195 protein-coding genes, 1 tRNA gene and 2 pseudogenes (2 of these 198 cut by a window edge) are annotated in these 230,686 nt (G+C 70.8%); 117 read left to right on the top strand and 81 right to left on the bottom strand.

Features of this window, described 5'->3' with window-relative positions; translation table 11 throughout:
• The 3 genes from OG285_RS16310 to OG285_RS16300 form a co-directional block, all read left to right on the top strand.
• A protein-coding gene (locus OG285_RS16310; RefSeq protein WP_371791372.1) for an ATP-grasp domain-containing protein crosses the window boundary here: on the top strand, window positions 1-38 show its 3' portion. 1,225 nt of this gene lie to the left of the window's left edge; only the last 38 of its 1,263 coding nucleotides appear in the window; its start codon lies beyond the left edge, outside the window; its stop codon occupies window positions 36-38.
• The gene (locus tag OG285_RS16305) at window positions 35-1,285 is read left to right on the top strand and encodes a hypothetical protein (protein ID WP_371791371.1); all 1,251 of its coding nucleotides are present in this window, start codon (window positions 35-37) and stop codon (window positions 1,283-1,285) included. Before OG285_RS16310 ends, OG285_RS16305 begins: the two co-directional genes overlap by 4 nt.
• Window positions 1,286-1,425: 140 nt before the next feature.
• Window positions 1,426-1,746, top strand: a complete 321-nt coding sequence (locus tag OG285_RS16300) for a hypothetical protein (protein WP_356826589.1) — start codon at window positions 1,426-1,428, stop codon at window positions 1,744-1,746.
• A 64-nt stretch (window positions 1,747-1,810) separates the two neighbouring features.
• On the opposite strand, the gene OG285_RS16295 is transcribed toward OG285_RS16300, so the two are convergent.
• The gene (locus OG285_RS16295; RefSeq protein ID WP_371791370.1) at window positions 1,811-4,897 is read right to left on the bottom strand and encodes a BTAD domain-containing putative transcriptional regulator; all 3,087 of its coding nucleotides are present in this window, start codon (window positions 4,895-4,897) and stop codon (window positions 1,811-1,813) included.
• 382 nt (window positions 4,898-5,279) lie between these two features.
• Here OG285_RS16295 and OG285_RS16290 point away from each other — a divergent pair, with 382 nt between their 5' ends.
• Window positions 5,280-9,152 carry an amino acid adenylation domain-containing protein gene (locus tag OG285_RS16290; RefSeq protein ID WP_371791369.1) on the top strand — a complete coding sequence of 1,291 codons (3,873 nt, stop codon included), beginning with the start codon at window positions 5,280-5,282 and terminating at the stop codon, window positions 9,150-9,152.
• Here the strand turns inward: OG285_RS16290 and OG285_RS16285 are convergent.
• The 6 genes from OG285_RS16285 to OG285_RS16260 all read right to left on the bottom strand — a co-directional run bounded on the left by OG285_RS16285 (window position 9,136) and on the right by OG285_RS16260 (window position 14,852).
• Complete coding sequence (locus tag OG285_RS16285) at window positions 9,136-9,810, bottom strand: methylated-DNA--[protein]-cysteine S-methyltransferase (protein ID WP_371791368.1); 675 nt, start codon at window positions 9,808-9,810, stop codon at window positions 9,136-9,138. The genes OG285_RS16290 and OG285_RS16285 overlap by 17 nt on opposite strands.
• Entirely contained in the window at window positions 9,807-10,406 is a 600-nt protein-coding gene (locus OG285_RS16280; protein ID WP_371791367.1) for an RNA polymerase sigma factor, read from the bottom strand. Before OG285_RS16280 ends, OG285_RS16285 begins: the two co-directional genes overlap by 4 nt.
• Window positions 10,407-10,477: 71 nt before the next feature.
• Window positions 10,478-10,975 (bottom strand): methylated-DNA--[protein]-cysteine S-methyltransferase, encoded by a 498-nt coding sequence (locus OG285_RS16275; RefSeq protein ID WP_371791366.1) that lies wholly within the window; start codon window positions 10,973-10,975, stop codon window positions 10,478-10,480.
• Window positions 10,976-11,108: 133 nt separating this feature from the next.
• Window positions 11,109-12,230: a lipid II:glycine glycyltransferase FemX gene (locus OG285_RS16270; RefSeq protein WP_371791365.1), complete on the bottom strand. Its 1,122-nt coding sequence runs from the start codon at window positions 12,228-12,230 to the stop codon at window positions 11,109-11,111.
• A 91-nt stretch (window positions 12,231-12,321) separates the two neighbouring features.
• Entirely contained in the window at window positions 12,322-13,728 is a 1,407-nt protein-coding gene (locus OG285_RS16265) for a uracil-xanthine permease family protein (protein ID WP_371791364.1), read from the bottom strand.
• Complete coding sequence (locus OG285_RS16260; protein WP_371791363.1) at window positions 13,725-14,852, bottom strand: aryl-sulfate sulfotransferase; 1,128 nt, start codon at window positions 14,850-14,852, stop codon at window positions 13,725-13,727. The genes OG285_RS16265 and OG285_RS16260 overlap by 4 nt, the downstream gene beginning before the upstream one ends.
• 154 nt (window positions 14,853-15,006) lie before the next feature.
• Here OG285_RS16260 and OG285_RS16255 point away from each other — a divergent pair, with 154 nt between their 5' ends.
• On the top strand, window positions 15,007-15,582 hold the full coding sequence (locus OG285_RS16255) for an XRE family transcriptional regulator (protein ID WP_356826571.1): 576 nt from the start codon (window positions 15,007-15,009) through the stop codon (window positions 15,580-15,582).
• A gap of 154 nt (window positions 15,583-15,736) precedes the next feature.
• Here the strand turns inward: OG285_RS16255 and OG285_RS16250 are convergent, their stop codons facing one another.
• Entirely contained in the window at window positions 15,737-17,101 is a 1,365-nt protein-coding gene (locus OG285_RS16250) for an FAD-dependent oxidoreductase (RefSeq protein ID WP_356826569.1), read from the bottom strand.
• 278 nt (window positions 17,102-17,379) lie between these two features.
• Between OG285_RS16250 and OG285_RS16245 the strand changes: the two genes are divergently transcribed.
• The 3 genes from OG285_RS16245 to OG285_RS16235 all read left to right on the top strand — a co-directional run bounded on the left by OG285_RS16245 (window position 17,380) and on the right by OG285_RS16235 (window position 20,353).
• Window positions 17,380-18,063: a TetR family transcriptional regulator gene (locus OG285_RS16245; protein WP_356826567.1), complete on the top strand. Its 684-nt coding sequence runs from the start codon at window positions 17,380-17,382 to the stop codon at window positions 18,061-18,063.
• A gap of 150 nt (window positions 18,064-18,213) precedes the next feature.
• On the top strand, window positions 18,214-18,663 hold the full coding sequence (locus OG285_RS16240; RefSeq protein WP_356826565.1) for a hypothetical protein: 450 nt from the start codon (window positions 18,214-18,216) through the stop codon (window positions 18,661-18,663).
• A gap of 115 nt (window positions 18,664-18,778) precedes the next feature.
• Window positions 18,779-20,353 carry a cryptochrome/photolyase family protein gene (locus OG285_RS16235; protein ID WP_371791362.1) on the top strand — a complete coding sequence of 525 codons (1,575 nt, stop codon included), beginning with the start codon at window positions 18,779-18,781 and terminating at the stop codon, window positions 20,351-20,353.
• A 57-nt stretch (window positions 20,354-20,410) separates the two neighbouring features.
• Here OG285_RS16235 and OG285_RS16230 read toward each other — a convergent pair whose 3' ends face one another.
• Together OG285_RS16230 and OG285_RS16225 are read right to left on the bottom strand one after the other, a co-directional pair.
• A complete protein-coding gene (locus tag OG285_RS16230) occupies window positions 20,411-23,227 on the bottom strand; it encodes an AAA family ATPase (RefSeq protein ID WP_371791361.1) in 2,817 nt (938 codons plus the stop codon).
• Between the two features lie 44 nt (window positions 23,228-23,271).
• Window positions 23,272-23,931 carry a TetR/AcrR family transcriptional regulator gene (locus OG285_RS16225; protein WP_356826559.1) on the bottom strand — a complete coding sequence of 220 codons (660 nt, stop codon included), beginning with the start codon at window positions 23,929-23,931 and terminating at the stop codon, window positions 23,272-23,274.
• A 70-nt stretch (window positions 23,932-24,001) separates the two neighbouring features.
• On the opposite strand from OG285_RS16225, the gene OG285_RS16220 reads away from it, so the two are divergent.
• Window positions 24,002-25,459, top strand: coding sequence for an MFS transporter (locus OG285_RS16220; protein ID WP_371791360.1), 1,458 nt, complete (start codon window positions 24,002-24,004; stop codon window positions 25,457-25,459).
• A gap of 38 nt (window positions 25,460-25,497) precedes the next feature.
• Window positions 25,498-26,100 carry an NAD(P)H-dependent oxidoreductase gene (locus OG285_RS16215; protein ID WP_356826555.1) on the top strand — a complete coding sequence of 201 codons (603 nt, stop codon included), beginning with the start codon at window positions 25,498-25,500 and terminating at the stop codon, window positions 26,098-26,100.
• 93 nt (window positions 26,101-26,193) lie between these two features.
• On the opposite strand, the gene OG285_RS16210 is transcribed toward OG285_RS16215, so the two are convergent.
• The 9 genes from OG285_RS16210 to OG285_RS16170 all read right to left on the bottom strand — a co-directional run bounded on the left by OG285_RS16210 (window position 26,194) and on the right by OG285_RS16170 (window position 35,689).
• Window positions 26,194-26,931, bottom strand: a complete 738-nt coding sequence (locus OG285_RS16210; protein WP_371791359.1) for a class I SAM-dependent methyltransferase — start codon at window positions 26,929-26,931, stop codon at window positions 26,194-26,196.
• Window positions 26,912-28,150 (bottom strand): flavodoxin family protein, encoded by a 1,239-nt coding sequence (locus OG285_RS16205; protein ID WP_371791358.1) that lies wholly within the window; start codon window positions 28,148-28,150, stop codon window positions 26,912-26,914. Before OG285_RS16205 ends, OG285_RS16210 begins: the two co-directional genes overlap by 20 nt.
• Window positions 28,144-29,277 (bottom strand): bifunctional diaminohydroxyphosphoribosylaminopyrimidine deaminase/5-amino-6-(5-phosphoribosylamino)uracil reductase RibD, encoded by a 1,134-nt coding sequence (gene ribD, locus OG285_RS16200; RefSeq protein ID WP_371791357.1) that lies wholly within the window; start codon window positions 29,275-29,277, stop codon window positions 28,144-28,146. Before ribD ends, OG285_RS16205 begins: the two co-directional genes overlap by 7 nt.
• On the bottom strand, window positions 29,274-30,266 hold the full coding sequence (locus OG285_RS16195) for a formylglycine-generating enzyme family protein (protein WP_371791356.1): 993 nt from the start codon (window positions 30,264-30,266) through the stop codon (window positions 29,274-29,276). Before OG285_RS16195 ends, ribD begins: the two co-directional genes overlap by 4 nt.
• Window positions 30,263-31,591 (bottom strand): SGNH/GDSL hydrolase family protein, encoded by a 1,329-nt coding sequence (locus OG285_RS16190; protein WP_371791355.1) that lies wholly within the window; start codon window positions 31,589-31,591, stop codon window positions 30,263-30,265. Before OG285_RS16190 ends, OG285_RS16195 begins: the two co-directional genes overlap by 4 nt.
• Window positions 31,588-32,283: a cyclopropane-fatty-acyl-phospholipid synthase family protein gene (locus OG285_RS16185; protein ID WP_371791354.1), complete on the bottom strand. Its 696-nt coding sequence runs from the start codon at window positions 32,281-32,283 to the stop codon at window positions 31,588-31,590. Before OG285_RS16185 ends, OG285_RS16190 begins: the two co-directional genes overlap by 4 nt.
• A gap of 186 nt (window positions 32,284-32,469) precedes the next feature.
• Window positions 32,470-34,155, bottom strand: a complete 1,686-nt coding sequence (locus tag OG285_RS16180) for a WD40 repeat domain-containing protein (RefSeq protein WP_371791353.1) — start codon at window positions 34,153-34,155, stop codon at window positions 32,470-32,472.
• A complete protein-coding gene (gene ribA, locus OG285_RS16175) occupies window positions 34,152-34,820 on the bottom strand; it encodes a GTP cyclohydrolase II RibA (protein WP_371791352.1) in 669 nt (222 codons plus the stop codon). The genes OG285_RS16180 and ribA overlap by 4 nt, the downstream gene beginning before the upstream one ends.
• 536 nt (window positions 34,821-35,356) lie before the next feature.
• The gene (locus OG285_RS16170; RefSeq protein ID WP_356826537.1) at window positions 35,357-35,689 is read right to left on the bottom strand and encodes a MerR family transcriptional regulator; all 333 of its coding nucleotides are present in this window, start codon (window positions 35,687-35,689) and stop codon (window positions 35,357-35,359) included.
• Window positions 35,690-36,340: 651 nt separating this feature from the next.
• Between OG285_RS16170 and OG285_RS16165 the strand changes: the two genes are divergently transcribed.
• From OG285_RS16165 to OG285_RS16155, 3 genes are all read left to right on the top strand, one after another.
• Window positions 36,341-36,757 (top strand): ATP-binding protein, encoded by a 417-nt coding sequence (locus OG285_RS16165; RefSeq protein ID WP_371791351.1) that lies wholly within the window; start codon window positions 36,341-36,343, stop codon window positions 36,755-36,757.
• Window positions 36,758-37,009: 252 nt separating this feature from the next.
• A complete protein-coding gene (locus OG285_RS16160; RefSeq protein WP_371791350.1) occupies window positions 37,010-37,726 on the top strand; it encodes an SDR family oxidoreductase in 717 nt (238 codons plus the stop codon).
• Between the two features lie 190 nt (window positions 37,727-37,916).
• On the top strand, window positions 37,917-40,235 hold the full coding sequence (locus OG285_RS16155) for an ATP-binding protein (protein WP_371791349.1): 2,319 nt from the start codon (window positions 37,917-37,919) through the stop codon (window positions 40,233-40,235).
• Here OG285_RS16155 and OG285_RS16150 read toward each other — a convergent pair.
• From OG285_RS16150 to OG285_RS16125, 6 genes and pseudogenes are all read right to left on the bottom strand, one after another.
• Complete coding sequence (locus OG285_RS16150) at window positions 40,220-40,684, bottom strand: response regulator (protein WP_356826529.1); 465 nt, start codon at window positions 40,682-40,684, stop codon at window positions 40,220-40,222. The two genes, OG285_RS16155 and OG285_RS16150, sit on opposite strands and share 16 nt — an antisense overlap.
• A complete protein-coding gene (locus OG285_RS16145; RefSeq protein ID WP_371791348.1) occupies window positions 40,681-42,450 on the bottom strand; it encodes a PP2C family protein-serine/threonine phosphatase in 1,770 nt (589 codons plus the stop codon). The genes OG285_RS16150 and OG285_RS16145 overlap by 4 nt, the downstream gene beginning before the upstream one ends.
• Window positions 42,451-42,615: 165 nt before the next feature.
• Window positions 42,616-42,935, bottom strand: a pseudogene (locus OG285_RS16140) (nucleotidyl transferase AbiEii/AbiGii toxin family protein); the annotation flags it as partial.
• A gap of 723 nt (window positions 42,936-43,658) precedes the next feature.
• Entirely contained in the window at window positions 43,659-44,909 is a 1,251-nt protein-coding gene (locus OG285_RS16135) for a PE-PGRS family protein (RefSeq protein WP_371791347.1), read from the bottom strand.
• 31 nt (window positions 44,910-44,940) lie between these two features.
• The gene (locus OG285_RS16130; RefSeq protein WP_371791346.1) at window positions 44,941-46,641 is read right to left on the bottom strand and encodes an McrB family protein; all 1,701 of its coding nucleotides are present in this window, start codon (window positions 46,639-46,641) and stop codon (window positions 44,941-44,943) included.
• Window positions 46,557-47,258 (bottom strand): hypothetical protein, encoded by a 702-nt coding sequence (locus OG285_RS16125; protein WP_371791345.1) that lies wholly within the window; start codon window positions 47,256-47,258, stop codon window positions 46,557-46,559. The genes OG285_RS16130 and OG285_RS16125 overlap by 85 nt, the downstream gene beginning before the upstream one ends.
• Before the next feature lie 1,112 nt (window positions 47,259-48,370).
• Between OG285_RS16125 and OG285_RS16120 the strand changes: the two genes are divergently transcribed.
• Together OG285_RS16120 and OG285_RS16115 are read left to right on the top strand one after the other, a co-directional pair.
• The gene (locus tag OG285_RS16120) at window positions 48,371-48,748 is read left to right on the top strand and encodes a hypothetical protein (RefSeq protein WP_371791344.1); all 378 of its coding nucleotides are present in this window, start codon (window positions 48,371-48,373) and stop codon (window positions 48,746-48,748) included.
• A gap of 68 nt (window positions 48,749-48,816) precedes the next feature.
• On the top strand, window positions 48,817-49,674 hold the full coding sequence (locus OG285_RS16115; RefSeq protein WP_371791343.1) for a hypothetical protein: 858 nt from the start codon (window positions 48,817-48,819) through the stop codon (window positions 49,672-49,674).
• Window positions 49,675-49,680: 6 nt separating this feature from the next.
• Here OG285_RS16115 and OG285_RS16110 read toward each other — a convergent pair whose 3' ends face one another.
• Window positions 49,681-50,991 (bottom strand): glycosyltransferase family 39 protein, encoded by a 1,311-nt coding sequence (locus OG285_RS16110; protein ID WP_371791342.1) that lies wholly within the window; start codon window positions 50,989-50,991, stop codon window positions 49,681-49,683.
• 419 nt (window positions 50,992-51,410) lie between these two features.
• On the opposite strand from OG285_RS16110, the gene OG285_RS16105 reads away from it, so the two are divergent.
• Window positions 51,411-52,814 carry a hypothetical protein gene (locus OG285_RS16105; protein ID WP_371791341.1) on the top strand — a complete coding sequence of 468 codons (1,404 nt, stop codon included), beginning with the start codon at window positions 51,411-51,413 and terminating at the stop codon, window positions 52,812-52,814.
• 416 nt (window positions 52,815-53,230) lie between these two features.
• Window positions 53,231-53,890, top strand: a complete 660-nt coding sequence (locus OG285_RS16100; protein ID WP_371793551.1) for an HAD family hydrolase — start codon at window positions 53,231-53,233, stop codon at window positions 53,888-53,890.
• On the opposite strand, the gene OG285_RS16095 is transcribed toward OG285_RS16100, so the two are convergent.
• Window positions 53,871-55,145, bottom strand: a complete 1,275-nt coding sequence (locus OG285_RS16095) for a transcriptional regulator (protein WP_371791340.1) — start codon at window positions 55,143-55,145, stop codon at window positions 53,871-53,873. The two genes, OG285_RS16100 and OG285_RS16095, sit on opposite strands and share 20 nt — an antisense overlap.
• 606 nt (window positions 55,146-55,751) lie before the next feature.
• Between OG285_RS16095 and OG285_RS16090 the strand changes: the two genes are divergently transcribed.
• The 3 genes from OG285_RS16090 (at window position 55,752) to OG285_RS16080 (ending at window position 57,737) form a co-directional block, all read left to right on the top strand.
• The gene (locus OG285_RS16090; RefSeq protein WP_371791339.1) at window positions 55,752-55,976 is read left to right on the top strand and encodes a hypothetical protein; all 225 of its coding nucleotides are present in this window, start codon (window positions 55,752-55,754) and stop codon (window positions 55,974-55,976) included.
• A gap of 92 nt (window positions 55,977-56,068) precedes the next feature.
• The gene (locus OG285_RS16085) at window positions 56,069-57,163 is read left to right on the top strand and encodes a radical SAM protein (RefSeq protein WP_371791338.1); all 1,095 of its coding nucleotides are present in this window, start codon (window positions 56,069-56,071) and stop codon (window positions 57,161-57,163) included.
• Between the two features lie 28 nt (window positions 57,164-57,191).
• A complete protein-coding gene (locus OG285_RS16080; protein WP_371791337.1) occupies window positions 57,192-57,737 on the top strand; it encodes a class IV adenylate cyclase in 546 nt (181 codons plus the stop codon).
• Window positions 57,738-57,894: 157 nt separating this feature from the next.
• On the opposite strand, the gene OG285_RS16075 is transcribed toward OG285_RS16080, so the two are convergent.
• The 4 genes from OG285_RS16075 to OG285_RS16060 form a co-directional block, all read right to left on the bottom strand.
• Complete coding sequence (locus OG285_RS16075) at window positions 57,895-59,610, bottom strand: relaxase/mobilization nuclease domain-containing protein (RefSeq protein WP_371791336.1); 1,716 nt, start codon at window positions 59,608-59,610, stop codon at window positions 57,895-57,897.
• A complete protein-coding gene (locus tag OG285_RS16070; RefSeq protein WP_371793550.1) occupies window positions 59,607-59,948 on the bottom strand; it encodes a plasmid mobilization relaxosome protein MobC in 342 nt (113 codons plus the stop codon). The genes OG285_RS16075 and OG285_RS16070 overlap by 4 nt, the downstream gene beginning before the upstream one ends.
• A 346-nt stretch (window positions 59,949-60,294) precedes the next feature.
• Window positions 60,295-61,659, bottom strand: coding sequence for a hypothetical protein (locus OG285_RS16065; RefSeq protein ID WP_371791335.1), 1,365 nt, complete (start codon window positions 61,657-61,659; stop codon window positions 60,295-60,297).
• Between the two features lie 250 nt (window positions 61,660-61,909).
• Window positions 61,910-63,436, bottom strand: a complete 1,527-nt coding sequence (locus tag OG285_RS16060) for a DnaB-like helicase N-terminal domain-containing protein (protein ID WP_371791334.1) — start codon at window positions 63,434-63,436, stop codon at window positions 61,910-61,912.
• A 330-nt stretch (window positions 63,437-63,766) separates the two neighbouring features.
• Between OG285_RS16060 and OG285_RS16055 the strand changes: the two genes are divergently transcribed.
• The 3 genes from OG285_RS16055 to OG285_RS16045 all read left to right on the top strand — a co-directional run bounded on the left by OG285_RS16055 (window position 63,767) and on the right by OG285_RS16045 (window position 65,843).
• Window positions 63,767-64,291, top strand: a complete 525-nt coding sequence (locus OG285_RS16055) for a helix-turn-helix domain-containing protein (RefSeq protein ID WP_371791333.1) — start codon at window positions 63,767-63,769, stop codon at window positions 64,289-64,291.
• A gap of 188 nt (window positions 64,292-64,479) precedes the next feature.
• A complete protein-coding gene (locus tag OG285_RS16050; protein ID WP_371791332.1) occupies window positions 64,480-64,698 on the top strand; it encodes a helix-turn-helix domain-containing protein in 219 nt (72 codons plus the stop codon).
• The gene (locus tag OG285_RS16045; protein WP_371791331.1) at window positions 64,698-65,843 is read left to right on the top strand and encodes a tyrosine-type recombinase/integrase; all 1,146 of its coding nucleotides are present in this window, start codon (window positions 64,698-64,700) and stop codon (window positions 65,841-65,843) included. Before OG285_RS16050 ends, OG285_RS16045 begins: the two co-directional genes overlap by 1 nt.
• A 205-nt stretch (window positions 65,844-66,048) precedes the next feature.
• Here OG285_RS16045 and OG285_RS16040 read toward each other — a convergent pair whose 3' ends face one another.
• The 5 genes from OG285_RS16040 to OG285_RS16020 all read right to left on the bottom strand — a co-directional run bounded on the left by OG285_RS16040 (window position 66,049) and on the right by OG285_RS16020 (window position 69,603).
• Window positions 66,049-67,077: a S66 peptidase family protein gene (locus tag OG285_RS16040; protein ID WP_371791330.1), complete on the bottom strand. Its 1,029-nt coding sequence runs from the start codon at window positions 67,075-67,077 to the stop codon at window positions 66,049-66,051.
• A gap of 82 nt (window positions 67,078-67,159) precedes the next feature.
• A protein-coding gene (locus OG285_RS16035; protein WP_371791329.1) for an IS5 family transposase occupies window positions 67,160-68,097 on the bottom strand; the annotation gives its coding sequence in 2 pieces (ribosomal slippage) (window positions 67,160-67,702 and window positions 67,705-68,097; 936 coding nt in all).
• Window positions 68,098-68,169: 72 nt separating this feature from the next.
• The gene (locus OG285_RS16030; protein WP_371791328.1) at window positions 68,170-68,733 is read right to left on the bottom strand and encodes a GNAT family N-acetyltransferase; all 564 of its coding nucleotides are present in this window, start codon (window positions 68,731-68,733) and stop codon (window positions 68,170-68,172) included.
• Between the two features lie 31 nt (window positions 68,734-68,764).
• The gene (locus OG285_RS16025) at window positions 68,765-69,037 is read right to left on the bottom strand and encodes a LysR family transcriptional regulator (protein WP_371793549.1); all 273 of its coding nucleotides are present in this window, start codon (window positions 69,035-69,037) and stop codon (window positions 68,765-68,767) included.
• A 492-nt stretch (window positions 69,038-69,529) separates the two neighbouring features.
• A tRNA-Gly gene (locus OG285_RS16020) sits at window positions 69,530-69,603 on the bottom strand.
• Between the two features lie 722 nt (window positions 69,604-70,325).
• On the opposite strand from OG285_RS16020, the gene dcd reads away from it, so the two are divergent.
• The 5 genes from dcd to OG285_RS15995 all read left to right on the top strand — a co-directional run bounded on the left by dcd (window position 70,326) and on the right by OG285_RS15995 (window position 75,732).
• Window positions 70,326-70,901: a dCTP deaminase gene (gene dcd / locus OG285_RS16015; RefSeq protein WP_164262529.1), complete on the top strand. Its 576-nt coding sequence runs from the start codon at window positions 70,326-70,328 to the stop codon at window positions 70,899-70,901.
• 9 nt (window positions 70,902-70,910) lie between these two features.
• Complete coding sequence (locus OG285_RS16010; protein WP_266855039.1) at window positions 70,911-71,408, top strand: phosphoribosyltransferase; 498 nt, start codon at window positions 70,911-70,913, stop codon at window positions 71,406-71,408.
• A 486-nt stretch (window positions 71,409-71,894) separates the two neighbouring features.
• Window positions 71,895-72,548, top strand: a complete 654-nt coding sequence (locus OG285_RS16005) for a response regulator transcription factor (protein WP_356826464.1) — start codon at window positions 71,895-71,897, stop codon at window positions 72,546-72,548.
• A gap of 233 nt (window positions 72,549-72,781) precedes the next feature.
• A complete protein-coding gene (locus tag OG285_RS16000; RefSeq protein WP_371793548.1) occupies window positions 72,782-73,474 on the top strand; it encodes a DUF4255 domain-containing protein in 693 nt (230 codons plus the stop codon).
• On the top strand, window positions 73,471-75,732 hold the full coding sequence (locus OG285_RS15995) for an ATP-binding protein (RefSeq protein ID WP_371791327.1): 2,262 nt from the start codon (window positions 73,471-73,473) through the stop codon (window positions 75,730-75,732). The genes OG285_RS16000 and OG285_RS15995 overlap by 4 nt, the downstream gene beginning before the upstream one ends.
• Window positions 75,733-75,834: 102 nt before the next feature.
• Here OG285_RS15995 and OG285_RS15990 read toward each other — a convergent pair whose 3' ends face one another.
• The gene (locus tag OG285_RS15990) at window positions 75,835-77,274 is read right to left on the bottom strand and encodes an RICIN domain-containing protein (protein ID WP_371791326.1); all 1,440 of its coding nucleotides are present in this window, start codon (window positions 77,272-77,274) and stop codon (window positions 75,835-75,837) included.
• 374 nt (window positions 77,275-77,648) lie between these two features.
• On the opposite strand from OG285_RS15990, the gene OG285_RS15985 reads away from it, so the two are divergent.
• The 12 genes from OG285_RS15985 to OG285_RS15930 all read left to right on the top strand — a co-directional run bounded on the left by OG285_RS15985 (window position 77,649) and on the right by OG285_RS15930 (window position 91,842).
• Complete coding sequence (locus OG285_RS15985) at window positions 77,649-79,241, top strand: phage tail sheath family protein (protein WP_356826460.1); 1,593 nt, start codon at window positions 77,649-77,651, stop codon at window positions 79,239-79,241.
• A gap of 163 nt (window positions 79,242-79,404) precedes the next feature.
• Window positions 79,405-79,848, top strand: a complete 444-nt coding sequence (locus tag OG285_RS15980) for a phage tail protein (RefSeq protein WP_356826458.1) — start codon at window positions 79,405-79,407, stop codon at window positions 79,846-79,848.
• On the top strand, window positions 79,848-80,324 hold the full coding sequence (locus tag OG285_RS15975) for a hypothetical protein (RefSeq protein WP_371791325.1): 477 nt from the start codon (window positions 79,848-79,850) through the stop codon (window positions 80,322-80,324). Before OG285_RS15980 ends, OG285_RS15975 begins: the two co-directional genes overlap by 1 nt.
• Entirely contained in the window at window positions 80,321-80,479 is a 159-nt protein-coding gene (locus tag OG285_RS15970; protein ID WP_327296309.1) for a DUF6760 family protein, read from the top strand. Before OG285_RS15975 ends, OG285_RS15970 begins: the two co-directional genes overlap by 4 nt.
• A 2,550-nt stretch (window positions 80,480-83,029) precedes the next feature.
• Entirely contained in the window at window positions 83,030-84,196 is a 1,167-nt protein-coding gene (locus tag OG285_RS15965) for a hypothetical protein (protein ID WP_371791324.1), read from the top strand.
• A gap of 131 nt (window positions 84,197-84,327) precedes the next feature.
• Entirely contained in the window at window positions 84,328-84,753 is a 426-nt protein-coding gene (locus OG285_RS15960; RefSeq protein WP_266855031.1) for a phage tail protein, read from the top strand.
• A gap of 12 nt (window positions 84,754-84,765) precedes the next feature.
• A complete protein-coding gene (locus OG285_RS15955; RefSeq protein ID WP_371791323.1) occupies window positions 84,766-85,503 on the top strand; it encodes a LysM peptidoglycan-binding domain-containing protein in 738 nt (245 codons plus the stop codon).
• The gene (locus tag OG285_RS15950; protein WP_356826450.1) at window positions 85,503-87,386 is read left to right on the top strand and encodes a VgrG-related protein; all 1,884 of its coding nucleotides are present in this window, start codon (window positions 85,503-85,505) and stop codon (window positions 87,384-87,386) included. Before OG285_RS15955 ends, OG285_RS15950 begins: the two co-directional genes overlap by 1 nt.
• 1 nt (window position 87,387) lies before the next feature.
• Window positions 87,388-87,825, top strand: a complete 438-nt coding sequence (locus OG285_RS15945) for a GPW/gp25 family protein (protein ID WP_356826448.1) — start codon at window positions 87,388-87,390, stop codon at window positions 87,823-87,825.
• Window positions 87,825-89,783: a putative baseplate assembly protein gene (locus OG285_RS15940; protein ID WP_371791322.1), complete on the top strand. Its 1,959-nt coding sequence runs from the start codon at window positions 87,825-87,827 to the stop codon at window positions 89,781-89,783. The genes OG285_RS15945 and OG285_RS15940 overlap by 1 nt, the downstream gene beginning before the upstream one ends.
• Complete coding sequence (locus tag OG285_RS15935; RefSeq protein ID WP_356826444.1) at window positions 89,780-90,355, top strand: phage tail protein; 576 nt, start codon at window positions 89,780-89,782, stop codon at window positions 90,353-90,355. The genes OG285_RS15940 and OG285_RS15935 overlap by 4 nt, the downstream gene beginning before the upstream one ends.
• Window positions 90,352-91,842 (top strand): zinc ribbon domain-containing protein, encoded by a 1,491-nt coding sequence (locus OG285_RS15930; protein ID WP_371791321.1) that lies wholly within the window; start codon window positions 90,352-90,354, stop codon window positions 91,840-91,842. Before OG285_RS15935 ends, OG285_RS15930 begins: the two co-directional genes overlap by 4 nt.
• Before the next feature lie 130 nt (window positions 91,843-91,972).
• On the opposite strand, the gene OG285_RS15925 is transcribed toward OG285_RS15930, so the two are convergent.
• From OG285_RS15925 to OG285_RS15915, 3 genes are all read right to left on the bottom strand, one after another.
• Window positions 91,973-92,941, bottom strand: coding sequence for a Yip1 family protein (locus tag OG285_RS15925; RefSeq protein ID WP_371791320.1), 969 nt, complete (start codon window positions 92,939-92,941; stop codon window positions 91,973-91,975).
• 187 nt (window positions 92,942-93,128) lie between these two features.
• Window positions 93,129-93,596 carry an integrin alpha gene (locus OG285_RS15920; protein WP_371791319.1) on the bottom strand — a complete coding sequence of 156 codons (468 nt, stop codon included), beginning with the start codon at window positions 93,594-93,596 and terminating at the stop codon, window positions 93,129-93,131.
• 280 nt (window positions 93,597-93,876) lie between these two features.
• Window positions 93,877-96,144, bottom strand: a complete 2,268-nt coding sequence (locus OG285_RS15915; RefSeq protein ID WP_371791318.1) for a (Fe-S)-binding protein — start codon at window positions 96,142-96,144, stop codon at window positions 93,877-93,879.
• Between the two features lie 295 nt (window positions 96,145-96,439).
• On the opposite strand from OG285_RS15915, the gene OG285_RS15910 reads away from it, so the two are divergent.
• On the top strand, window positions 96,440-97,693 hold the full coding sequence (locus tag OG285_RS15910) for a WecB/TagA/CpsF family glycosyltransferase (protein ID WP_371791317.1): 1,254 nt from the start codon (window positions 96,440-96,442) through the stop codon (window positions 97,691-97,693).
• A 134-nt stretch (window positions 97,694-97,827) separates the two neighbouring features.
• Here the strand turns inward: OG285_RS15910 and OG285_RS15905 are convergent, their stop codons facing one another.
• The gene (locus OG285_RS15905; protein WP_356826432.1) at window positions 97,828-98,241 is read right to left on the bottom strand and encodes a rodlin; all 414 of its coding nucleotides are present in this window, start codon (window positions 98,239-98,241) and stop codon (window positions 97,828-97,830) included.
• Window positions 98,242-98,511: 270 nt separating this feature from the next.
• On the opposite strand from OG285_RS15905, the gene OG285_RS15900 reads away from it, so the two are divergent.
• The gene (locus OG285_RS15900; protein WP_356826430.1) at window positions 98,512-98,751 is read left to right on the top strand and encodes a chaplin; all 240 of its coding nucleotides are present in this window, start codon (window positions 98,512-98,514) and stop codon (window positions 98,749-98,751) included.
• 121 nt (window positions 98,752-98,872) lie between these two features.
• Here the strand turns inward: OG285_RS15900 and OG285_RS15895 are convergent, their stop codons facing one another.
• The 3 genes from OG285_RS15895 to OG285_RS15885 all read right to left on the bottom strand — a co-directional run bounded on the left by OG285_RS15895 (window position 98,873) and on the right by OG285_RS15885 (window position 100,340).
• On the bottom strand, window positions 98,873-99,172 hold the full coding sequence (locus OG285_RS15895; protein WP_356826428.1) for a hypothetical protein: 300 nt from the start codon (window positions 99,170-99,172) through the stop codon (window positions 98,873-98,875).
• Window positions 99,173-99,406: 234 nt separating this feature from the next.
• Window positions 99,407-99,640 (bottom strand): chaplin, encoded by a 234-nt coding sequence (locus tag OG285_RS15890; protein WP_371791316.1) that lies wholly within the window; start codon window positions 99,638-99,640, stop codon window positions 99,407-99,409.
• 286 nt (window positions 99,641-99,926) lie between these two features.
• Window positions 99,927-100,340, bottom strand: coding sequence for a rodlin (locus OG285_RS15885; RefSeq protein WP_356826426.1), 414 nt, complete (start codon window positions 100,338-100,340; stop codon window positions 99,927-99,929).
• Window positions 100,341-101,109: 769 nt separating this feature from the next.
• Here OG285_RS15885 and OG285_RS15880 point away from each other — a divergent pair.
• Genes OG285_RS15880 through OG285_RS15845 form a run of 8 tightly spaced genes read left to right on the top strand, consistent with a single transcriptional unit; the run spans window position 101,110 to window position 110,795 of the window.
• On the top strand, window positions 101,110-102,243 hold the full coding sequence (locus OG285_RS15880; protein ID WP_371791315.1) for a glycosyltransferase: 1,134 nt from the start codon (window positions 101,110-101,112) through the stop codon (window positions 102,241-102,243).
• Window positions 102,240-103,733 carry an exopolysaccharide biosynthesis polyprenyl glycosylphosphotransferase gene (locus OG285_RS15875; RefSeq protein WP_356826422.1) on the top strand — a complete coding sequence of 498 codons (1,494 nt, stop codon included), beginning with the start codon at window positions 102,240-102,242 and terminating at the stop codon, window positions 103,731-103,733. Before OG285_RS15880 ends, OG285_RS15875 begins: the two co-directional genes overlap by 4 nt.
• The gene (locus OG285_RS15870) at window positions 103,730-105,283 is read left to right on the top strand and encodes an O-antigen ligase family protein (RefSeq protein WP_371793547.1); all 1,554 of its coding nucleotides are present in this window, start codon (window positions 103,730-103,732) and stop codon (window positions 105,281-105,283) included. The genes OG285_RS15875 and OG285_RS15870 overlap by 4 nt, the downstream gene beginning before the upstream one ends.
• Window positions 105,280-106,950 (top strand): lipid II flippase MurJ, encoded by a 1,671-nt coding sequence (locus tag OG285_RS15865; protein WP_371791314.1) that lies wholly within the window; start codon window positions 105,280-105,282, stop codon window positions 106,948-106,950. Before OG285_RS15870 ends, OG285_RS15865 begins: the two co-directional genes overlap by 4 nt.
• Window positions 106,940-107,704 carry a polysaccharide deacetylase family protein gene (locus OG285_RS15860; RefSeq protein WP_371791313.1) on the top strand — a complete coding sequence of 255 codons (765 nt, stop codon included), beginning with the start codon at window positions 106,940-106,942 and terminating at the stop codon, window positions 107,702-107,704. Before OG285_RS15865 ends, OG285_RS15860 begins: the two co-directional genes overlap by 11 nt.
• Window positions 107,701-108,861 (top strand): glycosyltransferase, encoded by a 1,161-nt coding sequence (locus OG285_RS15855; RefSeq protein WP_371791312.1) that lies wholly within the window; start codon window positions 107,701-107,703, stop codon window positions 108,859-108,861. Before OG285_RS15860 ends, OG285_RS15855 begins: the two co-directional genes overlap by 4 nt.
• Before the next feature lie 51 nt (window positions 108,862-108,912).
• Window positions 108,913-109,608, top strand: coding sequence for a lipopolysaccharide biosynthesis protein (locus OG285_RS15850; RefSeq protein ID WP_356826414.1), 696 nt, complete (start codon window positions 108,913-108,915; stop codon window positions 109,606-109,608).
• Window positions 109,608-110,795: a GNAT family N-acetyltransferase gene (locus OG285_RS15845; protein ID WP_371791311.1), complete on the top strand. Its 1,188-nt coding sequence runs from the start codon at window positions 109,608-109,610 to the stop codon at window positions 110,793-110,795. Before OG285_RS15850 ends, OG285_RS15845 begins: the two co-directional genes overlap by 1 nt.
• Before the next feature lie 53 nt (window positions 110,796-110,848).
• Here the strand turns inward: OG285_RS15845 and OG285_RS15840 are convergent, their stop codons facing one another.
• A complete protein-coding gene (locus OG285_RS15840) occupies window positions 110,849-112,159 on the bottom strand; it encodes a glycosyl hydrolase (protein ID WP_371791310.1) in 1,311 nt (436 codons plus the stop codon).
• Window positions 112,160-112,337: 178 nt separating this feature from the next.
• On the opposite strand from OG285_RS15840, the gene OG285_RS15835 reads away from it, so the two are divergent.
• Entirely contained in the window at window positions 112,338-113,693 is a 1,356-nt protein-coding gene (locus tag OG285_RS15835) for an ATP-grasp domain-containing protein (protein ID WP_371793546.1), read from the top strand.
• A 198-nt stretch (window positions 113,694-113,891) separates the two neighbouring features.
• Window positions 113,892-114,386 carry a DUF5949 family protein gene (locus tag OG285_RS15830; RefSeq protein ID WP_356826408.1) on the top strand — a complete coding sequence of 165 codons (495 nt, stop codon included), beginning with the start codon at window positions 113,892-113,894 and terminating at the stop codon, window positions 114,384-114,386.
• Between the two features lie 65 nt (window positions 114,387-114,451).
• On the opposite strand, the gene OG285_RS15825 is transcribed toward OG285_RS15830, so the two are convergent.
• The gene (locus tag OG285_RS15825; RefSeq protein WP_356826406.1) at window positions 114,452-115,741 is read right to left on the bottom strand and encodes a cytochrome P450; all 1,290 of its coding nucleotides are present in this window, start codon (window positions 115,739-115,741) and stop codon (window positions 114,452-114,454) included.
• Window positions 115,742-116,058: 317 nt separating this feature from the next.
• Here OG285_RS15825 and OG285_RS15820 point away from each other — a divergent pair, with 317 nt between their 5' ends.
• Entirely contained in the window at window positions 116,059-116,571 is a 513-nt protein-coding gene (locus OG285_RS15820) for a tyrosinase family oxidase copper chaperone (RefSeq protein WP_371791309.1), read from the top strand.
• Between the two features lie 19 nt (window positions 116,572-116,590).
• Complete coding sequence (locus OG285_RS15815; RefSeq protein WP_356826402.1) at window positions 116,591-117,451, top strand: tyrosinase family protein; 861 nt, start codon at window positions 116,591-116,593, stop codon at window positions 117,449-117,451.
• A 127-nt stretch (window positions 117,452-117,578) separates the two neighbouring features.
• On the opposite strand, the gene OG285_RS15810 is transcribed toward OG285_RS15815, so the two are convergent.
• Window positions 117,579-117,866 carry a chaplin gene (locus tag OG285_RS15810; protein ID WP_356826400.1) on the bottom strand — a complete coding sequence of 96 codons (288 nt, stop codon included), beginning with the start codon at window positions 117,864-117,866 and terminating at the stop codon, window positions 117,579-117,581.
• Window positions 117,867-118,272: 406 nt separating this feature from the next.
• Between OG285_RS15810 and dnaK the strand changes: the two genes are divergently transcribed.
• From dnaK to OG285_RS15790, 4 genes are read left to right on the top strand one after another with little or no spacing between them, the layout of a single operon-like run.
• Complete coding sequence (gene dnaK, locus OG285_RS15805; protein ID WP_356826398.1) at window positions 118,273-120,150, top strand: molecular chaperone DnaK; 1,878 nt, start codon at window positions 118,273-118,275, stop codon at window positions 120,148-120,150.
• Window positions 120,147-120,809 (top strand): nucleotide exchange factor GrpE, encoded by a 663-nt coding sequence (grpE, locus tag OG285_RS15800; RefSeq protein WP_356826396.1) that lies wholly within the window; start codon window positions 120,147-120,149, stop codon window positions 120,807-120,809. The genes dnaK and grpE overlap by 4 nt, the downstream gene beginning before the upstream one ends.
• A gap of 39 nt (window positions 120,810-120,848) precedes the next feature.
• Window positions 120,849-122,042 (top strand): molecular chaperone DnaJ, encoded by a 1,194-nt coding sequence (gene dnaJ, locus OG285_RS15795; protein WP_356826394.1) that lies wholly within the window; start codon window positions 120,849-120,851, stop codon window positions 122,040-122,042.
• 1 nt (window position 122,043) lies between these two features.
• Window positions 122,044-122,511 carry a heat shock protein transcriptional repressor HspR gene (locus OG285_RS15790; protein ID WP_356826392.1) on the top strand — a complete coding sequence of 156 codons (468 nt, stop codon included), beginning with the start codon at window positions 122,044-122,046 and terminating at the stop codon, window positions 122,509-122,511.
• A 220-nt stretch (window positions 122,512-122,731) separates the two neighbouring features.
• Here OG285_RS15790 and OG285_RS15785 read toward each other — a convergent pair whose 3' ends face one another.
• Window positions 122,732-123,715, bottom strand: a complete 984-nt coding sequence (locus OG285_RS15785) for a helix-turn-helix transcriptional regulator (protein WP_356826390.1) — start codon at window positions 123,713-123,715, stop codon at window positions 122,732-122,734.
• Between the two features lie 327 nt (window positions 123,716-124,042).
• Between OG285_RS15785 and OG285_RS15780 the strand changes: the two genes are divergently transcribed.
• Entirely contained in the window at window positions 124,043-124,372 is a 330-nt protein-coding gene (locus OG285_RS15780; RefSeq protein WP_356826388.1) for a (2Fe-2S)-binding protein, read from the top strand.
• Between the two features lie 127 nt (window positions 124,373-124,499).
• Here the strand turns inward: OG285_RS15780 and OG285_RS15775 are convergent, their stop codons facing one another.
• Window positions 124,500-124,904 (bottom strand): TIGR03618 family F420-dependent PPOX class oxidoreductase, encoded by a 405-nt coding sequence (locus tag OG285_RS15775; protein ID WP_356826386.1) that lies wholly within the window; start codon window positions 124,902-124,904, stop codon window positions 124,500-124,502.
• 250 nt (window positions 124,905-125,154) lie between these two features.
• Here OG285_RS15775 and clpB point away from each other — a divergent pair, with 250 nt between their 5' ends.
• Together clpB and OG285_RS15765 are read left to right on the top strand one after the other, a co-directional pair.
• On the top strand, window positions 125,155-127,776 hold the full coding sequence (clpB, locus tag OG285_RS15770) for an ATP-dependent chaperone ClpB (RefSeq protein ID WP_371791308.1): 2,622 nt from the start codon (window positions 125,155-125,157) through the stop codon (window positions 127,774-127,776).
• Between the two features lie 98 nt (window positions 127,777-127,874).
• Entirely contained in the window at window positions 127,875-128,411 is a 537-nt protein-coding gene (locus tag OG285_RS15765) for a YbjN domain-containing protein (RefSeq protein ID WP_356826378.1), read from the top strand.
• Window positions 128,412-128,644: 233 nt separating this feature from the next.
• Here OG285_RS15765 and OG285_RS15760 read toward each other — a convergent pair whose 3' ends face one another.
• On the bottom strand, window positions 128,645-128,941 hold the full coding sequence (locus tag OG285_RS15760) for a DUF3303 family protein (protein ID WP_356826376.1): 297 nt from the start codon (window positions 128,939-128,941) through the stop codon (window positions 128,645-128,647).
• A gap of 130 nt (window positions 128,942-129,071) precedes the next feature.
• Window positions 129,072-130,271 (bottom strand): pyridoxal phosphate-dependent aminotransferase, encoded by a 1,200-nt coding sequence (locus OG285_RS15755; protein ID WP_371791307.1) that lies wholly within the window; start codon window positions 130,269-130,271, stop codon window positions 129,072-129,074.
• Between the two features lie 149 nt (window positions 130,272-130,420).
• Between OG285_RS15755 and OG285_RS15750 the strand changes: the two genes are divergently transcribed.
• The 14 genes from OG285_RS15750 (at window position 130,421) to OG285_RS15685 (ending at window position 144,251) form a co-directional block, all read left to right on the top strand.
• Window positions 130,421-130,726, top strand: a complete 306-nt coding sequence (locus OG285_RS15750) for a hypothetical protein (protein WP_356826372.1) — start codon at window positions 130,421-130,423, stop codon at window positions 130,724-130,726.
• A 547-nt stretch (window positions 130,727-131,273) separates the two neighbouring features.
• Entirely contained in the window at window positions 131,274-131,792 is a 519-nt protein-coding gene (locus OG285_RS15745) for a DUF2617 family protein (RefSeq protein WP_356826370.1), read from the top strand.
• A 54-nt stretch (window positions 131,793-131,846) separates the two neighbouring features.
• Entirely contained in the window at window positions 131,847-133,400 is a 1,554-nt protein-coding gene (locus tag OG285_RS15740) for a polyamine aminopropyltransferase (RefSeq protein WP_356826368.1), read from the top strand.
• Window positions 133,401-133,536: 136 nt separating this feature from the next.
• Window positions 133,537-134,481 (top strand): SRPBCC family protein, encoded by a 945-nt coding sequence (locus tag OG285_RS15735; protein ID WP_371791306.1) that lies wholly within the window; start codon window positions 133,537-133,539, stop codon window positions 134,479-134,481.
• Between the two features lie 41 nt (window positions 134,482-134,522).
• The gene (locus OG285_RS15730) at window positions 134,523-135,326 is read left to right on the top strand and encodes an aldose 1-epimerase (RefSeq protein WP_371791305.1); all 804 of its coding nucleotides are present in this window, start codon (window positions 134,523-134,525) and stop codon (window positions 135,324-135,326) included.
• A gap of 67 nt (window positions 135,327-135,393) precedes the next feature.
• Entirely contained in the window at window positions 135,394-135,936 is a 543-nt protein-coding gene (gene pyrE, locus OG285_RS15725; RefSeq protein ID WP_371791304.1) for an orotate phosphoribosyltransferase, read from the top strand.
• A 171-nt stretch (window positions 135,937-136,107) separates the two neighbouring features.
• Entirely contained in the window at window positions 136,108-137,139 is a 1,032-nt protein-coding gene (fbaA, locus tag OG285_RS15720; RefSeq protein WP_356826360.1) for a class II fructose-bisphosphate aldolase, read from the top strand.
• Between the two features lie 121 nt (window positions 137,140-137,260).
• Complete coding sequence (locus OG285_RS15715; protein WP_371791303.1) at window positions 137,261-138,409, top strand: MalY/PatB family protein; 1,149 nt, start codon at window positions 137,261-137,263, stop codon at window positions 138,407-138,409.
• A 123-nt stretch (window positions 138,410-138,532) separates the two neighbouring features.
• Window positions 138,533-138,946: a DUF3151 domain-containing protein gene (locus OG285_RS15710; RefSeq protein ID WP_356826356.1), complete on the top strand. Its 414-nt coding sequence runs from the start codon at window positions 138,533-138,535 to the stop codon at window positions 138,944-138,946.
• Window positions 138,947-139,135: 189 nt separating this feature from the next.
• A complete protein-coding gene (locus OG285_RS15705; RefSeq protein ID WP_371791302.1) occupies window positions 139,136-139,981 on the top strand; it encodes a tryptophan 2,3-dioxygenase family protein in 846 nt (281 codons plus the stop codon).
• A gap of 76 nt (window positions 139,982-140,057) precedes the next feature.
• The gene (locus tag OG285_RS15700; RefSeq protein WP_371793545.1) at window positions 140,058-141,215 is read left to right on the top strand and encodes a kynureninase; all 1,158 of its coding nucleotides are present in this window, start codon (window positions 140,058-140,060) and stop codon (window positions 141,213-141,215) included.
• 55 nt (window positions 141,216-141,270) lie between these two features.
• Window positions 141,271-142,137 (top strand): alpha/beta hydrolase, encoded by an 867-nt coding sequence (locus OG285_RS15695; RefSeq protein ID WP_356826352.1) that lies wholly within the window; start codon window positions 141,271-141,273, stop codon window positions 142,135-142,137.
• Between the two features lie 96 nt (window positions 142,138-142,233).
• Window positions 142,234-143,583: a sensor histidine kinase gene (locus OG285_RS15690; RefSeq protein ID WP_371791301.1), complete on the top strand. Its 1,350-nt coding sequence runs from the start codon at window positions 142,234-142,236 to the stop codon at window positions 143,581-143,583.
• The gene (locus tag OG285_RS15685) at window positions 143,580-144,251 is read left to right on the top strand and encodes a response regulator transcription factor (protein ID WP_356826348.1); all 672 of its coding nucleotides are present in this window, start codon (window positions 143,580-143,582) and stop codon (window positions 144,249-144,251) included. The genes OG285_RS15690 and OG285_RS15685 overlap by 4 nt, the downstream gene beginning before the upstream one ends.
• 78 nt (window positions 144,252-144,329) lie before the next feature.
• Here the strand turns inward: OG285_RS15685 and OG285_RS15680 are convergent, their stop codons facing one another.
• Window positions 144,330-145,070, bottom strand: coding sequence for a TetR/AcrR family transcriptional regulator (locus OG285_RS15680; protein ID WP_356826346.1), 741 nt, complete (start codon window positions 145,068-145,070; stop codon window positions 144,330-144,332).
• A gap of 209 nt (window positions 145,071-145,279) precedes the next feature.
• On the opposite strand from OG285_RS15680, the gene OG285_RS15675 reads away from it, so the two are divergent.
• Window positions 145,280-145,843 carry an NAD(P)H-dependent oxidoreductase gene (locus OG285_RS15675; protein ID WP_356826895.1) on the top strand — a complete coding sequence of 188 codons (564 nt, stop codon included), beginning with the start codon at window positions 145,280-145,282 and terminating at the stop codon, window positions 145,841-145,843.
• Complete coding sequence (locus OG285_RS15670; protein ID WP_371791300.1) at window positions 145,840-147,285, top strand: MDR family MFS transporter; 1,446 nt, start codon at window positions 145,840-145,842, stop codon at window positions 147,283-147,285. The genes OG285_RS15675 and OG285_RS15670 overlap by 4 nt, the downstream gene beginning before the upstream one ends.
• Before the next feature lie 36 nt (window positions 147,286-147,321).
• Here OG285_RS15670 and OG285_RS15665 read toward each other — a convergent pair whose 3' ends face one another.
• On the bottom strand, window positions 147,322-148,173 hold the full coding sequence (locus OG285_RS15665) for a diacylglycerol kinase (RefSeq protein WP_371791299.1): 852 nt from the start codon (window positions 148,171-148,173) through the stop codon (window positions 147,322-147,324).
• Between the two features lie 165 nt (window positions 148,174-148,338).
• On the opposite strand from OG285_RS15665, the gene OG285_RS15660 reads away from it, so the two are divergent.
• The 6 genes from OG285_RS15660 (at window position 148,339) to OG285_RS15635 (ending at window position 153,498) form a co-directional block, all read left to right on the top strand.
• Window positions 148,339-149,622 carry an adenylosuccinate synthase gene (locus OG285_RS15660; protein ID WP_356826340.1) on the top strand — a complete coding sequence of 428 codons (1,284 nt, stop codon included), beginning with the start codon at window positions 148,339-148,341 and terminating at the stop codon, window positions 149,620-149,622.
• Between the two features lie 184 nt (window positions 149,623-149,806).
• A complete protein-coding gene (locus tag OG285_RS15655; protein WP_371791298.1) occupies window positions 149,807-150,661 on the top strand; it encodes a helix-turn-helix domain-containing protein in 855 nt (284 codons plus the stop codon).
• 13 nt (window positions 150,662-150,674) lie between these two features.
• Window positions 150,675-150,863: a DUF397 domain-containing protein gene (locus OG285_RS15650; RefSeq protein ID WP_371791297.1), complete on the top strand. Its 189-nt coding sequence runs from the start codon at window positions 150,675-150,677 to the stop codon at window positions 150,861-150,863.
• Between the two features lie 350 nt (window positions 150,864-151,213).
• Window positions 151,214-151,375 (top strand): hypothetical protein, encoded by a 162-nt coding sequence (locus tag OG285_RS15645; RefSeq protein WP_371791296.1) that lies wholly within the window; start codon window positions 151,214-151,216, stop codon window positions 151,373-151,375.
• Window positions 151,375-151,641: a hypothetical protein gene (locus OG285_RS15640; RefSeq protein WP_371791295.1), complete on the top strand. Its 267-nt coding sequence runs from the start codon at window positions 151,375-151,377 to the stop codon at window positions 151,639-151,641. Before OG285_RS15645 ends, OG285_RS15640 begins: the two co-directional genes overlap by 1 nt.
• Window positions 151,642-151,908: 267 nt before the next feature.
• The gene (locus OG285_RS15635; protein ID WP_371791294.1) at window positions 151,909-153,498 is read left to right on the top strand and encodes a hypothetical protein; all 1,590 of its coding nucleotides are present in this window, start codon (window positions 151,909-151,911) and stop codon (window positions 153,496-153,498) included.
• Between the two features lie 85 nt (window positions 153,499-153,583).
• Here the strand turns inward: OG285_RS15635 and OG285_RS15630 are convergent, their stop codons facing one another.
• The 3 genes from OG285_RS15630 to OG285_RS15620 form a co-directional block, all read right to left on the bottom strand.
• Window positions 153,584-154,762, bottom strand: a complete 1,179-nt coding sequence (locus OG285_RS15630) for a methyltransferase (RefSeq protein WP_356826338.1) — start codon at window positions 154,760-154,762, stop codon at window positions 153,584-153,586.
• Between the two features lie 20 nt (window positions 154,763-154,782).
• A complete protein-coding gene (locus OG285_RS15625) occupies window positions 154,783-155,208 on the bottom strand; it encodes an SRPBCC family protein (RefSeq protein ID WP_356826337.1) in 426 nt (141 codons plus the stop codon).
• 398 nt (window positions 155,209-155,606) lie between these two features.
• On the bottom strand, window positions 155,607-156,935 hold the full coding sequence (locus tag OG285_RS15620; protein ID WP_371791293.1) for a serine/threonine-protein kinase: 1,329 nt from the start codon (window positions 156,933-156,935) through the stop codon (window positions 155,607-155,609).
• 304 nt (window positions 156,936-157,239) lie between these two features.
• On the opposite strand from OG285_RS15620, the gene OG285_RS15615 reads away from it, so the two are divergent.
• The 5 genes from OG285_RS15615 (at window position 157,240) to OG285_RS15595 (ending at window position 164,478) form a co-directional block, all read left to right on the top strand.
• The gene (locus OG285_RS15615) at window positions 157,240-158,607 is read left to right on the top strand and encodes an aspartate aminotransferase family protein (RefSeq protein WP_356826335.1); all 1,368 of its coding nucleotides are present in this window, start codon (window positions 157,240-157,242) and stop codon (window positions 158,605-158,607) included.
• A gap of 396 nt (window positions 158,608-159,003) precedes the next feature.
• Entirely contained in the window at window positions 159,004-159,765 is a 762-nt protein-coding gene (locus OG285_RS15610; RefSeq protein ID WP_371791292.1) for a GntR family transcriptional regulator, read from the top strand.
• A complete protein-coding gene (locus OG285_RS15605) occupies window positions 159,762-162,227 on the top strand; it encodes a dolichyl-phosphate beta-glucosyltransferase (protein ID WP_371791291.1) in 2,466 nt (821 codons plus the stop codon). Before OG285_RS15610 ends, OG285_RS15605 begins: the two co-directional genes overlap by 4 nt.
• A 246-nt stretch (window positions 162,228-162,473) precedes the next feature.
• Window positions 162,474-163,124, top strand: coding sequence for a hypothetical protein (locus OG285_RS15600; protein ID WP_371791290.1), 651 nt, complete (start codon window positions 162,474-162,476; stop codon window positions 163,122-163,124).
• Window positions 163,125-163,281: 157 nt separating this feature from the next.
• Window positions 163,282-164,478, top strand: a complete 1,197-nt coding sequence (locus tag OG285_RS15595) for an NAD-dependent epimerase/dehydratase family protein (protein ID WP_371791289.1) — start codon at window positions 163,282-163,284, stop codon at window positions 164,476-164,478.
• A gap of 72 nt (window positions 164,479-164,550) precedes the next feature.
• On the opposite strand, the gene OG285_RS15590 is transcribed toward OG285_RS15595, so the two are convergent.
• From OG285_RS15590 to sbnA, 5 genes are all read right to left on the bottom strand, one after another.
• On the bottom strand, window positions 164,551-165,738 hold the full coding sequence (locus tag OG285_RS15590) for a benzoate/H(+) symporter BenE family transporter (RefSeq protein WP_371793544.1): 1,188 nt from the start codon (window positions 165,736-165,738) through the stop codon (window positions 164,551-164,553).
• Between the two features lie 161 nt (window positions 165,739-165,899).
• Window positions 165,900-167,102, bottom strand: coding sequence for a PLP-dependent aspartate aminotransferase family protein (locus OG285_RS15585; RefSeq protein WP_371791288.1), 1,203 nt, complete (start codon window positions 167,100-167,102; stop codon window positions 165,900-165,902).
• Window positions 167,099-169,108, bottom strand: coding sequence for an FAD/NAD(P)-binding protein (locus tag OG285_RS15580; protein WP_371791287.1), 2,010 nt, complete (start codon window positions 169,106-169,108; stop codon window positions 167,099-167,101). Before OG285_RS15580 ends, OG285_RS15585 begins: the two co-directional genes overlap by 4 nt.
• Window positions 169,102-170,103, bottom strand: a complete 1,002-nt coding sequence (sbnB, locus tag OG285_RS15575; protein ID WP_371791286.1) for a 2,3-diaminopropionate biosynthesis protein SbnB — start codon at window positions 170,101-170,103, stop codon at window positions 169,102-169,104. The genes OG285_RS15580 and sbnB overlap by 7 nt, the downstream gene beginning before the upstream one ends.
• A gap of 12 nt (window positions 170,104-170,115) precedes the next feature.
• Window positions 170,116-171,090 carry a 2,3-diaminopropionate biosynthesis protein SbnA gene (sbnA, locus tag OG285_RS15570; RefSeq protein ID WP_371791285.1) on the bottom strand — a complete coding sequence of 325 codons (975 nt, stop codon included), beginning with the start codon at window positions 171,088-171,090 and terminating at the stop codon, window positions 170,116-170,118.
• Between the two features lie 629 nt (window positions 171,091-171,719).
• Between sbnA and hemC the strand changes: the two genes are divergently transcribed.
• A complete protein-coding gene (gene hemC, locus OG285_RS15565) occupies window positions 171,720-172,664 on the top strand; it encodes a hydroxymethylbilane synthase (protein WP_371791284.1) in 945 nt (314 codons plus the stop codon).
• Window positions 172,665-172,747: 83 nt separating this feature from the next.
• Here hemC and OG285_RS15560 read toward each other — a convergent pair whose 3' ends face one another.
• The gene (locus OG285_RS15560; RefSeq protein ID WP_371791283.1) at window positions 172,748-173,629 is read right to left on the bottom strand and encodes an SLATT domain-containing protein; all 882 of its coding nucleotides are present in this window, start codon (window positions 173,627-173,629) and stop codon (window positions 172,748-172,750) included.
• 536 nt (window positions 173,630-174,165) lie between these two features.
• On the opposite strand from OG285_RS15560, the gene OG285_RS15555 reads away from it, so the two are divergent.
• The 7 genes from OG285_RS15555 to OG285_RS15525 all read left to right on the top strand — a co-directional run bounded on the left by OG285_RS15555 (window position 174,166) and on the right by OG285_RS15525 (window position 181,848).
• Window positions 174,166-174,501 carry a YbaB/EbfC family nucleoid-associated protein gene (locus OG285_RS15555; RefSeq protein ID WP_164262774.1) on the top strand — a complete coding sequence of 112 codons (336 nt, stop codon included), beginning with the start codon at window positions 174,166-174,168 and terminating at the stop codon, window positions 174,499-174,501.
• A 114-nt stretch (window positions 174,502-174,615) separates the two neighbouring features.
• Window positions 174,616-175,215, top strand: a complete 600-nt coding sequence (gene recR / locus OG285_RS15550) for a recombination mediator RecR (RefSeq protein WP_327296233.1) — start codon at window positions 174,616-174,618, stop codon at window positions 175,213-175,215.
• Window positions 175,208-175,864 carry a DUF5063 domain-containing protein gene (locus tag OG285_RS15545; RefSeq protein ID WP_356826310.1) on the top strand — a complete coding sequence of 219 codons (657 nt, stop codon included), beginning with the start codon at window positions 175,208-175,210 and terminating at the stop codon, window positions 175,862-175,864. The genes recR and OG285_RS15545 overlap by 8 nt, the downstream gene beginning before the upstream one ends.
• Before the next feature lie 442 nt (window positions 175,865-176,306).
• A complete protein-coding gene (locus tag OG285_RS15540) occupies window positions 176,307-177,437 on the top strand; it encodes a DUF1996 domain-containing protein (RefSeq protein ID WP_371791282.1) in 1,131 nt (376 codons plus the stop codon).
• Window positions 177,438-177,654: 217 nt separating this feature from the next.
• Window positions 177,655-179,502, top strand: a complete 1,848-nt coding sequence (locus tag OG285_RS15535) for an adenylyl cyclase (protein ID WP_371791281.1) — start codon at window positions 177,655-177,657, stop codon at window positions 179,500-179,502.
• Window positions 179,503-179,564: 62 nt separating this feature from the next.
• Window positions 179,565-181,322 (top strand): discoidin domain-containing protein, encoded by a 1,758-nt coding sequence (locus OG285_RS15530; protein WP_356826304.1) that lies wholly within the window; start codon window positions 179,565-179,567, stop codon window positions 181,320-181,322.
• Window positions 181,323-181,395: 73 nt separating this feature from the next.
• Window positions 181,396-181,848: a DoxX family protein gene (locus OG285_RS15525; RefSeq protein WP_356826894.1), complete on the top strand. Its 453-nt coding sequence runs from the start codon at window positions 181,396-181,398 to the stop codon at window positions 181,846-181,848.
• Between the two features lie 84 nt (window positions 181,849-181,932).
• On the opposite strand, the gene OG285_RS15520 is transcribed toward OG285_RS15525, so the two are convergent.
• Window positions 181,933-182,991: a LacI family DNA-binding transcriptional regulator gene (locus OG285_RS15520; protein WP_356826302.1), complete on the bottom strand. Its 1,059-nt coding sequence runs from the start codon at window positions 182,989-182,991 to the stop codon at window positions 181,933-181,935.
• Window positions 182,992-183,263: 272 nt separating this feature from the next.
• Here OG285_RS15520 and OG285_RS15515 point away from each other — a divergent pair, with 272 nt between their 5' ends.
• Window positions 183,264-184,139: a hypothetical protein gene (locus tag OG285_RS15515; protein WP_371791280.1), complete on the top strand. Its 876-nt coding sequence runs from the start codon at window positions 183,264-183,266 to the stop codon at window positions 184,137-184,139.
• 168 nt (window positions 184,140-184,307) lie between these two features.
• On the top strand, window positions 184,308-185,009 hold the full coding sequence (locus OG285_RS15510; RefSeq protein WP_356826298.1) for a class F sortase: 702 nt from the start codon (window positions 184,308-184,310) through the stop codon (window positions 185,007-185,009).
• Here the strand turns inward: OG285_RS15510 and OG285_RS15505 are convergent.
• Window positions 184,955-185,425 carry a hypothetical protein gene (locus tag OG285_RS15505; protein WP_371791279.1) on the bottom strand — a complete coding sequence of 157 codons (471 nt, stop codon included), beginning with the start codon at window positions 185,423-185,425 and terminating at the stop codon, window positions 184,955-184,957. The two genes, OG285_RS15510 and OG285_RS15505, sit on opposite strands and share 55 nt — an antisense overlap.
• Before the next feature lie 84 nt (window positions 185,426-185,509).
• Here OG285_RS15505 and OG285_RS15500 point away from each other — a divergent pair, with 84 nt between their 5' ends.
• The 4 genes from OG285_RS15500 to OG285_RS15485 all read left to right on the top strand — a co-directional run bounded on the left by OG285_RS15500 (window position 185,510) and on the right by OG285_RS15485 (window position 189,988).
• Window positions 185,510-186,793: an aspartate kinase gene (locus OG285_RS15500; protein WP_356826296.1), complete on the top strand. Its 1,284-nt coding sequence runs from the start codon at window positions 185,510-185,512 to the stop codon at window positions 186,791-186,793.
• Window positions 186,790-187,878, top strand: a complete 1,089-nt coding sequence (locus OG285_RS15495; RefSeq protein WP_371791278.1) for an aspartate-semialdehyde dehydrogenase — start codon at window positions 186,790-186,792, stop codon at window positions 187,876-187,878. The genes OG285_RS15500 and OG285_RS15495 overlap by 4 nt, the downstream gene beginning before the upstream one ends.
• A 299-nt stretch (window positions 187,879-188,177) precedes the next feature.
• The gene (locus OG285_RS15490) at window positions 188,178-188,837 is read left to right on the top strand and encodes a SigE family RNA polymerase sigma factor (RefSeq protein ID WP_356826292.1); all 660 of its coding nucleotides are present in this window, start codon (window positions 188,178-188,180) and stop codon (window positions 188,835-188,837) included.
• Entirely contained in the window at window positions 188,834-189,988 is a 1,155-nt protein-coding gene (locus OG285_RS15485) for a hypothetical protein (protein WP_356826290.1), read from the top strand. Before OG285_RS15490 ends, OG285_RS15485 begins: the two co-directional genes overlap by 4 nt.
• Window positions 189,989-190,136: 148 nt before the next feature.
• Here OG285_RS15485 and OG285_RS15480 read toward each other — a convergent pair whose 3' ends face one another.
• Window positions 190,137-191,012, bottom strand: a complete 876-nt coding sequence (locus tag OG285_RS15480) for an SURF1 family protein (RefSeq protein ID WP_371791277.1) — start codon at window positions 191,010-191,012, stop codon at window positions 190,137-190,139.
• A 76-nt stretch (window positions 191,013-191,088) separates the two neighbouring features.
• Complete coding sequence (locus tag OG285_RS15475; protein ID WP_371791276.1) at window positions 191,089-192,888, bottom strand: prolyl oligopeptidase family serine peptidase; 1,800 nt, start codon at window positions 192,886-192,888, stop codon at window positions 191,089-191,091.
• Window positions 192,889-193,107: 219 nt separating this feature from the next.
• Here OG285_RS15475 and OG285_RS15470 point away from each other — a divergent pair, with 219 nt between their 5' ends.
• From OG285_RS15470 to OG285_RS15450, 5 genes are all read left to right on the top strand, one after another.
• Window positions 193,108-193,410 (top strand): hypothetical protein, encoded by a 303-nt coding sequence (locus OG285_RS15470; protein ID WP_371791275.1) that lies wholly within the window; start codon window positions 193,108-193,110, stop codon window positions 193,408-193,410.
• Window positions 193,411-193,412: 2 nt separating this feature from the next.
• On the top strand, window positions 193,413-194,729 hold the full coding sequence (locus tag OG285_RS15465) for a putative T7SS-secreted protein (RefSeq protein ID WP_371791274.1): 1,317 nt from the start codon (window positions 193,413-193,415) through the stop codon (window positions 194,727-194,729).
• Between the two features lie 113 nt (window positions 194,730-194,842).
• The gene (locus tag OG285_RS15460; RefSeq protein ID WP_371791273.1) at window positions 194,843-195,475 is read left to right on the top strand and encodes a hypothetical protein; all 633 of its coding nucleotides are present in this window, start codon (window positions 194,843-194,845) and stop codon (window positions 195,473-195,475) included.
• Window positions 195,472-196,383, top strand: a complete 912-nt coding sequence (locus OG285_RS15455; protein ID WP_371791272.1) for a hypothetical protein — start codon at window positions 195,472-195,474, stop codon at window positions 196,381-196,383. The genes OG285_RS15460 and OG285_RS15455 overlap by 4 nt, the downstream gene beginning before the upstream one ends.
• Before the next feature lie 452 nt (window positions 196,384-196,835).
• Complete coding sequence (locus OG285_RS15450; RefSeq protein ID WP_356826278.1) at window positions 196,836-197,165, top strand: chaplin; 330 nt, start codon at window positions 196,836-196,838, stop codon at window positions 197,163-197,165.
• 153 nt (window positions 197,166-197,318) lie between these two features.
• Here OG285_RS15450 and OG285_RS15445 read toward each other — a convergent pair whose 3' ends face one another.
• A complete protein-coding gene (locus tag OG285_RS15445) occupies window positions 197,319-198,359 on the bottom strand; it encodes a glycoside hydrolase family 16 protein (protein WP_356826276.1) in 1,041 nt (346 codons plus the stop codon).
• A 414-nt stretch (window positions 198,360-198,773) separates the two neighbouring features.
• On the opposite strand from OG285_RS15445, the gene OG285_RS15440 reads away from it, so the two are divergent.
• On the top strand, window positions 198,774-200,906 hold the full coding sequence (locus OG285_RS15440) for a glycoside hydrolase family 3 C-terminal domain-containing protein (RefSeq protein ID WP_371791271.1): 2,133 nt from the start codon (window positions 198,774-198,776) through the stop codon (window positions 200,904-200,906).
• A gap of 58 nt (window positions 200,907-200,964) precedes the next feature.
• Here the strand turns inward: OG285_RS15440 and OG285_RS15435 are convergent, their stop codons facing one another.
• Window positions 200,965-201,783, bottom strand: coding sequence for a GntR family transcriptional regulator (locus OG285_RS15435; protein WP_356826272.1), 819 nt, complete (start codon window positions 201,781-201,783; stop codon window positions 200,965-200,967).
• Between the two features lie 214 nt (window positions 201,784-201,997).
• Here OG285_RS15435 and OG285_RS15430 point away from each other — a divergent pair, with 214 nt between their 5' ends.
• Window positions 201,998-203,371, top strand: a complete 1,374-nt coding sequence (locus OG285_RS15430) for an MFS transporter (protein WP_356826270.1) — start codon at window positions 201,998-202,000, stop codon at window positions 203,369-203,371.
• Window positions 203,372-203,529: 158 nt separating this feature from the next.
• Window positions 203,530-204,483: a nucleoside hydrolase gene (locus OG285_RS15425; RefSeq protein WP_371791270.1), complete on the top strand. Its 954-nt coding sequence runs from the start codon at window positions 203,530-203,532 to the stop codon at window positions 204,481-204,483.
• A 123-nt stretch (window positions 204,484-204,606) separates the two neighbouring features.
• Here OG285_RS15425 and OG285_RS15420 read toward each other — a convergent pair whose 3' ends face one another.
• The 5 genes from OG285_RS15420 to OG285_RS15400 form a co-directional block, all read right to left on the bottom strand.
• The gene (locus OG285_RS15420) at window positions 204,607-205,212 is read right to left on the bottom strand and encodes a hypothetical protein (RefSeq protein ID WP_371791269.1); all 606 of its coding nucleotides are present in this window, start codon (window positions 205,210-205,212) and stop codon (window positions 204,607-204,609) included.
• On the bottom strand, window positions 205,209-205,580 hold the full coding sequence (locus tag OG285_RS15415; protein WP_371791268.1) for a hypothetical protein: 372 nt from the start codon (window positions 205,578-205,580) through the stop codon (window positions 205,209-205,211). The genes OG285_RS15420 and OG285_RS15415 overlap by 4 nt, the downstream gene beginning before the upstream one ends.
• The gene (locus OG285_RS15410; protein WP_371791267.1) at window positions 205,577-210,706 is read right to left on the bottom strand and encodes a caspase family protein; all 5,130 of its coding nucleotides are present in this window, start codon (window positions 210,704-210,706) and stop codon (window positions 205,577-205,579) included. Before OG285_RS15410 ends, OG285_RS15415 begins: the two co-directional genes overlap by 4 nt.
• Window positions 210,707-210,864: 158 nt before the next feature.
• Complete coding sequence (locus tag OG285_RS15405; RefSeq protein ID WP_371791266.1) at window positions 210,865-211,248, bottom strand: hypothetical protein; 384 nt, start codon at window positions 211,246-211,248, stop codon at window positions 210,865-210,867.
• Between the two features lie 109 nt (window positions 211,249-211,357).
• Window positions 211,358-211,771, bottom strand: a complete 414-nt coding sequence (locus OG285_RS15400) for a 4-oxalocrotonate tautomerase family protein (RefSeq protein ID WP_371791265.1) — start codon at window positions 211,769-211,771, stop codon at window positions 211,358-211,360.
• A 161-nt stretch (window positions 211,772-211,932) separates the two neighbouring features.
• Here OG285_RS15400 and OG285_RS15395 point away from each other — a divergent pair, with 161 nt between their 5' ends.
• A complete protein-coding gene (locus OG285_RS15395) occupies window positions 211,933-212,886 on the top strand; it encodes a LysR family transcriptional regulator (protein ID WP_371791264.1) in 954 nt (317 codons plus the stop codon).
• On the opposite strand, the gene OG285_RS15390 is transcribed toward OG285_RS15395, so the two are convergent.
• Window positions 212,883-213,335 carry a DoxX family membrane protein gene (locus OG285_RS15390; RefSeq protein ID WP_371791263.1) on the bottom strand — a complete coding sequence of 151 codons (453 nt, stop codon included), beginning with the start codon at window positions 213,333-213,335 and terminating at the stop codon, window positions 212,883-212,885. The genes OG285_RS15395 and OG285_RS15390 overlap by 4 nt on opposite strands.
• Window positions 213,336-213,519: 184 nt before the next feature.
• Here OG285_RS15390 and OG285_RS15385 point away from each other — a divergent pair, with 184 nt between their 5' ends.
• Window positions 213,520-214,755 (top strand): amidohydrolase family protein, encoded by a 1,236-nt coding sequence (locus tag OG285_RS15385; protein WP_356826262.1) that lies wholly within the window; start codon window positions 213,520-213,522, stop codon window positions 214,753-214,755.
• Window positions 214,756-214,842: 87 nt separating this feature from the next.
• A complete protein-coding gene (locus tag OG285_RS15380) occupies window positions 214,843-215,763 on the top strand; it encodes an FkbM family methyltransferase (protein WP_371791262.1) in 921 nt (306 codons plus the stop codon).
• A 170-nt stretch (window positions 215,764-215,933) separates the two neighbouring features.
• On the opposite strand, the gene OG285_RS15375 is transcribed toward OG285_RS15380, so the two are convergent.
• The 3 genes from OG285_RS15375 to OG285_RS15365 form a co-directional block, all read right to left on the bottom strand.
• On the bottom strand, window positions 215,934-216,695 hold the full coding sequence (locus OG285_RS15375) for a glycosyltransferase family 2 protein (protein WP_371791261.1): 762 nt from the start codon (window positions 216,693-216,695) through the stop codon (window positions 215,934-215,936).
• A gap of 5 nt (window positions 216,696-216,700) precedes the next feature.
• Window positions 216,701-217,489, bottom strand: a complete 789-nt coding sequence (locus OG285_RS15370; RefSeq protein WP_356826256.1) for a GntR family transcriptional regulator — start codon at window positions 217,487-217,489, stop codon at window positions 216,701-216,703.
• 475 nt (window positions 217,490-217,964) lie between these two features.
• Window positions 217,965-222,026, bottom strand: a complete 4,062-nt coding sequence (locus OG285_RS15365; protein ID WP_371791260.1) for an AAA family ATPase — start codon at window positions 222,024-222,026, stop codon at window positions 217,965-217,967.
• A 1,095-nt stretch (window positions 222,027-223,121) separates the two neighbouring features.
• Between OG285_RS15365 and OG285_RS15360 the strand changes: the two are divergent.
• Window positions 223,122-223,792: pseudogene (locus tag OG285_RS15360) on the top strand (class I tRNA ligase family protein); the annotation flags it as partial.
• A 66-nt stretch (window positions 223,793-223,858) separates the two neighbouring features.
• Here the strand turns inward: OG285_RS15360 and OG285_RS15355 are convergent.
• Entirely contained in the window at window positions 223,859-224,605 is a 747-nt protein-coding gene (locus tag OG285_RS15355; RefSeq protein WP_356826252.1) for a dienelactone hydrolase family protein, read from the bottom strand.
• Between the two features lie 325 nt (window positions 224,606-224,930).
• Window positions 224,931-225,377: a winged helix-turn-helix transcriptional regulator gene (locus OG285_RS15350; protein ID WP_371791259.1), complete on the bottom strand. Its 447-nt coding sequence runs from the start codon at window positions 225,375-225,377 to the stop codon at window positions 224,931-224,933.
• A gap of 116 nt (window positions 225,378-225,493) precedes the next feature.
• Here OG285_RS15350 and OG285_RS15345 point away from each other — a divergent pair, with 116 nt between their 5' ends.
• Window positions 225,494-226,726 (top strand): MFS transporter, encoded by a 1,233-nt coding sequence (locus OG285_RS15345; RefSeq protein WP_371791258.1) that lies wholly within the window; start codon window positions 225,494-225,496, stop codon window positions 226,724-226,726.
• A 48-nt stretch (window positions 226,727-226,774) separates the two neighbouring features.
• On the opposite strand, the gene OG285_RS15340 is transcribed toward OG285_RS15345, so the two are convergent.
• Entirely contained in the window at window positions 226,775-227,437 is a 663-nt protein-coding gene (locus OG285_RS15340) for an HAD family hydrolase (RefSeq protein WP_371791257.1), read from the bottom strand.
• 366 nt (window positions 227,438-227,803) lie between these two features.
• On the opposite strand from OG285_RS15340, the gene OG285_RS15335 reads away from it, so the two are divergent.
• Window positions 227,804-229,240, top strand: coding sequence for a molybdopterin-dependent oxidoreductase (locus OG285_RS15335; protein WP_371793543.1), 1,437 nt, complete (start codon window positions 227,804-227,806; stop codon window positions 229,238-229,240).
• Between the two features lie 2 nt (window positions 229,241-229,242).
• The gene (locus tag OG285_RS15330; RefSeq protein WP_356826892.1) at window positions 229,243-229,764 is read left to right on the top strand and encodes a hypothetical protein; all 522 of its coding nucleotides are present in this window, start codon (window positions 229,243-229,245) and stop codon (window positions 229,762-229,764) included.
• A gap of 50 nt (window positions 229,765-229,814) precedes the next feature.
• Here OG285_RS15330 and OG285_RS15325 read toward each other — a convergent pair whose 3' ends face one another.
• On the bottom strand, window positions 229,815-230,686 hold the 3' portion of the coding sequence (locus OG285_RS15325) for a tetratricopeptide repeat protein (RefSeq protein WP_371791256.1). Its footprint extends 445 nt past the window's final position; 872 of the gene's 1,317 nt are visible here — the last part of the coding sequence; the start codon falls outside the window, past its right edge; the stop codon is at window positions 229,815-229,817.

Genomic DNA, 230,686 nt, shown 5'->3' with positions numbered 1-230,686 from the left:
TCGCGGGCGACCGCGCCCTGACGGGGGTGACGGCATGAGCGTCCTGGTGCTGCACCGCAACCCGCTGGGCCCGTTCCCCTTCGACGCGTGGCTGGCCGACGTGCCGGGCGGCGTCGTGCTGCTCGCCGCGGGCGACCGTATCCGGGCGGCGGGCGAGCGTCCGCCGGACGGGCCGGGCGGCTACCGGCACCTGGAGGTCCTGCCGGACTTCGAGGACGGTGCGCGGGTCGTGCGGCGGGCCCTGGAGCTGGCCGCCGAGCACGGCGTTCGCCATGTGGTCGCGTTCCACGAGGGCGACCTCGAACTGGCCGCCGCCGTACGGGAGAAGCTCGGCCTGCCGGGGGCGCGGCCGGAGCAGGTGCTGCCGTTCCGCGACAAGGTGCTGATGAAGGAACGGGCCGCGGCGGCGGGGGTGCGGGTCGCCCCGCACACGGTGCCGGGCGGTGCCGACGACGTCGCACGGTTCGTGGCCGGCCACGGACTCCCGGTGGTGCTCAAGGACCGCGACGGGTTCGGATCGCGGGGCCTGCGGGTGCTGCGGACCGAGGACGATCTCGCGCGGGCGGTGGCCGAGGTGTTCCCCGGCGGCGGCGAGCCCCGCGACGACATGCTCCTGGAGGCGTGGGTGCCGGGCCGGATGTGCCATGTCGACGGGCTCGTCGTGGACGGTGTCACGGTGCTCGCCTGGCCGTCCCAGTACCAGTACGAACTGGCCTCGTTCCAGGCCGATCCGGGTGCGCGGGTCGACCTCACCCTGGAGCCGGACGACCCGCTGACCGGGCGCCTGCTGCGGATGGCCGACGACACGCTGGCGGCGCTGGACGGTCCGCGCACCCACGCGTTCCACCTGGAGGCGTTCCACACCCCCGACGACCGGCTGGTGCTCTGCGAGGTCGCGGCGCGACCCGGTGGGGCGCGCATCCGCGAGGTGCTCACCGCGCTCTTCGGCGTCAACCCCGCCCGCTGCGCGGCGCGCGCCGAAGTGGGGCTCGGTGACCTCGGGATCGAGGCGGCGGCCGGGGAACGGCCCGCGCCGCGGTGCATGGCGGGGCAGGTGCTGCTGATGAAGCGGCCCGGCCGGGTCACGGGGGTGCCCTCGCACCCCGGTGATCCGTGGGTGGAGTTCTTCGGGGTGTTCGCCGAGGCGGGCCAGGTGCTGGACGGCGCAGCGGGTTCGGCCGACTTCCTGGCGGCGGCCGTGCTGTCGGGGCCCACCCGGGAGGAGTGCGAGCGGAGGCTGCGGGCCCTGGGGGCGCGCTTCGAGGCGGAGGCCGTCATCGTCTGACGGGGCGGGAACGCCGGGCACACGGGCGGGCACGGACCGTTACCCGGGGCCGGTCGTCGAACGGGAACCATCGGGGAACGGACCCTGTCACGATCTGTTCGTCATCCTTCCACTCCGCGTGAACAGGAAATGAAGAGCCGATGCCCAGTCACAGAGCCACCGTTCTCTTCGGAGCACTCACCACCGTCCTCGTCGTCGCGCTCGGCGCCGGGGCGGACGCCGCAAGCGCGCAGCACACGGTGGTCAGCGCCACGAACGCCGGTCCGGGCACCATGAAGGCGGGCCCGGGGGCGACCGCGTACACGAACGCCGGTCCTGGTACGACGACGGACACGAACGCGGGGCCGGGCCAGAGCACGGACACGAACGCCGGGCCCGGCGCGACCACGGACACGAACGCCGGGCCGGGTGCGACGACCGCCGGTCCGGGCACGGCGACGCACGGGGCCCCCGTCCTCTGACCGGCACGTCGCCCCACGCGCGGAACCGCACCGAGGCCTCCCCCGCCGTAAGGCCGGGGAGGCCTCAGGCCGTCGCCGGCGGCCGACCGGCGGCGGGCACCCGCATCCGGTCGAAGAGTTCATCGGCGCGCTGCCCGAACTCCACTGCCTCCGCACCGAAACCCAGCGCGACGGACGCCGCCGCCATACCGGTGAGCGCCCGCGCCTGCTCGAAGCGGTAGCCGATCGACTCCGACGACCGGTGGGCGTGACGGTGAAGGGCCAGCGCGGCTTCCGGCTCACCGCGCCGCAGCTGGACGAAGCCCGCGATGTTCTCGATCGTCGCGCGCCGGATCGGCGTGCCGCGCGACCTCGCCAGGGTCAGGGCCCGGTCCAGCCTGCTGCTCGCCCCTTCGGCGTCCCCGAGGCGGTGGTGGACGTCCGCCGCCAGGACGAGGGTCAGGGCAAGGTTCTCCGGCATCCGGCTCTCGTTGACCATGTCCTCCGTCTCCACCTCCACCACACAGCGGCGCGCGGCGTGCGGATCGTCCCTCTGCAGGTGGGCGATGGCGAGGTCGTTGAGGGCGGCCACCTCGTTGTCCCGGTCGCCGAGGCGGCGGTAGATGGAGCGGGCCCGCTCCGCGGCCCGGGTCGCCTCTTCGAGGTCGCCGAGCCAGGTGTTGACGGTGCTCAGGTTGCACAGCGCCGTCGCCTCCTGCCCGGCGTTGCCGGTCGCCACGTGCAGCGCGACGCTCTGCCGCAGGTGGTGCCGCCCGGTCGAGAGGTCGCCCAGCGACATGTGGAGCAGCCCCAGCAGGTCGAGGCTGAAGGCCTCGCCGCGCCGGTCGCCGATGCGCCGGGCGATCTCCACGGCCTCGTCGGCCGACCCGGCGCCCTCCTTCAGGCGGCCGAGCTTCCACTCGGCGGCGGCCAGGTTGGAGAGGCTCATCCGCAGGGCCAGCGCGTCGTCCAGGGCGCGGGCGGCGGCCACCGAGACCGTCGAGACCTCGTGGAACTCCTCCGTACGGCCGCGCAGGTTGAGATGGAAGACCACGTTGCGCGCGAGCCGTACGGCGTGCCGGTGGAGTCCCCACGTGTGGGCGAGGCGCACGGCGGCCTTCAGCGAGTCCAGCTCCCGGTCGAACCAGGCGCGGGCGAGGTCCGGGGTGTCCAGCCGCGGCAACTCGCTCTGCACGGAGGGTTCCTGTGCGGGTGCGGGGTAGTCCGCGCGGCCGGGGAAAAGGACGGCGCAGGCCGCCTCCGTCGCCAGGAACCAGAAGTCCAGGAGCCGTTCGAAGGCGGTGATGTCGGCCGCCTCCGTCCCCTCGTTGCGCAGGCTCCTCGCGAACGCCCCCACCAGGTCGTGGAAGGCGTACGAGCCCACCTCGTGCTGCTGGAGCAGATGCATGTCGAGCAGGTTCTCCAGGACCTCGTCGGCCTCCTGGGTGCCGACCTGGAGGAGGGCCGCGGCCGAGTGGACGTCGGCACGGGTGCCGGGGTGCAGGCCGAGGAGGCGGAACGCGGTCCGGTGCCACTGGTCGAGCGCCTGGTACGACAGCCGCAGGTTGACCGCCACGCCGCGGTCCCCGGAGTTGAGTTCGTCCAGGCGGCGGGACTCGTCGCTGAGCCGGTCCACGAGGTTGCGCACGGTCCAGCGGGGCCGGTTGCGCAGCCGGGCGGTGGAGATCCGCAGGGCGAGGGGGAGGTGGCCGCAGAGCCCGGCGAGCGCGGCGGTCGCCTCCGGGTCGCTGGCGGCGATGTCCTGGCCGAGGGTCCGGGCGATGAGGGCGGTGCTGTCCTCGCGCGTCATCTCACCGAGGGATATCCAGTCGGCCCCGTCCAGGTCGACCAGCCGGACCCGGCTGGTGACCAGGACCAGCGCGCCGGGGGACGCCGGGAGGACCGGCTTGATCTGGGAGAGGTCCGCGGCGTTGTCGAGCAGGAGCAGGATGCGGCGGCCGGTGAGCGTCGACTGCCACAGCGCGTCCCGCCCGGCGTCGTCCTCGGGCACCCGCTCGGGGGGAACGCCCAGCGCGCCCAGCAGGGTCGAGATGACCGCCGCGGGCCGGAGCGGCTGCTCGCCGGGGGTGAACCCCCGCAGGTCGATGTGGAGCTGGCCGTCGGGGTAGCGCCCGGCCAGCTGGTGCGCGGCGTGGACGGCGAGCGTCGTCTTGCCCGAACCGCCCATGCCGTCGACGGCCACGACCCGGAGCCCGTTCGCGGGCTCGGGGGCGGTGGCGTACGCCAGGAGCCTGCCCAGTTCGGCCTGCCGCCCCGTGAAGTCGCCCAGGTCGCTGGGGAGGGTGCGGGGCCCGCGTACCTCGTCGCCGTGGCCGCCGTGGCCGCCGTGGCCGCCGTGGCCGCCGTGGCCGCCGTGGCCGCCGGGGGCCGGGTCGGGCCGGGCCGATCGCCGGGCGCGTTCCGGGGCGGCGGCTTCCGGGGCCTCCTGGAGGATCGCCCGGTGCAGGGACTTGAGGTGCGGTCCCGGATCGACACCCAGCTCGTCCCGGAGCATCGCGCGGACCGCTTCGTACTCCTTGAGGGCCTCGGCCTGCCGCTGGGAGCGGTAGAGCGCGAGCATCAGCTGTCCCCTGAGCGTTTCGCGCAGCGGGTGGGCGGCTACGGCGGCCCGCAGGTCGCCCACGAGTTCGGCGGCCTCCCCGTCGTCGAGGCGTATCCGGAAGAGCTGTTCGGCGGCGGTCAGCCAGCGCTCCTCCAGAGGTGTGGAGGCGACGGCGATGACCTCCCCGCCGTCCCCGGCGAGCACCGGTCCGCGCCACAGCGCCAGGGCGGCCCGCAACAGGCCGCGGGCCGTGGCCGGGTCGCCTTCGGCGAGGGCCTGGGCGCCCTGCCGGGCGGAGCGGGAGAAGACCCGCACGTCGAGCTGCTCGTCCTGGACGGCGGCACGGTAACCGGGCCCGTCGGTGAGGAACAGGTCCCGGCCGCCCGGTATTCGGCTCCTGAGCGCGGCCACCGCCTTGCGGATCTGGTGGGAGGCGGTGGTGGGCGGCTCCTCGTCCCAGGCAGCCTGCACCAGGCGGGCCACCGGCACCACGTGCCCGTTCTCCAGCAGCAGCATCGCGAGTACGCGCTCGTGCACGGGTCCGCCGGCGTGCACACGGATCCCGTCGGCCCAGCATTCCAACGACCCCAGGACGTTGAAATGCGCCAACGGGCCTTCCTTCCCTGCCATACGCCGTCCCCCCTCGCGCACGCCAAACTCCCTGGCCGGAGCGGCATCCGTCGAGAGTCTAGGCGGTTACCCCCGATCGGGATCCGGACAGGAGGTGATCGGGAATAACCGCGCGCACACTCCTAGCGACCACCAGGTCCTGTCCGGTCGGTCTTCTTGGATCAGCGGGCCCACTCCTTTGACCGACGGGCCCGGGAAGAGCGCCCGGACACGGCCCAGGCCGCCCGGCTCCGACGGGGGAATGACGGAGCGGGCGTCACGGTGCCGCCGTCCCAGCCGGGTGAGTCCCCCACCTCGTCCGCCCGTAGTCCCGTTGCCGTGCCCGGACCACGCCACGGCCCCTCGTGCCACGAAGGATCCCATGGAGACTCAGACCCACCCGACAGCCCGGGCAGCCGCCCCCCGCCACGAGCCGGCCCTCTTCGGCCTGCTCGTACGGGCAGCCGCCGCAGACCCCGGCGCCACCGCGCTGGAGCACGCGGACGGCCGGCTCACCCGGCGTGAACTGGTCGGCGCCGCACGGTCCCTCGGGCACCGCCTGGCCCGCCTGGGCGCCGGGGCCGACGTCACCGTCGGCCTGTACGCCGAGCCCTCCGCCGACCTGGTCGTCGGGGTGTGGGGCATCCTCGCGTCCGGCGGTGCCTACCTCCCCCTCTCGCCCGAATACCCGGAGGAGCGCCTGCGGTTCATGGTGCGCGACTCCGGGACGCGGCTGCTGGTCACCCAGTCCCACCTGGCGGCGAAGGCACGGGCGCTCGCCGGGCCGCAGGCTTCGGTGATCGTCCTGGACGAACCCGGCCCGGCCGACGGCCTGCCGGCCGCCCCGCTGCCGCCGGCCCGGCCGGGGGACCTCGCCTATGTCATCTACACCTCGGGTTCGACGGGGCGCCCCAAGGGCGTGATGGTCGAACACCGCTCCGTCGTATCGCAGTTGACGTGGCTGCGGTCGACCGGACAGCTGGGCCCCGGCGTGCGGATCCTGCAGAAGACACCCATGAGTTTCGACGCGGCCCAGTGGGAGATCCTCGCACCGGCCGCGGGCGGTGCGGTGGTGGCGGGCCGGCCGAGCGTCCACCGGGACCCCGAAGCGGTGGTCGAGCTGATGCGCGCCCACGGGGTGACGACGCTCCAGTGCGTCCCGACGCTGCTCCAGGCGCTGCTGGAGACCGAGGGATTCACCGAGTGCCGTTCCCTGCGGCGGGTCTTCTGCGGCGGCGAGGCGCTGACGACCGCGCTGGCCGGGGAGTTCGCCGCCGTGCTGCCCGACGTGTCGCTGGTGAACCTCTACGGCCCGACGGAGTGCACCATCAACGCCACCGCGCACGTGGTCACGTCCTCGCCGCCGGAGGGCGGCGCGCAGGCCACGACCGTGCCGATCGGTACGCCCGTGGACGGGGTCACCGCCTTCGTACTGGACGAGCTGGGCCGGCCCGTCGACATCGGGGAGAAGGGCGAACTCCACCTCGGCGGCGTACAGGTGGCCCGGGGATACCTCAACCTGCCGGAGCAGACGGCGCAGCGCTTCGTGGCGAGCCCGCTGTCGCCCGGTGAACCGCTGTACCGCACCGGCGACCTGGTCTCCTGGAACCCGGACGGCACCCTGCAGTTCTCCGGCCGCATCGACAGCCAGGTCAAACTGCGCGGTTACCGGGTCGAGCTGGAGGAGGTCGCGTCGGCGGTGGAGGAGCACACCTGGGTGCGCAGGGCCGCCGCCGTCGTCACCCGCGCACCCGGCACGGGGTGGCAGACGCTGGTGGCCTGCGTCGAGCTGAACCCGCGCGAGGCCGCCCTGATGGACCAGGGCAACCACGGTGCGCACCACCAGTCCAAGGCGAGCCGGCTCCAGGTGCGGGCCCAGCTCTCCCATCCCGGGGTCAGGACCGACGAGGAACTGGCCGGACTGCCCGCGGTGGCGCTGCCGGGCGCCGAGGGCGGCGCGGCGCAGCGCGCGGAGGTCTTCGCACGCAAGACGTACCGCTTCCACGACGGCGCCGACGCGGTGACGCGGGACGACCTGGTGCGGCTGCTGTCTCCCGCCGCCCCCGCCCCCGTCCCCGCCCCGGCCGCCGACGGCCCGGACCTGGCCTCGCTCGGTGAACTGCTGCGCTGGTTCGGCCCGTTCCACAGCGAGGAGCGGCTCCTCCCGAAGTACGCCTACGCCTCGCCCGGCGCCCTGTACGCCACCCAGATGTACCTGGAGACCGACGGCGGGTGCGGCCTCGAAGCGGGCGTCCACTACTTCCACCCGTCGCGCCACGAGCTGGTGAGGTTCGGTGACGCGCCGGGAGGGAGCCCCGACGGGAGCCGCGGCGCGATCCGCGTGCACCTCCTCGGCCGGCGGGCCGCCATCGCGTCGGTGTACAGCAACAACATCGACGAGGTGCTGGAGTTCGAGGCCGGCCACCTGCTCGGTGTGCTCGACCGGGTGCTGCCCGCGTACGGCCTGGCCGTACGCCCGGCCGGCCGGGACGCCGCGTTCCCCGCACACGTGGGCGCGGCCTCCGACGACCACTACATGGGGGCCTTCGACCTGGTGCCCGCCGCGGACGCCGGTCCGGCAGGTCCCGCCGCCGACGTCTTCGTCCAGGCGCACGGTGACCGGATCGCCGGGCTCGCGGAGGGAACGTACCGGTACGCCGACGGCGAGCTCCTGCACATATCGGACCAGGTGGTGCGCCGCCGGGACGTGATCGCCATCAACCAGGGTGTGTACGGAACGTCGTCGTTCGGCATATCCGCCGTCAGCCGGGAGGAACGCCCCTGGCTGCGCTACGTGGTGCTGGGCCGCCTCCTGCACCACCTCCAGTGCAACGGTCTGCGGCTCGGACTGATGTCGTCCGGCTACTCCTCCCGCAGCGGCAACCCGCTGCCCGCCGCACTGCGCCTCGACGACCTCCTGGCCGGGGCGGGCATCGCCCCGGGCCCCTCGTACTTCTTCGTCGGCGGCCGGGTGAGCGACGAACAGCTGTCGTCCCAGGGGATGCGCGAGGACTCGGTCCACATGCGCGGTCCGACGGAGATGATCCGGGACGACCTGGTGCGGCTGCTGCCGGACTACATGATCCCGGACCGGGTGCAGGTGGTGGACGCGCTGCCGCTCACCGCGAACGGCAAGGTGGACACGGTCGCGCTGGCGGCGTCGGACGCGGTCCGCGACGCGGGGGCGGCCGGGGAGCCGCACGTGGCGCCCGCGACGGACGTCGAGCGGAGGCTGGCCGCCCTGTGGGGCGCCGCGCTGAGGTACCCGGACGTGTCGATGGCGGACACCTTCTTCGCCCGTGGCGGCAACTCCCTGGTGGCGGTGACGCTCACCCACCGTGTCAACCGCGAGTTCGGCACGTCGCTGCCGCTCCAGGTCCTCTTCGAGTGCCCCCGCCTCGCCGACCTCGCGGCCCGGGTGGCCCAGGACGCGCCCGCGCCCTCGTCCCGGCTGCTGCCGCTGCACGACAACGGCGCGGGCCGGCCGGTGTTCTGCTGGCCTGGGCTCGGCGGGTACCCGATGAACCTGCGGACCCTGGCGGCCGAGTCGGCGGCGGGCGGGCCGTTCTACGGCATCCAGGCGGCCGGGATCAACGACGGCGAGACGCCGTACGCCACCATCGCCGGGATGGCGGCGGCGGATGTCGCGGAGATACGTGCGGTGCAGCCCGACGGCCCGTACACGCTGTGGGGCTACTCCTTCGGCGCGCGGGTCGCCTTCGAGGCGGCGTGGCAGCTGGAGCAGGCCGGCCACAAGGTGGACGAGCTCCTGCTGATCTGCCCCGGCAACCCGACGGTGGGGCTCGCGGAGCTGCCGGCGGGCGCGGAGCGGCACAGCCGTGCGGCCGCCCTCGCCAACCCGGCCTACACCGCCGTGCTGCTGTCGGTGTTCCTCGGGCGCATCGGCGGTCCGGAACTCGCCGCGTGCCTGCGGACGGTGCGGGACGAGGAGGGTTTCGTGGCGTTCGTCCACGGGACGGTCCCCGCGCTGGACCCCGGGGTGATCCGCCGCATCACCCGTATCGTCGCGGCGACGTACGAGTTCGACTACACCTTCGCCGAACTGGTGGAGCGCCGTCTGACGGCCCCCGTCACCCTGTTCAAGGCGGCGGGGGACGACTATTCGTTCATCGAGGGCCGCTCGGGCTTCTCGGCGACGCCGCCCACGGTGGTGGAACTGGCCGGGGACCACTACCAGGTGCTGCGGGAGCACGGCGTGGCGGAACTGGTGAGGGCGATCAGGTCGCGCCGCTGAGGGCCGGGGGCCGTCCGCTCTCCAGGTCGAGCAGCAGGTGCTTGGCCGCGGCGCCCCCGGCGTACTGCCCGGCCGACCCGTCCGAGCGCACCACGCGGTGGCAGGGCACCACCAGCGGCAGCGGGTTCGTCGCGCAGGCCGTGCCCACGGCGCGTACGGCCCGGGGGCTCCCCGCGGCGGCGGCCACCTGTGCGTAGCTCTCGGTGCGGCCGTAGCCGATGTCGGGGAGGTGCGCCAGGACGTCGCGGCGGAAACCCCTGGACAGCCGCCGGTCCAGCGGCAGTTCGAACCGGTGGCGCCGTCCGGTGAAGTACTCGTCGATCTGCCGGCTCACCGCGTCCAGCCGGGCCGGGGCGCGCAGGATCCGGGGGCTGACCGTGTCGGAGAGCTGACGGAGCACGTCGGCGTGGTCCTGGACGGCGAAGGCCACCCTGATCAGGCCCGTCTCGGTGGCGGCCAGCAGCAGGGGGCCGACCGGGGAGTCCAGGGTGCGGTAGGCGATGTCGAGCAGGCCGGCGTCCTGCGACGCGGCGGCCAGCCGGGTGTGCAGCCGGGCCATCGCGGCCTCGTCGTGTTCGGGAAGCGCCCCGAACAGGTCTGCCCCGCCTGCCGGTTCGGCGTCGGTGTGGTCGTTGTGGGGTGCCGGTGGGCGCGTCATCGTGGGTCCACTCCTCTCGTACGGCCGGTACGGGCCTTGGTGGTGGGGGCCTTGGTGGTGGGGGCGGTGCGTGCGGGACGGCCGTCCTCCGGGCCGTCCGCCGGGTGCACCGGATATGTGCGGCGCAGGGTTCTGATGCCGTCGGCGGCGGACCGGCGGGCCGCGTCCGCGCTGCCTCCGGTCAGTGCGGCGATCTCCTTGTAGGGCAGCCCGGCCAGGTAGTGGTAGGCGACCGTCCGGCGCTGCCGGTCGGGGAGGGCCTTGAGCGCCGTCCACAGGTCCGGGTCCCCGTCCGGGCCCCGGCCCCAGCCGTCCACCCGGCCACCTTCGGGGCCGGGCCGCTCGGGCAGTTCCCCGACCGGCGTGGGGCGGCGGGCGTCGGCCCGGGTGACGTCGATGGCCTTGCGGTGGGCGATGGTCACCAGCCACGCCTCGACGTTGGCGTCGTCCGGCAGTGCCGGATACGCCTTCAGCGCGGCGAGGAAGGTCTCCGACCAGGCGTCGTCCGCGTCGTGCGGCCCCACGACGGCCCGCACGACGCGGAGCACCATGGGCCCGTGGTCGGTCACGATCTGTTCGAACAGTGGCTTGCTCACGTCGGGTAAACGATCCAACCGCGCGGAGGGACAACGGACATGGGGGCGGGCCCGGAGGAGCGCACCGGCTTTCAGAACAGCCGGTCGGCACGCTCGGCGGCCGGTTCCTCCAGGCCCAGCAGGAACCGTTTCCGGTCGAGTCCGCCGGCGTACCCGCGCAGGCTGCCGTCCGTGGCGACGACACGGTGGCACGGGATGACCACCGACACCGGGTTGAGCGCGTTGGCCGCGCCGACGGCCTGCGCGAGCGCGGGCTCACCGAGGCGCCGGGCGAGGTCCCCGTACGAGCAGGTCTCGCCGTACGGGATCGTCGTGAGCAGATCCCAGACGCGGCGCTGGAAGTCGTTGCCCTGCGGGGCGAGCGGCAGATCGAAGTCCTGCCGTTCGCCGTCGAAGTACTCCCGGAGCTGTCGGCGGACCGCGTCGAACCCTTCGTCGGTGCGCTCCCCGAAGGTGTCGTCCGCCGGGCGGCGGCGGTGCCCGTCGAAGTACAGGCCCGTCAGTGCGCCGTCCTCGGCGACGACCGTCAGACCTCCGACGGGAGAGTCGATGACCGTGTGCGTCCTCATGGCCGGGCTCCTTTCCACAGCGGGCGGCTCTGCGGCGTCCGCCCCTGTTACCCGGTAGACGCGTGAGCCACGGGAAACGTGAGCCCGTCGGGTGCCCCGGTCTCCTTCGTTCCCGGCCACGCCGTCGAGGACCTCAGCGACGGGACATGTACAGGTCGAGGGCCTTGTGCAGGAAGCGGTTGAGGGGGAAGTCCCACTCGCCGAGGTACTCGACGGCGTGGCCGCCGGTGCCGACCTTGAAACGGAGCAGGCCGAGGAGGTGGTTGCTCTCCTCCAGGGTGTCGGTGATGCCCCGCAGGTCGTAGACGCCCGCTCCGAGCGCGTGCGCGTCGGACATCATGCGCCACTGGATGGCGTTGTTCGGCTGGACCTCGCGCTTGCGGCTGGTGGAGGCGCCGTACGAGTACCAGACGTGCTCGCCGACCGTCAGCATCGTGGCCCCCGCGAGGACCTCGCCCTCGTGGTGGGCGAGATAGAGGCGCATGCGGTCGGGATCCTCGGCCGTCAGCACGGTCCACATCCGCTGGAAGTAGGCGAGCGGGCGGGGGATGAACCGGTCCCGCTCGGCCGTCTCGGCGTAGAGCTCGTAGAAGGCGGACAGGTCTCCGTAGTCACCCCGGACGACCGTGACGCCCGCCTTCTCGGCCTTCTTGATGTTGCGCCGCCACTGCTGGTTGAGGCCCTTGTGGACCTCGTCCAGCGAGCGCCCGCCGAAGGGGACCTGGAACACGTAGCGCGGCTGGCCCGCCGCGAAGCCGTCCTCGCCGCCGGGTTCGGTCTGCTGCCACCCCATCCGGCGCAGCCGGCCGGCGATGTCGGCCGCCCGGGGATCGTGCCAGGTCGCCTCGGCGTCCCGCAGCCGCCCGGCCGCCGGATCGGCGATGGCGGCCTTGACCGCCTCCGTGTCCCAGCGCCGCGCGACCACGGGCGGCCCCATCTTCACCGAGAACGCCCCCTGCCGCTTCAGATGGGCCAGCATCGGCCGCAGCCACCGCTCCAGATCGGCCGCGTGCCAGTCGATGACCGGCCCTTCGGGCAGATAGGCGAGGTAGCGCCTGAGCCTGGGCAGGGGCCTGAACAGGACCAGCCCCGCTCCGACGAGCCGGTCGTCCGTGTCGAACCACCCCAGGCTCTCCGCCCGCCAGTCCGGCTTCACGTCCCCCCACGACGGAACCTGCATGTGGCTCGCCGAAGGCCGGGCCCCGATGAAGGCCAGGTGTTCCTCGCGGGTGATGCCCTTCAGCCGAAGGCTCATGCGCAACGCTCCTCTGCCCGGGACGCCCTTCCCGGGGCGTACGGTACGTCAGTCTCTCCGTACGCACCATGTCAAGCCCACGCACCTCATGTCATGGGGCGCCACGCCGTACGACCGGATCCGCGACCTGATCCCGGGGCGCGCTCTCCCTGGCCCGGGTGGCGCCCGGCCCGGTACCGGCCGCCCGCTCCGCGAAGCGCCGGAAGAGCGGGTGGAGCAGGACGGCGATGAGGGTGCCCGCCACCACGCCGCTGCCCAGGACCGTCCGGGCCCAGCCGGGGAAGCCCTGGTAGATGTCGGGTGCGACCACCGGCAGCAGGCCCGCGGTGAGGGCCAGGGCGATCACCGCGGAGTTGGCCGTCGCGCCGGGGGCCGTGCGCGCCAGCATGTCGATGCCCATCACCGCGATGATCCCGTAGATCACCAGCGAGGACCCCCCGACGACCGGCGCCGGTATCCCGGCCAGCAGCCGGGAGAGGGGAGCGAGCAGGCCCACCAGGACGAGCAGGGCGCCCGCCCCCGCCGTCACGAAGCGGCTGCGGACTCCGGTCAGCCGGACGATCCCGATGTTCTCCGAGCTGGTCACGAGGAGCGACGTGCCGAACAGCCCGCCGAAGAGCGAGACCAGCGCATCCGTCCCGGCGACGCGCGGCACATCGCGTCCGGGGTCGGACGCGCGGCCCACCGTCTCGCTGTTCAGGACGGTCTGGCCGGTGATCTCCGCGAGCGTGGTGAGGCTGAAGACGAGCAGCGGCAGTGCGGCCGGCACGTCGAAGTGCGGTGCCCCGTACGGAAGGAGACGCGGGAGGGCCAGGCCGCCGCCTCCGCCGGGAGGCGTGAAGTGGCCCAGGCCCGTCGTGACGGCGATGACGGTCCCCGCCGCCATCCCGAACAGCACCGCGGTCTGCCGCCACACCCCGCGGAGCAGCAGCAGGAGCAGCAGGGTGCAGCCGATGGTCGCGGCGGCCAGCACCACCCCCGACGGCGCGGCGTACCCGGCGGTTCCGGCCCGGCCGGTGACCAGTTGGGCCCCGACCTTGATCATGCCGATGCCGATCAGCAGCACGGTGACGCCCATGACCAGCGGCGGGAAGAGCCGCACGATCCTGGCGTAGAACGGCAGTACGGCGCCCAGCAGCGCCGCCGCGAGGACGACCGACCCGGTCGCGGTGGCCGGGCCGTGGTCCTTGGCGACCTGGAGGAACAGCGCCGTCGCCGCCCCGCCGGGCAGCATGACGAACGGCAGCCGGACCCCGACCTTCCACACCCCGAGGGACTGAAGAAGGGTGCCCGCGCCGCACAGGACGAGAGTGGCACTGAGCAGGGACGCGGTACGCCCGGGGCCGAGCCCGAGGGCCTGGCCGGTCAGGAACACCGTGGAGACGGGCGCGGCCACCATGGCCAGGACGTGCTGTGCGGACAGCGGGGCCAGCCGGCGCAGCGGCAGCCGCTCGTCGACGGGGTGCACCTGCCCGGCGCCCGGTCCTGCGGTGGTCACGGGGTGGCCTCCGTGTCCAGCCAGGGAAGCTCGTCGGCGGAGTAACGGTAGGCGCGGAACACGGCGTTGGGCTCGGACGGGAACAGGCCGCGCACCTCGGACTCCCGGTATCCGCCGAAGTACGGGACGACGTACTCCCAGCAGAGGTACCCGTCGGGCGTCACCTCGAAGAGCCGGCCCGAAGGAGAGTCCGTGACCAGGGTGTTGCCGCCCGCGAGGCGCTGGGCGCTGCCCATGAACGGGGCGAAGAACGACTCCCGGGCCGGGTCGTGGTACTCCCACACGATCTTGCCCGACGAGCGCTCGATCTCGATGACACGGGAGTACGGGACGTCCGATCCGGGCCGGAAGACCCCGTTGTCGAACACCAGCACATCGCCGTTGTCCAGCTCGGTGGGCGCGTGCTGCTGCGACACCGTGCCGGGGGCGGTCCGCCACAGGATCTCGCCGGTCTCGCGGCTGATGACGACGACGGCCGAGACGCTGCGCAGGCTGGCGAGGATGTTGCCGTCGGCGAGCGGGACGACGCTGTTGATCAGCGGCCAGTGCTCGCGGGCGTAGTCGGGGTGCAGCGCGTACTCCTCGCGGCCGAGGTGTTCGGCGGCCCGCCAGGACCAGAGCACGGAGCCGTCCGCGCCGACCTCCCGGATCGTGTCCGCCCACACCGTGCCGTCGGCCTCCGAACCGGGCACTCCGCCCCGTACGGCGTCCGCGTCCGCGCCCCGCAGGGGTTCGAGCGCGGTGTAGAGGACGCGGCCGTCGCCGAGGTGGTGGGCGTCGTGGTGCTGGAGCGGGTCGCGGTACTCGCGCAGCACGGTGCCGTCCGGGGCGGCTTCGAGCATCACGCCGCCCCGGTACTTGTGCCACATGGGGAAGAGGGCCGGCTCACCGGGGAGTACGCCGCTGTAGGCGAGGTTCCCGTTGGCCAGGACGCGCGCGTGCCGGCCGGGCCGGTAGGGCAGCTTCCACTCGTGGACGACCGTGCCGTGCAGGTCGATCAGGTACACCTCGCCCGTGCCGGTCAGCGGGGCGAAGAGGGTGTAGCCGCCCTCGGAGGCGTCGGGGTCGAGAGCGATCAGGCCGGTACCGCGGCGGCGGCGCGTGTTCTGGTCGACTGGGGACATACGGCCCTCCTGTGAAACTTTGTTTGATGTGGTCAATCTCCTTAGAAGCTAGCGACCGAGTGTTGCGGCACTGTGAAGGACGTACGAAGCCCGATGCGGCCTGCGAGATGATGAGGCGACGCCGACACCCCGACCGGAGACGAGGGACCACGACGTGACAGCCGAATCGCCCGCTCTCCGGATCGGGCCGGGCATCCGCAGGCGGCGCAGGGCGCTGGATCTCACCCTCGCCGAAGTCGCCGCCGCCAGCGGCCTGTCGTCGCCGTTCCTCAGCCAGATCGAGAACGGCCGGGCCCGCCCCAGCATGCGTTCGCTGCAACTCATCGCGGACGCGCTGGAGACCACGGCCGTGCAGCTCCTGGCCGCCGCCGACTCCCCGCACCGGGTGGACGTCGTACGCGCCGACGCGGACCCCGGCCTCGACGCGACGGCCCGGGTCCGCCCACTGGTGCGCGGACACCAGCAGATGCACGCGCTGGAGTTCACCGGCGACCACGACGAGAGCCGCGCGTTCGAGCACCGCAACGACGAGCTGATGTACGTCGCCGACGGCAGCGCCGAGGTCGAGGCGGAAGGCCGCACCTACCAACTGGGCCGGGGCGACACGCTGTTCCTCACCGGCGGGGTGCGCCACCGCTGGCGGGCGCGGGAGGAAGGGACGCGGGTGCTGCTCGTGGCCGTGGCCGACCACGTCGAGACAGCGGCGACGGACCGGCCGGACCCCGTGTGAGGGCGGCAGCCGCCCCGTGAACGGCCACCGGGCCGGACGGCGCGGTTCCGTGAACGGCCGCCGGCCGCCGGGGCGGTCGGCCCAACGGGCAGCCGGATGCCACCGCGCCGGTCGTCCTTCACGACGCGGTGGCCGGTCCGCTGCGGGTGCGCCGTCAGGCGCCGCTGTGGCGGAGCATGTCCTCGCGCTCGACGACCTTCACGCGCTCACGGCCCTCGGCCTCGCCGAGGCTCCGCTCGTGGCGGTCGAGCTCGTACCAGCCGTCCCACGTGGTGTACCGCACGCCGCGCTCCTGGAGGAAGGCGGTGACGGCGTCCGGGTCCGGCAGCGCGGCGCCGGGGAGGCGGCCTGCGGTGTGGTCGTCGAGGAGGCAGGCGACGGTCTCGTTGGCGTCGCCCTTGGTGTGGCCGATGAGCCCGATCGGGCCGCGCTTGATCCAGCCGGTGACGTAGACGGCGGTCTGGTGGCTGCTGTCGGCGGCCAGTACCCGCCCGGCCTCGTGGGGGACGGTGCCGGAGGCGACGTCGAAGGGCAGCTTGGGCAGCTCGTCCGAGCGGTAGCCGACCGCGCGGTACACGGCCTGGACGTCCCAGTCGGTGAAGCGGCCGGTGCCGCGCACGTTGCCGGTGCCGTCGAGCTCGGTGCGCTCGGTGCGCAGCCCGGTCACGCGCCCGTCCTCGCCGACGATCTCCTCCGGGGACTCGAAGAAGTGCAGGAAGAGCTTGTGCGGCCGGTCGCCGGGGTCGCGGATGGCCCAGTTCTCCAGGGTGGAGGCGACCATGTTGGCCTGCTTGTCACCGCGGCGGGTGGCGATCGAGCCCTCGTCGTAGTCGATGTCCTCGGGGTTGACCACGACCTCGATGTTCGGCGAGTGGTCGAGTTCGCGCAGTTCCATCGGGCTGAACTTGGCCTGCGCGGGGCCGCGGCGGCCGAAGACGTGGACCTCGACGGCCTTGTTCTGCCGCAGCCCGCTGTGCACGTTCGGCGGGATCTCGGTGGGCAGCAGCTCCTCGGCGGTCTTGGCCAGGATCCGGGCGACGTCCAGGGCGACGTTGCCCACCCCGAGGACGGCGACCTTCTCGGCCTCCAGCGGCCAGGTGCGCGGGACGTCCGGGTGGCCGTCGTACCAGGAGACGAAGTCCGCGGCGCCGAACGAGCCCTCCAGGGCTATCCCGGGAATGTCCAGCGCGCGGTCCGCCATCGCTCCGGTCGAGAACACGACGGCGTCGTAGAAGCGGTGCAGGTCGTCCAGCGTGAGGTCGCCGGGGTAGTCCACATTGCCGAAGAGCCGTATCTGCGGCTTGTCCAGCACCTTGTGCAGAGCGGTGATGATGCCCTTGATCCGCGGGTGGTCCGGGGCGACCCCGTAACGGATCAGCCCGAACGGCGCGGGCATCCGCTCGAACAGGTCGATGGAGACGCCCGGGGCCTGGGCGGCGTCGGACTTCAGCAGGGCGTCGGCGGCGTAGATGCCGGCCGGACCGGCACCGACGATCGCGACACGGATGGGACGAGACATACGGGACGTTCCTCCAGGCAACGCGGACAGACGGGACGCGACAGGCCCGCCGGCCGGCGGCGGGCAGCGGGCGGCGGCGGTCGAAGGGCCTGCGGCCCCCACAGTCATGACCCCCACGTCCGGTCCACCTGGGGATCCCCTGACGGGATCGATGCCACCCCTGCCGCCGGAAGCCGGACAGGCGTGTCATTCAAAAGCATATGGCACCAGGTGACAGAATCCCCTGGCTGCCCACGGCACGGGCCGCCGGTACGCCGCCCCGCCAGGAGGAACCCCGTATGCAACCCAGCCCGGCCGAACGCACCGCGTCCGCCGGCCTGCGCGCCCGCAAGAAACTCCGGACCCGCGACGCGCTCTGCCACGCGGCCCTCGACCTGTTCGGCTCCCGCGGCTTCGACGGCACCACGCTGGACGACATCGCGGCCGCCGCCGATGTGTCCAAGCGCACGCTGCTGCGCTACTTCACGGGCAAGGAGGACGTGCTGCTCGCGGTGTTCCGGGAGATGGCCGTGCTCACCCTGCGCGAACTGGGCCGCAGGCCCCCCGACGAGCCCCCGCTGACCGCGCTGCGCGGAGCCACCCGCCATGCGCTGACCGAGGTGGCGCGGGCCCTTCCCGAGTACCGCTCCACACCGGCCTGCCTCGCCGTGCTGCACCTCGTGGCGGTCACGCCGGGCCTGCTCGCCTCCCTCCACCACGTCCTGCTGACCGAGCAGGACGCACTCGCCGGGACCCTCGCCGCGCGGGAGCACCTCGCGGACCCGGCCGACCCGCGGCCGCAGCTCCTGGTGTCGGCGCACGCCGGTGCCCTGACGGTGGCGGTCCGCACCTGGCAGGCGAGCGGCAGCCGTGACCTCGACACCCTGCTGCACAGCGTCGACCTGTGCCTCGACAACCTCGGCTCGGCCGTCGGGGGGCCGTGGGCGGGCTCACCGCTGGACCGGGGGCTGGCGGGGGTGTGAGGGACGGGGCGCGGCGGGAGCGTGGTCGTTCCGTCCTGACGCGACGGTCCGATTCACCCGAATGGCCCTGCCCGGCTGGTGGCGGGAGCCGCGTGAGCGGAGGGTCGGGGCGACGCCGGACAGCCCGATGACCCGGCGAAGGAGGCTCTCATGGCTCAGCCCGCAGCCCCTTCCGGGGCGCCCACACCCCGCCACACGCAGCCCGGCAGGGGCAGCGACAGCACGTGGGCCAGTGGCGGAACCCTGTTCGCCGGTGTGCTGCTGTTCGTGGACGGAGTGCTGGCGGTGCTCAACGGCATCGTCGGCATCGCGAAGGACAATGTCTACGCCCACGTCGGCCACTACACCTACCAGTTCAACCTGACCGCCTGGGGCTGGATCCACCTGGCCATCGGGGTGCTCCTCATCCTCACCGGCCTCGGCATCCTCAAGGGCGCGCCCTGGGCCCGCTGGCTCGGAGTCGCCATGGCCACGATCAGCGTGGTCGCGAACTTCATGTGGCTGCCGTACCAGCCGATCTGGGCCTTCATCGCCATCGGGATCGGTGTCTTCGTGATCTGGTCCCTCCTGACGGACCACACCAGGTCGCCCCTCCGGTGAATCCGGGGAACCCAGCGGGAAAGCCCCGGGCCGGTGAGGCCCGGGGCTTTCCCGTGGGCCCCGGCCCCGGCCCCGTCCCTGACCCCCGTCCCGATGCCCGGAGAGGCAGACCCCCATGGCGCCACGCCCTCACTGGATCTTCGGTGACCAGCTCGGCCCGCACTTCCTCGATCCCCGGCACGGCGGACCCGACGCCCAAGCGCCGGTGGTCATGATCGAGGCGCGCTCGGTGCTGCGCCGGCGGCGCTTCCACCGTGCCAAGGCCCATCTGGTGCTGTCGGCGATGCGGCACCGTGCCGCCGAACTCGGCGACCGGGTCACCTACGTCCGCGCGGAGACGTACGCCGAGGGCCTTGAGCAGGCCCTGGGACACCGGGTGCCCCGCCGGTCCGGCGCCCACGGCGGGGGTACGGACCGTTCGCGGCAGCGCCCCGCCGGAGACCGGCTGACGGTCTGCCATCCCACCTCGCGCCGGGCCCGGGACTTCGCCGCCGCGCTGGAGGGCGTGGAGATCCTGCCGGCGAAGGGCTTCATGGTGGGCCACGACGACTTCGCCGAGTGGGCCGGCCGGCACAGCGGCCGGGGCCTGCGGCTGGAGGCCTTCTACCGCTGGGTGCGCGGGCGGCACGACCTGCTGATGGACGGCGAAGAGCCCGTGGGCGGGCGGTGGAACCTCGACCACGACAACCGCGAACCCCCGCCGCGCGGCCGGGACACCCTCGGTGTCCGGGGCCCCTGGCAGCCGCGCGAGGACGCCATCGACGAGGAGGTCCGCCGCGATCTCGACCGCTGGGAGCGGGACGGCGACGTCTCCTTCGTCGGCCGTGACGGCCCGCGGCGCTTCCCCGCCACCCGGCGCGAGGCGCTGTCCGCACTGCGGCACTTCGTCACCCACCGGCTGCCGGACTTCGGCCGTTACGAGGACGCGATGCTCGCCGCGGACCCATCGATGAGCCACAGCCGGCTGTCCGTACCGCTGAACCTCGGGCTTCTCGATCCGGCCGAGTGCGTGGAGCGCGCCGAGCGGGCCCACCGGGCCGGTGACGCGCCCCTCAACAGTGTCGAGGGCTTCGTCCGGCAGATCGCCGGCTGGCGCGAGTACGTCTGGCACCTGTACTGGCACTTCGGCGAGGACTACCGCCACCGCAACGCGCTGCACCACACCGCCCCTCTGCCGGACTGGTTCCTCGGCCTGGACGCCGACGCGGTCACCGCGAACTGTCTGTCCACCGTGCTCGCGCAGGTGCGGGACACCGGCTGGACCCACCACATCCCCCGGCTGATGGTGCTCGGCAGCCGTGCCCTGCAGGACGGCTGGGACCCGGCGGCCGTCACCGACTGGTTCCACCGCTGCTTCGTCGACGGGTACGACTGGGTGATGCTCCCCAACGTCGTCGGGATGTCCCAGTACGCCGACGGCGGCCTCATGACCACCAAGCCGTACACCTCCGGCGGTGCCTACATCCACCGGATGAGCGACCTGTGCGGACCGTGCGCCCACCGCCCCTCCGACCGCACCGGGGACCGGGCCTGCCCGTACACGGCGGGCTACTGGGCCTTCCTCCACCGCCACCGCGCCCGGCTCGCCGCCAACCCCCGCACCGCCCGCGCCGTGCGGGGCCTCGACCGGCTCAAGGACCTTCCGGAACTCCTCGACACGACCGCACGGCGCGGCGGCACACCGCCCTGACGGGGAGGCCGGGGCGGTGGACAGCGGCGGGCCGGCCGGGGCGCGGCCACGGACCGGTCAGGCGCACGATTCGACGACCAGGGGCGGATCCTGGCCGCCCGTCATCGCGTGCAGGCCCCTGCGGTCGGTTATCGACAGCTTCCGGTAGACCCGGCTCAGGTGCATCTCGACCGTGCGGCGCGTGACGAAGAGCCGGTTGGCGATCGCCTTGTTGGTCAGCCCTTCCGCGGCGAGCAGGGCGGTCCTGCGTTCGGCCGGTGTGAGGGATCCCGGGCCGGTCTCCGCGCCGCGGCGCGGCCTGGCCCCGGCCTCGACCAGATCCTGCCGCAGTTCCCGCAGCAGGGTGTGCGCCCCGCACCGCTCGGCCAGCGCGATCCCGGCACGCAGCTGTTCCCTGGCCTGGCGGACCTTGCGGCAGCGCAGGTATTCGCGCCCCAGATCGCGCTGGGCCCGGGCCTCGTCGAGCTCGGCGCCCGCCGTGTGGAGCCATTGGACGGACTCGGTGAGCAGGGACACCCGCTCATCCCCGCGGGCCAGCAGCCCGGCGGCCCGCAGCGCGGTGCCCAGGGCCCGGGACGTGCCCCAGGCCCGGGCCAGGGTCAGTTCCTCCTGGACGAGCCGTTGGGCACCGGCTTCGTTCCCGAGCCGTGCGTGGGCGAGTGCGGCCTCCGAGCGCCAGGGGTACAGGGCCGGGTTCACCCAGCCGCGCATCTTCATGAGCCGGCCGCATTCTTCGATGTCCGCCAGGCCCAGAGCGGTCCGGCCCGCCCCGATGTGGATCCGGCCGCGGTGGAAGAGCAGCCCGGGCACCACCGCTGCGGGCGTACCGTCCGCGGTCCCCTCCTCGATCAGCACCCGGTGCGCGCCCTCCGGGTCGCCGGACTCGTACAACGCCTCGCCCAGCAGACCACGGGCCAGCGCCGAGCCCAGCCACTCCGTCAGCGCGGACTGCGGGCCCTGCTCCATCGACGCCCGAGCGGCCTCGACGCACTCACTGAGCCGCCCCGCGCGGAAGGCGCAGTCCGCCATGATCGCCTGGGCCAGTGCCACCACGGTGCGCGATCCTTCGGTCGTCCCCGCCTCCAGCAGGGAACGGCAGGTCCGCACCGCCTCGTCGTGCTCGCCCGCACGGTCGAGCAGCAGCACCAGTACCAGTCGGACCAGGGCGTGCTCGTTGGCCGTGGCGACCGGCTCGTGCAGGGCCAGGCGGGCGTGCCGCAACGCCTCCGCGCGGTGTACGCCGTCCCAGTGGGCGTGCAGAGCGGACCGGGCGGCCATGGCGTGGCGGACCCACGATCTCGCGGGGGCCGCACTGAGCACGGCGGGCTTCCCGCCCGCGGCCGGCCTCGGGGCGCGTCCGTCCAGGGACAACAGGAGTCCGAGCATGGCGCGGGCCCCGGCCTTCGTCTCCTCGTCCGTTCCCGACCGCTCGAATCCGGCCACTTCGGCCTCCATGATCCGGACCGCTCCCGTCACGTCTCCGGTCAGCACGACGGCCTGGACGAGATCGAGGAGCGCGCCGGCCCGTTGCTCGCTGCCCTCGGGCGTACGGCCCACGGTGCGCCGCAAGGTGACGACGGCCCGGTCGGGGCCGTCCGCCAGGTCGATCTGGCCGAGCCTTCGCAACAGGCGCGGCTCGTCCGCCGGGTCGCCTTCGAGCAGGCCCCGCTCCAGGCAGATCCTGGCCTCGCGGAGGGCTCCCCGGGCCAGCGCCTCGTCCGCCGCGTCCAGCAGCAGACGGCCGGCCCACGGTTCGCCGATCATCGCGCTGTGCATCAGATGCCGGGCGATCTGTTCCCTGGGCGCGGCATCGGCGTTGAGGATCTTGGCCGTCTCGGCATGCAGCCGGGCCCGTTCGCTGGGCGCCATGCCCGCCTGGAACGACGCGCGGACCAGCGGGTGGCAGAAGCCGAAACCGTCCGGTCCCGCCGTCAGGACCCCGCAGCGCACCATCTCGTGCAGCACATCGGCGGCGCTCACGGTATCGATGTCCACGAGTTCCGCGACGATCTCGATACGTGCCGCGGCTTCCATGATCGACACCGCTTCGAGAACCGGTCCGGCAAGCGGGGATGCTTCCTCGAACCGGGCTCCCAGCTCCTCGGCCACTTCCAGGGGGCCGAGTTCCGCGACCCGTCCGGCGGAAAGGTCCGCCGGGGAGACTCCCGTACGCCACAGTTCGCGCAACAGTGCCTGGACGAGCAGGGGGTTGCCGCCGGTGGCCTCGTGGCAGGCGCCGACGGCCCCGGGGTCCACCGGGGTCCCGGAGGCCGAAGCGAGCAGGTACCCGACGCTGTCCACGTTCAGCCCCTGCAGCACCGTCCGGCGGTGGAAACCGGAGGTGACAGCGGCCGGGGAGTCCATTCCCGAGCGCCGCGTGACCAGGTCGGACGGGGCCGCGAAGTCACACCCCAGGGTCGCCAGGAGCGCGAGAGGCAGGCCCTCCAGACGGGCCATCAGGTGGCCGAGCCAGCGCAGCGAAGGGGCGTCCGCCCACTGCAGATCGTCCAGTGCGATGAGCACCGGAGCGGCAGCCGCGCAGGTGGCGACCATGTGGTGCAGATCCGCCGAGGGATCCTGCTGGTTTGCCGGGCCCGGCGGCTCCTTGCCGCCAAGGGCCCCCAGTAACTGGTCCCGTACCTGGTACATCAGGCTGTGCGGCACAGCCCGTTCGGACTGTCTGGCCCGGGCGGATATCGCCTCGAAGCCCCTGCTGCGCGCGGACCTCAGGGCAGCGCGCAGCAAGTACGACTTCCCCGTGCCGATTCCTCCTTCCAGCAGCAGGCTGGCGCCCATCCCGGCTTCGGCAGCGGCCAAAGCCTCCTCCAGGAAAGACACTTCGCAGTGTCGGCTCAGCAAAGCAACCCCCTCCACATCCCTTGTCCGAGCGGCTTCGGCGCCCGGTCATCGGTTTGTGCTCAGATTTCGCCGAGACCTCCGTGCCGGCCGCTCCACTGTTCGGTGGCTACCCCTGCCAGTACGACCTCGACCACCTGCTCCGCGAGCGATGGCGTCACCGGTAGATGCCCGAAGAGCACCCGGTAATAGGTGGTGGAGGCCAGCATGTCCAGAAGCAGATCGATATCGACGTCGGCCTTGATGTCACCACGGCGGACCCCGCGGCGCAGGGCTTCGGCTGTCGAGGCCCGGCGCGGATGGAAGAACCTGTCGAGGAACAGCCGTTCCAGGTCCGGGTCGTCCGCGAGGTCGGCCACGAGGGCCGGCAGCGCCCGCCGTCCCACGGTGGTGGTGAACGCCTGCCCCAGCGTGCCGATGCCCGCGATGAGATCGCAGTGCGTGCAGCCGGTGTCGGGGGTGGGTGTCGTTCCCACCGTGACGACCAGCGCGTCGACGACGAGGTGCTGCCGGGAGCGCCACCGCCGTCGCAGGGCCGGCTTGCTCGTACCGGCGCGGCTGGCCACCCCCTCCAGCGTCAGCTTTCCGTACCCCGACTCGTTGAGGACCTCCATGGCCGCGGCACGGACCGACGCGTCGATGCGCTCGTCCCGCGGCCTTCCGGAACGTTGCTGACGTGATGCGCGGCTGTCGGTCACAGCGCCACTCGGGGTGTTCTCCATGCCCTCAGTATAGGTATGGTGAATTAAGTTCCGTTCCGGAACGGTACGTAAATATCTGCCGGAGGTTTCCGTGTCCCAGGGCATCGATGACACAGCACGCAAGGGCGGCGAGCCGGCCACGCCACCGGTCGCGGAGGGGGCCGAGGCGGCGGAGAGTGTCTTCTCCGGCCCCTATCGGGCCCTGACGCTCGGCGTCATCCTCTCCGTGAGCATGGTCGCGTTCGAGTCGCTGGGCGTGGCCACCGTGCTGCCCGGCATCGCCCGGAAACTGGACGGTCTGGGCGCCTACGGCTGGGGCCTGTCCGCGCTGATGCTGGCCAACATCATCGGCACCGTGATCGCGGGCCGGGCCGCCGACCGCAGCGGCCCGTGGCGGCCGATGGCGCTGGGCATGCTCGTGTTCGCGGCGGGCTGTGCGGTGGCCGGGGCGGCCGTGAACTGGCCGCTGTTCCTGCTCGGGCGGTTCTGCCAGGGCCTCGGGATCGGTGCTGTCATGAGCATGGCGTACACGGTGATCGGGCTCGCCTATCCCGAGCGGCTCCGGGCCCGGATGTTCGCCCTGCTCTCCTCCGCGTGGACCATCCCGTCCCTGATCGGCCCGGTCATCGCGAGCACCCTCGCGGACCTCACGAGCTGGCGCGGGGTCTTCCTGCTCATGCTGCCGCTCATCGCGATCGCCGCCACCCTGACCCTGCCGGGCCTGCGCAAGCTCGACCGCACCCACCAGGCGGCAGAGGCCGGTCCGGCCCAGCCCTGGTGGAAGGGCCCCCTGGCCATGAGCGTGCTGCTCACCGCGGGCACCGCCCTGCTGCTCCAGGCGCTGCTTCTGAAGAACCTGGCCCTGCTCATCCCGCTCGCCGTGGTGGGCGCGGTCGTCGGCGTGCTGGCCCTGCGGCACGTGGTCCCGGAGGGGACGCTGAGCCTGCGGCCCGGCGTCGGCGCCGGCATCGGCATCCGCTTCCTGCTGTGCGCCGTCTACTTCGGCAGCGAGGCGTTCCTGCCCCTCGGCCTCCAGGAACTGCGCGATGTGAGCGCCACCGAAGCCGGTCTCGGGCTCTCCGCGGGTGCGATCACCTGGGTGGTCGGTTCCATGCTGCAGGCGAAGCGGGACGGCAAGGGGGCGGGCGGGCGCAGCTCCGGTGTGGCGCTCGGCTTCGCCGTTCTGCTGGTCGGCGTCCTGGTCATGGCCCTGGGGGTGCTCTCCGACGCGGTGCCGGCTCTGATCGCCGTAGCGGGCTGGGCCATCGGCGGGGTCGGCATGGGCATCGCGTTCAACGCCTCCACCACCGACACCATGGAACAGGCGCCCGCGGAACGGCAGGGCGAGGTCAGCGGGGCGCTCCAGCTCTCCCAGACTCTCGCCACCGCTGTGCTCGCCGGCCTGGGCGGCGCCGCCATCGCCCTCGCGCACGACTACGACGGGTCCACCCGCACCGCCCTGTCCTGCACGTTCCTGCTCACTGCGGTGCTCGCGCTGGCCGGCACGCTGGTCTCCCGCCGCCTGCGGCCCGCCGCTTCCGCCCGATAACCCAGACCGCGGGGGAAAGCCAAGGGAGGGAACCGACCATGGCCGAGGTACGGCTGCTCGGTCTCTGCGCCACCGCGGAGGCCGACCCATTCGGGGAGATGCTGCTCAGAGCACTGTCGGCGCCGGGGCCCACGGGCGTACGACTGGACGTGTACGCCGTCCCGTCCGTAACCCCACCGGACAGCGACGCCGGCGGGCCGTCGGGGCAGGCCGCCGGCCGTGCGCTGGGCCGGCTGGTGGCCCGCTCCGACGGACTGCTGATCACCGCCCCGGAGTCGGACTCCCCGCCACCGGAGCCGTTGCTCTCGGCCCTGAACGGGCTGACGTGGACGAAGGGGACTTCACCGCTGGCGGGCAAGCCGGTGGGCGTACTGACCACCACACACATCGGTACCTCGCCCGCAGCCGCCTACTGCGAGACGGAGCGGATGCTGCTCTCCGCGGGGGCCGACCTCGTCGGGCCGCGCGCGACTGTCCTGTGCGCCGGGCACACCCTGCACGAGGAGCCCGACGGCCAGGTCCGCCTCGTGGATCCGGCCGTCACGATGCGGTTGCTGCTCCACGTCCACCGCATCGCCGCGGCCGCGCGTACGGTCTACCGGTTGCCACCGGCGGAAGGCCCCGGCACCTGGCTGCTGTGAAGCGGTGCGGGAGCACTGCGGCGACCTGCCCCCGGAACCCGGAGGTTCAGCGGCAGGTCGCCGGCAGACGGACAGGTCACCGCCAGAAGGCGGTCACGCGCGGCAACGCAGCATGGCCAGGGGCGGATTGGCCAGGAAATCCTCCCAGAAGGGGGCTCCGAAAGCGCGGACACCGTCCTCCGGCACCCGCAGGGGGACCCATGTCACCTCGGTGAAGCCGGTGGCCGCGAGGCAGTCCTCGTACACCTCGCGCCGCGGGGAGTTGGTGACGAAGGTGATGGGCGGGTCGAGCAGGGCGGTGATGCGGACCCGGGGGCCGGTCGCACCCTCCCCCACCGGTTCGTAGGTGAATCCGTACGGGGCCGTGGGCGGCCCGTCGAAGCGGAATTCCGGGGCCTGGGTGAGGACGAAGAACTCCCCGCCCGGTACGAGACTCCGGTGGATGCTCCGGCACATCCTTTCCATGCCCGGCGCGTCCTCGGCGTAGTTGAGCAGATAGACCGCCGTCGCGATGTCGAAAGGCCGGTCGAACGCGTGGAGTTCGGCCGCGTCGGCCACCGCGTACCGCACGCCGAGCTCCGTGCGCTCCTCGATGGCGCGGGCCGCCGCCACCATCTCACCCGAGATGTCGACCCCGAAGGCCTCGGCCGCACCGAGCCGCTTGAGCTGCCGGGTGTAGAAACCGGTGCCGCACGCCAGGTCCAGGGCCGAGCGGCCGCGCAGGTCGCCCACCATCCGCAGGAAGCTGTCCCGTTCGGGGAACCGGGCCATCGGCAGGGTCTTGAACCCTTCGTAGGCCTCGCCGATCTCGTCATACTGTTGCGTGGTCAACGTGCGGTCCTTCCTGAGATCCGTTGTCTTCGAGCGCCTCCCGGGGGCGCATACGGTCGGCGGCCATGGCCATCCGCCGCCCCTGGTGCCGGACCGCCGCCAGTACCTCGGCGGTCGGCGCGGCTCCCGCGGAACGCGGGTGCGAGGTGCCGTACGGATTCCCGCCCGCCGCGAACACCGCTGGATCCGTGTAGCCGGGAGGGACCACCAACGCACCGCAGTGCTGCAGGAGTCGGTGGAAGGAAAGCAGCGCCGACTCGCTGCCGGCGTGCCGGTGCTCGGTGGTGACGAAGGCGCCGGCCGGTTTGGTGACCAGAGGCCCGGACCCCGCCGCGGGCGCCAGCGACTGGACGAAGCCCAGCAGGGACGCGTCCATGGTGCCCAGCAGCGACGGGGCGCCGAACATCACCGCATCCGCCCAGGCCACGTCGGACGCGGTGACGGCGGCCGAGGCGGGCGCCCCGTCCGGACCGGGCCTCGCGGAGGCCCCGGCGGCATTCGGGCCGGCCACCCGGCGCAGCCGTACCCGCGCCCCGAGATCGCGCGCCCCGGCCGCCGCCTCCTGCGCCAGGCAGCGCGTGCCCCAGTCCTCGGCGCAGTGCACCACGGTCACTCTGGCCCGGCGGCGCCGGCCGGGGGAGGCCGTGGGACCGGGGCGGGACCGCGCGGCGGTGTCGGCCAGGTACCCGCCCAGCGACCAGGCGGCAGCGCGCTCCCGCGCCCCCACGGTGCCGTCCCGGTGACGGTCCGCCGAGAGTCCGTACGGATTCGCGCCCAGCGCCACGAAGTCGGGGCCGGCCGGGTCGGGCCCCAGCACCCAGGAGCCCCAGTGGTACACCGTCTGGTACAGCGCGAGCAGCGTGGCCTCGCGCCCCCCGTGGGTGCAGCTGGAGGCGGTCATCCCCGTCACCACCCGGTCGGTCAGGCGCCCTTGTGTCCACAGGGAGCTGGTGGACTCCAGGAACCGCTTGAACGGTGAGGAGACATTGCCGAAGTAGGTAGGGGTGGCCAGGACGAGGCCGTCCGCCCACAGCACGTCATCGGGCCCGGCCGACCGCTCCGGCCACGCCTGTGCCCGCGCCGGCGCCTCACTGTCCTCGACCCCGGCCAGTCTCACCCGCGCTCCCCGGGCTGCCGCTCCTTCGGCAGCGGCGCGGGCCAGCTCCCGCAGTGTCCCGTGCCGGCTGTGGTAGACGACCGCCACCCGGGGGCTCAGCACGGAACCCCCGCCTCGTCCAGCGGACGTGTGCGCAGCACCAGCTTTACGTCCGAGCCGAGTTGGCGTACGTCGCTCAGCTGGAGGCGCAGCCCTTCGCTCAGGGTTCCGGCCCCGAAGTCGTCCAGCACGGCGCGCCCCGCGGAGCCGAGCAGGACCGGCGCGACGTAGCCGACGACCCGGTCCAGCAGGCCCCGGGAGGCGAAGGCGGCGGCCAGCCGTGCGCCGCCCTCCACCAGCACCGAGCGCAGCCCGCGTCCGTACAACACGTCGGTCAGCGCCTTCAGGTCGAGTCGTCCGCCGGGCGCGGGCAGTTCCACGACCTCGTGCCGGCCGGGCAGCCGTGGTGCGGCCACGCCCCGGCCCACGACGACGAGGGTGGGCGCCGCGTCGTCGAGCACCCGCGCACGGGAGCTGATGCTCCCGGTACGGTCGAGCACCACGCGCAGGGGCGGGCGTCCCGCCACCCCGTGGCGCAGCCCCAGGTGCGGGTCGTCCGCGCGCAGGGTTCCCGACCCGACGAGTACGGCGTCGTGCTGGGCGCGCAGGGTGTGGGCGTCCGCACGCGACTCACTTCCGGTGATCCAGCGGGAGGTGCCGTCCGGCGCCGCCGAGCGGCCGTCGAGCGACCCGCCGAACTTCCAGGTGACGCACGGCCGGCCCTGCCGGACCGCGGTGAGCCACAGTTCGTTTCCCCGCTCCGCCTCCGCGCGCAGCACTCCGCCGGCCACCGACACCCCTGCGGCGAGCAGCTTCTGCGCGCCGCCCGTGGCGACGGGATCCGGGTCGGGCACCGCGTAGACGACGCGGGCGACGCCGGCCGACAACAGCGCGTCGGCGCAGGGCCCGGTACGCCCCTGGTGCGCGCACGGTTCCAGGGTGACCACCGCGGTCCCGCCGCGTGCCCTGCTGCCCGCCGTCGCCAGCGCTTCGGTCTCCGCGTGCATGTGTCCCGCGCCGCGGTGGAAGCCCTCGCCCACCGGGCGGCCGGTGGGGCCCAGCAGCACACAGCCGACCACGGGGTTGGGGCTGGTGCGGCCCAGGGCCGTGGCGGCGAGCTCGATGGCCCGCCGCATCGCGTCCTCCTCCGCCGTCGAGGCGCCCGCCTCGACGGCCGTTCCGGCGGTCACGGCGTCTCCGCGAGCCTGAAGCCCATGGCGTAGATGTCACGGTCGAACCAGCCGTGGCGCCGCCTGCACCGTGCGAGGTCACCGAAGCGGCTGAAGCTGCCGCCGCGGGCGATGCGGTAGGCGCCCCGGGTGACCGCGAGATCGTCGGAGACCTCCGCGCCTCCCGGGTACGGGCGGTAGTCGTCGGCCGTGTACTCCTCGACGTTGCCGGCCAGGTCGTGCACACCGAACGGGGAGAGCCCCGCGGGGTGCACTCCGATCGGGGTGGTGGAGAGCGGGCCGGACTCGACCGTGTTGGCCCGGTCCTGCACCTGGTCGTCGCCCCACGGGAAGTCCCGGCCGTCGCCGCCGGACGCCGCGTACTCCCACTCCGCCTCGGTGGGCAGCCGGAAGGCACGCCCGGTCCGTGCCGCCAGCCAGCGGGCATAGGCGTCGGCCGCCTCGGCGGGCACGGTCCACACCGGATGGTTGGCCCAGTGCCCGGGGTAGCAGCCGAACCGCCAGGACGTGGGCAGCCAGGCACTGCCGGTGTCCTCCAGGAAGCGCCGGTACTCGGCATTCGTCACCGGGTGCAGGGCCAGCCGGTACCGCGTGATGTCCACTTCGTGGACCGGGCACTCCTTGGCTATCCAGTCCTCCTGGACGCCCGCGTGCCGCCAGCGGCGCGTGACCGGGCCGACCTCGGCCGGGTCCAGGCCGATACGGACACGGGCAGCCGGGATCTCCGCCATGGGCGGGTCTTCGGGACGGACACGGGGATCTCCGACCAGCCCGAGGACGGTGCCGGCCGCGTACCGGCGGGCGGTCGGCTCCCCGGGGTCCTCCGCCACGGCGACGAGCAGGTCCTTGCCCGCGCCGAGCAGTTCGGGATGGTCACCCAGCGCCCACCGGGGCCCGCGGGCCACGAAGCTGTCCGGCAACGCCATGGCCGCACGGTCGGAGAGCGTGTTCGGGTTGGCCAGGACGGCCGGTTGCGTACTGCTGGTCATGACTGCCTCCCGTGGACGGTGCCGGTTCCGCCGGTGCTCGGCTCTCCGGCGAGGCCGGTGAGGGGCACGGAGTCCGCCAGGGCCCGGTATCCGGCGTCATTGAGGTGGATGTGGTCACCGCTGTCGAAGCCGTCCCGCACGCGCTGCGGATCGGCCGCGTCGCGCACCGCCGCGTCGAAGTCCACGACGCCGTCGAAGTCCGACGAGGCGAGCAGCGCGGCATTGAGCCGGGTCCGCGCGAGTTCGGCCGCATCGGTGTAGAGAGCCGATCCCTTGAACGGGGTGAGGGTCCCCACGACGACCCTGATGTGCCGTTCGTGCAGCCGCCCGGCGATCGTGCGCAGCCCGTCCAGGACCTCCTGCGCACTGGCGTAGGGCTCCAGTTGCAGGTCGTTGATGCCTTCGTAGAGCACCACGGTGCGCACCCCGGTCTGCTCGATCACATCCCGGTCCAGCCGCCCCAGGGCACTGGTGCCACGCTGCGGGCGGTCGGTCTCGGTGCCGTCCCGCAGCACCCTGTTGCCGCCGATCCCCTCGTTGAGCACGCCGAGCCCACGCGTCGGGGGATCGGCCGCCAGACGCCGGGCGAGGGCATCCGTCCAGCGCCCGTTGCCGTCCTGGGTGGAGCCCCCGCCGTCGGTCTGTGAGTCGCCGAGCGCGACGACGGTGCCGCGCTCGGCGGGGCCCCGTACGTCGACACCCGTGAGGAAGAACCACGAGGTCTCGGTGCGGGTGTACGCCGCACCGCCGGTGTCCGCGGCGTGGTCGCCCGGCTCCGACACGTAGTTGCTCTGCTGGGCGAGCCAGTGCCAGGTGGCGGGCCCGGTCGGCTCGGGCAGGTGGACGCTCACGAGCAGGTCGTGGTCGGCGGGGACGTCGAAGGCGACGGGGTCGCTGACCGCTCCGCCCCCGGCCGGCACGGTGGTGCCCGCCGCGCCGCCGTCGAACGTGACCTGACGCAGCGTGCCGGGGGCGGCCGAGGACGGGGATGCCGCCGGATCGGGGAGTGCCACCGTGGTGCGGCCGATGGCCAGCGGCACGGTCCCGTGCGCGTTGGACAGCCGCAGCCGCAGGCCACTGCCGCCGATCGAGGTGTGCACGACCATCCGTACGGTGCGGTTGTCCAGCCCGTCCTGGGAGATACCGGTGGGTGCGGCCGGCGCGGGGGCCGTGGCCCAGCTGCCGGCCCAGGTCTCCCCGCTCCCGGCCGCCCGGCCGGCGGCCGCCCCGGACGGTGCCATGAGCGGTGTGCCGACGAGGACACCGGCCAGTGCCGTGGCGACCAGGGAACGGCGTACGCCCGTGAGGAACGTCGTGGCGCTCATGCGGCACCGTCCGTGACCCGCCGGAAGGTGCCCACCAGATACGTGAGGTCCTTGATGCCGCGCGGCACCTGGTTCAGCTCGACGGGCTCGAAACCCTCCGCGCCGAGCAGCGCGGTGAGCTCCCCGGCGGTGAACTCCCGGTACAGGCGCTTGCCCGCGTTGGTGTAGAGCCCGCCGGTTTCGCCCGGTGCCTGGAAGACGGACACCACGAACAACGCGTGCGGGCGCAGCAGTTCGCGCACCCTGCGCAGATACGGGCCGTAGGCGTCGGGGTGCTGGTGGTGCAGGCAGCCGTTGTCGAGCGCCGCGTCGTACTCGGCGGTGCCCGGCAGATCGGTGACGGCCGTGGCCAGGAAGCGGGCACGGCCGTCACCGCGCTCGGTGATGTCGGCCCACTCGGGGGAGGCCACGAGGTCGACCCCGGTGACCCGCTGACCGCCGTCGAGGAGGATCTCGGCGTCGCGGCCGCGTCCGCTGCCGAGGTCGAGCACATGCAGGCCGGCCGCCCGGCCCAGTGCGTCCAGCAGTTGGCGGGGGGCCTCCCGCATCGCCGCTTCGCCGGTCCACACGTCGCGGCCGTCGGCGTAGTGGTTGCGGAAGTCGCTGTGCAGCGCGTCGGCGTAGCCGGAGGCGTCGAGCGGGGCTTCGGCGGGGACGACCGAGTACCGGTCGGCTATCGGATATGAGTCCATGCGTCGTGCGTTCCTGTTCTGACGGAGGGCTGACGATGCGTCCGGACATGGGTTCCGGGGGAGACGGCAGGTGCCTCGTCTCCCCCGGAACCGCCTGGGGCGTGACTCAGTTGCTGCGTGACCCGGATGCGGCGCGATTCAGTTGCGGCGTGACCCGGATACCGCGTGGCTCAGATACCGCGTGGCTCAGATACCGACCGGGTACACCTGGCCGTCGTAGGAGGCGGCGGCGAAGACCTTGCGTCCGGTGTCGTACGCGAGGGAGGCGATCCCGGCCGTGGTGGGCCGGACCACCCGGCTCCAGGTGCCGACCGTGCGGTCGTAGAGCGCGATGCGCCCGTTGTAGCTGGCCGTGGCGATCACCCGGCCGTCGTCGGAGGCCGCCACACACTTGATGGAGTGCGTGTGCGGGGTGTCCAGCACCTCGGAGTTCCGCTGCGGGTCCCAGACGCGCAGCTTGAGGTCCCGGCCGACACTGGCGAACCAGCCCTCGCCCAGGCCCGCGCAGCCGTTGGCGATCTTGTCGTGCGCGTCCTCGATCGTGGTGATCTTCTCAAGGGTGGAGATCCGGTACCAGGTCGCGGACGCGTCGGCGGCCACCGAGAAGATCAGATCGCCGGAGACCGCGACCCCCTTGACCGCGTTGCTGTGCAGCGGCAGATCCTTGATGTGCTCCGCCCGGCCGGGCCCGGCGAACCGCAGCAGCAGTCCCTCGCCGGTGTAGGCCCCGAGCACGGCGTACCGCTCACCGCCGCGTTCGAAGGCCGCCCCGCAGTTGAGCGGCGACCGGTGCTGGTGCAGCTCGCGTCCGCTCAGGGCGTCGAAGACCTTGCCCAACTGGCCGCCGGAGAGCACCAGGTCACCCAGTGGTGTGAGGAAGTTGCAGAGACTGCCGGTCTCGGCCGACACCGCGCCGTCCCGTCGCACGATGCCCGCGTCGCCGACGGTGAGGGTGCCGTCCACCCCCGGGAGTACGGCGTTGACGCCCCCGGTGGCGGGCACCTCGGCGGTGTCCCAGACCTTGTCCTCGTAGTCGTAGCCCCGGTAACTGGCTCCGAAGGTCGCGAAGACCAGCTGGGAGCCGCCCGCGAACGCGCACGCCCTGGGCCACACGTCGTCGGGCAGAGCGGTGGTGTCCCGCAGTTCCGGCAGCCCGGAGGACACGTTCCACAGCCGCATGGTCCGGTCGTAGCTCAGGCTGACCAGCAGATCACGGGTGTCGTCGAGGACCAGGCGCTTGATCCCCGCCTCGTGGGCGGGCAGGACCGTACGGCCGTTGGAGTCGACGACGATGATCTGGCCCTCGTCGTTGCCCGCGTAGATGGTGCCGCTCGACGAGATGGCGATCGTGTCGGTCTCCACACCGTCCATGTCCAGGTCGGCGACCAGCCCGCCCGTCTCCAGCGACCAGCGCTTGATGGTGCCGTCGTCGCTGGACGAGATCAACTCGTCCGCCGTACGGGACCATTCGACCGATATGACATCGGCCGTGTGACCGGTGAAGGTGGCGACCAGCTTCCCGGTGAACTCGTACACCCGCACCCGGTGGTCACGGGAGGCAGTGGCGATCAGCTCCCTGGACGGGTGGAAGACCGACATCTCCACATCGTCCGCCTGGTCGGCGAAGACCGCGACGAGCCGGAGGTCGGGCACGGTCCACAGGCGCGCCGTGTAGTCGCTTGAGGAAGTGAGCAGGTGGCGGCCGTCGGGCGAGAAGACACACTGGTTGGCCAGATGGTCGTGGACGGACCGGGACAGGGCCTGGCCGGTCCGCTGGTCCCAGCAGATGACCTGGTTGTCGTAGCCCGCGGTCGCGACGTAGGTGTCCTGCCAGGCCGCGATACCGCTGATCGGGCCTCGGTGCTGGATCATGACGACTCCCCGGCGAGTTCGATGGTGTGGCCGCTGTAACGTGCTTTGGCGAGCAGGTAGCGGTGGTTCCGGTCGGTCCGGAAGATCCCGGTCGGCACCTGTTCCTCGACATCGATGCCGTGTGCGGCCAACTGCGCTGTCTTGTCAGGGTTGTTGGTGTGCAGCCTGATACGTGACGCACCCAGCGCCTTGAGCATCTGCGCCGCTGACCGGTAGTCCCGCTGGTCGTCCGAGAAGCTCAGCTCCCGGTTGGCCGCGAAGGTGTCGAGGCCCATCTCGTCCTGTATGCGGTAGGCGTCGAGCTTGTTGTACAGGCCGATGCCCCTTCCCTCCTGGCGCAGGTAGAGCAGCAGACCACCGGCATCCGCGAGCAGCTGCATCGACTCGGTCAGCTGCTCCCCGCAGTCGCACCGGCCGGAGCTGAAGACATCGCCGGTGAGGCACTCCGAGTGGAGCCTGACCGGTGTGAGTTCCCGGGCGGGGCCGAACTGCACGGCCACGTGTTCCAGGCCGTCGGCCAGCCCGGTGAAGGTGATCATCTGGGCGGTCCGCCACAGCCCGTCGGCGAGTCGTACCGGGACGTCGACACTGGCTCTGATCCGTACGGATTCCTCCCCCGGTACCGCCGTCGCGGCTTGCCTCGGGGCATTCTCGGCATTGATCATGCTGTGTGAGTTCCTCCCGTTGGACGGCACGTCGACTGGGCGTGCCGCGGTGACGTCTGGGCACAGCATTCATCCGCGCCCCAGGGTTCACAGCACGGAGCGAACCGATACCGGCACCGAACCAATTGGGCGCCCGTACCGAACACATATCCGGAATGGAAACAGTGGGACGAGGCGTGTACTGCGGCTTTCCCGGGGCTCTCACGGTGGTCCCGGAACGACAGGGCGGCTCCGCCCGGCCCGATGTTGCCGTCGCGGTCACCACTTCACTCCGCCGGTGACGCCTGCCGTTCCCCGTGCCGACCGATCGGGCACGGCCGGCGGACCGCGGGAAGGATCTTCAGAGAGGTGACGAAGGACAGCACCGCGGCCGCGCCGCGGCCCGTCCGCCGCAACCGGATCACCGCGCTGGAGGGCCTCGGACGGGCAGCGGGAGACCGCAGGAGTCTCCCGCTGCGCCGTATCCGCGCGGAGCTCGCCGGGACGGCGCCGGTGCGGTCCGTGGCGGGACCGGGTCACCGGTATGTGCGTGCGGGTCAGGCGCCGGACTGGGGCTCGGCAGCGGCTCGGCGGTGTTCTTCGTTGATGCGCCGGGCTTCTTCGAGCTGGTCTTCGAGGATGACGATGCGGCAGGCGGCCTCGACCGGCGTGCCCTGGTCGACGAGTTCGCGCGCGCGGGCCGCGATCCGCAGCTGGTAGCGGGAGTAACGGCGGTGGCCGCCCTCCGAGCGCAGGGGGGTGATCAGGCGGGCTTCACCGATCGCCCGCAGGAAGGCGGGGGTGGTGCCGAGTATTTCGGCCGCCCGCCCCATGGTGTAGGCGGGGTAGTCGTCGTCATCGAGATGGCCGAGCGAGTTTTCTGGGTTCATTTGCACCTCTGTCCGGGGAACGCGTCGAGGGGCCCTGGTGCCGTACGGCACCAGGGCCCCGAGGGATTTGAACACCACCTGCCGGCTTACTGCGATGCCGGCCTTCCTGTTCCGCACCGTCTCCGAGGGGGAAGGGGCGTGTGCGGGGATCGCGGATACGTGACCGTGGGACCACCTTCCGTTCCGGGGCCTGCGGTACCCGGGCCGACTGTTCGCGCCCGGGCGATCCTGATGGCGTCTGCCTCCTTCTTCTTTCTTTCCTGCTGGTCACCTGCTTGCACTGCGGTCCTGCGTACGGTGCGGCTCCTGGTGAGCCGCCGGCCCGACAGTCAGCGGGGGGACCCCGAGAGCCTTCCGGCCCCACCACTCCACTGCCGTGCCCTCACTGCGCTGGTCCTGCGTGCGCGGCAGTTCGTCTCTGCCGTGCCGTTTTCGATCTCTTGGCTACGAGGAAGACGCTAACCCCGCTCCGGGCGATTGTCTACTCCCGCGATGACAGATTTTCTGTGGAGGCAGATGACGAGCCTCTGTCGCCCCTGCCATGTGAAAGCTGCACCATGCCGAGGAGCAAAGGTGTGCCGCCCTGTCTGAGCGGGCAGGCGGGCTGTCACGAACGAAGCGACACAACCGATCTCAGGTGGGTGTACGCGTATGAACAGCACGACGATCACCGTCACCTCGACACCCCCTGCACCGACCGTGGTGCGAGGCGACAGCACGGACAGCATCCGACGGTCCCGCGAGGCCACCCGCACCTTCACCGACAGCCTCAGCCCGGCTCCGGACCCGGCCTCGGCGGACGCTCTCGTCCTGGTGGTCTCCGAACTCGCCACCAACGCGGTGCGCCACGGGGGCGGTCGCTACACCCTCGAACTCCGCGCCGACGCCGCCACGGTGACCGCCGCGGTCGGCGACCCCAGCCCGGTACTGCCACGCGAACGGACCCCCGACCTCAACGGCGGCACCGGCGGTTTCGGCTGGCACATGGTCCGCCGCCTCACCAGCGAGCTGACCATCTCCTCCGGGCCCGGCTCCGGCAAGACCATCCACGCCACAGTTCCTCGGTGAGGCGATCCGTACGACCGTCAGCTCCGGGCGCCCCGATGACGACCGCCGCGTCGGTCCGTACCATTCCGCGGGCGGGGCGGCCCTTCGGTTCGCTCCGGAAAAGCGCGGGGGACAGACTTGCAGAACAGACGTGCACAGCACTGCTGAGGAGTCACCGCAGCACGCTGATCACGGCGCGCCCCGGGCAGCACGCCGACAAGGCGTCCCGGTGCGCGGAGTGGGTTCGCCGCGAAAGAACGGAGATGACGCCGTATGTCATCGACTGGCGCAGATCACCACACGCCGACCGCACTCGTCGTCGGGGCCTCGCGTGGCCTCGGCCAGGCGATGGCGGCCGAGTTCCACGACCGGGGATGGAGCGTCATCGGGACGGTCCGCGACACCACTTCCCGAACGCCCCTGCACGACCTCGCGGACCGGTCCGACGGGCGCGTGAGCGTCGAGCACCTCGACATCAACGAGCCCGGCCATCTGGCGCCCCTGTACGAACGCCTCGCCCACCGCCGGCTCGACGTGCTCTTCGTCAACGCCGGCACCACGAACAACGAGCAGACCCCGATCGGCGCGGTGCCGGCATCGGACTTCGTCCAGGTGATGATCACCAACGCCCTCAGTCCCATGCGTGTCATCGAAGCGCTCGAAGACCTCGTATCTCCCACCGGGCTGATCGGCGCGATGTCGTCCGGGCAGGGCAGCATCACGAACAACACGACCGCCGGCCGCGAGGTCTACCGCGGAAGCAAGGCGGCCCTGAACATGTTCATGCGCAGCTTCGCAGCCCGGCAGGCCGATACGCGGCGCGCTTTCGTGCTCCTGGCACCGGGCTGGATCCGCACCGCTCTGGGCGGTCCGGACGCACCGTTCACCGTCGAGGAGAGCGTCCCCCTGCTGGTGGACCTCCTGCTGTCCAGGCTGGGCACACCCGGTCTTGCGTATCTGGACCGCTCGGGCCGGACCGTGCCCTGGTGATCCAGCCGGTCACCCCGCAGCGCGGCCCGATGAGAACGTGCCCAGCGCACGGCGGCGCATCGGCCGGGCAGCGGCGACACGCGCCCGCGGCAACCCCTCGGCCCAGGGCGCCGTGGAAGGATCGCGGCGAGCCAGATGTCCGACTGGTCCGGTCCGGACCGGAGCGAGAACTGGGTACGTGGGAGAAGAGATGTCCCTTCCGGACTCGGAGCGGGAGGCCGAAGCCTCGGCGGCCATCGGCTTCGACCTCAGTGAATGCGCCCAGGAGCCCATTCACCGGCTGGGCAGGATCCAGTCCCACGGCACCCTGCTGGCGGTGGAGGCCGATACCGGCATCGTGGACACCGCAGCCCTGAACACCGGTTCCTTGCTGGGGATCGAGGCCGAGGAGCTGGTCGGGGGGCCCATCACGCGGGTGCTTTCCCCCGAGCAGTGGGCCGAGGCGCTCGATATCGGCGCTCAGCATGCGGCGGCAAGCCTCGTTCTGCCTGTCGCCATCGATGTGGCGGGCGGCCCCCGGACGTTCGACGTGACCGCGCACCGGGTGGGGCCCCTGCTGGTCCTGGAGTGCGAGCCGCGCGCCGTCGAGGCGCCGCACTTCGCACACTTCTATCAGGGGGTCCGGCGAGCCCTGACCCGGCTGCGGTCCTCCACGACAGCGGCCGAGTGCTGTCAGGAGGCCGCCCGCGAGATCCGTGCGCTGACCGGATTCGACCGGGTGGTCGCCTACCGCTTCGACGGGGAGGACGGGCCGGGAGAGGTGGTCGCGGAGGAACTCGCCGCAGGCCACGAGCCCTGGCTGGGGCTGTGGTTCCCCGCCAGCGACATCCCCCCTCAGGCCAGGCGGCTCTACCGAGACAACTGGATCCGGGCGATCGCCGACGTGGACGACAGCAGTGTGGGCCTGCACTCTCCGTTCCGAGCCGACGGGAGCCTGCCACTGGACCTGTCGAACTCCGTACTGCGCACCGTGTCCGGCTTCCATCTTGAGTACCTTCGGAACATCGGTGTGAAGTCGTCGATGTCGGTGAGCGTCCTCCGGGAGGGCGAGCTGTGGGGGCTGATCGCCTGCCATGGCTACGCCGCCGTCACCGTCCCTCCGGAACTGCGGGCAGCCTGTGAGTTCTTCGGCGTGGCCTTCTCCCTCCAGCTCGCGGTCATCGAGGAACGAGAGCAGGCCGAGGCGCTCACCGCGTCCCGCGAGCGCCTCGACCGGATCATCTCCCGGGTGACGTCGGACCTGGAGGGCTCGCTCCTGGCAGGCGACGACGCCCTCAGCGCACTGCTGGACGCCGACGGCGCGGCGCTCTGCCGGGGCGGCCGCAGTTCCGTCAGCGGGATGGGTGTTCCGCCCGCTCTGCTGGAGACCCTTCGGGCCCGCGCGGCAGGGCCGGCCCCCGGCACGGTCTGGAGTACGGACCGGCTCTGCGAGGAACCGGACCATCCCGACGGCATGCCGGAAGGCGGCCCGGCGGGGGTCCTGATGGTGACGCTGAGCCGCTCGGGAGACTTCCTCGCCTGGTTCCGCAAGGCCCGTCCGACCACCCGGCAATGGGCCACCGACCCGTCCAGGCCCGTCCAGGCCGGACCGCGCGGCGAACGGCTCACCCCGCGCGGCTCAGGCGCTGTCTTCCGCGCACTGGTACACGGACAGAGCCTGCCCTGGACGCCGACCGACCGCGCCACCGCGCAGGAGCTCTGGCGCACGCTGACAGGACTCGTACTCCGGCACGAGGAGGAACTGGCAGCGTTGAACGAACAGCTGCGCATCACCAACTCCGACCTGGACTCCTTCGCCCATGTGGCAGCTCACGACCTCAAGGAACCGCTACGGGGCATCTCCAACGCCGCGGCCTTCGTCATCGAGGACGCCGCAGCGGAGCTCGACGCGACCACTGTCCGCCGGCTGGCCACCATGCGGCGACTGGCCGGCCGGATGGACGACCTGCTCAACTCGCTGCTGCACTTCGCCCGACTGGGCCGGGGCGGACTGCACCGCACCCGTGTCCCACTGGGCCGGGTGCTGGACTCCGCGCTCGACGTGGCCGCGGAACGCCTGGCCGAGGCCCGGGTGCGGGTCATCAGACATGACCTGCCCGAGGTGTACGCCGACGAGAACCGGCTCTACGAAGTCCTGGTCAACCTCCTGGTGAACGCGGCCAAGTACGCGGCGGACCGGGACGATCGCACGGTCGAGGTCCTGGTCGACACGCTCCGCCCACCGTCGGGCGGCGACCCGCAGCAGACCGTCGTGGTCCGCGACAACGGCATCGGCATCCCGTCCGACCGGCAGCACGAGGTGTTCGAGCTGTTCCGCAGGCTGCACGGGCAGGGCGAGCGCGGTGGCGGCACCGGAGTGGGGCTCGCGATCGTCAAGCGGATCGTGGAGCGGCACGGCGGCGAGCTCTGGCTCGACAGCGAACCGGGCCGCGGAACCGCCTTCTTCTTCACCCTGGGGCAGGAAGGAGAGGTGGGTCAGGAGGAAGGCGTGGGTCAGGAAGGAGGCTGAGCGGCAGGACCGTCGTCCCCGGCCTTCGCCTTGCTCTGCCAGTAGTCCACGGCCCCCTTCAGCACCGTGCGGAAGAGTTCGAAGTTCACCGGCTTGTAGATGTAACTGTCGGCGCCCGCCGCGTACGTCGTGTCCACCTTGTCCGGTCCGGTGGATGAGGTGAAGGCCACCACGGCCACGTCGTTCAGTTCGGGCCGGGAGCGGATCGACCGCAGCACCGCGCCTCCACTGACACCAGGCAGGTTGAGGTCCAGGAGGACGAGCCCCGGCCGGCGTTCGGCTTCCAGCAACCGCTCGACGAATCCGGTCCCGCGGTCGGTGAACTCCAGTGTCAGACCCGGGTGAGTGCGACCGAGCGCCCGCGCGATGGCCTCGGCGTCCTCCGCCGAATCCTCCACCACCCAGACGAGGTCGTGATCGATCCTGTGCTCCCCGGCGGCCCCGCTCATCCGGTCACCTCGGCCCGTGCGGTGAGCACGGCGATGTCGTCGGCGCCGGTCGCCCGGAAATCCACCACAGCCTCCGCCAGCCGCTCGGCGAACCCCGGTGCCTCACCGGCGCCCTGCCGCGCCACCGCGTTCCGCAGACGTGCTTCGAAGAACGTCCCGTCGGCCGCTCTCGCCTCGGTCACTCCGTCGGTGAACATCACCAGAGCGTCCCCCGGCGCCAGGTGCGCCGACCCGGATCCGTACTCGATCTCCTCCAGCACACCCAGCAGATCCCCGTGAGCAGGGAGCTCCTCCACGGTGCCGTCCGCGCGGCGCAGCAGAGGCGCCGGATGCCCCGCACTCCAATAGCGCAGACGGAAGCCCTCCCTATCGGGCACCAGCACCGTGACGAGCGCTGTCACGAAGCGGGACGTGCCCTCCCTGACGAGAGCCCGGTTCAGCCGTCCCAGCGCGTGCTCGGGCGTACTGCCGTCCTCAAGGAGGGTGCGCAGGGTATGGCGGGCCAGCCCCGTGAGTGCCGCAGCCTCCGCCCCGCGGCCGCAGACATCACCGATGAGCAGGGTGACACCACCCTGTGGCCCGGGGACGGCGTCGTAGAAGTCACCGCCCACATCGAGCGAGACGTCGCCCACCTCGTACGCCGAACTCAGCGTGAGCCCCGGAATCCGCGGCAGCTCCCTCGGGAGCAGGTGCCGCTGGAGAGAGACCACGTGGCGGCGCCGCTGTTCGTACAGGGAGCTGCTGTCGATGGCCAGCGCGGCACGGTCGGCGAGATTCGCGAGGAACCGCGAGGCCACCTCGGCGACGACCACCCGGTGGTAGAGGAACGTCAGGGTGCCCAGGGCCCGGCCCCGGGCCTTGAGCGGATTCACACTGAGCGCACGCACAGCGCGGCCCGCCCCGGACGAGGCGGGCCCGAAGGGCCCCCCTTCCAGCCCCTCACCCGTCAGGACCAGCCCCTGGCCGCTGTCGAGCACTCGCTGCAGCACATCCGTCAGCCAGGGGTTCGCGCCTGCCACACTGCCCAGCCACTGCTGTTCTTCCGCGTCCACATGCGCGAAGGACACGAGTGTCGGTCCGCCGGGAAGCAGCAGGTGCAGGACGCACCCCTCGGCGACGGCGGGAACAGCCGTGCGAGCCACCCGCTGCACGGTTCTCTCCACATCGAGGCTCGAATCCATCTGCAACGAGGCCTCCGCGAGGAAGGCGTCACTCGCCTGGCGCAGCTCGTCCTCGCGCCGCGCCGTGGTGCGCCTGTCCGAGACCATGGCGACCTCGGCCACCTGCTTCAACCGGGTCCGCATCGTCGCATCGATCGATTCGCTGTCCGCCGTGCCGACCATGAACGATGCCCAGCCCTGCCCCAGCGGTACGGCACACTCGGCCACGCTCCGCGCGCCCGCCGCCGCCAGGACCTGGACATGCGGCATGGCGCCGTCGAGCTCCGCCACCTCGTGGACCGTGACCGTCGTATCGCCGTCCGGAGCTCCGGCGGCCCCCACTTCACCGAAATCCCGTTCGAATTCCGTGAACGACGGCGTCGGCTCCGCCCGGGTGACACTCCGCAGATAGTGCAGCAGCCCGCCGGTCCAGCGGGTGCCCACCACGACCAGCACACCGGGCATACGGAGCAGCATGGCGTAGAGGGAGTCGGCCAGCCCTGTCACGTCCGGCGCCGTGTCGGCGGCGCGCCAGAGCTCATGCAGATGACTCGACCACCATCCGTCATCCGCCTGACGGGAAGCCCTGTTCTCGTGCTGCTCCACCGCTGGTCCGCCGTTCCGTGTCACTGCTGTCGGTCCCGGCCCGTCAGTGAAACGCTATGTCACCCTGCGGCTGAGCGCCTCCAGACGCGGTCCCGGTGGCGGCACCTCCCGGCCCGCGGCCCGCCGCGACGCCCTGCTGAACTCGATTACGTCTGCTGCCACGGCAAAGGAGTCGCGGGCGCGGCGTCGACCGAGCACTTCGAGTTCGACCGGGTTCCAGGGTCCGTGGCGGCCCGTACATCGATCAGATCCCTGGCGAGTCCACGGTCGGCCAAAGCCCGGACCTTGGTGCCGACGACATCTTCGAGGGGCAGCACCAAGCCGTGCTCGGTGTGTATGGGTGGTTGCCAGAGTGCCTCCTTGAGGATGTCGACCTCGCACTCTTCATGGCTGGCGGTGACGATCAGGCGTGCGGACAGCGGGTCTGTCTCCAGGGGGCTGAGCCGGTCGACCAAAACGTGCGCCTGGACCGCGTAGCCGCCGGTGCCCGGCGGTGTCGAACTGGGCCCGGCGGCACAAAGACTTTCCCACCCCTGTGCGCTCCGGCGATACGGAGCTCTTCCACGAGGCCGAGATCGCGCGGTGGCTGATGAACCGCACCATTCCTCCATCACAGTTGCTCGACGGGGAGCAGGCGGGAACCACCTACGCCGACCGGTTCCGCCGGACCAGCGGTGACCGACCGTCTGCGGAACTGAAAGCAGTGCGGAGCGGCGCTCAGCGCATCGCGACCGAGGACAAGAAGGCCGTCGATCAGCTGATGGGCCGGCTCGCGGACCGGGTCCGAGGCCCGGCGACGATGGCGGACTTCGTGAATCCCTGTCTCATCGTGATGTACGTACGACATGCGGAACCGGAGCAGTGGCGCCGGATCGAGGACACCATGCCGGCAGGTCAAGGGGGCCAGGGGCGGGCAATCGCTGCTCCGTTCCCTCGTCGACATGGCCCAGGACACGTTGCGCCGGAACGGCGACCGCACAGACATGCGCAGCAGCTTGCTGCAACTGGAACGCGGAGCTGGGACGACCTCACCACGGCAGTACGGACCGCGGCAGGCACAGGTGTTGACGCTTTCCAGCTCGTGTGGGAGTCGTTCAGCGCCCGGGAAGGGCTGCAGAGCTCGGAGTTCTGCAGCTCCGAGGGTTCCCCGTCCGGGTGAGTCGAAGCGGACGCCGTCGTGCGAGGGCTCTGCGTACGCACTTGCCCGGTCAGGTCCTGGCCACGGACGAGGCGAATTCGGTGATCGCATTCCGCAGCGGTTCGGCCGCTGCCTCCGGTTCGGCGCCGGTGTCCAGGCCGAGCACGAGGATGCGTCCCACGAGCCCGCGCGGCCCACGGAATTCCAGCTGATGCTCGGACGGCCCTCTCGGGTCGGGGTGGACCACCAGGGCGAGGGGATTGCCGGGGTTGGTGTAACCGGCGATGTATGTGAGGAGCTGGTGGCGGTCCTCACGTGAGACGTTCTTCCTCGCATAGTTCTTGTACTTCGCGTCCACGGCGAGGTAGGGCGTGGATTCGGGATGAGCGGTCGGCGGGGTGAAGGACAGCAACACGTCGGGGCGGAAGGGCGGGGTGCTGCTCCCGTGCCTTCCGTGCGTCCGGATCTGGTCGCCCGGGGCCCGGGCCCACCGCCCGCCGACCGCGGCTGCGGCTTCGGCCGCCATCCGCTGGACCACGCTCTCCCAGAGATCCTCCAGCTTGAGCAGCAGCCCCTGTGCCCCGAAGCCGTACGGGTTCAGCAGATCGTTGGGTCCGCCACCGCCGAGCACCATGCGTGCCCACGCATGGGCGGGCCGGTAGTGATCATTGAGCCGGGTGTACCTCCCACGGGCGAGCAGCGGCAAAACGTCCAGGGTTCGGCGGGGGGCCGGAAAGTCCTGTGCTGCGGCGTCCAGTTGGTGCTTGAGGAGCGGATCGCTCACTTGGCCGACAGCGGCGGCCAGGGCGGCTCCGCACACCAGGCTCTCCCAACCCCCCTCCTCGTACTCGAAGGTTCTGAGGTGTAGTTGATCGACCGCGCCGAAACATCTGGTGGCCTGCGCCTCCACGTTCAGCCGGCCTCGCAGCGCGGTGTCCACACGCTGTCGGCGTACGTAGTCCCTGAGCAGACCACGGCGCAGCAACAGGCGACACTCGTGCAGCAGGGCGGCGGGCACCAGCCCCGCGTACCCGTCTCTGCCGAGAGGCCAGTTGCGTAGCTCCTCGTCGGTGGTGCTGTTCTGCCCGTTGGCATACGAGACCCAATCGATCAGCCGATTGCCCGCGATCGGGAATTTGGGCCGGAGCACCAGACGGATACGGCTGAGCTCCAGAACTCCGGTGATCGTTCGCGCGGTGAGGAGACAGTGGTCCTGCTTCTCGACTACACCGACGGCCTTGAGCTCACGGAGTCTGTGGAGATCGGCGGAACTCAGATCGGATTTCGCCACCTTGCCGGACCTGTACTCGACGAGCGTCACTTCTCGCCTGGCGGCTCCCTGTGGCACCCGGCTACCCCTCATTCCATTCGGCCTCGTCCGGCGCGGTGTCCTCGTCAGCGGTTTCGCCGGTTCCGGCGGTGACGAAGACCTTCGCCAGCATGCCCGGAAGGTCTCTCGGATTCGTCTGAACGACCCGTCCCGTCCTGTCGTCCACCAGCTCGCCGAGCACGGTCCGCAGCATTTCGGGGCGCCCGAGGCAGTAGTCCGTCACGAGCGGCACGATCTCGTGGTGGAAGGCGTGCGAGAGCTGCTCCGCGGTGGCGAGCGGCCGGTCGTCGGAGAGGAGGTACGCCTGGCCGAGCAGATGGTCTGGGCCGAACTGTGCGTCGAGGCGCTCATTCAGACCCTCCAGCAAGGACGCCAGCCCAAGCCCTTCGATCTCGCCGTCCAGAGCGTCCAGGTCCGGCTGTACGTCGAGGAATGCGAATCTGCGCCGGATCGCGGAGTCGATGTGGCCCACGCTGCGGTCGGCGGAGTTCATGGTGCCGATGATGCGGACGTTCGGCGGCACGGTCTGCTGTCGCCCGCTGGTCGGCAGGGTGATGGAGACCGATCCCCGCTTGTCGAGTTCCAGCAGAGTGATCAACTCGCCCAGAATACGAGGCAGATCACCGCGATTGATCTCGTCCACGACTATCAGGAAAGTGTCGTCCGGGGCTTTCTCGGCCGCCGCGCAGACCCGGAGGAAGACCCCGTCCTTCATCTCCAGGTGGAGACCTGCGCCGTCCGCCGCCGTGTCCGGTCTGAAGCCTTCCACGAAGTCCTCGTATCCGTAGGACGGATGAAAGGTCACCATCGTGAGCCGCGCCGCCCGTGCTTTCCCGGGCCCCTCCGCTTTCCCGGGCACTGCGGACAGTTCCGCGAGAACCGCGGCCCGCTCTCCCGGAGCCGCCTCGATCAGGTCCGTGCGTCCCGCAAGGGCGAGGGCGACATTGAGCGCCAACCGGGTCTTGCCGGTGCCGGGCGGGCCCTGGAGCACGACCTGCCCCTTGTGCTCCAGCAGATCCCGCACTTTCCGTACGTCATGGGGAAGCTCCTCATCGGGCAGTTCGGCCGCCGCGGCGGCCTTCTCTACGCCACCGCCCACACCGGGTACGCCGGCGTCACCGGCCAGGCCGGGGAACTCGTCCGCGTCGGGCCGGCCTCGCCCGCGCCGGATCTCGTGCATCAAGGTGGCAGGAACCTTGGCGAGCGTCTGCTGCCAGGCGTGCCGGGGCGCATCGAAGCTCTGGCCGTACGAAGTGTCCCAGTCCACGCCCACGGTGTGGCAGTGTGTTTGTGCGTCGGGATCGTAGGCGTACCCTCCCACGACGGTCCCCACGGCGAGCACCTCCGACTTTCCTCGGTTGGCGACGACGAGATCGCCGCGTTCCAGGTCACGGAAGGCCAGCATCTGCCGCGCTAGCCGCAGGTTTCCGCCGGTGCTACGCGGCCAGTGCTGATCCAGTGCGGCCTTGAGTTCCTGGTCGCTCTCGTACTGCCCCAGACTGCCGACTTCGTCCCAGGCGATCCGGATATGACGGTTCTCGAGGCAGTCGGCCCAGAGGCTCGCGCGTTCCCCCGGCGCGATCTTCCAGACCACGCGGTCCTGTGGACGCGGATCGTGGAAGGTGTACAGGAAGTCCATCAGTTCATGCGGACTCCACCCTTTGAACTCCTCGATCTCACACAGGAGTTCGAGCAGATCACGGTTGGCCCGCCACGTGCGCACACTGGAGGAGTACCTGCTGGGCCTACCGCCCAGCAGCCCGGTGAAGTGGCGGATGTGCGCCGCCGAGAAGATGGGCAGGAACTCGCCGGGGAAGCCGCCAGTGCCTTGGTGGTCAGCGCCTGTCCGTACGACAGCGACTCCAGGTCGTCCAGAGGTTTGTACGCCCCTTTCTGTGCCACGTCGAAGGCGGTCACGAACTCGGAGCGCACCTGGGCCCAGGCTGCTTCCACCTCGAGCCCGCGCAAGGCGCTGGGCACGACCCGCCACTGGCCCGACCGGTGCTGGTACACGATGTGCTTCGCCGCGCTGCCGCCGCGGATACTGCCGAAATTGTCGGTGCCGTACTCCATCAGCCGGCAGAAGGAGAGCCCGCTTCTGCGACCCTCGGGCCCCAGCGCGTACTGCTGCAGCTCCAGCCCTCCCCAGCTCTCCAGCGGAAACAGGGCCAGCACCTGCTGCCTCTCTTGCTCAGCCAGGTCGGCGGCCTGCTGCGCCCGCTCCCGATCAAAGTGCGCAATGCTCGCAACGAGCCCTTCCCGAAACTGCTCACCCTCAGCCATGTGCGCATTCTTGGGCATCGGGCCGGACAGGAACAGCGACATCAGGAAAGGGTTCATGCCAGGCGCCCCTCGCCTGTCCGAAGCCCTTCAGCCGCTCCCGCAGGCTCCAGGCAGCAGAAAAGCCCCGGGCCGATGGCCTGGGGCTTCTGTATGGAGCGAGTGACGGGAATCGAACCCGCGCTCTGAGCTTGGGAATCAAGGTGTGGGAAGCAGTCAAATGCCTCCTGACCTGGGAGTATCTCTCGCAGGTCAGTGATTGGCTGAGAGTTTCTGTGCCTGTGTTTACCGCTGCTTACCGCTCCGAAGGGCACGCGTGGGGCACGGGCCGCGCGAGAGCGATGTGAGCGGTGATTCCGTACGGCTGCTCGGGGCCAGCTCCCTGAGCAGCCGCTGACGGCATTGCGCATGCGACTCTTCGAACTGTGTACCTACCCCGGCTCGCTGGTTCGGCAGTGGTGGCCCGCCGATTCGTGATCTGGGCCAGTCGACTGGAGGCTTCACGCCTGCCCGACTGTCGGCGCAGCGGCCTGGCAGCCCGATCCTGATCGAGTCCGTCGGAGCGGCCAGCGGCCTCTGCTGCGCTGGAATGCCCGCCACGGGAGCTGGGGCCATGCGCCGAGTGCGGACAGCTGATGCGTGCTTGAAGCGGTTGCGTTCTGCCTGTGCGTCCGGTTCAACATCGGGCCGTACGACTCCCGGGGTGACAGTGCGCGGTGACGACCCGAAACGACCGTGCCCCCGGGGCCGCACTCACAGCGTGCCTCACCAAACACCACGTGAGACATCCTATTATTTATTTGCATTTACGGATGTGAAAACGTGAACGATATGTAAAGTGCTCAAACCGTAATAAGCTACAGCTTTCGACTCCTCTCCATTTTGTACAGTTTTGCGACGCATCTTCATCGAAGATCGATCAAGGTATTGGGGAAATCCCAGGTGAGAGCGCTCTGTCTCGGGTGGCACCTTGATTCGCGCCCCGCATCAACATGAACGAAATGCGTCAAACACCTGTCTGAATTTCGTACCTCTGTTGACCCTCCGCGAGCCGGTGAAGTTGAATCCTTACGCAAGGCAATCGCACCTGCACATTAGGTAACTGGATCGATGGCTTCCTCTTTTGTGGGGGCGGGAGCATTGGTATGAGACTCAACGGAGGAATGTTCCAGATGCGCAAGATCGCACTTTCGGTTGGCCTGGCCGCTGTTGCCACTGCTGGCCTCATTGCTGCCTCTCCGGCGGCCACTGCGGCCGAGGCGGGCACCCAGGCCACCGCGTGCTTCACGCTGTGGCAGACCGCGGGCTACAACGACGGTTCGCGTTCCTTTTCCGGCAACGACAACGACTTCGGCAACAACAACTGGTCGAACGGTAAGAAGTCGAACGACGACGCCAACTCCGGAAAGAACGCCTGTAGCCACCGCGTCTACCTGTACGCGAACTCCAACTACGGGGGCCAGTCCTACTACCTGCAGGCCAACAGCTCGGACAGCGACTTCGGCAACAACAGCTTCTCGAACAAGGCCAGCTCGCTGAACGGCTTCTAGCACACTGTGCTTCGGTGGGGGTGCCAGCCGGCTGGCACCCCCACCGAAGTCATGAACAAAGGAAGAAGATGCCCAGCCGTCGCTTCTGGCCCACCCTTGTCGTTATTGCCCTGCTGTCCGGCTGTGCTGCAGGGGCGGCAACCTCGACGAAGGGTGCAAGCGAGATTCCGCCGCCCACGGCAGAGGCGCTCGCCGTGCAGTTCCCCTTCGATTCTTACCTGCTCAATGACAGCGAAACACAGCTCACCTACCAGGCCACGGACCATCTGATACGCCCGTGTATGCGCAAGGCTGGCTACAAGTGGGCGGAAATCGAGACGCCGTCCGTTGATGACCGCTGGCGCAATCGGCTCCACTACGGCGTCGTAGAGCCCCTTGTTGCGGAGCGTTTCGGCTACCACTCCCCAGCCGATCTCCTCGCTTCGCCCGGGGTGCGGGACGTGCTCGATGCCATGAAAGAGCGCGATGCTCAGCTGTCTTCCACGGCCAGAGAGTCGGAGCAGGGATGCAGGAAGGAAGCCGGCGCAAGACTGACCCGCAACGCCAAAGTGAGCTTCACGAAGCTCAACAACCTTAAGTCCCAGACATATGAGGCGGCCCAGCATGATCCGGCGGTGCGCACCGCCTTTCGTCAGTGGAGCGCCTGTATGAAAAAGCGCGGACACTCTTACGGAACGCCGGTTGATGCAGGAAATGACAGGCACTGGTTCGCGAAGGATAGCTCCACCGCGTCCGGGGAAGAAAAGAAAACGGCAATAGACGACGTCCGGTGCAAGGAGAAAAACGGGCTCCTTGCCCTCTGGTTTGGTACTGAAAAGCGCCTCGAACAGGAGGCGATCAGAAAAAACTCCACCTATCTTTCGCAAGTGAAGAGGGCGAACGAACAGTATCTGGTTAACTCGCGGCAGGCCCTGAAGGGGAGTTGACCGCCCCTACCGCTGACACTCACCCCGCATGTACAACATCAGATGCGCTTTGTTTACCTGCATTGATGCGCACAGGTGAAATCGGTCTCGTAGGATGCGACGCTTTTCGGTGTCCTGCTCTGAATGTTCCACTTTTTCGAGTGCCGGATCCCGCACGACCAGGATGCGTTCAGCGGACATCAAGCGGCCCTCCACCGCGGAGGCCGTGACATCTGTTCCGTACAGGGTGTTCGAGGACCTTGGAGAATTCTGGAGTGCCAGATCCGTGAACGTGGAGTCTTCAGGGTTCTGATAGAGCACCCAGGCGCGGCGGCTGGACGGCAGGAACACGAAGCCGTCAGCCTGTGTGCGCATTCCTTTGATCGCCTGGTCTATGGCTTGCACGTCGTCGCTGCGGCTCTTCGGCCGATGCAGGGCGGGGGCTGTCACTGCGAGCGCGAACACACCGAAAGCCACGATACTGGACATTATGACCCGTCGGGCGGACTTCGAGGTGGCGCTGTACTCGAAGGCGAGGCCCACGAGCAGAGCCAGTCCGGGCTGCCCGTAGAGGACGTAGCGCACCACGTAAAGGTTCTGTCCCAAGGACAGCAGCAGCAAAGTGCATGCAGGCGCCAGCAGCAACGACAAACAGATACACCATGCGGCACAGGGAATCCGGGCCCTTCGCAGGAGCAAGCGGCCCACGATGCCAACGGTGGCAACCTCGGCCCACGGCGCAACGTCCGCCCAGGAGACATCGTCGATCCAGGAAACCTGCGCAGCCTGTCCCATGCTCGCCACCACCAGCGGGGAGAGCGCCGCAACCATGCAGGCGGCCGTCAGCAACCATGTCCACAGCACGCGACGCCCCACACGCAAGATGGCAAGTATCAGGCCATGTGCCGTGAGTACCAAGGCGGCGAATTCATGCAACCAGCACCCGGCCAGCAGTACGAGGCCGTAGGCCAGCCATGTTTGCTTCCCAGGGGTTCGCTGCGCCTTCAGTAAAAGCCAAGTTGACCAGGTGATGAAACAGCACACCAGTGCATAGGATCGGCCTTCTTGAGCGTACTGCTGCACTGTGGGGAGCAAGGGGAAGACGATTCCTGCGACCAACCCGGCGGACCAGCTTGCCAGCTCACGACCCAGAAGCGCCACCGCACACGAAGCGCCAGCCACAGCCACCACGGATGGCCAGCGCAGCACCTCCAGGCTGGCACCGAAGGCTTCGAAGAGCGTGTGCAGAAGGAGGTAATACAGGCCATGAACTGCATCGACCTTCTGCAGCGTCAGCCAAATCTCTCCAAGGCTACGTTGAGCCATGTCGTACGACACGGCCTCGTCCTGCCAGAGACTGCCGTCGCGGCGGAGACCCCAAGCGCCAACAGCGCAACTCCACAAGGGTGGTGTCGCGAGGAGCAGCCAGGCGCGGCTGATCGCACCCTCGCGCCGGTGCTCATCACGACCTAACGGGAGGGCTACCTGGCTTTGGCTCGTAGGAATCGCGCGCTCCTCTTGGTGGCAGGAATCGGCCAGAAACACTGCTCCGACTCCAAGTGCATCAACTCTGCTGCGCATAAAGTAACTTGCTCATCCTAAGAGACTGCAGAGATCTCTCGGCACCCGGAGGAATCATCGAACTGCAAGAGCAGGTCGCCGCTCCAGACGACCGTACGTCGACGGTGTCGGGCCCGGGCCCCGTACGCCGCGAGGGAGTCCGCGTCATCGGGTCCGCGTCCTTCCTCGTGCCGGCCGTGTTCTCACTCGCTCTGGGCCTATGGGGTATCACGCGCGCAGGCACCATGTGGAGAGACGAGTCCGTCACCTATCAGGTGTCGCATCGGAGTCTGTCCGAGATCTATGGCCTCCTGCAGCATGCCGATATCGTGCACGGTCTCTACTACATTTTTATGCATTCCCTGTTCTCCGTCTGGGAGGGCGGGCTGGTCGCCCTGCGTCTGCCTTCAGTGCTCGCCACTTCTGTAACCGCGGGTCTGGTCGGTGTGATCGCGCTCAAGTTGACCGCTCGCCGCTCTGCGGGTCTGCTGAGCGGGCTGGCGTTCGCGGTCATCCCCGAAGTGCAGATGTACTCGCAAGAAGGCCGCTCCTACGCGATGGTGAGCGCCCTGGTTGCCGTCTCCACGTATTTCTTTCTCACCCTCATGGTGCGTCCGACGAAGGCTCGTTGGCTTGCCTACGGACTGGCGATCCTGGCGGCCTCGCTGCTGCATGAGTTTGCCGTCCTTACACTTCTGGCGCATGGCGTCACGGTGTACCGCTCCCAACTAGTCGGCAGGGCCCGGCGACACTTCGTCATCAGCGCTGGGGGAGTGCTCCTTGCTCTGCTCCCCCTTGTCCTGATCAGCACCTCCCAATCAGCTCAAGTGTCGTGGATCGGCAACCCCAAACTGCGTGATTGGTTCGAGATCGTGGGAGCTGCGCTGGTGGCTGCGTGGTGTGCTAGGTACCTCTCGCGCGCCAGGCGATCCGTCGAAGTCGCCCGATTGGCACTTCCTCTGGCTGTGTTGCCCACCGTCGCTCTTCTGCTGGCTGCCGTCTACGACCCCATGTACGTCGACCGCTATGTCTTGTATTCGAACATCGGTTTCGCCCTCCTCGTAGGAACGTCGCTCGCGTACTTGGCAGATGACGCCAAAAGTCTGCAATGCGTTCGACACCAGAAAGCCCGAGCCTGCATCGTCGCCCTCTTGGCAATTGCCTTCACGGCAGCCATGCTGCCCGTCACGCTCCAGATGCGAACCCCAGAGAGCAGGAAGGACAACGTCACCGCTATCGCTACAGAGGTCGACAAGATGTCCCACCGTGGGGACGCTGTCCTCTTTGCCCCGGCCAGGCGGCGAGAGTGGATGCTCTCCTACCCTGAGCACTTCAAGGGGCTCACGGACATTGCCCTCAAGGGCCAACCCAGGACCTCAGGCACGTTGGAAGGCGTAGAACGCCCTGCAGCGGACATCCGTCTGCGGCTGGCACGGGCCAAAAGAGTCGTGGTCCTCAGTGACCCGAAGGGCCAGCCGCTCGATACGAACGCTCAAGAATCGGCCAAGCGGGAAATCATCGAACGCGACTTCACTGAATGCCAGCGCAAAGAGATCAAAGGTGGGCAAGTGACTCTATATGTTCGCTCGGGTCCTTGTTGAGGCGTCTCTGATCTTGAAGCGAGATACCGTACGCTCCGCTCGGAGGGCAGACCATCGAGGCGGTGCCCCGAGGCGGGATAGAAGGTGCGACCCTGAGGTATTTTCATGACCGTCGCCAGTTCTCCCAGTGAGGAAACCGTGTTCAGAAACTGCTCTATCGTCGCCTCGATCGCGATCCTCGCCTCGGCTGCAGCGCTCATGCTGCCGACTCTGTCTCCGCACTAGCAGCCGGTCCGGTTGGCCTCAATTACACGACCCAACGTGGCCGTGCTGCTTCTCGCAGCCGCGGTCTCGCCGCTTGGCTAGTTACGCGACGAGCTCGGCGTTGAAGAGAGAGGTGTTCGTCGGCCGTGGGGCAGCGCTGCGTGGGTATCTCATCCGGACAGAGCGTTGCGCGGCGCATTACGCTGCCGAGCATGATTCGCGCTGTGGTGTTCGATGTCGGTGAGTGCCTTGTGGACGAGACCCGTGAGTACGGGGCCTGGGCGGACTGGCTGGGGGTGCCGCGACATACTTTCGCGGCGATGTTCGGGGCGGTCATCGCGCAGGGGCGGGATTACCGTGAGACGTTCCAGGTGTTCCGGCCGGGGTTCGACCTGGCCGATGAGCGGGGGAGGCGTGCCGAGGCCGGTAAGCCGGAGTGGTTCGGCGAGGATGATCTCTATCCGGATGTACGGCCGACGCTGGCTGGGCTGCGCGCGGCCGGTCTCTGGGTCGGCATCGCCGGCAATCAGACCGTGCGGGCCGGCGGGCTGTTGCGTGGGTTGGATCTGCCGTCCGATCTCATCGCGACCAGTGACGACTGGGGTGCGTCGAAGCCGGACGTGAAGTTCTTCGAGCACGTCATCGAGGCGACGCCTGCCGAGCCGGGCGAGATTCTGTACGTCGGTGACCGGCTCGACAACGACATCCGCCCGGCCGTGCAGGCTGGACTGCTGACGGCGCTGATTCGGCGTGGGCCCTGGGGCACCATTCAGCAGGGCGATCCGGACGCAGCTGCGAGCACCACGATGCGGATCAACTCGCTGGCGGAGCTGCCGGAGAAGATCGCCAGGTTCAACGCTGGAGAGCGCTGACCGTCGTCCCCCAGCCGTAGAGCCGGTCGTCGAAGTCCCGGACACACTGCTCGTTCTGCCACGGAGCGAGCGTGCGCCGCACTTCGCGTACGCGGTCCATGCCTGTGGCGTACCAGGTGGCGGCGAGCTGGTCGAGGGCCTGGCCGGCGAAGTGGCATGCCTCCTGCGGATTGCTGTCGGCCGCTGCCACCGCGGCCAGGTCTCCGAGGACGACGGTGCGTTGCTTGTCGGACTCCGGCGGCAGGTCTTCCAGCACCTGCTGAAGAGTCTCGCGGGCTTGCGGGAGGTGGCCCGCCTTGAGCTGGGTGTTCCCCTTGAACGCTGCCAGGCGGGCGGGGCCGAACCAGTCCATCCACACGGGAGTGGTGTGTTCGGAACCGGCGACGAGGATGTCCTCGGCGTGGCTGATGAGGTTCAGGGCGGTACGGGTGTTGCCGCAGCGGGTCTCGCACTCGGCTTCGACGGCGTCCAGCCAGGCGAGGAACTCTGCAGATGCGGGACCGCGGCGCGCGTAGGTGCGGGCTGCCACCATCCGCTCCACTGCAGTCTCGCGTTCGCCTGCCCAGCCCGGGATGAAGGCTGTATGCGCGAGGATGGCCGATCCCAGGAGCGGATCGTCCGCCTCACCGGCGGCCTGGAGAGCGCGCAACAACGTGTCGCCGGCCTGCTCGGGTTGGCGGAGGTCGAAGAACTCAATGCGGCCTGCCAGCAGGTAGGACTCGGCGAGTGCGGCTGCGAGCCGGTGTCGGGCAGGTTCGACCGTCTCGGGCAGAAGCGCGCAGCCCAGCCGTGCGTGCTCCAGAATCGCGGGGTGCAGAGTGGCCGGCGCGACGGACCAGTACAAGTGCCGATGGGAACGAGTTACGGCTTCGAAGTTGGCTCCGACGCTGTTCGGTTGTGTGATCGCGACGGATTGAGTGGGCACCGTGGCCAGGCGCGTGCCGGGCACGGAACGGGCCGTCGAGGCCGGACGGGGCTGACCATCCGGATGTTGTCCTGAGCCCCAGGGAGCGGTGAAGCCGAGGTCTTCGGCGTCTTGGCCAAGCAGATGGGTGAGCACGCGACGGACGTCCGGCTGGGGCCACGGCGGATTGTCGGACTCCCACCGCCGGACCTGCCGGACACCAACGGCCAGTCCCCGGATGCCGAGCTGCGGCGCGTCCCTCGTGATGGCGTCCGCGAGGGCCTGCTGCGAGTTGTAGCCAGCCGCCACCCGGGCGGCTTTGAGGCGAGTGTTGCCTATGGGACGGGACATGACTCCTCCGTGGTATCGGAACGTCACCTGAGACTCTCACGCTACGTCCCCTTGCCGGCACCAACTCATCAACCAAGTGAATAAAAGCCCTATTGAAGTCCTCTGGGTGACCCTTTGAAGTCCTCGAATAGGACGTAAGGTCTCGCGAGGATGACACCTCCGCACATTCAAGCCTCAGTGCTCAGTGAGGAGTTGTCCCTTCGTGTCACAAGAGAGCTCGGAACCACCCACGATGCGCACGGTAGGTAGCTGCGAGATCCAGGGCGCCGGATTCCGCTGGGACGCCGTACGCGTGCCTCGAAGCGTCGGGGTGCGTGTGCTGGTCGCTCTCGGTTCCCGTAGCGGTGCTGTGATCGAAGATCCGCGTGAACCGGCCCTCTACTGGTTCGTGCGGACGGGCACCGCGGCCGTCTGGAACGTGCCTGACACGCGACCACTCGGCCTGTCACAGCACCTTGTCGTCCCTCCGCCGCATCGCATGCGCGGGCCTGGCCCTCACTGGCGGATCTGTCCCGAGAACGGCCAGATGCTGACGGACGCCCAGGTTCTTCACGCAGCATTCGAAGGCGTGACAGCCCCTCTCCGAGCACCAGTTACGGAGACGGCATGACCACTTCCCTGTACTCGGGCCCCGCACGGCAGCGCTTCAGCGCGTCGGCCGCGGCCCCACCTGCAGGCCGTGACCTTCTCGGCATGGTTCTCGGCGTCATATGGGCCCTCGGCTCGCTCGTCGCCGTGGGCGGGCTTGCCTACGTCACCCAGCACAGCCCAGCGGCGGTGCAGACGGGCAGCGCACCCGCGTCCGTCCCCGACTCGGCTATCAGTTCCTGACCCGGTCAGTACAGGGCCAGTTGACCCTGCCCGCCTCAGCCAGATCTCTCCCTCCAGGCCACCGGCTTGCCATGCCGAAGGAGCAACGTCACATGTTCCAGCACCGCGCTTTACGGAACGTCAGCGATGACGTTCCCATCCATGTCTCGATGGACCGGACACTGCGCGTCAAAGTCATCGACGCATGCGGCATGACGTGCACGTTCTGCCATAACGAGGGCACACCGGTCAGCGCCGACAACCACCCGCGCCGGCCCGAACGTTTCACCAGCGCAGGCCCCTCTGGACGGACCTCCCTTTACGTCGCCACTAACGGCGCCCGCTTCACCAGCGCCCCCATCATCCCGGACGAGGCGTTCCGCGGCGCCCTCACCCAACTCCGCGACGCACTGGACTTCGACGAGGTCCACCTCACCGGCGGGGAACCGACCCTGCACCCCAAGCTGCCACACATCGTCGCCCTCGCACGGCAGGCCGGCTACTCGGCCAGTGTCACATCGAACGGGGAGAACGGTGTGAGGTCCTTGCCCGGCTGCGTGGACGCCGGACTACGGCACGTCAACTTCTCGATCTTCGGCACCACCCCCGACGAGCTCACGCAGGTTCAGAGCACACGGTTCAGGGGCCGGCCACTGGCAACGCGCAAGATCGAAGCGCTGGAGGACTCGATCCGCGTCGCTGTGTCGCTCGGTATCGGAGTACGGGCGAACGTCGTCATCCCCGATCACACCCACGTGCAGCGGATCCACCGGCTGCTGGAGAAGTACTCACCGAGATTATCCGTGCGAATACTGACGTCACTGGCTGACGGTGATGCGTCTCTCGACGCCGTCGAACTGCTCCTGGCCGAGCTTGGCGCCGTCCCGCAGGAGATCCGGCTGATCGCAGGCACGTCAGGCTTCCGCATCACCTATCAGCTTCCGTCAGGCCGACAACTCACGGCGAAGCACATCCGCTCCCTGCGGCTGCCCGATACGTGTGCCGACTGCAGATTCAACAACACCGTTGACTGCCAGGAGGGTTACTACGGGGTGCGGCTCTACCGCGACCCGGACGGCACCTTCCACGTTGGCGTGTGTATTCAGCGCATGGACCTGTGTCTGCCCGTGGAAGAGTTCGTGAGCAGCGACGCGTGCGCCGAGATCAGGAAGATGCGCGAGCAGGACCTGCACGACCTGACCGCGTAGAAGCGAAACAAACGAGAGCGAGGATGCTGTGGCCCAGCACGAATACGAAGCCAAGTTCCTGGAGATCGACGTGGACGCCGTACGCGACCGCCTGCGAGCGGCCGGGGCCGAGCGGGCCTTCGGCAAGACCATGTTCACCCGTCTGATTTTCGAGAACGACGCCGTCCAGGGTGAGCAGTGGCTGCGTCTGCGGGATGAGGGCGGCAAGACCACACTCACGCTCAAGGAGGTCACCGACGCCACCCACATCAACGGCACCACCGAGATCGAGATCGAGGTGAACGACCTGGAACGGACCGCGGAACTCCTCGCGGCCGTGGGCCTGCGCCAGGTGCGGTACCAGCAGAACTACCGTGAGGAATGGCAGCTCGACGGCGTCAGCTACGACTTCGACACCTGGCCGGACCTGCCCACCTTCCTGGAGATCGAGAGCACCTCCGAAGACGCCGTACGCAAGGCAGTGGCCTCGCTCGGGCTCGACTACACCGAGGCCCGCTTCGGCAGCATCGACCTGATCTACAAGAGCGAGCGGGGCAGGGACATCCTCGCCGAACCCACTCTGCTCTTCGCCTGACACCTTGCTCCCTGGCCAGTTACCGCAGCGGTGCCCGCCTGTGAGCCAACAGGCGGGCACCGCTCAGATCCAGGGCCGGCTTTACACCTCGCGCCCCGGCAGGGTCTTGTCCGGCCGCGCGAGATGGGCGTCCCGGAGGTGTCCAGGGCGGCTGTGATCACCGTCGCCTGGACCGGCTCACATCTTGGTGGGCGACGCCGGATGCCGCAGGACCTGGAGCGGACACAGCCCTGGACCGGTGCGATCGGGGCGTGAAGGCGGGGCGGGTGATGTAGCTGAGGTGCTGCAGCCGCCAGACCAGGATGTCGTTGATCGAGTCGGCGCTGTGGAGTTCGCGTTGTGCGGCGGCCTTGGTCAGCAGGGCGGCGGTGTCGTGGCCGGCGTGTTCGGCTTGGTCGAGCACTGCGGTCAGGGCGTCCCATCCTGGTTGGTCCAGGAGTCGGTCGGCGAGGTGAGGGAGGGCGGTGCGGACCGTGTGCGCCTGTCGCTGCCGTATCGGGGCGGAAAGGCGCTGTCCGTAGGAGCGCAGGGCGGTCAGTGGTGCTGCAGCGGTTGCCTGGTAGGAGGTACGCAGGTGGCGGGCGGCGAGTTGGGCGGCTTCGGCCCGCTGGGCATGGCCGCGGGCTGCGTGCCAGCGGGCGGCGGTGATGACGGCAAGGACTATGACGTCGAGGATCAGCGCGGTGGCGGTTCCGTCCTGGCCGCGACCGAGGGCTGGGCCGGAGTGGACGATCTGGTGGGCCGCGCGGCGCAGGGCGTATATCTCCTCGTTCTTGGCGCAGATGTGGGAGCGGGTTGCGCGTTCGAAGTGCCGTGCTGCTTCTCGTAGTTCGGCGCTGGCGGTGCCGTCTGAGGTCTGGGCGACTGCGTCGATGACCTCGCCGACCCCAATGAGGTGGGCGGCTGCCGTGCCGTCGTCTCCTGCCGTCAGCGAGGTGAGAGCCGCGTCGGTGGGCTGGGCGGCGGCGTAGCGGGCGCGGGCCGGTGCTGAGGCGCCGCTGCGGTCCAGGGCCGTGGGCTGCGTTTCTGTCTCTGCGTGGGCTGTGAACCGTTTGCGGATGCGGGGCAGGGAGAGGTCGGGGGCGAGTGTGGATCCGGCGTACCAGATGGGCTCGTGGTCCTTGTTGCGGTCGCCGACGATGGCGACGTTGTAGCCGAGTACGTCGCCGGAGGGCGCGAGGCGCTTCCTGATACGGACGCCTTCGGCGGCGAGCCGGTCGAAGAACTCGGCCTCGTCTGCGGCTCCGGCCACGGCATGGCGCACGTGCTCGCGCAGAAGCTCCTTCGATGCGGCCTCCTGGCCGAGGCGCTCGGCCTTGTGCTGTTCGGCGCTGGTGGGGCGCTTGGCGGCGGTGCCATCGCCTGGGGCGACCCGGCGCAGGCCGTAGTCGGCTTCGATACGGCGGGCCTCGGCCTGGGCGCGGCGGGCCTCGTTGTGAAGCCGGGGACGGCGGCCGTCGTCGCGGACCAGGGTGGCGATGATGTGGATGTGGTCGTCGGCGTGGCGGACGGCCGCCCACCGGCAGGCTCGTTCGTCGCCATCGGGGGCGATGCCGGTGGCGGCGACCGCGCGGTGGGCGATGGCGGCCCAGTCCTCGTCGGTCAGGACAGGGTCCTCGGGGCTGGCTCGCACGGACATGTGCCACACGTGTTCCTTGGGGCGCCGACTCGCGGGCAGCGCGTTGACCGGCTGGTCGAGCAGCCGCTCAAGCTGCCTGTACGTGGCGCTGGGGTCGCGGCCGGGGTCCGGGGTGAGCGGATCGAAGGCGGCTACCAGGTGTGGGTCTATGTGTTCTTCGTGGGTGCCGGGTCCGTAGAGGTAGCGGATCAGGCCGACTGTCTTGCTGCCGCGCTTGTGGATGCTCGGGATCATGCCGGGGTGCCACCGTCACGGTGGGCGAGCAGGGCGTCGCCGGCATCGTCCATGCGACGGGCCGCCCCGAGGACCGCCCGGGCTGTCGCGTCGAGGTTGGGCGCGGAGTCACCGGAGTTGAGGACCTTGGCGACCTGGTTGAACAGGCCGTGGATGCGGCCCAGGTGCCGACGGGCGGCAAAGATCTCGTCGATCACTTCCCGTTCGGTGGCGATCTCGGCGGCCGTACGGGTCAGATCGCGGGCTGCCTTGTCTACGGCGTAGGCGAGGAAGGCGGCGTTGCTCATGTCGCACTGGTCGGCGGCCTTGGTGAAGCGTGCGAACTCGGCGTCGTTCATGCGGCAGCTGGGCTGGTGCAGACGCTTCAGTGGCTTCGGCTGCCTCGGGCGCTGTCGCCTGCGTGAGAGGGGCTCCGCCACCCGGCCTCCTCCAAGCTGCGAACCGCCCTCGGTCGCTGTCTGCCGGTCCGGTGCCCCCTGGCGCAGGGCCGCTCCCGCCTCCCCTGGGGCGGGAGACCCGGGAGCATTGCTCCCGGTACAACTTGCTCCTCCTTTGATAGGGGTTGTCTCTCCCGCGTTACCGGGGTGGTCGCGGGGGGTGGGGTCTGGGGCGTGCATGTGTTCTCCGTGTCGGGTGCGGTGGGTGGGCGCGGGTGTGAGGCGGCACTATGCGGTGCGGGTTGCCTCAGTGGGGGTGGCTGGCGCGGGCGGTCTTCAGCTCGGTTTTTACGGTGCGGACGGCTTGGCCGGCGCGGTCGCTGGCGACGCTGTAGCTGTCCGCGCGCACGGTCTCTTCGAGCAGGTCGCGGGAGAGGCGCCCGGTTTCCTGGTGGATGCGGCGGGCGTAGCCGATGAGGACGTCCAACGATGCATCGGGCTTACGGCCCGGTCGCTTCGAACGCATGTCCGCAGCATTGCCCGGCTCTATGACGGTTCCGTCGCCCGCAATCTGCTCCGGCACGGTGAAGGGCTCCGACGGCTCAGGGCGCGGGCCGGTGCGGTCATCAGGTTCCGGGCGGGCGGATTGCGGGCGGGCCGCCCGGTGCGCGACCTCACTGCCCGCATCCGACGCTCGCTGCGTGCCTTTCGCCTTCGTCCGTTTCGAAGATGAGGCGGGCGGGCGGCTCTGCGCGGCGCGGTCGGCTGTATAGGAGGCCGGGGCGTGCCAGCGTGGAGGCTGGGGGATGGAGGCGAGGTCGAGGGCCTGTTTGCGGGTGGCGATCTTGCGCAGCAGTAGATCGTCCTGGAGAGGATCGCTGTCGATGTCGGCTCGCTCCATGGCCTCGTGTAGACGCTTCGACAGGCGCCGCGCTCGTCCCTTGCCACGCTTCTTATCGGGTATGGCCTCGGCTCGCAGGATCAGGGTGACGGCATCGCTCAGGGCGCGTTCGCGAATGATTCGGGCGGCATCCGCGTCCTGGTCGGCGATGCTCAGTCGGGCTAGGAGGTGTTCGCGGGCTTGTCGGGCGAGGATGGCGGCGAAGCTGCGGGAGGCTGCGTCGGGGGTGCGGTGGCGCAGTTCGATGCCCATGGCCAGGTGCCACAGCATCGCGGCCATGACGGGCCCGATCAGCGCCCGGACGGTGCCGCCGACCGGCCCGAATTCGGCGTACGGGGGGATGAGCTGCACTGCGGTGATCATCCAGACCAGGACGCCGGGCAGGCCCGGTGCCCGCGCGGGCCCGTTGAGGTTCTGCCGTGCCATCAGGGCGGTCGCGAACAGCGCCAGTTCGGCGATGGCGAACATGAAGGCGCGTTCGACCGAGCTGGTCATGGCGAGGTAGTCGCCGGCGAATCGCCAGCTGGTGTCCGCGCTGTAGGCGGTGCAACCGACCGCGGCCACGGCGGCGACCTGCACAGCGGTGGTTCCGCGCCAGCGGTTGGCGCCGGGCGGCTGCCGGCGCTGCTGGCGGAACATCCATGCGGCAAACAGGGCGAGGAGCACGATGACTGCGAGCAGTACTGCCGTCAGTGCGGGGGAGGGGGCCCAGGGCGGCAGAAGCGGCGCGGCGGCGTCGGTACTGAAGCGTGGGGTGTCCGCAGAGGACATGCGGGGGCCTTTCTGGGCGGGGAGTGGTGAAGGGGAACGGCGTTCACGCAGGGGGCGTTCACGCGGGCCCCCTTCTAAAGGGGGGCCCGCGCGTGATCGCTTGGGCGCATGTACGGCGTGGACGCTTCCGTGATCGTTTGACCTGCGGTTTCGCGGTGAGCGTGTGCGCTGTGAGCGGTACGCGGTGGTGTGCTCAGGCGAGGGGGGCGTGAACGGTCGCGTGAACGCTCCGCGCGGGTGGCGTGGGAGTTCAGCCGACGGAGGCGAGGTGGCGGGCGGAGGCGTAGAAGCGGGTCTGTTGCCCGCCACCTGCTCCTCCGGCGATGCCGTCGGCCCTGGTCGCCAGGCCGCTCTCGACGAGGCGGCTCAGGTGGCGACGGGCTTTCTCCACGTCGGCGCGTTCGGGATCGCCTCCGCCGATCAGGACGGTCGCCAGGTCGCGGGCGGTCATCCCGTTCGGGGCGGTGCGCAGCAGGACGGCGGGGTCCTTGGTCGGGTCGACTGTGGTGGTGCCGCGCACGTGGTCGTGGGTGACATCCAGCGGGCCGATCTCGCCGGTGGGGGTCTTGAGGTGGTGCAGGGTGACGGCTGGGTCGCCGGCTTTGCCGGTGACGAACAGGACGCTGCCCGCGCCGGAGACGTACCAGGTGGAGCCGTAGACCTGGTCCAGGGTGGGGCGTTGGACGCGTGGGGTGTCGGCGGTGGCCTTGCGCTGGTGGTGCAGCTCCAGGATCTCCACGCCGCCTCGCAGGGCCCGGTTGCGGGCGTTGTGGAAGGCGACGGCGAGGCCGTCGTCGACCATGGTGCTGACCGAGTCCTTGAGGCTGTCGATCACGATGGTGTCGGCCTGGTGGGCTGCGGCGAGGTCGGCGAGGAGGTCGGGCTCCTTGTCCAGGGTGGCGGGCAGAGGCCCCTCCCAGACCACGAGCCGCTCGCGCAGGATCGTTTCGTCGGTGGTGAAGACGCGGCGTTTCATGGCTTTGGCGATCTGCTTGGGCCGGTCCATGGCCAGGTAGAGCACGCGCCTGCTGGGGGCGACGGGCATCTCCAGGACGGTCTCCTGGAGGCCGAGGCGGGCGAAGATCACCTGGTGGGCCAGGGTGGTCTTGCCGACGCCTGGAGCGCCGACGATCATCAGGCTCTCGCCGGAGGCCCAGACCGTCTTCTCGCGGGTTCCCCACAGGGGTTCGGTATCCGCGCCGGTCTCCTGGACGAAGGTCCACCCGTCTTTGGCGAAGCGGTTCAGGCGCCCTTGGCCCGAGGCGAGCGCCCGCTCTCGCTCGGCGCGCACTTCCGCTTCGATCTCGCTGCGTATCGCCTCAGGGTTGGCGCCCGGTTCCTGGGCGCGTTGGAGGGTGCGTATCGCGGAGGCGTGGAGGCGGCGGAGGTCGGCCTTCTCGCGGATGATCTGGGCGTGGTGTTCCGCGTTGCCGGTGCCGTAGAGCACGTTGGCGAGCTGGTGCAGGTAGACGGGACCGCCGACGCGCTGGAGGACGCCTTGCTGCTGGAGCAGCTCGGTGAGGACGATCGGGTCGGTCGGTTTGTCCTCGCGGCGCTGGGTCAGCAGGGCGCGCCAGATGGTCTCGTGGGCGGGCCGGTAGAAGGCGTCGTCGCCCAGCAGGGACCGGACCGTGTCGATGACGGTTCCGTCGTGCATGCAGGCGCCGAGCACGGCGCATTCGGCCTCGTTGTTGAACGGGGCGTGCGGGGTGTCAGGTGGCTCGGTGGCTGCGGTGGGGGATGGCGAGTTCGGGGGCAGGGGCGTACCCTGGTTCATGAAGCTCCTCTCCTGCGGGCCATATGGGACGGCAATCCCGGCCAGGCAGGTTGATCGCTAGGGATGGCGGTTGCAGAGGTTTGCGCTTTGAACCCCTCGGTGCACACCGAGGGGTTTTTTGTGTGCGGGGGTCCGGGTCGGTGTCGGGGTGGACTACAAGTATGCCACATGGTCTGCAAAAGGCAAGGACCTTCTGCAATGCGCAGAGCGTGAGGCGGTGACTTCGTTCTGTGCGATTGGCAGTGCCCTTCTGCGTTTCGCATATTCTGTGCTATGGTTGTAGCTCGACTGCAAACCGCAGGAGATCCCTGCGACAGGAAGGAGGGGCGGATGGCAGGCGACGAGACTCCCGAGGGAATCCTGCTCAGCGGCGAGGAGAACGCTGCTGTACGCATCAAGCTGGAACGCGACAAGCGCGGATGGAGCACGACCACGCTGTCGGAACGCCTGAACGAGGCGGGCTTCGACATGAACCCGTCCGCGGTGTGGCGCATCGAGAACCGCAAGCGCCGCATCAACCTCGACGAGGCCATCGGGTTCGCCGAGGTCTTCGGCGTCGGCCTCCGAAACTTCGCCGGCCCCCCGCAGCTCGCAGCGAAGGGCCGGGCCATGGAACTCATCGACCAGGTCGTCGCAGCCCAGCAAGAGACCATGCGCGCCCAGCACGCCTTCGCCCGCGCTCGCGACACCTTCGACGCCTACATCGCAGAGCACCCCGACATCAGCGAAGAGGCGGAGGCGATGGTCTCCAACGCCATCCACGAAAGCGTCACGCAGATGAACGCGCAGATGTTCGGACCCCCGCCCGGCGCGCCAGCCGACGCCGATCACTCCGACGCCACCCCTGACGCATAGCTCGTCGTATCTATCGCCCGGCCTGGGACCGCAAACCCCCAGGCACGGGATACGCACCGCACCCATCCCAAGATCAACCGGCCAGGCCGGGGTTGCCGCCCCGTTCGCCGGTCCGGACCAGGAGCCCCCACTTGCGCCACACGGCGATAACACATGCCATCACCTCAAGCCCCCGGTCGGCACGGGAGGTGACCACCCCCGACATCCTCCTCACCGTGGATCAGGCCGCCGAACGCCTCGGCACCGGCGTCCGCTTCGTTCGCCGCCTCATCTCCGAGCGCCGCATCCGCTACGTCAAGCTCGGCAAGCCCGTCCGCATCCCCGAGAGCGCCATCGCCGCGTACATCGCCGAGCGAACGGTTCCCACGTTGCGCGAAGTCCGTTCCGACTTCAGGCGGGCTGCCTGATGACGGCCCGCAAGCCGCAGCGGCGGCGCGAGTTCGGCACCACCCGCCAGCTTCCCTCGGGCCGTTGGCAGGCACGGTACTGGGCCCCGGACGGCAGCCGTCGAACAGCTCCGGAGACCTTCGCGACGAAGACCGACGCGCAGGACTGGCTGACCCTCACCAAGGCCGACATCCAGCGCAATCACTGGGTCGACCCCGACGTGGGCGCGGTCAACTTCGATTCGTACGCCGTGAAATGGATCCACGAACGCGGACTCTCCGCCACCACGGACGAGCTGTACCGCCGCCTGCTGCGACTGCACGTCCTTCCCGCCTTCGGCGGCCTGGATCTGGACGAGATCTCCGCGCCCGCGGTGCGGACCTGGCGGACGGAACGCCTGTCGGCCACGGGTGCCACCACGGTCGCCAAGTCCTACCGGCTACTCAAGGCCATCATGGGGACAGCAACTGATGATGAGCTGATCCGCCGGAACCCTTGCAGGATCAAGGGCGCGGGCACCGAACAGGCCAAGGAACGCTCGACGGCGACCGTCGCCCAGGTCGATGCGCTCGCCGAAGCGATGGGACCGCGCTGGCGGCTGATGGTCTACTTCGGCGCCTACGGGCCGATGCGCCCGGAGGAGTTGGCGGCTCTGCGCCGGGGCTCCGTCTCGCTGGCCCCGCTCGCAGTGAAGATCACCGAAGCCGCACCTGAGCTGACCACGGGCCGCCGGGCCGAGGGAGACACCAAGTCGGCGGCCGGCGTGCGGGTCGTCTACCTCCCTGAGTTCCTGTACGCCGAGGTCAAGCACCACCTCGACTGGTTCGCGGAGAAGGAGCCCGACGGGCTCCTGTTTGTAGGGGAGAAGGGAGCACCGTTCCGGCGCTCGACCTTTGGCCGCAAGTGGGCAAAGGCCCGCACGAAGGTCGGTCTGCCGGAGGGCTTCCGCTTCTACGACCTGCGCCACACAGGGCACACCTTGTCAACGCAGTCCGGAGCCACCCTGAAGGACACGATGGTCCGCGCAGGACAGTCCTCGGAGAAGGCCGCCATGATCTACCAGCACTCCGACGACGAACGTCAGCAGGAGGTGGCCGACGGCATTGACGTCAGGGTGCGTGAGCAGCGGCGGCGCGCGGACGAGGAGAAGGCTGACGGCGCGTAAGTGATCAAGCGAGGGCGGGTCGGCTATGGGTCGGCCTGCCCTCTTGTAGGTTGTCAGCTTCGCTGTCAGGCGGCGGCTCTGCGACCTGCGGTTCTTCTAGGGCCTGACTCGTCGATCACGCTAACTGCCCGTCCTGGACTCTTCAGCCCTGTTGTCGGGCATTCGGTTGCGGACGGCGGTAGCAGGAGCCAAGTGCATGGGCGTGTCAGACCAAGGTCTGAGTGAGTTCGCTCCGCGTTGATGTGTGGACCAGGCGGCCGTGCGCCCCATTGACGATCGGCATGTATGGCGGGACGTGGCCGCATTCCACGTCGGCAATGATCGGCACATTCAATGGACCAAGCGCGTCCAGCACAGCCTGGTGCTGGGACAATGAAGGGGCGCCTGGTGCCGAGGTCCGTCCGACGAGCACCGCGTTCGCCGCATCGAAGAAGCCGGCCAGCCGCATACCGTGCAGGTTCCGGCAGATGGTGAAGGCATCGTCGCCTGCGGCCTCCACATACACCAGCAGCCCGTCCACAGCCTCAGTCCGTGCGAAGTCGGACACGTTGAGAAAGGCGGTCCCGGTGAGGTTGCACAGTGTCTCGATGCAGCCCCCGATCAGGCGGCCCTCGACTTCCAGATCTCCGCTTCCGTCCAGCCGTGTCCATGTGCCAGGGACGTCGAGCGTGTACTCGCGTACCTCGGGCTGGGCGGCATAGTCGTCCCAGCCAGTGGATCTGTGGTGGCCAGGCGGGACCTGTGTGAACTGGTGCCCCCGTGGTGCGCTGACGATGTCGAGCCAGGAGACCAGCCCGTCAGGGGTCCGGTAAGGCGTGTCCATGAGGTTGTTGCCGTGAATGGTCGCGGTCCCGGTGAGGAGGGTCAGCGGAGTGATGATGGTCGACAGGTCGGAGAACCCCACAAACCAGGTCGGTTCAGCGACGCGCAGTTGGTCCCAGTCGAGCAGCGGCAAAAGGTCAATCGCCAACTCCCCGCCCCAGGGCGGTACCACAGCGCGGATTTCGGGATCGGTCAGCAGCGACATCAGTTCGTCTGCGCGCGCGGCGGCGGCAGCACTGACATGTCCCGAGCCGTCCATGCATTTTCCGAGGACCACCTCGAATCCGCGTGCCTCCACGTCGCGGATGGCCACGTGGAGGCGCTCGTGGAGCTTCTCGTTGACTCCGCTGGATGGAGAGGTGATTCCGACGCGGTCACCGGGGCGCAAGGGGCGCGGGTATCGAACTGGCATGCGCTGTATTTTGGCACGGCACCGTGTCGGCCGGGCAGCGAGTTTCAGCGCATGCCCTTCACCGCCGTGGGTGGCCTGTCGGTCACGTCCGGAGCCAGATGAGGAGTGCAGCGGCCGTGACAGTGCCCAGGTAAACGTAGCCGCGCTTGTCATATCTGGTGGCTACAGCCCTGAACTGCTTCAGCTTGTTGATCGCTCGTTCCACCGAGTTCCTGGCCCGGTATCGGGCCTTGTCGAAGCCCGCCGGCCGGCCGCCGCGTGAACCACGCTTCCGGCGGGCGGCCTTGCGGTCGCTCTTCTCCGGGATCACGTGCCGGATCCCGCGACGGCGCAGATAGGCGCGGATCACACTGTTGCTGTACGCCTTATCGGCTCCAACACTGTCCGGCAGACGTCGTGGTCTGCCTGGACCGAGCCGAGGGACACGAATCTTGTCCATGACCAACTCGAACTGGGTGCAGTCCGCCCGCTGCCCGGGGGTGACCACCAGGGAGAGTGGGCGGCACCTGCCGTCCGCACTCAGGTGGACCTTGGTGGTCAGCCCGCCACGGGAACGACCGAGGGCTTCGCCTGCCGCGCCGCCTCCACCCGGAACAGGAGTAGGCGCACATGCGCGTGCAAGTGAAGTGATCTTTGTGTGGCCCCTTTTGAGGCACTGGGTGGTCGGGACGGCGGGTTCTTTGGAGCCCCTGCGGCATGCTGGTGGGCGCGGATCGAGGTGGAGTCGATGTTGACGTTCCAGTCGACCTCTCCCGCGGCGTCGGCGATGGCCTGGACACGCTGCAGCAATCTCTCCCAGGTGCCGTCGGCCGACCACAGCATGTGCCGACTATGGACGGTTTGCCACGGGCCGAAGCGTTCAGGCAGCTTGCGCCACTGACACCCGGTGCTGAGCCGGTGAATGATCCCGTTGATCACCTGCCGGTGATCACGCCACCGACCACACCGGTTGTTGCTTGTCGGCAACAGCGGCTCCAGCACCGCCCACTCGTCATCGGTGAGATCCCCCCTACTGAGCATGACCAGAACAACGAGTCACTGATCGGAGAGACACCACCTAGTTGTCTCAGACCGTGTCGGTGAGATGCTGTCTCAGGAACGTGTCATTTCCTCAGCCCCGAGATCGAGGAGCATGAGGACTTCATCGCGATCGTCACCGGGCCCGAGCCGGAGAGCTCCCGGCCATCGCCCGACCTCCTTCCAGCCGAGGCGCCCGTAGAAGGTTTCCAGCCCCACTCCGGCGCGTGCTGCCAGGTGCAGCTGCTCAAGGTCCATCTCGTCACGAGCGATGGTGTGGGCTTCTTTCATCAAGGCGCTGCCGATGCCCTGACCGTGTCTCCTGGTGCGGGTTTGAACGTGGTGGAGCGTTGCCCAGTGGGTGACGACTGCGGAGGTGCTGCGGCGTATGTTGAGCCAACCAAGCAGTTCGTCGCCGTCCAGGGCCATCACGAGACGGCAGGTTTGTGGGGCGAGGCTTTCGAGGATGGCGTCGAGGGCGGGGGCAGCGTCCCGTTCGTCGATAGGCGGGAACGGGAACCCGGCTGCGCCACCGGCGTTGGAGACCTCGATCCAGCAGTCGATGAGGGCCTGTCGCCGATCCGGGTCGACGTCTTGCGCGGTGGTGGCCTGAGCGAAGCAGAGCGAGTCGGAGGGCATGGTGGGAGGGTGCCAGCTCCCACTGACAGCGTCATTTCCGGCTTCTGTTGACCGCGTCGGCCACGCGTTTCCCGAACTGGGTGGGTTTCATGGGTCGTCCGCGGGTTTGGCCTAGGTCGCTCTCAAGGCGTGCGATCTGTGCTGTGAGATCGGGTTGTGTCGTGCCGAGGGCTTGGGCTGCATGCCTGAGTGTGGGGTAAGGCGGTACCGCGGCGGACTGTTCGAGCCGTTGCCAGCCTGCGGGGCTGGTGAGGGCGCCGCGGAGAAGAGCAGATGTGCGGAGTGATCGCTCGTTGGCACGCAGTGCGGTGTCGTGGCTGGCTCCGCCGCGGGGCCGGAGAGGATGTGGTGTGGGCCCAGCGGGCCATGTCGGCGGTGCTCATGCCCTTCTCGCGGGCGAGGTCGGGCAGGGTTCGCTGGTGGTGGACGTACGAATGAGGTATGGCTGCGACCTGCAAATTTCAGCCCGGTGTCGGATCCGACTTCGGTCCGACATCAACCGTGAGATTCCGACACGAAATCTGAGGCCCTACACCTCCGCGATACCGAACCGGCTGGTCAGGAGTTGCCGTGATTTGCGAGTGGAACGGGAGGACCGCATGGCCGTCAAGTGGCGCAGGTCACACAAAATGCGTCTCAGGGTTTGAGATGGCACCGCCGTCAAGTCGTCGGCGGTGCCCGGTGAAAGCACATTGGCCGGTGCAATTCGCGTAGTTAGGGCACGTGGAGGGCACGACTGCCCGCAATAGGTCTAGACAACAAACAGCCCCCAGGTCGCTGACCTGGGGGTTTGCCATGGAGCGAGTGACGGGAATCGAACCCGCGCTCTGAGCTTGGGAAGCTCATGTTCTACCATTAAACTACACTCGCGCAGCGATCTTCCCGGAGGGAATCGCAACGCGCTCACTCTACCCCATGGCCGGCCGCCCCCGGTGTGCGTCCCCCGGAGCTGCGGGCCGTGCCGGGTTCGCTGAGCCGTCGGCCACCGTCGCCCCCCCCCTCGCCCCGTCCCGCCCCCGCCCCCGGTTACCCCGTGTTGGTGGCCGGGGGACCGTCCGTACGACTGTCCGGTTTGGCAGGTTTCGGGCTCGTTTTCGGGAAGGGGATCCCGCTGCCGGGTGCGGAAGTTGGGGCGTACCGTGGCCGATCGGAGTGCCGGTTGGAGCGGTGTCCTGTACATCCCCTAATGTGGTGTTTTCTCTCGTCCACGCTTGATGGGGAAGGGACTTGATGGATCCGATGGAACGCACTGTCGTCCGCTGTGCCGAAGGGCACGTGTTCAGTACTGCCTCGTTCCCGTTGCAGCAGCTCGGGACCGACCGGATCGGGCCCGGGCGGCTCATCCGGTGTCCGCGCTGTGCGCGGTTGCGGCATGCCGTGCCCGTGGGGCTCGACCAGCAGTAGTGGTCGCCGTAGCGGGTTCAGGGGCAGTGAAGCAGCAGTAGCAGCAATAGCAGTCGTTGTGGCAGCGGTGGCAGCCGGTCCAGGAGGAGTGGCTTCCGGCGCCTTCCGGGCGGGTGCCTCGTCCGTGGTGCGGGGTGTGCGGGTCGGCCGATTGGGGCGGGGCCGCACGGTCCCCGTATCCTCGGGGCGTGCTTCTCTCAGACAAGGACATCCGGGCCGAGATCGACGCCGGGCGCGTGCGCATCGATCCGTACGACGAATACATGGTGCAGCCCTCCAGCATCGACGTGCGGCTCGACCGCTACTTCCGGGTGTTCGAGAACCACCGGTACCCGCACATCGACCCCGCGGTCGAGCAGGCGGATCTGACGCGCAAGGTCGAGCCGGACGGGGACGAGGCGTTCATCCTGCACCCCGGTGAGTTCGTGCTCGCCTCCACTTATGAGGTCGTCACGCTGCCCGACGATCTCGCGTCCCGGCTCGAAGGCAAATCCAGTCTCGGGCGGCTCGGGCTCGTCACGCATTCGACCGCCGGGTTCATCGACCCGGGTTTCTCGGGGCACGTCACGCTCGAACTGTCGAATGTCGCGACGCTCCCCATGAAGCTCTGGCCCGGGATGAAGATCGGGCAGCTCTGTATGTTCCGGCTCACCTCGCCGGCCGAGCACCCGTACGGCAGTGAGCGGTACGGGTCGCGTTACCAGGGGCAGCGCGGGCCGACCGCCTCGCGGTCCTTCCTCAATTTCCATCGGACCCAGGTGTGATATCCAGCCATGAGTGACGTACGCGAGAACCTGACATACGACGGTTTCGGGAACGCGGTGCGCGAGCTCGCGCAGACCATCGCCGACGACGGCTATGAGCCGGACATCGTGCTCAGCATCGCGCGCGGCGGTGTATTCGTGGCCGGTGCACTCGCCTATGCCTTGGACTGCAAGAACATTCATCTCGTGAACGTCGAGTTCTACACCGGTGTAGGGACCACGTTGGAGATGCCGGTCATGCTGGCGCCCGTACCCAACGCAATCGACTTCTCGGCCAAAAAGGTCCTCATCACCGATGATGTCGCCGACACGGGGAAGACCCTCAAACTGGTCCACGACTTCTGTGTCGGTGCCGTCGCCGAGGTGCGCAGCGCCGTGATCTACGAGAAGTCTCACTCGCTGGTGAAATGCGAGTACGTGTGGAAGCGCACCGACGAGTGGATCAACTTCCCGTGGAGTGTCGAGCCGCCCGTCGTGCGGCGCGAGGGTCAGGTGCTGGACGCCTGACGGCGGAATCCCGTATGCGGGGGAATGGTGAAGGATTCGCGTGCCGGCCGGTACGCGAATCCTCTCGGGGGCCTCTCTCCGGCCCTGTTCTGTATCTTTTCTGTACCTGTTGTCTGTGACGCAGCGTGGGCGTGCCATTCCACTGACTGCCGTCTCGCACTCCGTGTTCCGCGAGTTTTGTCCGGCTTTCTGGCTTGATGCGGCCCGGATCTCCCGCGGTTCGGGGAGGGAATACGCCCCGTCGGCCCGAGAGTTCATCTACCTGACATCTCCGATCGTCCGGGGTATGTAACGGGTCGGATAGGGCTGTGTGAGAGGCTTTCCGGTCGGTGGTCGCCTTAATGCCGGGCTGTCCGTCTCGTGCCGATCTCGTGCAGACTCACGAATGCGGACACGCCGTCAGCCACAGGAGTGTGGACTCCGTTGATTCCGCCGGATCACGGTGTAACGCATCATGGTGTTCTGCGAGAACGTGAGGGGTTGGCCATGCGGACGTCTTTAGATGCGACGGGACCTGAAGCCAGGATCCCGGTCGCCATTCACGCGTCCGACCCGCTCTCGCTGGCAGGAGCTACGACTGAGCTGCGCCAGCAGCCGGCCATCGAGCTGGTCGACGAGGCGAGCGGACGGCCGGGAACGGTGGCGGTCCTGCTGGCGGACGCGGTGGACGAGCCGACCTTGTCGCAACTGCGGCGGCTGGTACGGATCGACGGCACCCGGGCCGTTCTCGTGGCGGGTCTGATCCGCGAGGCGGAACTGCTTCAGGTCATAGAGAGCGGCGTCGCGGCCATTGTCTGGCGGCACGAGGCCACCGGGCACCGGCTCCTGCAGGCTGTCATCGCTGCCTCAAGGGGCGAGGGTGACCTTCCGTCCGATCTGCTCGGGCGGTTGATATCCCAGGTCAGCGCCCTCCAGCGGAAGGCTACCAGCTCGCCGGGGGCCCCCGCTTCGGGGCTCTCCTCGCGTGAGCTGGAGGTGCTGCAGCTGGTCGCCGAAGGCATGGACACGGCCGAGGTCGCCCGCAAGCTCTCGTACTCCGAGCGCACCGTCAAAAATGTGATGCACGGCCTCACGACCCGGCTGCACCTTCGCAATCGGGCCCATGCCGTCGCTTATGCCTTCAGGGAGGGCTATATCTGACCGTTTCGGGACGGGGCCCGGCTTCTGGCCCTCGGCCGGCCGCGATGCCCGACTGTTCATTCCGCCGGTCCTCAAGGGCACGTCGCACTGCCCCTGAGGACCGGCGGAGTTGTCCCCGGACCGTCCCTCCCACGCCTGGGACGCCAGTGCGGACCGGGTGCAGGATGGCGGTGCGGACCCGCGACGCGGAGCGGGTGACGCCTGTGACACCGGCACCAGCGAAGGGCGCGACAGTGATCCACGAGGTGGACAAGGTCCTGAAGGGGCTGCTGTCCGGCGGGGCCCTGGCCGGCACCGGAGTCGAGATCGCCTTCGAGGCCCCGACCCGCGACTGGGCGGCCCGGCGCAACTCACCGACGATCGACGTCTATCTGTACGACATCCGCGAGGACGTCAAACGGCGGGAACGCGGCGCCATCGCGGTCAAGGACGAGCGCGGCGTGGTGCTGAAGCGGCAGCAGCCACCGCGTTGGTTCCGGCTCTCGTATCTCGTCACCGCCTGGACCAAGCAGCCCCAGGACGAGCACCGGATGCTCTCCGCCGTACTGGCCACGCTGCTGCCCCGTGAGGTGCTGCCGCCGGACGAGCTGACCGGGGCGCTGGCCGAGCTCGGGCTCACCGTGCCCATGACGATCGCCGGGCTGCAGACCGACGCGCGGTCGTTCGCGGAGATCTGGTCCGCGCTGGGCGGCGAGCTCAAGCCGTCACTGGACCTGGTCGTGACCGCGCCCTTCCCGGCGTTCCCCGAGTACGAGGTCGGGCCGCCGGTCACCGAGGGCGCCGGGGTGCGGGTACGCGGTACGGACGGAACCCTCGACGACTCGCAGCGACGGGACCACCAGCCACGCCACTTCACCCGGACCGGCGCGCGCCGCCGGCCGGGCTCCGTCGGCGGGGCGACGAGCACGGGAGCGCAGCCCGAGTGACCGCAGGAACCGCTCCCGGCCGTGAGACCGGGGGTGCACCCGGTTCTCCTCAGGGCTCGGTGCCCGCCGCCCCCGGCGCCGGCGGTGTTGACGCCGAGCTGATCGCCCGGCTGGGGCTGCTGCGTGAGCGGATCGCGCAGCTGGTGCGGGCGCGCAGCGCCACCGACCCGACCGCCACCGATCCGCTGCGCGGGCTGTACCTCTCCGACGAGGCCGTTCAGCACTTCCTCGGGTCCCGCGACGGGGCCGGAGCCGCTCCCGGGGACGTTGCCGGGACCGCTCTCTCCGACGCCGCCGGTTCCCGGGCGGCCGGCGGTGGCGACCGGCTGCGGCGGCTCACCGACCGGCTCGGGCTCGGCGCACTGGACGAGGCGATCCTGCTGCTGGCCCTCGCCCCGGACCTCGACCGGACCTTCGAGCCGTTGTACGGCTACCTCAACGACGACGTCAGCCGCCGCCGGGCGACCGTCGGACCGGCCATCGAACTGTGCGGCCTGCCCGTGCACGACGCCGTCGCCCGGGCCCGCTTCCACCCCTCCGCGCCGCTCGTCGCCCTGGGACTCGTACGGGTCGAGGAGACCGAACGCCCCTTCCTCGGCCGGTCGCTGCGCGTACCGGACCGGGTCACCGCACATCTGCTCGGCGACGACACCCCGGACGCCGCGCTCGCCGGACAGGTCGCCCTGCTGCCGCCCCGCCCCGCGGAGACCGCGCCGCCCGGCGGCTCCCTCGTGCGGCACCTGGCCGGGCGGCTGACCGCCGGGCGGCTGACGGCGTACCTCCGCGAGGAGCGGGAGGGCGACGCCCTCTCCTGCGCCACCGCCGCACTGGCCGCCGCCGGTATGGAGGCGCTGCACTTCACCCCCGACCAGGGATCCTCCCGGGACACCGCCGCGGCGGAGCCGGCTGCTCCGTACCCGGCCCCGGGCGGGCCGGACACACCGGAGTTCCTCTCCGATCTGCTGCGCGAGGCGCGGCTGCGCGGGTGCCCCATCGTGGTGGCGCCGGTACCGGAGAAACCGGGGCCCCTGCTCCGGGCGCTGATGGCGCAGGGCGCAGCACCGGGCACGGCAGCAGACACATCACCGGGCACGGCACTGGACACATCACCGGGCACGGCAACAGACACAGCACCGGGTATCTCGCACGGTGTCTCCGTGCTGCTGTGCGGCGGGCATCCGTACGATCCGGACTGGTGCGGCCGGGACCCGCTGGTCCTCGACGCCCCCCGGCAGCGCGCCGGCGATCTCGATGTCTGGTCGGCCGCGCTCGGACTGTCGGACGGCGCTGACTCCCTCGGCTTCGATCTGGCGCCCGTCGTCGCCCCGTACCGGCTGGGCGGGGACCGTATCCGCCGTACCGCGCGTGCCGCGCTGGACCTCGCCGCCTTCGACCGTACGGAGTTGACCGCCGCGCACCTGCGGCTCGCCGCCCGGCAGCAGTCCGCGTCCGGGCTCGAACAGCACGCACGCCGGATCAGGCCCGATGTGGGCTGGGACGATCTGGTGCTGCCCGACCGGCCGCTGGCGCAGTTGCACGAACTGGCCCTGCGGGCACGCCACCGCGACCGGGTGCTCGGCGACTGGCGGCTGAGTGCCGGCGGCGGGCGCGGGCGGGGTGCGCTGGCGCTGTTCGCGGGCGAGTCGGGGACCGGCAAGACGCTGTCCGCCGAGGTGGTCGCCGCCGAACTCGGCCTCGACCTCTACGTCGTGCAGCTCTCGTCGGTGGTCGACAAGTACGTCGGCGAGACCGAGAAGAACCTGGAACGGATCTTCGCCGAGGCCGACCGCACGGACGCCGTGCTGCTCTTCGACGAGGCCGACGCCGTCTTCGGCAAGCGCTCGGAGGTCACCAGCTCGAACGACCGCTACGCGAACCTGGAGAGCGCCTATCTGCTCCAGCGCCTGGAGTCCTTCGACGGCATCGTGCTGCTGACCACCAACCTGCGGGCCAATATCGACGAGGCGTTCACCCGGCGCCTGGACCTGATCGTCGACTTCCCGTTCCCCGACGCCGCCCAGCGGCTTGCGCTGTGGCAGCACAGCCTGGTGCATGTGCCGTGTGCGGACGGCATCGATCCGGGCCGGTGCGCCAAGGAGTTCGAGTTGGCGGGCGGTTCGATCCGCAGCGCCGTGGTCACCGCGGCGTACGCGGCCGCCGGCCGGGACTCGCCGGTCACGTCCGAGGACCTGCTGGCGGGCGCGCGGCGGGAGTACCGCAAGGCCGGGCGGCTGGTCCTGGACGACGGCGGCTGGTGACGACCGGACGGCGACTGACCGGCGGGTGAACGACGAGCGGGCGGCGGGTGAGAACCCGCCGCCCGCTCGTCGTTCACCCGCCGGTCACGGTCCCGGCCAGGATCACGCGTTCTTGGGGACCGGGATGATGTCCCATGCATGGGCGTCCTGGAGGTCGCACCGCCCGATCAGGAGCTCGTTGTCGTCGTTGTCGCCCTGTGTTCCGTCCGGGCCGTTCGAGGTTGTCTTCAGGCAGAGGTCGTTGCTCGCGTAGTTGCGGATCAGATAGTGATCGTTCCGCTGCTTGTCGAGCCACCACAGCTGGTTGTCGGCCTTGGTGCCGTCACAGGTGAACTCGGCGAGCCCGGTTCCGGCCGGCCTGGCGCCGTTTTCCCCCATGTCCATGCAGAGGCGGTCCTTGATGTTGCGTATCTGGAAGAGGCTGGTGTGGTTCGGGGCGTCGTGCGGGTAGCGCACATCCAGGTCCCAGACCTGGTTGTCCGCGCTCGTGAGGTTGCAGTCGTTCTCGACGACCCAGCCGTTGATCTGGCCCTTGTCCCTGCCGGGGAGTTCGGCACAGAGCTTGGTCACCGAGTTCCTGAGCGCCACGTGCTTCTGGTTCGCGGGGTCCGCGGGCTTCTTCTTGGCGCCACCACCACCGCCTCCGCCTCCGCCGCCACCGCCGCCTCCGCTGTTGCCCGCGTCCGGGTTCGGAGCGGACGGGGTGGGTGGCGGGACGCTGGCCGCGGGCGGCGGCAGGCTCGGTGTGGGCGTCGGGGTGGCGATGGCGCCGGCCTCCGCGACCTTGGCCGTGGCACGGGTGGAGACCTGGGGCTTGTGGGTGAACCAGGCCATGACGAAGACGATGGCGATGGCCATGAGGATCGCGAAGAAGGTGGCCAGCCAGCGGGGCAGGAACCCGCGCTGAACGTAGGTGCCGTCGACGTCGAGCGGTTTGGTGCCCGAGCGCTGGATCGCGAGCTTGTACGGGCGGTCCTGCTTGCGGCCGAACCAGATCATCTGGCGGGGCCGCAGGGTGGCCTTGACGAACGCGGCGCGGCCCGGCTCGATCTGGACGTTCGCGGGGTGGATCTCGTACGAGAGCTGGTCGCCGTTCTCGCTGCCGTTGACGGACGCGGTGAGCTTCGTGTTGCCGAGGTTGTCGATGGCCAGCTTCGGGCGCCCGCGGAAGCGGCCCTTGACGGTGTGCGGCACGAGTTCGGCACGGACCTCGGTGAACGGGGTGATCGTGACGTTGCCCTCGGGGACCGTGGTCGCCTCGGGGTGCTCCGTGGGGATGACCTGGACGCCGTACGGGTTCGGCCCCGCGACGGCGTCGGGGGTGCGCGGCGGGGCGAACGTGAGGTCCACGGTGCCGGTGGTGCCGGGAAAGAGACGGATGGTCGGTGGTTCGACGGTCACGTACGGGGCCAGATCACCGACGGGTACGCACCGGTACTCGTCGACGACGTCGCCCGTGTTGCGCAGCCGTAGCCGCACGGTGGCCGTACTGCCGGGGTCCACCGTGGTGGACGCAGGATCCAGAGAGGTCCAGATGCTCACGCGTCGGACACTAACCACCACCATGACGCCGTGTCACCAGGCTGCGGGGCAGGCCCCTTGCCCAACGCGGCATTCCCGGATGCCCTTCGTGGCACCGACGGGCACCGGCCGTGGCTCCCGGGGCACCCGCACCGGGCACGGACCTCCGGGAATCAACACCGGGTGACAGTGCGCCATCTGCCTGTAACCTTCGGGCCGTTCGCTCGCCGCCGAGCGGGCTCCCGCCACGGCCCGCCGGCGGTCTCGCGGGCACCCGGCTGCCCATCGGGGCATTCGCCATGCCCTCAGATAGGTACCGGCGGACGTTTCGCCGCCGCTCCCCCTCTCGCACAGTGGAGGGCAGGTCGTGTCTCGTACCCCGAGGAGAGCAGAGCATGCCGTCTTACCTGTCACCAGGTGTGTACGTGGAGGAGGTGGCCAGCGGCTCCCGTCCGATCGAGGGGGTGGGCACCTCGGTCGCCGCCTTTGTCGGTCTCGCGCCCGTTGGGCCGCTGAACGAGCCGACACTGGTGACCAACTGGACGCAGTACGTGGCGTCGTTCGGTGAGTTCACCGACGGCTACTTCCTGGCCCACTCGGTCTACGGCTTCTTCAACAACGGCGGTTCGGCCGCCTACGTGGTCCGCGTCGGTGGAGTCCCCGGTGGGGTTCCCGGCGAGGAGGAGCAGAGCCCTGCGGCCGTCACCGGCCGTCGTGCGCCGGCTGCGCTGCCGCCCGGCGAGCCGAAGCAGCTCGGCACCTTCGCGGTGTCGGCGATCGCGCCCGGCGAGAGCGGTTCCATCAGTGTCGAGGTCGCGGACTCCGAGGGGCCCGCCGACCGCTTCAAGCTGGTCGTCAAGGACGGCGAGAAGGTCGCGGAGACCTTCGACGTGTCCGCCAAGAAGGGCAACCGCAACTACGTCGTCACCCAGGTCAAGGAGCGGTCGAAGCTGATCCTCCTCCAGGAGGACGCCGCTGCCGCGCAGGTCGCCAGGCCCGAGAACCAGACCGTCGCGCTCGCCGCGCCGCCCGCCGCTCCGGCCACCCCGGCCCCCGTGGAGCAGCAGCAGCCCGAGCAGGTGCGGATCGGCGACTACCTCGGCGACTCCGCCGACCGGACCGGCTTCGGCGGTCTGGAGGCGGTCGACGAGATCTCCATGGTCGCGGTCCCCGACCTGATGGCCGCCTACCAGCGCGGTGCCATCGACCTGGAGGCCGTCAAGGCCGTCCAGCTCGGTCTGATCGCGCACTGCGAGCTGATGGGCGACCGGCTGGCCGTCATCGACCCGCCGCCCGGTCTCAACGCCCGCCAGATCCGTGTCTGGCGTCAGGAGACCGCGGGTTACGACTCCAAGTACGCAGCCCTGTACTACCCGTGGATCAAGGTCTTCGACCCCGCGGGCGGCCAGACCAGGCTGATCCCGCCGAGCGGTCACGTCTCCGGCATCTGGGCCCGCAACGACTTCGAGCGCGGTGTGCACAAGGCACCGGCCAACGAGGTCGTACGCGGCGCCGTGGACCTGGAGATGCAGATCACCCGGGGCGAGCAGGATCTGCTCAACCCGCTCGGTATCAACTGCATCCGGGCCTTCCCCGGCCGCGGTATCCGGATCTGGGGTGCGCGCACGCTCTCCTCCGACCCGGCCTGGCGCTACCTGAACGTGCGCCGGTACTTCAACTACCTGGAAGAGTCGATCCTCACGGGCACCCAGTGGGTCGTCTTCGAGCCGAACGACCAGGCTCTCTGGGCCAGGATCCGGCGTAACATCTCCGCGTTCATGGTGACCGAGTGGCGCAACGGCGCACTCTTCGGCGCCACGCCGGAGGACGCCTACTACGTGAAGTGCGACGCCGAGACCAACCCGCCGGAGTCGGTGGACCTCGGCCGGGTCATCTGTGAGATCGGTGTCTCACCGGTCAAGCCGGCCGAGTTCGTGATCTTCAGGCTGGCCCAGTTCTCCAGCGGTGGCGGAGAGCTGGAGGAGTAGCAGCGCTCCGGATCCGGCGGCCAGTACCTGGCCGCCGGATCCGGCCCGCGCACCACCGGGGCCCGTCCGCCACGGCCGGCATGGCTCGTGCGGCCGGCCCCGGTAACCAGCACCACCGGCACCACCGACACCACGGACAGCGCGAACAGAAGGAAAAGCGTCCATGAGCCTCATGCCCGGCGATTCGCTCACTTCACATAATTTCGGTCTCCAGATCGACGGCGTCATGGTCGAGTACCTCCAGGAGGTCAACGGCCTGGACATGACGCAGGACGTCATCGAGTTCCAGCAGGTCTCGGCGAACGGCCAGCCCATCACCAAGAAGCTGCCCGGCGTGAAGAAGGCCGGAGAGGCCACCGTCGTCCGCGGTATGACCCAGTCCAAGTCCTTCAACGACTGGATCAACGCCTCCGTACGCGGCGACATGGGCTCGGCCCGCAAGAACGCCTCCATCATCGTGATGGACTACCAGAACAGCCCCGTGAAGCGTTACCACCTTCGCAACGCCTGGTGCAGCAAGGTCGCGGCCAGCACGGTGAAGGCGGGCGAGGCCTCGGCCCTCACCGAGACCGTCACGATCACCTACGAAGAAATGATCATGGAGTAATGCGCAGGGGAGCTGCTGCCCAGCCCGCACCGGCCGCCGCCGCGGTCATTCCCGAGGCGGCGGCTCCGGTCGCGGCTCCGGTCGAACCACCTTCCGCACGCCGGGAGTTGCGCACCGAATTCGCCTTCGAGCTGCCGCGCGGCTACGTCGACGAATCGGGGACCGTGCACCGCGAGGGTGTGATGCGCCTGGCCACCGCACGGGACGAACTGATCCCGCTGCGGGACATCCGGGTGCAGGAGAACCCCGCGTACCTGTCGGTCGTCCTGCTCGGCCGGGTCATCACCCGGCTGGGCAGTGTGGCGCACATGCACGACGGCGTGGTGGAGAACATGTTCGCCTCCGACCTCGCCTTCCTGCAGGACTTCTACCGTCAGGTCAATGCCGAGGGCCACACCAGGGCCGGCGTGACCTGTCCGCACTGTGAGCAGCCGTTCGAGGTCGAACTCGGCGGGAGCCGCCTGGGGGAATCGTGACGTACGCGACCGAACGTGTCCACGAGGAGATCGCGTACATCGCCTACCACTTCCACTGGAGCCTGGAGGACATCCTGGACCTCGAACACCGCGACCGGCGCCAGTATGCCGAGCAGATCGCCACGCTCGTGACCCGCGCGTCGGCTGAGCGGTAAGGGGGCGGGAGCACCGTCATGGGATTCCTCGACCGGCTTCGGAGCCGTACGGACACCGGCGCGGGCAGGCCTGCCCGCAACACCCCGGCACCTTCCGGCCCGGCAGCTTCTCCGCCGACGCCCTCCGCTCCGGCATCTCCTGCCCCGACGGCCGCCGCGCCGGACCCGGTGGGTGCTTCCGGGCGGGACTGGAGCGGTCTGCCCGCGATCCAGCGGGCGACCGCCCGCCCGGCGGGGCACGCCGTGGCCACCGCCGACTTCGGCTCCCGGCTGGCCACTTGGCAGAACCCGTCCTTCTCGGGGTCGCTCTCGCACGCCGTGCTCGACGGTGCTCCCGGCGGGCTGCTCCGTGACGCCCTGACGCCCGCCGCCGAGCCCTCCGGGGCCGGCTTCGGGCTGCCCGCGCTGTCGCTGCCGGTCGCGGTGGTCGACGACGGCGCCGACCTCGCGGAGCCGGTCCCCGGCCCGTACGAGGGCTCCGGCCTGCTGCCGGACTCCCCGGTCCAGCGGGCCGTGGCCGCCGCGCGCCCGGCCGGTCCCCGCGTCGCGCCGGCACGCCCCGCGCCGAGCCGCCGGGCCCCGCTGACCAGCGCGGCTCCGCCTGCGGTGCAGCGGCGGGTGCTGCCTGCTTCGGCCCGCCCGGCACAGGCGGGTGAGCCTCCCGCCAGGGAGGCGGAATCTCCGGCTCCGGCCGCGTCCGACTCCTCATCCGCCGTGTCCCGCGGGCCTGCCCTGCCGTCCGGGCGCCCCCGGTCCACCGGGGGCCCTGCGTCTTCCGCCGTGACCGCGCCCGGTCCGGCGGGCGGAACGGCTTCTGCCGCGCCCGCCGTGCAGCGTGCGAGCGCCCCGGTCCGGCCCCCGGAACGAGGAGTCGCCGGTCCCGCTGCCGCCGGACGGACCGGCGGCGGTACGGGAAGCGCGGCAGTGCCGGGGGCACCGGTACGGCGGCCTGCGGGTGCGCCGTCCGCACCATCGCCGTCCGCGCCGTCCGCACCCGCGCGGCCTCCCGTGCAGCTGTCGAAGTCGCCTTCCCGGAAGGCCGGTTCGGCCACTTCGGGTGGTTCGGCCAGGCCGGGTGGTTCGGCCGGTTCGTCCCCGGCCGCTTCACCGGCGGGTCCGGTGTCGTCTCCTGCTGCCCCTCCTGCTGGGCCTGTGGGTCCCGTCGGGCCTGTCGCCGGGAACGCGGTGCAGAGGAGCGCCTCCACGTCCGGTGGGTCCGGGGACAGCGGTACGGGGCCGGAGAGCGGCGCCGGGAAAGGTGCGGTGACCGGGCCTCCCGCGAGTGGGGGTCCCGCGGTGGGAAATCCGCCGGCGACCGGCAGCCCTGCGGCCGGAAGTGCCGTGCCGGAACGTGCTGTTCAGCGGTCCATGGCGCCTGAGCGTGCGGTGCGGGCCCAGACCGGTCCCGCCGCCGTCCAGCGTGCGGCGGCACCGGGACCCGGCCGGCCGGGCGGGCTCGGTGAGCCGGTACGCGGCGGTGCGGCGGCAGGCCCCGGAGCGGCGGCCGGTACGCCGCAGCCTGTGCGCTCCAGCAGGCTCGGGCCGCCCGCGTCCGACCCACAGCGTCCGGCACCGCCCGCGGACCGGGTCAACCGGACCGCGGGGAGCGGCACTTCTCCGTCAGGGGGTGCGGGATCCGGCTCCACGGTGCCGTCAGGCCCGTCCGTCGAGGCGTCCCCGTCGTCGTCCCGGTCCCAGCCGCCGACACCCTCCGCGTCCCGGCCCGGGTCCCCGTCCGGCCCCGTTCAGCGGAGTGCGGCGGGAAGTACAAGCGGCGGGAGCGGAAGCGGTACGGGCGGCGGGGCCACTCCCGCCGCACCGTCCTCCGCTCCCCGGCGCAGGCCGCTGCTCGGCGCGCCGCTGGCCGCCCCGCCGACGGGGGCGCGCCCGGTCGCGGGAGAGGTGAAGGGACCAACTCCGTTGCAGCGCAAGAGCGGTGACACGTCGGGCGGCAAGGCAGCTCCGGCGCCCGTACAGCGATCGGCCACGTCCTCCGCCGTCCCGGCGCCGGGCCGTCAGGGTTCTTCCGGTTCCCTGGGGAGCAGTGCGACGGGCTCGGACAGCACCGTGACGCCGGTGGCCGCGTCCCCCTCCGGAGCGCCCGTGACCCCCGCACCGGCGTCCGCACCGGCGTCCGCGCCCCCAGCTGCTCCGGTTCAGCGGACCGTTTCCGGCACCCCTGATGTGCCGTCAACTCCGGCAACTCCGTCAACTCCGGTACGCGGTAACGCGGCCGGTCCGGCGGCGCCCCAGGTCGTGCAGCGTGCGTCCGGTGGTGCGAAGCCCGCGGCCACCGCGCCGTCGCTGCCACGGTCCGGTGGCGCGTCCCGTCCTGCCGTACGCCCCCTGGCTCCGGCACGCGCCGTGCGGCTGCCGGCCGCGCCGTCGGGTGCCGTGCAGCGGCGGAGCGCTCCGGGCGGGGCCGCTCCGCTTCGCCCCGTCGCGCCCGAAACGGGTGCCCCGGGTCTCCCTGCCCCCGATTCGTCCGCCCCCGGCCTCCCTGCCCCCGGCCTCCCCGCCCCGGCTCTCCCGGTGCCGGGAGAGCGCCCGGTGGCCGGTGGGCCGGTGGCCGTCCAGCGTTCCGCCGCACCCGGCCTGCCCGTACCGCCCGCCCTGCCCCAGCCGGGCCGTGCTCCGATGCCGGAGGCGAACCGGGCTGCCGTGCCCGGGAGTTCCGCGGCGCCGCGGCCCGTGGTCCGCCCCGCCGGTTCGGGCGAGCCGATGGTCCAGCGCCGCGCGGTGTCTGCTTCGGGACCCGGTACGCCCGCACCGCTGCGGAGCGGGGCCGGTGCGCCGGGTGCGGCCGGACCGGCCGGTGTGCCCGGGACGACCCCTGTGGCACGCCCCGTACAGCGCTCGGCCGCCCCGTCCGGCCCGGTGCCGTCGGTGGCACTTCCCGGTGCTCCGCCTCCGTCCGTCCACCAGCAGCCCGCCGCGCACCCGGTGCCGCTGCCCCTTCAGCGTGCGGCCGCACTCGGCCCCGCGCCGCAGGGACCGGCGGGCGTCGGCGGCGCCCCGGACCCGGCCCGGCAGGACGGCGCACCGGTGCGGCGCGGGGTCGACGACCTCCGGTTCAGCGGTGTCGCCGAGGCCTTCGCGCCCCTGCCCGTGCAGCGTTCGGCCGCCCCGCAGGGGACACCGTCCGCACCCGCACCGGTCAGGCCCGCGGCACCGGCCCCGCTCACCGCCAGGACCACGCTGCCGATGCCGGGGGCCCCGACGGCCCCGGACACCGCGGGGCGCCAGGCCGCGCCCGTCGTCGGCCTCGCCCGCTCGGCCGCCGCGCCCACGCCCGCCGCGCTGCCGGTGCAGCGGGCGCCCGGCACCCCGCCGTCGGGGTCGAGGCCTCCCCTGCTGGTCAAGCCGCCCAGGCCCGCCGCGCCGCAGCTCTCGGCCGTCAACGTCACGGCGCAGGGCACACCGGGCGGCGGTGGCAGCTCCGGGGGTCACGGAGGTGGCGGCGCACCTCCGCCCCCGTACAGCGAGCGGCCCGACAACCCCCCGCCGTACAGTGTGGACCCGCCGAACCTCAACAATGGTCCGCGGTGCGACGGTTCCACCGAAGACACCGGGAGCCGGTTCGACGCCCGGGAGCTGTCCGACGGCCAGGTGGACGAGCTCACCCACCGGCTGATGGGCCCGATCACCCGGCTGCTGAGGACGGAGCTGCGCATGGACCGCGAACGGATCGGCAAACTCCGGGACCCCCGGCGCTGACGGCACCGGCGACCGCGTCACCGGCCGGCACGTGAAACCGGCCACCGCGGCGGCACCACCGCAGGACCGCAGCACTGAGAACCGCAGGACCGCACCACCGCACCGACCCGCAGGAAGGAAAGCCGCACCCGATGCCCCAGGACCAGGATCCCGGCTCCACCATCTTCTTCAGCCTGTCCATCGACGGAGAGAGCCTGGGCACGTTCAACGGCTGCGAAGGGCTCTCCTCCCAGGTGGAGATCGAGCAGCGGCAGGAGGGCGGCAACAACGGCTTCGTCTGGCAGCTGCCGTCCCGGGTCACGTTCTCCAACATCACGCTGACGCGCCCGCTCACCCCGGACACCTCGAAGGTCGCGGCCTGGATCTCCTCCATCACCACCGGTGTCACCCGGCCCACGGCGCAGATCTCCGCGCTGCGCGCCGACGGTTCACTCGTCGCCCGCTGGGGGCTCATCGATGTGCTGCCGGTGAGCTGGCGCGGTCCTTCGCTGAACCCGTCGAACCCCTCGGTGGCCGTCGAGACCCTGGAGATCACCCACCACGGATTCACGGACTAGGGGGCCGCTCAGATGGCGAGTACCGGAGGCAAGGGCGGTAAGGGCGGCGCGGGCAAGAGCCTGATACGTGCGACGCTCGCGATCCACCAGCCGCCCGTCGGCTACAGCACCACGCCCGGCGGGCTGATCCGCACGTTCAACTTCGACTTCAACCCGTCCCAGCTGGCGCTGAGCCGCCGCGCCCAGTGGAAGACCACCCCCACGGCGGCGGTGCGCGACGGCGCGGTGCCGGAGTTCATGGGGCCCGAACCCCGTGAGATGACCGTCGAGGTGTTCCTGGACACCTCCGACGAGCCGGACAGCAACGACGTCCGGAAGAACGTCGAAGCGCTCTTCTCCTGCTGCGAGGTGACCTCGGCGAGCATCGCGGCGAAGCAGCCGTCGACGCCGTGGGTGGTCTTCCAGTGGGGTGCGTTCTCGACCGCGCGCTTCACCGCGTACGTCAGCTCGGTGGACGCCACGTACAGCCTCTTCAGCACCACGGGTGTGCCGATCCGCGCCACCTGCCAGGTGCATCTGCACGAGATCCCGAGCAAGACCGCCGGGCAGAACCCCACATCCGGCGCGCTCACCGCACGCCGGGTGCACCGGGTCGTCGCGGGGGACTCGCTCCAGTTCCTCGCCTGGCGCGAGTACGGTGACGCCACCGTCTGGCGGACCATCGCCGAGGCCAACGGCATCGACAATCCGGGGCAGTTGAGCCCGGGCACCGAACTCATGCTCCCTGCCGCCGAAGAGGTCGGCCACTGATGACCCAGATCGGTTACTCCAATGTCCTCCATGTCACCATCGGCGGGGCGCCGCTGAACAAGGAGCTCTCCTCGCTGCTGGTCGCGGGCTGGGTGGACTTCGGCGCGGGGGTGCCCGGAGCCTTCCAGCTCACCTTCCGCGACCACAAGAAGAAGGTGCTCTCCGAATCCGGTGCCGACATCGGCAAGAAGGTCGTCATCGCACCGGTCGCCGACGGCCAGGGCGCCCAGTCCCCCCTGATCACCGGTGAGATCACCGGCCTGGAGATCGACTACGACGGCACCGGCACCATGACGGTCATCCGCGGCTACGACGGCGGCCACCGGATGCTGCGGCAGCGGCGGGTGATCGGGTACCGGAACATGACCGCGTCCGACATCGCCCGGAAGCTCGCGGGGCAGGACAAGCTGAAGATCGGCAACATCGATGCCACGAAGGGCATCTACGAGTACATCACCCAGGCCAATGTCACCGACTGGGACTTCCTGTGCCGGCTCGCCGACGAGAACGAACGGGTGCTGTCCGTCGACTCCAAGGGCGAGTTCCAGTTCGCCAAGGCCGACAAGGCGTCCGGCGCCCCGCCGGTCAGCACGCCGAGTGAGAAGAGCCCGTTCGTCCTGGAGGCCGGGGTCGACATCCTGCGCTGCCGCGCCGCCGTCACCTCCGCCGATCAGGTGGCCTCCGCCGAGGCGCGCGGCTGGGACGTGACGGCCAAGCGCGACCTCGTCGGCAAGTCGCCCGCCACCTCCAACCCGGGGATCTCCATCGGCACCACACCGGCGAAGGCCAGCAGCAAGTTCGGGCCCGCGACGATCGTCGAGACGGACACCCCGTACGACAAGCAGAGCGAGGTGAAGAACGCCGCGTCGGCCCTCGCCGACGACGTCACCGCGGCCTTCGCCGAGCTGGAGGTGACCGTGCGCGGCAACCCCAAGCTGCGGCCCGGGGTGCCGGTCGCCCTGGCCGACGTGGGCGACCCGTTCGAGGGCAAGTACACGGTGACCGCCGCCCGCCACTCGTTCGGCGACGGCCGGCACTACGAGACGTTCCTGACGGTCAGCGGCCGCCAGTGGCGTTCGCTGTATGGGCTCACCTCGGGCGGGGCGAGCCCGTCGCCGCGGCTGCCCAGCGTGGCCAACGCGCTGGTCACCGACATCAAGGACCCGCTGAAGCAGGGCCGCGTCAAGCTGCGCTTCCCGTGGCTCGACGACATGTACATCAGCGACTGGACCCGCACCGTGCAGTTCGGCGGGTCGAAGGGCGGCGGCATCATCGCGCCCGACGCCGGGGACGAGGTGCTGGTGGCCTTCGACCGCGGCGCCCTGGACCACCCGTTCGTGATCGGCGGCCTCTACAACGGCAAGGACAAGCCGGGCACCAACGACGTCCAGCCGTACGACCGCACCAGCGGCCGGGCCACCCGGCACACGCTGGCCGACCGCAGCAACAACCGGGTCGACCTGCTCGACCAGCGGGTGGGCGGCAAACGCGGGGTCCGCATCAGCAGCGGCGACGACCGGCTCACCATCAACCTGGACCGCACCAAGACCGAGATCACCGTCGACAGCAGGGGGTCCGTCACCATCAAGGGCACCCGGTCGGTGTCCATCGAGGCGGGCAAGGACCTGTCGCTGAAGGCGGGCGGCAAGATCTCGATCATGAGCGGTGGGATGCTCGACCTGACGGGGTCGGTCATCAACGCCAAGGCCGCCGGTGCGCTCAACATGGAATCGGGTGGCGAACTGGGCCTGAACGTCGGCGGTCTGCTGGCCATCGACGCAATCGGCAGCATCCAGATGAACGCGGTCGCGGACATCGCCATCAAGGCCATCAGGGTGGACCTGCTGGGCCTCGTCTTCGCCAACGACATGCCGGTGGTCTGACATGGCAGAGCAATTCGTCGGCACCGGCTGGGCGTTCCCCCTGCGTATCGGCCCCACCGGTGGCATCGCCATGGTCAGCGGGGAGCGCGAGGTCGAGGAGGCCATCCGGCTCGTCCTCGCCACCGCTCCCGGCGAACGCCCGATGCGACCCGACTTCGGCTGCGCCATCCACGACATGGTCTTCGCCCCCGTCAACGAGGCGACGGCCGGCCGTATCCAGCACGAGGTGTACGTGAGCCTCGACCGCTGGGAGCCGCGCATCGAGGTGGAGGACGTGGAGGTGAGCGCCGGGGAAGAGCAGGGCGTGCTCTTCATCGACGTCCGGTACTCGATCCGCGGCACCAACAACCCGCGCAGCCTGGTCTTCCCGTTCTACGTCATTCCCTCCCACGACGAGCCGTCCTCGGATGCGGGACCGGCCACCGAAAGCGAACGCTGATGGCACTGCCCTCTCCCCACCTCGACGACCGCCGCTTCCAGCAGTTCGTCGACGACGCCAAGCGCTACATCCAGCAGCGCGCCCCGGAGTGGACGGACCACAACGTGTCCGACCCCGGGGTCACGCTCGTCGAGACGGTCGCCCACATGGCCGACCAGATCGTCTACCGGCTCAACCGCGTCCCCGAGAAGAACCACCTGGCCTTCCTGGACCTCATCGGGATCACCCTGTTCCCGCCGTCCGCCGCGCGCACCGACGTCACCTTCTGGCTGTCGGCGCCGCTGGACGAGCCGGTCCGGCTGCCCGTGGGCACCGAGATAGCCACCGCCCGCACCGAGAGCGAGGAAGCGGTCGTCTTCGCCACCGAGCGCGAACTCACCGTCTTCTCCTGCGAGCTGGCGTATCTGGTGGTCCAGCGCAACGGCGAGACCGCCGCCGACCGTACGTCGGAGCTGGCCGAGGGCAAGGACCTGCTCTGCTTCTCCGAGTCGCCGCAGCCCGGCGACTGCCTGATGTTCGGGCTCACCTCGGCCGTCCCGCACTGCGCGGTGGCGCTGACCCTCGACAGCCGTGTCGACGGTGTCGGTGTCGACCCCCGGCAGCCCCCGCTGGTGTGGGAGGCGTGGACCGAGGACGGCTGGACCGCCTGCGAGGTGGACCGGGACGGCACCGGTGGCCTCAACCGCCCCGGCGAGGTCGTCCTGCACATCCCCGGTGGCCACACCAAGTCCCGCAGCGGGCGCCGCGAGGCCGGCTGGCTGCGCTGTCGGGTCACCGAACCCGCCACCGGGCAGCCCTTCTACACGACGTCGCCCACCGTGCGGTCGGCCGAGGGGTTCACCATCGGCGGCACCACCGGCGCCGTGCACGCCGAGACCGTGCGCGACGAGGCGCTGGGGGAGTCCACCGGGCTCCCCGGCCAGCGGCTGCGGCTCGCCGCCGCCCCGATCGTCGGTGACGTACCGCCGCTGAACCTCCAGATCGCCGAGCGCGACGGCTGGATCGACTGGGACGTCGTCCCGCACTTCGCCGCGTCCGGCCCCGACGACCGGCACCTGACCCTCGACGCGGCCACCGGCGAGATCGCCTTCGGCCCCTCCGTACGCGAACCCGACGGCACCCTGCGCCAGTACGGTGCGGTGCCGCCGAAGGGCGCCGTCATCCGCGCCCGCGCCTACCGGACCGGCGGCGGACGGGCCGGCAACGTCGCCCGCGGCGCCGTGCAGGTGCTGCGCAACTCCGTCCCGTACGTCTCCGAGGTCGTCAACCGCGAGGCCGCCAGGGGCGGCGTCGACGGCGAGACCGTCGACGAGGCCAAGGCCCGCGCCCCGATCACCCTGCGCGCCCAGGACCGTGCGGTGACCCTGCGCGACTACGAGGAGCTGGCCCGGCGCGCTGCCCCGGAGACCGCCCGTATCACCTGCCTCGAAGGCGACTCCGACGAACACGGCGCCCATGCCGTACGGGTCCTGGTCGTGCCGCAGGCGGTGCCGGACCCGGGCGGCTGGCTGCGTTTCGAGCAACTGGTGCCCGGCGACGCGCTGCTGGAGCGGATCACCCGCTACCTGGACGAGCGGCGGCTGCTCGGCACCCGGCTCGCGGTGGGGCCGCCCTACTACCAGGGCGTCACCGTTGTCGCGACGCTGCACGCCTTCCGCGGCGCCGACACCGACAAGGTCAGGCGGCAGGCGCACGAGGCGCTCTACCGGCACCTCGACCCGCTGACCGGCGGCGCCCACGGCACGGGGTGGCCGTTCGGGCGTCCGGTGCAGTCCGGCGAGGTCTTCGCGGTCCTCCAGCGGGTGCCGGGCGTGGAGCTGGTCGACGAGGTACTGCTGCACCCGGCCGACCCGCTGACCGGCAAGCGCGGCGACCCGACCGAGCGGATCGACCTCGAATCCCCGTCCCTGGTCTTCTCGTTCGACCACCGCGTCCGGGTCATCGGGGACGGATCGTGAGGGGCTCCGTCGACGGTCTGGGCTCCTCCGCGCCGCTGGGTCTGATGCTTCCCGCGGTCTTCGCCGACGACGAACTCGCGCAGCGCTTCGTCGCCGGTCTGGACGAGGTGCTCGCCCCGATCCACAACGTGCTCGACTGCCTCGACTCCTACTTCACCCCGTCGCTGGCGCCCGCCGACTTCACCCGCTGGCTCGCGGACTGGGTCGGCGCCGAGACGGACGGTGCCGACCGCACCGGCGGACCGGAGGGCGAAGCCGTGCTCCGGGCCGCGGTGGCCGCAGCCGCCCATCTGCACCGCATCCGCGGCACCCGGCGCGGTCTCGCCGAGGCGGTCCGGCTGACGTTCGGCGTCGAGCCGGTGATCACCGAGAGCGGGGCGGCCGACTGGGACGCCCGCCCGCTCGGGCCCGTCCCCGGCGGCCGACGTCCGAGCCTGCGCGTGTCGTTGGTGCTGCCCGACCCGGCCCCCGGCGACCAGCACCGTCTGGAGAGTCTCGTCGAAGCCGCCCGCCCCGCCCACATGCCCTTCACGGTCCAGGTGACCGCGGCCGAAAGGACCCCCGGCAAATGACCACTCAGCCCCCAGGCGACCCGGGACGGACGCGGGAGCGCACCCGCACATGCGCCGAGTGCGGTACGCCCTCCTCGCCCGGCCACTCCTTCTGCGAGGGCTGTGGCGCCGTCCTCAGCTGGTCCCCGGGCGAACGGGCCGCCGCCGCACCGGACCCGGCCCCGGCTGCCGCGGCCGGCGAGGACGACGAGCCGAGCACCCTGCCGGTCCCGGTCGTACGGGGCGGTGGCAGTGGGCGGCAGGACGACGCACCGGACACCTTCGGTGCGGGCGACCGGGCGTCGGGCGACCGTGGCGCCGCGGGCCAGGCCGGCACCGGCCCGGACGCCCCGGCCCCGGACCGCGCGTTCCCGAACCAGGCGGGACCGGGCGGCGCGGCCCCTCACCACGGGACCCCGGACCGGCCACTCCCGGACTACGCGAATCCGGACAACTCTGCCCAGAACAATCCGATCCCTGACAACTCGGCTTTGAACAATCCGGCCCTGGGCCACCCGGCCCCGCCGCCCTCGGCGCACCGCCCCGACGCGGTCGCCCCCGGGTGGGACGCGTCCGCCGGACAGGACGAGGCGGCCCGGGCCGCCGCGGCGGCGGCCGCGAACGAGCGCGCCCGCGCCCTGCTCGTCCCGGTCGCCGACCCGGAACGGCGTACGCCGGCGGCTCCCTCCGTCTCGCCCGTGCTGCCGGGCCGCCCGGACGCCGCGCGCCCGCTCGTACAGGGACCGGCCGCCACGCCCGACGGCGACGGCGGCTACGCCTGCCCCTGGTGCGCCACGGGCAACCGGCCCGACCGGCACTTCTGCCGCCGCTGCGGGATGAGCATGGCGGAGCGCCCCGAGGGCCCGGCCAGGCTTCCGTGGTGGCGCAGGATGTTCGCCGGGAACCGGGAGGTGCCGTGGGCCGGTGACCGGCCCCGGCTGCGCAGCGGGTTCGGCTGGATCCTCAGCTGGGTGGCGGGCGCCGCGGCCCTGGGGCTCATCATCTGGGGTGCGCTCAACACCGGTGCGGCGGTCCAGGCGATCGGCGACCACTTCGCCAAGCGCACTCCGATCGCCCCCGACACCCGCAGCGCCTCGCACTCCTTCACCGGTCACGGCCCGGTCAACGCCTTCGACGAGTACAACAACACCTACTGGGAGCCCGGTGTCTCGCAGGACGGCCGGGGCGAGTGGCTCCAGGCCGGCTTCCAGAACCCGGTCCGGCTGCTCGACATCATCATCACGCCCGGCATCTCCATCCAGGCCGCCGACCTCGCGCACTCCGCCAGGCCGCACCGTCTCGACGCGGTCATCACCCGGGCGAACGGCAAGGTCGTCGAGCGGCACCTCAACCTCGACCAGGGCAGCGGCCCGCAGCGCGTCGACTTCCGTGTCGGGTCGGTCTCCTCGGTCCGCTTCGTCCTGCGCACCGGCTACGGGATCTCGGCCGACAAGCAGGTCGCGATCGCCGAGATCGAGTTCTTCGGACGTGCCGGCTCCACTTCCTGAGGGGCCCTGTCCCGCCCTGTCCGTCCCGTAACAGCACTGAGGCCACCCGGAGTCACTCCGGGTGGCCTCAGTGCTGTTACGGGCGCGGAGAGCGCCCCAGGACCTCGCAGGGCCTCAGTGGGTCAGTGCCTCAGAGCGTGCCGAGCTTCAGCAGCGACAGCAGCGCGATCAGCTGGATCGACGAGGCGGCCAGCGCCTTCGGCCACGGCAGGTCGTGCGACTTGCTCACCATGGAGGTGAAGAGCGCGCCCGCCGCGATCCAGGTCGCCCATCCGAGCACCTGGACGAAGCCGTTCTCGCCGCCGAGGAACACCGCGAAGAGCAGCCGGGGCGCGTCCGTGATCGACATGATCAGCATGGAGAGGCCCACGGTCGGCTGCCACGCGCCGTCGCCACCGAGCTGACGGGCGAGCGTGTGGGTCACCACGCCCAGGATCAGCCCGCCCAGGACGAAGGCGACACCGGTCGTCAGGACGTACGGGACGGCGTTGGACAGCGTCGCGTGGACGGCGTCGTCACGGGCCTGGTCGAACCCGAAGAGCGCGAGCAGCCCGTAGATGAACGTGATGGTCAGCGCGGGTCCCCACACCTTGTGGTCGCGCATCTGCCAGAACGTCGGCCCCGGGCGCATCACGATGCCGCGCAGCAGCTCCTTCCAGTGCAGGCGCGGTCCCGCGGGCGGAGCCGCGGTCTGCCCGGCCCGGTAGGTGTTGCCGTCGCCGTACGGGTCCTCGCCGATGCTGAAGGCCTGGGTGTGACCGGGGTTGTCCGCGCTGCTCGCGTACGGGTCCGCGGGCGGGCCGCCGTACCCGGCCTGCCCGCCCCGGTACGGGTCACCCGGCCCCTGTCCCTGCCCCGGCCCCTGGTACGGGTCCCCGAAGTACTCCGGTTCGCCGTACGGCTGCTGCTGGGCCTGCGGGGGCCACTGATGCTGCTGCGCCCGCGGGTGCGACGGCTGGGGCCCAGCCGCGCCGCCGTACGGCGGAGGCGGTGCCTGCCTGCCGTACGGCTGCTGCTGCGGTCCCCGCTGCTGCTGCCGCTGCGGGTTCTCTTGCGACGTGCGGTTGTCCCGGCCGCGTCCGATCCTGAATCCAGCCACGCTTTCGAACGTACCCGCTTCTGGTGGGCCGGGTGCCGGACCTGGGAGAACAGGCCGGTCTTTGCGGCCGAGCTGTGACATCCCCTAGGGGAACCCGGAGGGGCCTGCCCCCCCCGCCGGTACGGGGCGGAGGGGGGTCAGGAGCTGGAGTGGCGCGGGGCCGGCGGCGGCTGAGGGGGCGGATGGGTCAGCCCGTCATTCCGAAGCCCAGCAGCGGGGTGCCCGCGGCCGACACCTTGGTCGCGGTCAGGCCGTAGCCCTTGCCGGTTGCGGCGAGCTTCTTGCCGTTCGAGTTGAACGTCACGAGGTAGCCGTCGCCGTTGAAGTCGCCGGCGGCGGCCGTGCCGCCGAAGGTGTCGTCCTTCTCGGCGGCGCCGGGGACACCGGCGCTGTTCTGGCTGACCGTCTGCACCTTGGCGGCGCCCGCCCCGGACTTCGAGCCGTACAGGATGGAGACGGAGCCCGCGCCCGACGTGCCGTTGACACTGGCGAGAGGGGCGGTCACCGCCACGTCCCCGTAGCCGTCGCCGTTGAAGTCGCCCCGGGTGCCCGAGGGCGTGGCGGCGGTGGCGGTGCTCGCCGTGACCACGAGCAGTCCGCCGGTGAGGGCGGCGGCCGCCGCGGTGGCGAGGGCGGTACGGAGCTGTCTGTGCATGCGGATCTTCTTCTCCTGCGCCATACGGGGTGCGGGTGCACCGGGTCGGAAGGGGCGCGGACCCCGTGCCGGACATGCGGCAATCACTGCCGCGGGCACGGGTGTTCGGCAGAGGGAAGACCGCCGGTGCCGCCGCATGGTTGTACGGGATGCGGGGGAACCGTGATGGCGGAGTGACCAGCGGGTGAATACCGGGACCGGGGCACGCAGCAGGGCCGGGACCGCCCGACGGCGGCCCCGGCCCTGCTGCTCTGTGGCCCCTACTGCTCTGTGTGCGGCGTTACTTCACCGGCTCGGGCTCCGGTGCGTCCTCGTCGGCCGGGTCGTCGGCCGGGTCGGCGGGGACCTTCACGGAGTCGAGCAGCAGCTGCGCCACGTCGACCACCTGGAGCGACTCCTTCGCCTTGCCGTCGTTCTTCTTGCCGTTGACCGAGTCGGTCAGCATCACCAGGCAGAACGGGCACGCGGTGGAGACGATGTCCGGGTTCAGCGAGAGCGCCTCGTCGACGCGCTCGTTGTTGATGCGCTTGCCGATGCGCTCCTCCATCCACATCCGCGCGCCGCCGGCCCCGCAGCAGAAGCCGCGCTCCTTGTGCCGGTGCATCTCCTCGCTCCGCAGGCCGGGCACCTTCGCGATGATCTCGCGCGGCGGCGTGTAGACCTTGTTGTGGCGGCCCAGGTAGCAGGGGTCGTGATACGTGATCAGGCCCTCGACCGGGGTGACGGGGATGAGCTTGCCCTCGTCGATGAGGTGCTGGAGCAGCTGGGTGTGGTGGATGACCTCGTACTCGCCGCCGAGCTGCGGGTACTCGTTCGCGATGGTGTTGAAGCAGTGCGGGCAGGTCGCGACGATCTTCTTCGTCGCCTTCGCCTTCTTGGTGCTCTCGTCCTCGTCATCCTCGCCGTACGCCATGTTCAGCATCGCGACGTTCTCCTGGCCGAGCTGCTGGAACAGCGGCTCGTTGCCCAGGCGGCGGGCGGAGTCACCGGTGCACTTCTCGTCGCCGCCCATGATCGCGAACTTGACGCCCGCGATGTGCAGCAGCTCGGCGAAGGCCTTGGTGGTCTTCTTCGCCCGGTCCTCCAGGGCGCCCGCGCAGCCGACCCAGTAGAGGTAGTCGACCTCGGTGAGGTCCTCGACGTCCTTGCCGACGATCGGGACCTCGAAGTCGACCTCCTTGGTCCACTCGACGCGCTGCTTCTTGGCCAGCCCCCAGGGGTTGCCCTTCTTCTCCAGGTTCTTGAGCATCGTGCCCGCCTCGGACGGGAACGCGGACTCGATCATCACCTGGTAGCGGCGCATGTCGACGATGTGGTCGATGTGCTCGATGTCGACCGGGCACTGCTCGACGCACGCACCGCAGGTGGTGCACGACCACAGCACGTCCGGGTCGATCACGCCGTTCTCTTCGAGGGTCCCGATCAGCGGGCGCTCGGCCTCGGCGAGGGCCGCGGCGGGGACGTCCTTGAGCTGCTCCTCGGTGGCCTGCTCCTCGCCCTCCATGTTCTTGCCGCCGCCGGCCAGCAGATACGGCGCCTTGGCGTGCGCGTGGTCGCGCAGCGACATGATCAGGAGCTTCGGCGAGAGGGGCTTGCCGGTGTTCCAGGCCGGGCACTGCGACTGGCAGCGTCCGCACTCCGTGCAGGTGGAGAAGTCCAGCAGGCCCTTCCAGGAGAAGTGTTCGACCTGCGAGACGCCGAACACGTCGTCCTCGCCCGGGTCCTCGAAGTCGATCTCCTTGCCGGCCGACGTCATCGGCAGCAGCGCGCCGAGCGCGACACCGCCCTGCGCGTCGCGCTTGAACCAGATGTTGGGGAAGGCGAGGAAGCGGTGCCAGGCGACGCCCATGTCGGTCTTGAGCGCGACGGTGATCATCCAGATGAAGGACGTCCCGATCTTGATCATCGCGGTCAGGTAGACCATGTTCTGGAGCGTGCCGACGCTGGTCCCGCGGAACGCCGCGACCAGCGGGTACGACAGGAAGTACGCGGCGTCGTAGCCGTGCACGCCGGCCAGTGCGCCCTCAAGTCCGCGCAGCGAGTAGATCGCCAGGCCGATGATGAGGATGACGGCCTCGACGAAGTACGCCTGGCCGAAGTTGGATCCCGCGAACCGGGACTTGCGGCCCGGCCGGTCCGGCTTCGAGAGCTGGCGGATCACGATCAGCGTGAGGATGCCGAGCGTCGTCATCACACCGATGAACTCGACGAACATCTCGTACGGCAGCCAGTGGCCGATGACCGGCAGCACCCAGTCGGCCTTGAAGAGCTGGCCGAGGGCGTTGATCAGGGTCAGCACGAGCGAGAAGAACCCGACCGCGACGAACCAGTGCGCGAACCCGACGATGCCCCAGCGGTTCATCCGGGTGTGGCCGAGGAACTCCTTGACCACCGTGATCGTCCGCTGGGCGGGTTCGTCGGTGCGGGTGCCCGCGGGCACGTCCTGGCCGAGCCGCACGGAGCGGTAGATCTGGGCGATGGCTCGGGCGAACAGCGCGACACCGACCACGGCGAGTACCAGCGACACAATGATCGCGGCGAGTTGCATGAGGGCTCCTCGGGCCTGCGAGGTGGGGATCCAGCGGTGACAGTGATTCTCAAGTGGTGACAACAAGTGATTACTAAGCAGTAACTTAATGCAGTCCGTGCTGAGAGTACCCACTTATCCCACTGCGATGTACCAGAGCAGGCGGTGATCTGCGTCGCTCAGGGTCTCCTCATCGGATGTCTTCCGTCCAATCGTGTTACTCACCGCATAGTGGTCCATAACGAACTAGCTTGTGGATCGTTCGAGCTGGGTGCCCCGGTGGCATCACCCCGATACCGCAACCGATGGGCGGCGCATGAGCCAGGCGATCCCCCGTACCGACGGCCCCCAGGACCCTCCCGCCGCCGCGCCCCCCACGGTCCGCTGCGCCGGGATCCCGCTCACCCCGCTCGCCCCGGCGGCGGCCGCGCGGGCGCTCGTCCGCCTCGCGGCGCTGGGCGCGGCGGCGGACGTCCACCTCTGCGGGACGGACACCTTCGCGGACGCCGACCGCGCCCCCGGACTCCAGCGGCTGCTGCGCTCGGCGGCGCTCAACCTCCCTGCCGGTCGTGGCCCGGCCCGTGCGGCGCGGCCCGGCGGACGGCCGGTGGCGCGGGTGTACGGCCCCGACCTGCTGCTCGACACGGTCCGGGCCGCACAGCGCGAGGGGCTCGGCCACTACCTGCTCGGAGTGGAGCGGAACGGGACGGACGGAGCAGCCGCAGTCACCGGCCGCCCGGACGGTGACGAGCTGACCGCCGAACTGCTGGTGCGCTACCCGGACGCGCGGGTCGCGGGCGCCGAACCGCTGCCCGGCCCGGACGCCTCCGCCGACACCTGGGCGGCGCTGGCGGCCCGCGTCCGGGAGAGCGGCGCCCGACTGGTCTGGATCGGCGGGTCCGGCGCAGCCCGGCAGCACAGGGCCGCCGCGCGCCTGGCCGCCCTGCACCCCGCGGTGTACGTCGCGGCCGGCCCGGCCTTCGCCCTCATCCGCGGCGGCGCCCGCCGCGGGCCGCTGCGCGCAGGCTGGCGGCGGGGCGTGACGGGGGTGCGGGACCACTCGCGCTTCCTACGGGCCGCCGCGCGGGAGCGGCGCCGGGGCCGCGGCCCGTACCGCGAACTCGCCCAGCTGCTGGCCGACGCGGAGATCGACCTCGTCCTGGACGCGGGCGCGGACGCCGGTGCGTACGTGGCGGGGCTGCGCCGCGCCGGGTACCGGGGGCGCGTGGTCTCGTTCGAAGTGCTGCCCCGGCCGCGCGAGCACCTGCTGCGGTGCGCGGCCGGCGACCCCGGCTGGTCCGTACTGCCGTACGCGCTGGGCGACGGGAACGGCCCCGACGGGGGTCACCGGCTGGACACCCTGTGGCACGCGGCGACCGCGCCGGGCGAGCGGCTGTTCGTACGGCTGCGGGCCCCCGGCCACGAGGACAGCCTGCTCGCAGGGGCTGGGCCGTACGCGGGGGAGTGCGTCGGCCTGCAGACCCGGGGGGAGCGGGGCGGCCCGCCGCCCGGCTACACGGCGGTGCCGCCGCCGGTGCCCGGCGACGTGGTGCTGTTCCGGCGCGGGTGAGGCACCGGGCCCTGTGCGTACGGACGACGGACAGCGGACATGAAGAAGCCCCGGTGGCAGCTCGCGCTGCTACCGGGGCCACTTCAGTGCTCCACCAGGACGTCAGTGTCCGGAGGTCGGAGGAGCGGCGGTGATCAGCGGCCGTTCCCGGCGCCGTTGCCCGAGAGGATCGGGATGTTGTCCAGGAGGTGCGACAGGGCCTCGTCACCCTTGGCCTGGGTGGAGTTCTCGGTGCACTGCTGGGTCTGCGGCGAGGACAGGATCGGGATGTCCTGGACGGAGACCGGGACCAGGCCGACGAGGGAGCCGAGGTTGGCCTTGGCCGGGAGGGCGATGCAGGGCTTGTTCAGCGAGCCCTGGATGAGGCCGATCTGCGGGCTCATGTTGCCGTACGTGGCCGAGTTGCCGAACGCCTGCTGGGCTCCGTTGCCGCTCAGCGACGTGGTGCCGCCGTCGTGGCCGACTGCCATGGCCGGCGACGCCATCATCGCGCCCGCGCCTGCCATCGTGAGGGTGGCCGCCGCAGTGGCCACAGCCTTCTTGATCATATCGCGTCCTTCTGTTGTCGCACGAGTGCCCGCTTCCGGAGCGCTCTGATCAACTGCCGGACCGGCGATTGGTTCTGGCGCTTCACTCATATGGCTTTGTTGTCGACGGTGCGCGGCGCGCGGGTTGACGCACCCGGCGGCCCGGGACTTTCTCCATTGGGCCGAACAGGTTCCGTGGGGCGTCCGGCCGTGTCGCCGCCCCCGATTGTTCGTTGCGAATCGAGTGAGTCCTGATTCAGGGCACAACATCGAAGAGAAGGTGCAACTCCCATGAACACTGCCAAGAAGGCAGCTCTCGTCCTTGCCACCGCGGGCCTCGCCGCCGGCGGCGCCGCCGGCTCCGCGTTCGCCGACGCAGGCGCCGAGGGTGCGGCCGTGGGCTCGCCGGGTGTCCTCTCGGGCAACCTGCTCCAGGTCCCGGTCCACGTCCCGATCAACCTGTGCGGCAACACCGTCAACGTTGTCGGTCTGCTGAACCCGGCGTTCGGCAACACCTGCGTCAACGCCTGACCCTGATCCGGCTGGTCCGGTGAAGCCCGGTCCCCGGACCGGACAGCAGAAGTGGCGGTATCCGCAGATGGTGCGGGTACCGCCACTTCCGCGTCGCGGCGGGATGCCGGGGACGGGACTGCTACTGGTTGCCCAGCTGCACGCCGCCCAGCATCGGGGTGGCCTGGCGGGCGAGGCCCAGGACCTTCCCGGTCGCGTCACCCTTGCCCGACACCACGCTGTCCGCGGTCTCGGCGACCTCGGCGAACGGAACCGCCGCGCCCTGCGACAGTGCCTCCGCGGCCTGGCCGAGCCCGCCGTTGAGGCTCATGGGCGGCATGGCCGGACCCTCCGCGGCGAACGCGGGAGTGGCCGCGGCCGCCCCCACACCGATCGCCATCATGGAACCGGCGACGACTGCGGCGGCCTTTGCGTACTTCATGTCGAATACCTTTCTCCGGCGGCGCTGTTCACAGCTGCGACTCTCGCGCCGCGGCACCGTCGGAGGGGGGTGCCGGTGCGCCGCCTTCACCACTGCTAACGATCCCTTCCCGTGGGGGAAACCCCGGGACGGCGAACGTTTCCGTGCCTGTTCACAGCGGAAGCGGCCCCGCCGGGTCATGGATGACCCGGCGGGGCCGCTTCAGGGCCTCGCCCTCGCGGGAGAGGCGTTACGTCACTTGTTGACGCAGGTGTTGCCGAACGCCGGGTTCAGCAGCGCGATGATGTCGATGCTGTTGCCGCACAGGTTGACCGGAACGTGAATCGGAACCTGGATGACGTTGCCGGAGAGGACACCGGGCGAGCCGATGGCCGCCCCCTCCGCGCCCGCGTCGGCCATGGCGGGCGCAGCGGCGCCCAGGGCCATCATGACGCCGGCGGCGAGAACAGCAGCCTTCTTGAACTTCATGTCGATCCTTCCCGCAGCGGTGTCTCCCGCATCCACGACCCTCGCGGCGCGTGTCCAGTTGCCTGTTCGTGAACACCACTGCAGGACTGCTAACGACCGGGCCGCCCCGGAGAAACTCCGTGTGGGGCACCGGTGTCGACGCAACCCGAATGCTTTTCGATCCGAATGGGATCCGAATGGGATCCGAATGCCGTCCGCGTCTCCGGCCGACCGGCCGGGGACGCGGACACACGCGTGGCCGCCGCAACGTCCTGTCTGCGGCGGCCACGTGGGAGCAGCGAGGTGATCAGCCCCGGTTCGCCGCACCGTTGCCCGAGAGGACCGGGATGTTGTCCAGGATGTGCGACAGGGCCTCGTCGCCCTTCGCCTGGGTGGAGTTCTCGGTGCACTGCTGGTTCTGCGGCGAGGACAGGATCGGGATGTCCTGAACGGCGATCGGGACCAGGCCGACGAGGGAGCCCACGTTGGCCTTGATCGGCACACCGAGGCAGGGCTTGTTCAGCGAGCCCTGGACCAGGCTGAGCTGCGGGCTCTGGGCACCGTTGGTGGCCGAGTTGCCGAAGGCCTGCTCGGCACCGTTGCCGCTGGCGGAGGTGGTGCCACCGTCGTTACCAATGGCCATGGCCTGCGGGGCCAGGGTCGCGCCGGCGCCGACGATCGAGGCGGTGACGGCTGCGGTGGCCAGAATCTTCTTGATCACTGTGGTCCCTTTTCTGCATTTTTGCCCGGAAGTGGAGCACCCTGATCAACTCCGGGGGCCGAGTTTGGTTCCGCCCCTTCACTCGATTGCCGTAGCGCACGAGTGCGGCGGTCCGCTGGAGTGAGCCCCTTGCGCGCGGGGTGCGCCGTGCTGCGCGGGTTCCGCGGGCGGTGATTGCGGAGGGCGGGCCGCACCCTCTTTTCCGAGCGGCCCCGCATTTCCGCACGCGTTCAACGAACGCTGTTTCAGCGGGGTACGCGCCGTCACCCGTTGGAGAGCTTTTCTGGCAAATGGCGGGGCTATTACCCGCTGCCACAAGGGAATTCAGAGCATTCGGCCCAACGCCGGCACGGTGGTATGCGCGAGTCCGGCATGATTTCCACTCCGCTTTCTGACAAAGTGCACTCCTGCTTGGTCCGATTGGTCGCATTTGTCGAGACGGGAGAGCCAGTCATGCGGAGAACGACGGGTCTCGCTGTGCCGTACGGCTTGGGCGCACCGCCACCCGCGGTGTGTCCCACCCTCCTGCCTCCGGTGGGCCACGCATCCGGCGCATTCGATCCGAAGCCCGTTCTCCCCCGCGGCGCCGGACGCCCGGACTTCCCCTTCTCCGCCGAAAGCCGCGGGTGTTTTCCCGGTGCGCTCCTCGTGCAGACGGATTCGCGTCGCTGAGCCATCCGCTCCGCGCATCCCGGGGAAACCGATCTCCGGGTCAGGTACTACGAGAGCCGCACACGTGCTGCCAGAAAACATTTCTCCCGGACGCCGGATGACGGTATTTCATCTCGTCCAGCCGGTGGACGGCGGAGTCGCCCGCGTGGTCACCGACCTGGTGCGGGCGCAAGTGGCCGAGGGGATCCGGGCGGTTGTTGCCTGTCCCCCCGGTGCCGGTCTGGCGTCGGCGCTCGCCGGGTCCGGGGCCGATGTCCGGCCCTGGGTGGCCGGCCGTTCGCCGGGACCGGAACTGGCCGCCGAGACCGCTGCCGCCGCCCGGCTGATCCGGGCGAGCCGCCCCGACGTGGTGCACGCGCACAGCTCCAAGGCCGGTCTGGCCGCACGGCTCGCCGTGCGCGGGCGCGTTCCGACGGTCTTCCAGCCGCACGCCTGGTCGTTCGAGGCGGTCGGCGGCGGGACCGCGCGTCTCGCGCTCGCCTGGGAGCGGTACGCGGCCCGGTGGGCCGAGCGCGTCCTCTGCGTCAGCGAGGCCGAACGGCGGGCCGGTGAGGCGGCCGGGATCGCCGCCCGGTGGTCGGTGATCCGTAACGGCGTCGACCTCGGCGAGTTCCGCGCCGACGGCGGTGCCGGGACCGAACCGGGTTCCGGGCCAGCGGCGTTGGGCCCCGGGCCCGTCGTCGTCTGCGTCGGCCGGCTCTGCCGGCAGAAGGGGCAGGACGTACTCCTGCGGGCCTGGCCCGAGATCCTCCGCGCGGTGCCGGAAGCCCGGCTGGTGCTGGTCGGGGACGGCCCCGACCGGGAACCGCTGGCCAGGACAGCGCCGCCCGGTGTGCTGTTCGCCGGAGCGGTCGACGGACCGCGCGACTGGCTGCGCGCCGCCGACCTCGTCGTCCTGCCGTCCCGCTGGGAGGGCATGGCACTGGCCCCGCTCGAAGCGATGGCCTGCGGCCGCCCTGTCGTCCTCACCGATGTGAACGGCGCCCGGGAGAGCCTGCCGCCGGGGCACGACCGGCACGGGCTCGTCCCGCCGGACGACCCGCACGCGCTGGCCCGCGCGGTCGGGAAGCTGCTGGCCGACGCCCGGCTGCGGGACGTGCTCGGCCGCGAGGCCGCGGCCCACACCCGGGCGAACTTCGATGTCCGGCACACGGCCACCGCGGTCTCGGAGCTGTACCACCGGCTCCTCGGACAGCACCGATCCACGACGAGGGAGCGCATCAGCCGATGACGATGGACAGCGCACATGCTCCCCACGGCGGCCGGGGCGGTGGCCCCGCCACGGCCGTGCAGCGGCCCGTGCCCGCGATCCACCCGCCGCGCAGCGCGGACGGGCCCCGTCCGGAGCGGGTACGGCCGGTGGGGCCGCGGCGTGGCCGGGCCGCCGTACCGCTGATCGCCGGTGACACCCTGGCCCTGGCCGGCACCAGCGCGCTGGTGCCGGGGCTGCGGCTGGCGCCGCTGGTCCTCGTACCGCTCCTCGCGCTGCATCTGGCCCTGCACCTGCGGGGCGGTCTCTACCGGCGGCGCCTCTCCCCTTCGGCGCTGCTCGAACTGCCCGCGCTGCTCGGCCACGCACTGGTCCTGTGGTGCACGGCCGCCGCGTGCCTCGCGGCCGTCGGGCCCTGGCACGTACTCGACTGGACGGTGCTGGCCACCGCGGTCACCGCGCAGACCCTCATCGGCTGCACGGTCCGCGGCGCGGTCCACCAGCTGGTGCGCGTCGCCGCCGCCCGGCGCAGCCACTCGACGCTGATCGTCGGCGGCGGCCCGGCCGCCCAGCAGATCAGTGCCGCGCTGTACGCGCACCCGGCGTACGGCATGCGGCCGGTGGGCCTGGTGGAGGCCGGGGCCGGCACCGCGGCCGAGGCCGGATCCGCTGCCGGGGACGGGAGTTCCGCACTGCCGGTGCTGACGACCCCGGAGGACATCGGCCGGGCGGTCATCCAGACCACGGTCCGCCACGCGCTGTTCGTCGGCCCCGGCAGGACCGGGGCCGACGACCCCGCCCTCGTCCGGCTGCTCGGCGGACACGGCGTGCAGCTGTGGCTCGTCGACACGTCGGGGCCCGGGTACCGCAGGGTCTCGGCCGACCATCTGTGGGGATTCGCCGTCCGGCCGCTGGCCGTGCCCGGGCACCGTGCGAGCCGCTGGGGCAAGCGCGCCCTCGACGCCTCCCTCGCCTGCCTCGCGCTGCTCGCCGCCGCGCCCGTGATGGGGCTGTGCGCGCTGGCCGTACGGATCTCCGACGGACCGGGCGTCCTCTTCCGGCAGGAACGGATCGGGATGGACGGGCGCCCCTTCACGCTGCTCAAGTTCCGTACGCTGCGCCCGGCCGACGAGCACGAGTCGGCGACCCGGTGGAGCGTCGCCACGGACCGGCGGATGAGCGGTGCCGGCAGCCTGCTGCGGCGGACCTCGCTCGATGAGCTGCCGCAGCTGTGGAACGTACTGCGCGGGGACATGAGCCTGGTCGGCCCGCGGCCCGAACGCCCCTACTTCGTCACGAAGTTCTCCGGCTGCCACCCCGGCTACCGGTCCAGACACCGGATGCCCGTCGGGATCACCGGGCTCGCCCAGGTCAGCGGATTGCGCGGGGACACCTCCATCGAGGACCGGGCCCGCTTCGACAACCACTACATCGACAGCTGGTCGCTCTGGCAGGACATCTGCATCCTGGTCAGGACCGCGGGTTCGCTCTTCCGGCTGGGAGGCAGCTGACCGTGACGGTCCTCTCCCCGGCCCCCGCACTGCCCCGGCCACGCACCGGAAGGCCCGCCCCACCGCTCTCCGGGCGGCTCGCCCGCTGGTGGCCGGTGCTGCCCGTGGCCGCGCCCGTCATCCTGCTGGCCGTCCCCTTCGAGTACGGGAACGGGTCCAGCGCCTCCACCAACATCTCCGTCGCCGACGTGGCTTCGGCGTTCCTGGTGCTGTTCTGCGCGGTACGGCTGCTGCGCCGCGGATCGCGACCGCTGAGCCCGGCCGCCGCCGTCGTGCTGGGCGTTCCGGTGGTGGGGCTGGCCGTCGCCACCGTGACCGCCGCCGACCCGGCGGCCGCGCTCCCCGGCTTCGTGCGCTACCTCCAGGTGTTCGTGCTGGTGCCGGCGGCCGTCGTGCTGCTGCTCAGGGACGCCCGGGACTTCCGGTTCGTGGCCGGGGCCTTCGTCGTACTCGCTCTGGTCCAGGGCGGGTTCGGCGTCTGGCAGTACGCGACCCGCAGCGGCGCCTCCTACATGGGCTCCGACATCCGGGCCGTCGGCACCTTCGGACCCACCGACGTCATGGGCATGGCCACCATCGTGGCGTTCGGGACGGTCGCCGCCACCGGGCTCGCGCTGCGCCCGCCGCCCGGCGCGCCCCGCTGGGTGCGCCCGGCCGCGCTCACCGCCGCGGTGGCGCTGGTGCCGCCGCTCGCCTTCTCCTTCAGCCGCGGCTCGTGGATCGCCACGGTGGCCGCGGTGCTGGCCGTCGTGCTGCTCGCCGGGTTGCGCACGGCGGTACGCGCACTGGCCGCCGTGGTCGCCGTCGTGGTGGTGCTGGTCGGCGGGTTCGGGGTCGGCTCGCAGCTCATCACCGACCGGCTCGGCTCCATCACCCAGGTCACCGCCGCCCCCGACCAGTCGGTCACCGACCGGTACACGATGTGGGCGGCTGCGGTGAGCATGTGGCGCGACGAGCCCGCGACGGGCGTCGGCCTCAAGGGCTTCCCGGCGTACCGGGACGGACACGCCTCGCTGGGGCTCTCGTCGGGCTCCGACACGGCGGGCGCGGGCCACGCCTACCAGCGCCAGCCGCTGTTGTCGCCGCACAACATGTATCTGCTGGTCCTCAGCGAACAGGGCCTCGTCGGGATCACCGCGCTGGCCGGCAGCTGGGCCGCGCTCCTGGTGGGCGGGGCGCGCCGCCTGTACTCCGCGCGGAGACGGCGCGGAGCGGCCGCCGACTGCGGGCTCGTGGCGGTGGGGCTGATGCTCTGGCAGACGGTCGACTTCCTGTACGCGGACATCGGCGGCCCCTCGACCGCACTCACCGGCATCGTCTTCGGCCTCGTCGCCTGGTGGGCACTGGCGGGACCGGATGCGCGGGGCGCGGTGCTGCCGGGTGCTGTGAGTCCGGGCGCCGTGACCGCGGTCGCTGTGGCTCCTGGCCGCGGGCTTCCCGGTTCCGCGCGTACGGCGGACGCCGTGCTTCCCGGTTCCGCGCCTGCGCCGGGCCCTGTGCTTCCGGGCTCCGCGCGTACCTCGGGTCCCGTACGGCCGGGCGCCGTATGAACGAGACCACGACCGGTACCGGCCCGCGCGCCACCGCCCGTACCGCCGTGTCCGCGCCGCCCGGCGCGGTCCACGCGCCGCCCGTCCCGCAGCAGCCGCCCCGGCTCGGGAAGGTGCTGGCCAGGGCCGCCGCGGTCACCGCGGCGCTGACCGTCGCCGGGTCGGTGCTCGGTCTGGTCCGGGACCAGAGCATCGCGCACCTCTTCGGCGCGGGCAGCGACAGCGACGCGTTCCTGATCTCCTGGACCGTGCCGGAGATGGCGTCCACGCTGCTCATCGAGGACGCGATGGCGCTGGTGCTCGTACCGGCCTTCAGCCAGGCGCTGGCCCGGCGCGCCGCGGGGGAGCACCCGGACCCCGTACGGAGCCTGGTCGCCGCCACCCTGCCACGCCTGCTCGTCCTGCTCGGCTGCACCACCGGGCTCCTGGTGCTGGGCGCCCCGGTGATCGTGGATCTCCTCGCGCCCGGCCTCGCCGAGCCGCGCGTGGCCGTCGCGTGCACCCGGCTGACCGCGCTGACCGTGCTCTCGTTCGGGATCACCGGCTATCTCAGCGCGGCGCTGCGGGCGCACCGCAGCTATCTGCCGCCCGCCACGATCTATGTCGCGTACAACGTCGGCATCATCGTCACCATGCTGGTGCTGCACTCCCTGTGGGGGGTGCGCGCCGCCGCTGCCGGGGTCGCCGCGGGCAGCGTCCTGATGGTGCTGGCCCAACTGCCCGCCTTCGTGAAGCACTTGGCCGTACGGTCGGCGGACGGGGTTCTCCTCCCCGGCGCCGCGGCCCCGGCCCGTACCGCACGGCCCGCGCTCCTCGGTATCGGTGTGCTGGCGCCCGTCGTCATCTTCACCGTCTGCCGCCAGTCCCAGGTCCTCATCGAACGGTTCCTGGCCGCCTCGCTCCCCGCCGGGGCCATCTCGCACCTGAACTACGCGCAGAAGGTCGCGCAGGTGCCGATGATGCTGTCGCTGATGATCTGCACGGTCACCTTCCCGGTGGTCGCCAAGGCCGTCGCGGACGGCGAGGGCGACCAGGCGCGGCGCCGGGTCGAGCGTGATCTGGCGCTGGCCGGGGTCGTCGTGCTGGCCGGTACGGCGGTCGTCGTCGCCTACGCCCCGCAGATCATCGACGTCCTCTTCCAGCGCGGCGCGTTCAGCGCCGCCGACACCGCGACCACCGCGTCCATCATGCGGGTCTACGCCCTCGGGCTGCTCGGACAGTGCCTCGTCGGCGCCCTGGGCAGGCCGTTCTTCTCGGCGGCGCGGCCCACCTGGTTCCCGGCCGCAGCGATGGGAGCCGGGCTCCTCGTCAACGCGGTCGCCGGTGCGCTCGCCGTCGGCCCGTGGGGGGTGTACGGCATCGCCGCTTCCAACGCCCTGGGGATCACCGTCACCGCCGGGTTCCTGTTGCGCGGGCTCGGCTCACGGGTCGTCTCCATCCACGTACTTGGTGTCGCCCTGACGCTCGCCAGGCTGTCCGCCGCCGCCGTCGCCGCCTGCGCGGCGGGTCTGCTGCTCGCCCCGCTGGTCCCCGGCGCGCTGCCGAGCCTGGCCGCCGGCTGCCTGCTGGTGCCCGGTGTGTTCGCCGCGGCGGCACTGGCGCTGCGCGCCCCCGAAGTCGTCGGCCTGCTCGACCTCACCAAGCAAAGGTTCCGTCATGTCCGCTGACACGGCGTCACGCGACGCCGCCCCGCCCGCACCCCGGTCCCGTATCCAGCCGTGGATCCTGATGTACCACTCGGTGGCCGACCCGGCCGACGACCCGTACGGCATCACCGTCTCTCCCGAGCGCCTCGACCGCCAGTTGCGCAGCCTGGAGCGGCGCGGGCTGACCGGCGTCGGAGTGGGGACCCTGCTGCGGGCCCGTGCCGGGGGGCTCGGGCGCGGTCTCGTCGGGCTGACCTTCGACGACGGCTACCGCGACTTCACCGAGCACGCCCTGCCGCTGCTGAAGCGGCACGGGTGCACGGCCACCCTTTTCGTGCTGCCCGGCAGGCTGGGCGGCGACAACGACTGGGACCCGCTCGGCCCGCGCAAACCGCTCCTCACCGAGGACGGCATCCGGGCCGCCGCCGACGCCGGCATGGAGATCGGCTCGCACGGCCTGTACCACCAGGACCTCACCGAGACGGCCGACGGCGAACTGCGCGAGGAGACCCGGGGAAGCCGCGAACTGCTGCGCCGAATCACGGGAGTCGAGCCGGATGGCTTCTGCTACCCGTACGGCACCATCGACCGGCGGGCCGTGGACGCCGTGCGCGACGCCGGGTACGGCTACGGCTGCGCCATCGCGCCCGGCCCGCTCGCCGGGGACCACGCACTGGCCCGCACCCACATCAGCCACGCTGACCGGGGTCTGCGGCTGAGCACCAAGCGGGCGCTGCACGGGATCCGGCAGCTGAGGGCCGGTGGCAGCCGGTGAGGGTCCTGCACATCATCACCGGGCTCGGGGTGGGCGGCGCCGAGCAGCAACTGCGGCTGCTGCTGCGCCGGATGCCCGTCGACTGCGACGTGGTCACCCTCACCAACCCGGGCCCGGTCGCCGACGGGCTGCACGCCGACGGGGTATCCGTCACGCACCTGGGGATGGGCGGCAACCGCGACCTCGCCGCGCTCCCCCGGCTGACCCGGCTGATCCGGCGCGGCCGGTACGACCTGGTCCACACCCACCTGTACCGCGCCTGCGTGTACGGGAGGATCGCCGCCCGGCTGGCCGGGGTACGCGCCATCGCCACCGAACACTCCCTGGGCGAGCGGTACATCGAGGGCCGGCCGCTCACCCGGTCCGCCCGCGGGCTGTATCTGTGCACCGAGCGGCTGGGCTCGTCGACGGTCGCGGTGTCGGCGACCGTCGCCGACCGGCTGCGCGCCTGGGGCGTCCCGGCGCGGCGCATCCATGTCGTACCGAACGGCATCGACGGGGCGCGGTTCCGGCACGACCCGGAGGTCCGGGCCGCCACCCGGGCCCTGCTGGACATCCCGGCCGACGCCTTCGTGGTGGGCGGCGTCGGCAGGCTGGTGCCGGGCAAGCGGTTCGGCCTGCTGGTACGGGCGGTCGCCGCGCTGCCCGGGGTCCGGCTGCTGCTGGCCGGGGACGGGCCCGAACTGGAGGCGCTGCGGGCGCTCGCCAGGCGGCTCGGGGCCGGTGGCCGCGTCCACTTCCTCGGCGAGTGCGACGCGCTGCCCGACGGGCCGCACGCCGGGCCGACCGTCCCCGCCGTCCTGGACGCGGTGGACGTCTTCGTCTCCGCGTCCGACGAGGAGTCCTTCGGTCTCGCCACCGTCGAGGCGCTGGCCGCCGGTCTGCCCGTCCTGTACGCGGCCTGTCCCGCGCTCGACGACCTGTCGGCGGAACCGGTGCCCGGCGCGGTGCGGGTGCCGGGCGGCGCCGAGACGATCGAGGCGGCGCTCCGCCACCAACTGGAGCTGGGCGTGCGGCGGCTGGAGCCCCCGGCCGTGGTCGGCCACTACGACATCGCGCGCAGCGCCACCAGCCTGCTCGGCGTGTACGCCCGCACCGTCGAGGCCGCCCCGACCGTCCCGCGCGTACGCCCTCCGTTCGTGACCCCTGTTCCGTAACCCCGTTCCGTGACGCCCCCGTTCCGGGACACCGACGAAGAAGTGAGCCCCATGCCTGATTCGCCCCGAGAAGAGCACCGCGTCACCCCCCGGACCGTCGCACGGGCCGTCCGCCGCCGTGCCGCCGCGCTGCCGTCCTGGTGGCCGCTGCCGCTGTGCGCCCTCGTCGGCGTGGTCGGCGGTGCGTCGTACGGAGCGCTCGCGGCGCCCGACTACGCCGCCACCAGCTATGTCCTGGCGGCGCCCGACAAGGGCGCCGACCCCGCCACCGCCCTCGGCTTCGCCCAGGCGTACGGCCGCATCTCCACCAGTACGTCGACCCTCGCCGCGGCGCACGCCGCGGCGGGCGTCCCGGCGCGGACGCTGGGGCGGCACGTCCGGACGGAGACCTCACCCGAATCCCCGATGATCGGCATCACCGGCTCCGCGACGCGCCCCGGCACGGCCGCCGACATCGCCAACGCGGTGGCCGGAGCGCTCACGGCCGGCGGCAACAGCGCCTCGGCCAGTACCGGCGTCCGGCTGGTCCTGTTCTCGAAGGCCGTCGCGCCGTCGGCCGCCGTCTCGCCCTCGGTGCCGGTCGGCATCGCGGTCGGCGGCTGCGCCGGAGGCCTCGTCGGCGCCCTCGTGCTCCTGGTCCGCCCGCGCCGCAGGCAGTGGAACCCGGGCACGGCGGTCCCGGCGCCCGCCCAGGCCACCGGAGCCGACACGCTCGCCGAGCCCGCCCAGCAGAAGGAACACGTCTGATGGCGGTGGCCGCCGCGACCGGGACCGAGGCCGTGGCCGGGACCGGGTCCGGGGCCGGCCTGTCCGTGACGCTGTGCCGTGACGAACGGCAGTTCGCCGCGCTGGAGACCCCGTGGGCGGCGCTGCACCGCGGCTGCGCCACCGCCACCCCGTTCCAGAGCCACTCCTGGCTGCACTCCTGGTGGCTCTCGTACGGCACGCCCGGCCGGCTGCGCGTGGTGCTCGTACGGCGCGGCGGACGGCTGGTGGGAGCCGCCCCGCTGATGCTCGTCCACCGGCCGCTGCCGCTGCTCGTCCCGCTGGGCGGCGGTATCTCCGACTTCTCGGACGTCCTCATCGACGGCTCGCAGCCGCCCGGCACGCTCACCGCGCTCGCCGAGGGGCTGCGCCGGGCCGCCCGGCACGCCGTGATCGACCTGCGCGAGGTGCGGCCGGGAGCCGCGGCCGAGCAGCTCTACGACCGCTGGCCGGGGGCGCGGCGCAGGCTCAGCGACTCGGTCTGTCTCGAACTGCCCGCCCAGCCCATCGACGAGCTGGTGAAGCGGCTCGCCTCCGCACGGGCCCAGCGGATCCGGGCCAAGCTGCGCAAGCTCGACGCGCTGCGGATCGAGGAGTACACGGTCGCCGAGCACGAAGTGCCCGGCACCATCAGGGAGTTGCTGCGCCTGCACGAACTGCAGTGGCGCGGCCGCGGTGTCACCCCCGAGCACCTCAGGCCGCGGTTCGCCGAACATCTGACGCGCGCCACCCGGCGCATGGTCAGGGACGGCGACGCGGCGCTCACCGAGTACCGGCTGGACGGCGCGGTGGTCGCCGCCAATGTGACGCTCCAGTCCGCCCAGCTCAGCGGCGGTTATCTGTACGGCGCCGACCCCGAGCTCCGTGCGAAGAAGGTCGACGTGGCGACGATGCTGCTGCGGCGCGACGCCCGGCACGCGGCGGAGAGCGGCCGGACCGTCATCAGCCTGCTGCGCGGCACCGAGCCGTACAAGAGCCACTGGCGCCCTGCCGTGGTGACCAACCAGCGGCTGCTGCTCGCGCCGGCCGCGCTCGCCCCGGCGCTGAACCTGTACGCGGCCCAGCTGGCGGGCCGCGACAAGGCGGCTGACGCGGCGCGTTCCCTCGGGCCCGTGGTGCGCGAGTGGCGCACCCGGATCGGCGGCCGGCGGGCGGCAGGCGATCGGTGACCGCCTGCCGCCCGCCGTCCCGCGCCCTGCCGGTCGGCCCGTCTGCCGTCCGGTCACTCCTCCGGCAGGGACACGCAGATCTTCCGGGGCTTGAACCAGGGACTGGCCCACTCGCCCAGGTCGACCTGGACACACCACTGCTTCTGGCCGTTCGGCTCCGGCCGCGCGGGCGGTTTGACACCCGGCTCCGTCGGCTTCGGGGTCGGCTCCGTGCTGGGCTGCGTACTCGGCTCGGTGGTCGGCCTGCCCGGCTCCTGCCCGGCCTCCTGGGACACCGTGGTCCGGAAGATCTTCGACGCGTCGGGGTTCTCGTCGCACTGCCACACGCCGTGCGGGCAGTAGTCCGTGATGGTCTGGTAGAGCGGTTTGTGCGCGTCGAACCAGGCCAGCATCCCGCGCATGTAGTCGGTGTTGTCGCCGTTCCTGAAGAGTCCCCACTCGGGGTAGGAGATCTGCTTCTTGTGCGCGGCGGCGAAGTCGACCTGCGCCTGGAGCCCGTACGCCCCCTTCACCTGGTCCTCGAAGGTGTCGCCGGGCGGCTGGTCGTACGAGTCCATCCCCACGATGTCCACCGTGCGGTCGCCCGGGTAGCACTTCGTCCAGGGGATGTCGTCCCGGCCGCGGTTGGGCGTGAAGTCGAACTTGAACTTCTGGCCGGGGACGGAGCGCATCGCGGTGACGATCCGGTTCCAGTACGTCTTCCAGCCCCGCGGGTCGGGACCGCAGCGCTGGGTGTAGGTCGTGCCGTTCATCTCCCAGCCCAGCACGATCACCGTGTCGGGGATCCCCAGCTTCACCAGCCGGGTGGCCAGCTTGCGGTAGTGGTCGTCGAAGTCGCCCCGGGCGCCCCGGCCGATGAGGTCCCGGACCTCGTCGTCCGACACATGGTCCTCGTTGTGCTGCTGCATGGGCACGTTGAGCACGAACATCCGGTCGGCCTCGGCACGCCGCCACTTCGCCCAGGCTTCGAGGAAGTCGGGCTGCCCCTCGATGTTCGACCAGACGTCACCCGGCAGGTAGGTGTGGCCCACCCGCACGTCCGCACCGCCCAGCCAGCGCGAGAGGTCCGCCATCCGCGCGACGCCCTTCGGCCCGTAGTCCAGGTACGCGCCCACCGCCGGTGCGGCGTCCTCGGGGGCCGCGGGCAGGGGGCCCTTCGGCATCGCCGGTGCGGGCTCCTTCGGCGCGGGGTCCTTCGGCGCCGGGGGTACGGAGTCCTTCGGAGCCGCCGGAGCGGACCCGGTGGGGGACGGGGCGGGAGCGGGCCTGAGCGCTCCGTGCGCGCCGCCCGCGCCGGTCACGAGAAGACCGGTGGTCACGCCCGCGATGCAAGCGCCCCTCAACCGACGTCGTGAATGCGGCATGGGCCTCTCCTCGTTGAACTCGTGGTCTCGTGATCTCGTGAAGGCGGCGGAATCCCGCGGACTCATGAGCCATTGGTCAAACCGTCCACCCGACGGGCCGCCCGGGCGCGCTGCGCTGGGCCATCGGTGCGGTCCGTGACTCCCAGTCAGCTCCATCCAGGTGAAAGACGTGACGTCCATGCCACCGCTCGACGCCGGGCCACCGGTGCCCGCTCTGCTCGTCCGGCTCGACCGGAACCCGCTGCACCACGGCACCCTCGGCGCCGTCAGATCGCTGGGCCGGGCCGGGACCGAGGTCCACGCCCTGGTCGAATCGGCGCGCAGCCCGGTCACCCGGTCCCGCCATCTGCACACCGCGCACCTCGCGCTGCCCGGCCGGACGACCCGGGACCTCTTCCACCGGACGCTCCTGCGGATCTCCGAACGGATCGGGCGCCCCGCCGTGCTGATCGCGATGGACGACATCAGCGCCATCCACACCGCCGCACTCGCCCCGCGCCTCGCCGGGCGCTACCTCCTGCCCGAACAGCCGCCCGGCCTGCCGGGGCGCCTCGCCGACAAGGCCGAACTCGCCGCGCTCTGCGCCGAGGTGGGCATCCCCCACCCGGCGACGGTGATCCCCGGCAGCGCCGCCGACGCGGCCGGCGCCGCCCGGCAGCTGGGGCTGCCGATGGTCGCGAAGTGGAGCAGGCCCTGGCTGCTGCCCGGCGGGCCGGGGCTGCGCAGCACGGCCCTGGTGCACTCGGCCGCCGAAGCGGTGCGGCTGTACGAGCGGAGCGGTGCGGCCGGGAGCCGGCTGCTGCTCCAGCGGTATCTGCCGTACGGCCCCGGCAGCGACTGGTTCTTCCACGGCTACTTCGCCGGCCGCGACCGCTGCCTGCTGGGCGGCACCGGACAGAAGGCCCTCTCCTGGCCGCCGCGCACCGGGCTGACCGCGGTGGGCCGCCGGCAGCCGAACCCGGAGGTGGAGGGCGCGGCCCTGCGGCTGGCGGCCCATGTCGGCTACCGGGGCATCCTCGACCTCGACTTCCGCCGCGACCCGTCGACCGGCGGCTTCCACCTGCTGGACTTCAATCCGCGCCCCGGTGCGCAGTTCCGCCTCTTCACCGACCGGGCCGGGCTCGACGTCGTACGCGCCCAGTACCTGGACCTGACGGGCCACCCCGTGCGGCCGTCCGCGGCGGATCCCGGCCGGGTCTTCGTCGCCGAGAACTATGCGCTGCTCTCGCTGCTGGCCTCCGGGGGCAGGCCCTGGGCTCCGGTCCGCCCCCGGGGCACGGACGGCGGGAGACGGGGCGGCGCCGAGTACGCCTGGTTCGCGCGGGACGACATCCGGCCCTTCCTCGCGATGGGGGCGGTGTGGTGCGGCCGGGGGCTGCGCAAGGGCGCCGGGCTGCTGCGCGGCCCGGCCCCGGCGCCGCCGTACCCGCACGTCCCCGCCACCCGGGTCTCCCCGGACGGCAGTCCGGCCTCCCGGCCCGGCAGCCCGGCGGCGGGGCCGGGACCGGTGACGAATGCGACGGGGGGTCGTTGATCACGGCGTCGCATGGGGAATGAACGTTTCCCTGCGGACTGCCCAGGACCCGCCCGGTCCTGGGCAGTCCGGTTTCCGGGCCGTGGTCGCGGCCGTACGCCCTGACTGATGGTTTGCGGCTGGTTTGCGGCGCGCGGCTCCGCCATCCGGGTGAACGGCCACGGTGGGGGCCCCGGCCCGCCACTAGGGTGCCGAGCCATGACCGCATCCCACACCGCCACAAGCAGTGTCCAGCGCGACCAATTGGGCACCCTCTCCGTGCTCGCCTGGTCCGGCGACCCCGAAACGAACAACCTGCCCTATCTGCTGGCCTATTCACTCGGTGACGGCAAGGACGGTCCCGAGGCGGGCGAGGCCGCCGTACGCACGCTCTTCGGCGAGCTCGGCATCCCGCTCGGCAGCTCGCTGGCCGACGGCTCCCGGGCCGGCTTCCCGGTCAGGCTGCTCGTCGAGGGCGGCCAGGCCGCCGTCAACATGCCGTATCTGAGCGCCCAGTGCCCGGTCCCGCCGGAGTGGCTCCAGGCCGTGGCCGAGCGAGGCGAGGTGCACTTCATCTTCGCGACCAAGCCGTGGCCGGAGGCCGTGCCGGGCAGGCCCGTCTCCGAGGAGGTGCTCAGCGCTTTCGTCGGCGACGAGGCCATGCTCACCACGTCCGCCCACTGCATGCTGCCGGTCACCCAGCTGCGCAAGTAGGGCAGCCGCGGGGCGGGGCCGGGGACGCACGTCCCCGGCCCCGCCCCGTTGTCACGTACGGGCCGTCACCGCGCGGGCGGGTCGAAGGCGAAGCGCAGCGCCCGCACCCTGTTGTCGAAGTTCGAGCCGGCCAGGTCGGGGAGGCCCACCGCGCGGAGCGCCAGCGGGCGGCTCAGCAGCTCCCGGAAGAGCGCCTTGATCTCCTGCCGGGCCAGGTGCGAGCCCAGGCAGAAGTGCGGACCGCCGCCGCCGTACCCCAGATGCGGGTTGGGGCTGCGGGTGATGTCGAAGGTGTCCGGGTCGGTGAAGACCGCCTCGTCGCGGTTGGCCGACGCGTAGTAGAGGACGACCTTGTCGCCGGGCCGGAAGAGGTGGCCGCCCAGCTCGTACTCCGTCCGCACCGTCCTGCGGAACTGGATGATCGGCGTCGAGTGCCGCACGACCTCGTCGACCGCCCCGTCCGCGTACCGCTCGAAGTCCGATGTCAGCAGGGCCCGCTGTTCCGGGTTCTCGGTCAGCAGCGTCAGCGCGTGGGTGATCGCGTTCCGGGTGGTCTCCACCCCGGCCACCATCAGCAGGGAGAAGAACGAGCCCAGACTGCGGGCGCCGAGCCCCTGCCCGTCGACGTCGGCGCGCACCAGCGCGGAGATCAGGTCGTCGGTGGGCCTGCGCCGCCGCTCGCGGCCGAGCGCCGCCATCATCAGATGCATCCGGGCCAGCGCCCGCAGCCCGCGCCCCGGGTCGCGCAGCCGGGCGCCGATGCCGCGCCGCACGCCGGCGTTCTCCGACGCGTGGTCGACGCGGCCCGCGATGTCGGCGCGGTAGCGCTCCGGGATGCCCATGAGATTGCAGATGACCTCGAACGGCATCCGGGACGCCACCGACGCCACGAACTCACCGGGCCGCTGCGCGACCATGTCGTCCACGACGCGCTCGGCGACCCGGCGGATGTCCTCGTCGGCGGCGGCCAGCAGCCGCGGGGTGAAGGCCCGGGAGACCACCCGGCGGAGCTGGGTGTGGTGCGGGGCGTCCAGGTTGACCATGGATTCGCCGAACAGGAACCTGACCCACCCGGCGGGCTCCGGGGTGGTGACACCGGGGGCGCTGGCGAACACCTCGGGCAGCCGGCTGGCCCGCACCACGTCCGCGTGGGTGACCAGTGCGTAGAACCCCTGCCCGGGCCTGCGCCGGGTGGCGGGACGCTCGGTGAAGTACGCGGGCCGGCCGAGCTTTCTGAGCGCGGCGAAGGCGTCCAGCCGTGCGGCGGGGGGCAGTTGCCAGAACGACGGGTCCGCGAGATCCACCTCCGCCGGGTGGACCGTGTGCAGCACGGCCGACTGTGCCGGGACCCTCATCCGTCGATGTCCTTCCCCCGGGCCGAACGGCCCTGGTCCGGCGGTCATCGTTGCGCATCCGCGGCGGTGCGGGCCGCCCCCGGCCGGGCCGGGTGACAAGTTCCCGCCCCGGCGCGGGACATTCCCCCCGTACGGCCGAACGGCGGCCGGGCCGGGAGCAGTGGAGTGAGCCGGAGCCGCTGGTCGGCGCGCCGGTGCGGTGACTTGTCTGAAGAACTGTTTCCTCGTGCCGTCGTTGTCCCCGACGAGGCGCGGCCCGGCGTGCATCACGCGCGGCGGACCGCGCTGACCGGCGGGGTGAACCGGAAGGAGCCAGGATGAGCACGTCCACGCGCGGCACGGCCGGGAGGGAGCGGCCGGGATGGCGGGAACAGGGGGCACGGGCGGGAGGTGCGGCCCCGACCGCGCGGCCGCTGCCCGTGGACCGGCTGGGGCCGATCCCCCGGCGCGGTGTGCTGCGCGCCCTGTTCGCCGTGGGTGCGGTGGGCGGTACGGCCGGGGCGCTGGCCCCGATCGTGCGGGCCGGAGCCACGGACCAGGAGGGCGACGACGGGAAGGGGACCCTGTCGCCGGGGCCGCCGCAGGAGCTGCGGGACGTGTTCGACGAGATGTACCGGGGCCGGCGCATCCGGGGCGGCACGGCGGGCGACTCGACCGAGGTGTCGGTCGACGGCAGGCCGCTGCACCTCATGCGGCGGGCCGACGGCAGCTATCTCAGCATGGTCGACCACTACGAGTCGTATCCGACGCCCCTCGCGGCGGCGCGCGGCGCGGTCGATGAACTGGGCACGGCCCAGCTGTCGTCGACGTCCATGCAGCAGCAGCTCTGACCGCGGAGGTTCCTGACCCGTGTACACCCGCAAGAACCAGAAGCACCTCACCGCGGCCGAGAAGCGGCGGTTCGTCTCCGCCGTCCTTGAGGTCAAGCGCTCCGGCCAGTACGACGAGTTCGTCCGGACGCACGGCGAGTACTACGTGCCGGACGGTTCGCCGGGGAAGCGGGTCGCCCACATGGCGCCCACCTTCTTCCCCTGGCACCGTCGCTTCGTGCTGGAATTCGAGCGCGCCCTCCAGGCGGTCGACCCCGGTGTCACCGTGCCCTACTGGGACTGGACGGTCGACAACACCCCGGCGGCCGCGCTCTGGGGCGACGACTTCCTGGGCGGCGACGGCCGGCGCTCCGACCAGCAGGTGATGACCGGGCCTTTCGCCTACCGCCAGGGGAACTGGGACGTCAACGTCGGCGTGACCGAGAACCGGTTCCTGACCCGTGACTTCGGCCGCCACGAGCGCCCCGTGCCGCTGCCGAGCAGGGCCGATCTGGCCCGCGCGATGAGGGAGCCGCTGTACGACGCGGCCCCGTGGGACTCCACCGTGCCGAACGGCTTCCGCAACACCTTCGAGGGCTGGTCGGTCGGCAACGGCCCGGCCTGGCGCAACCACAACCTGGTGCACCGCTGGGTGGGCGGGGCGATGAACACCGCGACCTCGCCCAACGACCCGGTCTTCTGGCTGCACCACTCCTTCTGCGACCTGGTGTGGGACCGCTGGCAGAAGGCGCATCCGCACGCCGGGTTCCTCCCGGCCAGGAAGCTCGCGCCGGACGACCCGCAGAGCGGCCGGATCTTCAGCCTGGACGAGCCGATGGAGCCGTGGGGCGTCAGGCCGTCGTCGCTGCTGAGCCACGCGTCCCTGTACCGGTACGCCTGAGGGGACCGCGTACGCCCTTCGCGGGTCCGGACACACCTGCGGCCACCCCCTCCGAGGGGATGGCCGCAGATCGCGGGGGAAAGTACTTCCCGCCGGTTCAGCTCGGGCGGACCGGTGGACCGGTCTCTCAGTTGCCGTAGCCGTCGTCGCCGTAGCCACCGTGGCTGCGGTGCTGGTCGGCGTTGACGCAGGTGTTGCCGAACGCCGGGTTCAGCAGACCGATGACGTTGACGGTGTTGCCGCAGAGGTTCACCGGGATGTGGACCGGGACCTGGATCTGGTTGCCGGAGATGACACCCGGGGAGCCGACAGCGGCACCGTGGGCTCCGGCGTCGGCGGCGGCCAGACCGGCGGAGCCGGCCAGGACGGCGCCGGTGCCCGCGAGTACGGCAGCGGCCTTCGCGATACGCGACATTGCGTTCTCCTTGGAACAGTGGAACGGGAACATTCAGGGTCAGCCGCAGCGATTCACGGTCTGACGTGTCGTTCAACGCCGTAGCGCACCGGCGGTAACGGATGACGATCAAAGTCACCGGGGTTCGGTGCGGGGCCCGCGGCCCCCGCAGAAGCGGAAGCATGCTGAGCGATGGCCCATTCGGGGCGATAGGCTCATTCGTGGCATCTGCGGCACCGCGCTGCCCGTGCCGCGCCGCCGCGGCGCTCGGTCACATCCGGCCACACCCCATCCCACCAGGGCTGATGGCATGTTGCGCATAAGGCCGGGATAAAAGTTGAGTGCACTCGACTCAGGCCGGTTGACTCGACAGGATCTGTCGTGCACTCTTGAGCCAGTTCCACTCAAGTCAGCTGGAGGATTCACCATGGCACGTGCGGTCGGCATCGACCTGGGCACGACTAACTCCGTCGTCAGCGTTCTCGAAGGCGGCGAGCCCACCGTCATCACCAACGCCGAAGGCGCCAGGACCACGCCGTCCGTCGTCGCCTTCGCCAAGAACGGCGAGGTGCTCGTCGGCGAGGTCGCCAAGCGCCAGGCAGTCACGAACGTCGACAGGACCATCCGGTCGGTCAAGCGCCACATGGGCACCGACTGGAAGATCGACCTGGACGGCAAGAGCTTCAACCCGCAGCAGATGAGCGCCTTCATCCTGCAGAAGCTGAAGCGTGACGCCGAGTCGTACCTGGGAGAGAAGGTCACCGACGCGGTGATCACCGTCCCGGCGTACTTCAACGACTCCGAGCGCCAGGCGACGAAGGAGGCCGGCGAGATCGCGGGCCTGAACGTCCTGCGCATCGTCAACGAGCCGACGGCCGCCGCGCTGGCGTACGGGCTCGACAAGGACGACCAGACGATCCTCGTCTTCGACCTCGGCGGCGGCACCTTCGACGTGTCGCTCCTTGAGATCGGTGACGGTGTCGTCGAGGTCAAGGCCACCAACGGTGACAACCACCTCGGTGGTGACGACTGGGACCAGCGCGTCGTCGACTACCTGGTGAAGCAGTTCGCCAACGGTCACGGCGTGGACCTGGCCAAGGACAAGATGGCTCTCCAGCGTCTCCGCGAAGCCGCGGAGAAGGCGAAGATCGAGCTGTCGTCCTCGACGGAGACCACGATCAACCTGCCGTACATCACGGCGTCGGCCGAGGGCCCGCTGCACCTGGACGAGAAGCTCACGCGCTCGCAGTTCCAGCAGCTCACCGCCGATCTGCTGGACCGCTGCAAGAGCCCCTTCCACAACGTCATCAAGGACGCGGGCATCCAGCTCTCCGAGATCGACCACGTCGTTCTCGTCGGTGGCTCGACCCGTATGCCGGCCGTCGCCGAGCTCGTCAAGGAGCTCACCGGCGGTCAGGACGCCAACAAGGGTGTGAACCCGGACGAGGTCGTCGCGATCGGCGCCTCGCTCCAGGCCGGTGTCCTCAAGGGCGAGGTCAAGGACGTCCTGCTCCTCGACGTGACGCCGCTGTCCCTCGGTATCGAGACCAAGGGAGGGATCATGACGAAGCTCATCGAGCGCAACACCACGATCCCGACCAAGCGTTCCGAGATCTTCACGACGGCCGAGGACAACCAGCCGTCCGTGCAGATCCAGGTCTACCAGGGCGAGCGCGAGATCGCGGCGTACAACAAGAAGCTCGGGATGTTCGAGCTGACCGGTCTGCCGCCGGCCCCGCGCGGTGTGCCGCAGATCGAGGTCGCCTTCGACATCGACGCCAACGGCATCATGCACGTCGCTGCCAAGGACCTCGGCACCGGCAAGGAGCAGAAGATGACCGTCACCGGTGGCTCCTCGCTGCCGAAGGACGAGGTCAACCGGATGCGCGAAGAGGCCGAGCAGTACGCGGACGAGGACCACAAGCGCCGCGAGGCCGCCGAGTCGCGCAACCAGGGCGAGCAGCTCGTCTACCAGACCGAGAAGTTCCTCAAGGACAACGAGGACAAGGTCCCGGGCGACGTCAAGACCGAGGTCGAGGAGGCCCTCACCGAGCTGAAGGAGAAGCTCAAGGGTGAGTCCGCCGAGGGCGACAATACAGCCGAGATCCGCACGGCCACCGAGAAGGTCGCCGCGGTCTCGCAGAAGCTCGGCCAGGCGATGTACGCGAACGCCGAGGGCGCCGCTGCCGCCGGTGGTGCGCCGGGTGCCGAGGGTACCGAGCAGGCCACCGAGGCCCCTGACGACGTGGTCGACGCCGAGATCGTGGACGACGAGAAGGACGGCCGTCAGGGAGGCGCCGCATGACGGAGGAGACTCCGGGCTTCGAGGAGGAGCCCGACGTCCCCTCCGGCGCGACCTCCGAAGACGCCGCGCCGAAGGCCGCCGGGCCCGACTCCGGGAAGGAGTCGGAGCCGGCGGCCCCGGCAGGGGACGCACAGAGCAGTCAGGACGGTCAGGAAACAGCCCTCACCGCTCAGCTGGACCAGGTCCGCACCGCGCTCAGCGAGCGCACCGGGGACCTCCAGCGGCTCCAGGCCGAGTACCAGAACTACCGCCGCCGGGTGGAGCGGGACCGGGTCCAGGTCAAGGAGGTCGCCGTCGCGACCCTCCTGTCCGAACTCCTCCCGACCCTCGACGACATCGGCCGCGCCCGCGAGCACGGCGAGCTGGTCGGCGGCTTCAAGTCGGTGGCCGAATCGCTGGAGTCGGTGGCCGCGAAGATGGGCCTCCAGCAGTTCGGCAAGGAGGGCGAGCCCTTCGACCCGACGATCCACGAGGCCCTGATGCACTCGTACGCGCCCGACATCACCGAGGACACGTGCGTGGCGATCCTGCAGCCGGGGTATCGGTTCGGCGAGCGCACCATCCGTCCCGCGCGGGTCGCGGTGGCCGAGCCCCAGCCGGGCGCGCAGGCCAAGGACGAGGCGCCGGACGAGGACAGCGGTGGCCCGGACGAGGGCTGACACGCACATCAGTAGCGACCGGAAGGAGGGACGTCGGGGATGAGCACCAAGGACTTCGTCGAGAAGGACTACTACAAGGTTCTCGGCGTCCCGAAGGACGCCACCGAGGCCGAGATCAAGAAGGCGTACCGGAAGCTCGCCCGCGAGCTGCACCCGGACGCCAACAAGAGTGACGCCAAGGCCGAGGAGCGGTTCAAGGCGGTCTCCGAGGCGAACGACGTCCTCGGCGACCCCAAGAAGCGCAAGGAGTACGACGAAGCGCGTGCTCTCTTCGGCAACGGCGGCTACCGGCCAGGGCCCGGCGCCGGCGGCGGCTCCTTCAACTTCGACCTGGGGGACCTCTTCGGAGGTACCCCGGGCGGGGGAGCGGGGCAGCAGCCGGGCGGCGCGGGCGGTTTCGGCGGCGGACTCGGGGACGTGTTCGGCGGGCTGTTCAACCGGGGCGGTCCCGGTACCACCCGCACCCAGCCGCGCCGCGGCCAGGACATCGAGTCCGAGGTGACGCTCAGCTTCACCGAGGCGGTCGACGGGGCCACAGTCCCGCTGCGGATGTCCAGCCAGGCGCCGTGCAAGGCCTGTTCGGGCACCGGCGACAAGAACGGCACCCCGCGGGTCTGCCCGACCTGCGTCGGCACCGGCCAGGTGTCGCGCGGCAGCGGCGGCGGTTTCTCACTGACCGATCCGTGTGTGGACTGCAAGGGCCGCGGGCTCATCGCCCAGGACCCCTGCGACGTCTGCAAGGGCTCCGGGCGGGCCAAGTCCTCCCGGACCATGCAGGTCCGGATCCCGGCGGGCGTCTCCGACGGCCAGCGGATCAGGCTGCGCGGCAAGGGCACCCCGGGCGAGCAGGGCGGCCCGGCCGGTGACCTCTATGTGATCGTGCATGTCGACGCCCACCCGGTCTTCGGCCGCAGGGGCGACAACCTCACCCTCACCGTGCCCGTCACCTTCACGGAGGCGGCGCTCGGCGGCGAGGTCAAGGTACCGACGCTCGGCGGACCCCCGGTCACGCTGAAACTGCCGGCGGGTACGCCCAACGGCCGTACGATGCGGGCCCGGGGCAAGGGCGCCGTACGCAAGGACGGCACCCGGGGTGACCTGCTGGTCACCGTCGAGGTCGCCGTACCGGCGGATCTCAGCGACAAGGCACGGGAGTCGCTGGAGACCTACCGCGACGCGACCGCGGGGGAGGACCCGCGCGCGGAGCTTTTCCAGGCCGTGAAGGGAGCTTGAGATGAATGGCCGCCGAGGACGCCGTGACCCCTCCATGGGGTACGAACTGACTGACGAGACCCCCGTGTACGTCATCTCGGTGGCCGCTCAGCTCTCGGGCCTGCACCCGCAGACCCTGCGCCAGTACGACCGTCTCGGCCTGGTCTCACCGGGCCGGACGGCCGGCCGGGGGCGGCGGTACTCGGCCCAGGACATCGAGCTGCTCCGTACGGTGCAGCAGCTGTCCCAGGACGAGGGCATCAACCTCGCGGGCATCAAGCGCATCATCGAGCTGGAACACCAGGTCGCCGCGCTCCAGGCCAGGGTCGCCGAGCTCTCGGCGGCCGTGGACGGCGCGGCGGTGGCCATGCAGCAGCGTGAGGCGCAGGTCCACGCCTCGTACCGCCGCGACCTGGTCCCGTACCAGGACGCGCAGCAGACCAGCGCACTGGTGGTCTGGCGGCCGAGGCCGAAGCGGTCACCGGAGTAGCTCAGTTCGCGTGTGTGAGGGGTCGTCACCCGGAGGGGTGGCGGCCCCTCATGCGTGTTCCTGGCCGTCGAGCATCCCGGACTGGGCGATGCGGACGCCCAGTTGTACGCGGTTCTGGGTGCCGAGCACGGTGGAGAGGTGGGCGATGTGGGTGCGGCAGGTGCGGACGCCGAGGTGGGGCGGAGAGACGCGGGGCAGTCTCTTCGCGCGGTGGCAGACGTCAGCTTCCCTGCTTCAGGATGCCGGACTGCGCGATCAGATAGCCGAGTTGGGCTCTGCTGCTGCTGCCCAGGGATGCGGAGAGTTTGGCGACGTGGGCCCGGCACGTCCGTACGTTCATGCCGAGGCGCCGGGCTATGGCCTCGTCGACATGTCCCTCGACCAGGAGTTGGGCGATGGAACGCTGGACCCCGGACACGCCTTCGGGGGTGGGGTTGTACGGGATCTCGTCGAGCAGCGGTGTGCCGCGCCGCCACAACTGCTCGAAGACCTTGATGAGGTACTCGACGAGTCCGGGATGCCGGAGTTCCAGGGCCACCCGGCGGTCGTCGCGCGCGGGGATGAAGGCGACCGTGCGGTCGAAGATGATCAGGCGCTCGATGAGCTCTTCGAGGGTGCGGATTTCGGCCTTGCCGCCGGATATCCGGTCGACGTAGGCGAGCGTCCCCTGGCTGTGCCTGACGGTGTGCTGGTACAGCGTCCGTATGCTGACGCCGCGGTCGATCAGGGGCCTGTCCCGCTCCAGCGCCTGAATGAGGACGTGCTCGCTGCGTCCGCCCCCCGGCTGGACCGTCAGCATCTCGGTGCCGCACTCGGCGGTGGCGAGGTTGAGGGCCGCGTTGATCCTGTCGAAGCCCTCCAGCACCGTGATCGCGTGGGTGCTTGCCGGGGTCTGGGCGCTGAGGGCCATGAACGGCTCGAAAGAGTCCGTCAGCTCGACAGACAGCCGTCTGCGGTCCTGGATCTCGCGCTCGATCGGATGCAGCCGCTGGGCAAGCGCGATGGAAGGCAGAACCGGCCGGAGCCAGTTCACGTCGTCGGGATCCGGGTGCAACAGCGCCAGTTCCACCAGGCACGGCGCTGATTCCACCTCGATGCGGGTGACGCGTCCGGTAGTCAACGCACTGGCATAGAGGCGGGCCCCCTCGTCGCACAAGTCGGTGACGGCGTGAGGGTGTGTCGGTTGTGTGGTGTTACAAGGCAAATCTCCACCCCCCAGGGTCCTGAACGTGCAAGAACATGATGCATCGTGCGTGTAGCGCTGACGTGCCGGAATAAGCCATCGTCTTGTGATGCGGGGGAGAAGACACCATCAAGTGAGGACGAAGCCGACTATGTACAAGATATTGCTTCGCTCGGCGCTTGCCGTTGCTTTCTCCGTGCCCTTGGCGTTCGGTGTTCTGGGTGGGGCGAGCCTCGGTGCGGGGGCCGACAAGGCTGCCGCTTCGTCGGACAGCGGCTGGGACATTGTGCACGCGGCGCCTCCGCCCATGGACAGCGGCTGGGACAGCTCTTCGGCATCGGCAAGCGCATGACCGTCCCACCGGACGACAGAGTCTTCCAGCGCGAGATGGCCGTCGCCTACCGCTCCGGGTGGCATTTCATCGACCTCGTCACGGCGATTCCGCGCCGTGGTGACTCGTTGATGGTCACCCTGTTCGGTGAGCCGGTGGTCGTCGTACGCGAGGACGACGGTGACGACGGTGACGTCCGCGCCTACCGGTGCCTGCGCAAGCCCCGCGGCGCCCCACAGCCTGTTCGCTGTGCCATCCGTTACGGCATGGTGTTCGTGAACCTCGACCGGCGTGACCACGAGTTGTTCGACGCCGAGCCGACCACAGCTATCCCCCGCAGTGCCTGACGCGATTCCCCCGGTGCAACAGATCGCTCAGGTGCTTCCCCCACACAGCGGCGCCACCGTGACCTGAACACGGTGGCGCCGCTGTGCTGCGCCCGGACCCGGGCGGGCCGTTCGGGCCGGACGCCGGTCAGGCGCGGCCCATCGCCCGTTCGACGCTGATCTCGATCAGGACCCGGTCCGGGTTCTCGGTCGGCGTACGCCCGTAGCGCTCGGCGTAACGCCGTACCGCCTCGGCGACGGCATCCGGCTCCGTGCGGACCCGCGCGCGCCCCTCCAGCGTCGCCCAGCGCCCCGGCGCCACCTGGCAGACCGCGACCCGCGCCCCCTCGGGGCCCGCGGCCAGGACGTTCGCGACTTTCCGCGACTTCTTGTTGGCGATGACCCGGGCGATCCCGGCCTCCGGTTCCCACGTCACGCCGACCGGCACCAGATGCGGTGAACCGTCCGGGCGCGGGGTCGTCAAGGTGCAGCGATGGAATTCGCGCCAGAAGCTGAGATAGGGCGGATCGGGGTTCCGTGGGTCAATGGCCATGGGCGCGAACCTACCCGGCTCCCGCCGCGTCCGATGGGGCAGAGATCCTGTCGGACAGGGGCGGTGGCCCTGTCCAATGCATGTTGAGTGGAATAGACTCAACTTTATGTACGTTGCTTGGGTCTAGGCACGCTGGAGCCAGGCCGGCTCGTTCTTGGCCGGCCGGCCGGCCGGCCAAGGCCATGATCCTGACGCATCGCACTGAGTCACTGCAGGGACGGACCCGCCCCGCGAGGAGGAGAGCGCACACGTGGACGCCGAGCTGACCAACAAGAGCCGGGACGCGATCACCGCGGCCAACAGCCGCGCCGTGTCCGACGGCAACCCGGACCTGACCCCCGTACATCTGCTGCTCGCCCTGCTGGAGGGCGAGGACAACGAGAACGTCATCGACCTGCTGGCCGCTGTCGAGGCGGATCAGGCGGTCGTCAGGTCCGGGGCCGAGCGGCTGCTCGGCGGGCTGCCCAGCGTGGCCGGGTCGACGGTCGCGCCCCCGCAGCCCGACCGCGAGGTGCTCGCCGTCATCGCGGACGCCTCGCAGCGCGCCAAGGAGCTGGGGGACGAGTACATCTCGACCGAGCATCTGCTCATCGGGATCGCCGCAAAGGGCGGCCAGGCCGGCGAGCTGCTGACGCAGCAGGGCGCCGGTGTGAAGAAACTGCTGGAAGCGTTCGAGACGAGCAGGGGAGGGCGCCGGGTGACCACCCCCGACCCCGAGGGTCAGTACAAAGCACTGGAGAAGTTCGGTACGGACTTCACGGCAGCCGCACGGGACGGCAAGCTCGACCCGGTCATCGGGCGGGACCACGAGATCCGCCGGGTGGTGCAGGTGCTGTCCCGGCGCACCAAGAACAACCCCGTGCTCATCGGTGAGCCGGGCGTCGGCAAGACGGCCGTCGTGGAGGGCCTCGCCCAGCGGATCATCAAGGGCGACGTGCCGGAGAGCCTCCGGAACAAGCGGCTGATCTCGCTCGACCTGGGGGCGATGGTCGCGGGTGCCAAGTACCGCGGCGAGTTCGAGGAGCGGCTGAAGTCCGTCCTGGCCGAGATCAAGGACAGCGACGGGCAGGTCATCACCTTCATCGACGAGCTCCACACCGTCGTCGGCGCGGGCGCGGGCGGCGACTCCGCGATGGACGCGGGCAACATGCTCAAGCCGATGCTGGCCCGCGGTGAGCTGCGCATGGTGGGCGCGACGACCCTGGACGAGTACCGCGAGCGCATCGAGAAGGACGCCGCCCTGGAGCGGCGCTTCCAGCAGGTGCTGGTCGCCGAGCCGTCGGTCGAGGACACCATCGCGATCCTGCGCGGGCTCAAGGGCCGGTACGAGGCCCACCACAAGGTCCAGATCGCGGACGCGGCCCTGGTCGCCGCCGCGACCCTCTCCGACCGCTACATCACATCGCGCTTCCTCCCCGACAAGGCCATCGACCTGGTGGACGAGGCCGCGTCCCGGCTGCGGATGGAGATCGACTCGTCACCCGTCGAGATCGACGAGCTCCAGCGCGCCGTCGACCGGCTGCGGATGGAGGAGCTCGCCCTCAAGAACGAGTCGGACGCCGCGTCCAAGCAGCGCCTGGAGAAGCTGCGCCGCGACCTCGCCGACCGTGAGGAGGAGCTGCGCGGACTCACCGCACGCTGGGAGAAGGAGAAGGAGGGCCTCAACCGCGTCGGTGAGCTGAAGGAGCGCATCGACGAACTCCGCGGCCAGGCCGAGCGCGCCCAGCGCGACGGCGACTTCGACACCGCGTCGAAGCTGCTGTACGGGGAGATCCCGGGCCTGGAGCAGGAGCTGGAGGAGGCCACCGAGGCCGAGCAGGAGGCCGCCAAGACCGCCGACACCAAGAGCACCATGGTCAAGGAGGAGGTCGGCTCCGACGACATCGCCGACGTGGTCGGCTCCTGGACCGGCATCCCGGCCGGCCGCCTCCTGGAGGGTGAGACGCAGAAACTGCTGCGCATGGAGGACGAGCTGGGCCGGCGCCTCATCGGCCAGACCGAAGCGGTCCGCGCCGTCTCGGACGCCGTACGCCGCACCCGCGCCGGGATCGCCGACCCCGACCGGCCCACCGGCTCGTTCCTCTTCCTCGGCCCGACCGGCGTCGGCAAGACCGAGCTGGCCAAGGCGCTCGCCGACTTCCTCTTCGACGACGAGCGGGCCATGGTCCGCATCGACATGAGCGAGTACGGCGAGAAGCACTCGGTGGCCCGGCTGGTCGGCGCGCCGCCCGGCTACGTGGGCTACGAGGAGGGCGGCCAGCTCACCGAGGCGGTGCGCAGGCGCCCGTACAGCGTGGTGCTGCTCGACGAGGTGGAGAAGGCCCACCCCGAGGTCTTCGACGTCCTGCTCCAGGTCCTCGACGACGGACGCCTCACCGACGGCCAGGGCCGCACGGTGGACTTCCGCAACACCATCCTGATCCTGACCTCGAACCTCGGCAGCCAGTACCTGGTCGACCCGCTGACCAAGCCGGAGGAGAAGAAGAAGCAGGTCCTCGACGTCGTACGGGCATCCTTCAAGCCCGAGTTCCTCAACCGCCTGGACGACCTGGTGGTCTTCTCCGCGCTGTCGGCGGACGAGCTGGCGCACATCGCGGGCCTCCAGATCGAACGGCTGGCCAAGCGCCTCGCCGACCGGCGGCTCACGCTGGACGTCACCCCCGACGCGCTGGCCTGGCTGGCGGAGGAGGGCAACGACCCGGCGTACGGCGCCCGGCCGCTGCGCCGGCTGATCCAGACGGCGATCGGCGACCGGCTCGCGAAGGAGATCCTCGCGGGCGAGGTCACCGACGGCGACACGGTCCGGGTCGAGCGGGTCGGTGACGGCCTGATCGTGGGGCGCGCGGAGCCCGCCGTCGAGCGGGCGGGCTAAGCCGGGAGCGGACACCGGCCGACAGGGCGGGGCGGGGCTTGCCACGCCCCGCCCGGCATGAGAGAGGATGGCGGGACTCGTACGAAGGGCAATTCAAGATGACCATCGACCCGTCCTCCATTCCGAACTTCGGGGGCCAGCCCGATCCGCAGGATTCAGGACCGGCGGGCCCCGTCGTTCCCGACCAGGATCTGGTCAAGCAGCTCCTCGAACAGATGGAGCTGAAGTACGTCCTGGACGACGAGGGTGACCTCGCCGCGCCGTGGGAGGAATTCCGCACGTACTTCATGTTCCGCGGTGAGGACGACCAGCAGGTCTTCTCGGTGCGGACGTTCTACGACCGCCCGCACGGCATCGAGGAGAAGGTCCAGCTCCTTGAGCTGATCGACGACTGGAACCGCCGCACACTGTGGCCCAAGGTCTACACGCACACCCACGACGACGGCAGCGTCCGGCTCATCGGTGAGGCGCAGATGCTCATCGGCACCGGCGTGGCCCTGGAGCACTTCGTGTCGTCCACGGTCAGCTGGGTCCGCGCCTCGATCGAGTTCGACAAGTGGCTCGTCGACCAGCTCGGTCTGGAGCAGGACCTGGAGTCCGGCAAGGGCGACGACCAGCCGGGCGACGACGCCTGAGCAGCCCGTGCGGAGAGCCCGGCCGGAAGGCGCTTCGGCGCCGTACCGGCCGGGCTTTCCCATGCCGGGCTGCACTGAAGGACGATGCCGGTGGCCGTGGGGGCGGTAGGCCGCTGCTGTACGCGGTCCCGCGCGCCGTTCGCGCGCCGTCGGGTGGCCCCACGCGATCCGCGCGCCGTCGGGTGGCCGGACCGGGACGTGCGGCGTGCGGGCGGCCGACCGGCCGGCCGCGGTCAGCCCTGCTTCAGCGCGGCCATGCCCTTCTGCATGTCCTCGGTGTTCATCACGGGCTGGATCTCGATCTCCGCGCCGAGCGTCTGGAAGAGCGGCTCCACGATGGCGGGCAGCAGTGAACTGTCCTGCATGTCGAAGACGAAGGTGCAGGCCCGCCCGCCCTTGATGGGGCCGAAGTAGGCCGCCTCCGGCTTGAGCCGGTCCGCCAGGGCCTGCATGATCTTCGGCAGGGTGCCGTTCTTGACCGCCTCGTTCGTGACCTGCGTGTCCATGCGCGCTCGCAGCATGACCCTCATGGCACCGCTCCTTCCGCCCACCGCGACCGGCGCGGTCCGGCCCGCGCTCCCTGAGACCCGGTGACGTCCGGCTCAGCCTTGCCCCGGGCGATCGGGGCAGCAACATCTCGGGCCCCATCCGTGGTCGCGTTCAGCCCCGGAAAGCGCGCTCCAGCCGGCCGCCCGCGTCACGGAGCACGTCGTCCCGCTTGCAGAACGTGAAACGAACTTGGCTGCGGCCCGCCTCCGGGTCGTCGTAGAACACCGAACTGGGCACCGCGACCACGCCGCACCGCTCCGGCAGCGCCCGGCAGAACGCCAGGGCGTCCTTCTCGCCGAACGGTGCGATGTCGGTGGTGATGAAGTACGTGCCCTGCGGCTCGTACACGGTGAATCCGGCGGCGCGCAGACCCGCGTCGAGCAGGTCGCGCTTGCGCAGCAGATCGGTCCGCAGGGTGGTGAAGTAGCTGTCCGGGAGCCGCAGGGCCTCGGCGACGGCGTACTGGAACGGTCCGGCGCTCACATAGGTCAGATACTGCTTCGCCGTGCGGACCGCCGCGACGAGGGCGGGGGACCCGGTGACCCAGCCGACCTTCCATCCCGTGAACGAGAACGTCTTGCCGGCCGACGAGATGGAGACGGTGCGCTCGCGCATGCCGGGCAGCGCCGCGATCGGGTGGTGGGCGCCGTCGAAGACCAGGTGCTCGTAGACCTCGTCGGTGACCACGAGCAGATCGCGTTCGCGCGCCAGTTCCGCGATGGCCGCCAGCTCGCCGGGGGTGAGGACCATACCGGTGGGGTTGTGCGGCGAGTTGAGCAGCAGCAGCCGGGTGCGGGGCGTGACGGCGTCCCGCAGGGCGTCGAGGTCGGGCCGGAAGTCCGGGGCACGGAGCGTCAGCGGTACGCGGACGGCGCCCGCCATGGCGATGCAGGCGGCGTACGAGTCGTAGAACGGCTCGAACGCGATGACCTCGTCGCCCGGTTCCAGCAGGGCGAGCATCGCGGCGGCGATTCCCTCCGTGGCCCCCGCGGTGACCAGGACCTCGGTGTCGGGGTCGAGGCCGATGCCGTAGAAGCGGCGCTGGTGGTCGGCGATCGCCGAGCGGAGCTCCGGGATGCCCGGGCCCGGCGGGTACTGGTTCCCCTTGCCCTCGCGCAGCGCCCGGACCGCGGCCTCGCGGACCTCCTCCGGACCGTCGGTGTCCGGGAAACCCTGCCCCAGGTTGATCGCGCCGGTGGCTGTGGCCAGCGCGGACATCTCCGCGAAGATCGTCGTGCCGAGTCCGTCCAGCCGGCGGTTGAGCAGCGGCCGTCCGCCGAGGTGTCCCGTGGAGCTTCCCGTAGTGGTCATGGCGGCCATCCTGCGCCGAACCTCTGGACTTCCTCAACTCCTGCTTGAGCCCGCGTGTACCGGGGATTGGCCTGTCACACGAGAAGCCCGGCAGCCGGGCGGGGGCCTACGGGGGACCCGCTCCGCCGGGCGGAGGAGGGGTGAGGGCCGTGGGCTTTTTCATCTTGGCAGTGGTGGTGATCGTGCTGGTCGCGCTGGTGGCCGCGGACCGGAAGCGGGGCGGGCGCAGGGGCGGCCGGAGCCGTTCGTCCGCCGCCGGTGGCGTCGCGGGCGGTACGGCGGGCGGCAGCTGGTGGGCGGGGGACAGCGGTTCCGGTGGTCACCACTCGGGCGGTCATTCCGGTGGTCACCACTCCTGCGGTGGTGGCGGCCACTCGTCCTGCGGCGGCGGGTCGTCCTGCGGGGGCGGTTCGTCGTGCGGTGGAGGCGGAGGCGGCTGCGGCGGCTCCAGCTGATACCGGCTGTTATTCAGGCAGTTGTCCGGGCAGTTGTCCGGGCTGCTCTTCATGCGGTTCCTCGGGCGGTTCTCCGGGCGGGACGTCCCGTCCCTTCCCGGCCGGACTCCCCAGCGCGCCCGTCGGGTCAACCCCCGGCGGGCGCGCCTCTGTTCGACCGCACCGCACCGCACAGCACCGCCGCGCCCGCTCCGAGCGCCCTGGCACCCGCTGTTGTGACCCATCTCTCAGTCCGTCCGCTCGGCTGCTCGCAGCCCGGCAGGAGACCGCACAGCGTGCCCCACGGCTCACCTCACGGCTCATCCCGCACCCCCTCACCGCCGGTTTGTTGAACGTATGAACAGCGGAGCCCCCGGGGGGATGGAAACCCCGTCAAGTTGGGTAAAAACGCTGTGAGCGTCGCGTACTTCGTGATTCCCTCCATGTGAGAAGAAGCAGCCCTCGGACCTGAGACCTGACCGTGGCCCATGCCGGCGTCTCTTTCCCTGACACCTGCTCCGGGGAGACCCCCGTCCATCTGCCGATTGTGTGTTTGCGGAGCCCACCCATGCTCACGACCCTCAGTACTGCCTACACCGACACTCGCGCCGCCGATCTGGCCTGGGCGCTGGGCCGCGAACCGCTGCCCGCGCTCGCGGTCCTCGATCTCGAACTCGGCGGCGCCAAGCTCCAGATGAGGCTGCTCGGCGCCTCCCACCAGGTGCTTCTGGAGGAGGAGGGCGGCGCCTGTTCCGAGACCGTCGCCTGCATCCCGGGAAGCAGCACTCCTTTACCGCTCGGCGTCGCGGAGCGCGTCGGTGACTGGGGATACGAGTTCTCGGCCTGCGTCGAGACGCTCTCGGCCTGCTCGTTCGCGGGGCGCGCGCAGGAGTTGCTCGCGCTGGTCGCCGACCATCCGAACGGCCTTGCCGGTACGTTCCCGGGCTCGCCGCACGCCTTCACCGCGATGCTCGCGCAGCGGCGCGAGGGCCAGGTGCACTGGCGCACCTGGCATGCGTACCCGCAGGAGGGGCAACTCGTGGTGACCCGCACGCGAGTTGGGGTGCGTATCCCCGTCGATGCCTGATTGCACCCTTGCGGGTGACAGTTCGTGTGTGTCGCGTGACGTAGCGTTCGCAGCATGATCGACCAGTCCGCGCCCCCCGAAACGCAGGCTGCGCGGCTCTCCGTACGCCCGGGGACCGGCAGGCTGCTGGTGCTCGCCACGGTCTTCGTCTGCGCCGCCTGCGGACTGGTGTACGAGCTCGAACTGGTCGCGCTCGCCTCGTACTTGATTGGGGACTCCGTCACCCAGGCGTCCGTCGTGCTGTCCGTCATGGTCTTCGCGATGGGGATCGGCTCGCTCCTCGCCAAACGGCTGCGGGTCCGCGCCGCCGTGGGCTTCGGGCTCGTGGAGGCGGCACTGGCGCTGATCGGCGGCGGCTCGGCGCTCGTGCTGTACGCGTCGTTCGCCTGGGCGGGCGGCGGCGGTTCGCGGTATGCCCTGGTCGGTTTCTCGCTGGCGATCGGGGTGCTGATGGGTGCCGAGATCCCGCTGCTCATGACGCTGATCCAGCGGGTGTCGCGGCAGGACGCGGGCGGCGCCGTGGCCGACCTGTTCGCGGCGGACTACGTGGGCGCGCTGGTCGGCGGTCTCGCCTTCCCGTTCCTGCTCCTCCCCGTGCTCGGCCAGCTCACCGGGGCGCTGCTCACCGGCACGGTCAACGCCGTGGTCGGCGGGGCGCTGGTGCTGTGGCTCTTCCGGCGCGACCTGACGACGCGGGCCCGGTGGTGGCTGATCCTGGGGAACGTGCTGGTGCTCGCCGTGCTGGCCACCGCCACGGCGCTGGTGAGCGACTTCGAACTGGCGGCGCGGCGGGCGGTGTACGGGGCGCAGGTGCGGGTCGCCGAGCAGACCCGCGTCCAGGAGATCGTCCTGACCCGGTCCGCGCACGGCACCCTGGACCTCTTCCTGGACGGCAGGCTCCGGGTCGACGGCGCGGACGAGCGGCAGTACCACCGGGCGCTGGTCGACCCCGCGATGCGCGGCCCCCACCGGAACGTGCTGATCCTGGGCGGCGGCGACGGCCTCGCGGCCCGCGAGGTGCTGCGTCACCGGGGGGTGGCGTCGGTGACGCTGGTCGAGCTGGACCCGGGTGTCGAACGGCTGGCACGCACCGATCCCGGACTGTCCGCGCTCAACGGGCACGCGTACCGGGACCCGAGGCTGCGGGTGGTCACCGGTGACGCCTTCGACTGGCTGCGCTCGCCGAGACCGCGGTACGACGTGGTCCTCACGGATCTGCCCGATCCGGGGATCACCGCGAGCACCAAGCTCTACTCGGAGGAGTTCTACGGGCTGGTGTCGCGGGTGCTGGCCCCGGGCGGCCGGCTGGCCGTCCACGCGGGCCCGGTCGACACCCGTCCGGGCGTTTTCTGGACGGTCGACGCGACGGTGCGGGCGGCGGGCCTGCGGGCGGTTCCGTACCGGGCGTCGGGCCGTGGTGCGGGCTTCGCCGCGGGCCCCGACCGGGCGAAGGGTGCGGGGGAGGCGCCCAGCGACTGGGGCTTCGTCCTGGCGGCCCGCAGGGATCCGGAGCTGGGGGCGTCGGCTGCGGACACCTGGTCACGCGTGCCGGGCGCCCCGCCGGAGGTGCTGCCGTCGACGCTGGTGCATCCGCGGTACGGGGGGTGAACGGGCCGGCGGCAGGACACCCGGACAGGACACCTGGCCAGGACACCGGGAACCGGACGCGCCGTCCGGGGCCGACCCGCATCGGTGGGGACGGAAAGGCAGACGTGTCGGCCGTGGCTGAGTAGGCTCGGCTTCCATGGAGCATGAGGTGTTCGTTCCGGTTCCGGCAGAGTCCGTCCGACGGGTCCTGGCGGACCCCGCCCGTGTGGCCCGCTGTGTACCGGGGCTCCAACAGGACGCGGACAGCGCTGAGGGGCCGCTCGCGGGCCGGCTCAAGGTCCGGATCGACGGGCACACGATCACGTACCGCGGCACCGTACGCATCGCGGAACGGGACGGTGGCTACGAGGTCGACGGCGAGGGCACGGAGGCGCGCGGACCGGGCTCGGTGAAACTCTCACTGAAGCTGAGCGTGGCGGACGCCGGTACGGATGCCGGTACGGGTACGGCCCTGAGGTGTACGGGAACGGCACAGGCGACCGGCGGCCGTCTGGCGGACCTTTCCCCCGAGGCGGTGCTCGCGGCCGCACGCCGCCTGCTGGACCGGTTCGGCGACCGCGTAGGGGCCGAGGCGCAGGCCGAGACACAGGCCGGTGCCCAGCCCGGTGCACAGAAAGAGACCCAGCCCGATGCGCTGCCCGATGGGCAGAGCGCGGAGCCGGCGGGCGGTAAGCCTGCGGACCCGTCGCCTGCGGACCCGGCAGCGGACCAGGCGCCTGCGGAGAGGCCGGCCGAGACCGGTGATTCCGAGACCGGCGATTCCGGGCCCGGCGATTCCAGTGATGAGGCCGGGGCGTCCGTGTTCGACGCGGAGGTGCCGCCGCCGTCGCTCGACCCGGTGTCCGATGCGGGCTTCACCTCCGCCGGTGACCCACCCGTGGAGGCCGCCCACGCCCGCCGCACGATGATCGGCCGCAGTGCGGAGGAGGTCGACCATGCCCCGCCCCGGGGCCGCTACGCCCCGGTACCGGCCCCGTCGTCGAGCACGGCGGGAGCGACCCTGCGGTGGGCGGCCCCGGCGGCGGCCCTGGCGCTGGCATCGGCGGTCGTGGTGGGCAGGGCGCTGCGGCGCCGACGCTGAACCGGGCAGCCGATCACGCCCCGTCCCGTTAGGGTCGGGGCGTGAGTAGCGAAGAGGTCCGGCTCGTCGCCGGCGACGTCGAGTTGACCGTGAGCCCCGAGAACGGGTGCCGTATCCGCAGCCTCCGCATCGGCGGCACCGAACTGCTGCGCCAGGGAGACAAGTTCGGCTGTTTCCCGATGGTGCCCTGGTGCGGCCGTACCGGAAACGGCCGGTTCAGCAGTGGCGGCATCCCGCACCAGCTGCCGCTGAACTCCCCGCCGCACGCCATCCACGGCACCGGCCGCAACACCGCCTGGCAGCCCGCCCGCGCCGGCAGCGGCGACGGGCCGGGTGCGGCGGCGTTCACCTACGATCTGGCCGATCCCTGGCCGTACACCGGCCGGGTCACCCAGACCTTCGAGCTGACCGAGTCCGCCCTGACCCTCACCCTCGGTGTGGAGACCTACGGCGACTCGTTCCCGGCGCAGGCCGGCTGGCACCCCTGGTTCAACCGGAACCTGGGCGCCGGCGGCGATGCGCAGCTCGACTTCGAGCCCGCCTGGCAGGAGGAGCGCGGCGACGACCACCTGCCCACGGGCAAGCGGATCGACCCCGTTCCCGGCCCCTGGGACGACTGCTTCGGGATGCCGGACGGCGTGGACGTCACCCTCACCTGGCCCGAGCAGCTGGAGCTGAAGGTGAGCAGCCGCGACGAGTGGGTCGTGATCTACGACGAGCAGGCGGAAGCGGTCTGTGTCGAACCCCAGTCCGGCCCGCCGAACGGCCTGAACACGCTGCCGCGCCTGGTCACACCCATCGACCCGCTGGAGATCGCGACGACCTGGAGCTGGCGCCGGCTCTGAGCCACCGCCATTGCCGCCCCCGAGCCACGGGAGGGAAGTCCCAGCCGTCGCAATTAAGCTCGGGGGCATGACTGACGTACGCGCTGATCTGCTCCAGCACATCAAGGACAAGGCCGTGGTGCACGGCAAGGTGACGCTCTCCTCGGGGATCGAAGCCGACTGGTACATCGATCTGCGCCGGATCACCCTGGACGGCGTGGCCGCGCCCCTGGTCGGCCAGGTGATGCTGGATCTGACCGACGGGCTGGACTTCGACGCGGTCGGCGGGCTGACGCTGGGCGCCGACCCGATCGCGGACGCCATGCTGCACGCCTCCGCCGCCCGCGGGAAGACGCTGGACGCCTTCGTCGTACGCAAGGCCGCCAAGACGCATGGGATGCAGCGCCGCATCGAGGGTCCGGACATCAAGGGACGCCGCGTCCTGGTCGTCGAGGACACCACCACGACGGGCGGTTCTCCGATGACCGCCGTGGACGCGGTGCGCGAGGCCGGTGGCGAGGTGGTCGCCGTCGCCACGATCGTGGACCGCAACACCGGCGCCGCCGAGGTCATCGCCGAGGCGGGGGTGCCGTACGTCTTCGCGTACAACCAGGGTGACCTCGACCTGTGAGGACCTGAGTACAGGGTGTGGTTTCACGTGAAACCACACCCCGTCGTCCGGGTCAAGCCACCACGCCCGGTGGACCCGCGCCACGAGTCTGGAAAGATGGGCGGCGACGATGACGTCGCCCCCAGGTCAGGGACCAGTTACGCACACCCGCACATCCCAAGGAGCGGACAGATGCCCATCGCAACCCCCGAGGTCTACAACGAGATGCTCGACCGGGCGAAGGCAGGCAAGTTCGCCTACCCGGCCATCAACGTGACCTCGACCCAGACCTTGCACGCGGCGCTGCGCGGCTTCGCCGAGGCCGAGAGCGACGGCATCATCCAGATCTCCACCGGCGGTGCGGAGTTCCTGGGCGGCCAGTACGCCAAGGACATGGTCACCGGATCGGTCGCGCTCGCCGAGTTCGCGCACATCGTCGCCGAGAAGTACCCGGTCACGATCGCGCTGCACACCGACCACTGCCCCAAGGACAAGCTCGACGGCTATGTCCGTCCGCTCCTTGAGGTCTCCCGCAAGCGCGTCGAGGCCGGTCTCAACCCGCTCTTCCAGTCGCACATGTGGGATGGCTCCGCCGAGACCCTCGCCGACAACCTGGCCATCGGCCAGGAGCTGCTCGCGCAGGCTGCCGCCGCGAAGATCATCCTTGAGGTCGAGATCACCCCGACCGGCGGCGAGGAGGACGGCGTCAGCCACGAGATCAACGACTCGCTGTACACGACCGTCGATGACGCGCTGCGTACCGCCGAGGCGCTCGGTCTGGGTGAGAAGGGCCGCTACCTGCTGGCCGCCTCCTTCGGCAACGTGCACGGGGTCTACAAGCCGGGCAACGTCGTCCTCCGCCCCGAGCTGCTGAAGGACCTCCAGGAGGGCGTCTCCGCCGAGTACGGCAAGCCCGCCGGCAGCCAGCCGTTCGACTTCGTCTTCCACGGCGGCTCCGGGTCCTCCGCGGAGGAGATCGCCACCGCGCTGGAGAACGGCGTCGTGAAGATGAACCTCGACACCGACACCCAGTACGCCTTCACGCGTCCCGTGGTCGACCACGTCTTCCGCAACTACGACGGCGTCCTGAAGGTCGACGGCGAGGTCGGCTCCAAGAAGACCTACGACCCCCGCACCTGGGGCAAGGCCGCCGAGGCCGGCATGGCCAAGCGCGTCACCGAGGCCTGCGCGAACCTGCGCTCCACGGGCACCCGCATCAAGTAGTCACGTCCGTCACGCCGGGCCCGGTATCCCGACCAGGGGTGCCGGGCCCGTGTCATATCCGCAGTGCCCGGGGGCCGAGACCCGGGGGCCGATACCCGGGGGTCCGAGAAAGGTGCCGCACGTGGAGTACGACTTCGACACCGCCGTCGACCGGCGCGGTTCCTGGAGCGTCCAGTGGGACGGGGTCGCGGACCGGTTCGGCGTGGACGGGTTGCTGCCCTTCACCATCTCCGACATGGACTTCCGCTCTCCCCCCGAGGTCCTCGCGGCTCTCCACGAGCGGATCGACCACGGGGTGTTCGGATACACCGACTGGCGGCTCGGGGAGTTCCGGGACGCGATACGCGACTGGTACGCGACCCGCTTCGACACCCGGATCGACAACGGCCGCATCGTGTACGGGCCCTCCGTGCTCAACCAGCTCTCGCAGCTGCTGCGGATGTGGACGGACGAGGGCGACGGTGTGGTGGTCCACACCCCCACCTACGACGGGTTCACCAAGGCGGTCTCCGGCCTGCGCCGGGAGCTGCGCGGCTGCCCCGTGGACGACGACGCGGAGCTGGAGCGTCAGCTCGCCCGGCCGGACAGCAGGGTTCTGCTGCTCTGCTCGCCGCACAACCCCACCGGCCGGGTGTGGACCCATGGCGAGCTGACCCGGTTCGCCGCACTCGCCGAGCGGTACGGCACCGCGGTCATCTGTGACGAGATCCACGCCGACTTCGTGCACGAGGGGCACCGGCATCTGCCCTGGACCCGGTACGGGCGCGGCCGCTGGGCGCTCATCAGCTCCGGCAGCAAGGCGTTCAACTTCCCGGCGCTGACCGGTTCGTACGGCATGATCGGCGACCCGGCCGACCGGGCGGAGTACCTCACCCGTATGGAGACGGCCGAAGGGCTGGCCTCGCCCGCGGTGCTCTCGCTGACGGCGCACATCGCGGCCTACCGGCACGGGGCGGCCTGGCTGGACGCGGTGCGTGCGTACGTCGCGGCGAATCTGTCGATGCTCGCCGAGCGGCTGCACACGGCCTTTCCCGAGCTGGGCTGGGCGCCTCCGCAGGCCGGATATCTCGCCTGGATCGATCTGCGCCCGCTGGGCATCGACAGCGCCGCCCTTCAGCGGCAGCTGATCGAGGTGGAGAAGGTGGCGATCATGCCGGGCACGGTCTACCGGGCGGAAGGGTTCGTCCGGCTCAACGTGGGCTGCCCGCGGGACAAGGCGGAGACGGGCACCGACGCGCTCGTGCGGGCGGCACGGGCCGTGCGGCCCTAGCCAGGTCCTGTCCGGCCTGCCCCCCCTGCTCCCGCTTCTGCTCCGCGGCCTGCTCCTGCCCCTCCTGGCTTGTCCTGCCGCCCCTGGCAGCCGTATCCGCCGGGGCCAGGCAGACTGGCCTCCATGTCCATTCACGAGAATCTGCTCGGGGGCCCTCCCGAGACCCGTCTTCCCGACGACCCCGAACCCCGCGAGCTCCTCGCGGGCGGCACCGCCCCCGCCGATGTGGCGGCGAAGTACCCGACCTCCTCGCTCGCCTGGGCGCAGCTGGCCGACGACGCCTTCGAGCACGGGAGGGTCGTCGAGTCGTACGCCTACGCCCGTACCGGCTACCACCGCGGCCTCGACTCACTGCGCCGGGCCGGCTGGAAGGGTCACGGTCCCGTGCCGTGGGACCACGAGCCGAACCGCGGCTTCCTGCGGGCCCTGCACGCCCTGGCCCGCGCCGCGCAGTCGATCGGTGAGGACGCGGAGTACGAGCGCTGCACGGAGTTCCTGCGGGACTCCTCGCCGGCCGCCGCGGAGACGCTGGGCTGACCCGACCGTGCGGAACGGGGGCCGGACACGTTGCGTGTCCGGCCCTTGCCGTCCGGGCCCCCGCGCGTCCGGGCCCTTGCTTGTCTTGCCGAGGAGCGGGTTCCGCGTCGATGATGAAGGTGGGGACCGGGGCCCACCTGTCGACGGAAGGGGCGGACCGCTACCTGGAGCGCCACCGAGGAGACAGCGATGTCTACGCCTTCGCACGACCCGGCCCCGAGCCACGACCCCGATCCGAACCTGGACTTCGCGGGGACCACTCCGTACGAGGACTACGTACAGGCGGATGTCCTCACCCACCTCCAGCATCTGCGCTCCGACGATCCGGGCGAGATGGTCTTCCTGGTGACCACCCAGGTCATGGAGCTGTGGTTCACCGTGATCGTCCACGAGTGGGAGACCGCCGCGGCGGCCCTGCGCGGTGACGATCTGCCGGTCGCCCTCGCGGCCCTGAAGCGCTCGACGTACGAACTCCAGTCGCTCAACGACTCCTGGCGGCCGCTGGCCCAGCTCACCCCCGCGCAGTTCAACGCGTACCGCAGCGCGCTCGGTGAGGGATCGGGTTTCCAGTCCGCCATGTACCGCAGGCTGGAATTCCTGCTGGGTGAGAAGTCCGCTTCGATGCTGGTCCCGCACCGCGGAGCGCCCCGGGTCCACGCCGAGCTGGAGAAGGCGCTGCAGGAGCCGAGCCTGTACGACGAGGTGCTGCGGTACCTCGCCCGGCACGGGCAGCCGGTGCCGGACGCCGCGCTCCGGCGCGATCTCTCGCGCAAGTACGAGCCGTCGCCGGAGGTCGAGGCGGTCTGGACGGCGGTGTACACGGGGGAGCAGGACTCCCCGCTGGTCCGGCTCGGCGAGGCGCTGACCGATGTCGGCGAGCTGGTGTGGCGCTGGCGCAACGACCATCTGGTCGCGACCCGCAGGGCGATGGGGTCGAAGACCGGCACGGGCGGTTCGGCCGGGGTCTCCTGGCTGGAGAAGCGCGCCGCGAAGAGCGTGTTCCCCGAGCTGTGGACGGCCCGCAGCCATGTCTGACCCGGCCACCCCGATGCCCCCGACGACCGAGGATCAGCTGATGAACCAGCCCGCACCGGTGCGGTCCGAGCCCGACCTGTCCGCGCTGGCCCGCCGGGCCGCCGAGCTCGACGCCGCCGACGAACTGGCCCCGCTGCGGGAGCTGTTCACCGTCGCCCCCGGCACGGTCTACCTCGATGGCAACTCCCTCGGCGCCCTGCCCCGGCACGTTCCCGCGCGGATGCAGGAGGTCATCGCCCACGAGTGGGGCACGCTGGGCATCCGCTCCTGGGAGGAGTCCGGCTGGTGGACCGCGCCGGAGCGCATCGGCGACCGGATCGCGCCGCTCGTCGGTGCGGCGTCCGGCACGGTGGTCGTCGGCGACTCGACAAGCGTGAACGTCTTCAAGGCACTTGTGGCCGCTGTCCGGCTGGCCGGGGAGGACCGCGACGAGATCCTGGTCGACGCGGCGACGTTCCCGACGGACGGCTACATCGCCGAGTCGGCGGCCCGGATGACCGGACGGCGGCTCGTCCCGTACGCGCAGGGCGACCCGGTCGGTCCCCGTACCGCCGCCGTCCTGGTCAACCACGTCGACTACCGCACGGGACGGCTGCACGACCTGCCCGCCGTGACCGCCGCCGTGCACGCGGCGGGCGCGGCGGTCGTCTGGGACCTCTGCCACAGCGCGGGCGCGCTGCCCGTCGGGCTCGGTGCCCACGGGGTCGACTTCGCGGTCGGCTGCACCTACAAGTACCTGAACGGCGGGCCGGGTTCGCCCGCCTTCCTGTATGTGCGCCCGGACCTCCAGGCATCCTTCGACTCACCGCTGCCGGGCTGGAACTCGCACGTGGACCCGTTCGGCATGGAGCCCGGATACACCGCGGCGGAGGGCGCCCCGCGTGGCCGGGTCGGCACCCCCGACATCCTCTCGATGCTCGCGCTGGAGTCGGCGCTCGATGTGTGGGAGGGGGTGTCGGTCGAAGCGGTCCGGGCCAAGTCACTCGTCCTGACGGACTTCTTCCTGGAGTGCGTGAGCCTCGAATCGGTGACTCCGGCCGTCCACGGACAGCGGGGCAGCCAGGTGTCGCTGCGGTGCGAGAACGCCGGGGCGGTCATGAAGGAACTGATCGCCCGCGGGGTCGTCGGGGACTTCCGGCCGCCGGACATCCTGCGCTTCGGGTTCACCCCGCTCTACGTCAGTTTCGGTGATGCGCTGCGTGCCGCGCGCGTTCTGGGGGAGGTACTTGCCTGATAGCGTCCCCGCTGGTCAGGGCAATCGCGCCCGCACAGAGAGAGGTTGGAGCCGTATGTCGGACGACGCAGAGGCCGATTCGGTCCTCGCGCACCCAGCCGTCGCCCCCGATGCCACCGCTGCGTACGGCGAACACCCCGACCAGACCGTGGACTTCTACGCCCCGCACGGCGGCGAGGGGCCGGTCCCGCTCGTCGTCGTGCTGCACGGCGGCTCCTGGCGGCAGCGGTACGACCGCCGGCACATCTCCCCGTTCGCCGGGTTCCTGGCCCACCGGGGCTTCGCCGTCGCCAGTGTCGAGTACCGGCGGGGCGGTGCCGACGAGGGGAGCGCCGGGCGGTGGCCCGACACCCTCGACGACGTCGCCGCCGCCCTGGACGCGCTGCCGGAGCTCGTACCGTCCGGCCTTCCGCGCGCCGACCTGCGGCGGACGGTGCTCACCGGGCATTCGGCGGGCGGTCATCTCGCGCTGTGGGCGGCCGCCCGGCACGTGCTGCCGCCCGAGGCGCCCTGGCACCGGTCCACGCCGCCCTTCCGGGGGGTGGTCGCGCTGGCACCGCTCGCGCACTTCGGCCTCGCCCGTGAGCTGGGGGTGTGCGAGGGCGCGGTGGAACAGTTCCTGGCGTCCGCCGACACGGCGGTCGCGGGCACCGCGGGAGCGGACACCGCAGCCGTGGTCCGTGCGCAGTGGGCGGACCCTTCCGCCCTGCTCCCCACCGGGATCGCGACCACCGTCGTCCAGGGCCGGGACGACACCACGGTCCCGCCGCAGCTCGCCGACGCGTACGCGGACGCGGCGGCCAAGGAGGGCGAGCTGGTCGGCGTGACGCTCCTCGACGGTGTCGGGCACTTCGCGCCGATCGACCCGGCGGCCGACGCCTGCGCGGTCGTCGTCGCGGAGATCGAGCAACTGGCCTGGTGAGGGCCGCTCCACCCGCCAGTAGTACCTGAGGGGGACCCCGCAGGATCCGCAGCAGTACGGACGACCGTGACGCCGCTGCCGCCTACCTTGGTCCGTGTGACCGATACAGAGACGCGGAGCCCCGAGATCCAGCTGGCAGTGGGTGTCCTGGCGGGCTTGCGCCAGGACCTCTTCACCGATGCCTTCGCCTACCGCCCGCTCCGGCCCATGCGTACGGACGGACCGCTGACCAGGCGGTTGCCCGGCCGGATACGGGCACGCGCCGGATGGACCCCGCACGCGGTGGTGCTGGGTCTCGCGCTGTTCACGCTGCTGCTGGCAGCCAACGGCACCGTCGACTTCGACGGCCCCCTGTCGCTCCTGACCGGCCTGATCTCGGCAGGGGTGGTCGCGATGACCCTGGTCAGGCCGGTCGGTGCCTGGTGGGCGTCGATGGTGGCCACCCCCGTGGTCGGGCTGGTCGACAGGGGCTCGGGGGCCTGGCCCTGGTCCGACAGCGCTTTCCTCGCGCATCTCGTGGTGCTCACCGTGGTCGCGGCCAGGAGCCGGCCCCGTACCGCCGCCTGGATGTGGGCGGGTACCGCCCTGTACGGGTTCCTCGCGGGGACTGTCCTGGGCCCTGCCGGTTTCTACGGCTCCGACACGGCGTTCATGCTGTTCCTCTCCGCGGTCGCACTCCTCGTCACCACGACGGTGCAGGTCCGCCGCGAGGCGCACCGCGAGGTCACCGCCCAGCAGACGGTCACCGCCATCGAACGCGACCGGCGCACGCTCCTGGAGGAGCGCACCACCATCGCCCGTGAGCTGCACGACGTCGTCGCCCACCACATGTCGGTGGTCGCCATCCAGGCCGAGGCCGCCCCGTACCGGGTGACCGACCCGCCGCCCGAGCTGACCAGGTCGTTCGAGGTGATCAGGGAGAACGCGGTGGCGGCCCTGACGGAGCTGCGCCGGGTGCTCGGTGTCGTACGGGCCGAGGACTACGAGGCCCCGGACGCCCCGCAGCCCACCCTCGCCGCACTCGAAGGGCTGCTCACCAATGTCCGGGAGGCGGGCCTGACCGTGGAGAAGACCGTGACCGGCGCGGTGCGTGAACTCCCGCAGGGCGTCGAGCTGTCGGCGTACCGCATCATCCAGGAGGCGCTGAGCAACACCCTGCGCCACGCACCGGGCTCGCAGGCCCGGGTGGAGATCGGTTACGTCTTGGGCGGGCTCGGTCTGCGCGTGGTCAACGGGCCGCCGCAGGGCCTGGCCAAGCCTTCCCCCAGCTCTCAACTCCGTTCGGGCAGCGGACATCCCATTCCGGGGGCCGGGCACGGCATCACCGGGATGCAGGAGCGGGTCACCATGCTGAACGGTGAGATCACCACGGGCAGTACGGAGGACGGCGGTTACGAGATCGCCGCGTTCATTCCGGTGCAGCGTCCCGCACAGGAGTCCGAATGACGGCCGCCCCGGCCATCAGGGTCCTGGTCGTCGACGACCAGATGATGGTGCGCGAGGGGTTCTCGGTCCTGCTCAACGCGATGCCGGACATCGAGGTGATCGGCGAGGCGGTCAACGGTGTCGAGGCGGTCGCCCAGGTGGCCGCCCTGCGCCCGGACGTCGTCCTGATGGACATCCGGATGCCCGAACTGAACGGTATCGAGGCGACCCGCGAGATCGTCGCGGCGGACGAGTCGGCGAAGGTGCTGGTCCTGACCACCTTCGACCTGGACGAGTACGTCTACCAGGCGCTGCGTGCGGGGGCCTCGGGCTTCCTGCTGAAGGACGCGTCGGCCCGCCAGCTGGCCGACGGCGTACGGGTGGTGGCGGCCGGCGAGGCGCTGCTCGCCCCCACGATCACCAAGCGGCTGATCGTGGAGTTCTCCCGGCTGTCGGACACTCCGAGGCAGCCCTCGCTCGCCCGGGCCGAGGAACTCACGGAGCGCGAGAGCGAGGTGCTCGTACTGATCGCGCAGGGCCTGTCGAACGCGGAGATCGCCTCCCGGCTGATCGTCGCCGAGTCCACCATCAAGACGCACGTGAGCCGGATCCTGGTGAAACTCGGCCTGCGGGACCGGACCCAGGCGGCGGTCTTCGCGTACGAGACGGGGCTGGTCAGGCCGGGGTAGCGACGTTCCGGAGGGGACCATCCGGGGCGTGTCCCCCGAACGTGCGCGGGCCGGGCCCCGGAGGGCCCGGCCGCTCCCTCAGATGCCCAGCCGGGCCGCGATCCCGTCCAGCACGCAGTCGAGACCGATCTCGAAATGCCAGAGCGGGTCGTCCCTGCGCTCGCTCCCGCGGAGCACCTCGCGGTACATCGGGTACTTGCCGGTGCCCATCAGATACGTCATCTGCGGGGCCAGCGCCCCGCGTACGTCGTCGCCGCTCGACCAGCCCTCGTCCTTCATCAGCTGCCGCATCGCGACTTCCGCGTGCGCCTGGCCGGCTGTGAACGAGGTGACGGTGACGAAGGCCGCGTACATCGTGTCCGCGTCGAGGCCGAGGCCGTCCAGCGAGGTCAGCGCCCGCTCCAGTACGGCGAACCGGGCGGGGGTCATCGCTACCCCCGCCCGCGCTGAGGAGAGCTGCCCGAGCCAGGGGTGGGCCAGGAAGAGCTGCCGGGTGCGGAGCGCGAGGGCCCGCAGGGTCTCCCGCCAGCCGGTGGCGTCGCCGAAGAGATCCGCCTCCACGTAGACCCGGTCGATCATCAGCTCCAGCAGTTCGTCCTTGCCGGAGACGTAGCGGTACGCCGCCATGGGGGCCACGCCCAGCTCCGTCGCCAGCCGGCGCATCGTCACGGCGGCAAGCCCCTCGGCGTCGGCGATCCGTACCGCGGCGTCGGCGATCTGCCGGGGGGAGAGCGAGGCGCGGGGCGTGGGGGCCGGGCGGTCGAGCCGTTCCCAGAGGGACTTCTGCCGCTGAGGCTGCGCGTGCTCTTCGACCATCATGTGTACAACGTATCAGGAGTAGACGTCGTACACTTTGCTGTGTACGTTGTACTCATCCCGATACGGCGTACACATCAACGTCCGCACGGGCCGACCCTGGGGGACCCATGAGCCAGCGCAATCCTGCCGACACCCGCCCGGACGAGACCCCGTCTGCCCAGGCCCGTTCAGCCGAGGGCCGCCTCGTCGATGGCCGTCTGAAGGTCGTGATGATCGTCGCCAGCATCCGCGAGGGCCGGTTCGCCCCTGTCGTGGCCGACTGGACGCGCGGCCATCTCGACCGGCACCCCGAGCTGACCGCCGACACCGTCGACCTGGCCGAGATCCCGCTGCCCACCGTGCTCCCGGCGTTCGGAAGTCCCCCGCCCGCAGGCACCACCGAGGCGCTTGCCGCGATCTCGCCCCGGCTGGCGGCGGCCGACGCGTTCGTGATCGTCACGCCCGAGTACAACCACAGCTATCCGGCATCGCTGAAGACCGCCATCGACTGGCACAACGCGGAGTGGCACGCCAAGCCCGTCGCGTTCGTCTCGTACGGAGGGCTCTCCGGCGGGCTCCGCGCGGTGGAGCATCTGCGGGGTGTGCTGGCCGAGCTCCAATCGGTCACCATGCGCAACACGGTCAGTTTCCACGGCGGCTGGAACTGCTTCGACGAGGAGGGCCGGGTCAGGGACCCGGCGAGTGACGCGGCGGCCACGTCGATGCTCGACCAGCTCGCCTGGTGGGCGCACGCGCTGCGTGACGCCAAGGCCGTCCACCCCTACCAGGGATGACCGCCATGGACGGACGGCTGAGACTCGGTGTCTTCGGGCTGCTGCTCGGGATGTTCCTGGCCATGCTCGACAGCCTGGTCGTCGGGACCGCGCTGCCCACGATCGTGCGCGATCTCGGCGGACTCGACCATCTCTCCTGGGTGGTGACGGCGTATCTGCTCACCACCGCGGTCGCCACCCCGGTCTGGGGCAAGATCGGCGATCTGTACGGCCGCAAGGGTGCCTTCCTCGCCGCGGTCGGGCTTTTCCTGGTCGGCTCGATGCTCTGCGGACTCGCGCAGTCCATGGCGCAGCTCATCGCCTTCCGCGCACTCCAGGGGCTGGGCGCGGGCGGTCTGATGGTCGGCGCGATGGCTGTCATCGGCGTGCTGATCGAGCCGCGCGAGAGCGGGCGCGTCCAGTCGATGGTCGGTGTGATCATGCCGGTGGCGTTCATCGGCGGCCCGCTGATCGGCGGGTTCCTCACCGACCGGCTGAGCTGGCGCTGGACGTTCTACGTCAACGTGCCCGCGGGTGCGGCCGCCCTGCTGATCGTCTGCCTGTTCGTTCCGCTGCGCAGCGAGCGGATCAGGGCGCGGATCGATGTCGCGGGCATCCTGTCGCTGACCACCGGCATCCTGGCGCTCACGCTGCTCGGGACCTGGGGCGGCTCCACGTACGCCTGGTCCTCGCCGCAGATTCTCGCGCTGGGTGCGGTCGGGGCGGCCGCGCTGGTCTGGTTCGTACGCGTCGAACGCACCGCGGCCGAACCCGTCATCCCGCCGCGTCTCTTCCACAACCGCAATTTCGCCCTCGCCCAGGTCCTGAGCTTCCTGTCCGGGGCGGTCATGCTCGGCCTGATGACGTACCTGCCGCAGTATCTGCAACTGGTCGGCGGCGCGAAGGCGACGGAGACCGGGCTGCTGCTGCTCCCGCTGATGTTCGGCATGCTCGCCGTGCAGCTGAGCGTCGGCCGGCTGATCAGCAGCACCGGCCGCTACCGCGTCTACCCGGTCGTGGGCGGGGCCGTCCTGACGCTGGGCGCGCTGCTTCTGCTGCTGCTCGGCGCACACACCGGGACGGTGGTCGCCTCCGCGCTCACCGTCGTGGCGGGGGCCGGTATCGGGTTCCTGATGCAGAGCACCATGGTCATCACGATGAACAGCGCCGAACCGCGCGACATGGGGGCGGCCAGCGGCACCGTCATCCTGCTCCGGACGATCGGCGGCTCGCTCGGGGTCTCGCTCCTGGGCGCGGTCTTCACCTCCCGCCTCGGCGGTCGTACGGCGGGCGCGAACGGCTTTCCGGAGGCGGTGGCGAGCGGGCTGCACGGGGTGGCGGCCGGGTGCGCGGCGCTGGCTGTGGTCGGGTGCGCGGTCGCCTGGTGCGTACGGGAGGTGCCGCTGCGGTCGGCCGTATCCCCGGAGGGGGCGGAGGCGGGGGCCACGGCCGCCCGGAGCTGACGCGGGAGCTGCTGTGGGGGCTGGCGCTGCCCGTGGTCACGCCGCGACCGCGGGCAGCGTCAGCCCCCAGACCCCCGCCCGCAGCATCCACGTCCGGGTCCGCACCGGGCCGCCCACCAGGCCGTCCCTGCGGTACCGGAAGTCCGCCCCGGACACCGTCACCGCCAGGGCCTCAGCCGTGAGCCGGTCGCCGGACGGCAGCTCGATGGCCACCTCGGCCTTCCCCGCGCCGCCCCGCGACGAGACCCGGACCCCGGCCACCGGGCAGTCCAGATCGGCCAGCAGCACGCCGTCCGCCTCCACCCGCAGCCGCTGCACCCGGGGCGCCTCCGGCGCGGGGGCCGGGCCGACGAGGGTCCGTACGAGCGAACGGCACGCGCCCCACACCGACAGCGGTCCTTCGCCCTCCGCGCCCGGCGGCCCGGAGCGCGGTCCCGCCGCCGGGATCCGCAGATCGCCCAGCACCACCGCGTCACTGTCGTCCACCAGCAGGTCCAGCCAGCGCACCGCACCGTCGAGCACCGACCGTGCCGCGGCCACCGCACCCACCGGGACACCGAGCGACCGCGCCAGTTCCAGTGCGGGCGCCGGGCCGACCGGCACCAGGGACAGGGCGCCGCGCGTCCGGTCGCGCTCGCGGTGGAGCAGGGTCACCGCCCTGAGCAGCGCCCGGTCGTCGCCCACCACCACGAGGCGCCGGTGGCCGCGTCTCGCTAGCGCCCGCGCGAACTCCTCGGGCCCTTCGGGCAGGCAGATCTTGGCGTGCGCTCCGGCGCACAGCACGTCCTTCGCGATCCGCACGGATTCGCCGTCCGCACGCCGGGCGACCCGGTCGATGACCACCAGCAGCTGATGCCCGGTGCTCGCTGCGGGATCTGGAGCCGACACCTCGGTCCTTCCTCGGGTAGCATCTTTGTGCAAGAGCCCCTTGCGCTATTGCGCCAGGGGCTTCGTCTATTCCGGGGCAGCCGGTTCGACGGTTCAGGTATCGGCGTACGACAGACGTGCGCCCCCTGACCTTGGACATGCCCCGCCCGGAAGGGGTGTACGCCTGTGCCCGCACTTGTGCTGCTCGGTGCTCAGTGGGGTGACGAGGGCAAGGGAAAGGCCACCGACCTCCTCGGTGGATCCGTGGATTACGTGGTGCGCTACCAGGGCGGCAACAATGCCGGCCACACGGTCGTCGTAGGCGACCAGAAGTACGCGCTCCACCTCCTCCCTTCCGGAATCCTCACACCGGAGTGCACTCCGGTGATCGGTAACGGAGTCGTCGTCGATCCAGCGGTCCTGCTCTCCGAGCTGAGCGGGCTGAACGACCGCGGCGTGGACACGTCCAAGTTGCTGGTCAGCGGTAACGCGCACTTGATCACGCCGTATCACACCACCGTCGACAAGGTGACGGAACGGTTCCTCGGCAAGCGGAAGATCGGCACCACGGGCCGGGGCATCGGCCCGGCCTACGCCGACAAGATCAACCGCGTCGGCATCCGCGTCCAGGACCTCTACGACGAGTCGATCCTGGAGCAGAAGGTCGAGGCCGCACTCGACGGCAAGAACCAGATCCTCGCCAAGCTCTACAACCGGCGCGCGATCGAGGCCGGCCAGATCGTCGAGGAACTGCTCGGCTACGGCGAGAAGATGCGCCCGTACGTCGCGGACACCGCGCTCGTCCTGAACAAGGCGCTGGACGAGGACAAGGTCGTCCTCATGGAGGGCGGACAGGGCACGCTCCTGGACGTCGACCACGGCACGTACCCCTTCGTCACGTCGTCGAACCCGACGGCGGGCGGCGCCTGCACCGGTACCGGTGTCGGACCGACGAAGATCACCCGGGTCATCGGCATCCTCAAGGCCTACACCACCCGGGTGGGCGCGGGACCGTTCCCGACCGAGCTCTTCGACGAGGACGGCGACAAGCTGCGCTCGATCGGCCACGAGTACGGCGTCACGACCGGCCGGGACCGCCGCTGCGGCTGGTTCGACGCGGTCATCGCGCGCTATGCGACGCGGGTGAACGGGCTGACCGACTTCTTCCTCACCAAGCTCGACATCCTCACGGGCTGGGAGCGGATCCCGGTGTGTGTGGCGTACGAGATCGACGGCAAGCGCGTCGACGAGCTGCCGTTCAGCCAGACGGACTTCCACCACGCGAAGCCCATCTACGAGTACCTGCCGGGCTGGACCGAGGACATCACCAAGGCGAAGACCTTCGCCGACCTGCCGAAGAACGCGCAGGCGTACGTGAAGGCGCTGGAGGAGATGTCGGGCGCGCAGATCTCGGCGATCGGTGTGGGCCCGGGCCGGACCGAGACGATCGAGATCAACTCGTTCATCTGAGAGACACCGCAGCACTGGACGGCGGCCGACCCGGGCTCGGGTCGGCCGCCGTCCAGTTGGGCGTCGGGGCTCGAATTGCGGGTGGTGGGTGCCCGGATTCTGAGCGCTCGGGGCTCAGAACTGAGCGTTGCGGCCTTAAAATCTGAGGGTCGACCAAGGCGAGCCAGGAAAGTAGGGGGAGCCGGTGCCCGTCCGTAAGCCGCCCACCGCCCGCCAGCGGCGGCTCGGCGCTGAGCTCCGGCGTATGCGGGAGCATGTCGGGCTGTCGCTCACCGATGCTGCCGCGCTGCACCGCGTGGACAAGACCGCGATCAGCAACACCGAGTCCGCGCGATTCGGCGTCAGCGCTGACCGGGTACGCGTCTGGGCGAGCAACTACTCCTGCCCCGACCAGGCTTATGTGGACGCCCTGGCGGACATGGCCCGCGAGCGCGCCGGGTCGAACTGGTGGGACGAGTTCCGGGACTCGATTGCTTCGTTCATGCTGGACCTGGTGGAGGTTGAGCATCATGCCATCGCCCTGCGGCACGTGCAGATCACCCATCTGCCCGGTCTGTTGCAGCATGAGGACTATGCCCGCTCCGTGTTCGGGGAGGCGGTACCGCCGTTGACCCGGGAGGCGATGGATCTTCATGTGGATTTCCGGATGCGTCGTCGGGCACTGCTCGACCGGCCGAGTCCGCCAGACTGTTCGTTCCTCCTTCACGAGGCCGCGCTGAGGATGCTGTTCGGCAGCGGAGCGGTGGTGAGGAAACAGCTGGAGGAGTTGCTGAAGTACTCGGAACGGGAGGAGGTGACGCTGCGCGTCATCCCTTTCGCTGCTGGAGGATTCCCCAGTGCCGGGAGCTCGACGATGTACGCGAATGGACCGGTCCGGCAGCTCGACACGGTGCAGATCGATGTGCCCGATGGCCTCACGCTTCTTGATGCCGAGACTCATCTGACGAACTACCGTGCCGTGTTGGATCGTATGGAGGCGCGATCGCTGGAGCCGGGGCGGTCACGTGACTTCATTCGCAAGGTGCTGCAAGAGCTATGAGAGTTGGAGGATCGTGGAAATTCAGTGGCGCAAGTCATCGTTCTCGGAACAAGCGGGCAACTGCCTCGAACTTGCCGTTGTCGACGGCGATGTCCTCCTCAGGGAGAGCGATGACCCTGCGGTGATCGTCCGGACGACTCCCGCGAAGCTGGCAGCGTTCCTGGCAGGAGCCAAGTCCGGCGAGTTCGACGACCTGGTCTGAGGGAGGGGAGCCCTCCCCTGCATATGCCAGTCCGCGGTTCTCGTGCATCAACATTGATGCAGCAGCATCTTTGTGGCTACCCTTGACTTCGTTCGGTAGCCACATGGTTACTTTCTGGACCTGAAGTGCCCCGGCGGTGTCATCAGCACCCCGGGGCATGGCCAGCGCCCCCGAGGAGCGTCAGCATGTTTCACCGTATCCGTACCTGTCTCGCGCGAACGCGCGTACCTCTGATTCGTTTGTCCCCGGCACGCTTTCTGCGTCCACTCGCGTCCCGGCCCGCATCCGAATCCGCGCCGGGAGTCGGCGCCCGCGCTCCGCTCTCGACCGCGTACCCGTCGCAACACCCCTTGCGCCTCACCCGTACCCGCCCTCTCATTCCCGACGCCGGGCGCCGCACTCGACGTACCGCGATGCGGCTCGCGCTCGACGGGATCGTGGTCATGGCGGGGGTGGGTCAGGCGTACAGCGTCGGCACCCTCGTGTTCCGGACGACGGGAGCGGCAACCTGATGAGTGCGGACCAGGTACGTGTGAGCCGGGTGCCCAGCAAGCCGGTGCGGCGGGAGGCGGACGGGTCGCTCTCCATTGACCTGTGGCTGCGGCGCGACGGGGCGTTCGAGGCCGACGCCGTGCTGAGACTGACGCCTGCTGAGGCCGAGACGCTGCACGCCCAGCTGTGTTACGCGCTCGATGACGCCACGGCTTCGCTGATCACCCCGGCGGCGAACCGGCCGGATTGCCGCAAGGGGGCCCTCGTCACGCGCCGCCAAGCCTGACGGCGCCAAATCCCGTGCCCCACCGTCGAGGTGTGGGGCACGGGTGGGCGTCGGCTAGCGCTTCACGGCGCGCAGGATCACGAACTTCGGGTTGCTCGTGATCACACGGCAGTTGGCGAAGGTGCTTTGGAGCACGGCGCAGTAGCTATGGAATCGTCCACCACCCGTTTCGTGCGCTCCGTGCAGAATTTGCCCGCTGTGCCCCTTCTGTTGGCCCTGCCTGGCTACTCTCCAGTCGCCCCGGCCCGGCACAGGAGAGGCACGTTCATGAGCACCCCGGTCCACCGCACCCCAACTCGGCAGTCCGTAACTGCCCTGGCCCAGCGCCGGGACCGGATGCGGGCCGGGAGCCCGTCCCGCAGCTCGGCGGAGCGCGCCCTCCTTCAGATCCAGTCCAGCGCGGGCAACCGGGCCGCGACCGCGGCTGTGCAGCGGGCCAGGGGCACGGCGAAGGGAAAGGGCACCGGGGGCACGGCGAAGGGAAAGGCACCGGAGAAAGGCAGCGCGACCACCGGATCGAAGAGCTATCGCGACCGGATCGCCGCGGTCCTCGACAGGCTCAAGAAGAATCTCGAATTCATCGACACCTTCGTCAAGGGCGTCCAGGTCCCTGCCAACGCCGGCTTCTCCCAGCAGGCCTCCGCCACGGTCGACGAAGGCCTCAAACACTCCGCAGGCTCGTCGGGGACCGCCGCCGCGTCGGAGAACCTCGTCACGGAGACCGCCGGTGCCGTGCTCAGTGGCATGGAGGCGGCCAAAGCCAGGAAGGACGCCGAGAAGTACGGAAGCGGGGCCGCCTTCCACGGAGCGGACAAGAAGGCCAACTCCAAAACGGCTGACGCGGTCGTCAGCGCCGCCGGCGCGGGAAACTACGCCCTCGGCATCGCCAAGGAGCTGACCAAGGCCCAGCAGGCGGCGCATGCCATGACAGCGGCCGAGGCGAGCGGTATCGGCTCCAGCGCTTTCGGCGCGGTGAAGGGCGCCCGTGCGGCGGGCCGCTTCGGCCTGACGGCCCGCAAATACAGTGCCCTGAAGGGGCTCACGAAGCCCGACCGCACCGACGACGGGGCGCTGGCCCGGCTGAACCAGAGCCGGCAGGAAGCCGAATGGGCCGCGGCCGAGGCATACGTCGCGCTGGACGCCCACTGGGACCACGAGGGCGATGGCCGGCTGGAGCGTGTTTCCGAGGCCATCGACGCGGCCTGGGCAGCGATGGGTGAGGCCCGTGACGCCGCCAGAGACGTCCGGCGCGCCGAAGACGTGAACACGATGGACGCGGTGCACACGTACGCGCTCGGCAAGCAGCGCAACAAGATGGGCAAGCAGGCACTCACCGCCGTGGGCGAGTCCACCAAGGCCGCGGGCGGCATCGTGACGGCGGTCGCCGCCACAGCGGGGGGAGCCGGGCTGGCGAGCAACCCGGTCGGCTGGGGCCTCGCCGCGGGTGCGGCCGGCCTCATCCTCGGCGTCACCGCCTACAAGGCAGGCCGCGCGGGCATGAAGCGCTACGAAGGGGCCCGCCACCCGGAACGCTGGGCGGCGGACGACACCCCGGCGGAGCCCGCCTCCCGCGAGGACGCGCTGAAGGAGGCCCTGAAGTTCTGGAAGAAGGTGCAGAACGGTGAACGCCAGGCCATGGCGCGAAAACTGTACGGATTGGCCGCGGGCGCGGACATCAACGGGAGCGGCGACACCGCGGCCGACATGCGGGACTCCGCCAGAGCCCTTCTCATCGCTCTCAAAGCGGGCCCGGCCAACCACCGGCTGACCCCGGACGAGTGGGCCGGCTCCCTCAACGACCCGGCGAAGAGCGCCGCCTGGGTCAAGGAGATAGCGGAACAGCTGTCCTCGGCCTGAGCTTCCGGCGAGGACGGACTGCCTTGCGGGCCCAGCCCGGCCACTGGCCGGTTCGCCCCAGGTGGCAGTGACTTCCCTGGTGGGGCTACCGCTTCACGGCCCGCAGGATCACGAACTTCGGGTCGCTCGTCACCACCCGGCAGTTGCCGAAGGTGCGCTGGAGCATGACGTGGTAGCTGAGGTGCCGGTTGCCGACGACCCACAGCTCGCCTCCCGTCCGCAGGGCCTCGCGCGCCCCGCGGAACATCCGCCGGGACGTCTGGTCGCTGGTCGCCTGGTGGGTGTGGAACGGGGGGTTGTTCAGTACGAGGTCGACCGAGCCCGCCGCGACGCCCGCGAAGGTGTCGCCGATGCGGAACTCGGCCGGGGCGTCGGGTCCGAGGTTCTTGCGGAAGGTCGCCTCCGCCGACGCGACCGCCTGGAACGACTCGTCGGTGAAGACCACTTCGGCCCGCGGGTTCGCCAGCGCGACGGCGGTGCCGACGACGCCGTTGCCGCAGCCCAGGTCCACCACCCGCTCCGGGCCCTCGTGCTGCGGCAGGTGCGGCAGGAAGAACCGGGTGCCGATGTCGAGGCGTTCGGCACAGAACACCCCGGCGTGGTTGACGACGGTCCGCCCCGATGCGGCCCCGATGCCGGTGGGCAGGTCGTAACTCCTCGGCCAGGGGCTGGGGCCCGGGGCGAGCGACGGGTCGGGGGTGCAGAAGATCAGCCGGGCCTTCTTCACCGCGAGGGACGTCTTCGTGTCCCCGATGATCTGCTCGAAGAGCTTCAGGGTCGAGGTGTGGATCTCCTTGACCATGCCGGTGCCGACGACGACGGTCCCCGCGTGCACGGCGGGCGCGAGCCGGTGCAGCTGGTCCTCCAGGAGCGCGAGGCTCTTCGGGACCCGGACGATCAGCAGATCGATCCGCTCGGGCGGGGCGTCCTGGGTGGAGAGCAGCCGCACGGCGCCGGCGCCGAGGCCGTTCCGCTCCAGATTGGCCCGGGTCGCCTCCTGACCGAGGAAGGAGTCGGTGATCTGGACGACCTCGCCGGCTGTGTCCTCGGCGGCGCCCGCCCCGGCCAGCGCGGTGGTGAGAGCGCCCCACCGGTCACCCGCCACGACGGTGGTTCCCGGGCCGGTGCCCGCAGCGATCCCGTTCTCCTCCAGATGGCGCAGGAGATATTCGTCAGCGGCGTCCCAGGCGCGCAGCTGGTCGCGGGGGTCCTCCGGGAAGCGGGTGAGGGCGAGCGAGCCTGATGACGTCGGCAAATGGTTCATTGCCGACCAGGCTAGCCGCCTCAGGAGGCGGCCGTCTTCTCGGCCAGTTTCTGGAATTCGCCCAGGTCGTAATTTGCCAGGGCGGAATCGAGGTTGGTGAGTGCGCCCAGGTGCTCGACGAAGCCCTTGGGGTCGTACTCGATCTGGAGCGTCACCCGGCTCGTCGTGTCGGTGAGGCGGTGGAAGGTGACCACACCCGCGTGGTGGACCCCCTCGGTGGTCCGCCAGGCGATCCGGTCCTGCGGTACGACCTCGGTGAGTTCGGCGACGAAGTTCTTGTCGGCACCGGGCAGTGAGAGCTGCCAGGCGAACCGCTTTTCGTCGATCGGCTCGACGAGGCGCACGTGACTCAGGAAGGCGGGCCAGCGGCTGACGTCGCTCCACAGCGCCCAGCTCACGGCGACCGGGGCGTTGATGTCCACGGCTTCGATCAGCGATGACGACATGTGTGCCTCTCCCTTGCGTCTTTCTTGCGTCTTTCGTTGGCTCGTCCTTCTCGGGACCGGCTACCCGGAGACTGATCGGCCACACGGAGCGGCTGCGCAAGCCAGGCTTCGGGACCGGCCGGCCGGGCCGCTCCGGATGTGCGTCCTGTGCGGCGGGTCTTCCCGGCGGGCACGGACTGCCTGCGGAGCATGCCGCCATTTCCGTTGGAGCTCTTCCACCGGGACGAATCGGCGCCGGGCGGCGAGCGGCCGCACCTCGGCGATCTCGTTGCCGTTACGAGTGATGTGGTACGTCTCACCTGCCCCGACGTCGTCGAGTACCGCCTTGGAGCGCGCAGTGAGTTCCCGTTGGGTGATGGTCTTCATGAAGTCACTGTGTCGCGGCGTAAGGCAACGTGCTACGGCGTTGCATCCGGCGAGGGGGCCGAGCCGCTCGACGAGGAGTCCGGGCGCTCCGGGGAACCGGACTGGCCAGAGGTGTTCGAGGCGCCCGGTGTCGCCGGTGCCGCCGGTGAGCCGTCCCCGGCCGGGTCCCTGGAGCCGGGGGTGGAGTGGGACGCCGGGCCCTTCGACGCGGTGCCCGTGTTCATGACCGCGTACACCGAGCCGCCCGCGCCGACCGCCACGATCAGGGCCACCACGACCAGGGCGAGCGTCCAGCGGCTGTTGCGGTCCGGTGGTTCGGGTATCGGCACCGGGGTGTAGTAGCGGTACCCGGGCCGCGGCCGGGGCGGGGGCAGCGGACAGCAGTCGTACGGGGGAGGGGAGGCGGACGGCGGGGCGGGAGTCTCCGCCTCCAGTAACTTCACCGCATGGCGCCCCAGTTGGGCGACGAGTGGTCCGGGAAGCCAGGGGTCGTCCGCCGCGGGCTCGTCCGTACGTTCCAGGATCCGCGCGAGCGTGGGCCGGGCGGCCGGGTCCCTGTGGAGGCAGCCGGCCACCAGATCCCGCAGGCCCTCGGGGAGTCCGCCGAGATCCGGCGGCTCCTGCGCTGTCCGGAACGTCAGCGCGTGCGCCCCACTCCCGGCGGTGCCGAACGGCATGGCTCCGCAGGACGCGTACGCCAGGACCGAGCCGAGACAGAAGACGTCGGAGGCGGGAGTGGGCCGGTCGCCGCGTATCTGCTCGGGGGTCACGAACTCGGGCCTCATGAACTCGGAGGCCATGAATCCGGGCGCCGTGAACTCGGGGGAGCCGTCCGGCGCGGCCGTCCGGCGCGGGCCGCCGTCCGTCATCGTCCCCAGCGCGCGGGCGATCCCGAAGTCGATGACGCGCGGTCCGTCGATGGTGACCAGCACGTTCGACGGCTTGAGGCCGCGGTGGACCAGGCCGGCCGCGTGGATGTCCGCCAACGCGTGGGCCAGGCCCGAGCCGAGTATCCGTACCGACTGCTCGGGCAGCGGGCCGTGCGTGCCGGAGACCACGGAGTGGAGGCTGAGGCCCGCGACGTATCCGGTGGCGACCCAGGGGGCCGGCGCCCCGGTGTCCGCGTCCAGGACCGGAGCGGTCCACGGCCCCGGGACCCGCCGCGCCGCCCGCACCTCCAGCCGGAGGCGGTCGCGGAAACCGTCGATCCCGGCCAGTTCCTCCCGTACGACCTTGACCGCGACGGTACGGCCACGGTCCGAGCGCGCCAGATAGGTCTGGCCCGTCCCGCCCGCGCCGAGCCGCGCCAGCACCCGGTATGCGCCGATATGGTGTGGATCGCCCGGCCGGAGTTTCTCCATGCCTGTGCCGCCTCCCCGGGGCGGCGCCACCGCGCGCGCCCCACTGGAGGCGAGGATAGTGCGCCCCTGCCGCGCGCCGGTATGACCGGGAGATCCGGGCCCGCGACCGCTCCGCAACGGCCGCCGCCCCTTCTGTGACGGCCTCCCACCGCCTCGCATCGGCCCCCCCCTGCGGTCCCACGGGCTGTCGCCGGGCGGTCGTCGGGAGGGCGGGCGGCAATGCGACACCCTGCCGACCAATCCCGCCGAGTCCATACAAGTTGGCCATGTGCGTCCCGACTCCTGGCTCTCTAGGCTGGGGCGTATGACCCCTCAGAGCCCGCAGCCCGATCCCCGTGCAGGTGCGGCCGTCAAGGCCGCCGACCGTGCGCATGTGTTCCACTCCTGGTCCGCCCAGGACCTGATCGACCCGCTCGCCGTCGCCGGTGCCGAGGGTTCGTACTTCTGGGATTACGAGGGCAACCGGTACCTCGACTTCGCCAGTGGTCTCGTCTTCACCAACATCGGCTACCAGCACCCGAAGGTCGTCGCCGCGATCCAGGAGCAGGCGGCGAAGATGACGACGTTCGCCCCCGCCTTCGCGATCGAGGCGCGCTCCGAGGCCGCACGCCTCATCGCCGAGCGCACCCCCGGTGACCTCGACAAGATCTTCTTCACCAACGCCGGTGCGGAGGCCGTCGAGAACGCCGTCCGCATGGCCCGGCTGCACACCGGCCGGCCGAAGGTGCTGAGCGCCTACCGCTCGTACCACGGCGGCACCGTCACCGCGATCAACCTCACCGGTGACCCGCGTCGCTGGGGGTCGGACACGGCATCGGCCGGTGTGGTGCACTTCTGGGCGCCGTTCCTCTACCGTTCGCCGTTCTACGCGACCAACGAGGCCGAGGAGTGCGCCCGCGCCCTCCAGCACCTTGAGGACACCATCGCGTTCGAGGGTCCGCAGTCGGTCGCCGCGATCACCCTCGAAACCATCCCGGGCACGGCGGGCATCATGATCCCGCCGCCCGGCTACCTCGCGGGCGTCCGGGAGATCTGCGACCGCTACGGCATCGTCTTCATCCTCGACGAGGTGATGGTGGGCTTCGGCCGGACCGGGTCCTGGTTCGCCGCCGACCTCTTCGACGTCACCCCGGACCTGATGACCTTCGCGAAGGGCGTCAACTCGGGGTACGTCCCGCTGGGCGGCGTCGCGATCTCCGGCGAGATCGCCGAGACGTTCGCCAAGCGCCCCTACCCGGGCGGGCTCACCTACTCCGGCCACCCGCTGGGCTGTGCGGCAGCCGTCGCGACGATCAAGACCATGGAGGAGGAGGACATCGTCGGCCGGGCCGCCCGCCTCGGCACCGACGTCCTGGCCCCGGCCCTCGCTGACCTGGCCGCACGGCACCCGTCGGTCGGCGAGGTGCGCGGCGTGGGCGCGTTCTGGGCGCTGGAGCTGGTACGGAACAGGGAGACGCACGAGCCCCTGGTCCCGTACAACGCGACGGGCGAGGCCAACGCGCCGATGGCCGCGTTCGGCGCGGCCGCGAAGAAGCGCGGCCTCTGGCCCTTCATCAACATGAACCGCACGCATGTGGCGCCCCCGTGCAACATCACCGACGCGGAGGCCAAGGAGGGCCTGGCGGCCCTGGACGCGGCGCTCTCGGTGGCCGACGAGTACGTGGTCGCGTAGCGGACGTCTCAACTTCCCGGGGACGCTGAGACGTTCGGTGCCTCAGCGTCCCCCGCACGTCCTGCGGTACGGCGTCGTCGGCAGGTAGGCCCGTTCGGCACCGAGCTGCCCCCGGACCTGATCCGCGGCCGGATCCGCGCCGCACGGCGGATCGTGGTCGTCTCCGACCTGCCCGGCCAGCCGCTTGACTCCGGCCCCCGGGAGTCAGTGAAGCGCCGCACGCTGCGCACCTACTTCGTGAGCTGCGGCAGCAGGAAGATCACCTCGGCCCTGGTCACCGTCTACGCTCGCCCCGGAGGCTGCCCGCACGCCGGGGTCTCCCGTTGGATCGGCCCGGATCCAGCCGGAAGATCCGGGCCGTAGGGTGTCCGGAGTCGGACGAGGGGAAACAAGACCATGCCCGCGAGCGGAGCGGTGACCCGCAGTACTCTGCGGCAGCAGATCGCCGACGCGCTGCGTGACGAAGTGCTTGCGGGCCGTCTTCAGCCGGGCGAGATCTTCACCGTCAAGCAGATCGCCGAAGGGTACGGGGTCTCGGCGACCCCGGTCCGTGAGGCACTCGTCGAGATGGCCGCGCAGGGGCTGCTCGACTCGGACCAGCACAAGGGGTTCCGGGTCCACCAGTTCTCGGTCGACGACTACTGCGCCATGGTCGAGGCCCGCTCGCTGATCGTCGACGGGATCTTCCGGCGGCTCGCGCTGCGGGGCGTGGCGGGCGAGCCGCTGCTGTCCGTACGCCGCCGGGCCGAGGAGGCCGGGCAGGCCGCGCGGACCGGCAGTCTGGAGATCCTCATCGGGTACGACCTGCGGTTCTGGCGGGAGCTCGGCGCGCTCACCGGCAACCGCTACATCTCCGACTTCCTGCACCGGCTGCGCGTGCAGTGCTGGGTGTTCGCCGTGCCGTATCTGCGCGGACGCACCGGGTCGGCCGACTGGCTGTGGCAGGGACACGAGGAACTGGTCGACGCGGTGACGAGCGGCGACGGCGACCAGGCGCACGCGCTGATCGACGCGTACGACGCGCACGCCGTCCGCTGGGCGCGGCAACTGCGCGCCGACAGCGCGGCCCCGCCCCCCGACGGTGCGCGCCGGGAGGACGGGCCGTCCGCGCGGGGGGACCGGCCGTCCGTACCCTCGTCCGGCGGGGACGCCCGGTGAGTGTGGTGGAGCCGCGGGCGGCGGAGCCGGCGGTCGAGCTGTCCGTCGTCGTGCCCGCGTACAACGAGGAAGGGCGCCTCGGCCCCACGCTGGACGCCGTCCGGACGTATCTGGACGGGCGGTCCGGCAGCTGGGAGCTGGTGGTCGTCGACGACGGTTCGGCGGACGGCACCGCGCGCATCGCCCGCGAGGCAGCCGCCGCCGACCCCCGGGTCCGGCTGGTCAGCAGCCCCGGCAACCGCGGCAAGGGGCACGCCCTGCGGCTCGGTGTGGCCGCGTCGGAGGGCATACGGGTGCTCGTCACCGATGCCGATCTGGCCACGCCCATCGAGGAGTTGGACCGGCTCACCCAGGAGCTGGAGGCCGGTCACGAGGCCGCGGTCGGCTCCCGGGCGCACCCCGACTCCAGCGTCGAGGTGCACCAGGGGCGGCTGCGCGAATGGATGGGGCGGATGGGCAACCGGCTCATACGGGCCGTCGCCGTCCCCGGCATCCGCGACACCCAGTGCGGATTCAAGCTCCTGGACGGCGACAAGGCGCGCGAGGCGTTCGCCGACGCGCGGCTCGACGGGTGGGGCATCGACGTCGAGATACTCCAGTACTTCCGGCGCCAGGGGTGGGCGGTCGCCGAGGTCCCGGTGCGCTGGTCGCACCAGGAGGGCTCCAAGGTCGGGCCGCTCGACTATCTTCGGGTCCTCGCGGAGCTGATCCGGCTGAAGGCCCGCGCGGTGCGCCGCACCGACCTGGCGGTCTGCGGCCTGTTCGTGCTGGCGTCCGTCCTGCTCTACAAGAACCTCTGGGCCGACCTCGGCCATGGATACCTCCGCGACTCACTCCAGGACCAGAACCAGTGGGAGTGGTTCTTCGCGGTCACCGCGGACAACATCGCGCATCTGCACAACCCGCTCTTCACCACCGCGCAGAACTTCCCGGCCGGGGTGAACCTCATGGGCAACACCCCCATGCTGGGACTCTCCGTCCCGCTCACGCCCGTGACGCTGGCCTTCGGGCCGACCGTGACCTGGGCGCTGGTGCTGACCGGCGGGCTCGCCGCGACGGCCGCCGCCTGGTACTGGCTGATCGCCCGGCGCCTGGTCCGCAACCGGTGGGCGGCCGCGCTCGGCGCGGCGCTCGCCGCCTTCGCCCCGCCGATGATCTCGCACGGCAACGCGCACCCCAACTTCCTGGTGCTGTTCATGATCCCGGTCATCATCGACCGGGCGCTGCGGCTCGCCGGAGGGGAGCACGTCGTACGGGACGGGGTGCTGCTCGGCCTCTTCGCGACGTACCAGGTCTTCCTCGGCGAGGAGCCGTTCCTGCTGGCGGCCCTCGGGATGCTGCTCTTCGCCCTGGCCTACGGGCTGCTGCGCAGAGACGTGGCACGGGCGGCGTGGCGCCCGCTGCTCAAGGGGCTCGGGGTCGCCGCGCTCACCGCGCTGCCGCTGGTCGCGTACCCGCTGGGCTGGCAGTTCTTCGGCGCGCAGAGCTACCACAGCGTGCTGCACGGGAACAACGCGGGCAACAGCCCGCGCGCCCTGGTCGAGTTCTCCGGACGCGCCCTGTTCGGCAGTGACGCGACCGCCGACAAACTGGCGCTCAACCGGACCGAGCAGAACGCCTTCTACGGCTGGCCGCTGGTGGCGCTGGCCTTCGCGATCACCGTACGGCTGTGGCGCCACGCGCTGGTCAAGGCGCTGGCGTTCACCGCGGTGGCCGCGGCGGTGCTCTCGCTGGGCCAGAAGATCCGCATCCCGTACACCGATGTGGTGTTCCCGGGACCGTGGCGGCTGCTGGCGCACCGGCCGCTCTTCGAGTCGGTGATCGAGGGGCGGGTCGCGATGATCTGTGCTCCGGCGCTCGGCGTGCTGGTCGCGCTGGCCGCCGACGGGCTGATCCGCACCCGCGTCCGCGCGTACCGCGCCTACCGCGTCTTTGGGGGGTTGGCCGTCGCGGCCGCGCTGGTCCCGATCGTGCCCACCCCGATGCCGGTGCAGACCCGCCCGGACGTACCCGCGTTCATCGCCGACGGGCTCTGGAAGAAGTACGTGGGCCCCGGCGAGTCCGTGGTCCCGGTACCGCTGCCCGACCCGGGCAGCGCGGAGGCCCTGCACTGGCAGTCGGCCACCGGGGTCCGCTTCCCGGTACCCGGCGGCTACTTCAACGGCCCGTACGGGACGGACCGCACGGGCATCTACGGGGCGCCGCCCCGCTACACGTCGAACCTCTTCCGGGACGTCCGCTACGGCGCGAAGATCCCGGAGATCGGCCCCAACTGGCAGGCGCAGGCGCGGTACGACCTGGCGTACTGGAAGGCCGGGGTGGTCGTCATCCCGCCCGAGGACAACGACGCGGCGCTGTACGTCACCGTGGAGAAACTGCTCGGCCGGCCGGGGCAGCGGATCGGCGGCGCGTGGGTCTGGCCCCTGGGTAAGGACGGCAGCACGGCGGCACCGGCGCATTAGGGCGGCGCGCGCCGGGCGCGGCGCCGCGGACACGCCCCGGGGCGGCCCCGGCGCATCCAGGAAGGCCCCGGTGTACCGGGCGCGGCCCCGGCTCCGCGCGACGGTCTGCGGCGCCGGGGGCCGCCCGGCCCCGGACGGCCGGGGACGCCGGGACGACCGGGGGTCTTCGCGCAGCGTGAACCGAGCATTACGCTGGCCGGACAAGCCCGCTCGGGGGGTGACCCCCGACCCCCGCTAGGAGCCCCGTTGGCCTGTGACCTGTGGCTGGTCCCCCTCGTCGATGTGCTGTGCCACAGCCCCGACAACCCCTTCGCGGAAGAGATAGCCGTCTACGACAAGGCACTCGGCGAAGCCGGTCTGCCGTCCGTACCCGTCTTCGCCTATATGCCGGGCCTGTCCGGCGATGTGGCCCCGGTGGCCGGATTCGACTACGACGCCCTGCACTTCCTGCGGCGCGCGTACCTCCTGAAGGTCTGCGGCCTGGAGGTCGCACCGGTCGACCACCTGGGCGGTGACTACGAACAGCTCCTGGAGATGTTCGAGTCCACGGCGCAGCAGTCCCATCTGGTGTGGCACTACGACCACGCGGGGGCCTACGTCCCGGTCGACTTCGGCGCACCGCTGTCCAACGACGAACTCCTTGAGGGCGGCGGCCCGCTGGGCTCCGCCCACGGTCTCCTCCGGGAGCTGGAGGTGGTGGCCGGGTCCATCGGTATCGACGCGGCGAACCCTCCGGCGGCACCGCAGGCCCCGTCCCGTCCGACGTCGCTGGAGGAACCGGCAGGTCCGGTCCCGTCCGACGACAGCCCGTTCGCCCGGGAACGGCACGTGTGGCTGGGACTGCACGCGGCTGCCACGCGCAGTCTCGCGCAGGGGTCGATGATCGTCTTCAGCTGACCGGGGGAGTGCCGGGACGCGGCGGCGGAGGGCTCCCCCGGGGGGAGCCCTCTCCGCTTCTCCCGCACCCCCCTCGCCTCCCCCTCCCGCTTCTTCCGACACCCCGGCGGCGCCCCGTGGTCCGGGGCGGCGCGCGGTCGGCCGTACGCTTCGGGGCATGCGTGTACTTGTCACTGGAGGCGCGGGTTTCATCGGCTCGCACATCGTCGCGGACCTGACCGCCCGAGGGCACGAACCGGTGGTGTTCGACGCCCTGTTGGCCGCGGCGCACGCCCAGCGGCCGTCCCCCGGCGGCGCGGAGTGGATCGAGGCCGACGTCCGTGACCGGCCCGCGGTGGAGAAGGCGCTGCGCGGTGTGGACGCGGTCTGCCACCAGGCGGCGATGGTCGGCCTGGGCAAGCACTTCGCCGACGCGCCGGACTACGTGAGCTGCAACGACCTCGGTACCGCCGTGCTGCTGGCGGCCATGGAGGGCGCGGGCGTGCGCGATCTGGTGCTGGCGGGGTCCATGGTGGTGTACGGGGAGGGCCGTTACGACTGCGCCCGCCACGGCGTCGTCCGCCCCGGCCCGCGCGCACTCGCCGATCTCGAAGCGGGCCGGTTCGAGCCCGTCTGCCCGCAGTGCGGTGACGACGTGGCGCCGGGCCTGGTCACCGAGGAGGCGCCGACCGATCCGCGGAACGTGTACGCGACGACGAAGCTCGCTCAGGAGCACCTGGCCGCGGCCTGGGCGCGGGCGACCGGCGGCCGGGCCGTCGCGTTGCGCTACCACAACGTGTACGGGCCCGGAATGCCCCGGGACACCCCGTACGCGGGTGTGGCGTCCTTCTTCCGTTCGGCCCTGGCACGCGGCGAGGCGCCGGTGGTGTTCGAGGACGGCGGGCAGCGGCGGGACTTCGTCCATGTGCGCGACATCGCGTCCGCCAACACCGCGGCGCTGGAAGGCGTTTCGGGCCGTGCGGACGGTGAGCTGCGCGCGTACAACGTGGGCAGCGGGGAGCCGCACACCATCCTGGAGATGGCGCAGCAGCTCGCCACGGCGTACCCGGGGCCGGCCCCGCTGGTGACGGGGGAGTACCGGCTGGGCGACGTCCGCCACATCACCGCGTCCTCCCGCCGGATCCGGTCCGAGCTGGGCTGGCTGCCGTCGGTGCCGTTCACCGACGGGGTGGCGGAGTTCGCGCACGCGTCGATGCGTGCGTCGGCCGTGAGCCAGGGTGCGGACGAGCGGGGGACCCCGGCTGTGGACCCGGTGGTGGGACAGGACGCGGGCCCGGCCGCGAACCGGGTGGTGGGACAGGACACGGGCCCCGCTGTGGACCGGGCCGCGCGTCAGGACGTGCGCCCGGCCTGAGGCGCCCGGAACGCGGTGCCCCGCCCGGCGGGCCGCCGGGCGGGGTCGGCTGTGCCGTTGCACGGCCCTCGGCTAGGCGACTGCCACCACCTTCCGCCGGTGGGTCAGGACGAGGTGCGTCACGACCCCGAAGAGGAGCCCCCAGAACGCCGAACCGATGCCGAAGAGCGTGAGCCCGGAGGCCGTGGCGAGGAAGGTGATCAGGGCCGCCTCGCGGTCCTTCTCCTCCTTCACCGCACCCGTCAGGCTGCCCGCCAGCGCCCCGAGCAGGGCGACTCCTGCGATGGCCGCCACCAGCTCCTTGGGCAGCCCGGCGAACAGCGCCACCAGGGCCGAGCCGAACGCGCCGACGATCAGGTAGAACGCCCCGCAGGACACCCCCGCCACATACCGGCGCCGCGGGTCGCGGTGGGCTTCGGGACCGGTGCAGATCGCGGCGGTGATCGCGGCCAGGTTGATCGCGTGCGAACCGAACGGGGCCAGCACGGTGGAGACGACGCCGGTGGTGCCGATCAGCAGCCGGTCCTCGGGCTCGTACCCGGAAGCACTGAGTACCGCCATGCCCGGCGCGTTCTGGGAGGCGAGCGTCGCGAGGGTGAGCGGCACCGCGATGCCGACCAGTGAGGCCAGTGAGAAGTCCGGCGCGGTGAACACCGGCCGCGCCAGCTCCAGTCCACCGAGGTGGACATGGAGCCGCGAACCGGCCGCACTGGCCACCACACCCGCGACCAGGGCCACCAGGACCGCGTAACGCGGCAGCCACCGCTTCGCCAGCAGATAGCCGACGAGAACCGAACCGGCGATGTACGGGGCGGACTTGAGCGAGGTGAACGCCCCGGTACCGAACGAGAACAGGATGCCCGCGAGCATCGCGGAGACGACCGCGCCCGGGATCTGCCGCATCAGCCATCCGAACACGCCGGTCATCCCGACCAGCGCGATGACCACTCCGCTGACCAGGAAGGCCCCGATGGCCTCCGGGTACGCGTACGAGCCCAGGCTGGTGACCAGCAGTGCCGCGCCCGGCGTGGACCAGGCCGTGATCACCGGCATCCTGGTCCACAGGCTCAGGCCGATGCAGGTGACACCGCTGCCGATGGAGATCGCCCAGACCCAGGAGCTGGTCTGCGCGGAGTTCAGATGTCCGGAGGACGCCGCCGAGAGGACGATGACCAGCGGTCCCGAGTACGACACGACGACCGCCACGAGGCCGGCCAGCACCGCGGACACCGAGGCGTCGCGGAGCAGACCGCCGAACAGACCGGCGCGCCGGGCCGGTTCCTCCTCCGGTACCGCTTCTGCATCCGGCGCCGCTTCCTCCTCCAGTGGCCCTTCATGCTCCGGTACGGGGCCGGCCGGCTCCTCGGGCGGCGTGGGGCCCGCCGGTGGCGCGTCGTCGCGTGGGGCGGGGGTGGGGTGGCTCAATGGTCTTCCTTCACGGCCCGTTCCAGGGCCTGTTCGAGGTCGGCGACGAGGTCCGCCGGATTCTCCAGGCCGATGGACAGCCTCAGCATGTCCTTCGGCGAGGAGCTGTCCGGCCCTTCGAAGGTGTAACGGTGCTCGACCAGGCTCTCCACGCCGCCCAGCGAGGTGGCGCGGATGAAGAGTTCGCAGTACTTCGCCACGCGCAGCGAGGTCTGCCACTCTCCGGTCACGTGCAGGGACAGCATGCCGCTGAAACCCCCGGTCATCTGGCGGGCCGCGATCGCGTGGCCCGGGTCCGACGGCAGGCCCGGGTAGGCGACCTTCCTGATCAGAGGGTGGGCGGCGAAGTGCTCCGCGACGGTCATCGCGGTGGCGGAGATCTGGCGCATGCGGGGGAAGAGCGTACGCATCCCACGCATCAGCAGATACGTCTCCAGCGGGCCGAGGATCGGCCCGGTCAGCCTGCGGTGCAGACGCAGCCGTTCCCACACCGCCCCGCGCGCCTCGGTGGGTTCCGGCGCCAGCACGAGAAGCCCCGCCACCACATCGGTGTGTCCGTTGAGGTACTTGGTCCCCGAGTGCATGATCAGGTCGGCGCCGAGCTCGAAGGGGCGCGCATGCACCGGCGTCGGGACCGTGTTGTCCACACCGAACAGTGCTCCGCCACGGTGCGCGATCCCGGCCACCGCGCCGATGTCGGTCACCGTCCAGGTGGGGTTCGCGGGCGATTCGGCCCACACCAGGGCGGTGTCCTCGGCCCCGACCGCGGCGGCGATCGCGTCCAGGTCGTCCATGGGCACCCGGACGACGCGGAGGCCGCGCTCACCGCCGAACTCCAGCAGCCACTTCGTGAGACCGAAGTACATGGTCTGCGGCACCACGACCCGCGCGCCGGCCGGCAGCACCTGGAAGACAGCGGTGGCCGCGGCCATGCCGGACGAGAACACCAGCGCGTCGGAGCCGCCTTCGAGCCCCGCCACCACGGCCTCGGCCTGCTCGTAGGCGGGTGTTCCCTGATCCCGCAGATAGGCGAGACCGGCCGGGGTCCGGTACTCGGCGTCCCGGGCGTAGGTCGCGCCGAGCGAGATCGCGGGCGGTATCGCACCGGTGGTCGGGCTGCGCCAGCCGTCGCCCTGCGCGGCGTGGGTGTCGGCACGGTACTTCCGGGTCCAGGGGGTGTACTTCTCGCTGGTGCTCAACGGGTCCTCCTGATGTGTGACGGCAGTGCGGTGCTCAGGGCGAGTTCCGCGTCCATGAGGGCCCGGGACGGTGCGCCGGGCGAGGGCACGTAGTGGTTGTAGTAGCTCGACCCCTCGGTGTGCGGGCCCAGGAAGAACAGCCGCTGCTGCGGGGAGCCCGAGCGGTCGACACCCTGGCCCCGGCGGGTGACGTCGAGGCCGGAGAGCGGGGCGGCGGTACGGACGCGGCCCGCGGCGGCGAGCCGCCCGAGCAGCGAGTCCCCCACCCCGTCCGGAGCGGGTGAGGCCAGGTGCGCGTGGACCACGTGGTCCACCTCGACGGACGCGGGCCGCTCCAGACAGCTGGACTCCAGGCGCCACGGCCCGTGCCCCGAGGGCGCCACGACCCGGGGCGCCGGGCCGGGGCCGATGCGGACGACTCCGGCCGCCATCAGGGACAGCAGCTCCGCCGACCGCTCCAGCTGGGGCCCGATCACCAGACGGTTGACGGTGGGCGCGAACGTACCGAAGAAGAACGCCAGGGACCGGCTGTCGAGCCCCGGCGGATCGACGGCCGCCCGCAGGACGTCACGGTGGTCGCGCAGGACTTCGAGGGCCTCTTTCAGCGGACTCGCACCAAGACCTGCCCGCGCCTCGGCCAGGTCCTCGGCCACGCGGTCCGTGAACCACTGCTCGTACGACCGGTGTTCGGCCCAGCGGAGGGCGGGGGCAGGGGAGGGTCCGGTCGGGTCCGCGCTGTCCGAGGCCGGCCCGGCCGACAGGATGCCCGCCACCGGGGTCGGGCCGAAGCGTGCCCGCAGCTCCTCCAGTACCGTCTGGTGGCCGACCCGTCCGGTGCGGTCCGCCACCTCCCTTCCGGCCTCGGTGGCGTCGCCCGTCTCACCGGCCAACAGGGTCCGGTAGTAGGCGAGTTCCATCTCCACCACGACGAGCGGCAGGACGTCCCGGACGAAGTCGAGCCGCCCGCCGTCCCGTACCGCGTCCCGCCCGCCGATCCGTGCGCCGTCCCCTGGATCGGCCGTACGGAGCTGCGTCAGCCGTTGTTCGGTCAGAGCCAGCGGGGCGAAGCGCACCCGCCCCGGGTTGAGGCGGGGGCGGCTGCGCGCCGGTGTCCCGGAGCGGTTGGCGAGGACGATCACCGGTTCGCGCCCGCTCGGCACGTACCGCAGTCCGGACCCGTCCTTCACGTGCCGTCCGCCGCGGCCGAGGGTCAGGGTGGTGATGACGTCCATGGCGGTCAGCCCCGTGCCGAGGACGGCGACGCGTCCCCGCGCCGGGATGCTGTCCAGTGCCGAGGGCAGGGGGTAGGGCCGGGTGATCAGCCCCGGCTCCGGCTCGGGTTCGGCGGGCAGGTAGAGCGCGTGGTGCCCCACGGTGACGAACACGGCGTCGGCCCCGAAACGGCTGCCGTCGGCCAGGACGACGATCTCCGTACCCCAACTGCCTCTCCTATGAGCCTCGTTGGAGCCCGCAGCACCGGGCCGGACGTCGACCGCCATCGTGCGGTGCCGGATCAGGGTGAGGCAGGCCGGGGCCGCGCCGAGTATCTCCTCGCCCGCCCAGATGAGGTACTCGCTCAGCAGCCTCCGCGGAAGGAAGTCGTTCGGCCGTATCTCCCGGCCCTCGCCCTGCCGGACGGTGAACCCGTCCTCCGCGACCCGCAGATCCCGCTCCCGGCACCAGGCGTGCAGGGACGGCCCGGCCAGCGGGACGGGACCGCGCACCATGTGCGCGTCGGGGAAGACCGACAGCTGGGAGCAGACGGTGTTGAGCAGCAGATGGTCGGGCTGGCCGGGTGTGTGGAATCCGGCGCCGGGGGGACGCGGGTCGACGACGTGGACGGTGACCGGGAACGGCTCGGTCAGGCAGTGGGCGATCAGCCGTTCCAGGATGCCCAGACCGCGCGGCCCGGCACCGATGACCGCGAGGGCCGTGGCGGCGGGCGGCCCGGTCTCCGCCGGCTTCACCGTTTCTGCCGGCTCCACCGTCCGTACCGGCTTCACCATCGGCTCGTCTCCCCGAAGAAGCCGGGGATCTCGATGGCCGTGCCGGCCCGCCGCGCCTCGTTCCTGACGAACGCGCCCACCGCGAGGTCCAGGACGCCGAGCCCGAACGGCGAGAAGATCACCGGACGGTCCGGATCGGGCACCACGTCGCCCGAGAGCACCCCGGCGAGGGTGCCGTTCACGAACTCCCGCGATCCGGAGAGCTGTTCGGCGAGATGGGGCGAGGTGTTCGCCTTGAGGCAGTGCTCCACGTCGTCCAGGACGTTGTCCGCTGCGAGGATCACCTCGGGCGCGAGGTCGCGCAGCGAGATGTTGAGGACGAGCTGACCCGGCTTGAACGGAGTGCTGACGTACGGTTCGAGCGCGGTCGTGGCGAACACCACCGTCTCCGCCTCAAGGGCGGCGTGCAGGTCGGCGGTGAACTCGGCCGGCCGGTCCTGCGTGGTGCGGACGTGTCCGGCCAGGGCCTGGCCCGACGCCTCGTCCAGGTCGTGGACGAGGTAGGAGGCGGGCGCGCATCCGGAGGCGTGGAGGTAGTCGCAGATGTTGCGTGCGATGACGCCGCCGCCGATGACGGCGATCCGTGTTCCCGGGAAGCCGCCGGGGCGCAGCGCGTCGGCCGCGACCGCGGCGGACGCCGCCGTACGGGCCGAGCTGATGTTCGCGGCTTCGAGACAGGCGACCGGGTATCCGGTCTCGTAGTCGTTCAGGATGAGGACGGCGGACGCGCGGGGAATCCCCATCCGGGTGTTCCGCGGGAAGCTGGCGATCCATTTGATACCGGCGAGCTGGACGTCGTCACCCAGAAAGGCGGGCAGCGCGATGATCCGGGAATCCGGCTTGTCCGGGAAGCGCAGGAAGTAGCTGTCCGGGTTGACGGATTCACCGGCCGCGTGGGCCCGGTAGGCGGAAGCGACAATGCGGAGTACCGCCGCGCGCTCCTCGCTCAGAATCTCCCGTACGGTCCTGCCGGAGATGATGTCGAAGGTGTGCATGTTCTCCCCCACTCAGGCGCGAGCCCGAGATATTTCTTTTCCCACGGTTTCGGGCCAGTGCTCCGAAACCCATGCGTCGTTGTAGACGGTTTCCACATAGCGGTCTCCGCCGTCGGGGGAGACCGCCACGACGACGCTGCCCGGCGGCAGGCGCTTTGCGGCCTGCTGGACCGCTGAGAGCACGGTTCCGCTCGATCCCCCGAGCAGCAGTCCGCGTTCTTTCGCCAGCATCCGGCACATGCGTACGGCGTCCTCCTCGGCGACGTGGACGACGTCGTCCACGGCGGCCCGGTCGAAGATCTCCGGGCGTCTGCTCGTCCCCAGGCCCGGTATCCGGCGCTGCGACGGGGGCCCGCCGAAGGTCACCGAGCCCACGGTGTCGACCCCGGTGATGCGGGTGGCGGGGCTGTACCGGCGGAAGTACCGCGCGCACCCCATCAGCGTCCCGGTCGTCCCGGCCCCGACGAAGAGGTGGTCGGCGCGGCCGACGGTCTCGAAGATCGCCCGCCCGGTGCGGTCGTGGTGGGCCTTCGGGCCGGCCGGATTGGCGTACTGGTTCAGCCAGTGCAGATCAGGATCGAGGCCCAGGCGCCGGCCGATGTAGTCGATGCGGGACTGCAGATAGCCCCCGTTGGAGTCCCGGACGCCGATGACGACGACCTCGGCGCCGAACGCCTCCATGAGCTGCCGGGCCTGGCGGTTGGCGTTCACGTCCGTCACGCAGGTCAGGGCGTACCCCTTTGCCGCGCACACCATGGCCAGTGCGACGCCCAGGTTCCCGGACGTCGATTCGATCAGCCGGGTACGCGGAAAGCTGCGCCCCGAATGCTCGGCGTCGGCGACGAGCGCGACCGCCGTCTTGAGTTTGACCGAGCCTGCCGGATTCAGGCCTTCGAGCTTCAAGTACAGAGAACTGCCCGGGACCAGCTGGTCGAGCCGGATGAAAATGTCGTCCAGTACGAGATCGTAAACTTCTTCCGCTATCACCAGAAATCCAAACCCTTATGCGGGCAGGGCGCAGCACAAACGGTGCTGCGGTGTACATGCCCATGGCTTCGACCGGTCGTGCGCTGGTCAAGCGCACGCTACGCAGAAGGACTTTCCCCCGTCCCCCCGTGTGCCGCAAACCCCCGTTCGCGATACGGCTCTTCGGATATCCACGGTAGCAGTTCGGCGCGGAGATCCTTCCGTGGAAGAGGGGAATTGAACTCCGGATTCCCGCTGTGGCGGATTCTTTAATTCCGTATCCCAGGACCGAAATCCGTATCCCGCCCCGGCGGCTCCGGCGCGCGCCGGAGCCGGCCTGCGGGGGCGAACTCCCGGGCCGGAATGGCCGGTCCGCCCGGCCACCGCGCGGTTCACCACGGAGCGAGCCGCGCGCACGCGAATGCGCCGGGTCGGCGGATGACGGGCCATCAAGTGAGGGGTCATCAAGAGCGAGAACGGGGACCGAGGGCGAAATCTCCCTGCTCCGAACGCCAGTTCGCAGAAAAGGGTGCCGGTGGGCTGCCGGTCCCTGGCGTTGCGGCCGTGGCCATGCCGACCCCGTGTCTGTATGAGCGTCTCTCGTCGAGTCCTAGCCTGGTGACAACCCGTCAGCGTGGAGAGTGATCACCGTGGCTCAGTATCTCGTCGGCTCGCGCGCAAGCAATCTTGCCAAAGCTCAGGTCCGCGAATATCTGAAGCCCTTGCGGGAGCGGTATCCGGAGGTCTCCTTCACCCACCGGGTGATCCTCGAAGGAGGGGACAGGGACCGCAAGTCGTCGCTTTCCCGGGTGAGCGCCGTCAGCGGTGGTTCCGCTTTCAGCACGGAGCAGGAGGCATCCCTGGTACGGGGTGACGTGGACGTCGTCGTCCACTCGCTCAAGGACCTTCCCACGGCGAACCCGCCCGGACTCGTGCTGCTGCCTCCGCCGGTGCGCGAGGACGTGCGGGACGCGCTCTGCGGCTCCACCCTCGCGGGGCTCCGGAAGGGCGCCCGGGTGGGCACCGGTGCACCGCGCCGTATCGCGCAGTTGCTCGCGGTGCGTCCCGACCTCGAACCGGTCCCGATCCGGGGGAACGTGCCCCCTCGGCTGAAGAAGATCGAAACGATGGGCCTGGACGCCGTGGTCCTCGCCGCCGCGGGCATTCACCGGCTCGGCCTCGGGGACGCGATCGGCGAACTGCTGCCGCTCGACCAGTTCCCGCCGAGCCCCGGTCAGGGAGCACTGGGGATCCAGGTCCGTGAGGGCGACACGGCTCTCCGCGACATCCTGTCCAGCGCGGGCGACCTCACCGCGGACGCCGTGGTCCGGGCCGAGCGCTCCCTGCTCGCCGAGCTGCACGGGGGTTGCAGTGTCCCGGTGGGCGCTTATGCCGAGCGGCTTCCGGACGGAAGCCTGGGACTGTTCGGCCAAGTGACGTCACTGGACGGCACGGAGCAGATCTCGGCGACGCTCACGGGCCCGCTAGCGGAACCGGAGAAGCTCGGCGCCGCCCTGGCCGCGCTGCTCATCGACCAGGGTGCACTGCCCCTGCTCGACGCGGTGCGGGCCCTCACGGCGGCCGGCGCCGCGTGATCCCGGCGCGGGGCCGTCGGCGCCCGGTACGCGGGCCTGAGCGGTGCGCTGCCTGAGCTTTTGAGGCCGCCCGCGCGACGCGGCTACCGGGACGGCGGCTCCGGTGGGCGCTGGCGCGGCATGTTCGGGCGTACGCCCATCGCCGGCACCGTGCGCCGCACGGGTGTCGGCCCGCCGCCGAGTACCTCTCCGGGGCCCCGCACCGATACGGGCACCGCGCCCCCCGTACGGAACCCGACCATCCACTCCGCCGTCTCGCCCCGTACGAGGTCCGTCACGTCGTCCGAGAACCTGCGCAGCACTCCCAGGCAGCGTTCGGTCGCCTCGCTCGCGGTGCCCTCCGCCGGGCCGAGCGCCTCGCGGACGCTCTCCGACGCCCAGTCGAACTGGAGCACCTGGAGCCGCCGCTGCACCGCCTGCGCCGTCGCCACATCACGCATCCAGCCGGCGGTCAGCCCGAACCACCGGTCGCCCGCCGCGCACGCCACCCCGGCCAGCAGCGCCGGATAGCCCCACTCCGCCGCACCGTGCAGACCGGCCGCCAGGTCGAGCAGCGGCAGTGACGCTCCCACGAGCGCACCCCCGGCCGCCCCCGCCCGCAGGGCCCTCGCCCCCCGGCGCTTCCAGGTCCGGTCGGCCAGGTACCAACCCGCGGTCCGCAGGGCGGTCGCCTCCACCCACCGGTACAGCTCGTCCAGGCGCTCGACGGGCTCCCCCCAGTCGCCCGCCGGAAACGGTTCTCCGGTCAGGTCCGCACCCGGATCGGTGAGGGTGCCCGTGCCCGTGCTCGTGTCCTGGCACGGAGCCGTGTCCGTGTCCGTATCCGGACCGGCCGCGGGACCGGGCTGTGCGTCCGTATCCGTTCCCGGAGGGGAGGCCCCGGGATCAGCCCGCGGGCCCGCGCCGGGACCGCCCCCGGCCCGCACGGCGTCCTCCTCGGGCTGCGGCATCTCCGGCTGGCCCACCAGGTTTCTCCCCTCCGTCACGTACGGTGCGCGCGCGCCTACCGGGCCGCGCCGGACCGTGCTGAACGCCGGCCGTGTGTGCCGAGCCGGCTGTGTGTGCTGAGCGCAGGCCGTACCGGACAAGCGGCCGTACGGGCATGGGCCGTACGGGACACCGGCCGGGCTGAACGCTGCTGATGCGAGTGCCCTTCATACCGCCGAATGGTGGGCGATGACGCCGTTATGCAAGGGTTTACGGCTGTAAGCGGGCTGTGATCAGGTATGGGAGCCGCCGTACTCTCACCCGAAAGAGTTGGTCCTCACGGTGGAGGGCGAGGCGCCCGGGGACCACGTAGGCTCGTTTTACCGGCAAAGGGCCCCCGAAAAGGTCCTGAGCACCCCCGCCGGAACGCTGCATAAACGCGGCGGTGAGCAGCAGGAACGCAGTAAGTACCCAGCAGGAACCCAGTGAGTACGCAGTCGGTACGCAGTGGAAATGCGGCAGGAACACAGTCCTGGCGCAGTCGGAATGTCGTCGAACAGCCTCGGAGTGACCCGTGATTCCCGGTGGTGGCCAGCCCAATATGCAGCAGCTGCTTCAGCAGGCCCAGAAGATGCAGCAGGATCTCGCGCAGGCTCAGGAGGAACTGGCACGGACCGAGGTCGACGGCCAGGCCGGCGGTGGTCTGGTCAAGGCCACCGTCACCGGCTCCGGTGAGCTGCGCGGCCTGGTGATCGACCCCAAGGCCGTCGATCCCGAGGACACGGAGACCCTCGCGGACCTGATCGTCGCCGCGGTCCACGCCGCGAACGAGAACGCTTCGGCGCTCCAGCAGCAGAAGCTCGGCCCGCTCGCCCAGGGGCTCGGCGGTATGCCGGGTCTCGGGATCTGAGGCGTGTGGGGCGCGTGAGGCGAGAGCTTCCGAAGGTCTTCACGCTCCCGAGGTTCTAAGGAAACCTCGCACCAATTACCGTGTGTTCCACAGCAGAACGAAAGAGGCGCTCCGTTGTACGAAGGCGTGGTCCAGGACCTCATCGACGAGTTGGGCAGGCTGCCCGGCGTCGGTCCCAAGAGCGCGCAGCGGATCGCCTTCCACATCCTCCAGGCCGAGCCCACCGACGTGCGCCGCCTCGCGCACTCGCTGCTCGAAGTGAAGGACAAGGTCCGGTTCTGCGCGGTGTGCGGCAACGTCGCGCAGGCCGAGCTGTGCGGGATCTGTCGGGACACCCGGCGCGACCAGACGGTCATCTGTGTCGTCGAGGAGCCGAAGGACGTCGTGGCGGTGGAGCGGACCCGTGAGTTCCGGGGTCGCTACCACGTACTCGGCGGCGCCATCAGCCCCATCGAGGGCGTCGGCCCCGACGACCTGCGGATCCGGGAACTGCTGGCCAGGCTCGCGGACGGAGCCGTCACGGAACTGATCCTGGCGACCGACCCGAACCTGGAGGGCGAGGCCACGGCGACGTACCTCGCCCGCATGATCAAACCCATGGGTTTGAAGGTCACACGCCTGGCGAGTGGTCTTCCTGTTGGTGGAGACCTGGAATACGCGGACGAGGTCACGCTCGGTCGTGCCTTTGAGGGGAGACGACTACTCGATGTCTGACGCAACGCTCAACAAGGTCACGGAAGACCCGAACGACTTCGACGTCCAGATCGCCGACCAGGTCGAGTCCTTCATCGTCGCCGTCACCGAGGTGGCCAAGGGCGACGAGCCCGACAGTGCGGTGCCCTTCCTGCTGCTGGAGCTCTCCCAGCTCCTCCTCGCAGGCGGCCGTCTCGGCGCCCACGAGGACATCCTCCCGGCCGACCGGTACGAGCCGGACCTCGGCCCGGAGCCCGATGTCGACGACCTGCGGGAGCGCTTCGCGCGGCTCCTGGAGCCGATCGACGTGTACTCCGAGGTGTTCGACCCGTACGAGCCGCGCAAGGCTCCCGTCGCCTGCCGTATCAGCGACGACCTCGCGGACATCGTCACGGACCTCCGCCACGGCATGGCCCACTACCGCGCGGGCCGGACCACCGAGGCGATGTGGTGGTGGCAGTTCTCGTACTTCTCCAACTGGGGCTCCACCGCGTCGGCCGCGCTCCGCGCGCTCCAGTCCCTGGTCGCCCACGTCCGTCTCGACCAGCCGCTCCCGGCTCTCGACGGCCTGGACACGGACCAGGACCTGGGCGAGGAAGTGCTGGCCGAGGAGGCCGGCCGGGTCATGGCCGAGGAGCTCGGGGCTCCGCTGAGGCTCCCCTCGGTCTGACCGGCGGGTGCCGGCGCGAGTGCGACTGCGTATGCGCCGAGGTGCGCGCTGAGCGCTGAGCGTTGAATGCTGCGTGCTGCGTGGCGGTGGGCGCCGGGAGAGGTGCTGCCGCCCTTGGGCCCTGCCCGGGCCGTGCCCAGCCGGCCGTTCCCGTAGCAGGGCAAAAAAATGCTGGGCTCCGGCCGGACCGGGCCGCCTCGACCGCTGCGTTCAGCGGGCGGCCCCAACCGGCCCCTGACGTCGAACGCGCTGCCTTCACCCGCTGAACGCCCCATCGCCACCAGGGCAGTTCGGGCCGCCGGGCCGCGACTCCGGCCGTTAACGAGCTATTGACACGGTCTTGTCAGGAGCGGAACACTCCGAATTGGGAGAGCGCTCTCCCACTCTCCCGGATCGGTTTTCCCGCCCTCGTATTCCCGCACTGACGCAGGAGGAGGTCTCCATGCCACGGAGGTCGAGAACCCTCACAGGACTGCTGCTGTCCACCGCTCTGGCCCTCACCACGGCCGGTATCGGCGGTGTCGTGATGACGACCGGCGCATCGGCGGACGCACCGGCCGCAACCGCGCACGGCACCGCAGCGCACACCACCGCCGCACACCACGCGGCCGCCACCGGCATGGCCGGCATGCCCGGGATGGGGGTGTCCACCAAGGCGTCCGGCGACGATCCGGACGGCGACGGCTACATCATGGCCGACCCGCCGGTGACCGGGGTCACCCCGTCGACGTACGACCCGCCGCACCGGTACTTCCACGAATTCCAGGCCAAGTGCGCCCCGAACCACACGGCGCCCGACGACCCGATCGTCTTCCCCGGGCAGCCGGGGAAGTCCCACGACCACACCTTCATGGGCAACACCGGCACCGACGCCAACACCACCACCGCCTCGCTCGACCAGGGCGGCACCACCTGCCTGGCGCCCGGCGACAAGTCGGCCTACTGGATGCCCAGTCTGTACAACGGGGACCAGAAGATCCTCCCCATCGGCCCGCAGACCATCTACTACAAGTCGGGGGTCACCGACTACACCAGCGTCCGCCCGTTCCCCAAGGGGCTCCGCTTCGTCGTGGGCAACCCGATGCAGAGCCTCGACGACTTCAAGAACCTGAAGGGCACGGTCGAGGGCTGGGAGTGCGGTACGCAGTACCACAACTTCGACTTCCCGATCTCGTGCCCGGCCACCGAGGACACGCAGCTCAACATCCGTCTTCAGGCGCCCAGTTGCTGGGACGGCATCCATCTCGACACCCCGGACCACCAGAGCCACATGGCGTACCCGGTGGCGTCCGGCAACAACCAGAACACCTGCCCCGCCGACCATCCGGTGGCTCTGCCGATGATCGAGTTCAAGATGGCGTGGCCCGTCAACGGCGACATGTCGAAGGTGCGGCTGGCCAGCGGGACCGGGCACTCGTTCCACTACGACTTCTTCAACGGGTGGGACGCGGCGACGCTCCAGGCCCTGGTCACGCACTGCGTCAACGGTGGTCTCCAGTGCGACGCGCGCGGCTATGACGAGACCAACCCGTCCGCGGGTGCCGCACTCAACGACGACTACGAACTGCCGTAGGGCCCCGGCCCCCCGGCCTCCCGTCCTCCCGTCGTCTCGTCCGGACGTCCCCGACTCCTCTCCCCTCTCTCTTACGGCCCGCCTTGTCGGCCGTCGCTTCGGCTCATTCGGGAGAGCGCTCTCCCAGTCACCTTCGGGTGCACTCCCCGCCGCTCTCCCGGATGCGCGCCGGACCCTCCCGCCTTCCGCCTCTCCGCCCCACATACGCAGGTGACCCATGACGCCCCCCGCACCCCCCTCCCGCGGCCCTTCCGACACCCCTTTCCCGGCCGCCTCCCGCGGCTTCTCCCGTCGTGCCGCGCTCGGCGGTCTCGCCGCCCTCGCCGCCGCCCCCGTCCTGGCCGGTACGGCATCCGCGGCGACGCCCCGCACCCGTACACCCGACTCCCGTACCGCACACACGGCGTCAGCTGCCGCCACCGAGCCGGATCTCGGGCCGAACGTCCTGGTCTTCGACCCGTCGATGCCGGTCGCCGACATCCAGGCCAAGGTCAGCTCCGTCTTCGCCACCCAGGAGTCGAACCAGTTCGGTACGGAGCGGTTCGCGCTGCTCTTCAAGCCGGGCACCTACGACGGCCTGGATGTCAACGTCGGCTTCTACACCCACGTGGCCGGGCTCGGGCTCTCCCCCGACGACACCGACATCCACGGCCTGGTGCACGTCGAGGCCGACTGGATGCAGGGCAACGCCACCCAGAACTTCTGGCGTTCGGCCGAGAACCTCTCGGTCACCCCCACCAACGGTTCCAACCGCTGGGCGGTCTCCCAGGCCGCGCCGCTCCGCCGGGTCCACATCCGCGGCGAGGTGCCCCTGTGGAACGGTTACGACGGCTGGGCCAGCGGCGGGTTCATGGCCGACTGCAAGGTGGACGGCCGGGTCGTCTCCGGTTCGCAGCAGCAGTGGCTGACCCGTAACAGCACGCTGGGGGAGTGGGCCGGATCGGTCTGGAACATGGTCTTCGTGGGGGTCGACGGCGCGCCCCCGCAGAACTTCCCGGACCCCTCGCACACCGTCGTGGACACGGCCCCGGCGATCCGGGAGAAGCCCTTCCTGTACGTGGACGGGTCCGGCGCCTACCAGGTGTTCGTGCCGGCTCTGAAGACCGTGGCGCGCGGTGTCACCTGGAGCGGGGGTGCGCAGGGCGAGTCCATCCCGCTGGGCGATTTCCACATCGTCAGGGAGGGGGATTCGGCGGCGGTCATCAACTCCGCGCTGGCGGCGGGCAAACACCTGCTTGTCACCCCCGGCGTCCACCGCCTGGACGACACCCTGAGGATCACCCGGGCCGGCACGGTCGTGCTGGGCCTCGGCATCGCGACGCTCGTCCCCGACGGGGGCATCACGGCGGTCTCCGTCGCCGACGTCGACGGCGTCAAGATCTCCGGTCTCCTGGTCGACGCCGGTCCGGCCGCGTCGAAGGTGCTGGTGCAGGTCGGCCCGGCGGGCGCGTCGGCCGACCACTCCGCCGACCCCACCCTGCTCCAGGACGTCTTCGTCCGGGTCGGCGGCGCACAGGCCGGCAAGGCCGGGACCTGCGTGGAGATCAACAGCAGCGATGTCATCGGTGACAACCTCTGGCTCTGGCGCGCGGACCACGGCACCGGGGTCGGCTGGGACGTCAACACCAGCGACACGGGTCTGGTGGTCAACGGCGCGAACGTCCTCATGTACGGGCTGTTCGTCGAGCACCACCAGAAGGCCGAGGTCGTCTGGAACGGCAACGGCGGCCGCACGTACTTCTTCCAGAACGAGATGCCGTACGACCCGCCGAACCAGGCCGCCTGGAAGGACGGCGCCCGCAACGGCTACGCCGCGTACCGGGTCGCGCCGTCCGTGACCTCGCACGAGGCCTGGGGGCTCGGCAGCTACTGCCTCTTCCTGGCCGACCCGTCGGTGGTGTCGGACAACGCCATCGAGGCGCCGGACGCGGCCGGGGTGCGGTTCCACGACATGGTCACGGTCTCGCTCGGCAACGACGGCACGATCAGCCACGTCATCAACGCGACCGGCGACCCGGTGAACAACACCAACACCGGTATCTCCTACCTCGTCAGCTACCCGTAACCGGCGCGCGGCCCACCCGCGCGGGACACGCACGCATCCGCAGGAGACAGAAGGAGAGCGACATGCACCATCCCCCCACCCGTACGGCGAAACGCGCCGTGGCGCCGTTCGCCGCGACGGCGCTGCTCGCAGGGGCACTGCTCGCCGTCCAGGCACCGGCGGCCCACGCGGCCGGCAGTGTCGTCAAGGTGACTGGTTCACAGGGCGACTGGGCGCTGACCGTGGACGGTTCGCCGTACACCGTCAAGGGACTGACCTGGGGCCCGTCGGTCGACGACGCGGCCAAGGACATGCCGGACGTGGCGTCGATGGGCGTCAACACGATCCGCACCTGGGGTACGGACGCGACGAGCAAGCCGCTGTTCGACGCGGCGGCGGCCAACGGCGTCAAGGTGATCGCCGGTTTCTGGCTCCAGCCGGGCGGCGGCCCGGGCAGCGGCGGCTGCGTCAACTACCTCACCGACACCACGTACAAGAACGACATGCTCGCCGAGTTCCCCAAGTGGGTCGACACCTACAAGGACAACCCCGGTGTGCTGATGTGGAACGTCGGCAACGAATCGACGCTGGGTCTCCAGAACTGCTACAGCGGCGACGAGCTGGAGGCGCAGCGCAACGCGTACACCTCCTTCGTGAACGACATCGCCAAGAAGATCCACCAGGTGGACCCGAACCACCCGGTCACCTCCACGGACGCGTGGACCGGCGCCTGGCCGTACTACAAGCGGAACGCACCCGACCTGGACCTGTACGCGGTCAACGCCTACAACGCGGTCTGCAACGTCAAGTCGGACTGGGAGCAGGGCGGTTACGACAAGCCGTACATCGTCACCGAGACCGGACCGGCGGGCGAGTGGGAGGTGCCGGACGACGCGAACGGCGTCCCCGACGAGCCGACCGACGTGCAGAAGGCCGACGGGTACACCAAGGCGTGGGGGTGCGTCACCGGCCACAAGGGCGTCGCGCTCGGGGCCACGATGTTCCACTACGGCACCGAGGACGACTTCGGCGGCGTCTGGTTCAACCTGGTGCCGGACGGCCAGAAGCGGCTGTCGTACTACGCGGTGAAGAAGGCGTACGGGGGCAACACATCGGGCGACAACACCCCGCCGGTCATCTCGGACATGTCCGTCGAGAACGCCACCACCGGCGTCCCGGCCGGCGGCCAGGTCACGGTGGGTGCCAGGGTCACCGACCCGGACGGCGACCGGACCACCTCCCAGCTGTTCTTCAGCAGCAACTACATCGACCAGAACAAGGCCCTGGTCGCGGCCGGCACGACGGACAACGGCGACGGCACGTTCTCCGCGAAGGCCCCCGACAAGGTGGGCGTCTACAAGGTCTATGTGAAGTCCACCGACGGCCACGGCAACGTCGGCATCGAGACGAAGTCGCTGAAGGTGATTCCCCCGAAGGTCGACGGGACGAACGTGTCCCAGGGCAAGGCGGCCACCGCCTCGTCCTTCCAGACCGACCCGACGGGCGGCTGCCCGTGCGCCGCGGCGAGCGCGGTGGACGGCAAGTTCGACACGCGCTGGGCGAGCGACTGGAGCGACCCGCAGTGGCTCCAGGTCGACCTGGGCGCCTCCACCACGTTCAAGCACGTCCAGCTGGCCTGGGACCCGGCGTACGCGAAGGCGTACGACATCCAGACCTCCGACGACGGCACCAACTGGACGACCGTCAAGTCCGTGACCGACGGCAACGGCGACATCGACGACCTCGATGTGAACGGCACGGGCCGGTACGTCCGGATGCTGGGGACGGCGCGCGGCTCCGGATACGGCTACTCGCTCTACGAGTTCGGCGTCTACAGCTGAGAGGAGCACAGCCCTCATGACGGACACACGCCTCAGCACGGGCACCCGCACCGGCACGGACACCCGCATCGGTATGGCGGCACGCATCGGCCGGGCTCAGCCGTACACGCTCAGCCTGTTCCGTAGCGTCGTCGGGTTGCTCTTCACCTGCCACGGAGTCGCTTCGCTCTTCGGTCTCCTCGGCGGTCGCTCCATACCGGCGGGCACCTGGCCGGGCTGGTACGCCGCTGTCATCCAACTCGCCGTGGGCGCACTGGTGCTGCTCGGTCTCGGTACCCGGACGGCCGCGCTGCTGGGGTCGGGTTCCATGGCGTTCGCCTACTTCGACATCCACCAGCACCGGGGGCTGCTGCCGATCGAGAACGGCGGCGAGGCCGCTGTGTTCTTCTGCTGGGCCCTGCTGCTGATCGTCTTCTCGGGTCCCGGCGCGCTGGCCGTCGACCGGCTGATCACCGATCGCCGCGCGGCCCGTGCGGCCGCGCGGGCCGGGGGTGACCGGCAGCGGCACCTGGCGGTACCCGTCTGAGGGGACGGGACCGCCGCGCGACGACACCGGCTCTCCGGGCCTGACCCCGGAGGGCCGGTGTTGCGGTGTCGTGCGGCTGCCGGTTCACGCCGACTCCCGCACCACCAGCTCCGGTTCGAAGACGACCGATGTGACGGGCCGGCCGGGGTGCTCGATGCGCTCCTGGAGCAGCCGGGCCATCTCGGCCGCCATCCGCTCCACCGGCTGCCGCACCGTCGTCAGCGGCGGCCGGCAGGCCACGGCCACCGAGCTGTCGTCGAAACCCACCACGGCCACGTCCTCGGGGACCCGCCTGCCGTGTTCCCGCAGCACCAGGCAGGCGCCCTGCGCCATCAGGTCGTTGGCCGCGAACACCGCGTCCAGGTGCGGGTGTTCGTCCAGCAGCCGGGCCATCGCCTCCACCCCGCTGTGCAGCGTGAAGCCGCCCTCGGCCACCGGTACGTCCGGGTGCCCCTGGCGTGCCATCGCCTCCCGGAAACCGGCCAGCCGCTGTTCGCCCGCGGCGACGTCCTGCGGCCCCGCGATGGTCACGGGGCGGCGGCAGCCGCGGGCGAGCAGATGCGCGGCGGCCAGCTCCGCGCCGTCCCGGTGGGCGAGGTCCACGTAGCTGATGGGCACGGACGCGGCGGGCCGCGCGAAGAGGACGGCGGGCAGCCCGGCCGCCGCGATCATGCCGGGCAACGGGTCGTCGGCATGGGTGGACACGATCAGCGCGCCATCGGCGCTGCCCTGCCGCAGATAGCCGACGACCTGGTCACGGGCGTCCGGGGTCTCGGCGAACATCAGCACCGGATGCATGGAGCGCGGCCGGAGGTACCCGACGACGCCGGCGGCGACCCGCCCGAAGAACGGATCGGCGAACACCCCGGAGGCGAAGGCGTTCTGTTCGGCCTCCGACGCGCCACCGGCCCCGGAGACGACGAGCGCGATGGTCTCGGCCCGTCGGGTCACCAGCGCCCGCGCGGCCCGGTTCGGCGTGTATCCGGTCGCGGCCACCGCGTCGCGTACGGCCTGCTGGATCGCGGGGTCGACATTGCGGATGCCGTTGACGACGCGCGACACGGTCGCACGGGAGACTCCCGCCGCGCGCGCCACGTCTTCCAGGGTGGGCATGGCGGCGGGCGCCTCGGGCTCTCTGCTCATGGACGCACTGTAGTAGGACTGGACGGAGAGCGCTCTCCGTCCAGTCGACCCGGGGCCATACCTCATCGCGGAGGCGCCGCGGTGGTACGACGTGCCGTCCATCGGGTGAATATCGGCCGGTCCTGAACTCATTGGGCCCATGGCTTCACTCGGATGCCCCGGTCTCCGGTGGCGGGGTGTCAGATTCCTGCTGATGGTGAGGGCGTCGCTTCTGCGAATCGATGAGCCGACGGAGTGTCAGCCTTCGCAGGGTGGCGAAAGGAATCATCTCGATGCGCACTGCCCGCACCCTGCTCGCGTCAGCTGCCGTGACGGCCGCCCTCGCCTTCACCGCTCCCGCCGCGTACGCCCTGACGACTTCCGGCGCGCCGAACTCGGACAGCGGCGCTGCCGCCAGCAGTGACCACCACGACAACTCCGGCGACAGCGACCGCGGCGGCCGTGGCGACCACGGCCACGACCACGGGCAGGGCGGTCACGACCACGGCCACGGGCACGGTGACCACGACCACGGGCAGGGCGACCACGGACACGGGCAGGGTGACCACCGGCCGCACGGCGGGGTGCACACCGGTGGTGGCGCTCTCGCCATGATTCCGACGGTGACCACGGGCGACGACGGCGGCAACGCGTACGGGGACGACAGCGGCAACGCGTACGGGGACGACAGCGGCGACGCGTACGGGAACGACGGCCACGGCCAGGGTGACCACGACCACGGGCAGGGCGGTCACGACCACGGGCAGGGTGACCACGACCACGGCCAGGGCGATCATGACCACGGCCAGGGTGACCACGGACACGGCCACGGTGACCACCGGCCGCACGGCGGGGTGCACACCGGCGGTGGCGCTCTCGCCATGACCACGGCGCTGACCACGGGTGACGACAGCGGCTCGTCCTCCGGCCTGGACGAGGGCGACTCCTGGAAGGACGGCTCCTGGAACAGCGACCAGGACGGCGCCTGGAACAACGACCAGGACGGCGGCCGTGACCGCCACCCGCACGGTGGCATGCACACCGGTGGCGGTGGACTCGCGTCCAACGGCGGCGTGGCCGCCGGTTCGGTGCTGCTCCTCGGCGGTGTCGGCGCGGGCGTCTACATGATCCGCCGCCGTCGCAACGCCTCGGGCCTGTCGATGGCCTGACCGCCACGCCGTTCGCACATCCAGCGTTGACGAGGCCACCGCCCCAGGGGGCGGTGGCCGCAACGGTGGTGAGCCGCAGCCGCGCGAGACCGCCCGGACGCGCGCCCGGACACCTCCGCCCCGCCCCACCTCCACCTTTTCCGCCGCCCGCCCGAAAGGCAGCACCCGATGGCCGCTGAGAAGCTTCCCCAGCCGAAGCCTTCCGTCCCGTCCCCGAAGAGCGTTGTGCGACCCCTCCACCGCGTACTGCTGTGGCCTGCCGCGGCAGCGGGCGTGGGTGCTCTCCTGCTCTGCAACTCCTTCGGAATCGGATTCGGGAACCCGGCGGGCGACGCCAAGGTGCAGTCCCGGCCCGCGGCCGCGGCCTCCTCGGCGCCCCGGACGACCGTGGCCACCGCCCCGCTGTCCCGTTCCGAGCCGACCCGGCTGACGATTCCGACCATCGCCGTCGACGCGCCGTTCACGGCACTGGGCCTCGGCACATCGGGCCGGCTCAACCCGCCGCCCGCGGACAACACCAACATGGTCGGCTGGTACCGGGGCGGCGCCACCCCCGGGGAACGCGGCGCGGCGATCGTCGCGGGCCACGTCGACACGAAGACCGGCCCGGCGGTGTTCCTGCTGCTGCGGACCCTCAAGCCGGGGAGCGAGGTGGACATCACCAGGAAGGACGGCACGGTCGCCACCTTCAAGGTCGACTCGGTGGAGACGTTCAGCAAGGCCGACTTCCCCGACAAACGCGTCTACGGCGACACCCCCGACGCCCAGCTCCGTCTGATCACCTGCGGCGGCGCATACGACAGGGACGCCCAGGACTACGTGGACAACGTGGTCGTCTTCGCCCACCTCGACTCGTCCAGGAACGCCTGAACAGCGGCCTGTTGACGGCGGCCCGCCCCCATGGCCGGCGCCACGGCGACGGCTGCGCTGCCGGAGTTCCCGGTGGCGCCGCCCACCAGGAGGGTCTCGCCCGCACGCAGGCCCGCCGCGAGGAGACCGCCGTACGGCACGAGGAGCACCCGCAGGGCGCGCGGGCCGCCGTCGCCGCGGGTGCTCAGGCCCTGCAGCGTGATGTCGGGGGTCGGCGCGCCGTCGCGTGCGCGGACGGCGGGGTCGCAGGAGACCCGGTGCCACGCGATACGCCGGCCGGTGGGCCGGCCTCCGCACCGGTGTGACCCGCACGGGTGTGACGCGCCCCACGTTCCGAGTGTCCGGCTTGATCCCGGGCAGGCATTCTCACCGAGCGGCCGTGCCACCTGACGGTGATCATTGAGTGAGCGGGACATCTCACGATCTGATACATACGGGGTGTCGTGCGGCCGCTCGTTAGACTGAGCCGACCGCAGAAATGACTGGATCGAGGAGCGCACGTGGGCCTTGTCGTGCAGAAGTACGGAGGCTCCTCCGTAGCCGATGCTGAAGGCATCAAGCGGGTTGCCAAGCGAATCGTCGACGCCAAGAAGAGCGGCAACCAGGTGGTTGTCGTGGTGTCAGCGATGGGCGACACGACGGACGAGTTGATCGATCTTGCCGGGCAGGTGTCGCCGATTCCCGCCGGGCGGGAGTTCGACATGCTGCTGACCGCCGGAGAGCGGATCTCCATGGCCCTGCTGGCCATGGCGATCAAAAACCTGGGCCACGACGCCCAGTCGTTCACGGGCAGCCAGGCCGGTGTCATCACCGACTCGGTCCACAACAAAGCGCGGATCATCGATGTCACGCCGGGGCGGATCCGTACCGCTCTCGACGAGGGCAACGTGGCCATCGTCGCCGGTTTCCAGGGTGTGTCGCAGGACAAGAAGGACATCACCACCCTCGGCCGCGGCGGTTCGGACACGACCGCCGTCGCACTCGCGGCGGCCCTCGACGCCGAGGTCTGCGAGATCTACACGGACGTGGACGGTGTCTTCACCGCCGACCCCCGGGTCGTCAAGAAGGCCCGGAAGATCGACCGGATCTCCTTCGAGGACATGCTGGAGCTCGCCAGCTCCGGCTCCAAGGTGCTGCTGCACCGCTGCGTCGAGTACGCGCGCCGCTACAACATTCCGATCCATGTCCGGTCCTCGTTCTCGGGGCTGCAGGGCACCTGGGTCAGCAACGAAGCACGAGTCGAAGCACAAGGGGAAGCGTCAGTGGAGCAGGCCATCATCTCCGGTGTCGCGCACGACACCTCCGAGGCGAAGATCACGGTCGTCGGTGTGCCCGACAAGCCGGGCGAGGCCGCCGCGATCTTCCGCGCCATCGCGGACAGCCAGGTCAACATCGACATGGTCGTGCAGAACGTCTCAGCGGCGACGACCGGTCTGACCGACATCTCCTTCACGCTCCCGAAGGACGAGGGCCGCAAGGCCGTCGACGCGCTGGAGAAGTCGAAGCCGATCGTCGGCTTCGAATCGCTGCGCTACGACGACCAGATCGCCAAGATCTCCCTCGTCGGCGCCGGGATGAAGACCAACCCCGGCGTCACCGCGACCTTCTTCGAGGCGCTGTCGGACGCGGGCGTGAACATCGAGCTGATCTCGACGTCCGAGATCCGCATCTCGGTGGTCACCCGTTCCGACGAGGTCAACGAGGCCGTGCGCGCCGTGCACACCGCCTTCGGTCTCGACAGCGACTCCGACGAGGCAGTCGTCTATGGGGGCACCGGGCGATGACCGGCACCGGCCTCCGGGCAGGAGGCCGTAAGCCGGCGCTCGCGGTCGTGGGAGCGACCGGGGCCGTCGGTACCGTGCTGCTCCAGATGCTGTCGCAGCACGCCGACATCTGGGGCGACATCAGACTCATCGCCTCCCCGCGCAGGACCGGCCGCAAGCTGGTCGTGCGCGGGGAGGAGTCCGAGGTGCTCCCCCTCACCGAGGAGGCCTTCGAGGGCGTCCAGGTCGCGCTCTTCGTCGTCCCCGACGACGTCGCACGCGAGTGGGCGCCCGTCGCCGCGTCCAAGGGCGTGGTGGTCGTGGACAGCTCCGGCGCCTTCCGGATGGACCCGGACGTGCCGCTCGTGGTGCCCGAGGTCAATCCGCACGCCGTACGGCTCAGGCCGCGCGGCATCGTCGCGTCCCCGCACTGCACCACGCTCGCGATGATCGTGGCGGTCGGTGCGCTGCACGCCGAGTTCGGACTGCGTGAGCTGGTCGTCTCGACGTACCAGGCGGTGAGCGGCGCGGGGAACCCCGGCGTCGAGGCGCTGCGCAGCCAGACCGCGCTCGTCGCCGGTACGGAACTGGGCACGCACCCCGGTGACGTACGCCGGGCCGTGGGCGACGACACCGGGCCCTTCGCGGCCCCCATCGCGCTCAACGTGGTGCCCTGGTCCGGGTCGCCCGCCGCGGACGGCTGGTCGTCCGAGGAGCTGATGCTCCGCGCCGAGACCCGCAAGATCCTGGACCGGCCGGCGCTTCCGGTGACGGCGACGTGCGTACGGGTCCCGGTCGTCACCACGCACTCCCTCTCGGTGCACGCGCGCTTCGAGAACGAGCTGACGCTCGGGCGGGCGCACGAGATCCTGGCGACCGCGCCGGGTGTGGTGCTCTTCGACGACCCGGACGCGGGGGACTTCCCGACCCCGGCCGACGCGGTGGGCACGGATCCGGCCTGGGTGGGGCGTGTACGGCGGTCGCTGGACGACCCGCAGGCGCTCGACCTGTTCGTCTGCGCCGACAACCTCCGCAAGGGGGCCGCGCTCAACGCCGCACAGATCGCGGAGGCCGTCGCGGCCGAACTGCGGGTGCCGGAAGCCTGAGGAACACACCCGCTGTTGCCCCGTACCTGATCCTTTGTAGATTTTGTGTGCCCGCTGTGAGCAAGACGTGAGTCTGAACCACTTGAACTCGGGCTCGCGCCTGTTACACGATTCAGTCTCCCGTACCTCTGCAACCGCAGCCGGGACATGTGCGTCTTTGGGGTGGCCTCTTCCCACGCAAGATGCCGTGGAAAAAGGGGCATTGGGGGAGATCGGGTACGCATGAGGGCATTGGCCGCATCGTCAAAGGCGATGCCATACGCGTACAACCCTGGCGGGGGGAAGCGTGTCCAACTGGCGTGGCAGAGGTTCTCGATTTTGCAGCGGTGTCCGCACGGGGCGGAGTGGTCCGCCCGCTCCGGCGACCACGCGTGTCCGGCGGTATGCCGGTGATCGCCCCCGTGCCGACCCGGCCCAGCGCTGTCCCGTCCCAGAGCGGCGAGGGCGCTGACGACGCCATGACCGCCGGCACCACCGTCGATCACCTCACCGAGACCTACCGCGCCCACTACCGGTCGCTGCTGGGTCTCGCGGCGCTCCTCCTCGACGACACGGCCTCCTGCGAGGACGTCGTCCAAGAGGCGTTCATCCGCGTCCACTCAGCGCGCAAACGGGTCAGGGACCCGGAGAAGACGCTCGCGTACCTCCGCCAGACCGTGGTGAACCTGTCCCGGTCCGCGCTGCGCAGGCGCATCCTCGGACTGAAACTCCTCTCCAAGCCGATGCCGGACATGGCGAGCGCCGAAGAAGGGGCGTACGACCTCCTGGAGCGCGACGCGCTCAAGAAGGCCATGCGCAACCTCCAGCGCCGCCAGCGCGAGGTCCTGGTGCTCCGTTACTTCGGTGACATGACGGAGGCGCAGGTGGCCGAGGCACTGGGGATATCGCTGGGTTCGGTGAAGGCGTACGGTTCGCGCGGCATCGCCGCGCTGCGGGTGGCCATGGAGGCACCGGCATGAGCGGGAAGCCGGACAGGCCCGACGAGTGGGACATGCCCGCCGAGTGGCGCAAGCAGTACGGCGGTCCCACCCGGTCCGTGAACAACCAGGCGGGGAACGGAATGCAGAACGACGGTTCCGACAACGCTGTCGACGGCCTCGACGAGGACGAGCTCGAACTGCGCAGGATGATGCACGGCGCCGTGCGGGGGCTCACCCCGTCCGACGACGCGCTCGACCAGCTGCGCAGGGCCGTACCCGCGCGCCGGGCCCGGCGGCGGCAGGTCGTCGTCGGCGCGGCCGCGGCCGCACTGCTCGTCGGGACGGCGGTCCCGGCCTTCATCCATGTCGCCGATGCGGGCGACGGGGTCAGGAACAGCCCCGCGATGGCCGGCCACGGCCACCGGCCCCCCGACGGCAAGGGTGCCGCGGCCCCCGACGGCGGCAGGAAGGACCACGGCAAGGCGGCCGACGACGGCGCCGACGGCCGGGACGGGAAGAAGGACAAGCCGAAGGGGGCCGGCAGCGGTACCCACGGCGGTCCGGGGGGCGGGGCGGCCGGCCGGTCCGACAAGTCGCTCGACTCGCTGCCGGCCTGTGCGGCCCAGCAGCTCGGCGTCACATCGGCGGACACCGGCACACCGAACGCCGACGGCACGGTCTACGGAACCTTCCGGGTCTCCAACGTCTCGCACAGCCAGTGCGCGGTCAGCGACGCGGGCACCGTCAACTTCCAGGCGCTGGGCGCCGCCGACGCCGCCCGCATCACCGTGGTCGACCACACGGCGGGCGACGCGGCGGGCGGTCTGCCCGACCCGTCGCAGGACGCGACCGGTCTGGTGCTCGGCCCGTCCCAGGCGTACGAGGTGAAGTTCGCCTGGGTCCCCGCCGAGACCTGTCCCACCGGCGGCGGTGCCACACCGGAGCCGACCCCGTCGGCCGGATCCGGCGGCACCGGGGGCCCGGCGGCCTCCGGGGGAACGGGCGACGGCGGTCCGGGGACGAACGGCGGCACCGACGCCACCCCTCAGCTCGGCAGCGGCGAGGGCACGTCGGACGGCAGCGTGGCCGTGGTGCACGAGGCGGAGCCGGGCGTACCGGCCGCGGAGGCGACCATCCCCAACGCGTGCGCGGGGACGATCTACCGCACCGGTCTGCTGACGGCACCGTAACCGGCCGGGCGGCGGCCCAGGACGACAGAAGGCCCAGCCCGGCCGCGGCCCGGGTACGGCACAGGCCGATCCCGGGGCCGCCAAGGCCGGGACGCGACACGGCCCGGCACACCAAGGCCCGGCACGCCAAGCCCCGGAACGCCAAGGCCTAGCGGCGGCCGGACACCTCCGGGGCGGCGGCCCCGTCGGCAGCGGCGTTCTCCACGGCGGCCCCGTCGGCAGCGGGCTCGTCCGCGGCGGCGTCGCCGTCCGGCACCGCCACCGTGACCGGTTCGGCGTCCGGCATGATTCCCAGCTCCAGGTCCCTGAGCGCCTCGGCCTCCCGCCTGGCCAGCCGGAACCACATGAAGACCACGAAGCCCGCGAAGACGAACCACTCGCCGGTGTAGCCGAGGTTCTGGAAGGACTTCAGGTCGAGCCCGCTGTTCTGCGGCGCGGCAGCCGGGACGGCCTTGAGGCCCGCGGAGGCGTGCGGCAGCGTGATCCACGCGTCGTACACGGGGTACGGCACGACGTTCACCAGGGAAGCCGCGCTGATGATCCCGATCTGGTCGGCCGGCAGCCCGCCCCCGGTGTAGGCGCCGTCGGTCCCGCTGTTCTCGGACGCCTGGAGCGATCCGGTGACCTTGACGGCGCCCTTCGGCGGCGCGGGCGGCTTCGCACCCTGCGGCAGCCAGCCGCGCACCACCGGAAGCGCCTTGCCGCCGTCGGTGCGGAGCAGGGTCAGGACGTACGACCCCTCCTTGCCGTCCACGGACCGGTCCGGCACCAGGAACTGCCTGCCGTACTTGCCGGTCGCGCTGGCCTGCCGACCCGACGTGTCGAGGTTCACGGGCAGCAGGGAGTCGAGCGGCGCCGACGCCTGGCGGGCCGGGTCGGGCCGGTGCTCGTCTGTCCGGTGGGTGGCCACCCGGTCCTCGAACCTGCTCAGCTGCCAGGAGCCCATGAAGATGCAGAACGGGATGGCGAGCAGGGCGAAGACGGTGATCCCCCACCAGCGGGGTGTCAGCAGGAACCGGTACACATCCCTTACGGTACGGGGCGCGGTTCCGGAGCAGTGCCCCGGACCCCGCCCCGCACGCCCCGCCCCTTATGGCCTGCTACTTCCCGTTCAGGTACCGCTCGGCGAAGTCCAGCTCCAGGCGGACCTGCTTGATCCGCTCCTCCACCACGAGCGAGCCGTGGCCCGCGTCGTACCGGTACACCTCGTGGACCGCCCCGCGGCCGGCGAGCCGGTCCACGTAGTTCTCGACCTGCCGGATCGGGCAGCGCGGGTCGTTCACGCCCGCCGAGATGTAGACCGGCGCCCGCACCGCGTCCACATAGGTCAGCGGCGACGACGCGGCGAACCGCTCCGGCACCGTCTCCGGAGTGCCGCCGAGCAGCGTCCGGTCCATCGCCTTCAGCCCCTCCATCTCGTCGTGGTACGCCGTGACGTAGTCCGCGACCGGCACCGCGGCCAGCCCCACCGCCCAGGCCTCCGGCTGGGTTCCGAGCCCGAGCAGCGTCAGATAGCCGCCCCAGGAGCCGCCCGCGAGGACCAGCCGGGCCGGGTCGGCGAGGCCCGACGAGACCGCCCAGGCGCGGACGGCTCCGATGTCCTCCAGCTCGATCAGCCCGACCCGGTGCTTGAGCGCGTCGGTCCAGGCCCGGCCGTAGCCGGTCGAGCCCCGGTAGTTGACCCGTACGACCGCGTAGCCGTGGTCGACCCAGGCCGCCGGGCCCGAGGCGAAGGCGTCGCTGTCGTGCCAGGTCGGGCCGCCGTGGATCTCGAAGACCGTGGGGAACGGGCCGTCCCCCACGGGCTGCTGCACCAGCGCGTGGATCCGGCCGCCCGGACCCTCCACCCACACGTCCCGCACCGGCACGGACTCCGGCGCCCTCATCCCCGGCGGGTCGAGCACGACAGCGCCCGACGTGGAGCGCACGACCGGCGGCAGCGCGGCCGACGACCACAGGTACTCGACCGTGCCGTCGGGCCTGGCGGTGGCGCCGGACACCGAACCGGCCGGAGTCTCGATGCGGACGAGCTGCCCGGTCGCCAGCTCGTAGCGCCACATCTCGCTGCGCGCCTCGAAGCTGTGCACGATCAGCAGCGCGGTCCCGTCCGGGTACCACTCGGCGCTGACGTCGCCGGGCAGCTCGACCGCCGGGGCGCTCTCGGCGCCCGTCGCCACGTCCCAGACCATCGGCTCCCAGCGGCCCCGCCGCTGGTGCCCGACGAGCAGCCGGGTGTCCCCGGCGACCGGCGCGAACCCGAGCACCTGGAGGCCCAGCTCCTCGGTGCCGCCCCTGGTGTCGTCCAGCTCGGCGACCGTCGACCCGTCGGTGCGGACGACCCGCAGCGCGGAGTGCATGGCGTCGCCGTGCTCGGTGTGCTCCAGCGCGATGAGCGTCCCGTCGTACGAGAGGTCACCGACCCCGGCGGACTCCCGGTGCCGGTAGATCTCGACCGGATCGGCGCCGGGCCGTACGACGTGGACCGTCGAGCCGTCCTCGTCCGTCGACCTGCCGACCACGGCGGTACCGTCCCGGCCGATCCCCAGACCGCCGGGGTAGGAGGGATCGAGGCCGGGGGCGGCGGGCTCGTCGGGCCCGCCGTGGAAGGGCTGGCGCATCCAGACACCGAACTCGTCCCCGTCGGTGTCGTCGAACCACCACAGCCACTCACCGTCGGGCGACAGCGTCCCGTCGGTCGTCCCGGCCGGCCGGTCGGTGGCCCGGCGCTGCTCGCCGCTCGTACGGTCCCAGGTGTACAGCTCATACGTGCCGGTCGCGTTGGAGACGAAGAGCGACCGCTCCGGAGCGTCCTCGGCCCACTCGGGCAGTCCTACGCGGGGGGCCCGGAAGCGCTTCTCCCAGTCGGGCATGGTGTGTTCGTCGTGACTCATACGCCCCATTGTGGCCGCCCGGCGGGGGGCGCCCCGAACGGAACGTCGGGTGACCGCCTGGGTCCGCTTCTTCGGCTCTTCGTGCGGCCTGGCCGACTCGCTTCCCTGGCCGCTTTCGGACGGCAGTCCGGTATTCGGCTGGGGTTGCCGACACAGGCGGTCGTACGGTGTATCCGTACATGATCATTACAGGGGGGCGGCTATCAAGGCCGTTGATACGGGGGCGACATGAGTGACCTGTCGATCGACTACGAAGTGCTGAACCGGGTGAGAGGCAATCTTGATCACATCGCCCACCTGATGAAACAGCCGGGCCGGGACATGGAGCACATCAGCGGCGCCTCCATCGGGGTCCCCGAACTCGCCAGGCGCATGGACCACTTCGGCGACGAGTGGTCGTACGGGATCAAGAAGCTGACGAAGTTCTCGGTGAACGCGTCCGAAGCGCTGCTCAAGATCAAGGAGTCCTTCGAGAAGCTCGACGCCGAACTGGCCCACCCGAATGCCAAGGGCAAGAAGGGGGGCAAGTAGCCATGGCTGAAGCGCTGGCGGAGCACTTTCCCGCCCTGGGCTTCGTGCCCTGCCCCGGTGATCACGTAGTGGCGGACGAGGTGGCCAAGACGGTCCACCGGACGGCGAAGGCGCTCGTCGAGATCTGTCAGGTCCTGCACGGCACCGGCGCCGGTGACTGGAAGGGCAAGACGGCGGAGGCCTTCCGGGCCAGGTTCGACGACGATTTCCGGCCCCGTATGGACGATGCCCGAGACTCGTTCAACGGCGCGGCCGCCGCCCTGCAGGACTGGGCGGATTACATGGAGCACAAGCAGAACGCCGCCGCGCACCTGGAGACCGAGGCGGCCGAGGCCAAGAGGCGGCTGGGTACGGCGCACGACACTGCGGACAAGCTCGACAAGGCCGATGCCGACAAGAAGGACAGCGGAGATCACAAGGACGAGGTCGAGGCGGCCGGCAAGGCGGTGCACTCGCAGCAGCACGAGCTGGACGAAATTCGCGGCAGAGGGCACAAGCTGGCGGGCGACTACCACACGTATGGGAATGAGATCGCCGGTCGGCTGAAGAAGGCCATGGACATCGCCCCGAACGAGCCCGGTATGTGGGACAGGCTCGGGCACGCCATCGAGTCGCTGGGTGAGGTGCTGGCGGACCTGCCGGGCGCAGTGGCTGATGCCCTCGCGGATGTCGGCCACTGGCTGCAGGATCATGCGGACTGGATCACCGTGGCGGCCTCGGTCGTCGGCGTCATCGCGATTTTCTGCCCGGTACTGGCTCCGCTGGCCATCGGGCTGAGCGCTGTCGCGTTCTTCGCGCATGCGACGAAGTACGGCAAGAGCAAACTTTGGCCGCCCACGGGCGGTAACGCCTCCAACTGGCTCACTCTCGGCGGTGATGCGCTGGGCATGGTGCCCGGTATCGGTGCTGCGTACAAGGGAATCGGTGCCGGAGTGAAAGCGGGACGGGCGACTGAGGGTGTTGTCGCGGGGACCAAGGTCGGGCTCAAGACAGTGGGTGCGACGGCGAAAGGGCTGATGAAGGCCGCCGACCCGGTCGCCAGGGTGATCGACAAACCCGTGATGGCCGCCGCGACCAAACTGGGCGTATCGCGCGGCACTGCCCTCACCATCACGGAGGGCGTTCAGGCAACTGCCATGACCGCTTGGACCGCGCCAACCGTTCTCAACCTGGTGGACCCAAGCCCGGGCCATTCCACAGCTTCGACTTGGGGCACCGGCGTGGCCGACATCGCCACGGGAGTCGGTGGCGGGAAGGCCGGCGGTGTGCTGGCCGTCGGCAGCGCCATCGGCCTGGGCGTCTGGCAGTTGACCAGCTGATGACATCCTTCGACGTTTCGTCGGCGAGCGCGCCGACCGATACTACGCCCACCCCGACCGACGTATTTTCTGCCGGGATCCCCGACCTCTGGTTTGAGCTTCCTCCTGGGTTCATGGAGTTCGACCTCGAGGAGGACGCAGAAGAACGCATGCTGCGGATGACGGATGGGATCGAACGGCTCTTCCCCGATGCCACACCCGAGCAGAAGCTCAGCGTCGTTGTGTCCGGCGAGTACGCACTCCAGACCCTGATCGCGGTGGGCACCGCGCACGCGTCGAGCTGTCTGCTGCGGATGCCCGACGGAAGGCTGTCCCAAGGGACGTTGTGCGTGATCGTCGAGAGTCCGGACGGTGGTCCGGAGAGCCAGGACAGGCGGGGGGCGGCCAAGCGCACGGCTGCACAGTGGCACGAACAGTATCCGGACGCCGAGGTTGGGCTGGTCATGCTGCCGTACGGTCCTGCCGCCCTGTGTATACGCGATCAGGATCTGCGCATCCCGGGCGTGATATTCGGCCTTGACGACCCCACCCCTGCCTTGATCCGGCAGATGGAGTTCTGTGTGCCGCTCGGGACCGGCCCCGGATCGGCCCTCTTCACCTTCATGACCGAGGACGTCAAGCACTGGGCCGAGTACATCGAGGTCGTCAGCGGCATCATGAAGTCGGTCTCGGTGGATGAACCGGGCGGTGGGAGCACGCCGGTGTCCGGCAGTGCCGGTACCGGAGGAACGGAGGGGCGGGCATGAGTAGCGCTACGGAGGTCATACCGCTGGGAAGGCGGACGTGGGTTCGCGTTCTGCTGGCGGTAGGCCTCGGTTGTTATGTGCTTGCCGTGATGGTGGGGATGTTCTTCCTGTCGGACGACTTCGGCTTCGTCCCCCTGGCCCTTCTGTGGTTCGTGGACGGTGTGTTTCTCGCCGTGCTCAACTGCAGGCTGGGAGTTGGCATGGAGCGTGCCATGAGCGCGGCGCTGTTCATGGTGCTCGCCTCCGTGATGGCAGTCGCCGTTGCCGGGATGGCCCGCGACAATCTCACGCTTCAGCAGCGGGGGGAGCGGGTTACGGCGACGGTGGTGAAGGAACGAACCGACCCTATCCATGGGCGCGACTCCCGTCAGTCCCACTACACGCTGGAACGGCGGGATGGCACCAGGGTTCCCGGGCCCGAGATGATGACCTTGTCCGACATCTACGACGTCGGCAAGGTGTTGACAGTCATCGAGGACCCCAAGGGAGAGCTCGCGCCTAAAACGCCTGTTCAGGCAGATGCCACTGGCGAGTTGGCCGGTTCCGGGGCCTTCGCGCTCGCGGCCCTCTGTGGCGTCGGGTGGCTGGCCTGGCGGGGATCGGACACCGGGAAGCGGCGGGAAGCGGCGAAGAGCAAGAAGCCGTCCGGGGTGCGGAAGGCCTACAGTGCGGCCGTCGGCGACCACAGCACGGAGGCCGAGCAGGAGGAGAAGCTCCGGGAGGCTCTGCGTACCTCTCCGACCGACCGGCGCGGCTACATCAAGGTGGAGCCGGAGAAGTACCCCGATCTGTCGCAGCATCGGGCTGCCCGGATCGCGTGGGAAATGGGGCTGCGTGCCGAGGCGTTCGGCAACCGGGGATCGTGGCGCTTCGGGGAGACGGTGATGGAGGAAGTTCCTTACGACTGAGCGCCGTCACCCTGATCAGCGTCGTCACCATGAACTGAACGGACGCTGCCGCGCCCGCCAGCGGGCCCGGCCGCGTCCGGTACCCCTCGAACCCCCTCACGCCAGCACGAAGTACCGCACCCCGATGTACCCCGCCGACAGCACCAGCGTGGCCGCCGTGATCACCAGGCCGATGAACGGCGCGGAGCTGGCCGCCGTGATCGACGACCACTACATGGGCGAGGCCGGGACGCTGGGGGGCGGCCCGGACGGCGAGCAGCCGGGCGACGGGTGCGCGGTGACCACGGCGTTTTCGCAGCCCACCACGCGTTTGTCCGATCAGCACCGCGTCTCTTCGGGTGAACAACCGGTGCGGGACCCACCCCAGCGGGCAGGCATAGCGAAGGACCACACAAGAGGGCTCGCGCGTATCCGGGGCCCTGGAGTGCTCCAACGGAAGGGTTTGTGTCTACATGTCTCGAATTGTGCGGATGACTGTGCTGTCTGCCATCGCGGCCGCCACTGTGCTCGGGGGTGCGTCGGTCGCCTCCGCGGACAGCGGTGCCGAGGGCGCGGCCATCGGCTCGCCGGGTGTGCTCTCGGGCAACGTCGTCCAGGTGCCGGTCGACCTCTCGGTCAACGCCTGCGGCAACAGCATCGACGTCATCGGCCTGCTCAACCCGGCCTTCGGCAACGTCTGCGTGAACGGTGGCGGCCGCGACCACGGCCGCGACCACGGTGGCTGGAACCACGGTGGCTGGGACCACGGCCGCGACCACGGCCGTGACCACCACTGGAACTGACCGCGCAGCGGCAGTGAACCAGCGGTGAATCAGTGAGCACTGTGCCCCGGAAGGCCGTTCTGCCGGCTCCCTCCGGGGCACAGCGCTGTTCGCCACCCGCCCGCCGCCGGACAGCGCCTGCCGGCTCACGCCCGCCCGCTCACGGCTACCTGCTCACGACTGGCTCACCTCGGCCGAGAACCAGTCCACGCTCATCCCCGCGCCGGAGCTGATGTCGGCCGCCGGGGAGGTGCAGCCGCAGACCTTGTTCGGGTACGAGCCGCCGATCGCCACGTCGAAGATGGCGAAGAACCCGTGGTCGACCGCGGCCTTCCAGGTCGCGTCGGACACCTCGTTCTGGTTGACCACGAAGGTCTGGACGCCGTCGAGGGAGAAGCGCAGCTGCTCGGCCGACGCGTTCGTACGGTCCACCACCACCGAGTACGTGTGGTAGCCGGACTGGCAGCCCGTGCACGTCTGCAATCCGCTGCTGATGCCGTCCGGGTCGTGGCACTCGCCAGCCCACTGACCGCAGTGGAAGGTGGTCGAGTGCTGGCTGAGCGCGTTGACGTCCTCCATGATGTCCAGTTCCCCGATGCTGGGCCAGTTGGTGGCCCCGGTCGGCCGGGCGTCCGCCCCCATCGCCCAGAAGGCGGGCCAGTAGCCGAGCCCGCTCGCCGGGTCGGGCTGCTTGAGGGAAGCGCTGAGCTGGAGCTGTCCGCCCGCCGGTGCGGCGAAGTCGGTGCGCTGGGTCTCCACCCGGCCGGACGTCCAGTGCCCGGAGGCGTCACGGACCGGCTTGATCACCAGATGGCCCGACCCGTCCTGGTAGACGTTGTCGGTCGAGTCGGTGGATGTCTCGATCTCGCCGGTTCCCCAGTTGGCGGCGCCGCCGGGGTAGCCGGTGCCCTTGTCGTAGAGCCAGTCGGCCGTGTTCAGGCCCGTACCGGCCGCACCGCCGAAGTCGTCCCTGAACACCGTGGTCCAGTCGGCGGCAGCGGCCGTACGGGGTCCGGCCGCCGGTTCGCTCGCGGCGGCGGAGCCGGTGAGTCCGGCAGGACCCGCGAGACCGGTGAGCCCGGCCACCGGCAGGGACAGTGCGGCGAGCACGGTCAGCAGGCGGCGCCGGGTGCGGCGTCCGGGGCGGCGTTCAGGACCGGAGGAGGCGCCGGGAGAGGTGCCGGGGGCGGAGCCGGAGAAAGCGATCCTGTTCATGGGGGCTGCTTTCGTGGGGGTGTGGGGGTGTGGGGATGCAGGGGGGCGGGGGCATGGCGGAGTGGGGGGGGGCAAGTCGCATGAGAGCGCTCTCAGATGCCTTCCGAACGACTGTCGAGCACTGCGGCCGACCCCGTCAAGGGGCTTGCCGCGTTCACTCCCTGAAGGCAACTGGGCCGTATATCCGGCCAGTTGGCATATGGCGTTCCGCTGTCGATGCCGGAGGGGCCGCAGGGGAGCCGGATTCGGCGAAGTGTGTATAAACCATTGACGATCCAGGCGATCTCTGTGCCCATGTACATGTCACTTTCTACCTGTCTTTTCAACGGCACCCGTGTGCGTGTGCACCCGTACGTCCGTGCGCTCGTTCACCCATGGCATGCGTGCGTCCATGACAGCGACTCGGGAGGGCACATGAACGTCGACCGGAGATCAGTACTGAAGCTGGCCGGAGCGGGCACGGTGGCCGCCGGTGTCTCCACCGTCGCGTCCGCCACCGGTGCGGCCGCCGCCGCGCGGGGCGGCGTCGCCGCCGGAGCGGTCCGTACGGTCCCGACGGCCTGGCCCGGCACGGCCGCAGCCGCCACCCGGGCCGCCCAACTCGTCGCGAAGATGACCCTCGACGAGAAGATCGCCCTGCTGCACGGCGAGGGCTGGTCCACCGGGACCGTGGGGTACGCGGGCCGGGTCCCCGCCAACACCCGGCTGGACATTCCGGCCCTGTACCTGGGCGACGGACCGGGCGGTGTGGGCAACGGCTCGACGGGGGTGACCCAGTGGCCCGACTCCAAGACCCTCGCGGCGACCTGGGACCCGGACGCGGCACGGGCCTACGGTGCCGCCTACGGCGCGGAGCAGGCGGCCAAGGGGCACAACATCGCCCTGGCGCCGTGCATCAACATCCTGCGGGTTCCTTACTGGGGGCGCTCCTTCGAGACCTTCACCGAGGACCCGTACCTCAACGCGGAGCTGGCGGCCCGGGTCGTCGAGGGCATCCAGACCAACCCGGTGATGGCCACCGTGAAGCACTTCGCGGCCAACAACCAGGAGACCCTGCGCGGCTCGATCGACGTGGTGGTCTCCCAGCGGGCCCTGCACGAGATCTACTACCCGGGGTTCCGTGCCGCCGTCCAGCGGGGCGGCGCCGCTGCCGTGATGACCTCGTACAACAAGGTCAACGGCGCCTGGTCGCACGAGAACCGCACCGCCGTGCGGGACACCCTGCGCGACGCGTGGGGCTTCGACGGCCTGGTGATGTCCGACTGGGGCGGCACCCACAGCACCCTGCTCACCGCCCGGGCGGGCTCCGACATGGAGATGCCGGGCTCCACCTACCTCGGCTCCAAGCTGAAGGACGCCGTCACGGCGGGCACGGTGAGCGCCGCCACCGTGGACACGATGGCGGTCCACGTCCTCGCCGCGATGTACCGGACCGGGCTCTTCGACCACCGGCTGCCGGACCCGGCGACCGTGCTGTCCAAGGTGGTCAGCAGCGACGCACATCTCCAACTCGCCCGCAGTATCGGCGTCCAGGGGAGTGTGCTGCTCAAGAACGAGCGGGTGCTGCCGTTCGCCCGCCCCGCGTCCCTCGCGGTCATCGGCGGCGCGGCCGACGCCGGGGCGCGTACGCACGGCGGCGGTTCGGGCGCCGTCACGGCCAACGGCACCGTCGTCACCCCGCTCGCCGGGATCACGGCGCGGGCCGGGGACATCCCCGTGACGTACACCAAGGGCCTGGCGGGAGCCGCCGACGCGGCGCGGGCGGCGGACGTGGCCGTCGTCGTGGCGGCCGACTACACCGGCGAGGGCGCGGACCGCACCACGCTCGCCCTGCCCGACGGCCAGGACGAGCTGATCGCGGCGGTGGTCGCGGCGAACCCCCGCACGGTGGTCGTCCTGAACACCTCGGGCTCGGTTCTCATGCCGTGGCTCGACGGCGCCGGTGCCGTCCTCGCCAACTGGTACGGCGGACAGGAGCAGGGCAGCGCCCTGGCCGCGATGCTCTTCGGCGACGCCGAACCGGGCGGCCGGCTGCCGGAGACCTTCCCGGCATCCGAGCAGCAGGGCCCGGCGAAGACGACCGTCCAGTACCCGGGCGACGGCGTGCAGGTCTACTACGACGAGGGACTCGCGGTCGGCTACCGCTGGTACCGGAGCTCCGGCGAGAAGCCGCTGTTCCCCTTCGGTCACGGCCTCTCGTACACCACGTTCCGGCTGTCGGACCTGCGCCTGGAGCGGTACGGGGACGGCTACCGCGCGAGCGCCGCAATCCGGAACACCGGCCACCGCACCGGCAGCGAGGTCGTCCAGCTCTATCTGACGGCGCCCGCGGCGGCCGGGGAGCCGGCCGGGCAGCTCAAGGCGTTCGAGAAGGTCACCCTGGAACCGGGCGAGAGCCGGACGGTGCGTCTCGGTCTGCCCCGTGAGGCGTTCGCGGTGTGGCAGACGGCCGGGACCGGCTGGACGGTGGTGCCGGGGACGTACACGGTGTCGGTCGGCAGGTCGTCCGCGGACCTGCCGCTGGAGACCACGGTGCGAATCGGCTGAGGCGGTCCGGCTGAGGCGGTCCGGCACGGCCGGCCGGCGACCACTTCGCCCGGCCCTCTCAGGGGCGCGCGGGTGCCGCGCCCGGCTGGGGCGGCTGGAGGATGGAGAGCGGGTCGCTGGTGGGGGCGACGAGGTACTTGGCCAGGTAGGCGGGTCTGCCGCCCAGCTGCGCGGTCTGCGTGATGATGAGCAACGGGTCGGTGGGGCGCAGCCCGAGGAGCCTGCCGCGGGTGGCTCCGGCGATGCCGGCGGTGATCGTGCACTCGCCGGGGCCGAAGACCGGGCCGAGCATGCCGATCATGGCGCCCAGCAGGGTGCGGGGGCTGTCGTGCAGCTCCTGCACCCGGTCGGCGACCACGGGGGAGACCGCGCGGAGGTCCGAACCGCACGCGATGTGCTCCTGGACCAGGGCGAGTTGCTCCACGCCACGGGTCAGCCGGGTCTCGCAGAACCAGGCGTTGCTGTCCTCTTCGAGCCCGAGGCCCTGCAGGACGAAGTCGGTCGTGCGCTGGAGGTTCATCTCCAGGCGCTCGGCGCGCACGGGCTGATCGGGCGTGGTGAGTGTTTCCTCGAAGGGCTGCAGCTGCTCCAGGCCCTGGCGCGGGAGGGTCTGGCTGACGAAGCGTCCGACCCCGCGGCGGGTGCGGATGAGCCCGTCCTCCTCCAGCAGCATGAGGGCCTCGCGCACCACCGTGCGGCTCACGCCCAGCCGGGCGCCGAGGTCGGCCTCCTTGGGCAGGGCCGAGCCCAGCGGGAAGACCTGGTCCCGGATGCCGTGCGCGAGCCGTGAGTAGACAGCCACGCGCAGCGGCTGGCCGACGGAGACGGTCATGGGTTCGGCCAGAAAACCGTCGACGGTGGGGACGGAGACAGTCACGGCGCACCTCGCTTCGCTACGGGCCGGTGTCCGGTCGCTACGGGCCGGTGATGGTCCGTTCCATCTAACCAGAAATCCATCGACACTAGACGCATGTCGGACGGAGAGGTATAACATCTCACATCAGCCAAGAGTGTGACTCAATGTAACAATGAGGTTCCTTGTGAACACAGGCAGTCCGGGCGCTGGCCCAGGAATCAGAGATGCAAACCCGTTGGAAGTCGCTGAAAACGGCCTCCTGCACGGGAAGAAGGCGGCAACGCTCGTCGCAACGCTGTTGCTGAGTGTGATCGCCTACCAGTTGAACGCCAGCATGATCACCCCCGCGCTGCCCGAAATGGCGCGTCGGCTCCACGGAAGCGTGGACGGCATAGCGCAGGTCTCCTCGCTGTTCTTCCTGGCCGGAGCGATCACGGGGGTCGTCCTGAGCCGCCTCAGTGACTTCTGGGGACGCCGCCGGATCCTCATCGCCGTCCTGCTCGTGACCGCCGTGGGCACGGTCCTCTGCCTCGCCGCCCCGAACCTGCCGGTCCTGCTGACCGGCCGGGTGCTGCAGGGCGCGTCGAGTGCTGCCTTCCAGATCGCGTACGTCGTCCTCAACGAGCGGCTCAGCAAGAAGGTCTTCGCGACCGCCCTCGGAGTGATCACCGCGATCAACGGCGGGGTCGGCGGTGTGGACGGCCTCCTGGGCGGCCGGCTCTCCGACGCCTTCGGCTACCGGTCGATCTTCGCCGTCATCCTGGTGATCGGTGTCGCCGCTTCGGTCTGCGTGGCGTTCGTCCTGCCCAAGGACGGGCGGCCGGACAAGGGCCGCATGGACTGGTGGGGCGCTGCCACCCTGTCGATCGCGCTCTACTGCGTCACGTACCTCGTCTCGCACGGCTTCGCCGACGGATGGCACAGCGCGAGCACCCTCGGCTACCTGGCCGGAACCGTCGTCTCGGCCATCGCCTTCGGCATGGTCGAGCGCCGCAGGGCCACGCCCCTGATCGCCCTGAAGCACCTCAAGTCCCGTGAGGTGTGGCCGGTCATCGCGACGACCGTGATCGCCCTGTCCGGAATCTTCGCCGTCATCAACTTCACCGTGGTCGTCATCAGCCAGAGCCCGAAGATCGGCTTCGGCATGAACGCCACCGAATCGTCGCTGCTCTTCCTCACCCCCGCAGCACTGATCGGGCTGGCCGCCGCCCCGATGGCCGGGCGGCTGGCCGACCGGCGGGGCTGGTTGATCACGCTCCGCGTCGGTCTCGTCCTGAGCATCGTGGCCCTCTGCGTCATCGCCTCGTACCCGCTGGAGAAATGGACCGTCTTCGCGGCGGTCGCCTTCCTCGGCATCACGTACAACGGCCTCGTCCTGACCACGGTGAACGGCCTGGGTGTCCTGAACTCGCCCAAGGACGCGCCCGCCGCGCTGCCCGGCCTCAACAGCGCCGCCTTCGGGATCGGCGCGAGCACCGGCATCGGCATCGTCGCCCCGTACGCGGCCCGCGCCACGCACGCCGGCTACAGCACCGCGCTGTGGATCTCGGTGGGGATCACCGTCCTCGCCCTGGTGGCCAGCCTCTTCATCACCCGCCGGGCAGACTGACAGCCGCCGCACCAACACCCGGCGGACGGAGGACAGTCACCACCGCACCGACAGTCACCACCGCACCGACAGTCACCACCGCACCGACAGCCACCACCGCACCGCATCACACCGACCCCCTCCCCGGCATCCACTGCCCCGACCGCGAAGGACCTCCCATGACAGCCCAGCCGCTCTACTTCGACTGCGACACCGGCATCGACGACTCGATGGCGCTCGCCTATCTGCTGGCCTCCCCCGAGATAGAGATAGTCGGCATCGGCACCGTCAGCGGCAACGTCAACTCCCGGCAGGCGGCCCGCAACACCCTGGCGCTCACCCAGCTCGCCGGGCGCGCCACCATCCCCGTCGCCGTCGGCGCCGCCGATCCGCAGGCCGGTACGTACGCGGGCTCCGTGCCGCACATCCACGGCCACAACGGTATCGGCGACATCACCGTGCCCGACTCGGACCAGTCGGCCGTCTCGCAGGACGCCGCCGACATGATCATCGAGCTCGCCCGCGCCCACCGGGGAAAGCTCCGGCTGCTCACCACCGGCCCCCTCACCAACGTCGCCGAGGCCCTCCGCCGGGAGCCCGAACTGCCGTCGCTGGTCCAGGACATCACCATCATGGGCGGCGCCGCGTACCAGAGCGGAAACGTCACCCCGGTCGCCGAGGCGAACATCCACAACGACCCCGAGGCCGCCGCCGAAGTCCTCGCCGCGCCGTGGGACATCACGCTCGTCCCGCTCGACGTCACCCTCGCCCACGTCCTCGAAGAGTCGGACCGCCGGCGCCTGCTGGACTCGGGCAGCCCGCTGCCGGTCGCCCTGGGCGAGATGCTGGACCTCTACTTCGACTTCTACCTGGAGACGTTCGGTCGCCGCTGCTGCGCCGTGCACGACCCGATGGCCGCGGCCATCGCCGTAGGAGGCGTGGTGCCCACGCTCGCGCCCACTGTGGATGTCGTGGTCGACGACACCCAGGGCCCCGGCCGCGGCCAGACGGTCTGCGACCTGCGCGGCCAGTTCCTCAACTACCCGCCGCAGGACGGTGCCCACTGCCGCGTCGTACTGGAGGCCGGCCCGGGCTCCGCCGCGCACCTCGTCGAGCGGCTCCTGACTCTCTGAGCCCGCCGACCGCTCCGCCCGCTCTCCGCCGACCCCGGCCGGCGCCCGCTCCGGCGGCGAAGGCCGACCGGGCGGCGGGGGAGGCGTCCGGTCGGCCCGCCGTCCGCCGACCCGAGAGAGCGGCTACGGAGCTGTGCCGCAGCCTGGGACTGGCCGCAGGCTCATCACTGCCGTCCGTGGCAGCGAGACCGGGCCGTCCTCCTTGGTGCGGACCGTGACCTGCTTCCGGTCCGCGCCCACCAGCTCACCGCAGAGGAAGCGGCTGTTCGTGCGTACTTGCACGAGATGTCCCGGGGCATCATCCGTCGTCACCCAGGCAACGAGGAGCGCCCCGACCACCAGGACGACTCCCAGTACGCAGCAGACGGATGCCCACCTCAGCGCCCGGGTGATCCGTGAAACCTCCCGCTCGGTCCAGCGTCGCAACGACTGTCCACCGAGGAGGATCGCGGCCTCCGGGACACCGTGAGCCGCTCGAACCGCCAGCAGCGACCCCACCACCAGCAGCACGAAGGCCGACACCAGCAGCCCGGTGGCCGTGTGACGGGCCCAGACCGGCAGTTCCGTCAGGTTGTCCCTGCCCTTCAGCAGCACCAGCACAGCCAGGAGCGCGGTGAGCCCCGTCAGGCCGGTGCGCCAGCCCTCGGCCTGTCTGCGCAGTTCCGGGAGTCTGGTGAATTCCAGCTCCCGCGCCAGCTCTGCCCACCGCCGGTCGGAACGCGCGCTCACCGGCGGATCCGCCAGCTCGCTCCGCACCCGCGGTACGAGGTGTCCGGCGGGGACTGCGGATGCGCATGCCCGCACTCGCAGAAGTGCACCTCCGAGGTCAGGGGGCCGGGACCGGATCCGGCCCCCGGGGCCGAGCGTGCTCCGCCGAGCAACCGGCTCAGCGGGCCCTTCACCCCGGTACCGGGCGTGGCCCACGGGAACACCGTCTCCGTACGGCCGTGACAGCGCGGGCACGTTCCGGAGACGACCGCGCCCACCCCGTCCGGAGCGAGACGCTGGGTGAAAGGTGCCGGGTCGACCTCGCCGAGATCCTGCTCGGCGTAGGGCTTGCCGTGGTCGTGCGGTCGGCTGGGTCGGCTCTGCGTCATGCCCCCTCCTCTTTCCCGGTGACGGGAGCCAGGCGCAGTCCGAACATCTCCGCGTACAACTCCATCCGGTCCCGGACCCATTCGGGTGTCTCCTCGACCGCCCGGGCGGCCAGCACGACGCGTTCCCGGCTCACCGGACCCGCAAGAGCGGGCAGCCTGCCGTCGAAGCCCTCCGAGAGGATCGCCAGATCCTGCCAGTGCGGTACGGCGTCGAGGACCACGGTGACCGAAGGCGCTGTTTCTTCGAGCCCCAGGTAAGGGGTGATGCGGCGCCAGGTGTCCCGCATGGACTCGCCGAGGCGGCCGGCGATGCTCACCAGGTCCAGGGGCACCAGCGGTGAACCGGGCGCGGAGACCCGGTGGGCCGGGTCGACTGCCAAGGCGTCGTGGGCGCCGGGTACGTCGTCGGGGAGCGCGGCCACCGCCTCGGCGGACAGTTCGGGCACCAGGGCGCCGATGGCGCGCAGCGGCGCCAGCGCCCGGTACGCGGTGCGTGCGCCCTGGTGCCGCTCGCAGGCGTAGGTGACAAGACGCTGGGGCGTCAGCGGCTTCCAGCGGGGGCTTTCGAACCACTCGCCGTCGCTGTCGTCGTCCGGTCCGAGGTCGACAAGCGCCACGGTCTCGTCCCACGTGGGGCGGAACTTCTTCAGCTCCTTGGGCAGTTCGGGCGCGACCAGTTCCGGCCCGAGCTTCAGGTGCTGCGCCTCCCGGTGCGCGGTCTTCCACAGGAACGACAGCTTCTGCCGCAGTTGCTGGCTCGCGGTGAACAGTACGGCTGACGTGGCCGGTACAGGGTAGTCGGCCCCGTCCCAGGAGGGGTCCGTGCCGGAGAACGCGTACCTGCTGGGCGTCGGGAGGCCGTCCCAGGCCTCCAACAGGCTCGCAGCATCGGGGAGTTCCACATCCGCTTCGCGCAGTTCGTCGGCGTACCAGGAAAGTTCCTCGTGCGACATGTCGTGCGGCCGCACATATGCGAGATCGCGGAGCGCGACTCCGTCCTCCAGACGGATGCCCTGGCCGTGCAGCCAACCCGCGAGAGACCCTGTTTCGGGAGAGAGGAATACCCCTCGTCCGGCTGCCCCCTCCGCGTACCTCCGGCGGTGGACGAGGCCGAGGGCCTTGGCTGCTTTGGCGAGGATGCGCTCCGCCTTGCGCACCGAGATCTCCCACTCGGCCGAGAGATCGAGGGTCGCGGCCCACGGCAGTACGGGGAGACCGTCGCTCCCCACGACGACGTACCGTCGTAGAACCGGGAAGAGGTCATCCGGTGCGGCCGCCCACCGGTCGACCAGTTCCTGGTCCGGCACGGGCCGGAGCCAGCCGAATTCCGCCACGCGGCGCAACACGTCCCGGGGGCTGCGATGTGTCGCCCCCGCCACCGCTCGGATGTCCCAGGGGCTCGTGGCCGGGGACCAGGTGATCGCGTCCTCCTGGAGGTAGAGCAGCCTCAGTTCGTCGTCGGTGCAGACATGGTCGCGGTGGTGATCGGGTACGGCGGCCAGGGATTCGCTCAGGAAGGGAGCGTATTTGGCGCAGACGGTGGCCAACTCGCCCAGTGAGTTCCCGAACTTGGCGGATGCGCGCACGATCCCGCTGAGGTCCTGGGGCGGATGCTGGTAGTGGATCTCTGCGCTGGAACCCTGCTCGGAGTGCCCGCGGACCCTGCCGGAAGGGGAGGACAGGTGCACGTGCTCTGCCCCCAGGAGTCCGGTCATGATCTTCCGGTCGGTGAAATCCGGCTTCCAGTTCAGGTCCCCGCCGCTGTGGACCGCCGGGCCGGCCAGCCGGAGGTGGGCGATGCGCAGGCCCCGCGTCGCACGCAGTACGTCCGCCACGGTCACCCCCTGCTTGTGGGCGACAACCACCGCGTTGCGCCAGTCGCCCCTGACCCGGGCCGCGATGTCCGACCAGCCCGGACGCGGGATGGGGTGGCCTTCGAGCGACCGGGGGGCCGCTTCCTGCTGCGCACGGTACGAGTGCCCCAGAACCGCGGAACGCCAGGGGCGGACCGCGGTGCGGAGCCATCTCTCCTCCGACCGGCCCGACCGGTCGTCGAGGCCCGAGTCCAGTCGGAACCAGCCGACCTCGTCGAGGTTCACCGTGCGGCCGTGGTCAGCCAGGACCTGGACGCCCTGCCCCTGCCACTCCCTCCAGAGGATCCGGGCAATCGCCGGATGACGTGACTCCATGGTTCTCAGCCAGTCGAGAGTCAGTCCGGGCCATGCGGAGAGTGCCTGGGCGCCGAGCCGGATCCGCTGATGCGCCCAGCGGCGGTCGTAGCCCTCCAGTTTGTTCCGGTTGACGCTGAGTTCACCGGCGTGCTCACCCGTCAGATTGAGGACGTAACCGAAGGTCTTTCGGTCGGCCACGATGCCGTCGCACACGATCGCCCCGTCGCCCTCGACCCACCACAGCGTGCCGGGCAGCGCCTCGACGGCCGAGCGCGTGACGATCCGGTTCGGCCCGTCGCCGGATCGCAGGCACGCAGGCGGCCAGTTCTGCTCCCGGCCGTCCTCGCCGCGGACCTCCAGCTCGAACTCGCTGATGAGCACCAGGGACCGCAGCGATGTCAGACACGCACCCCCTTTCAGGGCATGGGAGTCGCGCAGGTAGAGCCGGACGCGCGTGCCGCCGTCGGGCAGGACCGCGCCGTCGCGCTCCTCGTCCTCCCGTACCCGGAACAGGCTTCCGCTCACCGGGATCTCGACGCGCAGTGCCTTCACGGCCGGGCGCCCGTCGGGGCCGACGGGCCGGGTGACGATCGTCATTTCATCGGCCAGCATGAAGTAGCTGAACACGCCGATCCCGAAACGGCTGTTGGGGTACAGCCGCAGCGACCGGTCGTGCCGGAGCCAGGCGGCCTGCTCGCGCCGGAAGGAGCGGGACTGGTCGAAACGGCGCCCGGCCCGGGTGAAGGTGCTCTTGAGCTGGTCGACGGTCATGCCGACACCGTTGTCGACGCACTCGACGTAGCGCCCGTGGCTGTCCTCGCCCGTCTCGATACGGATACGGCCCGTCCAGGCCCGGGGCTCCTTGCCGCAGCCGCGCAGGTAGCGGACGCGCATGTCCCGGTAGCGGCAGGCGTCCATGGCGTTCTGGTACAGCTCCCGCAGGGCGAGGGCGGGGTTGCCGTCGTACAGTTTCTCGCCCATCAGCAGTTGGCGGATCTCCGTCTGCGCCAGGGAAAAACGCGCGAGAGGCACGTCGTACGCATCCAGCCCCTGCTGTTCCTCCGGCCGTAGTCGGTGGTCGGTCAGCCGCGCGGGCACGCCCCGCAGCAGAACCGCCTCGTCGGCCGGCAGCCGCACCGCCGTCTCCCGCAGGGAGTAGCCGAGTTCGTCGGCGTCCTCGACGACCGAGGCGAGCGCGGCATGGATCGCGGGGTGCGGGCACACGGCGTCGAGATGCAGGTACGAGGGCGCACCGCCCTCCTGGTCGGGGTCCCACAGGGCGTCCCGCAGCACGGTGATCACCTCGCACGGCACCACCGGATCGGAGACGGCGAGGTGCTCGGCGAGGACCTCCGGCAGGCGCCGCGCGTCGAGGGCGAGCAGCCCCGCGAGGCGCAGCAGCGCGGCGAGGGGGCGTACCCGCAGCCGCTGCGGCGCCTTCCGTACGGCAGGTACGACGTGACGGCCCGGCAGGGCGGTCCGCTGGTCGTCGGACGGGGCGCCGAGGACGAGGCCCGCGGAGACCGTGCGCAGGGCGGCGGACAGCTGCGCCGCCCTGCCGGTGAGGGTCTCGCCTGCCGCGGGCCGCGACGCGCCGAGCAGCCCTGCCACGAACGAGTCGGCCAGTACGGCGGGTACGGCCTCCTCGTCGGTGGCGAACCGTTCCCCGATCCAGCGGTGCACCAGCCACAGCATGACCGCGTTCCGGTCGTCGGAGGGGTCGGTGTCCCACCAGTACCAGCCGGTGAGCTTCTCGCTGATCTGCGGGTGGTGTTCGGCGATCTGCTCGTAGTGCCGCCGCTGGTCGTCGGCGTCGGAGCTGCGGCGCACGAGGTACGGCATGAGTTCGGCGGCCTGGCTCAGCCGGTCGGCCCAGGCCGCCTCGTGCAGCAGGACGCCGGCGATCAGGGCCGTGACCTCAAGAGCGGACAACTCGGTTTTCGCGGACAGCAGGACCGGGAGCCGTTCGCGCAGCAGACGTACCGGGAACTCGTCGTCGGCCCAAGGGTCGGGCAGCCGCTCCTGGGCGTGGTGGACCTGCCGGGCCACGTCGATGGCCAATGCGGCCAGGCCGTCCTGGAGGTGGGCCACGGCCTCGGTGTCACCGTCCGGGACGTGCTTCCAGAGGGCCGTTGTACGCACGGCGTCCTGCCAGGCCTCCAGCAGCGGCCTGCTCCGTGCGATCGTCCGGGACCTGGTCCGGGCCTCCCGGTCGCTTCCGTAACGGATCTGCACCTGCTGCGGTTCGGCCCGCGCGCGTCTGGCCAGGTGTTTCGTCTGCCGCCCGGTCGCCTGGTACACCTGCTCCACCGTGCCGGCCTCGGTCAGCGGACCGAGGGCCTGCGCGAGGGCCAGGGAGAAGAAGCTGCCCGTCTCCGTGAAGCCGCTGCGTTCACCGGGCGCACACCCGGTCATCACCGCGAAGCCGGCGTTCGGCGGCCCCTTCGTGATGTGGCTGCCGAACGCGGCGGCCCGTGCGTCCTCCACCGAACGGCACGCGTCGATCAGCCACAGCACGGTATCGGCACCGCAGCCGGCCAGGTACTTGCTGATGTCCGCGTCCAGCAGGGACTCGCGGATGTGGGGCTGTTCCCAGCCGCCCGGTGTACCGCCCCCACTGGCCGGAGTCTGGCCGTCGGCGGGTACCAGGTAGTCGGTGTCGCCGATACGTACGCCGTGTCCGGTGAAGTAGAGGAGCAGAGTGCTGTCGGCGGCCGCGCTGTTGGACACGGCGGTGATGCGCTCGGTGATCTCATTGCGCGTCGGATCGCGCAGTGCCTCCACGGTGTAGCCGCTGCCCCGCAGAGCGGCTGTCATGGCCCGCAGATCCGCCTCGACCGTCGTCCCCAGCGGTCGGAGGCACTGTTCGGCTCCGGGGTTGTCACCCACGCCGATCAGGAGTGCCGTACGACTGACGCCTTCCACCTTGCCCCCCCAGCTTCCTGTGAACGTCACATGATTTCACCTGGCACCGGCGGGGGCGGTAGCGGTCGGGCGGTACCGGTCGGCAACGACGGGTACGCCACGTCCGCAAGTGGCCTCCCGGGGCGACGTACCACGCCCTGATTCGCGACGACTGTCCTCGGGAGAATCCCAGCGATCAGACGCTCTGCTCACCGCGGATGCAGGAAGCTCCGGGCGTCGTCGAAGCCATCAAGAGCCCGACCGTCCACATCCTTTGGATCCGCCTCAGCACGCGCCGCCAGCGACTCCACGAGCGCCAGGGCCTCAGCACTGAGGCATCCGAAGCGCCGGGCGGTATGTCCAAGGCACAGGCCGGCGAGGCCGAGCAGAGGGCTGCCCGGCGCAGCCCGCGTCCCGGCCTCCACGCACCAGTGCTCGACGAACTCCCGATCCTCGTCGTTCAACGCACTCCCCACCAGGGCGCTTGCCGCCTCGCCCTCGTACGAGCGGTCGCGAAGTGCGCGCTCCAACCTCTCGGCCACCACCTCGTGAGGCAGGGCTGAGGGGTTCTCGCAGCGCGGATGAGAGGGCATCCCACGACGGTACGTGCCTGCGACCACGGCGAACACAGGGCACGCGATCCCTGAGGTGAGCCCGATTCAGGCCTGGGCGTATCACCCTCGGCATATCACCCCGGGCACGTCACCCCACGGCCTCGGCGGGCTGGGGCGTGCGCCGGTAGTGATCGAATTGCGTGACGCCGTTGTAGCCGTAGCTCTCGGGGTGGAGTTCGTACAGCGCGACCCCGGCGATCGGAGGCAGTACGCCCAGCGTTTCCCGCAGTAGTGCGTAGGCCCCGGTGATGAACTGCGCCTTCTCTTCAGCGCTGTTGGTGCCTGCGGTGATACTCACCTCCACCTGCGCGCCAGTGGCCTCCAGGACCGGACGGCCGGCGATGAAGAAATGGTCGGCCGGGACCTGGTTCACGTGGACCGTGGTGCGGGCCGCGGATTTACCGAGTGCTGAGACCGCCAGGTCCGTCAGACCGCCTGCCAGCGTGTACCGGTGAGCGGGAGCAAGGTCCGGATCGGAGACGGTGACGCGGATGTACGGCATGGGGTGACGCCTTTCCAGCAGAGGGAGCGACTGCTCACGACCCTTTCCGATCGGGGAGGATGAGTCCAACGCAGATCATCGATGGCCTCATGAGAGGGCCTCATGATGTTGGGTTCATGACGTCGGGCCTCATGACAGGGGAGCGGGAGAGGGGAGACGCCGTGGCGCTCAATCCGGCGCAGTTGCGTGCGTTCGTCGCCGTCGTCGACGCGGGCGGTTTCGGTGCGGCGGCAACGGTCCTGGGGCTGAGCCAGTCGGCCGTGTCGCACGCCGTCGCCTCGCTGGAGCGCACCCTCAACTCCCCGCTGATCGTCCGCTCGACCCCCGTACGCACCACTGCCCTTGGCGATGTGGTTCTGCCGCACGCCCGCTCGGCCCTCGTGGCGATGGACGCGATCTCCGAGGCAGGGGCCCGGCATGAGGCGACAACGGGCGGCACGGTACGCCTCGCTGCCACCCCCACGGTCTGCCAGGGCCTGCTCCCCTCGCTGCTGCGCCACTGGGCGGAGCGCCTGCCGGCCATCCGTATCCGTGTCTTCGAAGGCGGCAGCGACGAGATCGAGGCCTGGCTCGCGAGCGCGACGGCCGACGCCGCCATCGTGGTCGACCCGCCGGACGGAAGCGGCTCGCTGCTGGCGATCGATCCCTTCTTCGCCCTGCTCCCGAAGGATCACCCCTTGGCGGGGGAGGAGGCCGTCCACGTCGCGGACCTGGCGGACGACCCGCTGATCCTCTCGCCGAACGGCTGCGAACGTCACATCCGCACGATCTACCGGCTGGCGGGGGAGGAGTACACCCTGGCCCGTCGTGTACGGGATCTCGGAACCCTCATCAGCATGGTCCAGGCCGGCCTCGGCGTCTCGATCCTTCCGGAGGTCTCCCGCCCGCTGGTTCCGGAGGACCTCGTGCTGGTGCGCGTCACCCCACATCACAGCAGGAGCCTGGTGTTGCGCGGCCCGCAGGGGCGCGCCTGGTCACCCCCGGTGCGTGCGCTCGTGGACGCAGTGGCGCAACTGTCCACCGGCACGATCAGTCCAGGCCCCGACCGGCCCCGCGGACCCCTGGCGCAGAAGACCGGTTCGGTCCCCTCCCGGGCCCTGCGGGACAGCCCCTAGCGCAGGAACAGCCCCCACACACTGTCCAGTGACCAGCTGTGCCAGCACACGGCGAACAGCCCTACGGCCGAGATCAGCACCATCATCAGGTTCTGCCCCTGCTCGGCCCAGTCGTGGATCATGAGCACCAGATAGATCAGGTTGAGGAGCAGACCGCCCACGAGGGCGATCGGCGTCAGGAAGCCCACGATCAGGCCGAGGCCGAGCGCCAGCTCCGCGTAGGCGACGACATAGGCCATGAGCCGGGGATGCGGCTTCACCGTCCTGTCGAAGCTGCTCCGCACGAACGTCCAGCGGTGTTCGGCGGCTATGCCGGCCGCCCACGTGACACCGCCCCCGCCGAACCAGGTCTTCTTGTCCTTGTGGCGCCAGCTCTCCAGCCACCACAGCCCGAGACCGATCCGCAGTACGGCGAACCATTCGGCTCCGCTGAGCCACATCGTCTGCATGAGGCACTCCCGCCGGTGAGTCGACCAGTTGAACTGATGGGCCGTCAGTTCACCGGATGGGCTGCGATCCCGCAAGGGTCAAGTTCGGGCTACCGCTTGTCGGCGCTCACGTGCGTCCGTACCCTGAAACTGACGGATCGTCAGTTTTCATTCGACGAAGCGGCAGGTAGCTGAGGGGAAGCGAATGATGAGCAGTCAGAACAGTGCAACGGAACTGCCCAAGGTGATCAGCGTGGACGATCACGTGATCGAGCCCGCGCATCTCTTTGAGACGTGGTTGCCGAGCAAGTACCGGGACCTGGGGCCCAAGCCCTTCACGGCTGGGATCGGAGACCTGGCGTACGTCGGGGGGAAGTACCGGTTCACCACCGACCCGGAAGGCCAGGTCACGGACTGGTGGCGGTACGAGGGGGAGATCTTCCCCTACAAGCGGATCATCGCGGCCGTGGGCTTCTCACGGGACGAGATGACGCTCGACGGCATCACCCGTGAACAGATGCGGCGCGGCTGCTGGGATCCAGCGGAGCGGCTCAAGGACATGGACCTCAATCACGTCGAGGCGTCGCTCTGCTTCCCGACCTTCCCGCGCTTCTGCGGCCAGACCTTCGCCGAGGCCAAGGACAAGGAGGTCGGCCTGGCCTGCGTGCGCGCCTACAACGACTGGATGGTCGAGGAGTGGTGCGGGGACAGCAAGGGCCGGCTGATCCCGCTCTGCCTCATCCCGCTCTGGGACATTGATCTGGCCGTGGCGGAGATCAAGCGGAATGCGGCCCGCGGGGTCCGCGCGGTGACCTTCAGTGAGATCCCCACCTATCTGGGGCTCCCGTCGATCCACTCCGGCTACTGGGACCCGTTCTTCGCCGCCTGCGAGGAGACCGGGACGGTGGTGAACATGCACATCGGGTCGTCGTCGCAGATGCCCGCCGCGTCTCCGGACGCCCCGCCCGCCGTACAGGCGTCGCTGTCCTTCAACAACGCGATGGCGTCGATGATGGACTTCCTCTTCTCCGGGGTGCTGGTGAAGTTCCCCCGGCTGAAACTGGCCTACAGCGAGGGCCAGATGGGCTGGATCCCGTACGCCCTGGAGCGCGCGGACGACGTCTGGGAGGAGCACCGGGCCTGGGGCGGGGTGAAGGACCTGATCCCCGAGCCGCCGTCCACGTACTACTACCGGCAGATGTTCTGCTGCTTCTTCCGCGACAAGCACGGCATCGAGGCCATCGAGACGGTGGGCGTGGACAACGCGACGTTCGAGACCGACTATCCGCACGTCGACTCGACCTGGCCGAACACCAAGCAGGTGGCAGCCGACCACATGGCGGGCCTGTCCGACGATGTCGCGTACAAGCTTCTGCGGGGCAACGCGATTCGTATGCTGGACCTGCCGTTCGATCGGGACCGGACGGCCCCCACCGGCTGACCGCGGGCCGGCCGCTGCGGAGCGTTGAGGGCGTACGGTCCCTCAACGCTACGGTTCGGATGGCAACCCCTGCGGAGAGGCGATCGGATGAGGGACGCGACGTCAGAGGCACTGGTCACCCTCGCCCGTTGGTATCTGCGCGATGCCCCCGGTTCGCTCGGCAAGGAGTGGCTGGCGGGGCAGTACCTGAATCCGCGCCTGCGCGACCGCCCTCGTCAGCGGGTGGTCGACGCCAGGTTCGAGGCCAGGTTCGCCGTCGACACCCGGGACCTGATCCAGCGGTACATCTACATGTACGGCGCCTGGGAGCCGCACATGATGCGATGGCTCGCCAGTCGGCTCCGGGCCGGGGACGTCCTCGTCGACGTCGGTGCGAACCTCGGCTTTCTGAGCGTCTACGGTTCCCGGCTGGTCGGGGAGACGGGGCGGGTGGTGTCGATCGAAGCGTCCCCCGTCTTCCACCGGCGGGTGCTCCAGCACGCCGAGCTCAACGGGTGCGACAACATCCGTGCGGTCAACGCCGCCGTCTCGGACAGCCTCAGGACGCTCACCTTCGTCCTCGCGAGCTCACGGAACATGGGCGCGAACAGCATCGTGCCGTGGGACGGACCGGCGGAGTCCACCTTCGAGATGGAAGCGCGTCCGCTGCCCGAGCTCCTCCAGCCGGACGAGATCCGCCGAGCACGGGTGATCAAGATCGATGTGGAGGGCGCGGAAGGGGGTGTCGTCCGCGGGCTCGCCCCGATGCTTGACGACCTCCGCCCCGATGCGGAGATCGCTGTGGAGGTGACTCCGGAGCGTATGGAGCAACTGGGCGAATCAGTGGATGAGTTGCTGGACGTCATGCGCGAACACGGCTTTCACACCTACCACTTGGCCAACGACTACGCGCCGGAGAGCTATCCGGGTGCCCTGCGCCGGCCCAAGCCTCCCGTGCGATGGCGCGGGCCGGTCACGGCCGAGAGCGATCTGATCTTCTCCCGGGTCGATGCCGAGGCACTGAGGTGACACGGATGCGGGGCTGACCCTGCCTCTGCGTCAGGGTTGCAGCCCGGCTCAGCTGTCGACACGTCTGGATCCGCGCGACATCACGGCGGGCACGATCGTGGTGCCCACTGCCCCTCGCGAGACCGCCTGCGAAGCCCCGAGGCCCCGGCCGGACCTCCTGTGAAGCCCTGTCAGTCGGAGCCGGCCGGGTAGCGCCACGGGAAGTGCCCCAGCGCACGCGCTCTGGCTTCCACCACCGCCATCCGCGTATCGCGCTCGGCCGTATCGGTGTGCGCGGTCTGGCTCGTTGCCTGACCTGGCCACTTGCGGTACCGGAGGCCGACCTCGGACGAGAACCAGCCTCGGCTGACCGCGTTCATCGCGAGCAGCAGTCCCGTGTCCTCCGAGGCCGGCAGTGCCATCCAGCCGCCGAGTGCGAGCAGCAGGTCGCGTCGGACGAAGAGCGTCGCCGGGTGGACCTGCGCGCGGTAGCTGTTCGCCTTCCAGTGGGCGAGTACGGCTCCGCGCTCGATCGGTCCGTTGGCGGGATCCCCTTCGAAGCCGACAGTGGAACCGTCGGGGAGCAGGTCGAGCGCACGTGATGTCGCCCAGCCGATGTCCGGGTTCTCTTCGAGCGCGGCAAGGTCGCGGGCCAGTGCACCCGGCGGCAACTGGTCGTCGGCATCGAGGACCTTGACGTACGCGCCGTCCGCGTGGGCGAGGGCCATGGTCCTGGCCACGCCAGGCCCCCCGGCCCGGCCCTGCCGGAACGTCACCCGCTCGTCGGCGGGCACCTGCGGGGCGACATCGGAGCTCATGCCGTCTTCCTGGATCACCCAGTGCCAGTCCCATCCCCCGGGCAGCTCCTGCGCGCACAGTGACGTGTAGGCCTCTGCCAGGAACGGGGCCGACGGGGCGTGGACGGCGGTGACGATGATGATGCGCCGGCGCACGGCACTCACCACCTTTCCAAGTGAGTGGTGAAGAGCATTTCCGTGCGGTCGCCGGGCAGCGTGCTGTACGACACCTCCACGGCACGGCCGTCGGTGTCGAACGACGTCTTGCGGAGGACGACGACGGCCGTGCCGGGCGGGAGGTCCAGTTCTTCCGTCTCTTCCGCGGTGGGAGGCCGGGCGGTGACCCGTTCCTCGATACGGTCGATCTCGATGCCCACGGTGGAAAGCTGGTTCCAGGTACCCCCCGGCCAGGGCTCCTTCGTCTCATCCAGCAGATCCGGGTTGGCCGCGACCATGTCGCGGACGAGATGAGAGGTCACCAGGTTGAACGGCGCACGCTCCGCGCTGTACCGCGTCCGGTAGGACCGCTCGATGAGCTCGGTCCCCTCCGCGACCCCGAACGCCTCCGCGATGTCCGCGTTCGCCGTGATCTCGCGGTACGCGGCATGGAAGACGAGGTCGTCGACCGTCAGTCCCGTGTCGTGCTCGGCCACCCCGGTCCGCGCCCGCTTCTCCGCGGGCTGGCGTGCCCGGTCCTTCTCCCACTGGTGACGGGAGTTGGCGCGCTGCACCCGCGTGCGAGCGCGACGGACGAAGTTGCCGCGGCCGTGCACCTTCTCGACCAGCCCTTCAGCCTGAAGGAGGCGCAGGGCATCCCGTACCGTCGGCACGCTCCGTCCGGTCTGTTCCGCGAGCTTCGTCTCCGCGGGCAATCGGTCGCCGGGCCTCAGCCGGCCTGCGCGGATGGACTGCCTGAGCTCATCCGCGATGCGCTCGTACGCCTTCGCCACTGGTGGTCACCGCCTCCTTGACACGATGACCTCACCCTATGACTCCTCAAGAGGTCTTGACGAGTGGGACAGGCGCGGAGAGTCTGAGGAATGCGTACGAATCGAGGCCCCGGCGACGTGCGGTGGTCGTCGATACCGGGCCGGGGGAAAGCGTGAGAAAGGGGAATCCGTACGGGGGGTGGCCCCTTTGGTATTCCCCGGCCCGAATTCTGGCCTGAATGCGGACCGACTGCCGGCTGCTCCGCTGTATATCGAAGAGCCTGGAGGGACGGGATGCCCGGCATCCGCACGCCATGGAAGAGCCCGGCCGCTGGCGACGGGGGATGCACCAGCGACCGGGCTGTTCCCAACACTAACCCGGGTGATGGTGCGGCGGGATAACTGCTTGGCCACAGTGGGGAGTTGTGATCGATATCACGCGAGGCGCCGTGAGGTGCACCCGGCACGCTCCGGGCCGGGCCGGGCCTCGAAGCCGTTACTGACCGCACGGAGGGTCGTACGACAGGCGAGGCAGATACTCGTGCCATTTTTCCGGCGTCAGGACACCCCGCGTGGCCGAGCAAATGCGACTGATCGCCTTGTCGGCATCCAGGTTCCACAACCGGACGGTATCGGCGCCGCTCGACACCCCCAGCATGTGGCTGTTGGGGCTGAACGACAGGAAATTGCCGGTCTTGGCATTCGGGCTCAGCGATTGGCCGATAGGAGTGGCCTCCGCCGGGTGGGTGACGTTCCAGAGCCTGACCGTGTCGTCGTTTCCGCCGCTCGCCAGGGTGCGCCCGCTGCGGCTGAACGTCAGCGACACGACCGCTTCGGTGTGGCCCGTGAGAGTGGAGCCCAGCTGGGTCGCCCTGCGAGGGGCCGTGACGTTCCAGAGTCTGACCGTGCCGTCGTCGCTGCCGCTGGCCAGAGTGCGACCGTCCGGGCTGTAGGCGAGCGCGTTGACGGGGCCCAGGTGGCCCTTGAGAGGCGTGCCGATCCGGGCGGCATGACGTGGGTCGGTCACGTTCCAGAGCCGGATGGTGCCGTCGGCACTGCCGCCGGCGAGAGTCCGCCCGTCCGGACTGAAGATGAAGGTGTTGACGTAGCCCTTCTGACCGGTGAGCGGCGCACCGAGCGGACGAAGGCGCGAGGGATCGCTGACGTCCCACAACCGTATGGTGCGGTCGTCGAGGGCGGTTGCCAGCGTGGCCCCGTCCGGGCTGAACGTCAGGGCGTCGGGGCCCGCGAAGCGGGTCCGCAGCGCGACGGGCGGACCGTAGGGGACAGGCCGGGCCGGGTCGCTCACGTTCCACAACTGCACCGCGCGGCTTCCGGTCAGCACCGCGAGCGTGTGGCCGTCGGGGGAGAAGAGGAGCGAACGCGGGTCCCCCTTCCCTGGCATGAACGGTTTGCCCAGCAACGCCGGCCGGTTGGGCGACCTCACGTCCCACAGCCGTACCTTCTCGTCGCGCGCGGCCGTGGCGAGCACCTTGCCGTCCGGGCGGAACGATCCGATTCTCCCCGTCATGTCCGACGTCGGGATCGACCAGAGCCGGGCCTTGTTGTCGCCGCTCCCGGTGGCGAGAGTCCGTCCGTCGGGACTGAAGCCGACGGCGTACATCTCGCCGCTGCTGCCGGCGAGGGGCTCGCCGACCTGTGACGGGTAGGCGGGGTTGCTGACGTTCCACAGGCTCGCCGTGCTGTCGGCGCTGCCCGCGGCGAGCCTGGTTCCGTCGGGGCTGAAGGCCACCGACCACACGGGGCCGGTGTGGCCGGTCAGAGGCGTGCCGAGTTCGGTGGCACGACGGGGGTCGGTCACGTTCCAGAGCCGGATGGTCTCGTCGGTGCCGCCGCTGGCGAGCGTGCGGCCGTCAGGGCTGAAAGCCACGGAGTGCACCGTGCCCGTGTGGCCGGTCAGGACCCGGCGTATCGGGTCCGGACGATGGGGGTCAGCCATGTTCCACAGCCGGATCGTGCCGTCGTCGCCGCCGGCTGCCAGGGTCCGTCCGTCGGGACTGAACGCCACTGAACGCACGGCGGCGGTGTGGCCGGTCAGGGGACCGATCGCCTTCGGCCGGCCCGGGTCGTCCACGTCCCAGAGCCGCACGGTGTGATCTTCGTTGGCCGAGGCCAGGGTGTGCCCGTCGGGGCTGAAGGCGAGGAGGTACGCCGTGCCGCCATGGCCGGTCAGCGGTGGGCCGAGCGGCTTCGGGTGGCGGGGATCCCGTACGTTCCACAGGCGGATCGTGCCGTCGTCCGAAGTGCTGGCGAGTGTGCGGCCGTCCGGACTGAAGACGGCGCTGCTCACCCAGCTCGTGTGGCCGGTGAGCGGCCTGCCGAGCTGTTCGGGGTGGGTCGGGTCGCTCACGTCCCACAGCCGGATCGTCCGGTCGTAGCTGGCAGTGGCCAGTACCCGCCCGTTCGGACTGTACGAGGTGAGGTAGACGGCGCCGGTGTGGCCGAGGAGCGGCGTGGCCAGCGGCGCGTTGACGATCGAGATCAGCCGGTTGTTGGTGGCCTCGTCGTCCGGCCGCAAACGGTGAGCCACGAGATCGAGTTGAGCGGCCAGCGACGGGTCCGTGTACTGGGCGCGATCGGCCTCGGCGACCACCTGCTCGAACACGGCATCGTCCCGCTGCTGCCACGCGAGCACCGCCGAACCGACAGCCAGCATCGCCAGGACGACGAGGGCCGACACCGCGCTACGGCTGATCCAGACCGTGCGCTTGCGCAGTCTGGCCGAAGCAGCCAGGAAATCCACCGCGCTCCGGGTCAGGAAGGTGTCACCGGCCGATGTGGCCCAGCTGCGGGTCTGCTCCAGACGGGACCCCCGGTAGAGCAGCGACGTGTCGCGATGGGTGGCCTCCCAGGCCCTGCTGTCCTCCTCCAGCTGCTGGCGGAGCAGGTTGTCGTTCCGGTCCTCGTCGATCCAGTCCCGCAGGCGCGGCCAGGCGTGCAGCAGCGCTTCGTGGGTGATCTCCACGGTCTCCGCGTCGAGCGTCACCAACCGGGCGTGGACCAGCGCTTCGAGCGATTCCTCCGTCCGGTCGGGGTCCGTCGACTCGTCCGCCAGTTGGCGCCGGGTCTCCCGCCGCCGGGTCGCCTGGGTGTCCTCACCGAGCCGGACCAGCCTGAGGAGGAGGAGCCGCGCGGCGGTGCGCGCCGCCGGGCCGAGGCTGGACCAGGCGCGCTCCGCGGTCGCCGCCACCGCCCCCTGGATTCCGCCCGCCGCGCTGTAGCCGGCCAGCGTCAGCCGGCCGGCCGTCCGCCGCTGCCAGGTGGCGAGCAAGGCGTGGGAGAGGAGTGGCAGTACCCCCGCGTGCGTCCCGCGGGGGCCGTCAGCGCTCACGTCCCGGACGATCAGCTCCGCCAGCCCCGGTTCGAGTTCCAGGCCCACGGCCTTGGCCGGGCACGTCACCGCTTCGCGCAACTCCGCGGTGGTGAGCGGCCCGAGCACCATGTGCCGGTGCTGCAGCGCGTCGGCCAGTTCGGGATACCCGAGGCACTGCTCGTAGAAGTCGGCGCGTATGCCGAGCACTACGAGCACGGGAGCGGGGTCGTCCGGCCCGGCGGGCGTGCACACGGCATGGAGGAGCTGGATGAAGGCGAGCCTGTTCTGCTCGTCGGAGCAGAGGGTGAACGCCTCCTCGAACTGGTCCACGATGATGACCGGCCGAGCGGGGGACGACGAGGGCGTCCCGGTGGGGGAGGGCGTCTCAGCGGGGGAGGGCGTCTCACGGCGCGCCCACGCCGTGATGGCTTCCCGCGCCGCCTGCGCGAACCGGCCCGTACCGGGTTCGGGTTCCGCCTCCGCTGCTTCCGCCGAGGCCGGGACGGCGTCCGCGAGCTCAGGGATCCGGCGGATCAGCTCCGAGAGAGGATCGCCTCCCGGCACCAGCTGGAGCACCTTCCCCGCCGTGCTGCCACCGCTGCCCGGGGCGCCGCTCTGCAAGGCGGGCACCAAGCCGGCGTTCAGCAGGGAGGACTTCCCCGACCCCGAAGCGCCGACGAGCATGACCAGGCCGCCGGTCCTCTCCGCCGCCCGGAGCTGAGCGGCGAGGGCGTCCTTGCTCCGCTCCCGGCCGAAGAACCACCGGGAGTCCTGCTCCCGGTACGGAGCCAGCCCCCGGTAGGGACATACGCCACCGGGTACGTCCGGGGCTTCACCCGGAGGGCGTTGCCTCTCCTCCGGAGATGCCGCGGGGTGGTCGCCGACCGGATCGGCCAGCGCCCGCTCCCACAGACGCTGCCACTGGGCCAGGTCGTACAGGCCCGCGGAAACGGGCGCGGGCTGCGAACGACGGGCCTGGGGGATCAGTACGTGCAGTACCGCTGCGAGGGCGACGAACTGGGCAGGCACGTTCCTGGCGCGCCGCCAGTCGCTGATCCGCTGGGCGGACACCCGCACGTGCCGACCGCGTTCGTCGACCCGCTGAAGCCGGACGACCGCCTCGGACACGCTCTTGAGGGGAGGGTTGCCGGCCTCCTTGTACAGCAGCGCGAGACGCTCCGCCAAGGCTGTGCGTGCCCCTGAGTCGGAACTCAAGGTGTCCACCCCTTACTTCCCCCGCACCTGGACGTCCGGACCGGAAAACTCAGCCTATCTGGCTGACCTGCGGAGAGTCGTCGGCCCGGACGCCGGATCGCCCCCGTCGGGGGCCTCAACTGGCAGGATCACGACGTAGTAGCGCACCACCCGGGCTACGCCCGGATCGTCCACCTGCTCAGCGCTCGGAGAGACCCGTCATGACGCCGCATGTTCTCGGTCAAATTTCACCGTAGCTACGAACAGGCACCTGCTGTCTCGCCGGCTGAGCTTGCGAGATCCGTGGAGCGGGCCCCATCCGGACCGCTGCCGCACCGACCACGGGTCCGCCCTTCCTCGATCTGCGCCGCCTTGCACCGATCCGGCGCAGACCGAGCCGCCGACGTCCGGTACCGGTCCCCACGAGGGGAGGGACCGGTACCGGACGGTGCGGCGTGCGTACGGGTCAGACCTGGACGGACGGGCGTCATCACGGTGACCGGCAGGGACACCTGCCGAAATCCGCGAAATCCCATTGATCGACTTCTACCGGTGGGTGCCTGGAGACAGAGCCGCTCGGCGTCCAGGAACAGCGCGCCCGGCAGGCTGTCGTAGCGCGCAGGCCTCGCGCCCGCTGTTCCGACGCTGGTGGCGCGCCGGCAAAGGAGGAGTTCGCCTTCAGCCTCGGATCGATCACCAACCATCTGGGTGTGGAGGCGGCTGCGGCGTTCGCGAACCGCCTCCCGGCAGTCGGCGGCCCGCGAAAGGAAATCCCCGAGCAGCGGGAGGAAGGCTTTACGGGGTGGCCGTCCGTATCCCTGGCAGCACTTGCAGCCGAGCCCGGCGCGACGGCGGGAATCCTGGCCGCGATCCAACAGCTCATCCACGATCGGGGGCCCTCCGACTGATCTCCTACGGGCGGGCCCGTCACGGCGCGGGCCCTAACATGAGGACCGCCTCGGCCGTACGGGACTAGCTTGGCCGCCTGTCCCGGACGGCCGAGTGCGTTTGTGAGCCTTCGTCCCGGGTGTCCGAGGGGTAAACGGCTCGCGGCGACGGCGTCCGGGTGCCCTACAGTTGCGGCGGTCTGCAGGTACCGGTCGTCGCCCCGTGCGAACCGGCTGAGCGGCTGGCCAGGTGTACTCGCCGGTCGACGGCCGCTTCCTGCCGGACCGGTACGTCGAGGGCACCTGCCCGCACTGCGGCTACGACAAGGCCCGCGGTGACCAGTGCGAGAACCGCACCCGCGTCCTGGACCCGACCGACCTGATCGCCCCGCGCTCGGCGATCAGCGGCTCCACCGAGCTGGAGGTCCGCGAGACCAAGCACCTGTTCCTGCGCACCTGTTCCTGCTCGACCGGGCGATCACCCGTGATCTGGACTGGGGCGTCCCGGTTCCGTCCGACACCTGGCCGGAGCTCGCGGCCGAGGGCAAGGTCTTCTACGTCTGGTTCGACGCCCCGATCGAGTACATCGGCGCGACGAAGGAGTGGTCGGACGCTGCCCCGGGCGAGGCGCGCGACTGGAAGTCGTGGTGGTACGAGGCCGACGACACCGTGCGCTACACGCAGTTCATGGCCAAGGACAACGTCCCCTTCCACACGGTGATGTTCCCCGCCACCGAGCTCGGCGTCCGCGAACCGTGGAAGAAGGTCGACGTCGTCAAGGGCTTCAACTGGCTGACGTACTACGGCGGTAAGTTCTCCACCTCCCAGAAGCGGGGCATCTTCACCGACGCAGCGCTGGAGACGCTGCCCGCGGACTGCTGGCGCTACTTCCTGATCGCCAACGCTCCCGCCCCATGGCCATGCCACGAACCGAGATCGAGACCGAGATGGAGACCGGGACCGGGACCGGGATGGTCACAAGATCCGTGGGACAGGCCCGAGTGCGCGGTCGAGGAGGGGGAGCAGGCGGTCCCAGTGATGCTGCAGTCCGGCGGGGTCGAAGGTGTCGGTGTCGGCCATGGTGAATCCGTGGACGGTGCCGGGGTAGATCTCGGAGGTGTAGTCGACCTTCGCGGCGTCCAGGGCGCGGTTGAGCTCGCCGAGGGCCTCGGGAGTCAGATCGCTTTCGGCGTGGCCGAAGTGGACCTGGGCGGTGATCTCGCTGAGGGTGTCGGGTCCGTCCGCGCCCACGGGAGCGTGGAATGCGGCGATGGCGGCGACCTGGCCGGGGTGGGCCGCTGCGGTGCGCATGGCCAGGAGGCCGCCTATGCAGTAGCCGGTCACCGCGACCGGCCCGGCGGCGACCTCGGGCTGGGTGGTGAGAAACCTGAGGTAGGCATCGGCGTCACGCAGGGCGCGGTCGGCGGTGTGGGCCTCGATCAGCGGCATCAGCCGGGCGAAGACTTCGGACCGGCTGTCTTCTCCGATGTAGTCGGGAAGTGTGATCACCGGCGCCGGGCCGTGCCGGTAGAAGAAGTTGGGGACGAGCACGTAGTACCCGTGGTCGGCCAGCTCGCGGGCCATCTCCCGCAGCACGGGCCGGATGCCGAAGCCATCCGCGTACATCAGCACCCCTGGGCACCGCCCGCCACCATCGGGAAACGCGGCGAAAGCGTCGGCCTGACCGTCCGGGGTGGGAATCTGCAGCGTCTTGATGGGCATGAAGTCTCCTGTCGTGGTTGATGTATCGAGCTGAGATCAACACGACAGAAGGTGGAGCCCGCGCAGCAGCGCAAGCCTCTCTGTCCAACAGGGGGACCGCACCGGCCCGTACAGCACTCAGAGGAGTGCCGGGTAGCCAATCCGTGTGTGGCGCGAGGCCGTCCCGGTATTCATAGCCGCAGACCTTAGCCCACTGGGCGGAGTCGCCGCGAGCAACCTGGGTCCTGTCCGGTCCAGCCACGGCAGCCGCCGCCCACCGCCTCGGCGGCGCCGGCGAAACAGTCAGCCGAGCCGGATGCTCTTCGCGGACCTTCGGGCGTACCGGTCAGCTGACCTTGTTGACGGTGGTGTCGTCGGCATCGAGTCGTTGCCCGTCCGCGGAGTAGACCTCCAGTGCACGCAAAGGACGCCCCTGTCGGCGGTCAATCATCTCCGAGTGCGACTCCTCGGGGGCGAAGAGGTTCTGTTCGCCCCACTGTCGCAGCGCGACGATGACAGGGAAGAGGCCCTGGCCTTTCGGTGTCAGTACGTACTCGTGGTAAGCGCTGCCGTCCGAGGCGGGAACAGCGTCGAGGACTCCGGCGGCGACCAGGGAACGCAGGCGCGCAGCAAGGATGTTCTTCGCCACGCCGAGACTGCGTTGGAACTCCCCGAAGCGGCGGCTGCCGTCAAAGGCGTCCCGCACGATCAGCAGAGACCACCAGTCGCCAATCGTGTCGACTGAACGCGCGACGGGACAGTCGCTGTCATGGAAGCGTGTCCGCTCCACCATGTCGCCCTCCCTCACCATATTGGTTGCAAGATGCTACCAGGTAGGGCTACGTTCCATCTGGTAGCAAGATGAAACCGATGGTGAAGGGGCTTCGTGTGAGGAGAGATCGCGGGGTTATGACAGCAGGGGCCACCGGGCTGAGCGCGGGGACGTCCAGGTACAAACTGTCCGGAGGAGTCACGCTGCTCTTCGCCACAGCCTGTGGAACAGCCGTGGCCAACGTCTACTTCGCGCAGCCACTGCTGGTAACACTGGGCCGCGACTTCTCGATCGGCACAGCGACGGTGGGCGCCGTCGTGACCCTCACTCAGGTCGGTTACGGGCTGGGGCTCTTCTTTCTCGTACCACTGGGCGACCTGCTCGACCGCAGACGGCTGGTCGTGGCCCAACTCCTCCTCCTGGCCATGGCGTTGACGGCAGTCGGCACCGCAGTCAGCGCAGCCCTCCTGCTTGTGGGGCTCACGATCGTCGGGCTGCTCGCGGTGGTCACCCAGACGCTGGTGGCCTTCGCCGCATCCCTCGCCCTGCCCGAGGAGCGCGGACAAGTCGTCGGCCTGGTGACCAGCGGTGTGGTCACCGGCATCCTGCTCGCCCGCACCGTATCCGGCCTTTTGGCCGACCTCGCCGGCTGGCGCTCCGTCTACCTCTCTTCCGCGGCCCTCGCCTGCGTACTCGCTCTGGCGCTCTCCCGCCTGCTGCCGCCCCGCAGCAGTGCCAAGGCCGCGGCGACGGGGTACGGGCAACTTCTGCGCTCCACTCTCACGCTGTTCGCGCGCGAGCGCCTCCTTCGGGTGCGGGCCCTGCTCGCACTTCTGATCTTCGCCGCTTTCAGCACTCTGTGGAGCAGTGTCGCGCTGCCGCTCAGCGCACCCCCGCTCTCCTTGTCCCACACCGAAATCGGAGCGTTCGGACTGGCCGGAGCCGTAGGCGCCCTCGCCGCCACCGCGGCCGGCCGACTGAACGACCGCGGCTTCTCGCAATGGACCACTGGCGTCGGTCTGGCCCTGCTGACTGTCTCCTGGCTGCCCCTGGCCTTCACCCGGCATTCGCTCTGGGCGCTGGCCGTCGGCGTGATCGTCCTCGATCTCGCCGTGCAGGCGGTCCACGTCACCAACCAGACCCTGATCTACGCACTGCACCCGGAGGCGGGGAGCCGGCTGATCGGCGGTTACATGGTCTTCTATTCGGTCGGCAGCGCCTCCGGCGCCGTCGCCGCGACCACTCTCTACGCGGTGGCAGGCTGGACAGCCGTGTGTGCTCTGGGCGCTGGGATCAGCCTTCTCGCGCTCCTCCTGTGGGCAGTCACGCGACGCGGTGCCCCGGCCGCGTCCCTCACAGTCGCCGACTGAACAGTTCCTGTCCCGGATCTGGGGGGTATGACGTCGCGGGTCCCCTCATCACCGACCGGCTGTGACCAGGTGGCTCAAGGCGGGGAGCACGCCTCGTAGGTCGCCGCCGTCCACCGTGACGGTCGCCGCCGCCCGCGCTCCTGCCGAGGCATTGAACGCCACGCTCAGCCCGACTGAAGCGAACAGGGGCAGGTCGGAGCGGCTGTCTCCGACGGCCCCGCACGATCCGGGGGCCAACCCCAGTTCCCGGGCCTGCGCGAGGGCGAAATCTCGTTTGTCGTACTCGTCGAAATGGCAGGCGACGCGCCCCGTGAACCGGCTGTCGGTGGTCTCCAGCCGAGGTCCGCCGAACGCGTGGAAGCCGAAGCGCTCAGTCAGGTAGCTGCCGACCGGCGACCAGGCGAGAGTTGTCAGCACGGGAACCAAGCCGTTCCTCCGGCACCAGCCCACGGTCTCCGTGATGCCCGCGACCAGGGGAAGCCCATCGAGCCAGCCAGAGACTTGTTCTTCCAGCACGCCCGCCCAGCCCCTGGCATCCAGCTCGGATACTTGCCGATTGTCCAGATCGCCGGCGGCGTAGGCGTCCTCGGCCTTGGACAGCTCGTCGCGATGGCCAAGGAAGCCAGCCAGAAAGACCGACGAACTCGTGCCCGGGACGAGGGTGCCATCGACATCGAAGAACACGGCGCCCACCTGATCGGATGAGAACACCGGCCAAGGGTCTCACCGCCACGCGAGACGCCAGATCGGGGGGCGCCCCGCGTACTTCCGGCACACCCCAGCAGTCTTCGAAGCTGGTGATGTCCGTCCCGTGGGGCTGGGTTGCTGCCGTATCGCCCCTTTGCGTGACCGAGGGAACCGACGACGGGACTGTGATGCGAAGTCAGGGCCGACCACGCTGGTTGTTCTCCGTGAGGGTGGCTGACGGGCGGCTTCTGACTTCGGCAGATGGCCCCTGCCGTTGGGCCGTGCGGCTGACGTCTCCCCGCGGTCGACCACGCAGGCCCGAGCGACCGGCAGCTGGGCATGAAGATCGATGAATGATCGGGCAACTTGTGACAGAGGCGCGGGCGGATGATGGCCGTGACCGGGAGCGGTGACGGCGGGCCCGCTCGCGGTGACGGCGGGACCGACGGTGAGCGTGCCCCCCGGTCAGTTCCGCCCGCGACGGGTGCCACCCCTTGGCGGCCGGAGCCGGAGCCTGACCCTCGGCGGGCCGGCCGGCTGCTCGGCCGGGCCCGGGTCCTGGCCGGTACGGCTCCGCCCGGCCCGTTCCGTCCCGCGTTCTGGCGCAGTCCGATCCGCGGCCCGTGGCTGACGGCGGTCCTCGGCCTGGTCCTGCTGTTCGGCATCACGGTCGTGTTCGTCACCGGTCTGCTGTCGTACGCCGCCTACAACCCGGGCCTCGGCGTGCTCAACGACAAGACCCCGGGCAAGGGGCTGCTGGGCTTCTACCTGTTCACCTGGCCCACCCACCCGTACTGGCTCTACCGCCTCACCCAGGGCGTCCACGTCACCCTCGGGATCGTCCTCATCCCGGTGGTGCTCGCCAAACTGTGGTCGGTCGTCCCGAAGCTCTTCACCTGGCCGCCCGCCCTCAGCCCCGCCCACGCCCTGGAGCGCCTCTCGCTGATCCTGCTGGTCGGCGGTGTCCTGTTCGAACTCGCCACCGGCGTGCTCAACATCCAGCTCGACTACGTCTTCCCCGGCTCCTTCTACACCCTGCACTTCTACGGTGCGTGGGTGTTCATGGCCGCCTTCGCCGCCCACGCGGTGCTGCGCCTGGGCCGGATGTGGCGGGCGGTGCGCTCCCGCACCCTGCGTTCGGTCCTGGCCACCGACGCGGCGCACACCGCACCGGAGCCGCCCGACCCGTACGGGCTCGTCGCCCCCGCACCGGCCAGCCCGACCATGAGCAGGCGCGGCGCGCTCGGACTGGTCGGCGCCGGATCGCTGGCCCTGCTCGTCGTGACCGCCGGGCAGAGCATCGGCGGCTCCCTGCGCCGCACCGCCCTGCTCGCCCCGCACGACCGCGACCCCCGGCCGGGCCCGAACGGCTTCCAGATCAACAAGAGCGCGGCAGCCGTCGGCATCAGGGCCTCCGACATCGGCCCCGGCTGGCGCCTGGAGATCCACGGAGTACGGAAACTCACCTACACCCACGCCCAGTTGCTCACCATGGACCAGCACACGGCCCGGCTGCCGATCGCCTGCGTGGAGGGCTGGTCCACCGACGACCAGCACTGGTCGGGGCTGCGCCTGGCCGACCTCGCCGCACTCGCCGGGATGCCGCACGCCACCAGCGTCCTGGTCGAGTCCGTGCAACGCACAGGCGCCTTCCGCCGCGTGCTCCTGGCGGGCAACCAGATCAGCAACCCGCTCTCCCTGCTCGCCCTGCACGTCAACGGAGCACCGCTCTCCCCCGACCACGGCCACCCCGCCCGCGTCATCGTTCCCGCCAACCCCGGCGTGAACAACACCAAATGGGTCCGCCGCCTCACCTTCCGGACGTGACCATGAGCCTCTTCTCGCGCCGCTACGGCGCCCACCCCGTCCACCTGCTCGTCATGGCCTGCTGCTTCACCGTCGCCGGGTACGCCGCGGTGCAGCTCCTCACCGGCCGCACCGTTGCCGTCGCCGTCTGGTTCATCGGTGCCGCGCTGCTGCACGATCTGGTCCTGGTACCCCTCTACAGCGCCGCCGACCTCACCACCCAGGCCGCGCTCCCCCCGCACAAGGACCGCACGGACCGTGCGACCGGGCGCCGCCTGCTCAACCACCTGCGCGCCCCGGTGGCCCTGTCCCTGCTCCTGCTCCTGGTCTGGTTCCCGCTCATCCTGCGCAGATCAGCCCCGTACCACCAGGACACCGGCCTCTCGGACAGCGTTTACCTGAACCGGTGGCTACTGATCACCGCAGGTCTCTTCGCCGCCTCCGCACTCACCGCCCTGATCAACACGGCCCGCCGGCGCCACCGGACCCGCCCACCGGTCTCTCCTGCGGAGCATCCCGGACGACGGCCTTTCCAAGGGGAGTGAATGGTGCAGAGCCCCGCGTGGGGGCGCTCCCCCGGAGCCGGACTACACGGTTATGCGGAGGTTTTCAGTGTGGTGAGGGCCGCGCGTGCTGTGGGTGCGTACAGCGGGCTGAAGTGGGGGTTGATGGTCAGGGCCGCTGTCAGGTCTTCGCGAGCCGCTTTGTTGTCGCCGAGTGATTTTTCGATCATGGCCCGGTGGTAGTGGAAGAGGGCGCTGCGCATGCCGGGTGCGAGTGCCTGGTTGGCTTCGTCGAGGGCTTCCTGGTCCTGGCCGTTGACGTGGAGGGTCCAGGCGAGTGCGTCGTGCGTTTCCAGGAAGGGGCGGGTTGCGAGTCCCTTGCGGGCGATGGCCAGGGCCTGCTGGGGGTTGCCGTGGTCGGCTTCGAAGAGGGCGGCGTCGGAGTCGAGGGCGACGCCGTTGGTGGTGAAGAGCTGTTGTTCGGCGCGGAAGATCCGGTACTGCTCGTCGGCTTGCTTGGTGCGGCCCAGGGATTGGTAGAGCTCGCCGAGCTGGAGGATGTACTCGGGTTGGGGGACGCGCTGCACGGCCCGGGTGAGGTCGGCGATGGCCGCATCGGTCTTGCCGAGCGCTGTCTCGGCTCTGGCCTTCGCCTGGAACAGGGCCGTGTAGGAGGGCGCGACCCGCAGCCCCGCTTCGGCCTCTTTCAGCTCGGTGGCCGGATCCCCGTTGTTGAAGGCGAGTTCGCCGAGGTAGTAGTGGGCGAACGCCTGGTCCGCCGGGCCCGCCGAGTCGTTCAGGGCCCGCCGCATGTCGGTCCTGGCGGTCGTGATGTCGCCCCGCAGCTCCGCCACGTACGAGGCACGGGACAGCGAGGGCGCTCCGGGCTTGAGGTCGACCATCCGCTGGGTCGCGTCTGCCGCTTCCGCGTAGCGGCCGAGCTGGGTGTACGCGTCGGCGAGTG

The sequence above is a fragment of the Streptomyces sp. NBC_01471 genome (assembly GCF_041438865.1).
Classification (GTDB): domain Bacteria; phylum Actinomycetota; class Actinomycetes; order Streptomycetales; family Streptomycetaceae; genus Streptomyces.
Note: the sequence above shows the minus strand (reverse complement) of the source record. Positions and strands in the feature narration are given on the sequence as shown.

Bases quoted from the DNA above. Each gene is read 5' to 3' on its own strand.
- OG285_RS16215 (WP_356826555.1), top strand. From the start codon at position 25,498: ATGGCCGAGGTACGGCTGCTCGGTCTCTGCGCCACCGCGGAGGCCGAC.
- OG285_RS16270 (WP_371791365.1), bottom strand. From the start codon at position 12,230: ATGAGCCTTCGGCTGAAGGGCATCACCCGCGAGGAACACCTGGCCTTC.
- OG285_RS16180 (WP_371791353.1), bottom strand. From the start codon at position 34,155: ATGATCCAGCACCGAGGCCCGATCAGCGGTATCGCGGCCTGGCAGGAC.
- OG285_RS16010 (WP_266855039.1), top strand. From the start codon at position 70,911: ATGAGTGACGTACGCGAGAACCTGACATACGACGGTTTCGGGAACGCG.
- OG285_RS15860 (WP_371791313.1), top strand. From the start codon at position 106,940: ATGTCCGCTGACACGGCGTCACGCGACGCCGCCCCGCCCGCACCCCGG.
- OG285_RS15670 (WP_371791300.1), top strand. From the start codon at position 145,840: ATGACCGCCATGGACGGACGGCTGAGACTCGGTGTCTTCGGGCTGCTG.
- OG285_RS15515 (WP_371791280.1), top strand. From the start codon at position 183,264: ATGCGCACTGCCCGCACCCTGCTCGCGTCAGCTGCCGTGACGGCCGCC.
- OG285_RS16250 (WP_356826569.1), bottom strand. From the start codon at position 17,101: ATGTCTCGTCCCATCCGTGTCGCGATCGTCGGTGCCGGTCCGGCCGGC.
- OG285_RS15920 (WP_371791319.1), bottom strand. From the start codon at position 93,596: ATGCACAGACAGCTCCGTACCGCCCTCGCCACCGCGGCGGCCGCCGCC.
- sbnB (WP_371791286.1), bottom strand. From the start codon at position 170,103: ATGCACACCTTCGACATCATCTCCGGCAGGACCGTACGGGAGATTCTG.
- OG285_RS15850 (WP_356826414.1), top strand. From the start codon at position 108,913: ATGCCTGATTCGCCCCGAGAAGAGCACCGCGTCACCCCCCGGACCGTC.
- OG285_RS15910 (WP_371791317.1), top strand. From the start codon at position 96,440: ATGAGCCAGGCGATCCCCCGTACCGACGGCCCCCAGGACCCTCCCGCC.
- OG285_RS15610 (WP_371791292.1), top strand. From the start codon at position 159,004: ATGCCCGCGAGCGGAGCGGTGACCCGCAGTACTCTGCGGCAGCAGATC.
- OG285_RS15755 (WP_371791307.1), bottom strand. From the start codon at position 130,271: ATGACCACTACGGGAAGCTCCACGGGACACCTCGGCGGACGGCCGCTG.
- OG285_RS15330 (WP_356826892.1), top strand. From the start codon at position 229,243: ATGAGCCTCTTCTCGCGCCGCTACGGCGCCCACCCCGTCCACCTGCTC.
- OG285_RS15820 (WP_371791309.1), top strand. From the start codon at position 116,059: ATGAGCACGTCCACGCGCGGCACGGCCGGGAGGGAGCGGCCGGGATGG.
- OG285_RS15760 (WP_356826376.1), bottom strand. From the start codon at position 128,941: ATGAGGGTCATGCTGCGAGCGCGCATGGACACGCAGGTCACGAACGAG.
- OG285_RS15455 (WP_371791272.1), top strand. From the start codon at position 195,472: ATGAGTAGCGCTACGGAGGTCATACCGCTGGGAAGGCGGACGTGGGTT.
- OG285_RS16240 (WP_356826565.1), top strand. From the start codon at position 18,214: ATGGCTCAGCCCGCAGCCCCTTCCGGGGCGCCCACACCCCGCCACACG.
- OG285_RS15625 (WP_356826337.1), bottom strand. From the start codon at position 155,208: ATGTCGTCATCGCTGATCGAAGCCGTGGACATCAACGCCCCGGTCGCC.
- OG285_RS15825 (WP_356826406.1), bottom strand. From the start codon at position 115,741: ATGAGGGTCCCGGCACAGTCGGCCGTGCTGCACACGGTCCACCCGGCG.
- OG285_RS15615 (WP_356826335.1), top strand. From the start codon at position 157,240: ATGACCCCTCAGAGCCCGCAGCCCGATCCCCGTGCAGGTGCGGCCGTC.
- OG285_RS16235 (WP_371791362.1), top strand. From the start codon at position 18,779: ATGGCGCCACGCCCTCACTGGATCTTCGGTGACCAGCTCGGCCCGCAC.
- OG285_RS16005 (WP_356826464.1), top strand. From the start codon at position 71,895: ATGCGGACGTCTTTAGATGCGACGGGACCTGAAGCCAGGATCCCGGTC.
- OG285_RS16300 (WP_356826589.1), top strand. From the start codon at position 1,426: ATGCCCAGTCACAGAGCCACCGTTCTCTTCGGAGCACTCACCACCGTC.
- OG285_RS15960 (WP_266855031.1), top strand. From the start codon at position 84,328: ATGCCCCAGGACCAGGATCCCGGCTCCACCATCTTCTTCAGCCTGTCC.
- OG285_RS16125 (WP_371791345.1), bottom strand. From the start codon at position 47,258: ATGAACCCTTTCCTGATGTCGCTGTTCCTGTCCGGCCCGATGCCCAAG.
- OG285_RS15985 (WP_356826460.1), top strand. From the start codon at position 77,649: ATGCCGTCTTACCTGTCACCAGGTGTGTACGTGGAGGAGGTGGCCAGC.
- OG285_RS15780 (WP_356826388.1), top strand. From the start codon at position 124,043: ATGACCGTCCCACCGGACGACAGAGTCTTCCAGCGCGAGATGGCCGTC.
- OG285_RS15545 (WP_356826310.1), top strand. From the start codon at position 175,208: ATGTCTGACGCAACGCTCAACAAGGTCACGGAAGACCCGAACGACTTC.
- OG285_RS16285 (WP_371791368.1), bottom strand. From the start codon at position 9,810: ATGACGCGCCCACCGGCACCCCACAACGACCACACCGACGCCGAACCG.
- OG285_RS16260 (WP_371791363.1), bottom strand. From the start codon at position 14,852: ATGTCCCCAGTCGACCAGAACACGCGCCGCCGCCGCGGTACCGGCCTG.
- OG285_RS16225 (WP_356826559.1), bottom strand. From the start codon at position 23,931: ATGGAGAACACCCCGAGTGGCGCTGTGACCGACAGCCGCGCATCACGT.
- OG285_RS16160 (WP_371791350.1), top strand. From the start codon at position 37,010: ATGTCATCGACTGGCGCAGATCACCACACGCCGACCGCACTCGTCGTC.
- OG285_RS16190 (WP_371791355.1), bottom strand. From the start codon at position 31,591: ATGAGCGCCACGACGTTCCTCACGGGCGTACGCCGTTCCCTGGTCGCC.
- OG285_RS15535 (WP_371791281.1), top strand. From the start codon at position 177,655: ATGACGCCCCCCGCACCCCCCTCCCGCGGCCCTTCCGACACCCCTTTC.
- fbaA (WP_356826360.1), top strand. From the start codon at position 136,108: ATGCCCATCGCAACCCCCGAGGTCTACAACGAGATGCTCGACCGGGCG.
- OG285_RS15520 (WP_356826302.1), bottom strand. From the start codon at position 182,991: ATGAGCAGAGAGCCCGAGGCGCCCGCCGCCATGCCCACCCTGGAAGAC.
- OG285_RS15680 (WP_356826346.1), bottom strand. From the start codon at position 145,070: ATGATGGTCGAAGAGCACGCGCAGCCTCAGCGGCAGAAGTCCCTCTGG.
- OG285_RS15905 (WP_356826432.1), bottom strand. From the start codon at position 98,241: ATGATCAAGAAGGCTGTGGCCACTGCGGCGGCCACCCTCACGATGGCA.
- OG285_RS16275 (WP_371791366.1), bottom strand. From the start codon at position 10,975: ATGAGGACGCACACGGTCATCGACTCTCCCGTCGGAGGTCTGACGGTC.
- OG285_RS15710 (WP_356826356.1), top strand. From the start codon at position 138,533: ATGTCCATTCACGAGAATCTGCTCGGGGGCCCTCCCGAGACCCGTCTT.
- OG285_RS15620 (WP_371791293.1), bottom strand. From the start codon at position 156,935: ATGGAGAAACTCCGGCCGGGCGATCCACACCATATCGGCGCATACCGG.
- OG285_RS15810 (WP_356826400.1), bottom strand. From the start codon at position 117,866: ATGTCGCGTATCGCGAAGGCCGCTGCCGTACTCGCGGGCACCGGCGCC.
- OG285_RS16040 (WP_371791330.1), bottom strand. From the start codon at position 67,077: ATGCCAGTTCGATACCCGCGCCCCTTGCGCCCCGGTGACCGCGTCGGA.
- OG285_RS15875 (WP_356826422.1), top strand. From the start codon at position 102,240: ATGACGATGGACAGCGCACATGCTCCCCACGGCGGCCGGGGCGGTGGC.
- OG285_RS15450 (WP_356826278.1), top strand. From the start codon at position 196,836: ATGTCTCGAATTGTGCGGATGACTGTGCTGTCTGCCATCGCGGCCGCC.
- OG285_RS15740 (WP_356826368.1), top strand. From the start codon at position 131,847: ATGATCGACCAGTCCGCGCCCCCCGAAACGCAGGCTGCGCGGCTCTCC.
- OG285_RS15790 (WP_356826392.1), top strand. From the start codon at position 122,044: ATGAATGGCCGCCGAGGACGCCGTGACCCCTCCATGGGGTACGAACTG.
- OG285_RS16070 (WP_371793550.1), bottom strand. From the start codon at position 59,948: ATGAACGACGCCGAGTTCGCACGCTTCACCAAGGCCGCCGACCAGTGC.
- pyrE (WP_371791304.1), top strand. From the start codon at position 135,394: ATGACTGACGTACGCGCTGATCTGCTCCAGCACATCAAGGACAAGGCC.
- OG285_RS15445 (WP_356826276.1), bottom strand. From the start codon at position 198,359: ATGAACAGGATCGCTTTCTCCGGCTCCGCCCCCGGCACCTCTCCCGGC.
- OG285_RS15530 (WP_356826304.1), top strand. From the start codon at position 179,565: ATGCACCATCCCCCCACCCGTACGGCGAAACGCGCCGTGGCGCCGTTC.
- OG285_RS15950 (WP_356826450.1), top strand. From the start codon at position 85,503: ATGACCCAGATCGGTTACTCCAATGTCCTCCATGTCACCATCGGCGGG.
- OG285_RS16055 (WP_371791333.1), top strand. From the start codon at position 63,767: ATGGCAGGCGACGAGACTCCCGAGGGAATCCTGCTCAGCGGCGAGGAG.
- OG285_RS15865 (WP_371791314.1), top strand. From the start codon at position 105,280: ATGAACGAGACCACGACCGGTACCGGCCCGCGCGCCACCGCCCGTACC.
- OG285_RS16185 (WP_371791354.1), bottom strand. From the start codon at position 32,283: ATGGACTCATATCCGATAGCCGACCGGTACTCGGTCGTCCCCGCCGAA.
- OG285_RS16115 (WP_371791343.1), top strand. From the start codon at position 48,817: ATGCCCAGCCGTCGCTTCTGGCCCACCCTTGTCGTTATTGCCCTGCTG.
- OG285_RS15900 (WP_356826430.1), top strand. From the start codon at position 98,512: ATGAACACTGCCAAGAAGGCAGCTCTCGTCCTTGCCACCGCGGGCCTC.
- OG285_RS15475 (WP_371791276.1), bottom strand. From the start codon at position 192,888: ATGGGGCGTATGAGTCACGACGAACACACCATGCCCGACTGGGAGAAG.
- OG285_RS15460 (WP_371791273.1), top strand. From the start codon at position 194,843: ATGGAGTTCGACCTCGAGGAGGACGCAGAAGAACGCATGCTGCGGATG.
- OG285_RS15980 (WP_356826458.1), top strand. From the start codon at position 79,405: ATGAGCCTCATGCCCGGCGATTCGCTCACTTCACATAATTTCGGTCTC.
- OG285_RS16030 (WP_371791328.1), bottom strand. From the start codon at position 68,733: ATGCCCTCCGACTCGCTCTGCTTCGCTCAGGCCACCACCGCGCAAGAC.
- dnaK (WP_356826398.1), top strand. From the start codon at position 118,273: ATGGCACGTGCGGTCGGCATCGACCTGGGCACGACTAACTCCGTCGTC.
- OG285_RS16155 (WP_371791349.1), top strand. From the start codon at position 37,917: ATGTCCCTTCCGGACTCGGAGCGGGAGGCCGAAGCCTCGGCGGCCATC.
- OG285_RS15930 (WP_371791321.1), top strand. From the start codon at position 90,352: ATGACCACTCAGCCCCCAGGCGACCCGGGACGGACGCGGGAGCGCACC.
- OG285_RS15830 (WP_356826408.1), top strand. From the start codon at position 113,892: ATGACCGCATCCCACACCGCCACAAGCAGTGTCCAGCGCGACCAATTG.
- OG285_RS16075 (WP_371791336.1), bottom strand. From the start codon at position 59,610: ATGATCCCGAGCATCCACAAGCGCGGCAGCAAGACAGTCGGCCTGATC.
- OG285_RS15350 (WP_371791259.1), bottom strand. From the start codon at position 225,377: ATGGTGGAGCGGACACGCTTCCATGACAGCGACTGTCCCGTCGCGCGT.
- OG285_RS15635 (WP_371791294.1), top strand. From the start codon at position 151,909: ATGAGCACCCCGGTCCACCGCACCCCAACTCGGCAGTCCGTAACTGCC.
- OG285_RS15385 (WP_356826262.1), top strand. From the start codon at position 213,520: ATGATGAGCAGTCAGAACAGTGCAACGGAACTGCCCAAGGTGATCAGC.
- OG285_RS15880 (WP_371791315.1), top strand. From the start codon at position 101,110: ATGACGGTATTTCATCTCGTCCAGCCGGTGGACGGCGGAGTCGCCCGC.
- OG285_RS16195 (WP_371791356.1), bottom strand. From the start codon at position 30,266: ATGACCAGCAGTACGCAACCGGCCGTCCTGGCCAACCCGAACACGCTC.
- OG285_RS15915 (WP_371791318.1), bottom strand. From the start codon at position 96,144: ATGCAACTCGCCGCGATCATTGTGTCGCTGGTACTCGCCGTGGTCGGT.
- OG285_RS15510 (WP_356826298.1), top strand. From the start codon at position 184,308: ATGGCCGCTGAGAAGCTTCCCCAGCCGAAGCCTTCCGTCCCGTCCCCG.
- OG285_RS15695 (WP_356826352.1), top strand. From the start codon at position 141,271: ATGTCGGACGACGCAGAGGCCGATTCGGTCCTCGCGCACCCAGCCGTC.
- OG285_RS15595 (WP_371791289.1), top strand. From the start codon at position 163,282: ATGCGTGTACTTGTCACTGGAGGCGCGGGTTTCATCGGCTCGCACATC.
- OG285_RS15355 (WP_356826252.1), bottom strand. From the start codon at position 224,605: ATGCCCATCAAGACGCTGCAGATTCCCACCCCGGACGGTCAGGCCGAC.
- OG285_RS15890 (WP_371791316.1), bottom strand. From the start codon at position 99,640: ATGAAGTTCAAGAAGGCTGCTGTTCTCGCCGCCGGCGTCATGATGGCC.
- OG285_RS15335 (WP_371793543.1), top strand. From the start codon at position 227,804: ATGGCCGTGACCGGGAGCGGTGACGGCGGGCCCGCTCGCGGTGACGGC.
- OG285_RS16100 (WP_371793551.1), top strand. From the start codon at position 53,231: ATGATTCGCGCTGTGGTGTTCGATGTCGGTGAGTGCCTTGTGGACGAG.
- OG285_RS16305 (WP_371791371.1), top strand. From the start codon at position 35: ATGAGCGTCCTGGTGCTGCACCGCAACCCGCTGGGCCCGTTCCCCTTC.
- OG285_RS16245 (WP_356826567.1), top strand. From the start codon at position 17,380: ATGCAACCCAGCCCGGCCGAACGCACCGCGTCCGCCGGCCTGCGCGCC.
- OG285_RS16090 (WP_371791339.1), top strand. From the start codon at position 55,752: ATGACCACTTCCCTGTACTCGGGCCCCGCACGGCAGCGCTTCAGCGCG.
- OG285_RS15955 (WP_371791323.1), top strand. From the start codon at position 84,766: ATGGCGAGTACCGGAGGCAAGGGCGGTAAGGGCGGCGCGGGCAAGAGC.
- OG285_RS15775 (WP_356826386.1), bottom strand. From the start codon at position 124,904: ATGGCCATTGACCCACGGAACCCCGATCCGCCCTATCTCAGCTTCTGG.
- OG285_RS15840 (WP_371791310.1), bottom strand. From the start codon at position 112,159: ATGCCGCATTCACGACGTCGGTTGAGGGGCGCTTGCATCGCGGGCGTG.
- OG285_RS16170 (WP_356826537.1), bottom strand. From the start codon at position 35,689: ATGAACCCAGAAAACTCGCTCGGCCATCTCGATGACGACGACTACCCC.
- OG285_RS15580 (WP_371791287.1), bottom strand. From the start codon at position 169,108: ATGGTGAAGCCGGTACGGACGGTGGAGCCGGCAGAAACGGTGAAGCCG.
- OG285_RS15390 (WP_371791263.1), bottom strand. From the start codon at position 213,335: ATGCAGACGATGTGGCTCAGCGGAGCCGAATGGTTCGCCGTACTGCGG.
- OG285_RS15440 (WP_371791271.1), top strand. From the start codon at position 198,774: ATGAACGTCGACCGGAGATCAGTACTGAAGCTGGCCGGAGCGGGCACG.
- OG285_RS15505 (WP_371791279.1), bottom strand. From the start codon at position 185,425: ATGTCCCGCTCACTCAATGATCACCGTCAGGTGGCACGGCCGCTCGGT.
- OG285_RS15835 (WP_371793546.1), top strand. From the start codon at position 112,338: ATGCCACCGCTCGACGCCGGGCCACCGGTGCCCGCTCTGCTCGTCCGG.
- OG285_RS16290 (WP_371791369.1), top strand. From the start codon at position 5,280: ATGGAGACTCAGACCCACCCGACAGCCCGGGCAGCCGCCCCCCGCCAC.
- OG285_RS15765 (WP_356826378.1), top strand. From the start codon at position 127,875: ATGACCATCGACCCGTCCTCCATTCCGAACTTCGGGGGCCAGCCCGAT.
- OG285_RS15975 (WP_371791325.1), top strand. From the start codon at position 79,848: ATGCGCAGGGGAGCTGCTGCCCAGCCCGCACCGGCCGCCGCCGCGGTC.
- grpE (WP_356826396.1), top strand. From the start codon at position 120,147: ATGACGGAGGAGACTCCGGGCTTCGAGGAGGAGCCCGACGTCCCCTCC.
- OG285_RS15685 (WP_356826348.1), top strand. From the start codon at position 143,580: ATGACGGCCGCCCCGGCCATCAGGGTCCTGGTCGTCGACGACCAGATG.
- OG285_RS15845 (WP_371791311.1), top strand. From the start codon at position 109,608: ATGGCGGTGGCCGCCGCGACCGGGACCGAGGCCGTGGCCGGGACCGGG.
- OG285_RS16065 (WP_371791335.1), bottom strand. From the start codon at position 61,659: ATGTCCTCTGCGGACACCCCACGCTTCAGTACCGACGCCGCCGCGCCG.
- OG285_RS15400 (WP_371791265.1), bottom strand. From the start codon at position 211,771: ATGCCGTACATCCGCGTCACCGTCTCCGATCCGGACCTTGCTCCCGCT.
- OG285_RS15735 (WP_371791306.1), top strand. From the start codon at position 133,537: ATGGAGCATGAGGTGTTCGTTCCGGTTCCGGCAGAGTCCGTCCGACGG.
- OG285_RS16060 (WP_371791334.1), bottom strand. From the start codon at position 63,436: ATGAACCAGGGTACGCCCCTGCCCCCGAACTCGCCATCCCCCACCGCA.
- OG285_RS15705 (WP_371791302.1), top strand. From the start codon at position 139,136: ATGTCTACGCCTTCGCACGACCCGGCCCCGAGCCACGACCCCGATCCG.
- OG285_RS15380 (WP_371791262.1), top strand. From the start codon at position 214,843: ATGAGGGACGCGACGTCAGAGGCACTGGTCACCCTCGCCCGTTGGTAT.
- OG285_RS16165 (WP_371791351.1), top strand. From the start codon at position 36,341: ATGAACAGCACGACGATCACCGTCACCTCGACACCCCCTGCACCGACC.
- OG285_RS15630 (WP_356826338.1), bottom strand. From the start codon at position 154,762: ATGAACCATTTGCCGACGTCATCAGGCTCGCTCGCCCTCACCCGCTTC.
- dnaJ (WP_356826394.1), top strand. From the start codon at position 120,849: ATGAGCACCAAGGACTTCGTCGAGAAGGACTACTACAAGGTTCTCGGC.
- OG285_RS15345 (WP_371791258.1), top strand. From the start codon at position 225,494: ATGACAGCAGGGGCCACCGGGCTGAGCGCGGGGACGTCCAGGTACAAA.
- OG285_RS15940 (WP_371791322.1), top strand. From the start codon at position 87,825: ATGGCACTGCCCTCTCCCCACCTCGACGACCGCCGCTTCCAGCAGTTC.
- OG285_RS16120 (WP_371791344.1), top strand. From the start codon at position 48,371: ATGCGCAAGATCGCACTTTCGGTTGGCCTGGCCGCTGTTGCCACTGCT.
- OG285_RS15675 (WP_356826895.1), top strand. From the start codon at position 145,280: ATGATCGTCGCCAGCATCCGCGAGGGCCGGTTCGCCCCTGTCGTGGCC.
- ribA (WP_371791352.1), bottom strand. From the start codon at position 34,820: ATGATCAATGCCGAGAATGCCCCGAGGCAAGCCGCGACGGCGGTACCG.
- OG285_RS15415 (WP_371791268.1), bottom strand. From the start codon at position 205,580: ATGACGCAGAGCCGACCCAGCCGACCGCACGACCACGGCAAGCCCTAC.
- OG285_RS15425 (WP_371791270.1), top strand. From the start codon at position 203,530: ATGACAGCCCAGCCGCTCTACTTCGACTGCGACACCGGCATCGACGAC.
- OG285_RS16045 (WP_371791331.1), top strand. From the start codon at position 64,698: ATGACGGCCCGCAAGCCGCAGCGGCGGCGCGAGTTCGGCACCACCCGC.
- OG285_RS15470 (WP_371791275.1), top strand. From the start codon at position 193,108: ATGAGTGACCTGTCGATCGACTACGAAGTGCTGAACCGGGTGAGAGGC.
- OG285_RS15465 (WP_371791274.1), top strand. From the start codon at position 193,413: ATGGCTGAAGCGCTGGCGGAGCACTTTCCCGCCCTGGGCTTCGTGCCC.
- OG285_RS16085 (WP_371791338.1), top strand. From the start codon at position 56,069: ATGTTCCAGCACCGCGCTTTACGGAACGTCAGCGATGACGTTCCCATC.
- OG285_RS16095 (WP_371791340.1), bottom strand. From the start codon at position 55,145: ATGTCCCGTCCCATAGGCAACACTCGCCTCAAAGCCGCCCGGGTGGCG.
- OG285_RS15540 (WP_371791282.1), top strand. From the start codon at position 176,307: ATGCCACGGAGGTCGAGAACCCTCACAGGACTGCTGCTGTCCACCGCT.
- OG285_RS15895 (WP_356826428.1), bottom strand. From the start codon at position 99,172: ATGAAGTACGCAAAGGCCGCCGCAGTCGTCGCCGGTTCCATGATGGCG.
- OG285_RS15525 (WP_356826894.1), top strand. From the start codon at position 181,396: ATGGCGGCACGCATCGGCCGGGCTCAGCCGTACACGCTCAGCCTGTTC.
- OG285_RS15495 (WP_371791278.1), top strand. From the start codon at position 186,790: ATGACCGGCACCGGCCTCCGGGCAGGAGGCCGTAAGCCGGCGCTCGCG.
- OG285_RS15640 (WP_371791295.1), top strand. From the start codon at position 151,375: ATGAGTGCGGACCAGGTACGTGTGAGCCGGGTGCCCAGCAAGCCGGTG.
- OG285_RS16150 (WP_356826529.1), bottom strand. From the start codon at position 40,684: ATGAGCGGGGCCGCCGGGGAGCACAGGATCGATCACGACCTCGTCTGG.
- OG285_RS15745 (WP_356826370.1), top strand. From the start codon at position 131,274: ATGCTCACGACCCTCAGTACTGCCTACACCGACACTCGCGCCGCCGAT.
- OG285_RS15945 (WP_356826448.1), top strand. From the start codon at position 87,388: ATGGCAGAGCAATTCGTCGGCACCGGCTGGGCGTTCCCCCTGCGTATC.
- OG285_RS15405 (WP_371791266.1), bottom strand. From the start codon at position 211,248: ATGCCCTCTCATCCGCGCTGCGAGAACCCCTCAGCCCTGCCTCACGAG.
- OG285_RS15485 (WP_356826290.1), top strand. From the start codon at position 188,834: ATGAGCGGGAAGCCGGACAGGCCCGACGAGTGGGACATGCCCGCCGAG.